Raw genomic sequence first — 229,039 nt, 5'->3', positions numbered from 1 at the left:
AGCGCTTCGGCGGTCAGGTCGTCAACGCGGGTGAGATCCTGGTCCGCCAGCGCGGCACCCACTTCCACCCCGGCGCCGGCGTCGGCCGTGGCGGCGACGACACGCTGTTCGCGCTGCAGGCCGGTGCGGTGGAGTTCGGTACCCACCGTGGCCGCAAGGTCGTGAACATCGTTCCGGTCGCCTGAGCCAGGCTTGGACGCCCAGGCTTAGACACAGACCGAACGCTTCGCGAGGCGGACCTCACTTCCCGTGCGGGAAGGCGGGTCCGCCTTTCGCGTGTTACGTAAGAGACATCCCCGTTCTCCTGGAGGCACCCCCCATGACCACCTTCGTGGACCGCGTCGAGCTGCACGTCGCCGCGGGTAACGGAGGCCACGGCTGTGCCTCCGTCCACCGTGAGAAGTTCAAGCCGCTCGGCGGACCCGACGGCGGCAACGGCGGACGCGGCGGCGATGTGATCCTCACCGTCGACCAGTCCGTCACCACGCTGCTCGAATACCACCACTCCCCGCACCGCAAGGCCACCAACGGCAAGCCCGGCGAGGGCGGCAACCGCTCCGGCAAGGACGGCCAGGACCTGGTGCTGCCCGTCCCGGACGGCACCGTCGTCCTCGACAAGGCGGGCAACGTCCTCGCCGACCTGGTCGGCCACGGCACCTCGTACGTCGCCGCCCAGGGCGGCCGCGGCGGGCTCGGCAACGCGGCGCTGGCGTCGGCCAGGCGCAAGGCGCCGGGGTTCGCGCTGCTCGGTGAGCCGGGGGATCTGCAGGACGTCGTCCTGGAGCTGAAGACGGTCGCGGACGTGGCGCTGGTCGGCTACCCGAGCGCGGGCAAGTCCTCGCTGATCTCGGTGCTCAGCGCGGCCAAGCCGAAGATCGCGGACTACCCCTTCACCACGCTGGTCCCCAACCTCGGTGTGGTCACGGCCGGTTCGACCGTCTATACCATCGCGGACGTGCCGGGACTGATCCCCGGAGCCAGCCAGGGCAAGGGCCTGGGCCTCGAGTTCCTGCGGCACGTCGAGCGGTGCAGCGTGCTCGTGCACGTCCTGGACACCGCGACCCTGGAGTCCGACCGTGACCCCGTCTCCGACCTCGACGTCATCGAGGAGGAGCTGAAGCAGTACGGCGGGCTCGACCGGCGGCCGCGGATCGTCGTCCTCAACAAGATCGACGTACCGGACGGCAAGGACCTCGCGGAGATGGTGCGGCCGGATCTGGAGGCCCGCGGATACCGGGTCTTCGAGGTGTCCGCGGTCGCCCATCTCGGCCTGCGGGAGCTGTCGTTCGCGCTCGCGGACCTGGTGGCGAAGGCCCGGGCGGCGAAGCCCAAGGAGGAGGCGACGCGCATCGTCATCCGCCCGAAGGCCGTCGACGACACCGGCTTCACCGTCACCCGCGAGGACGAGGGACTGTTCCGGGTGCGCGGCGAGAAGCCCGAACGCTGGGTGCGGCAGACCGACTTCAACAACGACGAGGCCGTGGGCTACCTCGCGGACCGGCTCAACCGGCTCGGTGTCGAGGAGGAGTTGATGAAGGCCGGGGCCCGCGCGGGCGACGGCGTCGCCATCGGCCCCGAGGACAACGCGGTCGTCTTCGACTGGGAGCCGTCGATGACCGCCGGGGCGGAGATGCTGGGCCGGCGCGGCGAGGACCACCGCTTCGAGGCGCCGCGACCTGCGGCCCAGCGCCGCCGGGACCGCGATGCGGAGCGGGAGTACGACGACTTCGAGCCGTTCTGAGCGGAGATCGTGTGACCGGGGGCCTGGGACGCACCGTGTCCCAGGCCTCGTCCGCGTCCCGGTCGACTGCTGCACATCGGCCCGCACAAGACCGGCACCGCCGATCGGTCCCTCATCCTCGCCGAGACCGAAATGCTGCGGAATCTTGACAAGGAATTCCGCGGCAATGGCCTCCCGGACGAGCTGTATTCCAGACTCGTACGAAACGGCGCGGTGACGCGTATGAAGAATTCGTGCAGGCCCACCCCGCTCGGTCGAGGCCCGCGCCGAGGATCGGCGCCGAGATGGCGGCCCGGATCACCTGCATGGACGTACGGGTCCTGTGCCGTTACTCACAGCAATTCCGCGGGCGCTCTCGGCGGGGTTCCGGCGGTCACCAGCAGTGCAAGGTGAATGCCAGGTAGCGCGTACATATGCAGTGAACGGCGCTCACCTTGCACAGCGGTAACCGCAAGTGGGACCATTTCCCCGTTCCCTGTCGCCCCAAGGTAGGTCCTCTGTGTCCCAGCACATAGCCAAGCCCCGTACCACCGCAGTGATCCTGGCCGGTGGTACCGGCCAGCGGGTGGGTCTGTCGATCCCCAAGCAGCTGCTGAAGATCGCCGGCAAGGCAGTCATCGAGCACACCCTGACCACCTTCGAGAAGGCGGACTCGATCGACGACATCATCGTGCTGATGGCGCCGGGCTACGTGCCCGACGTCGAGAAGATCGTCGCCAAGGCCGGGTTCACCAAGGTCAAGAAGATCATCGAGGGCGGTTCCACGCGGAACGGGACCACCGAGCGCGCCATCGAGGCCCTCGGCGAGGGTCTGGCGCAGGGCGAGGACCTCAACGTCCTCTTCCACGACGCCGTACGCCCCCTGCTGTCGCAGCGCGTCATCGACGACTGCGTGGTGGCCCTGGAGCGCTACGAGGCCGTCGACGTGGCCATCCCGTCCGCGGACACCATCATCGTGACCCGCACCCACGGCCAGGACGGCGAGTTCATCACGGAGATTCCGGACCGCTCCCGGCTGCGCCGCGGCCAGACCCCGCAGGCCTTCAAGCTCTCCACGATCCGCCGCGCCTACGAGGTCGCCGCCGGCGACCCCAACTTCCAGGCCACGGACGACTGCTCCGTCGTACTCAAGTACCTGCCGGACGTGCCCATCCACGTCGTCGCGGGCGACGAGTACAACATGAAGGTCACCCAGCCGGTCGACGTCTTCATCGCCGACAAGCTCTTCCAGCTCGCCTCCACGGCGGCCCCCGAGCAGAACGGCGACGAGGCGTACCGCGAGCTGCTCACCGGCAAGACCGTCGTCGTCTTCGGCGGCTCCTACGGCATCGGCAAGGACATCTCCGAACTCGCCGAGTCCTACGGCGCCCGTGTGTACGCGCTGGGCCGCTCCACCACCGGCACCCACGTGGAGAACCCGGAGGAGGTCGACGACGCGCTGTCCAAGGCGTACGCGGAGACCGGCCGGATCGACTACGTCGTCAACACCGCCGGTGTGCTGCGCATCGGCAAGCTCGCCGAGACCGACAACGCGACCATCGAGGAGGCGCTGAAGGTCAACTACCTGGCGCCGGTACAGATCGCACGTTCGAGCTACAAGTACCTCGCCGAGACCAAGGGCCAGCTGCTGCTGTACACCTCCAGCAGCTACACCCGCGGCCGCGCCGAGTACAGCCTGTACTCCTCGACCAAGGCCGCGATGGTGAACCTCACCCAGGCCCTGTCCGACGAGTGGGCCGGCGACGGCGTCCGCGTCAACTGCATCAACCCGGAGCGCACCGCCACGCCGATGCGCACCAAGGCCTTCGGCCAGGAGCCCGCGGGCTCGCTGCTGTCCTCCGAGGCGGTGGCGCGCACCTCGCTGGACGTGCTGCTTTCCGAGCTCACCGGCCATGTCATCGACGTACGCCAGCAGGACCCGACGGCGGGTGCCGCCGAGGCGACCGGCTTCGACCAGGCGCTGGCCGCGGTGTTGGACCGTCAGGACGGCGTGTAATAATCGATCACAATTAGCCTTCCGTTATTCAGGCCTCTGCTTTCCGGCGTTAATGCAGTGCATTGACCGGGCGTTCGCAGGGGCCTGAATCCGTAAAGAACAAAACCGGCACTTCCCCTCCCAGAGCAGGTTTTACGTGATATCCACCGCTATTCGCGTCGCCCGGGTGGGCAGCGCGGCCGAGCTGGCCGCGGCGGTCCTCCTGATGCTGGGCTTCCCGGCGATCATGGTGGCCGCGCTCATCCCGAGCGTCTACGCCTTCGCGGCAGCGGCCGCCGTGACATACCTGGCCGACCACTACCTGCACCGCAAGGGCAGCTATCTGATCAACCGGCTGAGCAAGGTGCGAGCCGGTCTCTCGATCCGCTTCCTGATCCGGGAGCTGCTGCTGATCCTGCTGCTGGCCCGGCTGGACCTCGCGAACAACCTGATCTACTACGGCGCGATCGGCTGCTTCATCGCGTTCTACGGCCTCCAGGCCCCGCACGGCGCCGTGGTCACGCTGATCCGCAACCGCCGCCGGATGCCGGTCGCCACCCGCAACGTCGACCTGAAGTCGCGGATCAACATCCCGGACGCGCCGCCGCTGGGCCTGCTCGACCGGTCGGCCGAGAAGATGCTCCACCTCGACCTCGCGGCCGTCGTCGGCATACTGATCTCCGCCGAGGCGGGCTCCTCCGTGGCCGGCTTCATCGGCATCGGCCTCACCCTCGGCCTGGGCAGCCTGTACGTCCTGGCGCTCCTGCCGTACGTCCGCGGCCACAAGATCCCGCCGAACGCCGACAAGGTGCTGGCCGCCGTCGACGACTGGCTGCGCGCGTACAAGCCGGAGACGGTGCTGTACTTCTCCGGTTCCAAGGACTCCGCCTACCAGGTCAACATGTGGCTGGAGACCATGGAGCAGCTGGACTCCCGGCCGCTGATCATCCTGCGCGAGCGGGTCATCCTGCAGAACCTCGCCCCCACCACGGTCCCCGTCATCTGCGTGCCCGGAGGGGTGCACCTGATGAACATGGACCTGTCCACGGTGCGCGTCGCGCTGTACGCCGCGAACGTCGGCAAGAACATCCACCTGCTGCGCGTGCCCACCATGAAGCACGTCTTCATCGGCCACGGCGACAGCGACAAGCTGGCCAGCGTCAACCCGTTCAGCAAGGCCTACGACGAGGTGTGGACCGCCGGCCGCGCGGGCCGCGACCGCTACGCCATCGCCGACGTCGGCGTCCGCGACGAGGACATCGTCGAGGTCGGCCGCCCGCAGCTCGCGCCGATCCGGGGCTGGGAGGGCGTGCCGGAGGGCCGCATCCCGACCGTGCTCTACGCTCCGACCTGGGAAGGCTGGGACGGCGACCCGGGCAACACCTCGATCATGCTCGCCGGCGAGAACATCGTGAAGAAGCTGGTCAAGGCCGACCCGCCGGTGCGCGTCCTGTACAAGCCGCACCCCTTCACGGGCACGGTCCTGCCGAAGGCCGCCGCCGCCCACCGGCGCATCGTCGCCCTGGTGGAGAAGGCCGCCGCCGAGCGCGCCGCCGACTCCCGCTTCACCGCAGACACGGCCGGGCAGGAGAAGGCGAAGGCCGACCTCGTCCGCATCGAGGCCCGGATCGCCGAGCTGGTCGGCGCCGGCGGCGACAAGGCCGACGAGGCCGAGGCCACCCGGGACGGCGTCGTCGACGTCGCCCGGTACGAGGAGGTCGCCCGGCTGCGCGGCGAGTGGAACGAGGCCTACTGGCGCTCGTTCCCGGCGTGGGAGCACCGCGTCATCGAGGGCGCCGAGCCGCGCCTGTTCGACTGCTTCAACGTCTCCGACGCGATGGTCTCCGACATCTCCTCCGTCGTCTCCGACTTCATCGCGAGCGGCAAGCCGTACGCGGTCACCGACTCCGCCGAGCTGGGGGTGGAGGAGTTCAAGCGGCAGAACACCGCCGTGCGCGCCGCGGTGATCCTCTCCAACAAGGCCGCCGAGATGGGCGAGCTGCTGGCCGCCGTACGCGATCCGAAGGCGGACCCGCTGGCCGAGGACCGCAAGGAACTCAAGCAGTACCTCCTCGGCCCGGACGAGCCCACCTCCATCGAGCAGTTCAACACCGCGGTCAAGGAGCTGGCCCTCAAGGCCGACACCCGCAACCTCGGCCAGGAGTCCCGTGCCTCCGCGGCCGGAACCCCCGGCGCCGACGAACTCTCGGACGCGCTGTCCGCCCCACAGCCGGCCCCGCAGCCGCCGACCGTGTGAAACAGGTGAGAAGGGCCCGGTTTTCTGAGGAGTGATCCTCGAAAACCGGGCCCTTCTTACGTATGTCCAGGCAACCGCCCCGAGCGGCCGTCCGTCTAGAAGATGACGAACGAGCCGACTGAGGGGGAACTTCCTGTGACAAGGGGGAAACGTGACCGTGGCGCAGCCTGATGTGAGCGTCGTCATCGGGGCCTACGAGGCGATGCCCTACCTGGTCGAGTGCCTCGCGTCCGTCGAGGCCCAGACCATCGGGGCTGAGCGGATCGAGGTCATCGCGGTCGACGACGGCTCGACGGACGGGACGGGGGACTACCTGGAGCGGTTCGCCGAGCGGGCGGCCATGCCGGTCACCGTGATCCGCCAGCAGAACTCCGGCGGCCCCAGCGGCCCGCGCAACGTCGGGCTCGGCAAGGCCGCCGGGCGGTACGTGTTCTTCCTTGACGCCGACGACCGGCTCGGACCCGAGGCGCTCGAGCGGATGGTCGCGGCGGCCGACCGCAACGGCACGGATGTGGTCCTCGGCAGGATCGAGGGCATCAATCGCTCGGCGCCGCGGATCGCCTGGGAGACCCTGGAGCGCACCGACGTCTTCTCCTCCAGCATCAAGTTCACCCTGAGCGCGCAGAAACTCTTCCGCCGCGCGCTTCTCGAACGGCACGGGATGCGCTTCGACGAGTCGCTGTGGACCGGCGAGGACGCGCTGTTCACCATGGAGGCGTATCTGCGGGCCGACGGCGTCTCCGTGGTCGGCGACCACACCTGCTACTACCTGGTGGGCCGCGACGACGGCAAACACGTGACGAAGACCGGGAGTTACACCCTGCGCTTCGACTCCGCGCGCGCCCTGATGAACCTGATCGCCGAGTTCGTGCCCGCGGGGGAGCGGCGTGACGCGCTCATGGTGCGGCCCTTCCTGATCACGCTGCTGCCGCAGTTCGGGCCGAAGTTCCTCACGGACAGCGAGCAGGTCCGCGGGCACAAGTTCGAACTGGCCGAACCGCTGATGAAGGAGTTCTGGACCAGCACGGTCGCCGGGCGCCTCAAGGTCGAGGAGCGAATACGGCTGCACCTCGTCGCCGAGCAGCAGCCCGAACTCCTCGCCGGGTTCCTGGAGTTCCTGAAGGCGAAGAAGCAGCCGGAGGCGGTCCTCGAACGCAGGGGCCACCACGTCTACTTCGCCTACCCCTACTTCCGCGAGGCCTCGCTCGGCATCCCCGACTCCCTCTACCGCGCCGCCCCCCGCGAGGCCCGGGCCGTACCCGGCTACCGGGAACACACCGCGGCCTCCCTCCTGCGCCGGGCGGTGGGCAAGGCCCGCCGCGCGATGAGCCCCCGGCCCACCCCGGCCGAAACCCCCCGAACCACGACGCCGGGCGGCACGGCGGCGGCGGCCTGACGCCGGTCGTCCTCGCCGCGTGGCATCTGTCCGGGGACTGGACCGGCGCGCGGCGTGCGGCCCCCTTCGCGTAGATTGCGTGGCGGGGAGACCCGAGTGCGCGAGGGGACGGACAAGCAGGTGGCAGGGGTAAGGCAGGGCGTGGCTCAGGCCCGCAGGATCGTGGTCAAGGTGGGCTCCTCGTCGCTGACCACCGCCTCCGGCGGCCTGGACGCCGACCGGGTCGACGCGCTCGTCGACGTCCTGGCCAAGAGCCGCAGCGGGGGAGAGAAGGAGATCGTCCTGGTCTCCTCCGGTGCCATCGCCGCCGGCCTCGCCCCCCTCGGCCTGCGCCGCCGCCCCCGCGACCTGGCCCGCCAGCAGGCCGCCGCCAGCGTCGGCCAGGGCCTTCTGGTGGCCCGCTACACCGCCTCCTTCGCCCGCTACGGCGTCCGCGTCGGCCAGGTCCTGCTGACCAGCGACGACATGAGCCGCCGTGCCCACCACCGCAACGCCTCCCGCACCCTCGACAAGCTCCTCGCGATGGGCGCGTTCCCGGTCGTCAACGAGAACGACACCGTCGCCACCGACGAGATCCGCTTCGGCGACAACGACCGTCTCGCGGCCCTGGTGGCGCACCTCGTCCACGCCGACCTGCTGGTCCTGCTCTCCGACGTCGACGGCGTCTACGACGGCGACCCGGGCAGACCCGGCACCTCGCGGATAGCTCAGGTGCGGGGCCCCGAGGACCTCGCGGGAGTGGAGATCGGCAGCGCGGGCAAGGCCGGCGTCGGCACCGGCGGCATGGTCACCAAGATCGAGGCGGCCGGGATCGCCGCCGCGGCCGGCATCCCCGTGGTCCTCACCAGTGCCGTGCACGCCGCAGAGGCGCTGTCCGGCGGGGACACCGGGACCTACTTCCACATCACCGGCAAGCGCTCCGCGGACCGTCTGCTGTGGCTCCAGCACGCCTCCACCCCGCAGGGCTCGCTCACCCTGGACGACGGCGCCGTACGGGCGGTCGTCGAGCGCCGCAAGTCGCTGCTGCCGGCCGGAATCGCCGCCGTCGAGGGGGAGTTCGTCGCCGGGGACCCGGTGGAGCTGCGCGACGCCCAGGGACGCGCGGTGGCCCGCGGGCTCGTCAACTTCGACGCCAAGGAGATCCCCCAGCTGCTCGGCCGCTCCACCCGGGAGCTCGCCCGCGAACTGGGCGCCGCGTACGAGCGCGAGGTCGTACACAGGGACGATCTGGTGCTCCTGCACCCGTAATTGGACCGAATCGTCCTCCCCCGGTGGTGGACGTTCCGCAAAAGCGTCACGTGGCGGCTCCGGGCCTGCTCAACTTTGTCTCAGGGACACCTTCCGCGCGAGCACTGCTCGACCCTGGGAAAAAGGAGGCCGTCGTGAGACGAGTGCGCCCTGGGACGACGTCCCGCGGTGGCACCGGCGGTACCGGGGGCGCCTCCTCCCGCGCGCCCGGCGAGGAGCGGGCCCTGACCAGCGTGACGGCCGGCGAGCGGTACGAGGAACCGGCCGATCTGCCGCGCCTGTGGCATGTCACGCTCAGCGTCTCCGGCGCCGAGGCTCCCCTGGCGGAGGTCCGGCGCGGTCTCGAGCAGCTCGCCCACGACCATCCCTTCCTCCTGACCAGCAGGTATGCGGGCGACCACGCGGAGATCCGGTACTGGGAGGAGGCCCGCGACCTGCACGACGCGGCCGCGGTCGCCCTGCGGCTGTGGGGCGAGCACCGGCGCACCGCCCAGCTGCCGCCCTGGGAGATCGTCGGCCTGGAGGTCATCGACCGCGAGACCTACCACCAGCGCCTCGCGGAGGGCTACGGCCCGCCGCCGGCGACCCCTGTCGGAGTTCACCCCTTTTGAGACCGTCTCGTTGTTTGGGATGAGCGGTAGACGGGCCCGTCCGGCGCACTACCCTTCCCTCATGACCACGCTTTCGCCGTACGACTCCATGTCCCCGGTCACCCAGGCCGCCTACCGCGCCAAGGCCGCCGCCGCCGACCTCGCCCCGCTGCCGCGCGCGGTCAAGGACGACGCGCTGGGCGCCGTGGCGGACGCCCTGGAGGTCCGTACGAGCGAGATCGTCGAGGCGAACGCGAAGGACATCGCCAAGGCCCGCGAGGCCGGTACCAGCGAGGCCATCATCGACCGCCTCACGCTCACCCCGGAGCGGGTGCGCGCCATCGCCTCCGACGTCCGCGACGTCATCGCGCTGCCCGACCCGGTCGGCGAGGTCGTCCGCGGCTCGACCCTGCCCAACGGCATCGACCTGCGCCAGGTCCGCGTGCCCCTCGGTGTCGTCGGCATCATCTACGAGGCCCGCCCGAACGTCACCGTGGACGCCGCCGCCCTGTGCCTGAAGTCCGGCAACGCGGTCCTGCTGCGCGGCTCGGCCTCCGCCTACGAGTCGAACACCGCCCTGGTGCGGGTCCTGCGGGACGCCGTCGGCGGGGCGGGGCTGCCCGCCGACGCCATCCAGCTCGTGCCCGGCGAGAGCCGCGAGAGCGTCCGCGAGCTGATGCGGGCCCGGGGCCTGGTCGACGTCCTCATCCCGCGCGGCGGCGCCTCGCTGATCCAGACCGTGGTCAACGAGTCCACCGTCCCCGTCATCGAGACCGGCACCGGCAACTGCCACGTCTACGTCGACGCCCACGCCGACCTCGACATGGCCGTCGACATCCTGATCAACTCCAAGGCCCAGCGGCCCAGCGTATGCAACGCGGCCGAGACCCTGCTGGTCCACCAGGACATCGCCCCCGAGTTCCTGCCGCGCGCCCTCGACGCCCTCGCGGAGGCCGGGGTGACCGTGCACGCCGACCCGCGGGTGCTGGCGTACGCGAAGGACACGAAGGCCACCGTCGTCGAGGCCACACCGGACGACTGGGACACCGAGTACCTGTCCTACGACATCGCGGCCGCCGTGGTGGACTCCCTCGACAAGGCCGTCGAGCACATCCGGCTGTGGTCGTCCGGTCACACCGAGGCGATCGTGACGACCTCGCAGCAGGCCGCCCGCCGCTTCACCCAGCTGGTCGACTCCACCACCGTCGCCGTGAACGCCTCGACCCGCTTCACCGACGGCGGCCAGTTCGGCTTCGGCGCGGAGATCGGCATCTCCACGCAGAAGCTGCACGCCCGCGGCCCCATGGGCCTGCCGGAGCTGACCAGCACCAAGTACATCGTCACCGGCGACGGGCACATCCGCCGCTGAGGGAACGGGCACCCACCGGCGGGGCATATGCGCCCGGCACGCGACCTCGCCGCATGAGAGTCGTCTCACCCAGCGGATGAATTTCCCTACCGTCTGCCCAAATTGACCCCCCAGGTCTACTCTGGATCCGTGCCGGAGGACGTGGGGGGCACGCCGTTCCCTGACGGCTGGGAGCCCGACGACGACCACGACCGCGGGGTGTCGGACGAAGAGTTCGCCTCCGTGGTCTTCGACGAGGCCTTCGTACGGGCGGCCGTGGTGCACGAGCCGACCGCCGTCGAACGTCTCCTGGCCGCCGCCCAGGCAAGAGCCGAGGCCTCCGAGGCCGAGGCCCGCCGCGCCCACGCCCGCGGGGAGCGCTACGAGGACGGGTACGACCCCTCCGGGTTCGGCCATGATCCCGACTTCGACGACCTGGACGACACCGACGTCCTCGAAGGCCGCTACGGCGCCCCGGGGACGTACGGCAAGAAGGTCAACTGGCACCGTCCGGTCGCCTGGATGCTGGCCATCGTGATGGGCATCGGCATGGTCGCGCTGGCCTTCACCGCGGTCTACCGGGGCGCCTCCTCCAGCAACCGGGACCAGGTGCCGCCGCCCGCCTCGACGGGCCTGGAACAGGGCAGCGCCGCTCCGCCCTCCGCTTCCGCCGACACCTCCCCGCCCGCGGTCTCGGTGATCCCGCGCACTCCCTGAGCGGCCGCTTCGCGGACTCTGCCGGTTCTGGTGAGAACCTGTCAGAAGTTGTCGCGCACCAGGGCGTTTACCGGGGCTTCCCAAGACCTACCCTGAAGGTATGGGCGGGCCTGGAGACCCACCTGAGGGGACACCCGAGGGCGCCCCCGGAGGTGGAGAGGACGAGTACCGATCCGTCGTCTTCGACGAGTCGTTCGTCCGCGCTGCCCGCCTCCAGGAGTTCTCCGCGCAGGAGCGCATGGCCGACCACGCGCCCGCCGTACGGCGCCGCCCGCCCCTCCACCGGGGCCTGTCCCGGCAGGCCCTCATCCTGGTTCTGCTGATCGCCGTCGCCTTCGGGACGGCGATCTACATGGGTGTACGGCACCCCTACCAGACGCCCGCCGACCGCCGGCCCGTCGAACCCCTGCGGATGACGGTCATACCGCTCTCCCCGCAGGGCAAGGTGCCCGGGGCGGCCGATCCCGAGTACCTGTTCGCGCACAGCCCCGCCGCGCAGTTCCGGGTCGGCGCCGAGGGCATACCGCTGCCGCCCACGCGCCGAACCGCGCACTTCTCCGACAGCCAGGTGGTCGCCGCCCTGACCACTGCGAAGGACTACATCGTCCGCTCCTCGCTCTACCCCGAGGTGATCGGCGGCCAGGAAGTCCGCTCCGTGCGCGTCATGCTCGACGGCGACCAGCTCGACCAGTTCGACCAGAGCTTCGCCCGCCCGACCCCCGACGGGCGCCATCAGCCGACCGGCTGGCTGGTCCGCTTCGACCAGACCCGCGCCGAGCTCGCGGACCCCAGGATCCGCGTCGAGGGCAGCCTGCAGGCCGCCGAGACCGACTCCGCCACCCTCGAGGTGACCGCCGACCACACCTTCGTCTACGCGCTGAGGCCGACCGGCTCCGCCGCGAAGGCCCCGGCGTCCCTGTTCACCGTCCGGCGCGAGCTGCACTTCCGCTTCGACCGCGACGACCTGCGGCTGCACCAGGCCCAGCTGACCGTCTCCTACGTCCAGGCCGGGCCGCTGTCCTGCGCCGAGGACTCCACCAACCACCTCCACCCGTTGCTGGCCGGCCAGACGGCGAAGTCGGGCGGCCCGGCCGGCACCGACCCGTACGCGACGGGCGGCACGACGGCCCTGTGCGGCACGCTCGCGACCAGCGCGCTGCCCAAGGTCTGAGCGAGATGGGAACGGCCGACGGGGAGTCCCCGCCCCGTCGGCCCCTTCCGGTCCGGTCAGTCCTCGGTGCGCGGCGGAGTGTCCGTCGGCGGCTCGTCCTGCGGGCGGTCCTCGCCCTGTGACGGGCTCGTGAAGCCGTCGAAGCCGCGCCGTACGCGGCCGCCCAGGCCCCCCGCCCCGCCGGCGATGTCGCTGACCAGCTTCATCAGCGGGTCCTTGGAGCTCTTCACATTGCTGGCGTAGCTCGCCGCCGACTCACGGAAGGAGTCGGAGACCGAGGTGTCCTTGTCCTCGTCGCGCCGCGGGTAGTGGCCGTCCATGATCCGCTGGTAGTCCCGGGTCTCGGACCACTTCTTCAGCTCGGCCGCCCGGATGGTGGTGAACGGGTGGGAGCGCGGCAGCAGGTTCAGGATCTTCAGCACCGAGTCGCGCAGATCGCCGCCCGCCTCGTACTCGTCGGCCTGCTTCAGGAACGCGTCCACGTTCATCTCGTGCAGGTGGTTACCGCCCGCGATCTTCATCAGACCGCGCATCGAGGCCTTCAGGTCCTGCCCCACCAGCAGCCCCGCCCGGTCGGCGGACAGCTCCGACTTGCGGAACCACTCCCGCAGCGCCGTCACGATCGCCATGATCGCCAGCGTGCCCAGCGGGATCCAGGCGACCCGGATCGCCAGGTTGGTCAGGAACAGCAGGATCGTGCGGTACACCGCGTGCCCGGACAGCGCGTGGCCCACCTCGTGGCCGATGACCGCCCGCATCTCCTCCTCGTCGAGCAGTTCGACGAGGCCGGTGGTGACGACGATGATCGGCTCGTCCAGGCCGATGCACATCGCGTTCGGCTGCGGGTCCTGGTTGACGTACATCGGCGGGACCTTCTCCAGGTCCAGGATGTAACAGGCGTCCCGCAGCATGTCGTTGAGGTGGGCGAACTGCTGGTCGGACACGCGCACCGAGTCGGACAGGAACAGCAGCCTCAGACTGCGCTCGGGCAACAGCCCGCTGAGCGCCTTGAAGACCGTGTCGAAGCCGCTCAGCTTGCGCAGCGCCACCAGCGCGCTGCGGTCCGCCGGATGCTCGTACGCACGGGAGGAGATCCCCGGGAAGCGCCGGCGCTGCCTGCTCGGTACGTGCTCGTGTCCGTTGTGCTCGTGGCCGTCGTCGGACATGTCTTCCCCCACATGCTTGTAGTGGCCCTTTGCGGACCCTTGTGCGGCCCTTTGCGCCCCCGAAGCAAGGCCCAGCCTAGGCGGAGTTACCGTGGACGGGCACCACACCGAAGGAGAGTCCCGCACCATGGAGCACATCCCAGCAGCCGCCTGGCTCGCCGCGGCCGCCAGCGCCCCTCAGCACCAGGGATCGGGGTACCTGCTCCGGGTCGTGCTGGTGGTGATGATCCTGGGCTGCGCGTTCACCGGGTGGTTCCTGCTGCGGGGCTACAAGCGGAAAGACGACTGAGGACCGCCGGGAGTTCCCCGACGGAGGAGTCGGCGTGATCGCCGCCACGGCTCCCGCTTACGATGGGCCGACATCTTTCCCCGCCTACCGGATAGGTCCCGCCGAAGATGAGCCTCCACACCACCGCCGCGCACCTGGTCACCCTGGCCGAGGCCGAGGGCGGCAACCACGACAGCCTCAACCCCGCGATCACCGGTGGCGGCGCCCTGGTCCTCCTGCTGCTCCTGCTGTGGATCACCACCCGCTTCAACCGCGACCGCTGAACCCGTCGTCCCCCCGAAGCGGGGCATCCCGGGCAGCCGCCGAACCAGGCGCTCAGGTCGGGCCGGTAGGGTCTGCACGCATGGGAGAGCAGGACATGCCTACCGGTCCGGCGAAGGACACGTCGAGCGGCACCGAGACCCGTCGGCCGAGCGGACCGGGCAACGGACCGTCGAACCCCGGCAAGCGCCGCCTCGGCGTCATGGGCGGAACGTTCGACCCGATCCACCACGGGCACCTCGTGGCGGCCAGTGAGGTCGCCGCGCAGTTCCACCTGGACGAGGTGGTGTTCGTCCCGACCGGACAGCCCTGGCAGAAGAGCCACCGCACGGTGTCCCCGGCCGAGGACCGCTATCTGATGACGGTGATCGCCACCGCCGAGAACCCGCAGTTCTCGGTCAGCCGCATCGACATCGACCGCGGCGGCCCGACCTACACCGTGGACACCCTGCGCGACCTGCGGGCCCTCAACCCCGACACCGACCTCTTCTTCATCACCGGCGCCGACGCCCTCGGCCAGATCCTCACCTGGCGCGACTCGGAGGAGCTGTTCTCCCTCGCGCACTTCATCGGCTGCACCCGCCCGGGCCATCCCCTGACCGACCACGGCCTCCCGGAGGGCGGCGTCTCGCTGGTGGAGGTTCCCGCGCTGGCCATCTCCTCCACGGACTGCCGTGCGAGAGTCGCCAAGGGCGACCCCATCTGGTACATGGTGCCGGACGGCGTCGTGCGCTACATCGACAAGCGCGAGCTGTACCGCGGCGAGTGAACCGAGAGGGGCACCGGTGAACGACCGATACGACGCGGGCTACGGCGGCGACCAGGACAACCAGGACAACCAGTACGAGCTCGTGGGCTACGACGAGTACGGCCGGCCCGTGTACCAGCAGGTCGCCCCGCAGCAGGCGCCCCAGCAGCCGTACGACCCGTACGCGCAGCAACAGGGCTACGGCTACGACCCGTACGCCACCGGCCCGCAGCAGCCCCCGGCGTACGACCCCTACGGCACCGGCCGGCAGCCGTACGCCCCGTCCTACGACCCGTACGGCGCCGGTACCGCCCAACCGGCCGCGCCCGCCGCCCCGTACGACCCCTACGGGCAGAGCGCGAGCAGCGGGCAGCAGCCGCGGGTCGCCGAGCAGACCGCCCACATCCCGCAGCAGGCCGGCCCGGCGGAACCCGAACGGGACGACACCGGGGCCCCCGCCGAACGGGACTACCGCACCGAGCAGTTCGCCTTCGTCGAGCAGCCCGACGGTGACTCCGAGGACGTCATCGACTGGCTGAACTTCACCGAGAACCGCACCGAGCGCCGCGAGGAGGCCAAGCGCCGCGCCCGCAGCCGCCTCGTCGCCCTCGTGGTGGCCCTGGCCCTGGTCGCGGTCGGCGGCGTCGGCTACCTCTGGTACGCCGGGAAGCTGCCCGGGCTGTCCAAGTCCGGCGCCAAGAAGGGCACGGCGACGGCCGCGGGCGCCCAGAACCGTGACGTGATCGTCGTCCACCTGCACAACACCGCGAAGGGCGGCACCTCCACGGCGCTGCTCGTCGACAACACCACCACCAAGCAGGGCACCACCGTGCTGCTGCCCAACTCCCTCTCCCTGACGGACGACACGGGCAACGCGACCACGCTCGCCAAGTCCGTCGAGGACGACGGCTCCTCCGGCACCCGCGACGCCCTCGACACGGTCCTGGGCACCAACATCGAGGGCACCTGGCGGCTGGACACGCCCTATCTGCAGAACCTGGTCGACCTCGTCGGCAACATCGACATCGACACCGACGCGGACGTGCCGGACCCGAGCGCCAAGAAGAAGGGCAGCGCACCCCTCGTCCACCGCGGCAAGGACCAGACCCTCAGCGGGAAGATGGCCGTCGCCTACGCCACCTACCGCGCCTCCGGGGAGGCCGAGAACGCCCAGCTGGAGCGGTTCGGGCAGGTCATGCAGGGCGTGCTGCGCAAGATGTCCTCCGACCCCTCGGGCGCCACGACGACCGTCCAGACCCTCGCGCAGATCCTCGACCCGTCGCTGACCGACAAGGACCTGGGCAGCTTCCTCGCCAAGCTCGCCGACCTCGCCAAGGAGGGCGATTACAAGACCGCCCTGCTGCCCGTGCAGAACGACGGCACGCTCAGCGCCCAGGCGAGCGCGAGCGTGGTCAAGGACGTCCTCGGCGGCACCGCCAAGAGCCCCGACCAGGGCTCCGCCGTCCGGGTCTCGGTGCAGAACGCCAGCGGAGTGAAGGACAACACCGAGAAGACCCGCGTGACGCTCGTCAACGGCGGCTTCACCTTCATCGACGGCGGCACCGCCGCAGGCGCCTCGGCCACGTCCAAGGTCGTCTACTCCGACGCCGCCGACAAGGACAACGCCACCGAGGTCGCCAAGACCCTGGGCCTGCCCACCGGCTCCGTGAGCAAGGGCCAGACCGGCGCGAACGCCGACGTCTCGGTGGTCCTCGGCAAGGACTACAAGCCGTCGTCGGCCTCCTAGTCACCCGGCGGGCGCCCCACGTGATCCCTTAATCACGTGGGGTGCGCCCGGCGGTCCGTGAGACCCTTGGTGTCAAGTGACCGCCGACCGAAAGCCACGTAGTGACCGCCACCGACCGCTCCATCGAACTCATCCACACAGCCGCACAGGCGGCCGCCGACAAGCTCGCGCACGATGTCATCGCCTACGACGTCAGCGACGTCCTGTCGATCACGGACGCCTTCCTGCTGGCCTCCGCGCCCAACGACCGCCAGGTCAAGTCGATCGTCGACGAGATCGAGGAGCGGCTGCAGAAGGAACTCGGCGCCAAGCCGGTGCGCCGCGAGGGCGACCGCGAGGCCCGCTGGGTACTGCTCGACTACGTCGACATCGTCGTCCACGTGCAGCACAGCGAGGAGCGTGTCTTCTACGCCCTGGAGCGGCTGTGGAAGGACTGCCCCGAGCTGGAGCTGCCCGCCGACGCCAAGGCCACCCGCGGCAAGGGCGAGGAGCACGCCAAGCTGCGGGCTGCCGAGGAGGCGGCCGACCTCGGCGGTGAGTGGTGATGAGCGCCACCGGTGAGGTGTCCGCCGGCCGCCCCGGGCGGGGCCGCCGCGTCATCCTGTGGCGGCACGGCCAGACCTCGTGGAACGTGGAGCGCCGCTTCCAGGGCAGCACGGACGTGCCGCTGACCGAGGCCGGGCTGGCCCAGGCGCGCCGGGCCGCCCGGCTGCTGGTCTCCCTCGCGCCGGACGCGATCGTCGCCTCCGACCTCCAGCGCGCCGCCCACACGGCGGCCGAGCTCGCCGCGTTCACCGGCCTGGAGGTCACCCACGACGAGGGCCTGCGCGAGACCTACGCGGGCGTCTGGCAGGGGCTGACGCACGAGGAGATCATCGAGCGGTACGGCGAGCAGTACGCCGCGTGGAAGCGCGGTGAGCCGGTCCGCCGGGGCGGCGGCGAGCTGGAGACCGAGGTGGCCGACCGGGCCGCCCCCGTGGTGCTCCGGCACGCCGAGAAGCTCCCCGACGACGGCACGCTCGTCGTGGTCAGCCACGGCGGGACGATCCGCACCACCATCGGGCGCCTGCTCGGTCTGGACTCCCACCACTGGGAGAGCCTCGGCGGTCTCTCCAACTGCAGCTGGTCGGTCCTGGGCGAGGGCGCCCGCGGCTGGCGGCTCCTCGAGCACAACGCCGGCACTCTGCCGGAACCGGTGCTCGGCGACGACGACTGAGCGGATTTCACTTTCCGGCAGGTCGCAGGCTAAAGTTCTTCTTGTTCACCCCGCCGAGCGGGGAGAACGAGGGAACACGGGGCTATAGCTCAGTTGGTAGAGCGCCTGCATGGCATGCAGGAGGTCAGGAGTTCAATTCTCCTTAGCTCCACAAGCTCCACAAAGGAATCCCGTCTCCGTCAGGAGGCGGGATTTCTCGTTGGCCACACCCGCTCACGCCGCTCCCGCAGCAGCGCCACCTTCTCCCGTGCCGCCTCGTCCTCGGGCGTGTAGACGACGATGCGGCACTCCGGCATCCCGTCGATCTGGAGCGACTGCGAGGCCATCCGCAGTTCGCCCACCGCCTCATGACGGAACGTCTTCACCCGCGGCCCCGGAGGTGTCACCTCGCCGCTCGCCCACAGCCGGGCGAAGTCGGGACTGGCCTCCGACAGTCCGCTGATGAACCCCTCCCAGGCCGGCTCGCCCACATGGCGGCCGTACCAGGACCGCAGCGTCGCCACCATCAGCGGCAGCTCGCGGTCGCGGTACACCACCGGGCAGACCTCCTCCGGCAGCGTGAACAGCGTCCACAGCACGTTCGGCACGCCGATCCGGGCCGTTTCCGGCACCAGGAACAGGGCGCGGTAGGCGGCGTTGGTGGCCAGGATGTCGTACCGCGAGCTGTAGACCACCGCCATGAGCGGGTCGAGGGCGTCGATGATGCCCTGCACCTCCGGCCCGACGGACCGCGTCAGCCGCTCCGGGACCGGTTCGAAGGGCACCTCCGCCAGCCGGTACAGATGCTCCCGCTCCGGCGGGTCCAGCCGCAGGGTGCGCGCCACCGCGTCCAGGACCTGCGCGGAGGCGTTGATCGGGCGGCCCTGCTCCAGCCAGGTGTACCAGGTCACGCCGACACCGGAGAGCTGGGCGACCTCCTCGCGGCGCAGGCCCGGTGTGCGGCGTCTGAACCCCGGGGGCATGCCGACGTCCCGCCGGAGTCACCCGGGCCCGCCTCGTACGCAGGAAGGCGGCCAGCTCCGGCCGCTTGCGATGTGTCGTCGTCATCGTCACGTCCCCCGTCACGTCCCCGTCGTACACCCATCCTCAATGCCGGGCTTGTCCGCTGCCAGGTGCTGTCAGTACCAGCATCGGCGGGCTCTCGGCACCGGTACCGAGACGTCGTCAGGCTCGACGGCATGACGACGACCACGCCCGGGACGGGGCCGGGTTCCGTCCCGGCTCCACACCCCGCACCCAGTAAAGCCCCCGCCACTGACAAACGGTCCCGGCAGCTGCTCGCGCTGGTGCTCGCCGCCCAGTTCATGGCCCTGCTCGACGTGTTCATCGTGAACGTCGCGGCCCCCACCATCGGCACCGAACTCCACGCCTCCGGCTCCGACTTGCAGCTGGTCGTCGCCGGATACGCCATCACGTACTCGGTGCTGCTGATCACCGGCGCCCGCCTCGGCGACCGGCTGGGACACGGCCGGGTCCATCTCGCCGGGCTCGCCCTGTTCACCGCCGCCTCGCTGGCCTGCGGACTGGCTCAGGGGGCGACCGAACTCATCGTGTTCCGGCTGGTGCAGGGCGCCGGATCGGCCGTGATGATCCCGCAGGTGCTCAGCCTGATCCAGCGCACCTTCACCGGCGAGGCCCGGGCCCGGGCGCTCGGCGCGTACTCGGCGGTCATCGCCGTCGGCGCCGCCGCCGGGCAGGTCGTCGGCGGACTCCTGGTGAGCGCCGACCTGTTCGGCACGAGCTGGCGGCCGGTGTTCCTGGTGAACGTGCCCGTGGGCCTCGTCCTGCTGGCCGTCGGAAGCCGGGTCCTGCCGGCCAGGGACTCGGCCGCACCGGAGCGGGCGCGCGGTCTCGACCTTCCCGGTCTGCTGCTGCTCGGCGCGGCCGTGTCGCTGTTAACGGTGCCGCTGGTGCTCGGCCAGGAGCAGGACTGGCCGCTGTGGTCCTGGCTCTCCCTGGCCTGCGCGGCGGTCCTCTTCGCGCTGTTCAGCCGTTACGAGTCCGGCCTTGCCCGGCGCGGCGGCGCCCCGCTCATCGCCCCGCGGGTGCTGCGGCAGCCCGGCATGGGCCTGGCGGTGTTCCGCATCCTGGCGGTCATGGCCGTCAACGGCGGCTTCCTGTTCGTGCTCACCCTGCACGTCCAGGGCGGCCTCGGATACAGCGCCCTGCGCGCGGGCCTCGGCTTCGCGCCGACGGCGGTCGTCTTCGGCGTCGTGGGACTGACCTGGCGCTCCTGGCCCGCGTCCTGGCAGCGGCTGCTGACGCCGGCCGGGTTCGTGCTGACCGCCCTGTCCGTGATCGGCGTGGGGCTGCTGCTGAAGGGCGGCGACGACGGCGGGGCCGCGCTGTACGCGGCGTACGCCGGTGTCGGCGTGGGCATCGCGCTCGGTTTCAGCCCGACCCTGACGCGCGCGCTGGCCACGGTCCGGCCGGAGGACGCGGCGGACGCCAGCGGGCTGCTCGCCACGGTCGCACAGCTGGGACAGCTGACCGGAGTCGCCGCGTTCGGCACACTGTTCCTGAACCGGCTTGAGTCACTTGGGGCCCCGGGGGCGTATACCTCTGCGGAGGCGCTTCTGGCGTGCATGTTCGCGCTGGCCGGTACGGCCGCGGTGGGTGCCGTGTCCGGACTGGTACTGAGGCGTCGCTGACCGTATCGGCCCGGCCGTGGCAGAATCAAACGGCCGGAAGGGGGCGCGGCCCGACGGGAGGGAGCAGTGATGCCTGCGAGCATCCTCGAGGAGGACGGCCACCTCCTCGAAGCGGCGTCGACACGGGACACGGTCACCCGCCTGAGCTGCCCTTCCTGTGGTTCCGCCCACGTCGCGCAGGTTCTCGGCGACAACGGCGGGATCTCCTACGTGTGCACGGCCTGCGGCCACAGCTGGAGCTGATCGATGGGTGCACACAGGCGGAAGTGCGACTGGTGCGGCAGTGGTACGCCCATCGTCCGCGACATGGAACCGGTCAATCCCGACTACCAGTACTGGTGCGAGGAATGCGCGCGGGCGCTGATCATAAAGGGCGACCCGATCGAGACCTACCGCGAGCTGGAGGGCGAGCCGATCTACGGCCGTCTTCTGGAGGAACACTGCACGCTCAAGCGGTTCTACTCGTTCGTCACGGCCTGACCCCCGTCCCGCGCGGGGGCCGGGGGCAAACGATTTGGTGTTCCACCCGGTCGACCGTGTAATGTTGGCGTCGCCGCCGGGGAAACCGGGCGGAACACACCGCAAGGGGCTATAGCTCAGTTGGTAGAGCGCCTGCATGGCATGCAGGAGGTCAGGAGTTCAATTCTCCTTAGCTCCACAGCAGATCCCGCCGGATCATCACGATCCGGCGGGATCTTTTCTGCGTTCAGGGGGAGTTGGCTTCCGGGGAGTCGGCGCAAACGGAAGGGCCGCCCGGTCGGGCGGCCCTTCTACGCGTGCGTGCGGCTCAGCGGCCCAGGGCGCGCCGTCCGCGGCCCTGGGAGAGGACCGGCAGGTTCCGGGCGGGGGTGCGGTCGCGGGGCGACTCCTCCTCGATGCGCAGGGCGAGCGCCGGGCAGCGGCGCACCGCGCGCACCGCCTTGGCCTCCGCGTAGCGCGGCACCTGCGCCTGGGCGACGGTCGGGAAGCCGTCGGCCCCCAGCTCGAAGACCTCCGGGAGGATGTCCGCGCACAGCCCGTGGCCCCGGCACAGCGTCCAGTCGACGTAGATCTTCTGGCGGCTGGCACCGTTGTCGTCGGGGGCCTCCGCGCCGCCCGGGATGCCCGTCGGCATCTTGCCGCCCTCGAAGAGCGGCAGAACGCCCTCCACGGGCCGTCCGCAGCCGTTTCCGAGGACATGGGCGGCCAGGTCGTCGGTGAACGCCTTGATGGTCGACTCCAGGAACATCGCGGAGCCGTCCGGGTGCGAGCACGCACCGCGCCGCTTGACGTTCTTGGCGACCTGCTTCAGGGCCTCCAGAGCGGCCGGACCGCCGCCGTTGATGATGTCCTCCATGCCGCGCGCGGCGGCCGGCAGACCGAGGTAGCAGGGACCGCACTGGCCCGCGCTCTCCTCGGCCAGCCACTGCGCCACCCGCAGTGACTCGCCGAGCGGGCAGGTCTCCTGACTGATCGGCAGGATCGCGCCGGCGCCCAGCGCGCCGCCCACCGCGTCCAGGGAGTTGCGGGAGATGACCGCCTCGTTGACGGTCGCCGCGTCGATCCACTTGCCGTGGTAGCCGCCGGTCAGCACACCCTGCGGGACCGGCGGGGCACCGGCCAGCTGCAGCACGTAGCGCAGCGGCACGCCCGTGGGGACCTCGATCACCATGGGGCGGGCGACCGCGCCGGAGACGGTGAGCATGACGGTGCCCGGCTCGTCGTACAGGCCGGTGTTGCCGTAGCGCTCGGGGCCGATGCGGGCGGCGATGGCCAGCTGGGCGAAGGTCTCGGCGTTCGACAGCAGCGTGGGCGCGCCACCGACGCCGTTCTGCGAGGCGCTGACCTTGCGGCCGGGCGGGATCGCCGGGCCGCCGTCGATCGACCGGATCAGCGACGCGGCCGCGCCGGTGACCATGCGGACCGGGTTGCGCTGGACGAACGCCTTGAGGGCCGAGCGGCGGCTGTTGCTCAGGCCGCGTTCGGCGAGGGCGGCCTCCATGGAGCGCTGGGTGGACTCCCGGGTGACGCCGATCACGAGCGTGCGGGCGCCCAGGGCCTCGGCGCACAGCAGCGCGCCGTCCAGGATGAGGTGCGGGGCACGGTTGATGAGCACCGTGTCCTTGCGGCAGGCCGGCTCGTCCTCGCTGCCGTTGACGACCACGACGGGCCGCACACCGCGCTTGATCGCCGCTTCGGCGACCGAGCGCAGCTTCTTGTGGAAGGGGAAGCCCGCGCCGCCGCGGCCCTTCAGACTGATGTTCTCGGCGAGCTTGGCGAGTGCCTCGCCGCCGAGGGGGTCGAGCGGCCCGTGCACCTTGAGGTGCATGGGCAGATCGAGTCTTTCGACAAGGTCGAAGCCCGACGTGAGCTGCGGAAGACCGACCACGCGGACTTCTGGAACGTCGGGCAGGGCCTCGTTCACCTATAGCCTCCGGAAGGCGTGTTCCAAGGTTCGCCCGAACCCGATGCGTCGAACGACTCACCGGGAGGTTGATTGGCGGGACCGCTGTTGTACGTGTCGTTCGGGTTGTACGTCCCGTAGAGGTTGTTTGTCTCACCGGTGTCGTACACATCACTGTTCCGGTACGCAGCGGTGCCCGAATTGCCATAGGCCGGGATGTTGTATCCCGTGTCCTGCATCGGGTCGTACGCCGACGGGGGCGCCTCACCGACCGGCGGCGGCGTGGGGACCGGCCAGGTGCCCGAGGTGCTGCCGCCGTTGTCCACGCGCGGGATGCCCCCCGTGCCCTGCATGTCCATGGGCAGGTCCATGCGGGCCGTCTGGTCGGCTCCGTAGGGCTGCTGGGCGCGCTGCTGGGGCGTGACGGCGCGGTAGGCGGCCGCGAAGCCGCCGGTGGAGTCCGGGGTCATGGTGCGCGAGGAGCCGGTGTCGTAGAAGCCGGCGGTGGCGGGGGAGGGCCCCGTGTCCATGGGCGCCTGGCGCGGCGGGCGGGCCTCGTAGCCCGGCAGCGCGGAGGAGGCCTCGGCCACGCGCGCGCGGCTGGACTCGAGATCGTCCCGGACGGGCATCGGCTCGTTGCCGAGCATCATGGCGAGCCGGTCGGCGACCTTGCGCTTGAACGGGCGCGGGGCCGAGCGCAGGGCGAGGGCCGCGGCCACGGCGACCACGCACAGCTCGTACGACACCATGAAGAACGGCTTCGCCGGACGTCCCGCGTACAGGCCGTGGATCAAGGCCGCGCACCAGGACGGATAGGCCAGCATGTGCATGGCACGCCAGCGGGCGGCGACCGGCGCGGGGGAGGCGAACTGGTTGCGCAGCGCGCCGGTGACACCGACGAAGATCATCAGGTAGGCGGCCAGCGAGCCCATGCCGATGAGCGTGGCGCTGCCGGGGTTCGCACCGCCGCCGGTGAACACCATGCCGAAGGGGATCAGGGCCGCGACCCAGCCGGCGTGGTCCAGCGCGATCTTGACGCCGATGTGGACGATCAGGAACGCGATGGACGCGACGGCGGTCACCCGGTGGATGCCCTGCGCCACGATCCGCTGGCGGATGTTGAGGATGAGCCGGTCCTGGGCCACCAGGCCCCAGATCACCGAGCAGGTGAGCAGGACGAGCGACAGCACGCCCGCACCGAAGTTCAAAAACTGCTGCAGCCAGTCGCCGCCGGCCAGCACGACTATGGGTATGAGCAGCAGGACGACAGCCGTCGCCACCCCATAGGCCGACCGGCCGGGCTTGGGGAGCGAGCTGTTACTACGACGAGGGTTCATGGGGGCAACTCCGAGCAGTTTCGGGAAAGCGGTCCCGCTGCCGAACTCTAAGTGGCGCCATACCGATCGGTACGAGGTTTGAGTTATTGCGCTGTTACCTAAGGACAGCGCAGTCGTTGTGATGTCCGGGTGTCGGGTGTTACGCGAAGTAACTTTGACCGTGATTCAGTTGTGGCACCGGACGTGCGCCCGGTGCCAAGGACCCATACGGAAGCGCGTCGCATCGTGCTCAAGCGCTGCGGTACCCTAACGCCATGCGTGCCGTACGCCTTCTGCTTAGCGGGCCGCGCTGATCAGTCCCGACCACCGGGCGGACCGGATGGTCGGAGTCGGCGCGGCGTCCCCTCCTGTGCGAGGGGATTTTTCGTTTTCGGCAACGAGCAGCCGCTGGCAGAGACGACCGATGGAGCTTGAGGATCATGAGCGAGACGAACCCCGCTGCCACCGCCGAGGTGGTCGCGCCGCACCGCTACACGGCCGCGATGGCGGCCGAGATCGAGGCACGCTGGCAGGACTTCTGGGACGCCGAGGGCACGTACGCGGCGCCGAACCCGAAGGGTGACCTGGCCGGCGACCCGGAGGTCGTCGCCCGCCCCAAGAAGTACATCATGGACATGTTCCCGTACCCCTCCGGTGCGGGCCTGCACGTCGGCCACCCCCTGGGCTACATCGCCACCGACGTCTTCGCGCGCTTCCAGCGCATGACGGGCCACAACGTCCTGCACACCCTGGGCTTCGACGCCTTCGGCCTGCCCGCCGAGCAGTACGCGGTGCAGACCGGCACGCACCCGCGTGTCTCCACCGAGGCCAACATCGAGAACATGAAGGTCCAGCTGCGCCGGCTGGGCCTGGGCCACGACAAGCGCCGGTCGTTCGCCACGATCGACCCGGAGTACTACAAGTGGACCCAGTGGATCTTCCTGCAGATCTTCAACTCCTGGTACGACGACGAGGCGGACCGGGCCCGTCCGATCTCCGAGCTGATCGCCCAGTTCGAGACCGGTGAGCGCGTCGTACCGGGCCACACGCGCGCGTGGCACGAGCTGAGCGCCACGGAGCGCGCCGACGTCCTGGGCGGGTTCCGGCTGGCCTACGCCTCCGACGCGCCGGTCAACTGGTGCCCGGGCCTGGGCACCGTGCTGGCCAACGAGGAGGTCACCGCCGACGGCCGCTCCGAGCGCGGCAACTTCCCCGTCTTCAAGGCCAAGCTGCGCCAGTGGAACATGCGCATCACCGCCTACGCCGACCGGCTGCTGCGGGACCTGGAGGCGCTGGACTGGCCCGAGGCGATCAAGCTGCAGCAGCGCAACTGGATCGGCCGCTCCGAGGGCGCCCGCGTCGACTTCCCGATCGACGGCGAGCGCATCACGGTCTTCACCACCCGCCCGGACACCCTGTTCGGCGCCTCCTACATGGTGCTGGCCCCGGAGCACCCGCTGGTCGAGAAGTTCACCCCGGCCGCCTGGCCGGAGGGCACCCACGAGGTGTGGACCGGCGGTCACGCCACGCCCGCCGAGGCCGTCGCCGCCTACCGCGCGCAGGCCGCCTCCAAGTCCGACGTGGAGCGGCAGGCCGAGGCCAAGGACAAGACCGGTGTCTTCATCGGCGCCTACGCGACCAACCCGGTCAACGGCGAGCAGGTCCCGGTGTTCATCGCCGACTACGTGCTGATGGGCTACGGCACCGGCGCGATCATGGCCGTCCCGGCGGGCGACCAGCGCGACTTCGAGTTCGCGCGCGCCTTCGAGCTGCCGATCGTCTGCATCGTCGAGCCGACCGACGGCCGCGGCACCGACACCTCGACGTGGGAGGACGCCTTCGCGTCGTACGACGCGAAGATCATCAACTCCTCGAACGACGACATCTCCCTGGACGGCCTGCCCGTCGCCGAGGCCAAGGCGCGCATCACCGAGTGGCTGGAGCGCAAGGGCATCGGCGAGGGAACGGTCAACTTCCGGCTGCGCGATTGGCTGTTCAGCCGCCAGCGCTACTGGGGCGAGCCCTTCCCGATCGTCTACGACGAGGACGGCGTCGCGCACGCCCTGCCCGAGTCGATGCTGCCGCTGGAGCTGCCCGAGGTCGAGGACTACAGCCCGCGCACCTTCGACCCGGACGACGCCGACACCCAGCCCGAGACCCCGCTGTCGCGGAACGAGGAGTGGGTCGACGTCACCCTGGACCTGGGCGACGGTCCGAAGAAGTACCGCCGTGAGACCAACACCATGCCCAACTGGGCCGGCTCCTGCTGGTACGAACTGCGCTACCTGGACCCGCACAACGCCGAGCAGCTGGTCGACCCGGAGATCGAGCGGTACTGGATGGGCCCGCGCGAGGGCATGCCGCACGGAGGCGTCGACCTGTACGTCGGCGGCGCCGAGCACGCGGTGCTGCACCTGCTGTACGCCCGCTTCTGGTCCAAGGTGCTGTACGACCTGGGGCACGTCTCCTCCGCGGAGCCGTTCCACAAGCTGTTCAACCAGGGCATGATCCAGGCCTACGTCTACCGCGACAGCCGGGGCATCGCCGTACCGGCCGCCGAGGTGGAGGAGCGCGACGGCGCCTACTACTACCAGGGCGAGAAGGTCTCCCGGCTGCTGGGCAAGATGGGCAAGTCCCTGAAGAACGCGGTCACTCCGGACGAGATCTGCGCCGAGTACGGCGCCGACACCCTGCGCCTGTACGAGATGGCGATGGGCCCGCTGGACGTCTCCCGGCCATGGGACACGCGCGCGGTGGTCGGCCAGTTCCGGCTGCTGCAGCGGCTGTGGCGCAACATCGTCGACGAGGCGAGCGGTGAGGTCACCGTCTCCGACGCCGAGCCCGACGAGGACACGCTGCGTGCCCTGCACAAGGCGATCGACGGAGTGCGCCAGGACCTGGAGGGCCTGCGCTTCAACACCGCCATCGCCAAGGTCACGGAGCTGAACAACCACCTGACCAAGGCGGGCGGCACCGTGCCGCGCTCCGTCGCCGAGCCCCTGGTCCTGCTGATCGCGCCCCTGGCCCCGCACATCGCCGAGGAGCTGTGGCGCAAGCTGGGCCACACCGACTCGGTCGTCCACCAGGACTTCCCGGTCGCCGACCCGCGGTACGTGGTCGACGAGGCCGTGACCTGCGTCGTGCAGATCAGGGGCAAGGTCAAGGCCCGCCTGGAGGTGCCGCCGTCCATCTCCGCGGAGGAGCTGGAGAAGGTGGCGCTGGCCGACGAGAAGGTCGTCGCGGCGCTGGAAGGCGCCGGGATCCGCAAGGTCATCGTGCGTGAGCCGAAGCTGGTGAACATCGTTCCCGCGTAGCCGTCGGGCAGGTGGGGCGGGCGACACGTCCGCCGTCTCCGGGTAGTCCCCTACGGGCAGGATCCGGGTCTTCCAAGGGCAGGTTCGGGGTTCTTCCGGAACTCCGGACCTGCCCGCCTCGTTTACCGTGGAAGAGCCGCGCGACATGTCGCGACAGCCCGGAGGAGGAGCACAGTGGAAGCAGTGATCGCAGTGTTCGCCCTGCTCTTCGTCCTCTTCCTGGTGCTCGGTGCCTACGCCACCGTCAAGGTGATCGGCGCCGCCAAGCGCGGCGTGGACCGCACCATCGACCAGGCCCGGCGCACGGTCGAGGATCACACCCTGCGCGCCAAGAGCTTCGTGCAGCAGGGGCCGGCGGCCGAGGTCGCCGCGCTGCGCCTGAAGCTGCGCACCTCGATGCGCGCCACCCAGGACGCGCTGCACGCGGGCGCCCGGGACGACCAGTCCCTGAAGGAGTCCCTGGACCTCTTCCGTCGACTGAGCGTGCACGGGCACGAACTGGACGGCGAGCTCAAGCGCCTCGAGGGCGAACCCGACCGCGCGACGCTCGCCCAGCGGCTGCCCGACCTGCGCGCCCGCACCGAGCGCATCACCCAGTCCGCCGACTCCCTGCGCTGGGCGGCCCGGGACCGGGCCCACCGGTTCGCCGCGGACGACCTGGACACGCTGAGCGCCCAGATCGACGTGGAGGCCGGCGCCCTGCGGCACTGGACGAAGGAGGAGCCGTCCGCCGCCCCGCCGCCGTGGCCGGACGCCCCGGCCGCCGACAACGCGACGGCGCAGCAGACCTGGCCGGAGACACCGCGCAGGGCCGAGGAGCCGACGCGGGCCGCCATCACCCCTCCGGGACAGCGCCCGAGCTACCCCTGGCAGAAGAAACCCCGTCCCGAGAGCACTACTTGATCCGGTCAAGGGCAGACCAGGTGACAGGGGCCGGGCTGCCGTACGGGCACTACGCCAGGTAACCTCCAGCTCATGTCCCGCCATGTCGCGATCGTCACCGATTCAACGGCCTACCTGCCGCCGCGGACGATGGAGCGTCACGGCATCACAGCGGTCCCCCTGACCGTGGTCCTCGGTGGCGAGGCGCTGGACGAGGGCACCGAGATCTCGACCCGTTCGCTGGCCCAGGCACTACAGAAGCGGCGCCCCGTCACCACCTCGCGGCCCAGCCCCCAGCTCTTCGCCGAGACCTACCGCAAGGTCGCCGAGACCGGCGCCACCGGCATCGTCTCCCTCCACCTCTCCGCCGAACTGTCGGGCACCTACGACGCGGCGGTCCTCGCGGCGCGTGAGGCACCGGTGCCGGTGCGGGTGGTGGACACCGGGACGGTCGCGATGGCGCTCGGCTTCTGCGCGCTCGCCGCCGCGGAGGCGGCCGAGGCGGGCGGCACGGTGGACGAGGCCGTCACGGCCGCGGAGAAGCGGGCCGCGGGCACCTCCGCCTACTTCTACGTCGACACCCTCGACTATCTGCGCCGGGGCGGCCGGATCGGCGCGGCGCAGGCGCTGCTGGGTTCGGCGCTCGCCGTCAAACCGCTGCTCCAACTGGACGGCGGGAGAATCGAACTCCTCGAGAAGGTCCGGACGGCGTCCAGGGCGATCGCCCGCCTGGAGGAGATCGCGGCCGACCGGGCCGGCAGCGCGCCGGTCGACATCGCCGTCCACCATCTCGCCGCCCCCGACCGGGCCTCGGCGCTGGCGGACCGGCTGCGGGCGAGGGTGCCCGGGATGGCGGACCTGCATGTGAGCGAGGTCGGGGCGGTGATCGGGGCGCACACCGGGCCCGGGCTGCTGGGGGTCGTGGTCTCGCCGCGGTGACGGCGACACCACTCGGTTCACCCGTGCGGGTGGCGGAGTTGTCCACAACCGGTGGGTAGTCCCCGGGAATTGAGCAAGATCATCGCGGTGGTGGCGGGGTGGGTGATCCTCGCCGCATGGCACTTCGATCACGTTCACGCACAGCGACCGTCTCCAGCGGCCCCGGACGCGGCCCCGCCACGGACGGCCGGATTCGCCATCGCCGCGCACCGGCAGGGAGCCGGGGGCGGGCCCGGCATCGGCACGAGTCGGCGCAGGAGCTCCGTCGGCGGGCGGAGGCGCTGTTTCCCGAACGGCCGGAGGAGTGGCGGGGGTTGGGGCCGCCGGGGTCTCCGGGGTCGCCGGGGGCGCCCGAAGAAAACGGGTGTGACTTGCCTCAGGAGGAGGGGCGGGGCTTTCCACCGGCGGGAGATGTGGCCGAACAGACCGATGTCCGGCGGCCGGTGGAGACCTGGCGGGCGCGCGTCGGACCCGCGCTGCGGGAGCGGATGCCGGTGTGGCTGCAGACCCGGTGCGGGCTGGAGCGGCGGAGCGTGGTCGCGCTCGGGGTGGTGCTCGTGGTCGCCGCCGTGTTCGCCGTGCAGCACTTCTGGAGCGGGCGGCCGCAGTCCGTGCGGGCGCCGGAGGTGGTACGGGCGGCGGTGCCGCTCGGTGAAGGGAAGGGCGGGGAGGGGGAGTTCGGGCAGGGGAGGCTCGGCGGCCGCAAGACCGACGGGGAGTCGGGTGCGGGTGGCTCTGGCGGCGTGACGCAGGCCGGGGGTACGGCCGGGACCACCGCCGGCGCCGAGATCGTCGTCGATGTCAGCGGCAAGGTCCGCAGGCCCGGGATCCAACGGCTGCCGGCCGGTTCACGGGTCGTCGACGCCCTGCGCGCGGCTGGTGGCGTGCGGCCCGGCACGAACACGGACGGACTCAACCGGGCCCGCTTCCTCGTCGACGGCGAGCAGGTGGTCGTGGGCGGCCCGGCCGCCCCGGCGCCCGGTCCCGCGGGTGTTGCCGGTGCGGCCGGCGGTGGTCCGGCAGGGGCGGCCTCAGGTGCGCCCGTCGCCCTCAACACGGCGACCGTGGACCAGCTCGACACCCTGCCGGGCGTGGGCCCTGTCCTGGCCCAGCACATCATCGACTACCGCACACAGCACGGCGGCTTCCGCTCGGTGGACGAACTGCGCGAGGTGAACGGCATCGGCGACCGCCGCTTCGCCGACCTGCGGAATCTGGTACGGCCATGAGCCGCGACCCCGTTCGCCCCGGGGACGACAGGGATCGCCCGGCCCACGCCCGCGCCGCCGTCCACGCCGCCTCCGGAGCCCGCCTGGGAGCGGCCCACCCCCGGCAGGAAGGACCGACGGACCTGCGCCTCGTCCCACCCGCGCTCGCGACCTGGGCGACGGCGGCGCTGACACTGGACGCGCCGCCGGGGTGGGTCACGGGCATCGCGGTGTTCTGCCTTGGCGCGACGGGTGTGCTGCTGTCGGCGGGGAGACGGGTGGCGGCGGGCGGCCGTACGGGGAGGGGTGCATGGCCGCGGACCTCTCTCGCCGCCCTGCTGCTCTGCGTCGCCGCGGCCGCCGTGTCCGCCGGGTTGCACGGTGCCGATGTGCGCCGCGGGCCCGTGCCGGAGTTGGCGCGGCGGTACGCCACCGTGACGGCCGAGGTCGAGGTGACCTCCGACCCGCGGGTCACCCGGCCCAGGGTGAGAGGGGATCACGCAGCCCCGGCCTCCGTGCTGGTCGAGGGAGAGGTGCGCCGGGTCGAGGAGGCGGACGGGACGGTCGTGGCGACGCGGGCGCCCGTGCTGATGATCGTGAACGTCGCGTCGCGAGAGGCGAAAGCCGGCAGAGCGGCAGCCGGGAGGGCGGCGGTCGGCGGGGCGGAAGCCGGCGGGGCGGCAGTAGGCAGGGTGGCACTCGGCAGGCCGCAAGCCGGCAGGGCACCCTCCGTCGAGGGCCCGCCACGGTCGCCCTGGCTCGAGTTGCTGCCCTCCACGCGGGTGCGGGTCGTGGCGCGGGTCGTGCCCGCGCTGGTCGGTGAGGACCGGGTCGCCGGGGTGTTGCGGGTGCGGGGCAAGGGCGTGCCGGAGGTGGTCGGCGGACCGTCGGCGGCACAGCGGTTCGCCGGGCGGTTGCGGGGCGGGCTGCGGGAGGCGACCGACGGATTGCCGGAGGACGCCCGGGCCCTGCTGCCGGGGCTGGTCGTCGGCGACACCTTGCGGATCGGCCCGGAACTGGACGAGGCCTTCAAGGAGACGGACCTCGCGCACACCCTCGCGGTGTCCGGCAGCAACCTCACGATCATCCTGGCCCTGCTCATCGGACCGCCCGGCATGGCCCAGCTGGTGGAGCGCCGAGGGCTCGCGCCCAGGCTCGGCATTCCACTGCGCGCGACCGCGGTGCTCGGCGGCGCGCTCACCCTCGGGTTCGTCGTCGTGTGCCGCCCGGACCCGAGCGTGCTGCGCGCCGCCGCCTGCGGAGCCGTCGTCCTGCTGGCCCTGGCGACCGGGCGCCGCAGATCGCTGATCCCGGCGCTGGCGGCGGCCGTCCTGCTGCTGGTGCTCTACGACCCCTGGCTGTCGCGCAGTTACGGCTTCCTGCTCTCCGTGCTGGCCACCGGCGCGCTGCTCATCCTCGCCCCGAGCTGGAGCGAGGCGCTGCGGCGGCACCGGGTTCCGCCGAGGCTGGCCGAGGGGCTGGCCGCGGCGGCCGCGGCGCAGGCCCTGTGCGCGCCGGTCGTCGCCGTGCTGTCGGCGCGGGTGAGCCTGGTGGCGGTGCCCTGCAACCTGCTTGCCGAGATCGCCGTGGCCCCGGCCACCGTGCTGGGCTTCGCCGCGCTGGCGACGGCGCCGGTGGCGATGCCGGTGGCCAGGGCGCTGGCGTGGTGCGCGAGTTGGCCCGCCGGGTGGATCGCGGGTGTCGCCCGCGCCGGTGCGGCTTTGCCCGGCGGGGGAGTGGACTGGCCCGGCAGCTGGGGCGGGGCGCTGCTGCTGGCCCTGGTCACGGTGGTCGTCGTACTGGTCGGGCGGCGGCTGCTGCGGCACCCGTGGCTGTGCGCGGCGTGCGGGCTCCTGCTGCTGCTCGTCGTCGTGCAGCCACCGCCGCTGACCCGGGTGATCACGGGGTGGCCGCCGCCGGGGTGGCGGTTCGCGATGTGCGATGTGGGCCAGGGCGACGCGACGGTGCTCGCGGCGGGGGACGGCGCCGGTGTGGTCGTGGACGCCGGGCCCGACCCCAAGCTGGTCGACCACTGTCTGCGCACGCTCGGGATCACCCGCGTCCCGCTCGTCGTGCTCACCCACTTCCACGCCGATCATGTGGCGGGACTGCCGGGAGTGCTGCGCGGGCGTTCGGTGGGGGCGATCGAGACGACCGGGTTCCAGGAGCCCGTGGACCAGGTCGAGTTCGTCAGCAGGGAGGCGGCGGCGCGGCACATCCCGCTCACCCGTGCCGTCGCCGGGGAGGTACGGCGCACCGGGTCGCTGTCCTGGCAGGTGCTGTGGCCCCCGCCGGCCCCGGCGCCGGACCCGGACGGGCCGAACGACGCCAGCGTCGCCATGCTGGTCCACTCGGCGGGGCTGCGGCTCCTGCTGCTCGGGGACCTCGAACCGCCGGCCCAGCAGGCCCTGCTGAGGTCACCGCAGGGCGCGCTGCTGGGCGGGGTGGACGTGCTCAAGGTCGCCCATCACGGCTCCGCGTACCAGGATCCGGAGCTGATACGCAGGGTGGCGCCGCGGATCGCGCTGATCAGCTGCGGGGAGGACAACCCGTACGGACATCCCGCACCCAGCACGGTCGCGGCGCTGCGGGCCGAGGGTGCCGTGGTGCTGCGGACCGACCGGGACGGGGCGCTCGCCGTCACGGACCTCGGCGGACGGCCGGCGGTGGCGCGAGACTGAGGGCATGCATATCGCACAGGTCGATGCCTATCTCCGCCGCCTGGGGATCGAGCCCCCGGCATGGCCCACCGCGCCCACCTCCGACGTGCTGCGCGACCTGCATCTGCGACACCTGCGGCGGGTGCCGTTCGAGAACCTGTCCGTGCATCTGGGAGAGGAGATCGTGCTGGAGGAGAAGCGACTGCTGGACAAGGTGGTGGGAGCGCGGCGGGGAGGGTTCTGCTACGAACTCAACGGGGCGTTCGGGGCGTTGCTCGCCGAGCTGGGGTTCGGGGTCACGCAGCTCGCCGCGCGGGTGCACGGGGGTGAGGGGCGGCTGGGGATCCCGTACGACCATCTCGCACTGCGGGTGCGGGCGGTGGACGGGAGCGAGTGGCTGGCGGACGTCGGCTTCGGGGCACACAGTCTGCATCCGCTGGCCTTCGGGGAGCGGGGTGAGCAGCAGGACCCCGCGGGTGTGTTCCGGATCGTCGAGGCGGGGCCGGACCTCGACGTCGTGATGAACGGCGCTCCCCAGTACCGCCTGGAGCTGCGGCCCCGGGAGCTGGGCGACTTCGTGGCCGGGGCGTGGTGGCACTCGACCTCGCCGGCCTCCCACTTCGTGCGGTCGCTGGTGTGCTCGCGGGTGACCGAGGACGGCGGGCGGATCACGCTCAGCGGACGCACCTTCAAGGTGACGAGCGCCGACGGGGCGCGTGAGCAGCGTGAGTTGGGCTCGGACGAGGAGGTGCTGGCGGTCTACCGGGAGGAGTTCGGGATCGGCCTTCGCCGTGTGCCGACGGTGCGGACTGTGGGGACGGTGCGGACTGTGCGGAAATCACAACAGGGGTGATGGATCGGGGCGACATCGGACCAGCCGTTGCTACTCGTGCGTAGACAGTCCGTGTTGCCTCGAAAGCCTCATCGGTGATCGAATGTCTCTTCGGCAACATTGGTGTCGAGCGCACAGGGGTGGCGTGGATGTTCGGCCGCTGGCTGGGAAACCGAACGAGTCGGGTGCAACGGACGAGCCCCCTGGCGGCGGTGCGGACTCCGCCGAGCGCGGGGGTGCTGAGCTGCAGGGTGCTGGATCCGGTCAACGAGCCGGTGCCGCATGCGGAGTTCGCGGTCAGCGACACCATGGGGCGCAAGGTGGTGGGGGGCGAGACGGATCCGTTCGGGTCGTTCGTGACGACGGTACCGGCAGGGGAGTACCGGCTCGCGGTGTCGGCCGAGGGGTACACGCCGTACCGGGCGAGCGCGACCGTCGGGGAGAACACGCTCGCCTCCCTGGGGGATGTGACGCTGCAGATCGCGCAGCCCGCGGAGCTGCCGGCGCCCGGCGACTGGGACATCGAGACGACGCACTCCTCGATCGGGTTCACGGCACGGCACATCGGGCTGGCGCGGATCCACGGGCGGTTCAACTCCTTCGCGGGTGCCGTGCGGATCGGGGACCCGGTGGAGCGGTCGGCGATGCATGTGGTGATCGACGCGGCGTCCATCGACACGAATGTGCGGATGCGGGACGACCATCTGCGCTCGGCCGACTTCCTGGACGTGGCGCGCTTTCCGACGCTGGAGTTCTACAGCGAGCGGTTCGTGCACAAGGGCGGGAACCGGTGGGCGGTGACGGGGGCGCTGTCGTTGCACGGGGTGACGCGGACGGTGACGCTCGACACGGAGTACCTGGGGCTGGGCAACGGCATGGAGGGCGAGGTGCGGGCGGCCTGCCGGGCCCGGACCGAGCTGCATCGCGACGACTTCACGGTGAGCTGGCAGACGATGCTGGCGCGGGGCATCGCGGTGGTGGGGCCGAGTATCCGGGTCGATCTGGATGTGCAGATCGTTCGGAAGGGCTGACCGAGGCCGGCAGAGGCTGACGGGGTCGACAGGGGCTCCTGCGCGTCCATGGGGGCTCCTACGGGTCCTGGGGGCCATACGGGTTTATGGGGGCTGGGTAGGGAGAGGCGGCTCGCGGCGCGGAGAATGGGGCCGTGAGTGATGTGAGACACGTGCTGGTGCTGCCCGACCGTGACGCGGCGCAGGAGGCGGCGGAGGCGCTGGGGGAGCGGTTCGGAGTCGTCGAGGAGCCGCGGCTCGTCCGGGACGCCCTCGCGGGTGAGGACGACGCGGAGGACGCGCAGTGGCTGGTCGTCCTGCGGGACGAGGACGGGCGGCTGGATCCCGGGGAGCTGGACGCGTTCGCGGGGGAGTGGGACGGCTGGCGCGAGGAGCCGTGACGCCGGGCCCCGTTGTCAGTGGGGCGTGCCATGCTTTACGCGATGGCCAGGAAGAACGCTGATGACGACCCGCTCGCCCCCGTGACGCTCGCCGTGGGCCAGGAGGACCTTCTGCTCGACCGTGCCGTGCGGGAGGTGGTGGCCGCCGCCAGGGCCGCCGACGCCGACACGGACGTACGCGACCTCACCCCGGACCAGTTGCAGCCCGGCACGCTCGACGAGCTGACCAGTCCCTCGCTCTTCGCGGAGCGCAAAGTCGTGGTCGTACGCAACGCGCAGGATCTTTCGGCCGACACGGTCAAGGACGTGAAGGCGTATCTCGGGGCGCCGGCGGAGGAGATCACCCTCGTGCTGCTGCACGCGGGGGGCGCCAAGGGCAAGGCGCTGCTCGACGCCGCCCGCAAGGCGGGAGCGCGGGAGGTCGCCTGTCCGAAGATGACCAAGCCGGCGGACCGGCTGGCCTTTGTGCGGGGGGAGTTCCGGGCGGCGGGGAGGTCCGCCACGCCGGAGGCCTGTCAGGCGCTCGTCGATGCCATCGGCAGTGATCTGCGCGAGCTGGCCTCGGCGGTTTCGCAGTTGGTGGCGGACGTGGAGGGGACCATCGACGGCGCCGTCGTCGGGCGGTACTACACGGGGCGGGCCGAGGCGTCGAGTTTCGAAGTCGCCGACCGGGCGGTGGAGGGGCGGGCGGCGGAGGCGCTGGAGGCGTTGCGGTGGGCGTTGTCCACCGGGGTCGCGCCGGTGCTGATCACCAGTGCGCTGGCGCAGGGGGTGCGGGCGATCGGGAAGCTGTCGTCCGCTCGTGGGGGGCGGCCGGCGGATCTGGCGCGGGAGTTGGGGATGCCGCCGTGGAAGATCGATCGGGTGCGGCAGCAGATGCGGGGGTGGACGCCGGATGGGGTGGCTGTGGCGTTGCGGGCGGTGGCGGAGGCGGATGCGGGGGTGAAGGGGGGCGGGGAGGATCCCGACTACGCGCTTGAGAAGGCGGTTGTGGTGATTGCTCGGGCTGCGCGGTCGCGGGGGCGGGGGTAAGGGGGCGGGGGGTGTGGTGACGTTCGGTCCGTGGGTGGGTGGGTGCGGGCCCATGGTTCTCGCCCCCGCCGCCCCTACCCGTCCCATCCCCAGGGGCTGCCGCCCCTTCAACCCCGCCGGGGCTCCGCCCCGGACCCCGGTCGGCCCTTCGGGCCTCGTCCTCAAACGCCGGACGGGCTGAAAAAAACCAGGCGGCCGGACGGGCAAAAAACCAGGCGGCCGGACGGGCTGAAACCAACCAGACGACCGGGTGGGCTGAGAACAAGCCGAAGGCCCCGCCGCTCGCCCGGGGAAGGGCAAGCGGCGGGGCCTTCGGGTCAGGACGTCGAGCCCGTACCCGCGTGGCGAACGCAGGCCGCGTACGGGCTCTGGGGCCGGTTGGGAGCGGATGAGAGAGGGCCCGCTCGGGTCCTTCCGGCGGTGGGTCCTCGTGGACCCGGTCAGATCAGAAAGGTGTCAGCCCTGGAGGGACGCGACCTTCGAAGCAAGCGCCGACTTCTTGTTGGCGGCCTGGTTCTTGTGGATGACGCCCTTGGAGACGGCCTTGTCGAGCTGACGCGCCGCAGCGCGCTGGTACTCGGTGGCCTTCTCGACGTCACCCGCGGCAGCGGCCTCGCGGGCCTTGCGGATCGCGGTCTTCAGGGAGGACTTGACGGCCTTGTTGCGCAGCCGCGCCTTCTCGTTGGTCTTGATCCGCTTGATCTGGGACTTGATGTTCGCCACGAATGAGCCTCTACAGGTTCAGGCACGAGCCAGGAGCACTCCGGGCATGGAGGGATCCGGGTCCCGTACCAGGTGATTTCTTGATGGTGTGCCTCGCGCTGAGAGGGCATGAGACACAGCCACTCAGACTACCAGGGGGCGGGCCGACGGCCCAAAACGGTCCCCGGTCGCCGCCCGTGGGACCATGGAGCCTACGTATCGATCCGACCCGAGGCATAAGGCGCCTCAAGAGACAGGACCCTGCGTGCCCGCGACCCCTAACAATGTGCCCGAGCCGAGCCGTACCGACCCGGCTCTGATCCGCAATTTCTGCATCATCGCGCACATCGACCACGGCAAGTCCACGCTCGCCGACCGGATGCTCCAGCTGACCGGCGTCGTCGAGCAGCGGCAGATGCGTGCTCAGTACCTCGACCGGATGGACATCGAGCGCGAGCGCGGCATCACGATCAAGTCCCAGGCGGTGCGGTTGCCGTGGGCCCCGACCCATGACAAGACCAACACGCACATCCTCAACATGATCGACACCCCGGGGCACGTCGACTTCACCTACGAGGTCTCGCGGTCGCTCGCCGCCTGCGAGGGGACCATCCTCCTCGTCGACGCCGCCCAGGGCATCGAGGCGCAGACCCTCGCCAACCTCTACCTGGCGATGGAGAACGACCTCACGATCATCCCGGTGCTCAACAAGATCGACCTGCCGGCCGCTCAGCCGGAGAAGTTCGCCGAGGAACTCGCCAACCTCGTCGGCTGCGACCCCGACGACGTGCTCAGGGTCTCCGCCAAGACGGGTGTCGGCGTCGACGCGCTGCTGGACAAGGTGGTGGCGGAGATCCCGGCGCCGGTCGGTGTCGCCGACGCGCCCGCCCGCGCGATGATCTTCGACTCGGTGTACGACTCCTACCGCGGTGTCGTGACGTACGTCCGTGTCATCGACGGTCAGCTCAACAAGCGCGAGCGGATCCGGATGATGTCCACCGACGCCACCCACGAGCTGCTGGAGATCGGGACGAACTCGCCCGAGATGCTGGCGGCCGACGGGCTCGGCGTGGGTGAAGTGGGTTACCTCATCACCGGTGTGAAGGACGTCCGCCAGTCCAAGGTCGGTGACACCGTCACCAGCCAGCACAAGGGGGCCACGGAGGCCCTGGGCGGATACAAGGACCCGAAGCCGATGGTCTTCTCGGGGCTGTATCCGCTCGACGGCTCCGACTACCCCGAGCTGCGCGAGGCCCTGGACAAGCTCCAGCTCAACGACGCCGCCCTCGTCTACGAGCCGGAGACCTCCGCCGCCCTCGGCTTCGGCTTCCGCGTCGGCTTCCTGGGCCTGCTCCACCTCGACGTCATCCGGGAGCGGCTGGAGCGGGAGTTCGGGCTCGACCTCATCGCCACCGCGCCCAACGTGGTCTACCGGGTCGTGATGGAGGACGGCAGCGAGCACACCGTCACCAACCCGAGCGAGTTCCCCGAGGGCAAGATCAACGAGGTGTACGAGCCGGTCGTACGCGCCACGATCCTCGCGCCGTCGGAGTTCATCGGCTCGATCATGGAGCTGTGCCAGACCCGGCGCGGCACCCTGCTCGGCATGGACTACCTGTCCGAGGACCGGGTCGAGATCCGTTACACGCTCCCGCTCGCGGAGATCGTGTTCGACTTCTTCGACCAGCTGAAGTCGAAGACGCGGGGTTACGCCTCGCTCGACTACGAGCCCACCGGCGAGCAGACCTCGAACCTCGTCAAGGTCGACATCCTGCTGCACGGCGACAAGGTGGACGCGTTCTCCGCGATCACTCACCGCGACCAGGCGTACGCCTACGGCGTGCGGCTGGTGGCCAAGCTGCGCGAGCTCATCCCGCGGCAGGCCTTCGAGGTGCCGATCCAGGCCGCCATCGGCTCCCGGGTGATCGCCCGCGAGACCATCCGCGCCATCCGCAAGGACGTCCTCGCCAAGTGCTACGGCGGTGACATCTCCCGTAAGCGGAAGCTGCTGGAGAAGCAGAAGGAGGGCAAGAAGCGGATGAAGATGGTGGGTTCCGTGGAGGTTCCGCAGGAGGCCTTCATCGCGGTGCTCTCCAGCGATGACAGCGCGGGGTCGGCCAAGGGCAAGAAGTAACCGCGGGTTACAGCCGGTTACCTGTCAAAGCGGGCAGAAGGGGGGCTCGGCGTGCGAAAGCGTGGCGGGCCCCTACGCGTGCGTAACGTCGCGCTCTGTAGGAAGTGACAGGCCGCGGGCTCTTACGAACCGGCCGGTCGGGCTCTACTCTGATCTCTGCTCGATAGTTACTCGCGAGTTAAACAAACGCTACTGCGTGAAGCCAGCCGCACTTGAGCCAGCCGCACTGTCGCGGGCCCCGGAGGATGTCGTGAGCGACACACAGACCCTGATCGAGAACCGTCCGCCGAGCGTGGCGACCCTCTTCCTCGAGCGCGTGGCGGCCACCCCGGACGCCGAGGCGTACCGCTACCCGGTGCCGCCGGCCTCCGGCGCGGGCCCGGACGAGTGGAAGTCGCTGAGCTGGGCGCAGGCCGCCGAGCGGGTCTACTCGATCGCCGCAGGACTCATCGAGCTGGGCGTGCAGCCCGAGCAGCGGGTCGCGCTGGCCTCCTCGACCCGGCTCGACTGGATCCTCGCCGACCTCGGCATCATGTGCGCGGGCGCGGCCACGACCACGGTCTATCCGCAGACCAACGCCGACGAGTCGGCGTTCATCCTCTCCGACTCCGAGAGCCGGGTGCTGATCGCCGAGGACGCGGCGCAGCTGGCCAAGGCCGTGGAGAAGCGGGCCGAGCTGCCCGCCCTCACGCAGGTCGTGGTGATCGATCCGGCCGGTGTCGAGACCAGCGACTGGGTGCTGACCCTCGCCGAGCTGGAGGCCCGGGGTGCCGCGCGGCTGGAGAAGGACCCCGACCTGATCAAGGAGCGGGTCGGCGCGATCACCAAGGACCAGCTCGCCACCCTCATCTACACCTCCGGCACCACCGGCCGGCCCAAGGGCGTCCGGCTCGCGCACGACAGCTGGGCGTACATGGCGAAGGCGATCGCCGCGACGGGGCTGATCGGCACCGAGGACGTGCAGTACCTGTGGCTGCCGCTCGCGCACGTCTTCGGCAAGGTGCTGACCTCCGGGCAGATCGAGGTCGGTCACGTCACCGCCGTGGACGGCCGCGTCGACAAGATCATCGAGAATCTCCCGGTCGTGCAGCCGACGTACATGGCGGCCGTGCCGCGCATCTTCGAGAAGGTCTACAACGGGGTCGCCGCGAAGGCCCGTGCGGGCGGCGGTGCCAAGTACAAGATCTTCCAGTGGGCGGCGGAGGTCGCCCGCGAGTACGCGAAGGTCGCGCAGGACAACTTCCGGCGCACGGGGACGGCCTCGGTGCCGTTCGGGCTCGGCGTGAAGCACAAGGTCGCCGACGCGCTGGTGTACGCCAAGATCCGTGAGGCGTTCGGCGGGAACCTGCGGGCGTGTGTCTCCGGCTCGGCGGCGCTCGCGCCCGAGATCGGCTACTTCTTCTCCGGCGCCGGCATCCACATCCTCGAGGGGTACGGCCTGACGGAGTCCTCCGCCGCCTCCTTCGTGAACCCCGGTGAGGCCTACCGCACCGGCACGGTCGGCAAGCCGCTGCCCGGCACGGAGGTGCGGATCGCCGACGACGGGGAGATCCTGCTGCGCAGCCCCGGCATCATGCAGGGCTACCACGGGCTGCAGGAGAAGACCGCCGAGGTGCTGGAGGCCGACGGCTGGTTCCACACCGGGGACATCGGCGAGCTCTCGCCCGACGGCTATCTGCGGATCACCGACCGCAAGAAGGACCTCATCAAGACCTCCGGCGGCAAGTACATCGCGCCGGCCGAGGTCGAGGGCCAGTTCAAGGCGGTGTGCCCGTACGTGTCCAACATCCTGGTGCACGGCGCCGACCGGAACTTCTGCACGGCGCTCATCGCGCTGGACGAGCCGTCCATCCTGGAGTGGGCCAAGGAGAACGGCCTGGAGGGCAAGTCCTACGCCGACGTCGTCGCCGCACCGGCCACCGTCGCGATGGTCGAGGGCTACGTCAAGGAACTCAACGCCGGTCTGCAGAAGTGGCAGACCATCAAGAAGTTCCGCCTCCTGCCCCGCGACCTCGACGTCGAACACGGCGAGATCACCCCGAGCCTCAAGCTCAAGCGCCCGGTGGTGGAACGGGAGTACAAGCACTTGATCGACGAGATGTACGCGGGCACGCGCGAGGCGTAGGCCTGTCGGCGGGTGGTTTTCGCGGTGGTGTGACGTGGTGGAGGGCGGCGGCGGTGGATCCTGCTGGGGGTGCGGGGGTCGCCCCCCGCGGTGATGCGGCCAAGCACTTGATCGACGAGATGTACGCAGGCACGCGCGAGGCGTAGGCCTGCCGGCGGGTGGCTTTCGCGGTGGTGTGACGTGGTGGAGGGCGGCGCCGGTGGACCCTGCTGGGGGTGCGGGGGTCGCCCCCCGCGGTGATGCGGCCAAGCACTTGATCGACGAGATGTACGCGGGCACGCGCGAGGCGTAGGCCTGCCGGCGGGTGGCTTTCGCGGTGGTGTGACGTGGTGGAGGGCGGCGCCGGTGGACCCTGCTGGGGGTGCGGGGGTCGCCCCCCGCGGTGATGCGGCCAAGCACCTGATCGACGAGATGTACGCGGGCACGCGCGAGGCGTAGTCGGGTCACACCGGGTGGCCGTGGGGTACCAGGCGTCGTAACTCTCGGATCTGGGCGTGCAGGCGGTTCAGGTCCGGGGGGTTCTCGCCGGTGAACTGGTGCTCCAGTTCCGCCAGTCGGTGGCTCAGTTCGCCGTGCAGCCGCTCCAGTTGCCGGTTCTTGCGGTGCAGGTCGAGGAAGACGGTGACCTTGGCCCTCAGCACCCAGGGGTCGAACGGCTTGGTCAGGTAGTCCGCCGCGCCCGTCGCGTAGCCGCGGAAGGCGTAGCCGGAGTCGTCGTCCGCGCCGGTCAGGAAGATGATCGGGACGTCCTTGGTCTGGTCGAGCCGTTTGATGTTGGCGGCCGTCTCGAAGCCGTCCATGCCCGGCATCCGCACGTCGAGCAGGACCAGGGCGAAGCGCCGGCGCAGCAGCGCCTTCATCGCCTCCTCGCCCGAACGCGCGCGGACCAGCGGCTCGTTGAGGGACCCCAGGACGGCCTCCAGCGCGATCAGGTTGTCCTCCATGTCGTCCACGAGGAGGATGCCGGCGCGCTCGTCGGTCGTTGCCTCAGCGCTCATGGTGACTGTGCCTCATTCGGTTTCCGGCGCCGGCGTCGCCGCCGCCTCCTCGGTGTCCGCCCGTTCCGCGTGTCCCGCGCCCTCCGGATCCAGCAGCGCGCAGACGACCGTCAGCAGCTGGTCGACGTCCACCGGCTTCGGTACGTAGTCGTTGGCGCCCCGGGCGATGGACTTCTCCCGGTCGCCGGGCATCGCCTTCGCGGTGAGCGCGACGATCGGCAGACCCGTCCAGCGCGGGGCACGGCGGATGGCGGCGATGGTCTCGTAGCCGTCCATCTCCGGCATCATGATGTCCATCAGGACCAGTTCGACGTCCGGGTTGCGCTCCAGGGTCTCGATGCCCTCGCGGCCGTTCTCCGCGTAGAGCACGGGCATGCCGACGCGGCCGAGGACATGGGTGAGCGCGAAGACGTTGCGGATGTCGTCGTCGACGATCAGCACCCGCCGCCCCGGCAGCACCTGACCGGCCCGCCCGGCCTTCCACGCCTCCAGCTTGGTCGGCGCGGGCCAGGAGTCGTCCACGTCGTGCGTGGCCGTGAACGGCTCGGCGGCGGGCTGCTCCTGCACCGGCGGCGTACGGTCCTCGGGCGCCGGTCCGGTCGCCGCGTGACCGGGGCTGACGACGGGGACGTACAGCGTGAAGGTGGAGCCCTGCCCCGGCTCGCTCTCGGCGACGATACGGCCGCCCAGCAGGCCGGCGATCTCGCGGCTGATGGACAGACCGAGGCCCGTGCCGCCGTACTTGCGGTTGGTGGTGCCGTCCGCCTGCTGGAACGCCTCGAAGATCACCGGGAGTTTCTCCGCCGCGATGCCGATGCCGGTGTCGCTGACGGCGAAGGCGATCACCTCGTCGCTGCCCTGGACGTAGCGGTGCTCGGGGTCCTTGACCCGGCTCACCCGCAGCTCGACCCGCCCGGTCGCGGTGAACTTGATCGCGTTGGAGAGCAGGTTGCGCAGGATCTGCTGGAGGCGCTGCTCGTCCGAGTACATCTCGCGCGGCACGTCCTCCCCGACCGCCACCTCGAAGGCGAGCCCCCGGTCCAGGGTGAGCGGGCGGAAGGTGGCGTGGACGTAGTCGAGCAGCTTGATGAGCGGCAGCTTCTTCGGCCGTACGTCCATCCGGCCGGCCTCGATCTTGGACAGGTCGAGGATGTCGTTGATCAGCTGCAGCAGATCCGAGCCCGAGCGGTGGATCGTCGTCGCGAACTGCACCTCCTGGTCGGAGAGATGGCCGTCCGGGTTGTCCGAGAGCAGCCGCGCCAGGATCAGCAGGGAGTTCAGCGGGGTGCGCAGTTCGTGGGACATGTTCGCCAGGAACTCCGACTTGTACTGGGAGCTGGTGGCCAGCAGGGCCGCCTTCTCCTCCAGTTCGGCATTCGAGCGCTGCAACTCCGCCTGCTGCTTCTGCAGTTCGTCGGAGCGTTCCTGGAGCTGCATGGCGAGGCGCTGGGACTCGCCCAGCAGGGACTCCGTACGGGAGTTGGCGATGATCGTGTTGATGGCGACGCCGATGGTGTTCACGAACTGGTCGAAGAACGCCAGGTGGACGTCGGAGAAGCGGGAGAAGGAGGCCAGCTCGATCACGCCGAGCAGCTTGTCCTCGAAGAGGATCGGGATGATCACGACGCTGGTGGGAGCCGCCTCACCGAGACCGCTGTTGATCTTGATGTAGTCCGGCGGGGCCTCCTCGACCAGGATCCGCTTCTTCTCCCGGGCCGCCTGGCGCACCAGACCGTGCACCGGCAGACCGCCCGTCTCCACGGTCGCGCCCTGCGCCGAGCCGTAGCCCGCGATGAACGCCAGTCCCTTTGCCGGAACGGTTGTGCGGAGGGACGAACCGTCCTCGTCCGGGTCGGCCAGGAAGAACGCGCCGTACTGGGCGTTCACCAGCGGGGTCAGCTCGCGCAGGATCAGGTCGGCGACCTCCATCAGGTCCCGGTGGCCCTGCATCAGGGCCGCGAGCCGGGCGAGGTTCGACTCCAGCCAGTCCTTGGCGCGGGTCGTCTCGCGGAGGTTGGCCACCATCAGGTTGATGTTGTCCTTCAGCTCGGCGACCTCGCCGCGCGCCTCCACCGTGATCGAGCGGGACATGTCGCCCTGCGCCACCGCGGAGGCGACCTCGGCGATCGCCCGGACCTGGGTGGTCAGGTTCAGGGCGAGTTCGTTCACGTTCGTCGTCAGGCGCTTCCAGGTGCCGTACACACCCTCGACCCGTGCCTGGCCGCCGAGCTGGCCCTCGGAACCGACCTCGCGGGCCACCCGGGTGACCTCGGAGGAGAAGGAGGACAGGGTGTCGACCATGGTGTTGATGGCGGTCTTGAGCTCCAGGATCTCGCCGCGCGCGTCCACGTCGATCTTCTTGGAGAGGTCGCCGTTGGCGACGGCGGTGGTGACCTGGGCGATGTTCCGCACCTGTGAAGTCAGGTTGTCGGCCATGTAGTTGACGTTGTCGGTCAGATCCCGCCACACACCGGAGACACCCAGCACCTGGGCGCGTCCGCCGAGCCGTCCGTCGGTGCCGACCTCGCGGGCCACGCGGGTGACCTCGTCGGCGAAGGCGCGCAGCTGCTCCACCATCGTGTTGACGGTGTCCTTGAGTTCGAGGATCTCGCCGCGCGCGTCGACGGTGATCTTCTTGGAGAGGTCGCCGTTGGCGACGGCGGTGGTGACCTGGGCGATGTTGCGGACCTGCGAGGTCAGGTTCAGCGCCATGAAGTTGACGTTGTCGGTGAGGTCCTTCCAGACGCCCGACACGCCCCGGACCTGGGCCTGACCTCCGAGGTTTCCCTCGGTGCCGACCTCGCGGGCGACGCGGGTGACCTCGTCGGCGAAGGCGGAGAGCTGGTCCACCATGGTGTTGATCGTGGACTTCAGCTCCAGGATCTCGCCCTTCGCCTCCACCGTGATCTTCTTGCCGAGATCGCCCTGGGCGACGGCGGTGGAGACGAGAGCGATGTTGCGGACCTGCGACGTCAGGTTGTCCGCCATGAAGTTGACGTTGTCGGTGAGGTCCTTCCAGACGCCCGACACACCCCGCACCTGCGCCCGCCCGCCCAGGTTCCCCTCGGTGCCGACCTCGCGGGCGACGCGGGTGACCTCGTCGGCGAAGGCGGAGAGCTGGTCCACCATCGTGTTGATGGTCGACTTCAGCTCCAGGATCTCGCCCTGGGCGTCGACGGTGATCTTCTGGCTGAGGTCGCCGTTGGCGACGGCCGTGGTGACCTGGGCGATGTTGCGGACCTGGGAGGTCAGGTTCGACGCCATGAAGTTGACGTTGTCGGTCAGGTCCTTCCAGACCCCGCTCACCCCGCGCACCTGAGCGCGGCCGCCCAACTGGCCCTCGGTGCCCACCTCGCGGGCGACCCTGGTCACCTCGTCGGCGAAGGCGGACAGCTGGTCGACCATCGTGTTCACGGTCAGCTTCAGTTCGAGCAGCTCACCGGTCGCCTCGACCGTGACCGTACGGGTCAGGTCGCCGCGTGCCACCGCCGTGGTCACCAGGGCGATGTCGCGCACCTGGGCGGTCAGCCTGGACGCCATGGTGTTGACCGCTTCGGTCACATCCCGCCAACTGCCCGACAGACCCTGCACCTTGGCGCGCCCGCCCAGACGCCCCTCCGTGCCCACCTCGCGCGCGACCCGGGTCACCTCGCCGGTGAACAGCGACAGTTGGTCGACCATCTTGTTCACGGCCCGGCCCAGCCTGCGCAGATCCCCGCGCAGTTGCCGGTTGCCGTCGTGCAGATCCACCCGCTGGGTCAGATCGCCGCCCGCCACCGCGTCCAGCACCCGGGTCGCGTTCGCCGCCGGGGCCACCAGGGCGTCCAGCACCTGGTTCACATCGTTGACGCGGGAGGTCCAGGCACCCTGCCCCGGGCTCGCCGTGAGCCGCTCGTCGAGCCGCCCATGACGCACCAACTCCCGCTTCACCCGCTGCACTTCGACGTTGAAGTGGGTGCTGCGGTCCATGATCTGGTTGAAGAGCGCCGTCAGTTCGGCCACCATGCCATGGCCGGTTTCCGGAACCTTCGTGAAGTCGCCGTCCCGCGCGGCCGTCATCGCCGCGAGCAGCGGGCGCAGCTCAGATGCTCGGAGTTGTTCCGGTTTCTGTCCGTCTTCGAGCACTGGCGTAGCACTGTTCTCACTCATGGCGGCCCACTTCGGTAACTCGGCGCTTATGGGCGTGGCCAGTCTGTCACTCTGTCCGCATCGACTGAGGCGTATTCGTCCGAACTGCTCGGGGAGGTGGGCATGGGGGCCATTCCGACTCAACGGGAGACGGCTTCCCGTGCCTCCGACGCGCCGGCGCCCCAGGACGCGGACGGCGCGCGGGGCGGTGCGCGGGCGCACGCCACGCTGCCCGGAAGCGCCGTCACGCCCGGGGCCGCCCGGGCCCTGGTGCGCGCCGCCTGCGCCGAGTGGGCCGAGGAGGAACGACCCGGCACCGAGCACATCACCGACCGCCTCACCGACGACGCCGTCCTCGTCACCAGCGAACTCGTCACCAACGCCGTCGTGCACGCGGGCACCGACGTCGAGGTGGAGTGCCGGCTGGAGGAGGCGACCGGCGCGCTCGTCGTCGAGGTCCGCGACCAGCACCCCTCTCGTGCCCCGCGCGGCTCGGAGCCCGAAGTGCCGCACGAGACACCGGAGTACGGGCGCGGACTGCGGCTGGTGACCGCGCTCGCCGAGTCCTGGGGCGTCACCTACCGCCGGGGTGCGAAGACGGTGTGGGCGCGGCTGTCCGCCGAGGGCGACACGGCCGGCGACGAGATCGCAGCGTACGCCGGCCGGGAGGCCCTGGAGCGCGGGCTCGGCGTCGCCGAGATCCTCGCGCCCGAGCCTCGGCGCGCCGAGCGCGACCGGGAGTGGCTGGGCCGGGGAGCCCTGTCCTTCCTCGCCGAGGCCTCCGACCTGCTCGCCGGGCAGCTGGACGAGAACCTGGTCGCCGCGCTCGCCGGACAGCTGATCGTGCCGCGGCTCGCCGACTGGTGCGCGGTGTGGACGGAGGACGAGGCCATGGGCCGCTGGGACGCCGACGGCGTCTCGGGCCCCGGCGCCGGGCCGAGACTGGCCCGGGTGTGGCACTGCAGCGAGAACCGCATCGAGGAACTGCGCGCGGCCCTGGAGAAGGATCCGCCGCGCCCCACCGAGGGCTTGCGGTCCGGGCCGGTTCCCTACCCCTGGCCCGGTGGCGCGCTCGATCTGCGCGAGGCGCACGGCACCGCCCTCGCCTACCGGCTGATCGCGGGCGGCCGCCCCCTCGGCACCCTCGTCATCGGCCGCTCCGGACTGCCGCGCTTCCCCGACGAGGTCACCGGCCTGGTCGAGGACCTCAGCCGCCGGGTCGCCCTCGCCATCGGCACGGCCCGCCAGTACGCCCGCCAGGCCACCATCAGCCAGGTCCTGCAGCGCGGTCTGCTGCCCGTCGCAGTCGCCGAGATCCCAGGCGTACGCAGCGCACTCGTCTACGAACCCTGCGACAAGGGCGGCCCCAGCGGCGATTTCTACGACGTCTTCCCGGCCGGGGACGGCCGCTGGTGCTTCGCCGTCGGCGACGTCCAGGGCAAGGGCCCCGAGGCCGCCGTCGTCATCGGGCTCGCCCGGCCCTGGCTGCGGCTGCTGGCCCGCGAGGGCTACCGCGTCGCCGACGTCCTCGACCGCCTCAACCAGCTGCTCCTCGACGACACCACGGAGGCCGCCGACGCCGCCGCCCGCGCCCTCGCGAGCGGCCGCCCACCGGGCCCCGGGGACGGCCCCCAGACCCGCTTCCTCTCCCTCTTGTACGGCGAGCTGGTCCCCGTCGGCGACGGCGTCCGCTGCACCCTCGCCTCCGCCGGCCACCCCCTGCCGCTGCTGCTCGGCGCCGACGGCACCGTCCGCACGGCGGCCCGTCCGCAGACCCTGCTCGGCGTCATCGAGGACGAGACCTACACCAGCGAGACCTTCGAGCTCGGCCCCGGCGACACCCTCCTGTGCGTCACCGACGGCGTCACCGAGCGCCGCTCCGGCTCCCGCCAGTTCGACGACGCCGACGGCCTCGCCACCGCCCTGGCCGGCTGCGCGGGCCTGAGCGCGGAGCTGATCGCCGAGCGCATCAAGAGGCTGGTGCACGAGTTCGGCGGCAGGCCGCCGGAGGACGACCTGGCGCTGCTGGTGCTGCAGGCGGAGTGAGCAGTCGCGGCGGTACGGGACAATGGAGGGCATGCCTTCCGCACTCCCCGACGGCGAGCCGGTCCCCGCCGACGGCGCGCTCCCCGCCTCCGCGCTCACCGGGGCGGCCGACCGCCCCCTCGGCTTCTACCTGCACGTCCCGTACTGCGCCACCCGCTGCGGGTACTGCGACTTCAACACCTACACCGCGACCGAGCTGCGCGGCACGGGCGGTGTCCTCGCCTCCCGGGACAACTACGCGGACACCCTGGTCGACGAGATCCGCCTGGCCCGCAAGGTCCTCGGCGACGACCCGCGCCCGGTCCGCACGGTCTTCGTCGGCGGCGGCACGCCGACACTGCTGGCGGCGGACGATCTCGTACGGATGTTGTCGGCGATCCGCGACGAGTTCGGCCTCGCGCCCGACGCCGAGGTCACCACGGAGGCCAACCCGGAGTCGGTCGACCCGGCCTGTCTGACCGCCCTCCGCGAGGGCGGCTTCAACCGCGTCTCCTTCGGCATGCAGAGCGCGAAGCAGCACGTACTGAAGGTCCTGGACCGCACCCACACCCCCGGCCGCCCCGAGGCGTGCGTCGCGGAGGCCCGGGCGGCCGGCTTCGAGCACGTCAACCTGGACCTGATCTACGGCACCCCGGGGGAGTCGGACGACGACTGGCGGGCCTCGCTGGAGGCGGCGATCGAGGCGGGCCCGGACCATGTGTCGGCGTACGCGCTGATCGTCGAGGAGGGCACGCAGCTCGCCCGCCGGATCCGCCGCGGCGAGGTCCCGATGACGGACGACGACGTCCACGCGGACCGGTACCTGATCGCGGAGGACGTCCTGTCCGCGGCGGGCTTCGACTGGTACGAGGTCTCCAACTGGGCGACCGCTCCCGAGGCCCGCTGTCTGCACAACGAGCTGTACTGGCGCGGCGCCGACTGGTGGGGCGCGGGTCCCGGCGCGCACTCGCACGTCGGCGGGGTGCGCTGGTGGAACGTGAAGCACCCCGGCGCGTACGCGGCGGCGCTGGCGGCGGGGCGCTCACCGGGCGCCGGCCGTGAACTCCTGACGGACGAGGACCGCCGGGTGGAGCGGATCCTGCTGGAGCTGCGGCTGCGGGAGGGCGTACCGCTGACCCTCCTGAAGCCGGACGGCCTGGCCGCCGCACACCGGGCCCTGACGGACGAACTGCTGCAGCAGGGCCCGTACGACGAGGGCCGCGCGGTGCTCACCCTGCGCGGGCGCCTGCTGGCGGACGCCGTGGTCAGGGACCTGGTGGACTGAACCGGCCTGCGGACAGATCGCGCGGCCGTGATCGCTCACGGGAGGCCGCTTCGGGGACGGGAACATGATCGGCCGGGTGCTCGTGCCCGCCGGCCCGCCGGGCGCCGCGCAAGGTGCTGTCAGGCGGTGGAGGAAGAGGGCCGCGACCGCCCGGCCGTCAGGCGGGGGTCGTGACGAAGTCGATCAGTTCCTCCACTCGGCCCAGGAGTTCGGGCTCCAGGTCCCTGTAGGAGTGGACGCGGGAGAGGATGCCCTGCCAGGCGGCGCCCGTGTTGTCCGGCCAGCCCAGCGCCCGGCACACGCCCGTCTTCCAGTCCTGGCCGCGCGGGATGCGCGGCCATGCCTCGATGCCCAGGGCCGACGGCTTCACCGCCTCCCAGACGTCGATGTACGGGTGGCCGACGACCAGGGCGTGGTCGCTGGTCACCGACTCCGCGATGCGCCACTCCTTGGTGCCCGGGACCAGATGGTCGACCAGCACACCGAGCCGGGCGTCCGGGCCGGGGGCGAAGTCCGCCACGATCGACGGCAGGTCGTCCACGCCCTCCAGGTACTCCACGACCACGCCCTCGATGCGCAGGTCGTCGCCCCAGACCTTCTCCACCAGCTCCGCGTCGTGCCGGCCCTCCACGTAGATGCGCCCGGCGCGGGCCACACGCGCGCGTGCGCCGGGGACGGCGACCGAGCCGGAGGCGGTGCGGGTGGGGCGTGCCGGGGCCGAGGAGGGGCGGACCAGGGTGACCACCCTGCCCTCCAGCAGGAATCCCCGCGGCTCCAGCGGGAACACCCGGTGCTTGCCGAAGCGGTCCTCCAGGGTCACCGTTCCGGCCTCGCAGCGGATCACCGCCCCGCAGAAACCGGTGCCGGGCTCCTCCACCACCAGACCGGGCTCCGCCGGGACCTCCGGGACGGGCTTCGGCTTCTTCCAGGGAGGGGTCAGGTCGGCGGAGTACTGGCGCATTCGGATGACGATAGGAGAAGCGCGGCGGCGATCACCGCGACACGCCGAAACGCGCCGCCAGCGCGTCCCGTTGCGCCCGTACGAACCCCGCGTCCACCACCGCTCCGTGACCGGGCACGTACAGCGCGTCCTCGCCGCCGAGAGCCAGCAGCCTGTCCAGGGCGGCCGGCCAGTGCGACGGTACGGCGTCCGGTCCCGCCTGCGGTTCGCCGGACTCCTCGACCAGATCGCCGCAGAAGACCACCTCCGGTGAGCCGGGCACCAGGACCACGAGATCATGGGCCGTGTGGCCCGGGCCCACGTTCGCCAGCAGCACCTGCCGGCCGCCGCCCAGGTCGAGGGTGCACTCGCCGGAGACATGATGGCGGGGCGCGACGAGGGCGGTCACGGCCTCCTCGGCCACGTCCGCGTCCAGCCCGTTGCGCACCGCGTCCGCCAACAGTTCCTCCCGCGCGTGCCGGGCCTCGAACACCGTGTCGATGCCGACCGCGCCGTACACCTCCGCGCCCGCGAAGGCCGGCGCCCCGAGGACGTGGTCGAAGTGCGGATGCGTGAGCGCGAGATGGGTCACACGATGACCGGCCAGCGCCTCCGCCCGGGTCCGCAGCTCCACGCCCTCCGCCAGGCTCGACCCGCCGTCGATCACCAGCGCCGTGCCCGCCCCCACGACCAGCCCCGCCGTGCAGTCCCACCCCGGCAGCCGGCACCGCCCCACCCCGGCCGCGACCCGCTCCCACCCGAGCTCTTCCCAAGTCACCGTCATACCGCGACGCTAACGGTACGACCCTCTCAACCGTGCCCGACCTTGCCCTGGGTGTACCCCACAGCCGTACACTGGGCCGGGGAACGCTGGCACTCGGCGGGACAGAGTGCCAGGCGAAGTGGCTAGGGGACGACTTCTGGAGGTGTGCGCATGCTGAGTGAACGACGGCTCCAGGTGCTGCGCGCCATCGTCCAGGACTACGTCGGCACCGAGGAGCCGGTCGGGTCGAAGGCCCTGACCGAGCGGCACAACCTCGGCGTCTCCCCGGCGACGGTCCGCAACGACATGGCCGCCCTGGAGGACGAGGGGTACATCGCCCAGCCGCACACCAGCGCCGGGCGCATCCCCACCGACAAGGGCTACCGCCTGTTCGTCGACAAGCTCGCCGGCGTCAAGCCGATGAGCGCCCCCGAGCGGCGCGCGATCCAGAACTTCCTCGACGGCGCAGTCGACCTCGACGACGTCGTCGCGCGGACGGTCCGGCTGCTCGCGCAGCTGACCCGGCAGGTCGCCGTCGTGCAGTACCCCTCGCTCACCCGCTCGACCGTGCGGCACGTGGAACTGCTCTCGCTCGCCCCCGCGCGCGTGATGCTCGTGCTGATCACGGACACCGGCCGGGTGGAGCAGCGCATGGTCGACTGCCCGGCGCCCTTCGGTGAGGCCTCGCTCGCGGACCTGCGGGCGCGGCTCAACAGCCGGGTCGCGGGACGGCGCTTCACGGACGTCCCGCGTCTCGTGGAGGACCTGCCCGAGGCCTTCGACGTGGAGGACCGGGGTACCGTAGCGACGGTGCTCTCCACCCTCCTGGAGACGCTCGTCGAGGAGAACGAGGAGCGGCTGATGATCGGCGGAACCGCCAATCTGACCCGCTTCGGACATGACTTCCCCCTCACCATCCGGCCCGTCCTGGAGGCGCTGGAGGAGCAGGTCGTCCTTCTCAAGTTGCTTGGAGAGGCGGGGGATTCGGGCATGACCGTACGCATCGGTCACGAGAACGCCTACGAGGGACTCAACTCCACGTCCGTGGTCTCGGTCGGCTACGGTTCGGGCGGCGAGGCAGTCGCCAAACTCGGCGTGGTCGGACCGACCCGCATGGATTACCCGGGAACGATGGGAGCGGTACGCGCAGTGGCACGGTACGTCGGACAGATCCTGGCGGAGTCGTAAGTGGCCACGGACTACTACGCCGTTCTCGGCGTGCGCCGCGACGCGTCGCAGGAAGAGATCAAGAAGGCCTTCCGGCGGCTCGCCCGCGAGCTGCACCCGGACGTCAACCCCGATCCGAAGACCCAGGAGCGGTTCAAGGAGATCAACGCCGCTTACGAGGTGCTCTCGGACCCGCAGAAGAAGCAGGTCTACGACCTCGGCGGCGACCCGCTCTCGCAGGCGGGCGGCGGTGGCGCGGGCGGCTTCGGCGCCGGCGGCTTCGGGAACTTCTCGGACATCATGGACGCGTTCTTCGGTACGGCGTCCCAGCGCGGCCCGCGCTCGCGCACCCGGCGCGGCCAGGACGCGATGATCCGGCTGGAGATCGAGCTCGACGAGGCGGCCTTCGGCACCACGAAGGACATCCAGGTCGACACCGCGATCGTCTGCAACACCTGCAACGGCGAGGGAGCGGCCCCCGGCACCACCGCGCAGACGTGTGACATGTGCCGTGGCCGCGGTGAGGTCTCCCAGGTGACCCGGTCCTTCCTGGGCCAGGTCATGACGTCGCGTCCCTGCCCCCAGTGCCAGGGCTTCGGCACGGTCGTGCCCACGCCGTGCCCGGAGTGCGCCGGTGACGGCCGGATCCGCTCCCGCCGCACGCTGACCGTGAAGATCCCGGCCGGTGTGGACAACGGCACGCGGATCCAGCTCGCCGGCGAGGGCGAGGTCGGCCCGGGCGGCGGCCCGGCCGGTGACCTGTACGTCGAGATCCACGAGCTCCCGCACTCCACCTTCCAGCGGCGCGGGGACGACCTGCACTGCACGGTGACGATCCCGATGACGGCGGCGTCCCTGGGCACCAAGGTGCCGCTGGAGACGCTGGACGGCATGGAGGAGGTCGACATCAGGCCCGGCACCCAGTCCGGCCAGTCGATCCCGCTGCACGGCCGGGGCGTCACGCATCTGCGCGGCGGCGGCCGGGGCGACCTGATCGTCCACGTCGAGGTCCAGACCCCCACCAAGCTCGACCCGGAACAGGAACGCCTCCTGCGCGAACTGGCCAAGCTCCGCGGCGAGGAACGCCCCCAGGGCCAGTTCCAGCCCGGGCAGCAGGGGCTGTTCTCGCGGCTGAAGGATGCGTTCAACGGGCGCTGACGCGGGCTGAGCGGGCTGCCGGGGGGCCGGGGGTTGGCCCCCGGGCAGGCGCCGCCAACGGGTGCTGAGGCTCGCTCATTCAGGTGGTCCGTGCCGTGGGGATGCCCGATTCGGACTTGTTGGGAGGACGTGACAACATGCGGTCATGTCCTCCGCGCTGACCGATCTCTTCCCGTATCCGATCGTGCAGGCCCCCATGGCGGGCGGCGTCTCCGTGCCCGCGCTCGCCGCCGCCGTGTCCGAGGCCGGCGGGCTGGGGTTCCTGGCCGGTGGGTACAAGACCGCCGACGGCATGTACCAGGAGATCAAGCAGCTGCGGAGCCTGACCAGCCGCCCCTTCGGCGTGAACCTCTTCCTGCCGCAGCCGGAGTACGCCGACCAGGGCGCCGTGGAGATCTACACCCACCAGCTGACCGGTGAGGCCGCCTGGTACGAGACCGAGCTCGGCGACCCGGACAGCGGCCGCGACGACGGCTACGACGCCAAGCTCGCCGTCCTGCTGGACAACCCGGTGCCCGTGGTGTCGTTCCACTTCGGCGTCCCCAGCCGGGACGTCGTCGACTCCCTGCACCGCCTGGGCACCTTCGTCCTGGTCACCGCGACCACCGCCGAGGAGGCCCTCGCCGTGGAGCGGTCCGGGGCCGACGTGGTGATCGCGCAGGGCGTGGAGGCCGGCGGCCACCAGGGCACCCACCGCGACACCCCGGAGAACGACGGCGCCGGCATCGGCCTGCTCTCCCTCGTCGCCCAGGTCAGCGAGACCGTGGCCATCCCGATCGTCGCCGCCGGCGGCATCATGCGCGGCGGCCAGATCGCCGCCGTCCTCGCGGCGGGCGCGAGCGCGGCCCAGCTCGGCACCGCGTTCCTGGCCACGGCCGAGTCCGGCGCCAACGCCGTCCACAAGCAGGCGCTCACCAACCCCCTGTTCACGCGGACGGAACTCACCCGCGCCTTCTCCGGCCGCCCGGCCCGCGGCCTGGTCAACCGCTTCATGCGTGAGCACGGCCCGTACGCCCCCGCCGCCTACCCCCAGCTCCACCACATCACCGCGCCCCTGCGCAAGAAGGCCGCCGCGTCCGGCGACGCGCAGGGCATGGCGCTGTGGGCGGGGCAGGGGCACCGCATGGCCCGCGAGCTGCCGGCCGGGCAGCTGGTCGAGGTCCTCGCCGCCGAGCTCGACGCGGCCCGGACGGCGTTGTCGGGCCAGGGGGACCTGCGATGACCGCGCCGGTGTTCGTCGCCGAGGACCTGCCGGCCGGCGCCGGTCCGTACGTCCTCGACGGCGCCGAGGGCCGGCACGCGGTCTCGGTGAAGCGGCTGCAGCCCGGCGAGGAGGTCGTCCTCACCGACGGCGCCGGTCGGCACGCGGCGTGCGAGGTGACCGGCGCCGAGGGCAAGGACCGGCTGCTCGTCCGCATCGTCTCGGTGTCCGAGGAGCCGGAGCCCGCCCCGCGCATCACGGTCGTCCAGGCCCTGCCCAAGGGCGACCGGGGTGAACTGGCCGTGGAGACCATGACCGAGGTCGGTGTCGACGCCGTCGTGCCCTGGCAGGCCGCCCGCTGCATCACCCAGTGGCGGGGCGAGCGCGGACTGAAGGCGCTCGCCAAGTGGCGGGCCACCGCCCGGGAGGCCGGCAAGCAGTCCCGGCGGGTCCGCTTCCCCGAGATCGCGGACGCGGCGACGACCAGACAGGTTGCCGCACTTCTCGCCAAAGCCGACCTCGCCGCCGTCCTGCACTCCGACTTCGAGCACCGCAGCGAGCACCTGGCCACCGCCGAACTCCCCGCCCACGGCGAGATCGTGCTGGTCGTCGGCCCCGAAGGGGGCGTGTCCAAGGACGAGTTGGCGCTGTTCGAGGAGGCGGGTGCGAAGGCGTACGTGCTGGGGCCTACCGTGCTGCGTACATCGACCGCCGGCACCGCGGCTGCGGCCCTGCTCCTGGGCCGCACCGGCCGCTGGTCCTGACCACCCACCGGGGGACCACGTGGAACTCGCCCAAGTCCGCCTCCTCGTCGCCGACTTCGCCGCCTGCTACCGCTTCTACGCCGACGTCCTCGGGCTGAAGCCGCAGTCCGGGGCGAGCGAGGGACCGTACGAGAAGTTCAGCCCGGCCACGGGATCGGCGGGGATCGCCCTGCAGGACCGCTCGATGATGGCCGAGGTCCTGGACGAACTGGGCGACACGGCCACCGGCCACCGCTCGCTGGTGGTGCTGCGCGTCGACGACCTCGACGGCTACTGCGAGCGGATCACGGAGCGCGGGGCCACCGTGCTGCACGGTCCCGCCCCGATGACCGACCGCATGCGCGTGGCCCATCTCAAGGACCCCGAGGGCAACCTGGTGGAGCTGCAGGAGTGGCTGCTGCTGCGGACCTGAGGCCGGGTCGGCTCCTCCTCGAGGGGCGCTCCAATGACCGTATGCGCCCTTCCGCGGACGCGCACTCGGTGGCAGGCTGCCCTTCATGGGGGCGTTGAGGCGCAGTTGGCGACGGCCACCGGCACGACGGGTGGCGGCCGTGGCGGGGTTTGCCGTCGTGGCCGTCGGAGGGGCCGTGGCCTGTGATCCCGGTGGGCTCGGCACCGCGGCCGTCGCGTACACCACCGACCAGACCGCGACCAAGGAACTGAAGCGGCACAACATCGACGTGCAGTGGCTCAGCTGCACCGCCAACTACGGCAACAACAACACCAGTCACAACACCATGCCCAGCGCGAGCGAGACCACCGTCGCCAACGTCGACTGCCAGGGGCAGACCAAGGACGGCAAGGACATCACCGTCACCGGCAAGGTCACCCGCGCCGTGGACGGCGCCTGTGTGCGCGGTGACCTGACGGCCAAGGTCGGCGGCAAGACGCTGTTCCACGTCGCCGGGCTCGGCGACTGCACCTCCACGCCCTCCCCGATCGTGAACAACCCCAGCGGCGGCAACGGCAACCAGCCCGGCGCCACCGTCACCGTGACCGTCACGCGGACCATCTGGTGCAAGGGCGACCCGCAGTGCTGGCCGGTCCAGGGCAAGTGATCCAAACCGCTGCCCGGCGACCCGGCGGCTGCCTAGAGTGATCGTGTGACGCAGCCCGCAGCCCCCGCGTATCTCCGGTTCCCGCACCTGCACGGCGACTTGCTCGCCTTCACCGCCGAGGACGACGTGTGGCTCGCCCCCCTCGACGGCGGCCGGGCCTGGCGGGTCAGCGCGGACAACGTGCCGGTGAACCACCCCCGCATCTCGCCCGACGGCACCACCGTCGCCTGGACCTCCACCCGCGACGGCGCCCCCGAGGTCCATGTGGCCCCGATCGACGGCGGTTCCGCGAAACGCCTGACGTACTGGGGCAGTTCACGCACCCAGGTGCGCGGCTGGACCCCGGACGGAGACGTCCTCGCGATCAGCACCCAGGGCCAGGCCAGCCTGCGCCGCAGCTGGGCACGGGCGATTCCGCTCGACGGCGGCCCGGCGGCCACCCTGCCCTACGGCCCCGTCGGCCATGTGGCCTTCGGCCCGTCCACCGTCCTGCTCTCCGCGCCCATGGGCCGCGAGGCGGCCTGGTGGAAGCGCTACCGGGGCGGCACGGCGGGCAAGTTGTGGATCGACCGGGACGGCGACGGCGAGTTCGTGCGCCTGCACGAGGACGTGGACGGCAACCTCGAGAGCCCCGTCTGGACCGGCGACCGGATCGCCTTCCTCTCCGACCACGAGGGCGTCGGCGCCGTCTACTCCTCCCTCGCCGACGGCTCCGACCTGCGCCGGCACACCCCGATCGACGGCTTCTACGCCCGCCATCTCGCCGGCGACGGCACCCGGCTGGTGTACGCGTCCGCGGGTGAGCTGTGGATCCTCGACGACCTGGACACCGCCGAGCCGCGCCGCCTGGACGTCCGGCTCGGCGGCCCCCGGCTCGACCTGCAGCCGTTCCCGGTGAACGCCGCCCGCTGGTTCGGCTCCGCGCACCCCGACCACACCGCCCGCGGCAGCGCGGTCGCCGTCCGCGGCTCCGTGCACTGGGTCACCCACCGCTCCGGCCCCGCCCGCGCCCTGGCCGCCGAACCCGGCGTACGGGCCCGGCTGCCGCGCACCTTCCGGGTGGACGGCGAGGAACACGTCGTCTGGGTCACCGACGCCGAGGGCGACGACGCCCTGGAGTTCGCCCCCGCGACCGGCACCGCCCCCGGCACAACCCCGCGTCGGCTGGCCGCCGGACAGCTCGGCCGGGTCCTCGACCTCGCCGTGGCCCCCGACGGCGGCCGCGTCGCCGTCGCCGCGCACGACGGACGCGTCCTGCTCGTCGAACGGGACACCGGCGAGGTCCGCGAGGTGGACCGCTCCACCGACGGGGACGTCTCCGGCCTGGTCTTCTCCCCCGACTCCGGCTGGCTCGCCTGGTCCCACCCCGGCCCGCGCCCGCTGCGGCAGCTGCGCCTCGCCAACACCACCGACCTGTCGGTCACCGAGGCCACCCCGCTCCGCTTCCGCGACTACGCGCCGGCGTTCACCCTCGACGGCAAGCACCTCGCCTTCCTCTCCGCGCGCTCCTTCGACCCGGTCTACGACGAGCACGTCTTCGACCTCGCCTTCGTCGGCGGCTCCCGCCCGCACCTGATCCCCCTCGCGGCGACCACCCCGTCCCCGTTCGGACCGCAGCGCCACGGCCTCCCCTTCGACGCCCCGGACAAGGACGAGACCCCCGACAGCGAGGGCACCCCCAGCACCCGTGTCGACCTCGAGGGACTGGCCGACCGGATCGTGCCCTTCCCGGTCGAGGCCGCCCGCTACTCCACCCTGCGCGCCGCCAAGGACGGGGTGCTGTGGCTGCGCCACCCCGTGCGCGGCGTCCTCGGCGCCTCCCGGGCCACCCCGGACGACCCGGACCCCAGGACGGCCCTGGAACGCTACGACCTGGCCCAGCAGCGCATCGAGCACCTCGCCTCCGACGCCGACCACTTCGCCGTCAGTGGCGACGGCAAGCGCGTCCTGCTGTGGACCGAGGACAAGCTCAAGGTCGTCCCCAGCGACCGGCGCGCCTCGAACGACGACGACAGCGACAGCAACATCACCGTCGACCTCGGCCGCGTCCGCCACACCGTGGACCCCGCCGCAGAGTGGCGCCAGATGTACGACGAGACCGGCCGCCTCATGCGGGACAACTTCTGGCGCCCCGACCTCGGCGGCGTCGACTGGGACGGCGTCCTGGACCGCTACAGGCCCGTCCTCGACCGCGTCGCCGCCCACGACGACCTCGTCGACCTCCTCTGGGAGGTCCAGGGCGAACTCGGCACCTCCCACGCCTACGTCACCCCGCGCGGCAACCACGGCCACGGCGAACGCCAGGGTCTGCTCGGCGCCGACATCTCCCGCCACGAGGACGGCGCCTGGCGCGTCGACCGCATCCTCCCCGCCGAGACCTCCGACCCCGACGCCCGCTCCCCGCTGGCCGCGCCCGGTGTCGCGGTCCGCGCCGGGGACGCGATCGTCGCGGTCGCCGGCCGCCCGGTGGACCCGGTCACCGGGCCCGGACCGCTCCTGGTCGGCACGGCCGGCAAACCCGTCGAGCTGACGATCCTCCCCTCCGGCGGCGGCGACCCCCGGCACGCCGTCGTCGTCCCCGTCGCCGACGAGGAACCCCTGCGCTACCACGCCTGGGTCGCCGACCGCCGCGCCTACGTCCACGAGCGCTCCGACGGCCGCCTCGGCTACCTCCACGTCCCCGACATGCAGGCCCCCGGCTGGGCCCAGATCCACCGCGACCTGCGCGTCGAGGTGGCCCGCGAGGGCCTGGTCGTCGACGTCCGCGAGAACCGCGGCGGCCACACCTCCCAGCTGGTCGTCGAGAAGCTGGCCCGCAGGATCGTCGGCTGGGACCTGCCACGCGGACTGCGCCCCTACAGCTACCCCGAGGACGCCCCCCGCGGCCCCGTGGTCGTCGTGGCCAACGAGTTCTCCGGCTCCGACGGCGACATCGTCAACGCCGCGATCAAGGCCCTGGGCCTGGGCCCGGTCGTCGGCACCCGCACCTGGGGCGGGGTCATCGGCATCGACAGCCGCTACCGCCTGGTCGACGGCACCCTGGTCACCCAGCCGAAGTACGCGTTCTGGCTGGAGGGTTACGGCTGGGGCGTGGAGAACCACGGCGTCGACCCGGACGTGGAGGTCGTGCAGCGGCCCCAGGACCACGCGGCCGGCCGTGACGCCCAACTGGACGAGGCGATCAGGCTCGCGCTGGAGGCACTGGAGACCAGCCCGGCGAAGACGCCGCCGGGCCTGCCGGCCTGACCGCCGACGATAGAGTGGCCCCACATCCGATCACCGCTGTTCAGGAGGGCACATGGCCGGGGAACCGCAGGACGACTGCCTGTTCTGCAAGATCGCGGAAGGGCACGTCCCCGCCACGATCGTCCGTGAGACAGAGACCACCGTCGCCTTCCGGGACATCAACCCCCAGGCCCCCACCCACGTCCTGGTGATCCCCAAGGTCCACTACGAGAACGCGGCCACCCTCGCCGCCGCCGAACCCGCCATCGCGGCCGACGTCCTCACAGAGGCCCGGTCCGTCGCGGAGGACGAGAAGCTCGACAGCTACCGCATCGTCTTCAACACCGGCGCCGGCGCGGGCCAGACCGTCTTCCACGCCCACGCCCACGTCCTCGGCGGCCGCGGCCTGCAGTGGCCCCCCGGATAACCCACCGTGTCGGTACGTGAATTGGTCGTCCTCGGCACAGCCAGCCAGGTCCCGACCCGGCACCGCAACCACAACGGCTACCTGCTCCGCTGGGACGGCGAGGGCATCCTCTTCGACCCCGGCGAGGGCACCCAGCGCCAGATGCTGCGCGCCGGGGTCGCCGCGCACGACCTGAACCGCATCTGCGTCACCCACTTCCACGGCGACCACTCCCTCGGCCTCGCCGGCGTGATCCAGCGGATCAACCTCGACAAGGTCCCGCACGAGATCACGGCGCACTACCCGCGCAGCGGGCAACGCTTCTTCGACCGCCTGCGCCACGCGACGGCGTACCGCGAGACGGTCGCGCTCACCGAGGCCCCGGTCCACACGGACGGCCCGCTGGCCACCACCCCGGCGTACACGCTGGAGGCCCGCCGGCTCTCCCACCCCGTCGAGTCCTACGGCTACCGCCTCACCGAACCCGACGGCCGCCGTATGCTCCCCGAGCGTCTCGCCGCGCACGGCGTCAGAGGCCCGGACGTCGGCCGCCTCCAGCGCGAGGGCTCACTGGACGGCGTCTCGCTCGACGACGTCAGCGAGGTCCGCCGCGGCCAGCGGTTCGCGTTCGTCATGGACACCCGCCTCTGCGACGGCGTGCACGCGCTCGCGGACGGCGTCGACCTGCTCGTCATCGAGTCGACCTTCCTCGACGAGGACACCGGCCTCGCCACCGAACACGGCCACCTCACCGCCGGCCAGGCGGCCCGCGTGGCCCGGGACGCCGGCGTACGGCACCTGGTGCTGACGCACTTCAGCCAGCGCTACACCGACCCCGAGGAGTTCGAGCGGCAGGCGCGCGCGGCCGGCTTCGAGGGCGAGCTCACGGTGGCGCACGACCTGCTGCGGATCCCGGTTCCGAAACGTCGTTAAATCACCCGTACGATACTGCGATGCCCCTCCCCAAAGCAGAACTGCACCTCCACATCGAAGGAACCCTGGAGCCGGAGCTCGCTTTCGAGCTGGCCGCCCGCAACGGCGTCGAACTGCCGTACGCCGACACCGCCGAGCTCCGCGAGGCCTATGACTTCGCGGACCTCCAGTCCTTCCTGAACCTGTACTACGAGCTCATGGCCGTCCTGCGCACCGAGCGGGACTTCGAGGACCTCGCCGACGCCTACCTCGCCCGCGCTGCCGCGCAGGGCGTCCGGCATGCGGAGATCTTCTTCGACCCGCAGGCGCATCTCGCGCGGGGCGTGGAGATGGGCACGATCGTCGAGGGGCTGTGGCGGGCGCTGGGGAGCAGCGAGGCCGACCACGGCGTCTCCACCCGGCTCATCCTCTGCTTCCTGCGCGACGAATCCGCCGAGTCGGCCCTGCAGACCCTGCACGCGGCGAAGCCGTACCTGGACCGGATCACCGGCGTCGGACTCGACTCCGCGGAGGTCGGGCATCCGCCGGTGAAGTTCCGCGAGGTGTACGCCGCCGCCGCGGACCTCGGGCTGCGGCGCGTGGCCCACGCCGGTGAGGAGGGGCCGCCGGAGTACATCACCGAGGCGCTGGACGTGCTCGGCGTCGAGCGGGTCGACCACGGGCTGCGGTGCGTCGAGGACCCGGCGCTGGTCGAGCGGCTGGTGCGGGAGCGGATACCGCTGACCCTGTGCCCGCTGTCCAACGTCCGCCTCCGCACGGTCGACACCCTCGCCGACCACCCCCTGCCGGCGATGCTCGACGCGGGGCTGATGTGCACGGTCAACTCCGACGACCCGGCCTACTTCGGCGGCTACGCGGGCGACAACTTCGAGGCCGTACAGCGGACCCTGGGCCTGTCCCAGGACCGGCTCCGGCAACTGGCCCGCAACTCCTTCCTGGCGTCCTTCCTGGAGGACGACGAGGAGCGGCGGGCGCGGTACCTCGCCGAGGTCGAGGCATACGCGTTTTGAGGCAGCAGGCGTCGTAGCGAGGTACCCGGCCGTCACCTTCTCAGCCGTAAACGACCGGGCCTGTGCGGCTCGGTTGCGTTCACACCTTGTCGCGCTCCCGACTGCCCCCTACGACAGGACGGTTACGGGTCGCATCTCCCTGCTCTCACGACGTTATGTGGGAGCAGAGACGGGTGCGGTGACAAACACCCACGCCGAGCGTGCGCGATTGCGCACGTTGACCCCGGCGACGACATCGGCAGGCCCAGCGAGGCCACACCGACGACAACAGAAGCGGTCTCGTGAAGGCCGGTTGGCCTTCTCGATGTGCCCGCAGCGCGGGCAGCGCTGCGAGGTGTGGGCCGCATCCACTTCAAGAAACGGAACTCCTGCCCGGCGAGCCTTGTAGGCGAGGTGCTGTCCCAGCTGGTGGAACGGCCACGAGGAGAGGGTGTTCCGCTGGTCGCGACGAAGCCGTACCCGGTCCAGGATCCCGTCCAATTGCTCGACAGCGATACCCCGTCCGGTGCGTTGCGCGACGGACACGATCTCCTTGCTGATCTTGTGGTTTACGTGTGTGGCATGCCGCTGTTCCTTCTGAGCTCGGCGGGCCAGACGGCGGGTGGCCGAGCGCGTGCCTTTCCGCTGTAGTTCGGCGCGCTTGTGGGCCTGCCAACGCCGGTACCGACGCAGACGGTGTCCTTGGTAGTTGACGCTGTCACTGGTAGTGGCGAGATTGACAATGCCGCGATCTACCCCGATCCAGTCGGTCGGTTCGGTGATCTCGGGGTCGGGGACCTCACAGGTGGCTAGTAGGTACCACTTGCCTTTCTTCCGAATCAGATCGCTCTCCCCCTTGCGGTGCTCCGAAAGGAGTTTCATCTGTCCTGGCTCGCCGGTGTAGCGCATGCCGCGCAGCCGACCGTTCACGGTCCAGATCGACACGGTGTGGGCATCGGTCTGCCAAGACAAGCACCGGTCGTCAAACGGCTGTGCCGCCTCCGGCCGGAAGCTGACCGGCGAGCCAGTGGCCTTGCGGTGCCGCTTCGGTCCCTTCCCGTCCAGCAATCCCGCCTTCAGCTGTGCCGCCAGCGTCGTGTAGGCGTCCACGACTTTCCTCACCACCCGCACCGCGGGCTGTGCTGAAAGGTCGAAGGCGGCTTTCACATCCGCGTACACGGCCTTCTGAAGCCCGTTGCGGTCCCGTACCCCCGACTCGAACGCGATGCGGGAGACGTAATTGGCGGCCCGGTTGCAGGCGTGCAGCGTCGCATCCAACGCCTGAGCTTGCTCGGGTGTTGGCAGCAGTTTGACCTGCACCACCAATCGCATGACAGCAACCGTAGTGACGTGCTCGCACGTCAGGACCTGGATCGCACACTCTCACCCGAACAAGTGAATCTCTCACAGACGCGCGTGCCTGTGCGGGCTGTTCTGGGTCTCGTTGGCTACCGCCAGTATGGGGCGCCCCCCGCGCCCGGTGCCGTCGCCTCGATCTTCGTCCTGATCTCCCGCATCACCGCCACGATCCGCTCCTCGTGCTCCGGCGTCAGCCGCGCCACCGGCACCGAGCAGCTGACCGCGTCCTGCGCCGGGACCTCGTAGCGCAGCGCGAACCCGAAGCCGACGATGCCGAGGACGCCCTCCTCGCGGTCGATGGCGTAGCCGCGGGCGCGGACCTCGGCGAGGTCGGCGGCCAACGCCTCCCTGGTGGTGCGGGTGTTGGGGGTGAGGGCCTCGTACGGGCCCTCGGGGAGGTCGTCGTCGGGGCGTTCGGCCAGAAGTGCCTTGCCGAGCGCGCCCACGTGCGCCGGCAGGCGGCGGCCGACCCGGCTGATGGTCCGCAGGTACTCGTGCGACTCCCGGGTGGCCAGATAGGCCACGTCCCGGCCGTCCAGGCGCCCCAGGTGGATCGTCTCGCCCAGTGCCTCCGACGCCTCGTCGAGATACGGCCGTACGACCCGCACGCGCGGGTCGGAGTCCAGATAGCTGGTGCCGGTCAGCAGGGCGTGGATGCCGATGCCGTAGAGGGAGCCGGTGATGTCCGTGCGCACCCAGCCCCGGCCGATCAGCGTCTGCAGCAGCGCGTACATCGAGCTGCGCGGCACCTCGAGCGCCTCCGCCAGTTCCTGCAGCCGTGCCGGCCGGTCGCCGCGCGCGGCGAGCAGTTCCAGCAGTTCGACCGTCCGTGCCGCGGACTTCACCTCGCGAACACCGCCGCCTGTCTCCGACATGGGGCGATGGTAGTCCGCCGCCATCCGCCCGTTGACGCCCGACGTTCGCATACCTAGGCTTTGTCTCCATACGTGGATGGCATCTATATGGGGAGACGTCGTGACGGGTGAGACGGAAACGACCGCGCGCAGGCTGCGGGAGGGCATGGAGGGCGGAGTGCTCTCCTTCCCGCTGACCTCCTTCCACGACGACGGCTCGCTCGACCCGGACGGCTTCCGCGCCCATGTCGCGGACCGGCTCGCCACCGCGCCCGGCGCCCTCTTCCCCGCCTGCGGCACCGGCGAGTTCTTCTCGCTGGAGGAGGACGAGTACCGCCAGGTCGTCACCGTCGCCGTCGAGGAGGCGGCCGGCCGGGTGCCCGTCGTCGCCGGGACCGGCTACGGCTGGGCGCAGGCCGCCCGCTTCGCGCGCATCGCCGAGGAGGCCGGCGCCGACGCCCTGCTCGTGCTGCCGCACTACCTCGTCGGCGCCCCGCAGGAGGGCCTCGTCGCCCAGCTGGAACAGATCGCGGCCCGCACCCGGCTCCCGCTGATCGCCTACCAGCGCGGCCAAGTCGCCTACACACCCGCCTCCCTGAGGCGGATCGCGGACATCCCGAACGTCATCGGCCTCAAGGACGGCCACAGCGACCTCGACCGGCTCCAGCGCCTCACCCTCGCCGCACCCCAGGGCTTCCTGTTCTTCAACGGCGCCGCCACCGCCGAGATCCAGGCCCGCGCGTACGCCACCGTCGGCGTCCCCGCCTACTCCTCCGCCGTGCACGCCTTCGCGCCCGAGATCGCGAACGCCTTCTTCACCGCCCTGCGCGCACACGACGACAAGGCCATGGACCGGCTGCTGCGCGACTTCTACGTGCCATTCGTGGAACTCCGCGACCGGGTACCCGGCTACGCCGTGTCCCTCGTCAAGGCCGCGGCCCGGCTGCGCGGAGGTCCCGTCGGCCCCGTCCGCGCCCCGCTCACCGACCCTTCGCCCGCCGACCTGGCCGACCTGCGGGCCCTCCTCGCCACCGGCCTCGACCTCGTAGGAGCCTCCCTGTGAACCTCACGATCACGGACGTCTGGCTGACCCCGATCCTGGTCGCCGACCCGCCGCTGCTCAACACCCAGGGCGTGCACCAGCCGTACACCCCGCGGCTGATCGTGGAGGTCCTGACGGGCGACGGGATCACCGGCGTCGGCGAGACGTACGGCGACACCAAGTACCTGGAACTGGCACGCCCCTTCGCCGAGAAGCTGAAGGGCCGTCAAGTGGACGACCTCAACGGCCTGTTCACCCTCGCCGACGAGGTCGCCGTGGACGACGCCCGGGTCTCCGGACAGGTCGACGTCGGCGGACTGCGCGGCGTCCAGACCGCCGACAAGCTGCGCCTGTCCGTCGTCTCCGCCTTCGAGGTGGCCTGTCTGGACGCCCTCGGCAAGACGCTCGGCCTGCCCGTGCACGCGCTGCTCGGCGGCAAGGTCCGGGACGCCGTCGAGTACAGCGCGTACCTGTTCTACAAGTGGGCCGCCCATCCCGAGGGCGTGGCCTGCGAGCAGGACGACTGGGGCGCGGCCGTCGACCCGGCGGGCGTCGTCGCGCAGGCGCGGCTGTTCAAGGAGCGGTACGGGTTCACCTCGTTCAAGCTCAAGGGCGGTGTCTTCCCGCCCGAGGAGGAGATCGCCGCCGTACGCGCCCTCGCCGAGGCCTTCCCCGGTCACCCGCTGCGGCTCGACCCGAACGGCGCCTGGTCCGTGGAGACCTCACTGAAGGTCGCCGGGGAGCTCGCGGACGTCCTGGAGTACCTGGAGGACCCGGCGCTCGGCACGCCCGCGATGGCCGAGGTCTCCGCCGGCACCGACGTGCCCCTCGCCACCAACATGTGCGTGACGACCTTCGCCGAGATCAAGGAGGCGTTCACCCGGGACGCCGTCCAGGTCGTCCTCTCCGACCACCACTACTGGGGCGGGCTGCGCAACACCCAGCAACTCGCCGCGATCTGCCGGACGTTCGGCGTCGGGATCTCCATGCACTCCAACACGCACCTCGGGATCAGCCTGGCCGCGATGACCCATGTCGCCTCCACCGTCCCGAACCTCCACCACGCCTGCGACTCCCACTATCCCTGGCAGTCGGAGGACGTCCTCACCCAGCGGCTGACCTTCGACGACGGCAAGGTCACCGTCTCCGACGCGCCGGGCCTCGGCGTCGAACTCGACCGGGAGAAGCTCGCCGTCCTGCACCAGAGGTGGCTCGACGACGACGGTGCGCTGCGCGAGCGCGACGACGCGGCGGCGATGCGGATCGCCGACCCCGAGTGGGTCACCCCCGCCGTGCCCCGCTGGTAGGACCGGGGACGGCCCGCACGGTACGGGGGGCGGCCGCTGCGGCGTGAGCGGCGGCGGATCGTCAGTGATGTGGTGCACACTGGCTGGATCCGCACCATGTCAGGGAGTGCACCGTGATCGCGCCCAACGCGTCCACCGGAAAGGGACCGTCACCCGTCATCGAGGGACCGCAGTGCCGGGCCCAGGTCGATCCGCTGGCCGGCCTGCGCACGCCCGACGACCCGCCCTGGGACGTGTACCTGACCGGCACGGTCTTCCTGGACATCATCTTCACCGGGCTCGACTCCGCCCCGGTGCGCGGCACCGAGTCCTGGGCGCGGGGCATGGGATCGAGCCCCGGCGGTGTCGCCAACATGGCCACCGCCCTCGCCCGGCTCGGCCTGCGGACCTCCCTCGCGGCCGCCTTCGGTGACGACCACTACGGCGAGTACTGCTGGGACGCGCTGGAGCAGGGCGAGGGCATCGACCTTTCCGCGTCCCGCACCGCGCCCGGCTGGCACTCCCCGGTCACCGTCTCCATGGCGTACGAGGGCGAGCGCACGATGGTCTCCCACGGCCACGAACCGCCCCCGGAGGAGCCCGCCCCCGACCACCCGCCGTACGCCCGCGCGGCCGTCGCCTCCCTCACCCCTGGCACGCGCGCCCCCTGGATCGCCCAGGCCGCGAGCCGCGGCACCCGCATCTTCGCCGACGTCGGCTGGGACGACACCGGGGCCTGGGACCTGGCGGGCCTGGCCGACCTGGAGCACTGCGAGGCCTTCCTGCCCAACGCGGAGGAGGCCATGCGCTACACCGGCGCCACCTGCCCGCGCGCCGCCGCCCACGCCCTCACCGAACACGTGCCGCTCGCCGTGGTCACCCTGGGCGCGGAGGGCGCGTACGCCGTGGACCGGCGGACCGGGGAGACGGCGGAGGTCCCCGCCATCGCCGTGGAGGCCCTGGACCCGACCGGCGCCGGTGACGTCTTCGTGGCCGGCTTCGTCACCGGCACCCTGGCGGGCTGGCCGCTCGCCGACCGGCTCGCCTTCGCCGGACTGACGGCGGCCCTCTCCGTCCAGGAGTTCGGCGGCTCCCTCTCGGCCCCGGGCTGGGCGGAGATCGGCGCCTGGTGGCGGAAGGTGCAGTCGGTGGAGGGACAGGAGCCGGAGGCGCTGAGCCGGTACGCCTTCCTGGACGCGCTGGTTCCGGGGGAGGGAACGACCCGCCCGTGGCCGCTGCGGCGGGCGGTGCCGACGATCGGGTTCGGGCGCTCGGCGTAGCGGACGCCGAAAAGCCCTACGGCGTTGTCAGTGCACCGTCGTACCCTTGGAATTGCGAGGCCGCCCTCAGCTGCGCGGCCGTGACGAGGAGGAACCGCAGGCCTACAGAGCCGGCCCATGACTCAGACACCCACAGCTCACACCCCCGCGCAGGAGCAGGCGAGAGCACAGTTCACGGTTCCCGCCCAGCACCCGATGGTCACCGTGCTGGGATCAGGCGACTCCCTCCTGCGCGTGATCGAGAAGGCCTTCCCGGCGGCCGACATCCACGTCCGGGGCAACGAGATCAGCGCGGTCGGCCACCCGGTCGACGTCGCCCTCATCTCGCGCGTGTTCGAAGAGATGATGCTGGTGCTCCGCACCGGGCAGCCGATGACGGAGGACGCAGTGGAACGCTCGATCGCCATGCTGAAGGCGAGCGAGAACGGGACGAGCGACGGCCAGGAGACCCCGGCCGAGGTACTGACGCAGAACATCCTGTCCTCCCGCGGCCGCACCATCCGCCCCAAGACCCTCAACCAGAAGCGGTACGTCGACGCGATCGACAAGCACACGATCGTCTTCGGCATCGGCCCCGCCGGTACCGGCAAGACCTACCTCGCCATGGCCAAGGCGGTGCAGGCCCTGCAGTCCAAGCAGGTCAACCGCATCATCCTGACCCGCCCCGCGGTCGAGGCCGGCGAACGCCTCGGCTTCCTCCCCGGCACCCTCTACGAGAAGATCGACCCGTACCTGCGCCCGCTGTACGACGCACTGCACGACATGCTCGACCCGGACTCGATCCCGCGGCTGATGGCGGCCGGGACGATCGAGGTGGCGCCGCTGGCATACATGCGCGGTCGCACGCTCAATGACGCCTTCATCATCCTGGACGAGGCCCAGAACACGAGCCCCGAGCAGATGAAGATGTTCCTGACCCGGCTCGGGTTCGACTCGAAGATCGTGATCACCGGTGACGTGACCCAGGTCGACCTGCCCAGCGGCACCAAGTCGGGGCTGCGTCAGGTCCAGGACATCCTGGAGGGCCTCGACGACGTCCACTTCTCCCGCCTGTCGTCCCAGGACGTCGTACGGCACAAGCTGGTCGGCCGTATCGTCGACGCGTACGAGCAGTACGACAGCAAGCACGGCACGGAGAACGGCACCCACAAGGGCAGCCGGGGGAAGTCCGCGCACAAGGGGAAGTAGACACACACAGCGCCATGTCGATCGACGTCAACAACGAGTCCGGAACCGAGGTCGACGAGCAGGCGATCCTCGACATCGCCCGCTACGCACTCGCACGGATGCGCATCCACCCCCTCTCCGAGCTCTCGGTGATCGTGGTGGACGCCGACGCCATGGAGCAGCTGCACATCCAGTGGATGGACCTGCCGGGGCCCACGGACGTCATGTCCTTCCCGATGGACGAGCTGCGTCCGCCGTCGAAGGACGACGACGAGCCCCCGCAGGGCCTCCTCGGTGACATCGTGCTGTGTCCCGAGGTCGCCAAGAAGCAGGGCGAGGAGGCCGAGACGCAGCACTCCATGGACGAGGAGCTCCAGCTGCTCACCGTCCACGGCGTGCTGCACCTGCTCGGCTACGACCATGAGGAGCCCGACGAGAAGGCCGAGATGTTCGGTCTGCAGGCGGCCATCGTGGACGGCTGGCGCGCGGAGAAGGGCCTGACCGGTCCGTCCCCGGCCCCGACCGTCTCATGAGCGGTCAGATCGTCGCGGGCGCGGTCGCCCTGGTCGTCGTGGCGTGGCTCGCCGCCTGCGCGGAGGCGGGCCTCGCCCGTGTCTCCAGCTTCCGCGCCGAGGAGGCGGTCCGTTCCGGCCGGCGCGGCAGCGCGAAGCTCGCGCAGGTCGCCGCCGACCCGACCCGCTATCTGAACGTCGCCCTGCTGGTCCGCGTCGCCTGCGAGATGGCGGCCGCGGCCCTGGTGACGTACGCCTGTCTGCAGTCCGTCGACGGCACCACCCGCGCCCTGCTCGCCGCGATCGGCGTGATGGTCCTGGTGTCGTACGTCGCCGTGGGCGTCTCGCCGCGCACCATCGGCCGCCAGCATCCGCTCAACACGGCGACGGCGGCGGCGTACGTCCTGGTGCCCCTCGCGCGGATCATGGGCCCGATCCCCAACCTCCTCATCCTGATCGGTAACGCCCTCACCCCCGGCAAGGGCTTCCGCCGGGGGCCGTTCGCCTCCGAGGCGGAGCTGCGGGCGCTGGTCGACCTCGCGGAGAAGGAGTCGCTGATCGAGGACGAGGAGCGCCGGATGGTGCACTCGGTCTTCGAGCTCGGTGACACGCTCGTCCGGGAGGTCATGGTCCCGCGCACCGACCTCGTGGTCATCGAGCGCTACAAGACGATCCGTCAGGCCCTCACCCTCGCGCTGCGCTCCGGCTTCTCGCGCATACCGGTCACCGGCGAGAGCGAGGACGACATCGTCGGGATCGTGTACCTGAAGGACCTGGTCCGCAAGACGCACATCAGCCGGGACGCGGAGAGCGAGCTGGTGTCGACGGCGATGCGGCCCGCCGCCTTCGTCCCCGACACCAAGAACGCCGGCGATCTGCTGCGCGAGATGCAGCAGGAGCGCAACCACGTCGCCGTCGTCATCGACGAGTACGGCGGCACGGCCGGCATCGTCACCATCGAGGACATCCTCGAGGAGATCGTCGGGGAGATCACCGACGAGTACGACCGCGAACTGCCGCCCGTGGAGGACCTCGGCGAGGACCGCTACCGCGTCACCGCCCGCCTCGACATCACCGACCTCGGCGAGCTGTACGGGCTCGACGAGTACGACGACGAGGACGTGGAGACCGTCGGCGGTCTGCTCGCGAAGGCCCTGGGCCGTGTGCCCATCGCGGGCGCGTCCAGCACGGTCGAGCTTCCGGACGGGCGTGAACTGCGCCTGACCGCCGAGGCCGCCGCCGGCCGCCGGAACAAGATCGTCACGGTGCTGGTGGAGCCGGTGGGGCCGGCCGGTCCGCCCGAGGAGGAGAAGGACGCATGACCCCCGAGGAGCTGCGCGGCTTCTGTCTGTCCTTCAACGCGGCCGTGGAGGACTTCCCGTTCTCGCCGGAGATCTCCGTCTTCAAGGTCCTCGGCAAGATGTTCGCGCTCAGCTGGCTCGACAATCGGCCACTCACGGTGAACCTCAAGTGCGACCCGGAGGACGCGATCCGGCTGCGCACCGACCACCCGGGCCTGATCATCCCCGGCTACCACATGAACAAGCGCCACTGGAACACCGTCACGGTCGACGGCGACCTGCCCGACGGCCTGGTGCGGGAACTCGTCGAGGACTCCTACGACCTGGTCGTGGCCGGTCTGCCGCGTGCCGAGCGGCTCCGCCTCGACCGCCCCTGAGCTGCGCGGCGGCGGTGGTTATGCTCGGCTCATGACCGACAGCAGCGCGCTTGATCCCGAGGACCGCAAGATCGTCACCCTGGCCCGTTCCGCGCGGGCGCGCAACGGTGTGCCCGAGGGGGCGGCCGTACGGGACGAGACCGGGCGGACGTATGTCGCCGGGACCGTCGCGCTCGCCTCGCTGGAGCTGAGCGCGCTGCGCACGGCGGTGGCGATGGCGGTGGCCTCGGGCGCGAAGTCCCTGGAGGCGGCGGTCGTGGTGACCGAGGCCGGGTCCGTGCCCGAGCAGGACCTGGCGGCCGTACGGGATCTCGGCGGGGCGGGGACGCCGGTGCTGCTCGCGGGGCCCGACGGGACGGTGCGCGACACGGTCACCACAGGCTGAAAACCGCCCTTTTCAGAGTGGGCCGGAGTCGGCCGGAAATCCTCCTTGCCGCCTCCGTGTCTCTCGGGCATCAATGGAATCCGTAGTTCCGACGGACCGTCAGATTCCTTACTCCACCCCCCACTCGGCGCCCCGCACCGCGCCTGCCGACGGCCCGTCCGGACCTCTCCCATCCATCCCCACATGGCTTTCCCAGACACGGGAAGGGAGCCGGATTCCCCATGAGAGGCAAACGCACAGGAGCAGGTGCGGCCATGGTGGTGGGGGCCCTCGCGGCCGCCTCGCTGGCGTTCGCGCCCAGTGCCCTCGCCGTCACCCCGCAGACCGCGACGATCAGCGCGGACTGCGGCGCCTTCGGCAGCGGTCAGGCCACGCTCACCGCCACCCAGGACGGCACGGCGGCCACCATCACCGTCACCTCGGCCGTCACCGCCCCGATCGCTCTGTCGCAGGACTCGATCTCCTCGACGCTGACCCTGGTGAACAACACCACGGGCGGCACCAGCACGTTCAGCGGGACCAAGAACCCCGCGATCGCGGCCGGTGACCTCGTCACCGTCGGCCCCCTCGACGGCACCGTCGCCTCCGGTGACAGCCTGGAGGCGTACGGCGGCTCGCTGCAGCTGGTCGTCTTCGGGATCACCGTCACCTGCACGGCGACCGGACCGCAGTCGCCCGGACCGTTCGTGTTCGACTGACCCGAGTCCGGGCAGCTCAGCCGGCGGACCGTCAGTTCCCGGTGGCCACACAGAAACTGACGGTCCATCAGTTCATTTCGGCATCTCCATTGACTTCTCACGCGATCCACACATCAATGCCCCCAGCGAGCACAGAAGAAGAGGGGGCACACCCATGGGTTCGCAGAACCGAAGACGCCGTCTGGCGTCGCTGTTCGGGGCGGCCGCGCTCGCGGTCACCGCGGGCGGCGCCCTGGCCTGTCCGGCCGGCGCCGCCACCAACGTGGACTTCCCCACGCACTGCATCCCGCCCGCCGTCGCCGGCATCCCGCCGATCGACGGCACGACCACGGCGAGCATCTCGGTGGACAACACCGCACCGAAGGTCGGCGACACCGTCACCGTGACCTACACGGTGGTCAAGCCCGCCGCCAGCAACCCCACCGCGATCGCCCTGCCGGCCGACATCATGACGCCCACCGGCAAGATCACCCTCACCGGTGCGCAGACCGGGGACGTCACGGTCGCCGGACCCAAGAAGAACGACCCGGTGCCCGGCAACGGCGCCTTCCCGTCGTTCTCCATGACCGGCACCTTCAAGGTCACCGCGCCGGGAGCGATCAAGCTCTCGCCCGGCGACTACAACATCCACACCAGCTACATCCTGGAGCTGGACACCCCGTGCACGGTGACCAACCCGCCCGCCCCGGTCTCCGAGACCGTCACGGCGACGAACTCCACCCCGGTCAACACCCGTGCCATCACGCTGAACAAGGCGTCCGGCAACCCCGGTGACAGTGTCGGCGTCAGCGGCACCGGCTTCACCGCGGGCGCCACGGTGACCCTGGCCGGACGGTCCGGATCCACCCAGACCGCGGACAAGGCCACCGTCACCGCCGACGCGAGCGGCAAGATCAGCGGCTCCCTCGTCGTCAACGACAAGACGACGACCGGGATCGTGGCGTACGAGGGCAGCGCGTACAGCGACGCCCTGGGCGCCGGGCCGGCCACGTACACGGTCATCGACAACACGCCGATTCCGGCCGGGAGTCAGAAGCTGACGACCACCGTGAACGCGGGCACGCTGTCGATGTCCCAGGCCGGGGACTCCGTAGCACTGTCGGCGGTGGACTTCGGCAAGGGCGGGGCCTCCACGGGCAAGCTGCAGACCGTCACCGTCAAGGACTTCCGCGGCGGTCCGGCCGGCTGGTCGCTCACCGGCAAGGTCACCGACTTCACCGGACCCGGCGCCAAGATCGACGCCGGGAAGCTGAGCTGGACCCCCGCCTGCGCCACCAAGGCGGGCAGCCCCAGCACCTGTCAGGCGGGTTCGGCGGGCACGGTGGGCACCTCGGGCGCGACCCTGGCGTCCACCCCCAACGGCACGCTGACCGGCGGCGAGTTCACCGCGGACGCCCAGCTCTCCCTGGACGTACCGGCGTTCACGCCTCCCGGGTCGTACTCCGGGGTCCTGACCCTGACGCTCAGCTGACCGTACGGGCGTCCGCACCCGCCCGTTGCTCTCCTACCGCCGAAGTCCGTGGGGGTCCGCACCCATGAGAAAGCTCTCCGTCCTCCTGCTCGGTCTGTTCCTCGCCGCTCTCGCCACGCCCGCGCACGCCGCCGACAACGGCAGCTGGTCGGTCTATCCCCTCGCCTCGAAGATCGCCGCGCGGCCCTACTTCTACCTCTCCGCCGATCCCGGTACGACCGTCTCGGACAAGGTCGTCGTCGCCAACAAGACCGCCGGGCCGCTGACCTTCCGCCTCTACGCCGCCGACGCCTACAACACCGCCCGGGACGGCGGGTTCGCGGTGCGCACGGTGCACGAGAGGCAGCGGGGCGTCGGGGCCTGGGCCAGGCCCGCCACGTCCCGGATCACCGTCCCCGCGCACGGCAGGGTCACCGTGCCCTTCACGCTGCGCGTGCCCGAGGGGGCCGAACCCGGCGACCATCCGGGCGCGTTGGTCGCGCTGGACGAGCGGATCGACAAGGGCAGCGGGTCCCTGGCGCTCGGTGTGCAGCGCGCGGTCGCCGCCCGTGTCTACCTGCGCGTCGGCGGACCGACCCTCCCCGCGATCTCCGTCGAGAACGTCCACATCAGCCACAGCCAGCCGCTCGTCCCCGGCTTCGGGACCAGCACGTCGACGATCTCCTACACCCTGCACAACACCGGCAACGTCACGCTCGACCCCAGGGTGGAGCTGCGCGCGAAGGGCCTGTTCGGCCGGACCCTGCTCTCCCGCGACCTGTCCCGCATCCCCTCCGAACTCCTGCCGGGCCAGCGCGTGCACCTCACGGAGCCGTGGCGCGGGGCGCCCCAACTCGACTGGGGCGACATCACGTTGACGGCGAGCGCGCAGGACACCCGGGAGTCGGCGAGCGCGTCCTTCCTCGCGGTGCCATGGATCGCGACGGCGGTGCTGCTGGCGGCGCTGGCCGTGGGCACGGTGCTCTTCGTCAGATCGCGCCGGACGCGGGTGGCCGGTCAGGGCCCGGCGCGTCCCGCGGGATCCCCGGCCACGGCGCGCGACGCCGAGCGGGAGCGGCATCCGTCGAGGAGATGAGCGTTGCGGCGGATGCCCGGGCGGCCTGCTCCCTGTGCGCGCCGGGCGGTGTCCCCCGTCACCGGTGTCTCAGAGCGCGTCCGGGCCGCGCTCTCCCGTCCGTACCCGGACGACCGTCTCGACCGGCAGGGACCAGACCTTGCCGTCGCCGATCTTGCCCGTCTGCGCGGCCTTGACGATCGCGTCGATGACGGCGTCCGCGTCGGTGTCGTCGACGACGACCTCGAGGCGGACCTTGGGCACCAGGTCGACCTGGTACTCGGCGCCGCGGTACACCTCGGTGTGGCCGCGCTGGCGGCCGTAGCCGCTGGCCTCGGTCACGGTCAGACCGTGCACGCCGATCTCCTGCAGGGCCGTCTTCACCTCGTCGAGGCGGTAGGGCTTGACGATCGCGGTGATGAGCTTCATGCCTGGCTCTCGGCCTTCCGGACGGAGGGGACGACGGACGCGCTGACCGGGGCGCCGTGGCCCAGGACGCCGTGATCGTATGCGGTCTCGGCGTGCACCGTAAGGTCCAGGCCGGTGTGCTCGTGCTCCTCGGCCGCCCGGAAGCCCATGGCCTTGTCGAGCAGCTTGCCGATGCCGTACGTCACCGCGAAGGCGTACGCGGCGACGACCACCACCCCGACCGCCTGCTTGCCCAGCTGGGCGAGCCCGCCGCCGTACAGCAGGCCCTCCGTCCCGCCCGTCATCGCCTTCTCGGCGAAGACGCCGATCAGCAGGGTGCCGATCACACCGCCGACCAGGTGGACGCCGACGACGTCCAGCGAGTCGTCGTAGTTCAGCCGGAACTTCCAGCTCACCGCGTACGAGCAGACGACACCGGCGGCGAGGCCGACGACGAGGGCGCCGAGCAGGGAGACCGTGCCGCAGGACGGCGTGATCGCGACCAGGCCCGCGACCGCGCCGGACGCGGCGCCCAGGGTCGTCGGGTGGCCGTCCCGCTTCTGTTCGACGAAGAGCCAGCCGAGCAGACCGGTGCAGCCGGCGGCGAGGGTGTTGAGGAACGCGGCGGCCGCGAGGCCGTTGGCGCCGAGCGCGGAGCCGCCGTTGAAGCCGAACCAGCCGAACCAGAGCAGACCCGCGCCGAGCATCACCATCGGCAGGTTGTGCGGACGCATGGCGTCCTTCTTGAACCCGAGCCGCGGGCCGAGGACCAGCGCGAGGGCGAGACCCGAGGCGCCGGAGGTGATCTCGACGGGCATGCCGCCCGCGAAGTCCAGGGCGCCGAGGCGGTACAGGATCCAGCCGCCCGGGCCCCAGACCCAGTGCGCGACCGGAACGTATACGAGCAGCGTCCACGCCGGCACGAAGACCAGCCACGCCGAGAACTTCGCCCGGTCCGCGATCGCGCCGCTGATCAGGGCCGCCGTGATGATCGCGAAGGTGAGCTGGAAGGTGGCGAACAGGACGGTGGGGACGGAGCCGTGCACGCTGTCGGGGCCCAGGCCCGCCATGCCGGCGTGCTTCAGGCCGCCGACGAGTCCGCCGCCGATGTCGTCGCCGAAGGCGAGCGAGTAGCCGGCGGCCAGCCAGACCACGGTGACCAGGGCGATCGACACGAAGCTCATCATCAGCATGTTGAGGACGCTCTTCGTGCGGACCATGCCGCCGTAGAAGAGGGCCAGGCCCGGGGTCATCAGCAGGACCAGGGCGGTGGCGGCGAGCAGCCAGGCGGTGTCGCCCGTGTTGATCTGCGCGGCGGCGAGGGGCACGTTGGTCTCCATCGAGGTGGGGGCTCGTCAGAGGGTCACCGGCGTGCGTTTCCGGTTGCGTACGGCTGTGTTTCCGTGACGTTTCGTTGCGGCGGGGTTACCGAATCCTCACGGTACGGCGGGGCCCGGGGATCAGGGAGAATGGGCGGCATGAGCGTTCGTACCCAGTCATCCGAAGAGTCGGGCGAGACCGTCCACCGTGCCGGCTTCGCCTGCTTCGTGGGGCGCCCCAACGCGGGCAAGTCCACCCTCACGAACGCTCTGGTCGGGCAGAAGGTGGCGATCACCGCGAACCAGCCGCAGACCACGCGGCACACCGTGCGGGGGATCGTGCACCGGGAGGACGCCCAGCTCATCCTGGTCGACACCCCCGGGCTGCACAAGCCGCGCACGCTGCTGGGGGAGCGGCTCAACGACGTCGTGCGCACGACGTGGGCCGAGGTGGACGTGATCGGTTTCTGCCTGCCGGCGAACGAGAAGATCGGCCCCGGTGACCGGTTCATCGCCAAGGAGCTGGCGGGGATCCGCAAGACGCCCAAGGTGGCGATCGTCACCAAGACCGACCTCGTCGACTCCAAGACCCTCGCCGAGCAGTTGATCGCCATCGACCAGCTGGGCAAGGAACTCGGCTTCGAGTGGGCGGAGATCGTGCCGGTGTCGGCGGTCGGCGACAAGCAGGTGAACCTGCTGGCCGACCTCCTCGTGCCGCTGCTGCCCGAGGGGCCGGCGCTCTACCCCGAGGGCGACCTCACCGACGAGCCCGAGCAGGTCATGATCGCCGAGCTGATCCGCGAGGCGGCGCTGGAGGGTGTCCGCGACGAGCTGCCGCACTCCATCGCCGTCGTCGTCGAGGAGATGCTCCCGCGCGAGGACCGCCCGGCCGACAAGCCCCTCCTGGACATCCACGCCAACCTTTTCATCGAACGCCCCAGCCAGAAGGGCATCATCATCGGCCCCAAGGGCAAGCGCCTGAAGGAGGTCGGCATCAAGTCCCGCAAACAGATCGAGGCACTGCTGGGCACGCCGGTGTTCCTGGACCTCCACGTGAAGGTCGCGAAGGACTGGCAGCGGGACCCGAAGCAGTTGCGCCGCCTGGGGTTCTGACCACGTTCCTCGCCCCCGCCGCCCCTACCCGTCCCCTCCCCAGGGGCTGCCGCCCCTACGACCCCGCTCCCGGGGGCTCCGCCCCCTGGGCCCCCGCCCCAGGGGCTGTCGCCCCTTCGCCCCGCCCCAGGGGCTGTCGCCCCTTCGCCCCGCCCCAGGGGCTCCGCCCCCTGGGCCTCCGCCGCTTGGGCCTCCGCCGCTTGGGCCATGGGAATCCGCCCCGGTGACACCCTGCTCGTGCCGCCCAGGGGCTGCCGCCCCTACGACCCCGCTCCCGGGGGCTCCGCCCCCTGGGCCCCCGCCGCCTGGGCCCCCGCCCCAGGGGCTGCCGCCCCTACGACCCCGCTCCCGGGGGCTCCGCCCCCTGGGCCCCCGCCGCTTGGGCCCCCGCCGCCTGGGCCCCCGCCCAGGGGCTGCCGCCCTTCGCCCCCCGCCCCAGGGGCTCCGCTGGAGCTCGCCGTTCGGTTTTCCGCCGGGGCTCGCCTTTCTGGTCGGGGCGGGGCTTCGGCCCTTGGGCGCCGGGCGGCGCTTCGTCTCCTGGGTCCGTGTCGGGGCCTCGTCTCCTGGGTCTGTGCCGGGGCTTCGGCCTCTGGGCTACCGTCGGGGCTTCGGCCTCTGGGCTACCGTCGGGGCTTCGGCCTCTGGGCTACCGTCGGGGCTTCGGCCTCTGGGCCACCGTCGGGGCTTCGGCCCCTGGGCTACCGTCGGGGCTTGGGCTTCTGGATTCTCTTCCGCGCTCCGACTTCTAACTTCCCGTCGGGGCTCCGCCCCCGGGCATTGACTGCTGGTTTCCCGCCGGGGCTCCGCCTCGGGCTCTCCGCCAGGGCCTCGCCTTCTGGAGTCCCGATCAGCTCGGGCCTCAGGCCACCGCCGGAACTTCCCCCTCTTGCAGCCCCCGCAGCTTCGCCCCCTGTATGTCCCAAGGCTTCGCCCCGGCCCCCGTCGGCGCGAAGGGCCTCGGGCTCAGACGCCCGATGGGTTGGGTCGCGGGGCCATGTCCTGTAGGCCCACCACCCGCAGCAACTGCAGTCGTTCGTGCGACTCCGTGCCCGGGCGGGCCGTGTGGAGGATCAGGTGGTGGTGGCCGGTTTCGGTGAGGAGGATTTCGCAGTCCAGTTCCAGGAGGCCGACCAGGGGGTGGCGGAAGCGCTTCGTGGACTGGCGGCGGACCGCCACCTCGTGGTCGTCCCACAGGCGCGCGAACTCCTCGCTGGAGGCGAGCAGTTCGGCCACCAGCGCGGCCGGTTCCGGGTCGTCGGGGCGGGACGCGGCCACCGCCCGCAGGCTCGCCACATGGCTGCGCGCATGGGCCGGCACGTCCTCCGGTGGGAACAGGTCCCGGGCCGCCGGGTCCAGGAAGAAGCGGCGCAGCATGTTGCGCTCCCGGGGCGGACGAGCCGACGTGTCGCCGCTCAGCGCCCTCGACATCGCGTTCTGCGCCAGCACCTCCCCGCAGTCCGTCGAGACCATCGCCGGGGTGTCGTGCAGGCGGTCGAGGACCAGCAGCAGACCGGGGTTGACGTGCGGGGACGCACCGCCCCGGCGCGGCGGCTCCTCGCCGGCCAGATGGAACAGGTGGTCGCGTTCGTCGTCCGTCAGCCGCAGCGCGCGGGCCAGCGCCGTCAGGATCTGCCGGGACGGCCGCGGCCCCCGGGACTGCTCCAGGCGCGTGTAGTAGTCGGCCGACATCCCGGCCAGCTGCGCCACCTCCTCCCGCCGCAGCCCCGGCGTACGGCGGCGCGGGCCGGCCGCGAGACCCACGTCGGAGGGGTCCAGGCGGGCACGGCCACGGCGCAGGAAGTCCGCGAGTTCGGCTCGGTTCACCCCTCCAGCGTGCGGGAGCCGGCCCGGCTTATCCAGGGACTGCCGGTCCCCTGATCGGAAGGTCTCTCCCGGTGGCCGGCGTCCCGCTGAAGGGTGGGTGGGGACGAGAGGAGCAGAACATGCTGACATTGGTCACGGGTACGACAGGACAGGTCGGACGGCGCTTCGTGCCGAGGCTGCTGGCACAGGCCCGGGCGGGCGAGAACGTGCGGATCCTGGTGCGGGACGCGGCGCGCGCGGAGCCGTTCGCCCGGCTCGGCGCCGAGGTCGTGATCGGAGACATACGGGACACCGAGGACCTCGCCAAGGCGGTCGCCGGAGCCGACGCCGTCGTCAACGTCGCCGCCGCCTTCCGCGGGGTCCCGGACGAGGAGGCGTGGGCCGTCAACCGGGACGCGGCGGTGGAGCTGGGCCGCGCCGCCCAGGCCGCCGGTGTTCGGCGCTTCGTGCAGGTCAGCACCGGGCTGGTGTACGGCGTGGGACGGGGCCGTCCGGTGACCGAGGAGGACGAGAGCCGGCCCGGCGGCGCGATGTGGGGCGCCTACCCCGCCTCGAAGGCGGAGGCCGAAAGGGAACTGCTGGCGATGGAGGGCCTGGACGTACGGATCGCCCGGCTGCCCTTCGTCTACGGCGAGGGCGACCCGCACCTCGCCCAGTCGCTGCGCTGGGCCGGGCAGTGGGCGGCGACCCAGCGCCTGCACATGGGCCACCACGTGGACGTCGCCCAGGGCCTGCTGCGCGTCCTGCACGCCCCCGGCATCACCGGCCGGATCTACAACATCGCCGACGACGCCCCGGTCACGGCCGTCGAACTGCACCAGCTCAACGGTGCCAAGGTGCCCGCCGAACTGCACGAGCGCACCGACCCCGACCCTTGGCTGGTGATCATGTCGACCGACCGCATCCGCCGTGAGCTGGGCTACCGCCCCCGGTACCCGTCGGTCTACGCCGCCCGGGACGCCGGCGCCCTGTAGGTCACTCCACGCCGGGTCACTCCACGCCCCGGATCCGCTGGACCAGCACCGCCCCCGCCAGCCCGATCACCGCCGACACCAGGTACAGCACCCGGTAGCCGCCCAGGTAGGTGACGATCGGCGCGGCGAGGGCGGGTGCCGCGACCTGGGGCAGGGCGTTGGCCACGTTGATCACGCCCAGGTCCTTGCCCCGGTCCAGGGCCTTGGGCAGGACGTCCGTCATCAGCGCGAAGTCGACCGAGGTGAACACGCCGAAGCCGATGCCGAGCACGGCCGCCGCGACGACCGCCCCCGGCCAGGTCTGCCAGCCCGCCAGCGCCCCCGTCGCCACCGCCATCAGCACCCCGGACCAGATCACGAACGGCTTGCGCCGCCCCGTCCGGTCCGACCACACGCCGCCCACCACCACCGTGGCGAGCAGCGTCACGCCGTTCACCGCGGTCAGGAGCAGCACGCCCTGGTCGGGGTCGTGGTAGTGCAGCCGGTCGCGCAGGTAGTAGAGCAGGTACAGCAGCACCAGCGCGTTGCTGAGGTTGATCAGGAAGCGGGTGAGCCAGGCCCACCCCAGGTCGGGATACCGCCGCGGACTCAGCCAGAACCCGGTGAGAAAGCCGCGCCAGGACCACACCGGCCGGTCCGCGGCCCCCAGCCGAAGATCCGGATACCGCAGCACGTACGGCAGCACGCCCAGCACCGTGAACACCGCGCACGCCACATACCCGGCCCCGATCCCGCCGGCCACCGTCGCGAGCCCGGTCCCGCCGACCACGCCCAGGATCTGCGCGGCCCCCAACCAGCCGCCCACGGACCCGCGTTGCAGCCGGGGCACCCGGTCCGGCACCGCGGCCGTCACCGCCGCGAAGGCCGCGTTCAGCGTCAGCTGGACCAGGCACCAGCCGAGCGTCATCGTCGCCATCCCGTCCGCCCCGGCGAGGACCAGCAGCGACAGCGCACCGCCCGCCGCCCCGGCCACGATCCAGGGCGTACGGCGGCCCCAGCGCGCGGTGGTGCGGTCCGAGAGGGCGCCGAAGAGGGGGTTGGCGACCAGCGAGACGACCGCGCCGATCCCGGTCACCCAGGCCAGCATGTTCTCCTTCGACATGCCGGAGCCGGGCGCGAAGTCCTTCGCCTGGGAGGCCAGCAGGATCTGCAGGGGGCCGTACCAGCCCACCCAGATCGCCCCGTTGGCGAGCGAGAGGGAGGCGGTCCAGCCCCGGCCGACCCGCTCGACCGGCTCGGCGAGTGCCTGCGGGGGCCGGGTGGTCGTCATCTCTGCGCCCGCAGCACGTCCCGGAACCAGCCGTACGAGGCCTTCGGCGTCCGCGCCTGCGTCTCGAAGTCCACGTGGACCAGCCCGAAGCGGCGCGCGTACCCCTCCGCCCACTCGAAGTTGTCCATCAGCGACCACACGAAGTACCCGCGCACGTCCACGCCCGCCTCCACCGCCCGGTGCAGGGCGCGCAGATGACCGTCCAGGTAGGCGATCCGGTCCTGGTCGTCGAGGCCCTCGTAACTGCAGCCGTTCTCGGTGATGACGACGGGCGGCAGCCGGTCGCCGTAGCGCTCGCGGAAGCCGGTGAGGAGTTCCGTCAGGCCCTCGGGGACGACGGGCCAGCCGAAGTCGGTCACCGGGACGCCCTCGATCTCCCGCACGGAGAAGGGCAGTTCGGCCGGGATGGTGAGGCCGCCGAACTCGATGTCCGTGCCCTGCGGGGCGCCCACGCGGGTCGGCGCGTAGTAGTTGATCCCGTACCAGTCGATCGGCTCGGCGATGACCTTCAGATCGGCCTCGACATCCCCCGGCATCAACTCGCCGATGCCGTCCGGGTACTGGCCCAGGAGCAGGGGGTCGGAGAACAGCCGGTTGAGCAGCAGGTCGTAGAAGTCGGCCGCGTCGACGTCGGCCTGTTCCGAGGACGCCGGCCAGGTCGGACCGTGCGAGTTGGCGATCCCGATGTCCGTGGCACCGGCCGCGCGCAGGGCCCGTACGGCCAGACCGTGGGCCAGCAGCTGGTGGTGGGCGACCGGAAGCGCGTCGAACATCAGCTGCTTGCCGGGCGCGTGGGCGCCCAGCGCGTGCCCCAGCAGGGTCTGTTCGGCGGGCTCGTTGAGGGTGATCCACTTCCGCACCCGGTCGCCCAGCCGCTCGGCGACCACCGACACGTACTCCGCGAACCGCGAGGCCGTGTCGCGCTCCAGCCAGTCCAGGGCGACGGGCAGGTCCCAGTGGAAGAGGGTGGGGACGGGGCGGACGCCCGCGGCCAGCAGCTCGTCGACGAGACGGTCGTAGAAGTCCAGGCCGCCCGGGAAGTTCACCCGCGGCCAGGAGATCGAGAAGCGGTACGCGTCCACGCCGAGGCCGGCCAGGAGGGCCACGTCCTCGCGGTAGCGGTGGTAGTGGTCGCAGGCCACCGCCGCCGTGGAACCGTCCTTCACCCGTCCCGGCTCGGCCGTGAAGGCGTCCCAGACCGAGGGCTCGCGCTCGTCGACGGCGCCCTCGATCTGGTGGGCCGAGGTCGACACGCCCCAGAGGAAACCGGCCGGGAAGCGGGGTATCGGATTGCCTGCATCAGTCGCCATGGGCGGGATCATCCTTACCGCCGGTAACGGAAGTCAACGCCCTGGCGTGAACCCGTGGTTACGCACCTTCCTTCAGTACCCGGGAGATCAGCTGCCGCTGCTCCTCGGTGAGCCGGGGATCGGCGGCGTACACCGTTCTGCCGTCGACCGTGATCTCGTAGCTGAACCCGTCGGGCACGCCCGCCGGCGGCGTGGCCCGGCCGGCGGCCACCGCCTTCTCGGCCAGGGCCTGCCACTCGTGCGCGTCGGGCCGCCCCGAGGTGTCCACCTCGGCGCGGCGCTCGATGCCCGCGAATCCACCCGTGCGCCTCACTCGAATACGCATGGGTCCGTGTCTAGTACGGAACTACGACGTGCGCACCCCGACCTGCTCCCAGGCCTTCAGAACGGCCTGAAGCTCCTCGCCGTCGCTGTATCGGGCCTTGGCCGCCGCGACCGTCAGCTTGGCGAAGTCCGCGAACAGGGCGTCCTTCTTCAGCTCGCCGCCGGTCAGGACGTCGTACCAGATCTGGCCGGCCTTCTCCCAGGCGTGGCCGCCGAGTGCGTTCGCCGCCAGGTAGAAGGCGTGGTTGGGGATGCCGGAGTTGATGTGGACGCCGCCGTTGTCACGGCCGGTGCGGACGAAGTCGTCCATGGTCGCGGGCTGCGGGTCCTTGCCGAGGACGTCGTCGTCGTACGCCGTGCCCGGCTCCTTCATGGAACGCAGCGCCTTGCCCGTCACCCGGGGCGCGAGCAGGCCGGCGCCGATCAGCCAGTCGGCCTCGGCGGCGGTCTGGCCGAGCGTGTACTGCTTGATGAGGGAGCCGAAGACGTCGGACAGGGACTCGTTGAGGGCGCCGGGCTGGCCGAAGTAGGTCAGGTTGGCCGTGTACTGGGTGACGCCGTGGGTGAGTTCGTGGCCGATGACGTCGATCGGGATGGTGAAGTCGAGGAAGATCTCGCCGTCACCGTCGCCGAACACCATCTGCTCGCCGTTCCAGAAGGCGTTGTTGTAGTCCTTGTCGTAGTGCACGCTCGCGTCGAGCGGGAGCCCGTTGCCGTCGATCGAGTCGCGCTCGTAGGCCTTCAGATACAGCTCGAAGGTGGCGCCGAGACCGGCGTAGGCGCGGTTGGCGGTGGCGTCCTTGCCGGGGTCGTCGCCCTCGCCGCGGACCTTGTGGCCGGGCAGGTCGGTGCCGTGGCGGGCGTCGTAGATGGTGCGGTGGGGTTGCTCGGCGGCCGCTCCCGTGGGCGGGGCGACGGCAGGGGCGCCGATGACGGTGGTCAGACGGCGGTGGGTGCGCTCGAAGGCGTCGCGCTCGAGGGTCTTGCGAGCGGCGTTGGCGAGCGCCGGGTCCTCGTGCTGGGCCAGCTTGTCGAGGATGTGTGGCGGTACGACGGTGCAGAAGACGGGCTCTGAGCCCCCGTTGGTCTTCGTCATGCCCGGCACGATGGCACTGCGTTAGCTGTATGTCACTAGGTGCCACCATGATTGGTGAAATGTAGGGATGCGTTCGCCGTGGGTGGTTGCTCTGTGTTATGCGGTGCGGGTTGAGTGTGGTTTCTCGCGCCCACGCGGCGGAGCCGCACATCGACACAGCCCCGCGCCCCTTAAAAGCGTCACGGTCCCGCATGCTGATACGGGGCCGCCGATGGGCATCGGCTCGGCTACAGTGGCTCGCATCATGCGTTTCGGGCTGCTTCTTCTTAGCTGCCGCGGCGAGGGCCTGTAGGACAGGTCGACTCCCTCCCCGCGGAGCTTCGCGTTGCGTCGTCGGCCGTCCTTCCGGACACCAAGAGGAGCCCCGCAATCATGGCGAACCGCCAGCAGCCCAGCAGCATGCCGATCCACAAGTACGGGAAGTACGAGCAGGTCGACATCCCCGACCGCACCTGGCCCGAGAAGCGGATCACCCAGGCACCCCGCTGGCTCTCCACCGACCTGCGTGACGGCAACCAGTCCCTGATCGACCCGATGTCGCCCGAGCGCAAGCGCCGGATGTTCGACCAGCTGGTGAAGATGGGCTACAAGGAGATCGAGGTCGGCTTCCCGGCGTCGGGACAGACGGACTTCGATTTCGTACGGTCGATCATCGAGGAGCCCGGGGTCATTCCCGACGACGTCACCATCTCCGTACTGACCCAGGCCCGTGAGGACCTGATCGAGCGGACCGTGGAGTCGCTGAAGGGCGCCAAGCGGGCCAACGTCCACCTGTACAACGCCACCGCGCCCGTCTTCCGCCGGGTCGTCTTCCGGGGCTCCAGGGACGACATCAAGCAGATCGCCGTCGACGGCACGCGGCTGGTGATGGAGTACGCGGAGAAGCTGCTGGGCCCGGAGACCGAGTTCGGCTACCAGTACAGCCCGGAGATCTTCACCGACACCGAGCTGGACTTCGCGCTGGAGGTCTGCGAGGCGGTCATGGACGTCTGGCAGCCCGGCCCGGACCGCGAGATCATCCTGAACCTGCCGGCGACGGTCGAGCGCTCCACGCCCTCCACCCACGCCGACCGCTTCGAGTGGATGGGCCGCAACCTGTCCCGCCGTGAGCACGTCTGCCTGTCCATCCACCCGCACAACGACCGGGGTACGGCCGTCGCCGCCGCCGAGCTGGCGCTGATGGCGGGCGCCGACCGCGTCGAGGGCTGTCTGTTCGGGCAGGGCGAGCGCACCGGCAACGTCGACCTGGTCACCCTGGGCATGAACCTGTTCTCCCAGGGCGTCGACCCGCAGATCGACTTCTCCGACATCGACGAGATCCGTCGTACGTGGGAGTACTGCAACCAGATGGAGGTCCACCCGCGCCACCCGTACGTGGGCGACCTGGTCTACACGTCCTTCTCCGGCTCCCACCAGGACGCCATCAAGAAGGGCTTCGACGCGATGGAGGCCGACGCGGCCGCCAAGGGCGTGACGGTCGACGACATCGAGTGGGCGGTGCCCTACCTGCCGATCGACCCGAAGGACGTCGGCCGCTCCTACGAGGCCGTGATCCGCGTCAACTCGCAGTCCGGCAAGGGCGGTATCGCGTACGTCCTGAAGAACGACCACAAACTGGACCTGCCCCGCCGGATGCAGATCGAGTTCTCGAAGATCATCCAGGCGAAGACGGACGCCGAGGGCGGCGAGGTCACCGGCTCCGACATCTGGGCGGTCTTCCAGGACGAGTACCTGCCGAACCCCGAGAACCCGTGGGGCCGTATCCAGGTCAGGAACGGCCAGTCGACGACCGACACGGACGGGGTGGACACGCTCAGGGTCGAGGCGACGGTGGACGGCGAGGACACCGTTCTGACCGGTACCGGCAACGGCCCGATCTCCGCCTTCTTCGACGCCCTGCAGAAGATCGGCGTCGACGCCCGGCTGCTGGACTACCAGGAGCACACGATGAGCGAGGGTGCCTCCGCGCAGGCCGCCTCCTACATCGAGTGCGCGATCGACGACAAGGTTCTGTGGGGAATCGGCATCGACGCGAACACGACGCGTGCCTCCCTGAAGGCGGTCGTCTCGGCGGTCAACCGCGCGGCCCGCTGACGCCTCTGACGTGCTGGTTCGGGGTCCTGATCGTCGTATACGACGATCAGGACCCCGTCCCTTTTCGGCCACCTGTTCGTGGAGGTCACGGAAAGGTCTCTTCCGGGGTACTGACTGCGCCTCCCCGATGTGGCTAACATCACGACACCGCTGCGATGTTGCCGCGGTGTTAAGGAGGTGCGACGTGCTGCCAGTACGGGGACGAAACGGCCGAGCCGCCAGGCCTGCGCGCCTCCTGGGAACCCGCACCGCGTGGACGCCCGTCGGGGACGGCGAGTTCTTCTGCCCGGGCTGCGGAGGCGACCGCAACTACCAGCGGCTGACCGGCCGCCGCCGCTTCACCCTCCTCGGCGTCCCGGTCCTGCCGCGCGGCGAGACCGGTCCGGTCGTCGAGTGCGCGGCCTGCGGCCGCCACTTCGGCACGGACGCCCTGGACCACCCCACCACCACCCGCTTCTCCGCGATGCTCCGCGACGCCGTGCACACCGTCGCCCTCGCGCTCCTCGCGGCGGGCGGCACCTGCTCGCGTGCGACGCTGGAGACGGCCGCGGCCGCCGTCCGCGCCGCCGGCTTCGAGGACTGCACGGAGGAGCAGCTCAGCGCCCTGGTCGACGCCCTGGCCGCGGACACCGGCCGGGTCTACGGCGAGCCGGGCGGCGCGGGCCTGGCCATAGAGCTGCACGAGGCCCTCGATCCCCTCGCCCCGCACCTCGCCCCCGTGGGCCGCGAGTCGATCCTCCTCCAGGCGGCCCGCATCGCCCTCGCCGACGGCCCCTACACGCCCGCGGAGCGGGACGTCCTGACCACGGTGGGCGCGGCCCTGACCATCTGCTCGGACGACGTCAAGCGGCTGCTGGCGGCGGCACGGACGCCGTCCTGATACTCCCGCGGGAGTAACGCCGTACGGCAGCCTCCCCTCGCAGTAGCCCCGAACTCGATCCCACGCCCGACGAACGCATCCCTGCGCGCCGGAAGTCTGGAAGCGAACCAGACACCCGAGCGGAGGGAGGCCCGTCCATGGGGGCCGGTAGGACAGATGCGGGACGTCGGCGGGCCGTGCCCTGGGTGGTGGTCGGGCTGTGGGTGGCCGCGCTGGTGCTGGTGGGGCCGTTCGCCGGGAAGTTCTCCGGGATCCAGCAGAACCGGTCCGTGGACTATCTGCCCGACGGCGCGGACTCGACCCGGGTCGCCCGCATCCAGGACCGGCTGCCCGGCGGGGAGGCCACCGACCTGCTGGTCGTCTACCACCGGGCGGGCGGGCTCACCGCCGCCGACAAGGAGCGGGCGGGCGAGCAGGTCGCCCGGATCGAGGGCGCGTACCCGCTCACCGGCACGCCGCGGGCCGTCCCCTCCCGGGACGGCACCACCCTGATGTACCCCGTCTCCAGCACCCGGCCCGGCCAGGACGACAAGGCGCGGGACGCCTTCGTCGACGGGGTCCGGGTCATCGCGGACGGCGGCGACGGGCTGAGCGTGCGGGTCGGCGGGCCCGGCGCGCTCAACACCGACATGGGCAAGGTCTTCGGCAGCATCGACGGCACGCTGCTGTACGCCACGCTCGGCGTCGTCACCGTCCTGCTCGTGCTCATCTACCGCAGCCCTTTCCTCTGGCTCGTCCCGCTCGCCACCGCCGGGGTCGCCGCCGGTCTGGCGATGGCCGCCGGATACGCGCTGCACGAGGCCTTCGGCGTCACCGTCACCGGCCAGAGCGGCGGTGTGATGACCGTGCTCGTCCTGGGCGCCGGCACCGACTACGCGCTGCTGCTCATCTCCCGTTACCGCGAGGAGCTACGGCGGCACGAGCGGCCGTACGACGCCATGCGGGCCGCGCTGAAGGGCTGCGGCCCGGCGATCCTCGCGTCCTCGGCGACGGTCGCGGCCGGGCTGCTGTGCCTGCTCGCCGCCGATCTCAACAGCAGCAGCGGGATGGGGCCGGTCGGGACGGTCGGTGTGCTGGCCGCGCTGCTCGCCATGACGACCCTGCTGCCCGCCGTGCTGGTGCTGCTGGGGCGGCGGGTCTTCTGGCCGATGATCCCCGCCCTCGGGAGCGAGCCGAGGGTGCGGCGGTCGCTGTTCGCCGCGATGGGGACGTCCGCCACGCGCCGGCCCGTCGCGGTGCTGGCCGGCGGGGCCGTGCTGCTCGGGGCGCTGGCGCTCGGTGTCCTGCACCTGCCCGGTTCGCTCAGGCAGGAGGACTCCTTCACCAAGAAGCCCGAGTCGATCGTCGCCGCGCGGACGCTGGCGCACGCCTACCCGGGGCACAGCAGCCAGCCCGTCACGGTCATCGCGCCGACCGGGAGGGCCGACGCCGTACTGGCCGCGGCCCGGGCGACGGACGGGGTCGCGCAGGCGACGGCCGGGCGGAGCGGCGGCGGCTGGACCGAGGTGCGGGTCTTTCCCACCGCCGCCCCCGAGAGCCCGGGCGAGACACGGACCATCGAGGTCCTGCGCGCCGGGCTCGACGACCGCTACGGCACCTACGTCGGCGGGCCCAGCGCCCAGCAGCTCGACCTCGCCGACAGCCAGGCCCGGGACCGTGAGGTCGTCGTGCCGCTGGTGCTGGCCGCCGTGTTCGTGATCCTGGTGGGTCTGCTGCGCAGCCTCGTCGCGCCGCTGATGCTGCTCGTCGCGGTCGTCGCGGTGTGGGGCGCGGCGCTCGGGATCGGGGGGCTGGTGTTCGGGCCGGTGCTGGGCTTCCACGGCACGGACTCGGGCCTCGGGCTGCTGTCCTTCGTGTTCCTCGTGGCCCTGGGCGTCGACTACGGCATCTTCCTCATGCACCGGATGCGCGAGGAGTCCCTCGCCGGCGCCGAACCGCGGACGGCCGCGCTGACCGCGCTGCGCACCACCGGCGGGGTCATCGCCTCCGCCGGTGTCGTCCTCGCCGCGACCTTCGCCGTGCTGACCACGCTGCCTCTGGTGCCCCTGGTCGAGCTGGGGTTCGTGATCGCGGTCGGGGTGCTCCTCGACACCTTCCTGGTGCGGACGTACCTGGTGACGACGGCGAGCATGCTGCTCGGGCGGCGGGTGTGGTGGCCGGGGCGGCTGTCGCGGGAGCCGGAGCCCGTGCGGCCGCAGCGCCGGCGGGAACCCGTGTGAAGCTGAACCCCGTGGAGCAGACGCAGACGAGAGCGGCCCTGCCGCGGCGGGCCGACCGGATCATGGCGGTGGTCAACCGCGACCCGCGCACCGCCCCGCACGGCACCCGCAACGACGCGATCCTCGCCGCCGTGCTCTGTGCGGCGGCCGTGTGCCTGGCGCTGTTCACCGACCAGAGCCGCCGGCCGGACGCGCTCGGCTGGACGCTGCTGCTGGCCGCGCACGTGCCGCTGGTGTGGCGGCGGCGCCGGCCCCTGCTCGTCCTGGCCACCGGGCTCGTGCTGCTCGTGCCGTACCACGCCCTGCAGAACAACCACTTCGCGGCGACCCCGGCCACGATCGTCGCGCTCTACACGGTCGCCGTCACCGGCCGCCCGCTGCGCACCATCCTGGCGGGCGCCGTCGTCCTCGGCGTCTCCACCGGCGCCATGCTCACCGTCAGCACCCACATGGCGGTCGAACTGCTGCGGATCTCCGGCTGGGTGATCGCCACCCTGTTCTGCGGGGTCGACGTCCGCTACTACCGGCAGTACGTCGCCGCGATCGTCGAGCGGGCCGAGCGCGCCGAACGCACCCGTGAGGAGGAGGCCCGCCGCCGGGTCGCCGAGGAACGCCTGCGGATCGCCCGCGACCTGCACGACCTGCTCGCCCACAGCATCACCCTGATCGGCGTGCAGACCTCGGTGGCCGCGCACGTCCTCGGCGCCGACCCCGAGCGCCTGGACCGGGAGACCGTCGCGAAGGCGCTGGACGACATCGCGGAGACCTGCCGGACGGCACGGGGTGAACTGCGCACCACGCTGGAGGTGCTGCGCGCCTCCGAGAACGGCGACGGGCGCGGCCCGCTGCCCGGCCTCGACGGACTGCCCGACCTCGTTCGCACGGCACGGCTCGCGGGCGCGCGCGTAGAGCCGTCGCTCCGGGCGCGGCAGGCACCGCCGGCCGTGGGCGCGGCCGCCTACCGGATCGTCCAGGAGGCGCTGACCAACGCCGTACGGCACGCCGGGCCCGACGTCGCCGTACAGGTCGAGGTGTACGAGACGGACGGGGCCCTGCGCCTGTCCGTCATCGACGACGGCGCCTGCCCCGATCCCGGCACGGCGCCCGGATTCGGGCTGGCCGGCATGCGGGAGCGGGCCCGCAGCGTGGGTGGCACACTCGACGCCGGGCCACGGCGGGAGGGCGGCTTCGGGGTCACCGCCGTGCTGCCGCTGACGACCACGGGGGAAGGGACAGGATGACCATCCGCGTACTGCTCGCCGACGACCAGACGCTGGTACGGGCCGCGTTCGCGATGCTGGTGGAGTCGGCGCGGGACATGGACGTCGTCGGACAGGCGGGCACCGGCCGGGAGGCGGTGGAGCTGACCCGCGCCGTGCGGCCCGACCTGGTGGTGATGGACATCCGGATGCCGGACCTGGACGGCATCGAGGCGACCCGGCTCATCGCCGCGGACGCGCAGCTGAAGGACGTCCGGGTCCTCGTCCTCACCACCTACGACACCGACGAGAACATCGTCGAGGCGCTGCGCGCCGGAGCCTCCGGGTTCCTGGTCAAGGACACCCGTCCGGCCGAACTCCTCGACGCCGTCCGGACCGTGGCCGCGGGCGACGCACTGCTCTCGCCGGGGCCCACGGCACGGCTGATCGAGCGGTTCCTGCGCAGCCCGTCGACGCCGCCGACGGGCGGCCCGGAGTGTCTGTCGGACCGGGAGCGGGAGGTGCTGGCGCTGGTCGCGCGGGGCCTCAACAACGTGGAGATCGCCGGGGCGTTGGGGCTGAGCCCGCTCACCGCCAAGACCCACGTCAGCCGGATCATGGGCAGGCTCGGGGCGCGGGACCGGGCGCAGCTGGTGATGGTGGCCTACGAGTCGGGACTGGTGACTCCGGGAACCATCGACCCGTGACCCTCCTGAGCCGCACCCTCCTCGTCACCCTCGCGGTCCTCGCCCCCACCACCGCGACGGCGCACGCCTCCACCACCCACGGCTGCACGTCCTCCGTCCCCTACGTCTCCGGCGAGGGCGGCTACGACACCTACCGCATCCCGGCCACCGTCACGACCCGGCGGGGCACCGTGCTCGCCTTCGCCGAGGGACGGCACAACAGCCCCTCCGACACCGGACACATCGACGTCGTCCTGCGCCGGTCGGACGACGGCGGCTGCCGCTGGGGGCCGTTGCGGGTGGTGGCCGCCGGGGACGGGGACACGCGAGGCAATCCGTCGCCGGTCGTCGATCCGCGCACCGGGGCGATCGTGCTGGTCACCTCCTACAACAGCGGGGCCGTGACGGAGGCGCAGATCATGCGCGGGGAGGTGCCGCCCGAGCAGGGACGGCGGGTGTTCGTGCAACGCAGCCGGGACGACGGGCTGACCTTCTCCGCGCCCCGCGAGATCACGGCCCAGGTGAAGCTGCCGGACTGGCGGTGGTACGCGACGGGGCCGGGCCACGCGGTCGCCCTCACCCGCGGCCCGCACGCCGGCCGCCTGGTGGTCGCCGCCAACCACTCCGGCCCGCCGCCCGCAGGTTCCCCCGACACCGGTGCGGAGGCCAGGTACTACGGCGCGCACGACATCTACAGCGACGACGGCGGAGACAGCTGGCACATCGGGTTCACGGACGACACCTATGACGGCGTGGTCAACGCCAACGAGTCCACCGCCGCCCAACTCCCCGACGGACGGCTGTACTTCAACTCCCGCGACCAGAACGGCACCACCCCCGGCAACCGGGTGGCCACCTACTCCGGGGACGGCGGCGAGAGCGTCGACCACCCCTACGCCGGGCAGCCAACCCTCGACGACGCCCCGGTCGTCGAGGGCAGTGTCCTCCAACTCGCCGGGCTGGAAGCCCCGTTGCTCTTCTCGGCCCCGTCCGTCCCGACCGCCCGCCGCTCGATGGCCGTCTGGAGCAGCGCGGACGCCGGAGCGACCTTCACGAGGTCCCTGACCCTCGCCGACCAGCCGGCCGCCTACTCCGACCTGACCCAGGTGGACGCCCGGACGGTCGGCCTGCTGTACGAGACGGGCACGACCGGCCCGTACGACACGATCGAGTTCCGCCGGCTGCCGGTCGACGGGCTCTGAGCGGACCTGAAGGGACGCGGGGCCGCGACCGGCATGCGGCTCCGCCGGGCGGGCGGAGCCCTCAGTGCAGGCCGGCGGCGGCGAGGTACTTGGCGATCCGTTCCACCTCCTCCGGTGACAGCGGCACCTGGGGTTCCGCCGTCGCCGGGCAGTCGATGACGCCCCGCAGGTGCAGCGCCGCCTTGAAGGCGCCCAGCGCCGACGAACTGCCGCCCATACGGGCCGGGTCGCCGGCGCCCACCATCCGGAACAGGGCGCACAGCCGCTCCTGTTCGGCCCGCGCCCGCCCCCGGTCACCGTCCCGGCACAGACGGACGAGACGGACGTAGCCATGGGGGTCGACGTTGGCGAGGCCCGGGACGGCTCCGTCGGCGCCGAGCGCGAGGGCGGAGTCGACGATCAGTTCCGAGCCGGTCAGGACGCTGAAGCCGGGGAGCGCGCGGGCGCCGGTGACGACCTCGCGGAAGGCGGCCAGGTCGCCGCTGGAGTCCTTCAGCCCGGCGAGGGTGCCGTCGGCGGCGAGGGCGAGGACCAGGTCGGCGGGGAGTTTCGTGTGGACGGCCATCGGGATGTCGTAGGCGATCACCGGGACCGGGGAACCCTGTGCGACCAGGCGGAAGTGGCGGGCGATCTCGGCGGGGTGGGTGCGGGTGTAGAAGGGGGCCGTCACCACCACCGCGTCCGCGCCCGCCGAGGTCACGGCCCGCACATGGTCGAGGACGCGAGGGGTCGTCATGTCGATCGCCCCGGCCAGGACGGGGAGCCGGCCGGCCACATGGGCGGCCACCGACTCCACGACCAGCCGACGCTGCCCGTCGGTCAGATAGGCCGCCTCCGACGAGGAGCCCAGCACGAACAGCGCGTCCACCCCGGCGTCCACCAGATGGTCGACCAGCCTGAGCAGCGAGGGGACGTCCACCTCGCGGTCCGGTGTCAGGGGCGTGCAGACGGGCGGGACGACACCGGTCAGCGGGGTGGGAAGGGTCATGAGGGCTCCCTGGGGTGGTTCTGCCGTACGAGGTCGTGCGTCGATTCGGCCTCCTGAACAGGATGGTGGCAGCGGAACCGGTGACCGGGCGCCGACGCGGCCGAGAATTCCGGCATCTCGGATGCGCACCGGCCGTCCGCCTTCCAGCAGCGGGTACGGAAGGGACAGCCGGAGGGCGGCCGGGTCGCGGACGGCACCGGGCCGGTGAGGGGGATCGGCTCGACGGGACGCAGCAGTCCGGGGGTCGCCGAGAACAGGGCCCGGGTGTACGGGTGGCGGGCCCGGTCCGTGACCTCGGTGGCCGGGGACTCCTCCACGATCCTGCCGAGGTACATGGTGATCACACGGTCGCTCATCCGCCGTACCGTCTGGATGTCGTGCGAGACGAAGACCAGGGCGAGGCCCAGGCGCTCCCTCAGGTCGAGGAGGAGGTTGAGGATCTGGGCGCGGACGGAGACGTCGAGGGCGCTCGTCGGTTCGTCCGCCACGACCAGCTCGGGCTCCAGGGCCAACGCCCGTGCGATCGCCACCCGTTGGCGCTGACCGCCGGACAACTGGCCGGGCAGGGCGTCGGCGAGGGCGCGGGGCAGACCGACGAGGCCCATCAACTCCCGTACCCGGTCCTCACGTTCGGCGGTCGTGCCGTGCCGGTGCACGTCCAGCGGGTCGCGCAGGATCCGCCGTACCGGCAGCCGGCGGTTCAGGGCGGTCGAGGGGTCCTGGAAGACCATTCCGGTGCCCGCGCCGACGGTGGTCCGGCGTTCGGCGGGCGGCATCGACCACAGGTCGCGGCCCCGGAAGGACACCGTGCCCCCGGTCGGCCGCTGGATGCCGACCAGCACCTTCGCCAGCGTCGACTTGCCGCAGCCGGACTCGCCGACGACGCCGACCGTCTCGCCGGGCGCGACGGCGAGGTCGGCACCGGTGAGGGCGTGGACCCGGTCGCGGGTGAACAGGCCGCCGCCGCGGGCCCGGTGGACGACATGGGCGCCGGACAGCTCGACGATCGCGTTCACTGCACCGCCTCCGGCGACGTCACGAGATCGACCGCGGGGTGGTGACAGGCGGCCGTGTGCGCGGGCGTGCCGAGCAGGTCGGGCGGGGTGGTGCGGCAGACGCCGGTGGCGAGCGGGCAGCGGCCGGCGAAGCGGCAGCCTGCCGGGAAGTCGGCGGGGGACGGGACGACGCCCCTGATCTGGGTCATGCGCTCCTCGGCGGACTCCAGGGACAGCACGCTGCCCAGCAGTCCGCGCGTGTAGTGGTGGGCCGGCTCCTCGACCAGGTCGGCGGTGACGCCCGTCTCCACGATCTGCCCGCCGTACATCACCACCACCCGGTCGGTGACGTCCGCGACCAGCGCCAGATCGTGCGAGACGAGGATCAGCGCGAAGCCCAGCTCCTCGCGCAGCCGCAGCAGCAGCTCCATGACCTGCGCCTGGACCGTCACGTCCAGCGCGGTGGTCGGCTCGTCGGCGATGATCAGCCTCGGCTCGCGGGAGAGGGCCATGGCGATCAGGACGCGCTGCCGCTGGCCGCCGGAGAGTTCGTGCGGGTAGCTGCGCAGGGTGCGGTCGGGGTCGAGGCCGACCAGGGCGAGCAGTTCGGCGGGAGTGCGGTGGCCGCCGCGCCGTACGACCTGCTTGAGCTGGGCGCGGACGGTCATCGCCGGGTTCAGGGAGGACAGCGCGTCCTGGTAGACCATCGCCATCTCGTGGCCGAGCAGCCGACGCCGTACCCGCAGCGGTTCGGCGAGCAACTCGCGCTGCTGGAAGCGGACTTGACCACCCACCCGGGCGCCCTTCGGCTGGAGGCCCATGACGGTCAGGGCGGTCAGCGACTTGCCGCATCCCGACTCCCCGACAAGCCCCAGCACCTCACCGGGCCGTACCTCGAAGCTGATGCCGTCCACGATGTCGACGCCGCCGTGCCGGGAGTCGAACCCGATGGTGAGGTCCTCCACCGCGAGCACGGGTTGCCGCCCCTGGGGGAGGGGACGGGCCCTGGTACGCAGTCGCGCCGCTGCCGCCGCCAGCCCGGGCAGCCGCAGCACCTCCCCGCTGCCCGGCTCCGGAGCCTCCACCGGGTCGTCCTCGCCGCGCACCTCCACCTCACGCCCCGCGGGGACGGCCCACGCGTCCGACACGCCCTCGGCCAGGACGTTCAACGACAGCACGGTCACCAGCATCAGCAGCCCGGGGAAGACGGTCGCCCACCACCCTCCGATGAGCACCATGTTCTTGCCGTCCGCGATGACACTGCCCCAGGACGGGTCCGGCGGCCGTACCCCCGCCCCGATGAACGACAGCGAGGCCTCGAAGACGACCGCCTCGGCGACCTGCACGGTGCAGAACACCAGTACCGGGGCGGCGCAGTTGACGGCGACGTGGCGCAGCACGATGTGCGGGGTCCGGGCGCCGATCACCCGTTCCGCCGTCACATAGTCCTCGCCGTACTGGTCGAGGACGTTGGCCCGCACGACCCGTGCCACCGGCGGGGTGAACAGGAACGCGATCGCGCAGATCAGCACCGTGATCCCGCCCCCGAAGACCGCCACCAGCACGGCGGCCAGCGCGATGCCGGGGAACGCCATCACCACGTCCAGGCAGCGCATCAGAGTCTCGTCGACCCCCTTGCGCGAGGTGGCGGCGACCGCCCCGACCAGCGCTCCCACGACCAGCGCGAGCGCGGTCGCGCCGAGCCCGATGGCCAGCGACCAGCGGGCGCCGTACATCAGCCGGCTGAGGATGTCCCGGCCGAGGCTGTCCTGGCCCATCCAGTGCTCGGCGGACGGATGCCCGGTGTCGTCGACGAGCGGCTGCTGGTCGAGGGGGTCGTCCGGCGCGATCAGCGGGGCCAGCAGGGCGACCAGGACGACGACGGCCAGGAAGCAGACGGCGGCCTTCGACAGCGGCGGGAGCCGTCGCCATCCGCGCGGGCGCAGCCCCGGCCGGGAAAGGATCCCGGCGAGGTCCTTGCGGGTGGGGAACGTCATGACGCCTCCCTGAGGCGCGGGTTGAGCAGCAGGTACAGGACGTCGATGACGAGGTTGACCACGACGAAGCCGGTGGCGGTCGTCAGGACGACGCCCTGCACGACCGCCGGGTCGCCGTTCTGCACGGCGTCGATCATCAGCTTGCCCATGCCGGGCAGCGCGAAGATCGTCTCGATGACGACGGCGCCGCCGAGCAGATAGCCGACGCGCAGTCCGAGCACGGTCAGCGGGTTGACGAGCGCGTTCCGCAGGACGTTGCGGCCCACGACGACACGCGGCGGCAGTCCGCTGCCGATCGCCGTACGGACGTAGTCCTTGTCCAGCTCCTCCACCACCGACGTCCGGACGATCCGGGTGAGTTGGGCCGCGACCGGCAGTGACAGGGCCAGGGCGGGCAGGGTCATGGTCCGCAGCCAGCCGGTGAGGGAGTCGGCCGGGTTGATGTAGCCGCCGGTCGGGAACCAGCCCCGGTCGACCGCCAGGTACTGGATCATCAGCAGCGCCAGCCAGAAGGCGGGGGCCGCGACGCCGACGAGGGAGACGACCCGGATGATCTGGTCGGGGAGGCGGTCGCGGTGGACGGCCGCCGTGACCCCGCCGAGCAGGGAGAGCACCACGGCGATCGCGAGGCCCAGGAAGGTGAGCTGGAGGGTGAGCGGCAGCGCGGTGGCGACCTGGTCGAGGACCGGGGCGCGGGTCAGGGCGCTGGTGCCGAGGTCGCCGTGGAGCAGGCCGCCGACGAAGTGGACGTAGCGCACGGGCAGCGGGTCGAGCAGGCCGTTGCGCTCACGGAAGTCGTGCAGCTGTTGAGCGGTCGGGTTGGAGCCCTGGAAGAACGCGGACGCCGGGTCGACGTCGGAGAAGCGCATCACCAGGAACACGAACAGCACCACGCCGAGCATCAGCGGCACGAGCAGGGCGACACGGCGGACGAGGATGCGCAGGACGGCGATCACGACGGTGCCCCTAGACCCATGTCGCCCGGAGCAGGTTGATGCCGGGATACGGCTGTGCCCTTATCCCCTTCAGCCTCCGCGGATCCCACGCCGTCATCAGTTCGTTGTGGACGACCGGGTAGAGCACGGCCTGCTCGGCGACGATGTCGATGTAGTCCTGGATCATCGCCCGCTTCCGCTCCGGGTCGGGCTCCCGGGTGGCCCGGTCCATGTCGGTGAAGAGCCGCTTGGCCACCGGGTCGTCGGCCCAACGGGTGTAGCCCATCCAGAGGTTGGCGGGGCCGTAGTTGTAGTGCATGATCAGGTCGGCGTCGAGGCCGAACTGGTTGGGGTTCGAGGCGGCGGCCACGACCTGGTAGTCCCGCTTCTGGTCCATCTTGGTGAAGACGGCGGTCGTCTCCTGCGGTGAGAGGGTGGTCCGCACGCCGATCGCGTCCCAGGACGCCTTGATGGTCGGCAGACAGTCGACGATCCAACTCACGTTCACCGCGAGGACGTCGACCCCCAGCCCGCTGACCCCGGCCGCTTTCAGCAGCGCCTTCGCCTTCTCGGGGTCGTGGTCGTAGACGGTCCTCGCCCGCCGGTAGGAGGGGTTGCCCTCGTTCAGGAAGGAGGACGACGGCTTCCCGTGCCCCTTGAGCGCGACCCGCACCATCTTCTCGGTGTCGATGGCGTAGTGCAGTGCCTGCCGCACCCGTACGTCGTCGAAGGGCTTGTGCCGGGTGTTGAACATCAGGAACAGGTTGTTCATCCCGGCCCCGCCCGCGACCGACAGCCCGCCGCTTCTGAGCTGCTCGATGTCGGCATACGGGATGTTGTCGGCGATCTGCGCGCCCGCGCTCGCCCCGGAGACACGGGCCACGCGCGGGGCCGCGTCCACGATCGTCAGCCAGTTCATCCGCCGGAAGGCCGGCGGGCGGGGGCCGTTGTAGTGCTCGAAGGCCGCGAAGGTCGTGTTGGACTTCGGGTGGTGCGCGGTCTGCCGGTACGGCCCCGAGCCGACCGCCAGTCCTCTGATCGCGTCGTCCCAGGCGCCGGGCCGGGAGAAGACGTGCTTCGGCATGATCTTGGCGATGGTGAGCCGTGCAGCGCCTTCCGGGAAGGGGAACTTGAGCACCAGCTCCACCGTGCGCGCGTCGACCTTCCGGACCTCCTTCAGCCAGCTCGCGAAGAAGCCCTTGGCGAGGGTCTGGGTCTTCGGGTCGAGGATGCGGTCGAAGACGAAGACCACGTCGTCGGCGGTGACGGGCCTGCCGTCGTGGAAGGTCGCGCCCTGCCGGAGCGTGAAACGCCAGGTCGTGGCGCGGAGGTCCGTGGGCACCTCGCTCGCGAGCGCCGCGTACGGCTCGCGGGAGATCGGGTCGGTGTCCAGCAGCCCCTCGTAGACGTGGTTGTTGGCGGCCATGCAGAACGCCGACGCCGTCTGCGTCGGGTCCCAGCTGCCGTCGTTCCCATAGCCGATGACGGCGGTGAGCGTGCGGTCCTCGCCGCCGCCGCTCCCGGTGTCGATCGTGGACTGCGGCCCCCACGAGCAGGCGGACAGGGACGCGGAGACGGCGGCCGCCGCGCCCAGCGCGCCGGTGTGCTTCAGGAAGGTCCGGCGGTGCACGGTTCCTCCAGCGGTGAGGAGATACGACGTCCTACGTCCTGGCGTCAGCCGCGACCCTAGGAGGGGCCCACAGGGCGGTCAAGGGAACGCACACGAATGGCGTAGCCGTCAGAGGTCGGACCAATGACGTGCTGTTATGGCCGAGTTGACGCCCCGTACGCTGGCCGGATGACGGACACGTGGAACCCCGCGGACCCCGGGGTGCTGCGCCTGCCCTCCGGCCGGCTGATCCGGGGCCGCGGACTGCGCCGCCCCCTCCCGCCCGGGGCGCCCACCCCCTCGTACGCCCTCTACCTCCTCGGCCGCCAACCCCCGCCCGTGCCCTGGGAGTTCACCTGGATCCGCTGGCCCGACTTCTGGCTCCCCGCCGACCGCCCGGCGGCCCGCGCCGCACTCACCGCGGCCTGGGAGCGGGCCGCGCGGGTGGGGAGGGTCGAGGTCGCTTGCGGCGGCGGCCGGGGGCGCACCGGGACGGCGCTGGCGTGTCTGGCGGTGCTGGACGGGGTTCCGGCCGAGGAGGCCGTGGACTTCGTACGCCGGCACTACGACCGGCGGGCGGTGGAGACGCCGTGGCAGAAGCGATACGTGCGGACCTTCGCCGACTGAGCGCGTCCGCCATGGCGTCGCCGAGGACCAGACGGGCGTACGACCGACGTCGTCCGTCATTCCTTGGTTGCCGGACCGTAGACCATCGGCGGACGGCGGGGCGGGAACGCGGGCGGCACGCTGGGGGCATGGATGAGACGAAGGGGATCAGCCGGGCGCGGTTCCTGGCGGGGGCCGCGGCCGTGTCGGTCGCGGCGGCGACCCGGCCCGCGACCGCCGCCGGACGCCGCGGCCTCCGTCACCGGGGGGTCGTCTACACCGTAGGCGAGGGGGAGACAGCGGGGACCGCGTGGAGCGCCGCCCGGATGCGGCGCGACATCCGGGCCATCCGCGACCGCCTGCACGCGGACACCGTCGACGTGACCGGCGACGGTGTCGAACGGCTCACCGCCACCGCCGCCGAGGCCGCCGAGCGGGGACTGCACGTATGGCTGCAGCCGATCCTCGCGGACGCCCCGGAGCGGGACATCCTGGAGCACATGGCCGAGTGCGGGCGGTTCGCGGAGCGGCTGCGGCGGCAGGGGGCGAGCGTCGACTTCAGCGTGGGCTGCGAGTTCTGGCTGTTCGTGCCCGGGATCGTGCCGGGGGAGACGGTCCTGGAGCGGGTCCGGAACCTGCTGGACGGGAAGGTCGACCCCGTGGCGATGCAGCGCCGCCTCGACCGCTTCACCGCGAAGGCGGCGGCACTCGGGCGGTCCGTCTTCCACGGCGACCTGAGCTATGCCGCCGCCCAGGACGACAAGGTCGACTGGCGGCTGTTCGACATCGTCGGCATCGACTACTACTCGTACTTCCGCCACCACTCCGACCACATCAGGGAGTTGCGGCGCTACCAGCGCTGGGGCAAGCCCCTCGCCATCACCGAGTTCGGCACCTGCACCTACGTCGGCGCCCCCGAGGCGGGCGGCATGGGCTGGGACGTCGTCGACTACGACAAGGGCGAGATCAAGGGACATCTGGTCCGCAGCGAGCACACCCAGGCCGCCTACCTCGTCGGCGTGCTGTCGGTGTTCGAGGCGATGGGGCTGTACGCGGCGATGGCCTTCGAGTTCGTCACCCCCGACGCCCCGCACCGCGCGGACGACCCGCGCAAGGACCTCGACATGGCGAGCTACAGCATCACCAAGGTCATCAAGAACCGCCCGGACGACCCGCGTTCGGGCTGGCACTGGGAGCCGAAGGAGGCCTTCCACGCCCTCGCCCGCCGCTACGCCCGGTGCGCTCACCCGCAGTAGACGTCCCGCCGCGGCCGCTCGCCCGTCGCCAGGAACCGCGAGACCGTCTCGTCGCCGCACGCGTTGCCGTTGTCGAGATAGGCGTCGTGGCCGGTGGAGTTCACCGTGACCATGACCGCGCGGCGGCCGAACGCCTCGCGCATCTTCAGGGCACTGCTCAGCGGGGTCGCCACATCGCGTACGTCCTGCACGAGCAGCACGTCGGCCGGCCCCCCGTCGGTGATCCGCACCGGTGCCCGCTTCGGCTGCCACGGCCAGGCGGCGCACACCATCGCGTTACGGGGCATGCCCGCCGTCAGCGGGTACTTGGCGCGGCTCTCGTCGACACCCTTCTGATACACGGCGGCCGACCGGGGCCAGGCGGCGTCGTTGCAGATGGTGGCGGCGCCGACCGCGGTGTAGTTCTGCATCACCTCGTCCGGCGGGGTCTGCGGCGCGGGCAGCGGCCCGCCCTTCTGCGCGGCCAGGATCAGCCGGGCCGCGGTGGGATAGTCGTCGGGGTCGTAGAGGCTGTTCAGCAGGGTCTGGCGCAGGACGTCACCGTTCAGCTCCTCGGGGTTGGCGCCGGGCCAGGGGATCGGCTCGCGGTCCAGGCGGGCGGCGAGACGCAGGAAGAGCGGACGCACCTCGGCGGCGGTGGGAGCGAGGCGGTACGGATTGCCGGGCCCGGACGCCCACTTGGCGAACTCGGGGAAGTTGTCCTCGACGCCGACCTCGTAGGCCTGCAGCCAGGCGCGTTCGACCCGGACGGGATCCGGGTTGCCGCTGCTGTCGAGCACGATCCGGTCGGTGCGCTGCGGGAAGAGCTGGGCGTAGACGGCCGCGACGTACGTCCCGTAGGAGACCCCCCACGCGGAGAGCTTCCGGTCGCCTAGGGCGGCCCGGATCCGGTCGATGTCACGGGCGTTGTCGACGGTGCTGATGTGCCGCAGCAGCTCGCCTCCGTTGTGGGCGCAGGCGTCCGCCATGCGGCGGGCGGTGGCCATGGTCCGGTCGACGGATCCGTCGGGGCCGGGCCAGGGGCGCAGCGCGGTGACGGCGAGGTCACGGTGTTCGAGGCCGCAACTGACGGACGTGGAGGGCGCGTTGCCGCGCGGAGCGAACCCGATCAGGTCGTAGGAGTCCCGGACGCCCTGGGGCAGCTTCTGTCCCTTGCCCGAGGGGTCGTCCAGGCTGTCCCCGCCCGGCCCGCCGGGAACGAGCAGCAGCGCGCCCCGGCGGGCGGACGGGTTCTCGGCCGGGATACGGGAGACGGCGAGGTCGATCCGTGCGCCGTCGGGGTGGGCGTAGTCCATCGGCAGGGCGAGGGTGGCGCACTCCTGACGTGGATCGAGGCCGGCGCCCTGGCACCTGGTCCAGTGGAGCGTCTGCCCGGGGCGGGCGGAGGCGGTGACCGGCGCGAGAAGACCGAGGACGACCCCGGTGGCGGCGATCAGTGAGGCGGTGCGGATGCTCTTCGTCATGGTCATGAGCCTCGCGGTTGCGCGCCGCCCGTCCCATCCGGTCAACTGCCTTGTCGCGAAGGGGGTTTACCCCACCGCCGACCGCGGGTTTCTCAGACGTCCCGCCGGTCGACGGCCACCACCGCGACCACCGCGCTCACCGCCGCCCACACCCCGAACACGACCCACCCGCCCGCCACGGACGTCGGGTATTTGGAGACCAGGGTGAAGGGATGGGTGCCGTATCCGACGTCGACGAGCCGCACCCAGGCGTTGAAGGGCAGCGCGTTACGGACGCAGGCCGTCCAGTGGTAGGTGTCGGTGACGAAGGACGGCAGCAGGAGCAGCGCGAGGGTCGTCAGGACCATCGTGGTCGCGCTGTGCCGGATCAGCGCCCCCATGCCCATGCCGACCAGTGCGCTCACCGGGGCCAGCAGCGCCGACGCCACGACCACGCGCCAGGCGCCGGGATACCCGATCGACACGCCCGCGCCCCGGCCGTCGAGGACGGCCTGGGTCGCCGCGAAGGAGACGCCCGCGACCAGCGCGCCGTACAGCGTCATCACCGCCGTCACCACGGCCACCTTCGCCGCGACCAGCGCCCGGCGGTCCGGGACGGCGGTGAAGGTCGTACGGATCAGGCCCGTCGCGTACTCGCCGACGATCGTGATCGCCCCGATGCCCGCGCACGCCAGCACCAGCATCAGGGCGGCGCCCTGGGTGAAGGCGTCCCGCAGCGCCCAGTAGACGAACTCGCGGTGGATCGGGCCGCCGTAGTGCGGGTAGTTGACATAGTCCGCGCGGGCCGCGTTCGTGTTGAAGGCGACCAGGGCCAGGGCGCTCGCACCGAGGGCCCAGTAAGTGGAGCGCAGGGAACGGAGTTTGATCCACTCGGCGGCCAGCAGGTCGGTGAAGCGGGCGGCGGGCGGGGCGAGCGTGGTCATCGGCGGTCTCCGGCGAGGTACTCGACACGGTCGGCGGTCAGTTCCATGAACGCGGTCTCCAGGGAGGCGGCCGAGGTCGACAACTCCCAGAGCAGGAAGCGGTGTTCATGGGCGATCTCACCGACCCGCACCGCACTCGCCCCGCTCACCCTCAGCGTCTCCACATCGTGGGGCGCCACCTCCGCGCCCTCCGCCTCCAGTACGGCGGCGAGCGGGCCGGCGTCCGGCGTGCGCACCGTCACGGTCGGCGCCGTACCGCGCGCGGCGAAACCGGCCAGGCTCTCGGCGGCGATCAGCTCGCCCCGGCCGATGACGACCAGCTCGTCGGCGGTGTGCTCCATCTCGGACATGAGGTGACTGGAGACGAGAACGGTACGGCCCTCGTGGGCCAGCCGCCGGAACAGTTCCCGTACCCACAACACCCCTTCCGGATCGAGGCCGTTGAGGGGTTCGTCGAACATCAGCACCGGCGGGTCGCCGAGCAGGGCGGCCGCGATGCCCAGCCGCTGCTTCATGCCGAGCGAGAAGGTGCCGACCCGGCGCCGGGCCGCCGCGTCGGTGAGACCGACCTCGGCGAGCACCTCGTCCACCCGGCGGCGCGGGATCCGGTTGCCGCGGGCCAGCGCGTGCAGATGCGCCCGCGCGCTGCGGCCGCCGTGCACGTCGTGCGCGTCGAGGAGGGCGCCGACGTGGTGCAGGCCGCGCGGATGGCGGCGGAAGGAGTGGCCGCTGATCGTCGCCGTGCCGGACGTCGGCTCGACGAGGCCCAGCAGCATCCGCAGGGTCGTGGTCTTGCCCGCGCCGTTGGGGCCGAGGAAGCCGGTGACATGGCCGGGGCGGACGGTGAAGGACAGGTCGCGTACGGCGGTCGTGGGGCCGTACCTCTTGGTGAGCTGTTCGACTTCGATCATGCGGACCACGGTCGCGCGGGCGGGCGGTCCCGGGCATCGGGCGGACGCTGACACTCGTCCGGCCAGGCTGTCGACCGTGGTTGTACGTCCCCGGGCCGATGACCGGCATGGGAGGGGCCGCCTACGATCACGGCATGTCCGCCATCCCGCCTCCGCAGCCCCTGCTCAAGCGTGTGTCGCCGGGTGACTGGACGGCGATCGTGTGGTGCGTGAGCACGCTGTTCACGCTCCTGACGACATTCCGGCTGCCCGGCGAACTGGAGCCCAGCCAGTGGCCGGCGGTCCAGCTCTACCGCTGGGACGGGATGCTGTTCCTGGCGCTGTCCACCGCGATGGCCTTCCGGGGCGGCAGGCTGCTGCAGCGCAGACCGCTCCGGGCGCTGACGTGGACGATCCTCGCAGCGGTCGTCGAGACGACCACCCTCGGCGTGGGCGAACTCCCCCTGGCGCAGTACCTCACCACGATCGTCGCGCTGTACTTCATCGCCGCGGCCCACCCCCGGCGCACCGCGCTCATCGCCCTGGCCCTGGCGGTCGGCACCCTGCCCGTCTACGTGTCGGTGCGCATGCTGTGCGGCTGGGTCGCGGGCACGGGGCCCGAACTGGCCGTCGCCCTCGTCACCGTCATCGCCTGGCTGCTCGGCAACTCCAGCCACCAGTCCCGACTGCACGCCGAACGCCTGAGCGCCGAGCACGCGGACCGGGCCGTCACCGCCGAACGGCTGCGCATAGCCCGCGAGATGCACGACACCGTCGCCCACAGCATCGGCATCATCGCCCTCCAGGCCGGCGCCGCGGCCCGGGTCGCCGGGACCCGCCCCGAGGCGGCCCTCGCGGCCATGCGGGCCGTGGAGAACGAGGGCCGCGAGACACTGGCCGGCCTGCGCCGCATGCTGGTCGCGCTGCGGGCGGCGGACGACGGCGGCACCGGCGACGCGATCCCGGCGGGCCTGGACGACGTCGACCGCCTGGCGGCCACGACGACCGCGGCGGGCGTACGGGTGGAGGTACGGCGCCTCGGTGAGCCCCGCCGGCTCCCGCCGGAGATCGACCTGTCGGCGTTCCGGATCATCCAGGAGTCGGTGACGAACGTGGTCCGGCACGCGGGAACCTCCCGGTGCGAGGTCACCCTGCGCTACACCGACGACGACCTCACGCTCGAGATCACCGACGAGGGCCGCGGCCACGGCGCCTCCACCGACACCGGGTTCGGCCTGGCCGGGATGCGCGAGCGGGTCGCCCTGCTGCACGGCGAGTTCACGGCGGCCCCGCGCCCCGAGGGCGGTTTCCGGGTCGCGGCGCGGCTGCCGGTACCGGCGGGCGTGCGATGACGGACCGGGCGGTACGGGTCGTCCTCGCCGACGACCAGGAACTCATCCGCACCGCGCTGAGCATGGTGATGGCCGAACTCGACGACGTGGAGGTGGTCGGCGAGGCGGCGAACGGCGAGGAGGCCGTACGGCTGACGGCCGAACTCGCCCCGGACGTCGTCGTCATGGACATCCGCATGCCGGGCATGGACGGCATCGAGGCCACCCGCCGCATCACCGCCTCCGGCTCCGACGCCCGGGTGGTCGTCCTGACCACCTTCGACGACGACGACCACGTCTACGGCGCCCTGCGGGCCGGCGCGTCCGGCTTCCTGGTCAAGGACATGGGGCTGGACGACATCATCGGCGCGGTACGGGTCGTGGCCGCCGGGGACGCGCTGATCGCGCCGAGCGTGACCCGCCGCCTCATCCACGACTTCGCCGCCCGCCCCGAACCGGCCGTCGGCCGCCGGGAACTGACCGGCATCACGGACCGCGAACGCGAGGTCCTCACCCTGGTCGGCTCCGGCCTGTCCAACACGGAGATCGCGGCCGAGCTGTGCATCAGCGTCGCGACGGCGAAGACGTACCTCACCCGCCTGCTCACCAAACTCGACGCCCGGGACCGCGTCCAACTGGTCATCCTGGCGTACGAGTCCGGGCTGGTGTCCGTACGGCCCCGGTGAATTCGCTGTCCCTCCGTCAGACGCGTGAAGTGTGCAGACTCCTGCCGATTTTAGGGGCCGTACGCCGTTATCGGCAGCAAAAGCGTGAAATCAAAAAAGAAAGGGGAAGCACGCTGGAGTGCCGGGTCTCACCTCCGCCCGGAATTCCGAGTCGTTTTTACGGTCGTTAAGGAGAGGAAATGAAGCCCCCCACACCACCGGTCGGCAGTCATGTCGTGGACACGCGTACCGGGAAGGCCGGGATCGTGATGGGCCACGAGGGGCCGTACGTCCAGCTGAGACCCTTCGGCGGTGGCAAGGAGTGGGACGCCGATCCGGGGGCTGTGCGGGAGGCCCCCGCGGTGGGCGAGAATGGGGCCCATGAGCCTGTTCCGCGACGACGGCATCGTGCTGCGCACCCAGAAGCTCGGTGAGGCGGACCGCATCATCACGCTGCTCACGCGCGGGCACGGGCGGGTGCGGGCCGTGGCCCGCGGTGTGCGGCGGACCAAGTCGAAGTTCGGGGCGCGGCTCGAACCCTTCTCCCATGTCGACGTGCAGTTCTTCGCGCGGGGGAGCGAGCTGGTGGGGCGCGGGCTGCCGCTGTGCACCCAGAGCGAGACCATCGCCCCGTACGGCGGGGGGATCGTGAGCGACTACGCCCGCTACACCGCGGGCACCGCCATGCTGGAGACCGCCGAGCGCTTCACCGATCACGAGGGCGAGCCGGCGGTCCAGCAGTACCTGTTGCTCGTCGGTGCCCTGCGGACGCTGGCCCGCGGCGAGCACGCCCCGCACCTCGTCCTCGACGCCTTCCTGCTGCGCTCCCTCGCCGTCAACGGCTACGCGCCCAGCTTCAGCGACTGCGCCAAGTGCGGGCTGCCCGGGCCGAACCGGTTCTTCTCCGTCGCCTCCGGCGGCTCGATCTGCGCCGACTGCCGGGTGGCCGGCAGTGTCGTACCGTCTCCGCAGACCCTGGACCTCCTCGGCGCGCTGCTTACGGGAGACTGGGACACCGCGGACGCGTGCGAGCCGCGGTACGTCCGGGAGGGGAGCGGGCTGGTGTCCGCGTATCTGCACTGGCATCTGGAACGCGGACTGCGTTCGCTTCGTTACGTAGAGAAGTAAGCGGTAAGAGGAGACGAGAAGCACATGGTCGTACGCGGGATCCTGGGAAGCCGGCGCCGCGAGTACAGGGCGCCGGAGCCGCACCCGTCGGGCGCCCGCGCGCCGAAGCTCCCGGGTGAGCTCGTCCCGAACCATGTGGCGATCGTCATGGACGGGAACGGCCGCTGGGCCAAGCAGCGCGGACTGCCCCGCACCGAGGGCCACAAGGTCGGCGCCGAGCGCGTGGTGGACGTGCTGCAGGGCGCGATCGAGATGGGCGTCGGCAGCATCTCGCTGTACGCCTTCTCCACCGAGAACTGGAAGCGCTCGCCCGACGAGGTCCGCTTCCTGATGAACTTCAACCGCGACTTCATCCGCAAGAGCCGGGACACGCTCGACGAACTCGGCGTCCGGGTGCGCTGGGTGGGCCGGATGCCCAAGCTGTGGAAGTCGGTCGCCAAGGAGCTCCAGGTCGCCCAGGAGCAGACGAAGGACAACGACCGGCTGACCCTGTACTTCTGCATGAACTACGGCGGCCGCGCGGAGATCGCCGACGCGGCGCAGGCGCTCGCCGAGGACGTGGCGGCGGGCCGCCTGGATCCCGGCAAGGTCAACGAGAAGACCCTCGCCAAGTACCTGTACTACCCGGACATGCCGGACGTGGACCTGTTCCTGCGGCCCAGCGGCGAGCAGCGCACCTCCAACTACCTGCTCTGGCAGAGCGCCTACGCCGAGATGGTCTTCCAGGACGTGCTCTGGCCGGACTTCGACCGCCGTGATCTGTGGCGGGCCTGCGTCGAGTTCGCCTCCCGCGACCGCCGCTTCGGCGGCGCCGTACCGAACGAGGAACTGCTCGCCATGGAGGCGGCGATGAGGGGCGACGACACCACGTCGTGAAGCGCTGTTGCGACCGATGTCGATCACCTGGCCGACGCCGAGCGCCTGTACCGTCCCGCCCCATGGACATGGGGCGGGACGCCGAACAGGGCGTGATCGAGCTGGTGTATCAGCACGTCATCGGGGATTTCACCGGAGTGCTGCGGGAGCGCCTTCGGCTGAAGCGGCGGGGGTGGATGCGGACATGGGCGCTCGGTCTCGTGGCGTTCGCCTGCGTGCTGAACGTCGGGCTCGCGGTGGCGGGGAGTGAGAAGCCCGACTGGTTCCTGATGGTCTGGCTACCCGCGGTCGGGGCACTGGTGCTCCTGGTCCCCCGCCTCCAGGCCCGTGCGTTCCTCAAGCTGGCGAACCGCAACGGCACCTACCGCGTGGCTGTGGCGGACGGCGGGCTGACGATGACCAACGACAACAGCACGACATCGCTCAGATGGGCCGCGCAGCCCCGCTACCGGGAGACCCCGGACGCGTTCTTCACCTACAGCGACGACAAGAACGCCAGTTGCTTCACCGTGCTGCCCAAGCGCGGCCTGAGGGATCCCGCCGACGTGGACAGGCTGCGGCAGATCCTCGACCGCAACCTGACCCGGGTCTGAGCCCTCAGTTCCTCGACGCCTCGGCGCAGTCCGCGCAGGTGCCGAAGATCTCGACCGTGTGGGCCACGTTGACGTAGCCGTGTTCGGCGGCGATGGCCTCCGCCCATTTCTCGACCGCCGGGCCCTCCACCTCCACCGCCTTGCCGCAGATGCGGCAGACCAGGTGGTGGTGGTGCTCGCCGGTCGAGCAGCGGCGGTAGACCGACTCGCCGTCGGAGGTGCGCAGGACGTCGACCTCACCTGCGTCGGCGAGGGACTGGAGGGTGCGGTAGACCGTGGTGAGGCCGACCGAGTCGCCCTTGTGCTTGAGCATGTCGTGAAGCTCCTGCGCGCTGCGGAACTCGTCGACCTCGTCCAGGGCTGCCGCCACGGCGGCCCGCTGCCGGGTGGCACGGCCCTTCACGGGCGGTCCAGCGGTCGTCACCGGTTCCTCCTTCACGAGGGTCGCGCTTCACGAGGGTCGCGTCTGCGCCTGCCCGGTCATTGTGCCAGCCCGGGCTGTGGGCGGTCAGACGCCGACCTTCCCGCCGGCCTCCCGACTTGCCGGAATCGCGCACTCCACGGGGTCGCCGGCGGGCAGCCCGGCGGCGGCCGCCCGGGCGCGGCGGCGGGCGAGAGGGGCGGCGAGGGCCGTCAGCAGGACGAAGGCCGCGATGGTCAGCAGCACGATCGTCGCCCCGGGCGGCACGTCCTGGTAGTACGAGGTGATCGTGCCGCCGAGGGTCACGGACACCCCGATGGCCACCGCGATCGCGAACGTCGCCGCGAAGCTCCGGCTGAGCTGCTGGGCCGCGGCGACCGGCACCACCATCAGCGCGCTGACCAGCAGCAATCCCACCACCCGCATCGCGACCGTCACCGTCACGGCCGCCGTGACCGCGGTGAGCAGGTTCAGCGCCCGCACCGGCAGCCCCGTCACCCGCGCGAACTCCTCGTCCTGGCTCACCGCGAACAGCTGCCGGCGCAGACCGACGGTGACCAGCACGACGAAGCCCGCCAGCAGACAGATCGCCGTCACGTCCGACTGCGAGACCGTCGAGAGCGAGCCGAAGAGGTACGACGTCAGGTTCGCGTTGGAGCCGCCGGGCGCGAGGTTGATGAACATCACCCCGCCCGCCATACCGCCGTAGAAGAGCATGGCGAGGGCGATGTCGCCGCGGGTGCGGCCGTACCAGCGAATCAGCTCCATGAGGATCGCGCCCAGTACGGACGTGAGGGTCGCCATCCACACGGGGGAGGCCGAGAGCAGGAAGCCGAGGCCGACACCCGTCATCGCGACATGGCCGATGCCGTCGCCCATCAGGGCCTGGCGGCGCTGGACGAGGTAGATGCCGATCGCCGGGGCCGTGATGCCGACCAGGACGGCGGCGAGCAGGGCTCGCTGCATGAAGGCGTAGTCGAGGAAGTCCATCACAGTCCCATCAGCTCAGCAGCCCCGTACGGGTCGGGCCGTGGGGATGCACGTGGTCATGGCCGGGAAGGGCGTGCTGCCCGAGCGCGGGCGGCGGCGGTCCGTCGTGCGTCACGCAGCCGTCGCGGAGCACGACCGCGCGGTCGATCAGCGGCTCCAGCGGCCCGAGTTCGTGCAGGACCAGCAGGACGGTCGAACCGGCCGCCACCTGCTCCCTGAGCGTCCGCGCCAGCACCTCCTGGCTCGCCAGGTCCACGCCCGCCATCGGCTCGTCCATGATCAGCAGTTCGGGTTCGGCGGCGAGCGCGCGGGCGATCAGGACGCGCTGGTGCTGGCCGCCGGAGAGGGCGTTCACGGAGTCCTTCGCCCGGTCCGCCATCCCGACCAGCTCCAGCGCCCGGCGCACGGCCGCGTGGTCGGCCCGGCGCAGGACGCCGAAGCGGGCCCGGGAGAGCCGTCCCGAGGAGACGATCTCGGTGACGGTGGCCGGGACACCGCCCGCGGCCGTGGTGCGCTGCGGTACGTACCCCACGCGCGCCCAGTCCCGGAACCGCCCCCTCGGCGTCCCGAACAGCTCGATCTCCCCGGCGCTCACCGGCACCTGGCCGATGACCGTCCGGACCGCCGTCGACTTGCCGGAGCCGTTGGCGCCGAGCAGCGCGACGACCTCCCCGCGTGCCACGGTGAGGTCGATGCCGCGCAGAACGGGGCGCGAGCCCAGCTCGGCGGTGACGCCCCGCAGGGATATGACGGGCTCGGTCATGCCGTCCTCCGCGTCCTTGGGTGTCACTTCGTCCCCAGGGCGGCCTGCAGCGCCTTGAGGTTTGCCTCCTGCACGGAGAAGTAGTCCTTGCCGCGGGACTTGGCGGTGATGCCCTCGATGGGGTCCAGGACGTCCGTCCTCAGACCGGCGTCGGAGGCGATGGTCTTCGCGGTCTTGTCGCTGACGAGCGTCTCGTAGAAGACCGTGGTGACGTGGTCGGCCTTCGCCATCCGCTCCAGGGCCCGCACCCGCGCCGCGCTCGGCTCGGACTCGGGGTCGAGGCCGTTGATGGCCTCCTCGGTCAGGCCGTAGCGCTCGGCGAGGTAGCCGAAGGCGGCGTGAGTGGTGATGAAGACCTTGGACTTGGTGTGCGCGAGCCCGTCCTCGAACTGCTTGTTCAGTCCGTCGAGCTTCTCGACCAGGGCCGCGGTGTTCTTCTTGTAGTCGGCCGCGTTCTTCGGGTCGGCCTTCACGAAGGCGGCGCCCACCCCCTCGGCGACCTGGGCGTAGCGCACCGGGTCGAGCCAGATGTGCGGGTCGAGGCCGGCCAGCTCCTCGTTCTTGGAGCCGTCGTGGGAGGCCGCGTGGCCGCCGACCTCGTTGCCGTGCTTCTCCAGCGAGGTGAGGGAGGCGGCGTCGATCTTCGTCTTCACGTCGGACTGGGCCACCGCCTCGTCGACGGAGGGCTGGAGGTTCTTCAGGTACAGCACCGCATCGGACTCCTGGAGCCGCGCGGTCTGCTGCGCGCTGATCTCCAGGTCGTGCGGTTCCTGGCCGGGCTGGGTGAGGCTGGTGACATGGACGTGGGCGCCGCCGATCCGCTCGGCGAGGAAGGCCATCGGATAGAACGACGCGACGACGTCGAACTTGCCGTCACCGGCCGCGGCGGCGCTGTCGGAGGAGCAGGCGGAGAGGGTGCCGAGGCCGAGGGCGGTGACGGCCGCCACGGCCACGCCGGTTATGTACTGTCGTCGTACGTTCATGACAGTCATTTTCATCTGACATGGAAACCGTTGTCAATAAACGATCCGACCGGAACCGATTTGATTGAGGGGGAGCCCCCGCCGGTACCCTGAAGCATTCGCTCTGAAGCGTCTCGCTTCGTCGCCCGTCGTCGTAATGAAGAGAGCACCGTGGCCGCCGACAAGATCGACACCATCGTCAGCCTGAGCAAGCGCCGTGGCTTCGTATTCCCCTGCAGTGAGATCTACGGCGGCCAGCGCGCCGCCTGGGACTACGGACCGCTGGGTGTCGAGCTCAAGGAGAACCTGAAGCGTCAGTGGTGGCGCTACATGGTGACGTCGCGCGAGGACGTGGTCGGTCTCGACTCGTCCGTGATCCTGGCCCCCGAGGTCTGGGTCGCCTCCGGCCATGTCGCCACCTTCACGGACCCGCTGACCGAGTGCACCTCCTGTCACAAGCGGTTCCGCGCCGACCACCTGGAGGAGGCCTACGAGGCCAAGCACGGCCGCCTCCCGGAGAACGGCCTGGCCGACGTCAACTGCCCCAACTGCGGCAACAAGGGCCAGTTCACCGAGCCCAAGCAGTTCTCGGGCCTGCTGTCCACGCACCTCGGCCCGACGCAGGACAGCGGCTCCATCGCCTACCTGCGCCCCGAGACCGCGCAGGGCATCTTCACCAACTTCGCCCTGGTGCAGACCGCCGCGCGCAAGAAGCCGCCGTTCGGCATCGCGCAGATGGGCAAGTCCTTCCGCAACGAGATCACGCCCGGCAACTTCATCTTCCGCACCCGGGAGTTCGAGCAGATGGAGATGGAGTTCTTCGTCAAGCCGGGCGAGGACGAGAAGTGGCAGGAGTACTGGATGGAGCAGCGCTGGAACTGGTACACCGGTCTCGGCCTGCGCGAGGAGAACATGCGGTGGTACGAGCACCCGAAGGAGAAGCTCTCCCACTACTCCAAGCGCACCGCTGACATCGAGTACCGCTTCCAGTTCGGCGGCAACGAGTGGGGCGAGCTCGAGGGTGTGGCCAACCGCACCGACTACGACCTCACCGCCCACTCCAAGGCCTCCGGCCAGGACCTCGTCTACTACGACCAGGAGGCCCAGGAGCGCTGGACGCCGTACGTCATCGAGCCCGCGGCCGGTGTCGGCCGCGCGATGCTGGCGTTCCTGCTCGACGCCTACGTCGAGGACGAGGCCCCCAACGCCAAGGGCAAGCTGGAGAAGCGCACGGTGCTGCGCCTCGACCACCGGCTGGCCCCGGTGAAGGTCGCGGTGCTCCCGCTCTCCCGCAACCCCGAGCTGTCCCCGAAGGCCAAGGGCCTCGCCCAGGCCCTGCGGCAGAACTGGAACATCGAGTTCGACGACGCCGGCGCCATCGGCCGCCGCTACCGCCGCCAGGACGAGATCGGCACGCCGTACTGCGTGACGGTCGACTTCGACACCCTCGAGGACAACGCGGTGACGGTGCGCGAGCGGGACTCGATGAAGCAGGAGCGCGTGTCGCTGGACCAGATCGAGGGCTACCTCGCCGGTCGTCTGGTCGGCGCGTAGCCGCGAACACCGGACGGCCGGCCGGGGGCAGCTGAAACACCCCCCAAGTCCGCCCGTGGCCCCCGATACAGGTCTCGCATTGGCCCTGTATCGGGGGCCGCTCCGTCACCAGGCTGGACCCATGAGTCTCGCCTTCCTCCTCACCACCCTGGTCGTCGTCGCCACCCCCGGCACCGGCGTCGTCTACACCCTCGCCGCCGGGCTGTCGCACGGCCGGCGGGCGAGCGTTGTCGCCGCCTTCGCGTGCACGCTCGGCATCGTGCCGCACGTGCTGGCCACCGTGACCGGGCTCGCGGCCCTGCTGAACGCGAGCGCCGCGGCCTTCCAGGTCGTCAAGTACGCCGGAGTCGGCTATCTGCTGTACATGGCCTGGGCGACCCTGCGGGACCGGCGCGCCATCGACGTCGACGAGGGGGCCGCGCCGCGCTCCGCGGGGCGCGTGATCGTGCGGGGCGTGCTGATCAATCTGCTCAACCCGAAGCTGACGATCTTCTTCTTCGCGTTCCTGCCGCAGTTCGTGGACCCGGCCGCCCCGCACGCCCTGCCGGCCATGCTGGGCCTGAGCGGTGTGTTCATGCTGGCGACGTTCGTCGTCTTCGCCCTCTACGGGGTGCTGGCCGCCTCGGTCCGCAGCCACGTCACCTCACGGCCGAGGGTGATGACGTGGCTGCGGCGGAGCTTCGCGGGGTCCTTCGTGGCGCTGGGCGCGAAGCTGGCGCTGACGGCGCGTTAGCGCCCCTGCAGCGACTTCACGTTGTTGCCGAAGGTCCAGTTCTTGGAGCCGTCCCAGTTGATCGACCAGGTCATCAGGCCCTTGAGCGAGCTGCCGTAGTGCTTCCAGGCCTGGGAGACCAGGGACGGCGACATGTAGCCGCCACCCGCGCCGGACTGGGCGGGCAGGCCCGGGACCTGCTTGTCGTACGGCACCTTCACCGTCGTGCCCTGCACGGTCAGGCCCTTGTTGAGGCAGTCCGTCTGGGCGGTGAAGCCCGCGACCGTGCCGGCCGAGTAGGAGTCGCCGGAGCAGCCGTACATGCTGCCGTTGTAGTACTGCATGTTCAGCCACCACAGGCGGCCGTTGTCGGCGTACTTCTTGATGATCGGCAGGTAGGCGCCCCAGATGGAGCCGTACGTGATGCTGCCGCCGGTGACATAGGCCGTCTCCGGGGCCATCGTCAGGCCGAAGTTGGACGGCATCTTCGCCAGCACCCCGTCGATGACGCGGATCAGGTTGGCCTGGGAGGCGGAGAGCTGGGTGATGCTGCCGCTGCCGACCAGGCCCGTCTCGATGTCGATGTCGATGCCGTCGAAGTTGTACTTCTTCAGGATCGGCACGATCGTCGCCACGAAGCGGTCGGCCACCGTCTGCGAGCTGAGGTCGATGCCGGCCGCGGCGCCGCCGATCGACAGCAGGATCGTCTGCCCGGACGCCTTCGCCGCGCACATCTCCGCGGGCGTCGCCACCTTCACGCCCGCGTCCATGCCGTCCTCCCACAGGGCCGTGCCGTCGGAACGGATCACGGGGAAGGCCGCGTTGATCACGTTGTAGCCGTGGGCGGCGATACGGGAGTCGGTGATCGGCGTCCAGCCGAAGGGCGGGTGGACGCCGTTGGCGGAGCCGTCCCAGTTTTCCCAGTAGCCCTGCAGGACCTTGCCGGCGGGCCGCGACTTCACCGCGCAGGTGTCGGCGGCGGAGGCGGCGGGCGCCAGGGGGAGCTGCGTGAGGGCCGCGGTGGCGAGGGCGGTGGCGAGCAGGGCCAGGGTGCGGCGGAGCATACGGGCCTCCCGGTGGGGGTGCGGTGAGGTGTCGTAGGCATGACAGTGCAACGGTCCAGACCTTTCGTCAATAGGTCTGGACCAGTTCGAGGTGGCGAGGTATACGGGTATCGAGTGACAGATATTGAAATCTGTCAGCTGTTATGTGAAGGTGGTCGCATGACGCTGCGAACCCGCAACCTCGGAACCACCGGCCCCCAGGTCTCCGCCCTCGGCCTCGGCTGCATGGGCATGTCCGGCATGTACGGGGACTCGGACCGTGCCGAGTCCATCGCCACCATCCACGCCGCCCTTGAGGCCGGCGTGACCCTGCTCGACACCGGCGACTTCTACGGCATGGGCCACAACGAACTGCTGATCAGCGAGGCCTTGCGCACGGCCCCGGCCGCCCGGCGGGAGAACGCGCTGATCAGTGTGAAGTTCGGTGCCCAGCGCGCCCCGGACGGCACCTGGCTCGGCTACGACGCTCGGCCCGCCGCCGTGAAGACCTGGGCCGCCTACTCCCTGCAACGCCTCGGCGTCGACCACATCGACGTCTACCGCCCCGCCCGGCTCGACCCGGCCGTGCCGATCGAGGAGACCGTCGGCGCGATCGCCGAACTCGTGGAGGCGGGGTACGTCCGGCACATCGGGCTGAGCGAGGTCGGCGCGGAGACCATCCGCCGGGCCGCCGCCACCGCCCCGATCGCCGACCTCCAGATCGAGTACGCGCTCATCTCCCGCGGCCCCGAGCGGGAGATCCTGCCCACGCTGCGTGAGCTGGGCATCGCCGTCACCGCGTACGGCGTGCTCGCCCGCGGACTGATCTCCGGCCATGTCTCGGCCGACCGGGGCTTCGGCGCCAACGACTTCCGCGCCCACACCCCCCGCTTCCAGGGCGACAACTTGCGGCACAACCTCACGCTGGTCGAGTCCCTGCGCAAGATCGCCGAACAGAAAGGCGTCTCGGTCGCGCAGATCGCCATCGCTTGGGCGCTGTCCCGGGGCGAGGACATCGTGCCGCTGATCGGCGCCCGCACCCGGGAGCGGCTCGCCGAGGCGCTGGGCGCCCTGGAGGTGACCCTGGACGCGGCCGACCTCGCCGCCATCGAGACCGCCGTGCCGGCGGACGCGGCGGCCGGCGAGCGGTACGCCCCCGCGCAGATGGCGATGCTCGACAGCGAGCGCTGATCACGGCGCCGGGTACCGTCTAGCCATGGCACCGTCCCCCGAGACCCTGACCGCCGAGCGCATCCTCGAAGCGACCGAGGAGGTGCTGCGCCGCTACGGCCCCGCCAAGGCCACCGTGGTGGACGTGGCCCGCGCGCTCGGCGTCAGCCATGGCAGCGTCTACCGGCACTTCCGTACCAAGGCGGCGCTGCGGGAAGCCGTGACGAAGCGCTGGCTGGACCGCACGACCGAGGTGCTGGCCGGCATCGTCGCGGACACCGGCCGGGACCCGGAGGACCGGGTGCGGGCGTGGCTCGCCGCCCTGTACGCCGCCAAGCGCCGCAAGGCGGGCGCCGACCCGGAGCTGTTCGCCACGTACACGGTCCTCACCGGTGAGAACGGCGGGGCCGTCGGCACCCATCTCGCTGAGCTGACCGGCCAGTTGACGGAGCTGGTGCGGGCCGGCGTCGACGCGGGCGTCTTCACCGCCGAGGACCCGGCGACCACCGCCCTCGCCCTCTTCCAGGCCACCGGCCGCTTCCACGACCCCTGTTACGCCAAGGAGTGGGAACGGCCGGGCGCGCAGGCGGAGTTCGAGGCACTGGTCGACCTGTGCGTCCGCGGCCTGAAGGGCGCAGGAGCCTAGGCCTGCTGCAAAGGTCCCGCCCGCCCCACGACGCCCGGCACGTTCCCCCAGCGGGGGGACCCCCCATGACGCCGCAGGGCCCGCCCTCCGGGCGGACGGCGGGAGCCGGCGCGGCCCGGCTGCGTGAGGACCAGTGGCGGGCGATCGAAGAGCTGGTCGCCGACAGACGCCGGGCGCTGGTCGTGCAGCGCACGGGGTGGGGGACTTTCCAACAGGCCCTAGGCTCCCGCCACGCACCGCCAGAAGTCCCGCATGAGGGGGGTCGGGGTGGGGTTGGTCATCGCCACCTGGGTCAGCAGGACCGAGACCGTGCCGGTCTGCGGGACGATCTGGGCCGCGGTGCCGGATCCGCCGACCCAGCCGTAGCGGCCCGGGACGTTCCAGGGGTCGGCAGGGGTCACGTCGACCTGGCCGCCGTACCCCCAGCCCTGGCCCTCCAGGAAGAGGGCGGCGCGCTCGCGCTGTTCGGCCGTGAGGTGGTTGGTGGTCATCCGGCTGACCGAGGTGGGGCTGAGCAGGCCGCCGCCCGAGTCCAGGAGCATGCGGGCGAAGGCCAGCCAGTCGTCGGCCGTGGAGGCCAGGCCTCCGCCGCCGGACAGGAAGCGCGGGGCGTGGGCGAACTCGCCGTCCGGGGTGTCCGACACCTCCAGCGTGCCGTCCGGAGCCGGGTCGTAGGCCGTGGTGAAGCGGTGCCGCTGGGCGGCCGGCACCTCGAACGCCGTGTCCGTCATGCCCAGCGGCTCGAAGATCCGCTCGGCCAGGAACTCGGCGAGGCTGCGGCCCGACGCCCGCGCGATCAGGATGCCCTGCAGGTCGGAGGAGGTGCCGTAGAGCCAGGACTCGCCCGGCTGGTACAGCATCGGCACCTGCGCCAGACGGCGGAGCCAGGTGCCGTGGTCCGGCCAGTCCTGGAGGTGACGGCCGTCCTTCTGCACCTCGAACAGCGCCTCGACGGCGGGGAGGGCGAAGTCGGAGGGGAAGCCCCAGCCGGTGCGGGAGCTGAGCAGGTCCTCGACGGTGATGGGACGGGCGGCGGGCACCACGTCCTCGACAGGGGCGTCCGGCGTCCGCACCACCAGCGGCTTCGCCAGTTCCGGCAGCCACTCCTCGACCGGTGAGTCCAGCCCGACGAGACCGTCCTCGACCAGCATCAGCACGGCCGCCGCGGTGATCGGCTTGGTGATGGAGGCGATACGGAAGATCGAGTCGCGGGCCATCGGGGCGGTGCCGTCGGCGTCCACCGAACCGACGGCCGCCACCTCCACATCGGCACCGTGGGCCACCAGCCCCACGGCGCCCGGCACCGTTCCTCGGTCGACATGGCGTCGCAGGGTGTCGTACAGAGCGCTCATGGGTTGCCTTCCGGTGCGAGTCGGTCGTACGGCCTACGACTGGCGGCACGCCGGAAACTCATCGCCGGGACGGCCCTACGCGTCCGACGGGTCCACGGTCGCCTGGTGGGCCTCGGCCAGGTGTTCCTCAGCCTTCAGCCAGGGCAGGAACTGGGCGCCCTGACGCCAGCCGCAGGTCTCGCATCTGATGGTGCGCTGTACGCCGGTGCGCCGCACGTGGACGACGTGTTCCCGTCCGTGCTGGTCCCAGCGGCTCACCTTGCTCGTGTTGATCTCCAGCATGATGCCTCGCCTCCGCCACAGGAGTGTGCAGCAAGACCAACATCAACAGGGGGTCTTCCATGATGAGTTGACCGAGCTGTGGCCTGTTCCTCACATCCGCGTCAGCCGATGGTGCGCGGCAGGCGCAGGCTGAGCAGGCAGGTGAGGGCGACGCAGCCCAGCTGGGCCAGGAGCGTGGTGACCAGGGCGTCGCGCATGCCCAGGGCCGGGACCAGGGACAGGAACAGGGTGCCGAGCGCGGCCACCCCGAGGGCCAGGGCCGACTGCTGGGTCGTCATCATCACGCCGCTGCCGACGCCGGCCCGCGCGGGCTCCACCTCGGAGAGCACGACCCGGAAGACGATGGGGAGTTGGAGCGCCTGCCCGGCACCCGCGAGCGCCGCGCCGGGGAGCAGTTCGACGAAGCCGAGGTCCGGCCAGGACCGCCAGGCCGCCAGCGCCATCAGTCCCACGCCGACCCCCTGCAGCAGCCCGCCGGCCGTCACGATCCGGGTGCCGTACCGCGCGACCAGCCGGGGACCGGCGAGCGAGACGAAGAAGAACACGACGGCCATCGGCGCGAGCGCCAGCCCCGCCGGGACCGGGCCCAGTCCCGCACCGCGCTGCAGCGCCACCGCGATGACGAACATGAAGCCGCTGAAGCCGACCGAGAACGGCACGATCATCACCAGACCGCGGCGCAGCGAGGTCAGCCTGAACAGGCTCGGCGGGACCAGGGGCGTACGACCCCGGCGGTCGGCCCGCCGCTCCACCGCGTAGAACGCCGCCGCGACGAAGGGGAACGCCGCCAGCGACAGCCAGGTCCACAGCGGCCATCCGGCCGTGCGGCCCTCGGTGAGCGGGGCCAGCAGGGCGAGCAGCGAGGCGGTGAGCAGGACGGTGCCGGGGCCGTCGACCGGCTCGGGGTGCTGGGAGCGGGTCTCGGGCACGCCCCGGGCCGCCAGGACCAGGCCCAGGACGACGACCGGGACGTTCACCAGGAACACCGAGCGCCAGCCGGTGCCCCAGACGTCGGCCGCCACCAGGACGCCGCCGAGGATCTGCCCGGCGACCATCGACAGGCCGGCCGTGGCGCCGTACAGGCCCATGGCCCTGGCCCGGCGGGGCCCCGCGGTGGCCGCCTGGATGGTGGCGAGGACCTGCGGCAGCATCGCGGCGGCCGCCGCGCCCTGCGCGACCCGCGCCGCGACCAGCGTCCAGGCGCTCGGCGCGAGACCGCAGGCCAGCGAGGTCAGCCCGAAGGCCGCCATGCCGCCGAGGAAGAGGCGGCGCCGGCCGAACAGGTCGCCGAGCCGCCCGCCGAGGACGAGCAGGACGGCGTACGCGAGCCCGTACCCGGCGACGACCAGCTCCAGCACGGACTCGCTCGCGTGCAGGTCCCGGCCGATCGTGGGCAGGGCGACGTTGACGATGAAGAAGTCGATGAGGGGGAGTGCCGCTGCCAGCAGCACGGTGAAGAGCCCGAGGCCGCTGAGCGCCGGTGGCGCCACCGGGGATCGGACGGTGCGTGAAGTGATGGTTTCGGTCACGCCTCGATCCTGCGCCCGCGCTCAGACGGGTACCAGAGTCTTCTTATCCTGGTAGAAGGAGTACCTGGCAACAGGATGCGTGACGCGGCAGGCTGGGAGTATGACGACCATGGCCCAGGAGACGCCCTCGGAAACCTCGGCGGCAGCGATACGGCGGCACGAGCTGGCCGGCTTCCTGCGCCACCGCCGCGAGCACATCACCCCCGAGCAGGTCGGGCTGCCCCGCGGCACCCGGCGCCGCACCCCCGGGCTGCGCCGCGAGGAGGTCGCGCAGCTCGCCTCGGTCGGCGTCACCTGGTACACGTGGCTCGAACAGGCGAGGGACATCCAGGTCTCCGTCCAGGTCCTGGACGCCCTGGCCCGCACCCTCTTCCTCGACCCCAGCGAGCGCGCGCACCTTTTCCAGCTGGCCGGGCAGGTCGACCCGACGCCGACCACCACCTGCCCGTCGATCACCCCCGGGGTACGGGCCGTCCTGGAGCACCTGGAGCCGGTCCCGGCCTGTGTGCAGAACAGCCGGTACGACATCCTCGCCTACAACCGCACCTACGGCCTGCTGCTGTGCGACCTGGACGCGGTGCCGCCCGAGGACCGCAACTGCCTGGTCCTGTCCTACACGCACGAGGAGTGGCGCTCCTCGATCGTGCACCTGCGGGACACTCAGCGGTTGATGGCCGCCCGGTTCCGGGCCACGATGGCCGCGCATCTCGCCGAGCCCGCCTGGAAGATGCTGCTCAAGCGGCTGCGCGCGGAGTCGGCGGAGTTCCGTGAGAACTGGGAGCGGCACGAGGTGCAGGCCCACCGCACCAAGCGCAAGGAGTTCGACAACCGGTACGTCGGCCGGATCGCCGTCGACCACACCGATCTGTGGCTCGGCCCCGAACTGGGCCCGCGCATCGTGACGTACGCCCCGGCGGACGAGGAGTCGAGGGAGCGTCTGGAGAAGCTCCACGCGCTCGCCCTGGAGCGGGCGGGCGCCCGCTGACCGTCCTTATGCGGTCACGCCCGCCGCTTCGCGCACCTCGACCGACTCCAGCTGGTCGGCCGCCCGGGCCGCGGCCCGTCGGGCCCACCGGCCGGTGGTCAGCGCCCCGAGGACGAACACGGCGACTCCGCATCCGACGACGATCCACCACGCCGGCACCGACGCGGAGGCGAATGCGTCCTTGTACGACGACGATCCGACCCCGGACGCCAGCACCGCCCCGATGACGGCGACCCCCAGCGTCTGCCCCAGCTGGCGGCTCGTGGAGGCCACGGCCGCCGCGACGCCCGCCTGCGCCCGCGGCATCCCCGAGACCGCCGTGTTGGTGATCGGCGCGTTGATGAAGCCGAATCCGACGCCGAACAGCACGTATCCGAGGAACAGCGTGACGTCGGACGTCTCCGCCTGGAACGCCGCGAACAGCAGCGCGCTCGCCGTCATCGCCGCTCCGGCGACCAGCAGCGGCAGCCGCGGACCGCGATTGCCCACCAGACGGCCCGAGAGCGGCGCGCACAGCATGATCGGCAGGGCGATCGGCAGCATCCAGAGGCCCGCGTGCAGTGCGTCCAGTCCTCGTACGTTCTGCAGGTACAGCGTCGAGAGGAAGAGGAACCCGCCCAGCGACGCGAACGCGCTGATCGCTATCACCGTCGCCCCGCTGAACGGCGGCGAACGGAAGAACCGCAGGTCGATGAGGGGTTCGTCGCGACGGGGCTCGTACCACAGGAGCCCGAGGAGGGCCGCCAGCGCGACGACCGCGAACGGCAGTACCGCGCCGAAGCCGGACTCCGGTGCCTGGATGATCGCGTACGTGAGTCCCGCGAACAGCGCGATGACCAGCAGCTGTCCGACCGGGTCGGGGCGGCGGCCCTTCGGGGCGCGGGACTCGGGGACGAACTTCAGGGTGAGCAGCAGTGCCGCGAGGCCCACCGGCAGGTTGATCCAGAAGATCGAGCGCCAGCCCACCGACTGCACGAGCAGACCGCCGATCAGCGGTCCCGCGGCGAACGATATGCCGACGACCGCGCCCCACACGCCGATCGCGCGGGCGCGCTCCTGCGGGGCCGTGAAGGTGTTGGTGATGATCGACATGGCGACCGGGTTGAGCATCGAGCCGCCGACCGCCTGGATCACCCGGAAGGCGATCAGTGCGTCGAGGCTCGGAGCGAGCGAGCACAGGACCGAGCCGACGATGAACACGATCAGGCCGGTCATGAAGACGCGCCTGCGGCCGATCCGGTCCGCCGTCGAGCCGGAGAGCATCAGCAGCGAGGCGAGGACCAGGGTGTAGGCGTCGATCGTCCACTGCAGGCCGGACGTGCTCGCGTGCAGGCCGTCGCGGATCGAGGGGAGCGCGACGTTCAGGATGGTGACGTCCAGGCTGACGATCAGCAGGCTCATGCAGCAGATCGCGAGGACCAGGAGGCGTCGGCGTTGGCTGAGCTCGGGCATGCGACCCATCGTACGACTGGTTCGATAGTGTGTCTAACTAATAGTGCAGCTAACTAATGGCCTGTACCGGGATCCTGCTTCGGGTACCCCTCGGGGTGCGTGACAAGGGGTACCCCTCCGGGTGCGTGACAATGGGGGAATGCCCGAGACCACTGTCACGCCGTTGCAGATCGGCCCGCACACCGTCCAGCCGCCCGTCGTCCTGGCCCCGATGGCCGGGATCACGAATGCGCCCTTCCGTACGCTGTGCCGGGAGTTCAGCGGTGGCAAGGGGTTGTTCGTCAGCGAGATGATCACGACGCGGGCGCTGGTCGAGCGCAACGAGAAGACCATGCAGCTCATCCACTTCGACGCGAGCGAGACGCCGCGTTCGATCCAGCTGTACGGCGTCGATCCCGCGACCGTCGGCAAGGCCGTCCGCATGATCGCGGAGGAGGACCTGGCCGACCACATCGACCTGAACTTCGGGTGCCCGGTGCCGAAGGTGACGCGCAAGGGGGGTGGGTCGGCGCTGCCGTACAAGCGCAACCTGCTGCGCGCGATCCTGCGGGAAGCCGTGTCGGGGGCCGGGGATCTGCCGGTCACGATGAAGATGCGCAAGGGCATCGACGACGACCACATCACGTACCTGGACGCCGGTCGTATCGCCGTGGAGGAGGGCGTGACGTCCATCGCCCTGCACGGGCGGACGGCCGCGCAGCACTACGGGGGCACCGCCGACTGGGACGCCATCGCTCGGCTCAAGGAGCATGTGCCCGAGATTCCGGTGCTGGGTAACGGTGACATCTGGTCGGCGGGGGACGCGTTGCGGATGGTGCGCGAGACCGGGTGCGACGGGGTGGTCGTGGGGCGGGGCTGCCTGGGGCGGCCGTGGCTGTTCGCGGACCTGGTGGCGGCGTTCGAGGGGCGTACGGAGGCCGTCGCGCGGCCGTCGCTGCGGGAGGTCGCCGACGTCATGGTGCGCCATGCCACGCTTCTCGGGGAGTGGATCGGTGACGAGTCGAAGGGTGTCGTCGACTTCCGCAAGCATGTCGCCTGGTACCTGAAGGGTTTCGCGGTCGGCAGCGAGATGCGGCGGCGGCTGGCGGTCACGTCGTCTCTTTCGGAACTGCGCGCCGGTCTGGATGAGTTGGACCTCGACCAGCCGTGGCCCAGCGATGCCGACGGGCCGCGTGGGCGTACGTCCGGCAACAACCGGGTCGTTCTGCCGGACGGTTGGCTGAAGGATCCGTACGACTGCGCGGGTGTGACGGAAGACGCCGAGCTCGACACGTCGGGTGGCTGAGGGTTCGATGCCTGCGGCGCCTGTGCGGCTTTGGTGGGGGTGGGCGTAGCGCCTTCGGTTCGGTTGTGGGTCGGGGCCGGGGCGGGGGGTGCGACGCGCCCCTCAGGGGCGCGGGGAACTGCGCGAGCGGCCCCGCGTCAGCTCTTCTTCGGGTGGGGAGTGGAGCCGTACGCCGTGAGGAACTTGTCACGGAAGGCGCTCATCTTCCAGACCGGGGCGTTGTGGGCGGGGCGGAGGCCGTCCGTCCAGCCCCAGGACGAGATCTTGTCCAGGACCTTGGGGTCCTTGGCGACTATGGAGATCGGGACGTCGCGGCTGGCGTGGTTGCCGCTGACGCGGGCGATCGGCTGGTGGTCGCCGAGGAAGACCAGGACCGTGTTGTCGTTGCCGTAGCGCTCCAGCCACTGGGTGAGCGCGGTCACCGAGTACTGGACCGACTTGCCGTACTCCGCCTGGGACTTGGGGGAGCTGGCGATGATGTCCGCGGGCTTCTTGCCGGCCGCGTGGATGGCGTTGAAGACCGAACCGTCACCCAGGCCGTTCCAGGGGACCATCTTGGGGATCGGGGCCCAGGGCTGGTGGCTGGAAGTGAGGATGACCAGGGACATCAGCGGCTTGCTCCGCTTCTTGCTGTGCTCCAGGTCCTGGAAGGCCTGCAGCGCGTACTGGTCCGGCATCGTCGACCAGCTGAACTTCGGCCCGTTGTAACCCATCTGGAAGGCGTTGCGGTAGCTCTGCAGGCCGTAGAACTTCGACTCCGGCCAGCCTTTCTGCACACCCGGCATGATGCCGACCGTGTCCCAGTCGCCCGTCTTGGCGAAGGCCTTGGTGAGGCTGAGGTGGTCGCTCGCCATGACCGTGCGGTAGCGGTTCTGGTTGTCGATCCACAGGCCGGACATGGTGGTGGAGTGGCCCAGCCAGCTGCTGCCGCCGTAGGTCGCCGAGGTCAGCCAGCCGCTCTTGGCGTGGAAGCCCGCCTTCGCGAGGGCTTTGGTGCGGGCGTCGAGGGTGGCGTCGACGCCGGGTGCCTCCACCGGGTCCTCGATCGCGCTGCGGCCGTAGCTCTCGATGAAGGTGAAGATCATGTCCTTGCCGCGCAGGTCGGGGACCAGCTGGCTGGGCGGTGTGTTGCCGAACTCGTCGACCTTGGCGATCTTCTGGAAGTCGGCCTCGTCCTTGAGGGTCTGCCGGACACCCTTCGCCTGGAGAACCACCGCTCCGGCCGCCCGGTCGGAGGCCAGCGGTGTCCCGCCGAGCTGGAGGCCCAGCGCGGAGCAGAGGACCCAGACGACGGCGGCGGCGAGTGTCCCCCGGGTCGCCGCCTGCTTGTTGCGCGCCAGCAGGTTGCTGAGCCGGACCATCGCCAGCGCCATGACGGACAGCAGCAGGAACACCAGGACGAAGGCGCCGACCGTGGCACCGATCGCCACCGCACGGCCCATCGAGTCCTGGACGTAACTCTGCGCGTCCGGCAGCAGCTCCCAGTCCAGCACGAGGTTGAAGTGCCGGCCGAGGTACTCCCAGAAGCCCATGTCCAGCAGGTTGAGGATCGTGAGCGCGCCGAGCGCGGCACCTGACACCACCGCCACGATGATGCGCGGGCGGCGCGGCAGCACCAGCGCGACGGCCGCCCCGAGCACGGCCTCCACCGGTATCCGCACGAACCGCCCGGCGTGCAGCGCGCTCTCCTTGTTCGGGAGTACCAGCGCGCCGAGCACGAGGACGGCCGCGAGGATCGTGACCGTCCAGCGCACGACGCGCACCGGTACGGGGTGCCGCTCACGCCAGTCGGCGAACCGGGTGCGCAGGGTCGCCCTGGCGTCCTGTTGCGGTGACGGCGACTCCGGCTCGACCTCGGGTGATGTGTCCGGTTGTTGGCGAAGGCGCGTGAAGACAGGCACCCGAAGGTCCTTCCGTTGCGAGGCCCGGCATCCGTGATTCGGACGGATCGGTCGGCGGGCCACACCGGGAGGCAAGGACCCGCCACAGTCCGGTACGGGCTGCCTGAGGCGGTTGTTCACGCCTCAGGGCAAACACCGGGCAAACGCCTCGTCAACGGCACGGTCGAGGCTCGTAGGGGCGCGGGGAACTGCGCGACCAGCCCCCACTGGCCCGCAGTCGCCGTCCTGCCTTCCCCAGCGGAGCGCTAGGCGCCCCCCACCGCCGTCAGCAGGGCGAGCGGTGCCGCCGCCGAGCGGGACTCCCTCACGCAGGCGTGCGGATAGGGCACGGGCTCGGCGTGCGAGTCCCGTCCGTACCCGGCGATGACCTCCGGCAGCCGGTGGCCCGTGGCCGTCGCCGCGTCGACCAGGGCGTGGGCGACCGTGCGGGCCTCGTCGTGCAGGCCGTAGCGGGCCAGGCCCAGCGTGATCAGCGCGTTGTCGTGCGGCCAGACCGAGCCGCGGTGGTACGACAGCGGGTGGTACGCCGGCTGTCCCGCGGCCAGCGTGCGTACGCCCCAGCCGGAGAAGAAGTCCGGTTCCAGCAGCCGCCGGCCCACCACCTCGCCGTACTCCTTGTCCAGCAGCCCCGACCACAGCAGATGCCCGGCGTCCGAGGCGAGCGCGTCGACCTGCCGGCCCTCGCCGTCCAGCGCGAGCGCCGGGAAGGAGGCGTCCCGCATCCAGAAGTCCCGCTGGAAACGGTCCCGCAGATCGGCCGCCGCCTGTTCCAGCAGGGCGGCGTAGGTGTCGTCGCCCCACACCGTCCGGGCGACCGACGCCGTGCGGCGCAGGGCGTCGTAGGCATAGCCCTGTGCCCCGGCCGCCATCACCGGTCCGCTGGCCCGTGTGCCGTCGGCGGAGCAGATCGCGCCGGGGGAGTCCTTCCAGTTCTGGTTGGCGAGGCCGCCCTGGTCGGCGCGGTAGACGAGGTAGCCGCGCGAGGTCAGCCCGCCGTGGTCCAGCATCCAGCCGATCGCCGCGCGGGCGTTGGGCTCGAGGCGGCGGGCGAGGTCCGCGTCCCCGGTCTGCTCGACGTAGGCGCCCAGCAGGACCAGGAACAGTGGCGTGGCGTCCACCGAGCCGTAGTAGCGGCCGTAGGGGACCTGGCGGAAGTGGGCCAGCTCACCGTGGCGGACCTCGTGCACGATCTTGCCCGGCTGGGCCACCGAGTCCGGACCGGTCTCCGTCGCCTGGGTGGCGGCGAGCGCGGGCAGGGTGGCGGCGGCGAGCTGCGGACGGTAGGGGAGCGCGAACAACGACGTCAGCAGGGCGTCCCGGCCGAGCAGGGTCAGGAACCAGGGGGCTCCGGCAGCGGGCACCCGCAGGTCCTCGCCGTCCGGGCCGGTCGCCGGGACCTGGAGGGAGGCGAGGTCGGCGAGGCCCCGTGCGCAGGCCGCCGCCAGTTCGGGCCAGCCCGTCGGGAAGGGCACACCCTCCACGAACTCGCCCTCGAGAGCCAGGAGTTGTTCGTTCAGTGCGGCTGGGGACGTCGGTACGCGCAGGGTCCGCCGGTCGCCGTGCGGGCGGGCCATCACCCGCAGCGTCAGCTCCGCCGTGCCGTGCGGGTCCAGGTCGAGGGTCCATACGAGGCGCCGGGCGCCGGTGCCGGTCTCCTCGACGCCGTCCGGTGCGGGCTCCGCCGTCACCGTCGTGACGGACCGCCATTCACCGCGCTGGTAGCTGAACTCCACGCCGTCGTCGAGGACCTGGCGGGAGCGGGTGGCGCCGATCTTGGTGTAGGTGCGGTAGTCGGAGCGCAGCTCGAACTGGTCCGTGAAGTCCGCGTCCGCCGTGACCGCGAGGCGGACCGTGGTGGCGGTCGGGCGGTTGCTGGTGATGCGGAGGGATTCGACGAACGCGCCGTCGCCCACCGCCTGTTCGCGGAAGATCGTGTACGCGGGCGGTTCCTGCCGTCCGCCGCGCGGGACGAGGACACAGCGGGCCGTGTCCCCGTCCGCGACCGGCGTGAGCGACTCCGGTACCGCGCCGTCGACCGTCAGTTGCCAACGGCTCAGATGACGGGCGTCGCGCACGAACAACCCGGCCGGGGAGCCGGTTCCCCGGGCCCCGACGATGATGTCCCCGCCGTCGCCCACGGCCGCGAACGTCCCGCCGCGCACGAGCAGATGATGCCGTTCCGTCATGCCCGGTCCCCTCCCTTGTCACTCATGTCGAACGTGCCGATGCCCGTGGGGGACACGCCGTGTCCGGGGCGCGAATGGAGCAGATCCAGCGCGAGGGCGGCGGTCCAGCCGAAGCCGAGTGCTCCGCAGGCCTCGCCGGTGTGCGGGTCGACGTACTCCGCGAATCCGGAGGCGTCGGCCAGGTCGAGGACGGACTCCCGCAGGTCGTCGGCGCGCTCCTGCTCGCCGTGGGTGCGCAGCCCGCGCTCCAGCAGCCAGCTCGTGTTGAACCAGGCCGGTCCCCGCCAGTACCGGTGCGGATCGAAGGCCTCGCCGAGGAGGTCGTAGGACGGGGGCAGCCGGGTCGTGTCACCGAGCCCGAAGTGCGGGCCGTGGAGGGTGGCGACGAGCGTACGCACGACGTCGCGGGGGAGGCCGGGAAGGAGGAGCGGGATCAGTCCGGAGACGCTGCGCTCGGGGATCAGGGTGCCGGTGGGCGGCCGGTGGTGCGGGGCGGGGGCGCCGTAGCCGTCCCCGCGCAGGTCGCGGCAGAGGAACATGCCGCTCGGCCCGTCCCACAGGCGTTCCACCAGGGCCGCCGTCAGCCGCTCCGCGCGGGCGTGCCGTGCCGTGCCCGCCGCTCCCAGCTCCGCGGCGATCCGGGCCAGGGCGTGCTCGGAGGCGATGAGCAGGGCGTTGAACGCCGGGTCCTCCACGGCGAAGCCGCCGCCGCCGTCGTCGTCGTAGCCGGCGTCCCGGTAGTCCGTCGCCAGGCGTACGTACCGGCCGTAGTCCAGGTCCGTCGGGCGGTCCTCGGGGGCGCCGTGGGTGAGGTCGGCGCGGCGGAAGGAGCGGGACGGGGCGGGGATGATCCGGGCGAGCGGGGCGTCCCAGCAGGGGCTGTTGTCCATACCCTGTTCCCAGGGGTGGACGACCGACGCGAGGCCGGCCCCGCCCAGGTCGCGGCGGTGCAGCAGATAGCGGTGCCAGGCGGCCAGGCGCGGGTAGACCCGGGTGAGGAAGCCGCGGGCGCGGGACAGGCCCGGGTCGGCGCGGTGCACCAGCCAGGCCGCCAGCGCGTGCACCGGTGGCTGCACGATGCCGGAGGTCTGTACGGTGCGCGGGGCGCCCGCAGCGCGCCCCGCGGTCGAGGAGCGCCAGAAGTCGGGGCTCGGGAAGTAGGCGTCGAGCGGGACGGAGGGGTTGAAGACGATGTGCGGGATACGTCCGTCCGCCCACTGCGCGGCCAGCAGCGTCTCCAGCTCCGTCTGGGCCCGTAACGGCGACAGGTGCCGCAGGCCGATCGCGATGAACGCCGAGTCCCAGGACCACTGGTGCGGATACAGACTGCGCGAGGGGACGGTGGAGGCGCCCGTCCAGTTCTCCTCCAGCACCCGGGCGGCCCTGACGTGCAGCGAGCCCGGGACGGGCGGCGGATCGTATGCAACGGGATGCTGTTCGCCGCGGCTGGTGAGTTGGGCAGTGCGATCCACTCGGGGCTCCCCGAAAGACGTACGGCCGACCGGTTCGGTCTGGGCTACCGTAGAGTTACGTCTATTTAACACGCAAAACTCACTATGTAATGCACGCTGGAGAAGCACAAGGGGGTGCGCATGACGGGACGCGGCCAGGCCAGCTCCGGAGATCTGCTCGAACTGGTACGAAGCGGACGCGCGACCACGCGTGGAGCCCTCCAGCAGGTCACCGGTCTGTCCCGGGCCACCGTCGGTCAGCGCCTCGACCGTCTCTTCCGCGCGGGCTGGCTGCGCGAGGGCGCCGGCGGTCCCGTCGACTCGCCCCTGGGCGGCCGGCCCTCCATCACCCTTGAGTTCGACGACGAGCACGCCGTCGTCCTCGCCGCCGACCTCGACACCCGGCACGCGCGCGCCGCCGTCCTGACCCTGACCGGCGAGATCCTCGCCGAGCACGCGGACACGCTCGTCGTGGAGGACGGGCCGGACGTCGTCCTCGGAGCGCTCGGGCGGTGGTTCGGGGAACTGCTGGAGAAGGCCGGGCGGCCGGCCCGGGCCGTGTGCGGGATCGGGCTCGCTGTGCCGGGGCCGGTCGACAGCGAGACCGGACGGGTCGTCCAGCCGCCGATCATGCCCGGCTGGGACGGTTACGACATACGGGGCCGCCTGGCCCGGGCCTTCACCGAGCAGACGGGCGCCGGGCCGGTGCCGGTCCTGGTGGACAACGACGCGAATCTGATGGCGTACGGCGAACAGCGCACGGGCTACCCCGGCTGCTCGGCCTTCGTGCTGGTCAAGGTGTCCACCGGCATCGGCGCGGGCGTGGTGGTCGACGGCTCGGTCTACCGGGGGATCGACGGGGGCGCCGGGGACATCGGGCACATCCGCGTGGGCGTCGACGCGCTGTGCCGGTGCGGGTCGTACGGCTGTCTCGCCGCCGTCGCCAGTGGCGGCGCCGTGGCCGGGCGGCTGGCGGAGGCGGGAATTCCGGCGGCCTCCGGCTCGGACGTACGGGATCTGCTGGCGGCCGGGCATCCGGAGGCGTCCCGGCTGGCGCGGGAGGCCGGGCGGCTGGTGGGGGACGTGCTGGCGACCGTCGTCACGCTGCTCAATCCGGGGGTGCTGATGATCGCCGGAGATCTGGCCGGAACCGCCTTCCTGACCGGGGTGCGGGAGCTGCTGTACCAGCGGGCGCTGCCCCGCTCCACGGCCCACCTGGATGTCCTCACCTCACGGCTCGGTGAGCGGGCGGGGCTGGTGGGGGCCGGGGCGCTCGTCGTGGAGCATCTCTACGCGCCGGAGCGGGTGGAGGAACGGCTGCTCGCGCTGGGGGTGTAAAGCGTCCGCATGGTGAAATCCGGTCCTCTGTGGGAGCGTGATTCTCGCCACCCTTGATAAGGGCTCCGCTCAGATGAGCGGATCTTGAGCGGCTGCACTTCCTCAAGGGGTGGCACTGGGTGCCACCCTCCGATCGTTCATCGATCGAAATCAGATGTCGCAGTCAGCCGCTCATCTGAGCGTAAAACCGCACCGGTGGGCAGTGATGCCTTCAGGAAGTGAAAACATAAGCGCTTGGTTGCTTGCCGTCCCTTGACTTTCGATCCGCTGGCGGAGGGATGGTTACGGGCGCATGACGCGCGAGTAGACGTATCCAGACACCTTCGATCTGGGTATGTTCCTGGCCGTCAGGGCAGCCACCGCGTCCTCGAGGAGTCGAGACCCGTGTCGGAAAACAAAGAACCCCACGTAGCCAAGTTCGTTTACGACTTCACCGAGGGAAACAAGGACCTCAAGGACCTCCTGGGTGGCAAGGGCGCGAACCTCGCCGAGATGACCAACCTGGGACTCCCCGTTCCCCCGGGCTTCACCATCACGACGGAAGCCTGCAAGGTCTACCTCGACAGCGGCGAGGAGCCCGCGGCACTGCGTGACGAGGTGAGTGCGCACCTCGACGCGCTGGAGTCCCGGATGGGCAAGAAGCTCGGCCAGCCGGACAACCCCCTGCTGGTCTCCGTCCGCTCCGGCGCCAAGTTCTCCATGCCCGGCATGATGGACACGGTCCTGAACATCGGTCTCTCCGACAAGTCCGTGAAGGGCCTCGCCGAGCAGGCCGGCGACGAGCGGTTCGCCTGGGACTCCTACCGCCGCCTCATCCAGATGTTCGGCAAGACCGTCCTCGGCGTCGACGGCGACCTCTTCGAGGAGGCCCTCGACCAGGCCAAGGAGGCCAAGAAGGTCACGGTCGACACCGAGCTGGAGGCCGCGGACCTGAAGAAGCTGGTCGCCACCTTCAAGAAGATCGTCAAGAGGGAGGCCGGCCGGGACTTCCCGCAGGACCCGCGCGAGCAGATGGACCTCGCCATCCACGCGGTCTTCGACTCCTGGAACACCGACCGCGCCAAGCTCTACCGCCGTCAGGAGCGCATCCCGCACGACCTCGGCACCGCCGTCAACGTCTGTTCGATGGTCTTCGGCAACCTGGGCCCGGACTCCGGCACGGGCGTCGCCTTCACCCGCGACCCCGCCTCCGGCCACCAGGGCGTCTACGGCGACTACCTGCAGAACGCGCAGGGCGAGGACGTGGTCGCGGGCATCCGCAACACCGTGCCGCTCGCGGAGCTGGAGCGGATCGACAAGCAGTCGTACGACCGGCTGATGCAGATCATGGAGACCCTGGAGAACCACTACAAGGATCTCTGCGACATCGAGTTCACCATCGAGCGCGGCCAGCTGTGGATGCTCCAGACCCGCGTCGGCAAGCGCACGGCGGGCGCCGCCTTCCGGATCGCGACCCAGCTGGTCGACCAGGGCCTGATCGACGAGACCGAGGCGCTGCAGCGCGTGACGGGCGCCCAGCTCGCGCAGCTGATGTTCCCGCGGTTCGACGAGCACGCGAAGACCGAGATGGTCGGCCGGGGCATCGCGGCCTCGCCGGGCGCGGCGGTCGGCAAGGCGGTCTTCGACTCGTACACCGCCGTGAAGTGGTCGCGCTCGGGCGAGAAGGTCATCCTGGTGCGCCGGGAGACCAACCCCGACGACCTCGACGGCATGATCGCGGCCGAGGGCATCCTGACCTCCCGGGGCGGCAAGACCTCCCACGCGGCCGTCGTCGCGCGCGGCATGGGCAAGACCTGTGTGTGCGGCGCGGAGGAGCTCGAGGTCGACACCAAGCGGCGCCGGATGACCGTGCCGGGCGGGCGGGTCGTCGAGGAGGGCGACGTCATCTCCATCGACGGCTCCAGCGGCAAGGTCTACCTGGGCGAGGTCCCGGTGGTCCCCTCCCCGGTCGTGGAGTACTTCGAGGGCCGTATGCACGCCGGCGCCCAGGACGCCGACGAGCTGGTCGAGGCCGTGCACCGGATCATGGCCTTCGCCGACCGCAAGCGCCGTCTGCGGGTACGGGCCAACGCGGACAACGCCGAGGACGCGCTGCGCGCCCGACGCTTCGGCGCGCAGGGCATCGGACTGTGCCGCACCGAGCACATGTTCCTGGGCGAGCGCCGCGAGATGGTCGAGAAGCTGATCCTCGCCGACACCCAGGACGAGCGCGAGGCCGCGCTGGCGGAACTGCTGCCGCTGCAGAAGAAGGACTTCGTCGAGCTGTTCTCGGCGATGGACGGTCTGCCGGTGACGGTACGGCTGCTCGACCCGCCGCTGCACGAGTTCCTGCCGGACATCACCGAGCTCTCGGTCCGGGTGGCGCTGGCGGAGTCCCGCCAGGAGTCCCACGAGAACGACCTGCGCCTGCTCCAGGCGGTCCACCGTCTGCACGAGCAGAACCCGATGCTGGGCCTGCGCGGGGTACGCCTCGGCCTGGTCATCCCGGGCCTGTTCACCATGCAGGTCCGCGCGATCGCGGAGGCGGCGGCGGAGCGCAAGAACGCCAAGGGCGACCCGCGTGCCGAGATCATGATCCCGCTCGTCGGCACCGTCCAGGAGCTGGAGATCGTCCGCGACGAGGCCGACCAGGTCATCGCGGAGGTCGAGGCGGCGACGGGCACGCAGCTCAAGCTCGCCATCGGCACGATGATCGAGCTTCCGCGCGCCGCCCTCACCGCCGGGCAGATCGCCGAGGCGGCGGAGTTCTTCAGCTTCGGCACGAACGACCTGACCCAGACGGTGTGGGGCTTCAGCCGCGACGACGTCGAGGCCTCCTTCTTCACGGCCTACCTGGAGAAGGGCATCTTCGGTGTCTCCCCCTTCGAGACGATCGACAAGGACGGCGTCGGCTCCCTGGTGAAGGCGGCGGCGACGGCGGGCCGCGAGACCCGCCCCGACCTCAAGCTCGGCGTCTGCGGCGAGCACGGCGGCGACCCGGAGTCCGTCCACTTCTTCCACGAGGTGGGCCTGGACTACGTCTCCTGCTCCCCGTTCCGCATCCCGGTCGCCCGCCTGGAGGCGGGCCGCGCGGCGACGAACTCGCAGGGCAGCGACCACCGCTAGACCGTACGACCCCACCGACCCCGGAACCGCCACCCGTCCCCGACCCTCAACACCGATGGGCAACGGTTCCGGACCACCAGGAGGGCGGCACCCTGTGCGGGGGTGCCGCTCTCTCGTGCATCATCTGCGGCGACTGTCAAGCTAAGGCGCTGAACAGGGAAAATAGCGTTTGCTGGCGTTGGTTGCGGTTGAAGTCGCGCGAGGGCGCTGTGCCCTCGTTGTGCCCTGGGGTATGGCTAGGGCGTGTCACGGGCCGCCACCACAGAGGCCCCGGCCCTCAGCATCCTGAGCTGTCGCTGAAGTGTCGGCAGTATCGGCGTTGGTCACTTTGAGCGCCCTTCCCGCAGTCCCAGTGCGGCCCCCGGGAGGGCGCTCGTGTTTCCGTCGCACCTGGGGTGCACCCGGGCGGCGACTCCCACACGCGTGCTCTTTGAAGGCGCCAGGTTCGGGGGATCGGCTGCGCCGCGTGCCACGGTCTCGTAGGCTGCTTCCCTGGCCGCAAAGTCTGGTGGGGGATTCGATGGATGCTGCTGCTCTGGCGCTCGTTACGACGAGTGCCAATTCTCTTGTCTCACTGATGACGAGTGAAGTCTGGGAACAGGTCAAGGGTGGCGTAGCGGCCCTCTTCCGGCGTGGCCGCACGGGCGGGGATGGACCTATCGAAGATGAACTCGAAGAGTCGGCACGGGAGCTCAGGGCATCGCTGGAAAGCGGCGACCAAGACACGCAAGATGAACTACGTCAACAATGGCGCGGCAAATTGAGGCGCCTCATTCGAGACGAGCCGGAGTTGATTGCCGAGTTGCAATCGCTCCTGAGCGAGTGGTCTTCTCTGGACTCAGCCAAAGAGGGAATCGTCCGTAGCATCCATCAAACCGCCACCGCTCGTGACGGTGGCCGTGTCTATCAGCAGGGCACCGGAACGCAGAATAATTACTAGGACGGTCTAAAGTGGACCATCTTGAGCACGCCGTCCATCGTGATTTCTTCTCAGGTCGCGCCCAAAAGCAAGGCAGGGTTTATCAGCAGCAGTCGGGCGTCCAAATCAATGCAGATTCGTTCATTCTCGCCAATCTGGCAGAGTCTGCTGATGCCGCACAGGTACCTCTTCCTTTTACGGCTGCCCGAGTCGCTGAAGTGACAGCGACTGAGCTGGGTGTGCACCATGCAGCTACTGACGTTGAAGGTGACTTGCCTCCCTATGTGGTGCGCCAGATTGACTCAGAGCTGCGCGCTAGGATAAGTCGGATTCCCCGGACCGGGGAACCGATTCTCATCGTAGGAGACTCCACGGCTGGCAAGACAAGGGCTGCCTTTGAAGCGCTCAAAGAATGCTTCAGTGAGCACAGCGTTTTTGCCCCCTTCGATGGCCAGGATCTCGTCTCTTCCCTCCCTGCGCTGATTGAGCATAAAGAGACTTGTGTCCTTTGGCTCGATAATCTTGAGCGCTATATTGGCCCGCAAGGACTCACTCCGCAGGTACTGGGCCTACTGCGAAGAGCTCGTATCCCGATCCTGTCAACAATGCGGGCAGAGCAGTACCGGCAGTTCATCCCCTCCATTACCTTGCATACTTCGGCCGCCAACGATGAAAGCAATAATCTCGGGCGACGGATCTTGGAGCAGATAAATGTAATGGTGTTGCCACGGCTGTGGGTTCCTGAAGAAATTGAGCGAGCTCGGCAGGTGGAGGATATCCGGGTCCAGGGAGCCGTCGCATTCAGCACCCATTATGGTGTAGCCGAGTATCTCGCTGCTGGTCCGCGACTATATCAAGAGTGGATCTTGGCTTGGGGGCCCGGAATTAATCCACGTGGTGCAGCACTTGTAGCAGCTGCTGTTGACTGCGTGAGAGCAGGCATCACCCAATCAGTAACTCGCGATCTCCTTGTGAGCATGCACGAGACCTACCTCGCGCGCGTAGGTGGGGCGGCCTCGCGCCCCGAGACGATCGAAGAGGCCTTCGAATGGGCTACATGCCTACGGTTTGGCGTCACGAGTCTACTTATGCCTGCGACGGAACATCCGGGGCGATTCAAGGTGTTCGACTACCTTGCGGATGAGTTTATGCGCTCCAATTCCAGTCAACCAATCCCGAGCGAGTCGTGGCGGATTATCCTAGAATTCGCTAAGGAGGAGAAGGCGACGTATCTGGTTGGCCTGGCTGCTGAGACTAACGGTGAAACTGAAATCGCCGAAGAGGCGTGGAGGGAAAGTGCCAACCGAGGCTCAGGGAGGGCTCTTTTGCATCTCGGTCTACTGTATATCAATACTGACCGAGAAAATGAGGCCGTAGAGGCTTGGATCAAGGCTGCAGAGACCGGGGAGACTTCGGCCTACGCGCCCCTGGGTATCTGGTATCGCACCGGCGGTGACACTGATAAAGCTGTGGAGCTTTTCAGGAAGGGTGCCGAGAGTGGCGATACTTTTGCCATTCGTGGACTTGCCGAGTCCCTGGACACTGCAGACGAGGCGGAGCAGTGGTTGACCATGTTGGTGGAAATGGAGGATGAAGCCGAAGATCGATACAACCTTGCCGTTTACTACTACAAGACCGGCCGTAAGGACTTGGCTCTAGAAAATTATCGCCAGGCGGCTGAAGAGGGCGTCGTTCCGGCCATGAATAATTACGGGACGATGATTGCTGACGATGATCCTGAGGAAGGTGAAAGATGGTTCCGAGCGGCTCACGAAAGAGGGTCCCATTACGGGACTACCAACCTCGCCATGGCTTTGGCGGAGCGCGGCGAAAGCGCGGAGGCCGAAGCCCTTATTAGGGAGGCGAATAAATCTGGATACTACGGGGCTAACTCTATTCTCGGCGCTCTTTACCTAAAGCAAGGGAAGGGTGATCAGGCCAAGGCTGCTTGGATCCTTGGGGCGGAAAGCAATGATGAGTGGTCAATTTACAATCTTGCCCTCTATTTCGAAAGGGAAGGGCTTCGTGACAGGGCCGCAGAATTGTATCGGAGAATCGCTGATTTCAACGATGATGCGGCCGAAAATCTTGGCTTCATGCTGGCCAAGCAAGGGTACGCCGATGAAGCTATGCAACTTTTGGAGCGCGTGAAGGGGCAAATTACGCCTCAGGGCCGTTGCGCCCTAGGGTGTGTGTTTTATCGCACCCATGCTCGAGAACTTGCAAAGACTTGGTTTGCGGCCGCGCTGGATGGCGAACACGCTCACGCTGGATGCTGGCTTGGGGAGATGGCATTTCAGGACGCACTCTTTGAGGATGCTGAGCGATATTTCCGTGCGTCATTCAACGGTGGTCACCGTCACGCAGCCGAAAGAGCATCCCAAATGATGCTCGCACGCGGTAAGGGTAAGGAGGCAGCCCACTGGTTGCGGCTCTCCAAGGGGCTTCCTCCGGTGCCTGCTAAACGTGTTCAAGGAGCCAGAAGGCGGCGCGGTAAGAAGAAGAAATAGCCCCCTTGATTTCGAGGCTATGGTCTAGATCGGTGGGGTGGCTTTGTGGTAAGTGATCACGGCCCCTAGTTTTCCGGCGCATCGGGCAGTCCCTGGACCTCCTGGTAAGCACGACGTGCGCGTAGCGCGCCGCCGGGCGCGGCCAGCCGAGGCGGAGACAAGGAGGCAGGCCGCGCCGCAGAGTAGGCGCGCGCCCGCGCCGTGCGCGGGCCTTGATTTGCAGAGAAGTTCAGGGAGAGGCTTCCATGGCCGCGATCACAGCCGCAGTGTCGCCCTCGTAGAGGAGATGCGGTTCGTCTGCATTAGGCGGGATGAACCGCTTTCGGTACCGCTGAAGGTCGCTCTCTGAGAAGTAGATCGAGTTCGGGTCGTTCGCGTGGAACTCGTTACGCTTGCTGATTCTCGCCCATAGTTCATCGTGGCTGGCTGCGAGATAGACCAGTACCGGCGTGGCGCCGGCGTCGGTGGCGATCGCTTGCCATTTAGCCCGATCCTCCGGGGTCCAAAAGCCGTGGTCGACGACGACATCGTGTCCGGCCTTGAGCTGGTCCGTGAGTTCAGCCGCTACGTCTTCGAGCACCGGCCGCTCAAGAGTGGGGAATGTTCCTCGCGGGAAGTCCACGCCGTAGACCCCGTGCCTGCGGTACATCTCTTCATCCGGGCACAGACGAATGAACCCGCGATCCGTGAGGGCGCGGGAAAGCGTGGTCTTGCCGGAGCCTGGGAGTCCGGCCATCAGGACGCAGAACGGTGGGCGTGGGGACATCGGTCTCGTCAGAGTCTGGGAGATGGCGGTCATCTCCGCTTCGGCTTCCGGGGTGAGCAAGCCGTCGCGGCGAGCGGCGAGCAGGGTGCCCATGCGGTCTTCGAGCACGCTCATAAGGGTGTCATCCATGGTCGTCACTACGAAACCTCCGACTCCGTCCGCCACGTGCGACCAGGACCTCCGAGGTCGACACCGTACTCCACGACGTCGCCCTCGCTGTTGATGAACTTGGCCGTCATCACGACCACGGGCTCTGCTGGCGGGTTCTCGGGGTCTAGCTCCAAGAGCCGTGCGTCTTCTGTCGTCAACAGGCGTGCTGAGGCGGAGTCGATCCGGTGGGTGATCGGGAGACCGGTTGCCTCGGCAATGAGTTGGAGTGAGGTTCCTCCGGTCAGTCGCTCGCTGTCCGCCAGCTGGTGGATCAGCTTCCCGTACTGAGGCGGAATCCAAGACGTGCTGTGCGCGACGATGCCGTGCCGGTCTCGGTACACCCGGCGTCGGCGGATGACGTCTGACCGTGGTTCGATGCCCAGGGCCTGGGCGACCTCCGGAGGCGCGGGTACTACTGCGGCCTCATGCGAGTCGGACCTTTCGCCTGATCCCCAACTGGATCCGGTACGGCGCCCTCGGTCCTGTCGCTGAGACCCCGAGGACATGGGGGCGGGTTGGTCAAGGACTTCCGTCCCGATCCCGTGGATGCCCCGCACTAGGCCCTCGTTGCGCAGCTTGCGCAAAGCCTTCTCAGCCGTTGCGGTGCTGACGCTCCACTCCTCCGCGAGGTTCTTGATGCTCGGCAGCAGTGATCCCGGCGGTAGCTGGCCGGACGCGATCAGCTCCGAGTAGTGGGCGGCAATCTTTGCGTACGGCGCTCGATTGTCGGCCTGACCAGCCATTTCGCCAGCTCCCTTGTCTCTAGTTCCCTGCGGTTCCCTAGCTTACCGCTTGACACCGCAGGGAACCCTAGGGAACCCTAGGGATGTGCCCGTCGGTCGGGTCGGTGACAGAAGGTCACCGCGCCCCGGTGTGCCCGCGGTCAACGCGGGTGTGCCGGTCCGGAACGGCACTAGCGCTCGGAGGAAAGCCCCGCCGGGGTCAGTACGAAGACAGCGTCCGTTGATTGAGAATTCAATAGGGCTTCAATTTGGCGGGGGCCTTGAGTCCCCGTCCCCGCAACGGCCCGGGTGATGGCCGTCGGCGGCCACTTCGCGGCGGGTGAACCTGTCCCGCCCTGCGTGCCGGCTCTGGAGGAACACCGCGGGGATCATCCCTTCATTTCTGGAGGTCACCCCCGCGTGTGCCACCTGGTACGCGCCGCCCTGCTGGCGTCAGAGCAGTGATGATGACGCACCCGATTCCCCGGCTCGGGATCGGTGCTCCGTGGCAACGGCGCATCGGTGAAGCCCGGTCTCGCTTCCTTCTGGCTTCGCAGTGTCGATCGCTGCGGCCGGTTGCCTCCTCTGCCCGTCCGGTCCGCGCCTGTGTGCGGTGTCCGTACGGGCGGGGCGTGGGGAGCCGCGAGAGCTCCAGACCTCGACCTCACAGGAGTCCTGATGGGCCTGTTCCGTGCCAAGCACGTCACGCGGGTTGAGCAGACCAGTGCCGAGTGGTGGACGTTCTACTGCTCGTGCGGCCGCGTCTACGGCAAGGGCAAGTCCCGTGCCGAGGCGCAGCGCAAGGCCACCGGGCACGCCAACGCGTCCAACCGCTGACCAGTCATCCAACGGCGCGCACCCACCGGAGCGGCAACTCCGGTGGGTGCTTCGGGCCGTTTCACCTACCAGGGAGACCACGACCCAATGAGCAACATCGTCACTGTTCAGGACGCTGTTACCGCGTTCGCCGACTTCATGGAGCCGACGGACGCTGAGCTGGACGCGATCGAGCAGGAGATGCCCGCGATTCTCGCGGAGGTCGACCTGCTCGACGCGCAGATCATCACCCTCGACCGCATCCCGAGCGAGCTGGACGCCCGGCGTATCCGCCGCGCCCACCGCCGGGTACTCGCCGAGCGGCGCACGCTGGCCAACCGCACCTCCGGCGCGACGGGTGGTGCGGCATGAGCGCCACCGATGCGAAGCTTGCCGCCGCGCATGCGGAGGTGAAGGCGGAGATCGCCCGCACCGACAGCAAGACCGCGCTGCTGCTGGCGTTCGTCGGCGCGGTGCTGGCCGGTGCCTGGTCGCTCGCCCGCGACCTGCCCCACCCCCTCGCCGCCGCGATCGTCGGCGGCGCCGGAATGGTGCTGCTGGTGGCGGCGGCCGGTCTGCTGCTGCGCTCGGTCCGCCCCAACCTGCGCGGGCGGCACGGCTTCCCGCTGTGGGCCACCCTCACGGCCGACGAGGTCACCGACACCGTCAACGGCGGCGACCTCGCCGCTGACGTCGCCGGTCTGTCCCGCCTCGCGGTCGCCAAGTTCACCCTGCTGCGCCGCGCCGTCGACCTCACCTGCACGGGCGGCGCCCTGCTCATCCTCGCCCTCCTGCTCACCGCCGGGGGTGCGTGATGAGCGCTCGCAACGGCAAGACCGTGCTGCCCGCCGTGGCGATGACCGGGGTGTCCATGGTGCTGACCCTGGCCGTGGTCGTGATGTGGCTGGGCACGGCCGTGCCGTGGCCGGTCGCGCTGGTCGTCGGCCTCGGTATCGACGGAGGGTGGCTGGCCACCCTCGCCTACGAACGCCGCCTGGCCGCGCAGGGCGACCACAGCCGCATCGTGACCGCCGTGGGCTGGTGCTTCGGCCTCATCGCCGCCGGCGTCCTCGTGGCGCATGCACTGACCGCTGAGGCGTCCGCCGCCGCGTGGCTGGCGGTGGCGTGGCTGCCGATCGCCGCGAAGGCGCTGTGGCTGGTGCATGGGCTGTGGGAGCGGACCGCGCTCACCCCCCTCGCCCTGGACGCCATCCGCGGTATTCAGCAGGAGGCACGGGACGAGGCGGCCGTGGCCCGGGCCCGGCTGCGGGCGGAAGCCTCTACCGAGGAGACGAGGCTTGCGGCGGTCACCGCCGCTGGCGCCCGTGTCGCTCGCGTTCAGGCCAAGACTGCGAAGACGCTTGCCGGGGCCTGGTCGACGCTGGAGACGGCCCGGCAGGGTGAGGGCACCGGGCGGGCGCTGACCAGCGTGACCGGCCCGGTCACGCAGGAGGTCACGGCCCGCTGGGAACTGCCCGTGTGGGGCCCGGTCCAGCCGATCGCCGCGCCCGCGCTGGAGTCCGGTCCGGCGCTGAGCGACGCGGAGCTTGACGCGCTGGTGGAGGAGATCCGCACCAGCGAGACCCCCGCGCTGTCGTACCGGGTGATGGCCAAGCGCTTCCGCGCGGCCGGTCACGCCGCCTCCGAGACCCGCCTGCGGGCGGCCTGGAACCGCGTTGTCGGAGCGGCCTGATGTCCGCGGCGTGGGGCAAGTGCTTCGACCCGACCGGCGCCCGCTACGGCGTCCCCACCTACCCCTGGAAACTCGCCCCGGACGGACTGTGCACGCGCCGGCAGTTACGGGCCCAGGGGTTGCGTCCGGGCGGTCAGCCGATAGCGGCGCAGGTCATGCGGATCAACCGCCGCGCGGGCAGTCCGCGCGTCGCGTACCTGTACCGCGAGGACCTGGCCAAGCCCGTGCGGCCGATGACCTCGCGCAAGTGGGGCGCCCTCGCGCTGGCGATGCTCGCCCGCCGCACCTGCCCGAAGTGCCAGATCACCTACGCGTACTGCCTGCCGCGCTCGCTCGGCATGTGCGTGCTGTGCGCCTTTCCCGACACCCCGCCCTGTGAGTCTGGCCTGGGAGGTCAGCAGTGAAGCCGAACCTCAGCGAGACCCGCCATGACGACGCCGAACGCACCGGGTGGCTGCTGGACGCCGCCGATATCGCGTTCGCGTTCGAGCCGGTCAACGACATCGCCGCTGACTTCGAGGCCGTGGTGATGGAGGGCCTGCTCACCGACCGGGCCGTCCCGGTCTACCCGCCCGCCGGCCACTCCTACCCGCGGAAGGACTGAGTCATGGGCAAGCCGAACACCCGTCGCCTGGACAAGGAGATCCGGGCGACGGAACGCAAGATCGAAGCGGTGCAGAACCAGGAGATGTGGCCGCTGACCGGCGCCGAACGCCGCAAGGTCATGGGCGCCCTGGTCGGCGGTGGCTACCGGGTCGCGCGGGGCAAGGACAGCGGGCGCGCGGAACGGGCGTTGGAGCAGGTGTGGACGGCCGTGAACATGCGGCTGACCGCTGAACTGACGGCGTTGCAGATGGAGCGTCAGCGGCTCATCACCGAGGCCGCCAAGGACAAGGCGGCCGACGCCGCCAAGAAGTCGTCGGGGTGGTGGTGAGCATGGCCAACCGGCCAACGCCGCCGGGTGAGTGCCCGCAGTGCTGGCAGCACGCCCACGACCCGCGCATTCACCGCAGGCTCCGCCTCCGGCAGGACTGTCCGCAGTGCGTCGACCACATGGTCAACGGCCGCCCCACCCTCGTGCCCAAGCAGGCGAAGTGACGGGGAGCATGGACCACCAGCGCTGCCCCGCCGCCCATCCGGAAGACCCGACGCCGTGTGTGGGTCCGGTGGTGGTGACCGTGCTGGACGCGGCGGGCGCCGGCGCGAACGGGTGCGAGCACCACGCTGCCCGCCTCCTGGCCTCCCTCGAAGGGGGCCGCGTCTACGCCCTCCCGGACGCCCCGGAGGGTGTCGCGATCCGTGTCTTCACCGCTGCCGCGGGGATCCGCCCGTTCTGCTGGGTCGACGGCCCGCGCACCGCGCCCTCCCAGCTCAGCGCCATCGAGAACCAGGCCCGCCAGGGCCGCTGATCTGCCCCGGGGTGGCCGTCCTGCCACCGGCCCCGGCCACCCCGCCACTTCCCCTCAACTCCCGCCCCCCTCGGGGTAGTCAGGAGCACTTCCCGTATGTCCGAGAACGTCGTTCACCTGCACAAGAACACCGAACCGGCTGCCGACGAGGCGGCCGTGACCCGGCTGACCGTGGTCCCCGAGCCCGCCCCGGTCAAGCCCACGCCGCTGTGGGTTCGCTCCGGCCGCGCCCTCCGGCACGCGGTCACCCACGAGACCACGAAGACCACGGCGCGCGCCGTGGCCCGGCATGGCCTCTACACGCTCAACGGGGGCCGGATCGTAGCCCGTCGCACCTGGGACGGCCGTACCGGCGCCCGCTACGAGCGCATGCTGCGGGCGGCCGAAGCGGCCGGGAACTACGAGGTCGCCGAAGAGTGGGAGGAGCGGTTGCAGCGCTTCCGCGAGGCTCGTCACCGCCGCCGGATGGACCTGCTGCACTCGCCGCTGGACGCGGCCAAGGGTGTCGGGGTCACGGCGGGCATGGGCGTGGGCACGCTGGTCGCGCTGGGGGTGGTGCTGGCCATCGCCAACCACGACGCCCGTGAGGTCATCACCCCGCTGCAGGCCACGATCGAGTTCATCGCCGCCCTGATCCGGATCGTGCAGATCGTCTGGCCCTACGCCACCATCCTGGGCCCGCTGGTCGCGCTGCTGGGCATGTGGGCGGTGGGCAGCAAGCAGCAGGCCGCCCCCGCGTGGGCCCTGCCCGCCAACGTCCGTAGCGGTGAGGGTGAGCCGATCACCCCGTCCATCGTCGTCAAGGCCCTGCGCGACCTCGGCATCCCCGCCCTGCGCAAGGCGATTGCGGAGATGGGCGACGCCGGCGCCTCCATGCTCGGTCCGATCCGGATCGCCGGATGCGGTGTCGAGGTCGACGTCACCCTTCCCTCCGGAGTGGCCACGAACGAGATCCAGGCCAAGCGCCGCAAGCTCGCGGAGAACCTGACCCGGCACGAGCACGAGGTGTTCATCACCATCCCCGAGGCCGCGCGCACGGTGCGGCTGTGGATCGCCGACTCGGGCGCGCTGGACGAGCCGATCGGCCCGTCCCCGCTGGTCACCGACGAAACCCTGACCGCGAACTACAAGACCGGTAAGGCGCCGTGGGGTCAGGACCTGCGCGGCGACGCCGCCCTGATCAGCCTGTATCAGCGTCACCTGCTGGTCACGGGCCTGTCCAACCAGGGCAAGACCGCATCCCTGCGGGCGCTGGCCCTGTGGCTCGCCCTCGACAAGTCGGTGCAGTTCTGGATCGCCGACCTCAAGGGCATCGGCGACTGGGCCATGTTCGAGGGCATCGCCCAGGTGCTGATCGAGGGCCCCTCCGACGACCACGTCATCCAGGCGACCGAGATGGTTGAGGACGCGGTGGAGGAGATGAACCGGCGGATCGAGGAGCGCCGCCGTGACCCGAGCGTGGTATTCGATCCGCTGATCGTGCTGGTGGACGAGGCGCAGTTGGCGTTCATGTGCCCGGTCGTCGGCGACGACAAGCGCCCGTATGGCGGCTCCAAGGCCACCTCGCGGTACTTCATGGCCGTCCGTAAGATTCACAACCAGGGCCGTGCGGTGGATGTGCTGATGTGGCAGGGCACGCAGGACCCCACCGACCAGAACCTTCCCAAGCTGGTCCGCGAGGGTGCCCACACCCGCGCCTCCCTCGTGGTGGGCACCGAGTCTCAGGCGGAGATGGCGTTGGGTGCCAAGGCCGTCAACGCCGGCGCGGCCCCGCACCTGCTGCGTCAGGGCCTCGACAAGGGCACCCTCGTGGTCGCCTCCGACGGCATCGCCATCCCGGCGGGGCAGGCGTCCATCACGGTGCGCACCCACTTCATCGACGACGAGCCCGCCGCCGAGATCGCCGCCCGGGCCAAGGCCCTGCGCGACGGCGTCACCACCCTGCGCGCCATCGACCAGGGCGAGCAACGGGACGAGCTGGCCGACATCGCCGGGGTGCTCGGGGACGCGGAGCGGGTCCTGACCCGGGACGTCCTCAAGCGCCTGGACGGACTCAGCCACGACGCCTACGGCGACTGGACATTCACCGACCTCAAGCGCGTGCTGGAGGCCGTGGGCGTCGAGGCGTACAAGTCGCACGGCCTGATGAACATCCGCCGCGACGACGTGATGCGCGCCCTCACCGACCGCGACGCGGACGGTTCCGCTTCCGCCTCCTGACCCCGGGGAGGCACCCGCGCGCGCACCGGGGAGGCGGGGAGAACTCCCCAACCCCCTCCCCACCCCCGCCTCCCCGCCCTGATCAGCACAAACATCGTTTCAGGGAGGCGGGGAGGCACCCCAGGCCAACCCCCGAAAACCCCCTCACAGACGCCCCCACAAGGGGGTGTCTCCGCCTCCCCGAAGCCACTTCGGAAGGGATTCCACATGTACCCCGAGCCTGCCCGCCACACGCCCCGCGAAGGGGCCGTGGAAGTCCACCAGCCGACCCCGATACCGCCCACCGTCCACGCGCCGGCGCCGCTCGTTCCCGTCCAGCAGCACGCCGTGCCGACCGTGGCGAGCATCGTCCTGCCCGACGGCCGCGTCGTCACCGGCTACGCCCTCGACCCGGCCAAGCCCGAACCGGTCGCGGTCAAACCGCCGATCTCGCGTGCGGCGGTGAACGTCGCCCTCGGGGGCGTCGGGTTCCTCGCCGTGTGCGGCGGACTGCTGCTGCTCACCACGTTCATCACCGCGCTGACCGCGCTGGTCACCGAGCTCATCACGCTCGCTGCCGTGCTCTTCGGCGGCTACGTGGCCGTGCAGCTCTTCAAGCCCACCGGCCACAGCACGGGCGGCAACACGTTCCGCATCCGCAAAGCGATCTTCAAGCGCAACCACTTCCACGGCTGACAAGGAGCCAACAACCGTGATCCGTCTCCGCGTTCAGGCCAGCGGCTGGCCCCGCCGGACCCTGATCCTGACCGACACACCCCGCCCCAACTGCCCTGACTGTGACGGCGACGGCGGATTCGAGTACCCCTATGGCGACCACAACGGTGAGTACGCCGGCAGCAACTGGGAGCCCTGCCCCTGCTGGCACGAGACCTGGCGTTGGCGCCTGCTGCCCCTGCCGCGCCGACCCCGATGGCTGCGCCGCCACGACCACGTCCGCGACCCGTGGGACCCCGACGGCTACAGCAGCGAACCGCCCTTCTAGCGACGCCAAGGGCGACCCCCATTCCGCCAAGAACCCGAGGTCGCCCTTGTCTCCAGTCCTCAACAGACCTGTTGGAGGTCTCCCAGCATGACGCAACCCACCGACATCCGGCGAGTCGCGAGCGAGCATCTGCGCACCGCGCTACGTCTTGCGGCGGCCGGTGTCCCGCCCCTGCCGTTGCGGGCGAGGAAGCTGCCGTTCGGGAACTGCCCGGCCTGCGTGCGCAACGCGTGCGGTGGCCGGCCGAACATGAAAACCCCCGGACCCTGCGCCTGCCCGCTGCCGTGCCACGGCTGGGCCGCCGCCACCACCGACCCCCACGTCCTCACCTCCCCGGCCTGGACGCGGGCATGGCGGTACGCGGCGGCTGTCGCCTACCACCCCGGCGGCGCCGGGCTGACCGTGGTCGACCTCGACAACGCGGACGCCATCGCCTGGGCCCGCGAGACCCTGCCCGCGACCCGCACCGTGACCACCACCCGGGGTGAGCACTGGATCTACCGGGGCACCATGGCGTCCTCGAACGCGGTCCGGCCCGGCGTCGACATCAAGTCCCTTATGCAGTACGCCCGTTGGCTCGCATGGGGCGAGGGCGTCACGGCCCCCCTGCCGGACGCTGTCCGTGCTCTGGCAGTAAAGGAGGCGCCCTCCGCTCGCAGGGCGCCACAGACGCTCTCAGTGCCCCTGGGGGGCCACGGGGGCGAGTGTCGGCATCGCACGCCCACCTACCTCGAACGCGGCATCGCCATGGCGGAGCAGCGCATCACGGAGGCCCGCAGCGCCATCCACGCCACGGTCTACCGCACGTTCCTCGCGGTGCTGTCCGCGCACGGGCGGTGCGGCTGCCTCACCGACGCCCACATTGCCCGGCTGTTCACCGCCGCGCAGGCCAAGGGCGAAACCGTCCGGCACTGCACCGACGCGTGGACCAACGCCCGCACCGCACTGGGGATGTAGCCATGCCCGAGGATGACAAGAACCCCGCCCGCGAGATCATCACCGACTACGCACAGGCGCACTTCCGCTACTTCCGCACCGCCGACGGAACCGTCTACGCGCAGCGCAACGGCCACCCCGTGGCCCGCCCGATCCGCTCCCAGGGCACCACCGGCAGCCACCGCCAGGAACTCATGGTCGGACTGTTCAAGGACGGGCGCGGCGTGTTCAACGGCACCGCACTCAAGGAGGCACTCGACTTGATCGAAGCACTCGCCCTGACCGAGGACGTGCAGCCCGTGCATATCCGCGTGGCCCCCGGGTTCGACGGGGCGACGTGGCTGGACCTGGGACGCGACGACGGACAGTCGGTCCGTATCCACCCCACCGGGTGGGAGATCGCCGTACCGGACCCGCGTGAGGTGTCCTGGCGGCGCACCCAGCTCACCGGGGAACTGCCCCTGCCGGCCAAGGACACCAACGGCAAGGGAATCGACCTGCTGCTGAGGCTGTGCAACTTCGCCACGGCGGAGACCGAGTGCCTGGCCATCGCATGGCTCATCGGCTGCCTGGCACCGTCCGTGCCCGTCCCCGCCCCGTTCCTCACCGGCCCGCAGGGCGCGGGCAAATCCACCGGCGGGCGGATGCTCGTGCGGATCATCGAGGGCATGAGCGGTGACCTGCGCCGCGCCCCCAAGGATGAGGAGAACCTGATCACAGCGGTCGCGGCCGGATGGGTCACCGCCCTGGACAACCTCTCCCACATGACCCCGGAACTCTCGGACGCAATGTGCTGCATCGTCACCGGCGCCGAGAACGTCAAACGCGCCCTGTTCACCGACGGGGACGTCTTCCGCGTCGGCTACCGCCGCCCCCTGCTCATGACCGGCATCGACGTCGGCGTCATCCGCCCCGACCTCGCCGAACGGCTCCTGCCGCTGCGGTTGGAGCGGCCCCGGGTGCGGCGCACCGAGGATGAGCTGTGGACCGAGTACGCGCAGATCCTGCCCGTGGTGCTCGGCTCGCTCCTCGACCTCACCGTCAAGGTCCGCGCGGCCGAAGCGGAAACCCCCACCGACCTGCGCATGGCGGACTTCGCGCACCTGTGCGCGCAACTCGACGCGGCCACCGGCCTGGGCGCGCTCACCGCCTACCGGGCCAGCCTGGACGACCTCAACGACGACGTAATCGAGGGCGACCTGTTGGCACAGACCGTCCTCCAGTACGCCGACACCCTCGAACCGGGCACGGACCAGCGGATGACCTCCACCGAGTGGCTGCACTGCCTCACCCGCCTCTACACCGGCGAGGACTACCGGCCCCTGCCCAAAGGGTGGCCGACCACGGGAAAGGTGCTCTCCGACCGGCTCAAGCGGCTACAGCCCACCCTCGCCGCCCGGGGCGTCCTCATCGACTCCGGGCGCACCAAAGAGGGCCGCTACCTCGAAATGACCCGGCTGCTGCCACCATCCCTCCACGAGCAGCAGCCGGCCTTCTAGCGGCCTCGCCGCACCGCACAAGCAAGAAGAGCACCACCGGCCGCGCGTGCTCTTCTTGCTCTTCGGCGGCACCGCCGCCCTGCTCAGGTCGTGCCGCGTAGCGGCTCCTTCTTCCAGTCCTGAGCCGCGCCGCACCACCACAGACAGCCCCCTCTTTTTTCCTAAGTAGGGGAACGCTGCGTCACCTGCGTCACCCGGGCCCGGAAAACGGTCGGTGACCTGCACAGACAGGGGTGACGCAGACGGCCTGTGGCTGCGTCACCCCGCGTCATCTGCGTCACCGATGACGAACGGCTTGCGTCACCGGTGACGCACCCCCACCGCTCTGCGTCACCTGAAAGCCGCAGGTCAGAAGCCTGAATGACGCAGATGACGCAGGTGACGCAGAAATCCGCACCTCGGACACATCCCGGAGCACCGGGGCGGGACTCGCTCTCTCCCCTTCCCCGCAGGAAGGACGACATGAAGAAGTACCTGACCACTGCGGAAGTCGCCGAGCGCTACCGCACGTCGCCCTCGACTGTCCGCTATTGGCGCTACGCCGAAACCGGCCCGCAGTGCTTCATCAGGCGCGGTCGACACGTTCTGTACGACGCCGAAGCTCTGGACAAATACGACGCTGAGGAGATCGGAGGCCGACGCGCAGCATGACCCGACCCCACCTCATGACCGACCACCCGGCCTGCCCTGAGAGGGAGGGGAACTGATGGCTGACGTGTACGACCGATGGCACCTGTCCCGCCCGCCGGCCGACGCCAAGCCGTGCGCGGCACACAGCAGCAAGACCCAGACCCTGTATCCCAGTTCCGAGCACGGTGTAGGGCAGCGGTGGCAGGTGCGGTACCGGGACCTGTCCGGCAAGCAGCGCAAGGAGAACTTCGAGAAGAAGACAGCGGCAGACTCCCGGGCCGCCAAGGTGAAGGCGGAACTCGACGCCGGCACATTCGTGAACCGGGAGCTGGGCAAGCAGAAGTTCCGGGACATCGCTGAGCGCTGGCGGGAGACCGCCATTCACCGTGAGCGGACCGAGACGAACGTCGAGCGGGCCCTACGGCTGCACATCTATCCGACGTTCGGCAATCGGGAGATCGGCCGGATTGGGAGGGCGGACGGACAGAGGTGGATCAAAGAAAGGTCTGAGGTCATCGCACCGTCGACCTTCGCGACGCCCTGGAACGTCTGCACCAGCATCCTGAAGATGGCCCACCAAGAAGGGATCATCCCGAAGTACCCATGGGAGGGATTGAAGCCCCCGGAGGTCTTCTATCCGGAGATTCACCCGCTGGACCCGGAGGCAGTGAAGGCGCTGATCGTGACCGCGTCTCCCCGGTATCGCGCCTTGGTGCGGCAGGCTGCTTCCACCGGTCTGCGGCAGGGCGAGTTGTTCGGGCTGGAGGACGGAGAGCCTGCCGAGACCGTGACGGTCAAGCAGCAACTCATCGGTCCCGACAAGGGGGTGCCGTACCTCGGGGAGCCGAAGACCAAGCAGAGCTACCGGTCTGTTCCCCAGGGGCGTTCGGTCGTGGACGAGATCACCAGGCATCGAAAGGAGTTCCCGCCGCAGGTCGTCTACATCGAGGATCGGACCAACCCGAGAAAGCCCGTATGGCGTCACGCCCGCCTGCTCTACACCAGTGCGACCGGTGGGGCGATCCGGCGTGGTAGCTGGGCGAAGGTATGGGCCCGCAACGTGAAACGCGCGAACACCTACCTGGAGCAGTCCGGCAGCAAGGTCCGCGTCCCCGAGGACACGACCCTTCATGATCTGCGGCACTTCTACGCGTCGGTTCTGATCAAGAACGGGGCCACGCCGAAGCAAGTGCAGATGAGACTCGGTCACGCTAAGCCATCGATCACGCTGAACGTCTACACCCATCTGTGGGAGGCGGAGGCGGACCGGACGGCCGACATGATGGAGGCGGCCCTGAGCGATGTGCCCTGACTGTGCCCTCTGACCCCCCGGTACGGCCGACTTCCCAGGTCAGGGAGTCGGCCGTACACCCTGTGCGGGGGTGCCGCCCTCTCGTGCATCATCTGCTGAGACTGTCAAGCTAAGTCTCTGACACCGAAAACGAAGAGATCGACCCGGACGTCGCCACCACGATCGTGGAGCCGGTCGGCTTCCTGCTCACTGATGTTCCCGAGGACGCTCGGGAGCAACTCGTCCGTCTGTTCCGCGAGGTGGCGCAGGACGAGGACAATCCGGAGCGCAGGGCGATGGCGGAGGAGTTCCCCGAGGCCATCGGCCTGGTCGAGGAGGACTGAAAGCGAGAACGACGCGGGGCGGCGGCCCCACACGACACCGTGTGGGGCCGCCGGCGTTCTTTCTCTCTCAGGCGGCCGAGCCGTCCCCGCCCGGTCGTAGTGCGGCCAGCTCGGCGTCGGACGGGCGGTGGACCGCCTCGGCTGCCTCGCGCAGGGCCGCGCGGTCGACCTTCTTCTTGTCGGCGATGAGCCGTACCACCACACCGTCGCGGGGCACCGCGTACTCGTGGACCCCGCCCGCCGTGCGGTACCACGCGTCACCGTCCTGCTCGCAGGTGACCGGCTTGAGCGCGTCGGCACCGAGCGGCTGCTCGGCGCAGTTCCCGGCTGTCAGTGTGCTGTGGTCGGCGAAGAGGCCGATCCGCGTGGAGCCCTTGTCGGACCGGTACGCGGCGGCGAACTCACCATCCTTGTAAGAGCCGACCGACGCCGGGAACACGGTGTAGCCGGAGACCTTGGTGACGTAGACGAGCTCCGGCTCGACACCCCAGTCCTTGGCGGCGGCGGCGAGCTCAGCGCTGTCGGCGGCCGCCCCTCCCGTCCCGCTCGCCTTGTCCGCGCCGCATCCCGCCAGCAGAACCGGCAGCAGCGACAGAGCGAGGAGAGTGCGCAGGTTTCGTGTCATGTGCACATCCTGACGTACGAGCCCGCCGCAGGTGGTAGAGGTTTCCGGATATGACCATCCGCACCCGACGTTACATCGGGTGGACTCCGCTCGTAGGGTGGATCCCACCCCGTCTGCGGAGGGAGCGTCCATGTCGGGCTGGAGTGTCGAGGCCATCCCCGATCAGAGCGGACGCGTGGCCGTGGTCACCGGGGCCAACAGCGGGATCGGGTACGCCACCGCGCGGGAACTGGCCCGCAAGGGTGCCCGCGTGGTGCTCGCCTGTCGCAGCGAGCGGCGGGGCGGCGAGGCCCGGGAACGGCTGCTGAGCGAAGTGCCGGGCACCAAGGCGGAGTTGGCCCGCCTTGACCTCGGGGACCTGTCCTCCGTACGGGAGTTCGCGACCTCGTACCCGTACGACCGCCTCGACCTGCTGGTCAACAACGCGGGCGTGATGGCGCTGCCGTACGGCACGACCGCGGACGGCTTCGAGACCCAGTTCGGCACCAACCACCTGGGCCACTTCGCCCTGACCGGCCTGCTGTTGCCCTCGATCCTCGCGACGCCCGGCGCACGCGTCGTGACGGTCTCCAGTGGCATGCACGCCCTGGCCAACATCGACCCCGACGACCTCAACAGCGAGCGCCGGTACCGGCGTTGGGTCGCCTACGCCCGGTCCAAGACCGCCAACCTGCTCTTCACCCACGAACTGGCGCGCAGGCTGGCGGCCCACGGCTCGGACGTGGTGGCCGCCGCGGCACATCCCGGATACGCGGCGACCAACCTCCAGGGCGCCGCACCGCGGATGGAGGGGCGGCGGCTGAGGGAGCGGCTGATGGAGGTCGGCAACCAGGTCTTCGCGCAGTCCGCGGAGACCGGCGCCCTGCCCCTGCTGTACGCGGCGACCGCCCCCGACGTACGGCCCGACTCCTTCACCGGACCGTCGTTCATGATGTGGCGCGGGGCGCCGGGTCCGTCGTGGCGGGCGCCCTGGACGCTCAACGATGCGGCGGGGCCGAGGCTTTGGGCCGCCTCGGAACGACTCACCGGTGTGGCGTACGAGGCGCTGAAGGGCTGACGGCGCGTCACCTCGGCCTGTCCCGCCAGACCGCGAAGTAAGCCAGTGCCGCAAGTGCCGCCGTGGCCGACGCCACGGTCAGAGCCGCCGGGAGGGAGTGACCGGCGATCCCGCCCGCGGCCGCCGCGCCCAGAGCGAACCCGGTGATCTTCAGGCTGGCGCCGGTGGTGAAGATCTGGCCGCGCAGATGGTCGGGGGCCTCCCGGTGCCGTATCGCGAACAGGGCCGTGAGCTGGGGTCCGGCGCCGACGCCGGTGAGCACGGCGGCGGCGACGAGGACGACCGGATGAGCGGTCGCCGCCAGGGCCAGCGCGGTCGCCTGCACGAGGGCGCCTACCCAGATCGCCGTGTCCGGGGTGATCAGGCGGGGGTGTCGCGCCAGCACGGAGTTGGCCGTCAGCGAGGCGCCGGCCGTGCAGGACAGCAGCAGCGCGCCGCGCCCGGACCCGCCCAGGGCATGCTGCCCGAGGAGTGGGACGCAGGCGGTGAACATGCCCTCGGCAGCACAGCACAGGACCGAGGTGAGGGTGGCCCGGGCCAGGGCGGGCCGCCGGACGATGAACCGGAGCCCGGCGGTGAGCGGGGCGCTTCGCGCGGTGTCGGTCCTTCCGCCCGGTCGTGTCCGGGGCGCCACCCCTCGCTGGGCCACCCTCGGCAGGCGCCAGGCCGCCGGGGTCGCGAGGCCGATCAGGGTCACCGCCACCGCCACCGCCGTCGGCGCCCCCAGCGTCTCTGCCGCCGCCCCCGCGAGGGCCGGTCCGGCGAGGCTCGCGGTGGTGAAGGTCATCGCGTCCAGGGCGTTGGCCCGGGGCAGCGCGTCGCCCGCCACCACCCGGGGGAGCTGGGCCGTCCAGCCACCCGAGAGCGCCGGCCCGAGCAGTCCCGTGCACACGGCGATCAGGACGGTGAGGGGGAGGGGCAGATGCCCGAGTCCCAGCAGGATGGCCGCCACTCCGGCGCCGTACGCGGCCAGTGCGCAGGCCAGCAGGCGGCCCGGGCGTGACGCCCGGTCCAGGAACGCGCCGAGCAGCGGTCCGCCGACCGCCGCGGCGACGTTGAGCCCGGCCAGCAGCGACGAGGCGGTCGCCGTGGAGCCGGTCAGGGCGTATCCGGCCAGCATCATCGCCGGTCCGGACATCTCGTCGCCGGTGCGGGCGGACACCGCACCGACGAAGTACGAGGCCGTCGAGTAACGCTTTGCCATCAGTAACACGTTACGTGAGTAACCCTGAAGCCGGTCAATATGCGTTACATTCGGCCTGTGTCACCTCCTCGCGACGACTGGTCCGGCCGGCATTCCGTACAGGCCGTGGCCCGGCGCGCCGCGGCCCTGGTCAGCGCCCTCACCCGCGAGCACCCGGACCCGGAGGAGGTCGTCGCCGTCCTGCGCGAGTACGGCGAGCAGGGTCCCCTCGATCTCACCCCGGAGGACCTCGCCGGGATGCGCGCGGCCGCCGTCCTGCTGCGCGAGGTCTTCACCGCCGACGGCCTCGACGCCGCCGTGGCGGCCCTGAACGGCCTCCTCCAGGAGCACGCCGGTCCCCTCCGCCTGACCGCCCACGGCGGCGCCACCCCCTGGCACCCCCACCTCGACCGCGACGACGACGGCCCGTGGGGAGAGTGGCTGCTGGCCTCCTCCGCCCTGGCGCTGACCGTGCTCGTCTGGGACACCCAGCGTCCGCCCGGCCGCCTGTGCGCCGCACACAACTGCCGTCAGGTCTTCATCACCCAGGGCGCCGGCCCCGAACGCCGCTACTGCTCGCGCCGCTGCGCCACCCGCGAACGCGTCGCGGCCCATCGGCGCAGGGCCGCGGCGCCGGAGTGACCTCCGACATGAGGCCGGTGCGGACGACGAGCAGCGCCCCGCCCGTCCACGAAACCCAAGGCGAGGGGCGAGGCGCTGTGGTTGTGCGGCCGGGGGCGCTGTCAGTGGGCGCGGACCTCGTACGTCGCCACCCGCATCGTCTCGTCGTCCAGGCACTGGCCCGTCTCCAGGTCGAACCGCTGCTTGAGCAGGGGGGAGGCGACGAAGGGACGGCCCTGGTGGGTGCCGGTCAGGCCGCGGGAGAGGACGGCCGCGCCGCCGAAGGGGTCGCGGTTGTCGATGGCGTACAGCCTGCCGTTGCGGTCCCGGAAGAGGGCGGCCTGACGGCCGTCCGGCAGGAGCGCGGCGACGCCGCGTCCGGGGACCAGCCGGGTCAGGTCGCAGACCGTGAACCAGTCGTCCGCGAGCTGTAGTTGGACCTTGAGGTCGGTCGTCTCGGGTGCCAGGGTCATCGCTGGGCGCTTCCTTCCAGGGGACGGTGGCCGATGGTGAGCAGCGGCAGGTCGGGCTTGATCTGGTCGCGCTCCGGGACGAAGCCGACGACCGGGTCGGGGGTGTCGGGGGCGTTGACGAAGGACACGAACCGGGCGAGCTTCTCGGGGTCGTTGATGGTCTCGGCCCACTCGTCGCGGTAGTGGGCGACATGGGCGGCCATCAGGGACTCCAGCTCCTCGCAGATGCCGAGGGAGTCCTCCACCACCACCTCGCGGACGTGGTCCAGGCCGCCGGGGATCCGCTCCAGCCAGGTCGAGGTGCGCTCCAGACGGTCGGCGGTGCGGATGTAGAACATCAGGAACCGGTCGATCAGACGCACCAGTTCGGCGTCCGAGAGGTCCTGCGCGAGCAGGTCCGCGTGGCGCGGGGTGGCGCCGCCGTTGCCGGCCACGTACAGGTTCCAGCCGTTGGCGGTGGCGATGACGCCGAAGTCCTTCGACTGGGCCTCGGCGCACTCGCGGGCGCACCCGGAGACCGCCGACTTCAGCTTGTGCGGGGAGCGCAGGCCCCGGTAGCGCAGCTCCAGTTCGATCGCCATGCGGACCGAGTCCTGGACGCCGTACCGGCACCAGGTCTGCCCCACACAGGACTTCACCGTCCGCAGCGCCTTGCCGTACGCGTGCCCTGACTCGAAGCCGGCGTCCACCAACCGCGCCCAGATCAGCGGCAGTTGCTCGACGCGGGCGCCGAACATGTCGATCCGCTGGCCGCCGGTGATCTTCGTGTAGAGGCCGAAGTCGCGGGCGATCTCACCGATCACGATGAGGCCCTCGGGGGTGATCTCACCGCCGGGGATGCGCGGCACGACCGAGTACGAGCCGTTCTTCTGCAGGTTGGCCAGGAAGTGGTCGTTGGAGTCCTGCAGGGCCGCCTGCTCGCCGTCCAGGACATAGCCGCTCGCGCCGATCGTCGGGGCGAGGGAGGCGATGATCGAGGCGACGGCCGGCTTGCAGATCTCGCAGCCGTCGCCGCCCCGTGCGCCGTCGCGGCCGTAGCGGTCGAGCAGGTCCTGGTAGCTGTTGATGCGCAGGGCGAGGACGATCTCGTACAGCTCCTCGCGGGTCTGGGCGAAGCAGCCGCACAGGCCCTTGTCGACCTCGACGCCGGACGCCTCCAGCTCGGCGTCGACCAGCTGGCCGAGCACCTTGACGCAACTCCCGCATGTCGTACCGGCCTTGGTGCACTTCTTCACCTCGGGCACCGTGGTGCACCGGTGGTCGGTGACCGCGCCGCGGATCGTGCCCTTGGTGACGTTGTTGCAGGAGCAGATGATCGCGTCGTCCGGCAGCGCCGTCGGGCCGAGCTGCACCGACTCGCCGGCGCCGGCGGGCAGCACCAGCGACTCCGGCTTGACCGGCGGCACCGAACCGGTGAACGCCTTCAGCGTGCCGTACGCCTCCGCGTCGCCGACCAGGATGCCGCCGAGCAGGGTGCCGTCCCGCCCGATGACCAGCTTCTTGTACAGGCCGGCGCGGGAGTCGGAGTACACGACGTCCAGGCAGTCGTCCGTGGTGCCGTGCGCGTCTCCGAAGGAGGCGACGTCCACCCCGAGGAGCTTCAGCTTCGTCGAGAGGTCGGCGCCGGTGAAGGACGCCTCGTCCTCGGCGATGGTCGCGGCCGCGGTCTCCGCCTGCTCGTAACCGGGGGCGACCAGGCCGTACACCCGGCCGTCGGAGGCCAGCGCGCACTCGCCGATCGCGAAGACGTGCGGATCGCCGACGGTACGGCAGTGGTCGTCGACCGCGATGCCGCCGCGCTCGCCGACGGTCAGGCCGCAGTCCCGGGCCAGCTGGTCCCTCGGGCGGACACCGGCGCTGAACACCACCATGTCCGTGGCGAGTTCGGAACCGTCGGACAGCTTCATACCGGTGACCGCGCCGTCCTCGCCGACCACGATCTCCTGCGTGCCGACGCCCGTGTGGACGCTCAGGCCCATCTCCTCGATGGTCCGCAGCAGGGCCGCCCCGCCGCCCTCGTCCACCTGCACGGGCATCAGCCGCGGCGCGAACTCCACGATGTGGGAGGTGAGTCCGAGCCCCTTGAGCGCGCCCGCCGCCTCCAGCCCGAGCAGACCGCCGCCGACCACCGCGCCGACCGTCGCCCGCGACTTCGCGTACTCCTCGATCGCGAGCAGGTCCTCGATCGTGCGGTAGACGAAGCAGCCCTCGGCGTCCTTGTTCGGGACCGGCGGCACGAACGGGTAGGAGCCGGTGGCGAGGACGAGGGTGTCGTACTCGAAGACCTGCCCGGAGCGCGCGGTGACCTTCCGCGCCTCGCGGTCGATGGTCTCGGCGGGGTCGCCGACGTACAGCTCGATGCCGTGCGTGTCGATGAACTCCTTGTCCGTCATGGACAGTTCCTCGGGCGTCCGGCCCGAGAAGTACGAGGTGAGGGCGACGCGGTCGTACGCGGGACGCGGCTCCTCGCACAGCACGACCACGCGGTGCGTGGCGGTCAGGCCGCGCCCGGCGAGCGCTTCGAGGAAGCGCTGGCCGACCATGCCATGGCCGACGAGCACGATCGTGGGGGTGCCGGTGGTCATCAGGAGCCTCCATCGTTGGTGAGCAGGTGGAGCAGGGGGCCGTCGTCGGGGAGCGGCTCCGCTCCCTCCCAGGCACGGGCGAGCGCGCCGACGGTGCCGAGTTCGCCGACGAGGACCCCGCCGACCAGGCGGTCGTCGCGGACGACGACCTTGCGGTAGGTGCCGCGGGTGGCGTCCGCGAGCTGGACGACGTCGTCCCCGGGTCGCGGCTCCGTCTCGCCGAACGCGGCGAGGTCGAAGAAGCCCTCACCGGCCAGGGTGAGCCGGGTGAGCGAACGGGTGCCGGTGTAGCGGGCGTTCGGGTCACCCGCCAGCGACTCGGCCAGGACCTCGGCCTGTTCGAGTGCCGGGGCGGCCAGTCCGTACACCGTGCCCGCGTGCTGGACGCAGTCGCCGATCGCCCGGATGTGCGGGTCGGAGGTGCGCAGTTCGTCGTCGACGAGGATGCCCTTGTGCACGGCGAGGCCCGCGTCCTGGGCCAGACCGACGCGCGGGTGCACCCCGCAGGCGACGACCACGAGGTCGGCGTCGAGGGCGTACCCGTCGGCCATCTCGACCGAGCGGACCACCCCGCCGACGCAGCGCACGTCCCGCACCCGGCACTCGGTGTGGATCTCCACGCCGAGGTCCTGCAGGTGCCGCCGGACCAGCTTCGAGGCGGTCGGATCGAGCTGATGCTCCATCAGGCGCTCGGCCTGCTGGGCGAGAACGACCTGCGCGCCGCGTTGGGCCAGGGCCCGGGCCGCGGACACCCCGAGCAGCCCGCCGCCGATGACGACCACGCGCACGCCCGGCCGCACCGCCTCGGACAGGCCCAGGCAGTCGTCCATCGTGCGGAACGCGTGGACACCGACGGGCAGTTCGTGGTTCTCGGTGAACAGACCGCGCAGCGGCGGCAGTACCGGGTTGGAGCCGGTGGCCAGGACCAGCGTGTCGTATGCGATCTTCGAGCCGTCCGCGAGATGTACGGCTCGCACCTCGCGGTCGATGCCCGTGACCCGGCCGCGGACCAGCTCCGCGGGCGTGGGCAGCGCGATGACGTCGGGGCCGTACCGCCCGGCCAGCACCTCGGCGAGCAGCACCCGGTTGTACGGGCGGTGCTCCTCCTCGCCGACCAGGGTCACGGGCGTGCCGAGCTCACCGAGCCGCCGGGCGAGACGGACGCCCGCGAGGCCGGCGCCGATCACCACCACACGCGTATTCGAGGTCATGTCCAGGAGCGTGCGATGCCGGTGTTACCCGACCGCATCACGTCTGTTTCCCGTGAGGAACGCTGCCCTCTTCCGGCGCGCGGCCGGGGTGTGAGGGTTCCGCGTACGCGCCGGGGGCGTGGTGTGAGGCCGGCAGGGCGGGATCTGTACGGGCGGTCCCGCGCCACTGGAAAACAGCAGGAGCCGACGGGAAAACAGCAGGAGCCGACTGGAAAACAGCAGGAGCCGACGGGAAACTGCAGGAGCTGACGCCGCCCCGAGGCTACGGTGACCGGGTGGCGACTCAGGTGATCGTGCTCAACGGCGGTTCCAGCAGCGGAAAGTCCGGCATCGTGCGATGTCTGCAGGCGGTCCTGCCCGAGCCGTGGCTGGCCTTCGCGATCGACACCTTCGTCGACTCGCTGCCGGCGTCCCTGCGGGCGTCGCTCGCCGGGATCGAGTTCGCCCCGGACGGCACGGTCAGTGTCGGACCGGAGTTCTCCAGGCTCGAGCTGGCCTGGATGGAGGGGGTCGCGGCCACGGCACGCGCGGGCGCCCACGTCATCGTCGACGACGTCTTCCTCGGCGGCGCGGACTCCCAGAGCCGCTGGCGCAAGGCGCTGACCGGCCTGGACGTCCTCTGGGCCGGAGTCCGCTGCGCCCCCGCCGTCGCCGCGGGCCGCGAGATCGCGCGCGGCGACCGGCCCCCCGGGATGGCGGAGCAGCAGGCGGACCTGGTCCATCGGGACGTCCACTACGACGTGGAGGTGGACACCACCCACACGGAGTCCCTGATGTGCGCGCGGACCATCGCTCAAGCGGTCACGCCGGCCGGCGTCAGCGGCTCCGGCTCCCCGTGAGGTGCGCGAACACGACCACGTTCCCCTGGTAACCGGTCAACCGCGAATACCCTCCGCCGCAGGTGATGATCCGCAACTCGGGCCGGTCCGCGGCGCCGTACACCTTCTCGTCGGGGAAGTCGGTCGCCTTGTAGACGGCGATCGCGTCGACGGTGAACAAGGCGACACTGCCGTCGCGCCGGTCGACCTCCACGGAGGCCCCCTTTCTCAGGGCGCCGAGGTCGTAGAAGACGGCGGGTCCGTCGGAGTTGTCCACATGCCCGGCGACGATCGCCGTGCCGGTCTCGCCGGGGGTGGTGCCGGCCTCGTACCAGCCGGCGAGGTTCTTCCGTGCGGCCGGCGGGACGTCGAGGCTGCCGGAGCGGGTGAGGCCGAGGCCCGTCAGGGGGGCGTTCACGTGGATGGAGGGGATGCGGATGCGGTCGGGCGGGGAGGGCGGCAGCGCGGGCGCCGACCGAGCGCCGCCATGGCCCGAGCGCGCCTCGGCAGGCGTGGGCTGCGGCGGGGCGTGCGTCCCGGCGCCGCCGCTCAGCAGCCACGCCCCGGAGCAGAACGCGGCCACCGTCACGGCCGCTATCACGGTGTTGCCCAACCTGCGCATTCGAGCCTCCTGGGGGGGACCCGGCCCCCTCCGGGCCGCGAGGGGCGTCGGACCCGGAGGGGGAGGGACATGCGGTACCGGCGGACGGACAGCGGAGGGTGTCCGTCAGATCCCGTCGCCTCTCGCCCGGCGATGCAGGAGCCAGGTACCGCCCGCGGCGGCGACGGCGAGGGCCGCCACGCCGGCCGCGGTCTGCACGGGGTCGGGGCCCATCACGCCGCCGACCCCCGTCTTCACACTTCCGCGGGGCTGCACCTGGCCGCGCGGCGCGCTCAGCGTCACCACCAGGTCGCCCGAGACCTGCCGTCCGCCCTCGGCGCACTCCGCGACGATCTCGTACGTCCCCTGCTGCGCGCTCTCGGGTACCCGGAACTGCCCGATCGCCTCGCCCTCGTGGGCGCTCGGCGCCAGGGTGAAGGCGCCGGCACCCACCGCGCTGGCGTCCCCGGCCGCCGTGCCCTCGTTCTCGCAGGCCGAGGTGTTCACACTGACCTCCGCGCCCGGCACGACGGACGACGGGTACACCTCCAGACTGCCGCCGCCGTCGTCGCCGTACGCGGGCGCCGCGACGAACCCCGCGGCGACGACGGCGAGGGCGGTACCGGTCAGCAGACGGGCGGTACGTCGCATCGATGCTCCTCCGGGCGTCTTCGATGTCCCCTGCCCTTCCGAGGAAAGGCCCACCAAGCCGACCGCGCTTCCTGAGGACCCGTCAGAACTGCGGCGAACGGGTGTCGACCGTCTCCCGGTCACACTCGATCGACTCGCGTTTGGGCAGGTCACAGGCTTACGGCAGGCCGGGGGAGAAGAGAACCCGAAGGGCCCAGACGGAGCGTGTGAACGGGTGAACGGCCCGGGTGCCCGGAGGCTCCCGCAGTGGTGACGTCAGTTCACATTGACGGCGCTCCAGGCCGCCGCCACCGCGTCGTACTCCGTGCTGCCCGCTCCGTAGAGGTCCTTCGCCGCGTTCAGGGTGGCCGTCCGGGCGCCGGCGTAGTTCGTCGACGACGTCATGTAGACCGTCAGGGCCCGGTACCAGATCGCGCCCAGCTTGGCGCGGCCGATGCCGGTGACCGTGGAGCCGTTGTACGTGGGGGAGTTGTAGCTGACGCCGTTGATGGTCTTCGGGCCGCTGCCCTCGGCCAGCAGGTAGGCGAAGTGGTTCGCGACGCCCGAGGAGTAGTGGACGTCGAGGTTCCCGACCGACGAACTCCAGTAGTCGGCGGAGGCGCCGTCCCGCGACGGCTTGTCCATGTAGCGCAGGGCCTCACGGCCGAAGCCGGACCGGACGATCTTCTCACCGATCAGGTAATCCCCGGGATCGGACGGGTTGTTGGCGTACCACTCGACGAGGGTGCCCAGGATGTCGGACGTCGCTTCGTTCAGCCCGCCCGACTCGCCCGAGTACGTCAGCGCGGCCGTCTTCGACGTGACGCCGTGGGTCATCTCGTGTCCGGCCACGTCCAGCGACACCAGCGGCCCGAGGCTCGTACCGTCACCGTCGCCGTACGTCATGCAGAAGCAACTGTCGTCCCAGAACGCGTTGTTGTACGCGTTGCCGTAGTGCACCCTGTTGTACGACCCCTTCCCGTCGCCCGCGATGCCGTTGCGCCCGAAGGAGTTCTTGTAGAAGTCCCAGGTGACGTCGGTGCCGTACTGTGCGTCCACTGCGGCGGAGGCCCGGTCGGCCGTCGCCCCCGTGCCCCAGTGGTTGTCGGCGTCCGTGAACACCGTCGACGGGGCCCGGCTGACACAGATGCTGGTCAGGAAGCACAGGTCGGTCTTGTTCGCCGCGTCACCGGTGTACGTGTTCCCGCGCGTCGGATCCTTCAGCTGGTACGTCGACCCCGAAACCGTCGTCTCCAGCGGAACCGTCCCGCTGTAAAGGGACTTGCCGTCCCCCGTCGCCGTCTCGATGTCGTCCCAGGCGTCGATCTGCCGCCCGGAGACGGCGTCCGTGATCACGGTGCGGGCGACCGGGTTGCCGAGCGTGTCCTTGGCCGTGACGTTCGTGCGCCACGCCAGCTTCGGCGCGCCGTGCAGGGCGTCGACCACCAACTGCGGGCTCGCCGTCAGCTTCTTCAGCGTCTCGCCCAGGTTCACGGCGCGCAGCGCGTTCGCCGCGATGTCGGCGGCCTTCGGGGCCGATATGGAGGGGGTGATCGAGGCGAGGGATATCTGCTTCCTCGTCGCCCGGTTGGCACCCCGGTACGCGCCGTCGGGCGCCAGGTGGACCACGAAGTCGCCGCCCAGCACCGGGAGCTGACGGTACGTCCGGTCGTAACGGACGTGCTGCGTACCGTCCTTGTCGACGATCACGTCCCGCACCGACGTGCCCTCGGCGGAGGTCAGACCGAGACTCGCGGCGTGCGCCAGCAGGGCCGACGCCGCGTTCTCGATGGCGCCGGCCCTGCTCGGCCGGTCGGCCGCTACGGCGGCGGGGGAGAGTGCGGACGCCAGCAGGGTGGCGGCGGTGGCGGCCACGCCGGCGGCGGCGAGACGACGGGAACCTCGGACGTGCAGCCGTATCCGGCTCATCGGTCTCCTCGGGGATGCGCATGCGAATGCATGGGGGGCAGCGCGGGTGTTGACCAAGATTTAAGGGGCCATGACAGCCAGAGGTAAAGAGTGCGAACGAGGAGGTGTGTGTGGAGAGAGAATCGTTTTTGTGAGCCTCCGTCTCCCCTTCTTCGTCTACGGCACCCTCCGCCCCGGCGAGGTCAACCACGACCTCTTCCTGCGCGGCCGCACCCGGCACGAGGTCCCGGCGCGGCTGAACGGCTCGGTCCTGTACGACGGCCCCGGCTATCCGTACGCCGTGGAGGAACCCGGCGGCACGGTGTACGGGGAGCTGGTGACCGCGCTGCCGGACCGGTACGAGGAGCTGCTCGCCGCCCTCGACCGGCTGGAGGAGTACGCGCCAGGCGATCCCGCCAGCCTCTACGAGCGGCTCGAGCGGGAGGTGACCCGCGAGACCGACGGGAGGTCCGTGCGGGCCTGGGTGTACCTCGCCGCCCCCGCCGTGGCCGCCCGCCTCCGCACCCGGGGCGCGCTCATCGAGAGCGGCGACTGGCGGGTCAGGACCTGACGGCCTCCAGCCGCACCGCGCACGTCTTGAACTCGGGCATCCGCGAAGTGGGGTCCAGCGCCGGGTTGGTGAGGGTGTTCGCGCGGCCCTCGCCCGGCCAGTGGAAGGGCATGAAGACGGTGTCGGGCCGGATGGCGGTGGTGATACGGGCCGGTGCCACCGCCCGTCCGCGCCGCGAGACCACGGCCACCGGATCGCCCTCCGCCGCCCCGAGCCGCGCCGCCAGCCGTGGGTGCAGCTCCACGAAGGGGCCCGGCGCCGCCGCGTTCAGCTCCTCGACGCGGCGGGTCTGGGCGCCGGACTGGTACTGGGCGACCACCCGCCCGGTCGTCAGCAGGACCGGGTACTCGGCGTCCGGCTCCTCCGCCGACGGCCGGTGCGAGACGGCCACGAACCTCGCCCGCCCGTCCGGCGTGGCGAAACGGTCCAGGAAGAGGCGGGGCGTGCCGGGATGCACGGCCCCGCGCGCAACCGACGTCTCCTGCGGTTCCCCGTCCCTGAGCGCCGCGCCCTGCGGCTCCCCGGGACGCACGGCGCGGTCCGCCACTGGCGCGCCCTGCGGCTCCTCGGCGGGATGTACGGCGCCGTCGGCCACCGGGCCGTTCAACGACGCTCCGTCCGTCACCGGCGCGTCCCGCAGCTCTCCGTCCGCCGGGCAGGGCCAGAACACCCCGTTCTCCTCGGCGAGTCGGCGGTAGGTGATGCCGGAGTAGTCCGCGAGCCCGCCCGCGCTCGCCCGCCGCAACTCCTCGAAGACCTCCTCGGGATCGGTCGGGAACCCCTTCTCCACACCGAGCCGGTGGGCCAGCTCGTGCAGCACTTCGAGGTCGCTGCGGACGCCGTCGGGAGGGGTGATCGCGCGCCGGCGCAGCAGCACCCGGCCCTCCAGGCTGGTGGTCGTGCCGGTCTCCTCGGCCCACTGCGTCACGGGGAGGACGACATCCGCCTGAGCTGCGGTTTCGGACAGTACTATGTCACATACCACCAACAGGTCCAGTGACCTCAGCCGCTCCTCCACATGCCCCGCCCGAGGCGCCGACACCACCGGGTTCGACCCCATCAGCAGCAACGCCCGGACATCCGTGCCCAGCGCGTCCAGCAACTCGTAGGCGCTGCGCCCCGGCCCCGGAAGCGCGTCCGGGTCCACGCCCCACACCTCGGCCACATGCCGCCGCGCCGCCGGATCGTCCAGCTTGCGGTACCCGGGCAACTGGTCGGCCTTCTGCCCGTGTTCACGTCCGCCCTGCCCGTTGCCCTGCCCGGTCAGACAGCCGTACCCGCTGAGCGGCCGCCCCGCCCGCCCGGTCGCCAGGCACAGGTTGATCCACGCGCCCACCGTGTCCGTGCCCTTGGACTGCTGCTCGGGCCCCCGCGCGGTGAGCACCATCGCGGCCTCCGGCTTGCAGAACATCCGCACGGCTTCCCGGAGTTGGGGCACGGGCACGCCCGTGATCCGCTCCACGTACTCCGGCCAGTGCGCCATCGCCGCGGCCCGCGCGTCCTCCCAGCCGACGGTCCGCCGCTCGACGTACTCCTCGTCCACCCGCCCCTCGGCGACGACGAGGTGCAACAGCCCCAGCGCCAGGGCGAGATCGGTGCCGGGCCGCGGCGCCAGATGCAGATCGGCCTGCTCGGCCGTCCTGGTCCGTCGCGGATCGACGACGATCAACGTGCCGCCGTTCTCCTTCAGTTCGGTGAAGAACCGCAGCGACGGCGGCATGGTCTCGGCGAGGTTCGACCCGACCAGGATCACGCAGCCGGTCTTCGGGACGTCCTCCAGCGGAAAGGGCAGCCCCCGGTCCAGACCGAACGCCTTGGTGCCGGCCGCCGCGGCCGAGGACATGCAGAAGCGCCCGTTGTAGTCGATCTGCGAGGTGCCGAGCACGACCCGCGCGAACTTGCCGAGCGTGTACGCCTTTTCATTGGTCAGCCCGCCCCCGCCGAACACCCCGACCGCGTCCGGCCCGTACTCCGTACGCGTGCGGCGCAGCCCCTCGGCGATCCGGTCCAGTGCCTCGTCCCAGGTGGCGGGCACCAGCGTGCCTCCGGAGCGCACCAACGGGGAGGTGAGGCGCACCCGGGACGAGAGCACGGCCGGCGCGGTACGGCCCTTGCCGCACAGCGCGCCCCGGTTCACCGGGAAGTCCGTGCGCTCACCCACCTCGACCGTGCCGTCCGGTGCGGGCATCAGGTTCATCCCGCACTGCAGGGCGCAGTAGGGGCAGTGGGTGGGGATCACGGAGTTCTGCATACCGGCCAGCGTGCTTCGGCCGTGTTACGCGCGGCGCGGCCCGCTGTTACACGGGCGGCACGACGACCTCCCCGCGCCGGGCCGACCGGCGTGAGCCCCCGGTCACCGGGCGCTCGCCAGCGCCTTCGCGACCCCCGTCTCCTTGTGCCCGAGGAACTGGGGATCGGGATGGAACACGGCGTCCAGCGCCGCCTTGCCGGCCGCGAAGATCTCCCGGGTGCCGCCGTAGTACCAGGTCACGTCGTGCTTGTCCTGGACCCCGACGCCGTACGAGGTCACGCCCGCCGCCCGGCACAGCGCGACCGCGCGCCGGATGTGGAAGCCCTGGCTGATCAGCACCGCCCGGTCGACACCGAAGATCTTCTTCGCGCGGACACAGGAGTCCCAGGTGTCGAAACCGGCGTAGTCGCTGACGATCCGCGAGGCGGGGACACCGTGCTTGGTCAGATAGGTGCGCATGGCGTCGGGCTCGTCGTAGTCCTTGCGGCTGTTGTCGCCGGTGACGAGGACGACCTCGACACGGCCCTCCCGGTACAGCTCGGCGGCCGTGTCGAGACGGTGGGCGAGATAGGGGGAGGGCTCGCCGTCCCACAGGCCCGCGCCGAACACCACGGCGACCTGGGTGCGCGGCACGTCGGCGGTCGTCCGCAGCCGGTCGCCCGTTGTGACGTACATCCAGGTGGCCGGCAGCAGGGCGAGCACGCACACCGCCATCACGGCCTGCACGAGCCGCCGCTGTCCCCCGCGCGTGCGGGGCAGACGCGGTCTGCGCAGCTTGGGTCGGCGCATCGGACGGTCCCCCTCTTCGGCCTGTTTTCGACAGTCAGAGACGTCCTGTCGGGCCGTCCGGTTCGGCGGATGATACGTGACCAGGTTCACTCCGGCGGGTGAAACCGCAGGTCACCTCACCTCACAGGCCCCGGACACCCCACGGTGAAGCGACGGAAAACCGCCGTCATTCCCGCGCAACGGGACGGCAACCTGCCACCGCGAGGATCGGCCCATGACGGACAGTACGGCGGACCTCATGAGCCAGATCGGCAGCCGGCTCGCCAGCCAGCTCAGCCTCGTCTCTCTCGACGGCAGGCGGCGCCCCGGCCCGCCCGCGCTCGTCGTCGTCGCCCACGGCAGCCGCAACCCGCGCGCCCTGAGCACGGTCCGCGCGCTCCTGGACCGGGTCCGCGACCAACGCCCCGGTCTGTCCGTGCACCTGGGCCACATCGAACTGAACGCCCCGCTGCTCCCCGACACCCTGGCCGGCCTCGGCACGGCGGAGGCCGTCCTCGTGCCCCTGCTGCTCAGCCGTGGCTACCACGTCAAGCGGGACATCCCCGAGATGGCGGCCTCCTCAGAGGTACGCGCACGCGTGGCCGAGGCGCTGGGCCCCCACCCCCTCCTCGTGGACGCCCTGTACGCCCGCCTGGTCGAGGCGGGCTGGCGCACCCGCATGGACGAGGCGACGCGCCGCACCAGCGCGGTCGTCCTCGCCGCGGCGGGCTCCCGAGACCCCGAGTCCAAGGTCGACACCAACCGCACGGCCCAGCTGCTCGCCGAACGCCTGGGCGTACCCGTGGTCCCCGCCTACGCCACGACCGCGGCCCCGACGATCCCGGACGCGATCCGGTCCCTGACGGCGAGTGGCCGACACCGAGTGGCCGTGGCGTCCTGCTTCACGGCCCCGGGCCGCTTCGCCACACAGTGTGCGGAAGCGGCCCCGTGGATCGCCTCGGCCCCGTTGGGCACCCACCCGGCCATGGCAGAACTGCTCCTCCACCGGTACGACAACGCCCGTCGATCCGCGGCTCCGCCGCGTGGCGCGACCAGCCAAACACGACCAGCACTCGCCGTATAACAGAACCCGGCAGACGCATACGCGCATTGTCAGTCCATGCCCGTACTGTCGAGACATGCCGTACGACCTGTCCTCAACCGAGCGTTGGGCCCCAGAACCCGACAAACGCCCCGGCCGCACCGCCTTCCAACGCGACCGCGCCCGCGTACTCCATTCAGCCGCCCTCAGAAGGCTCGCCGGTAAGACCCAGGTCGTCACCCCAGGAACGAGCAGCCAGGTCTGGGACGCCAGCCCCCGCACCCGCCTCACCCACTCCCTGGAGTGCGCCCAGGTCGGCCGCGAGCTGGGCGCCGCCCTCGGCTGCGACCCCGACCTCGTGGAAGCCGCCTGCCTCTCCCACGACCTCGGCCACCCTCCCTTCGGCCACAACGGCGAACACGCGCTGAACGAGTTCGCCGAGGACTGCGGCGGCTTCGAGGGCAACGCCCAGTCCCTCAGGCTCCTCACCCGCATCGAACCCAAGCGGTTCACCCCGGAGGGCTCCGTCGGCCTCAACCTCACCCGCGCCACCCTGGACGCCGCCACCAAGTACCCCTGGCCCAGAGGCGCCCACCCCACCGACCCGGCCTCCCCCAAGTTCGGCGTGTACGAGGACGACAGACCCGTCTTCGACTGGATCCGCAAGGACGCCCCCGCCACCCGCACCACCTTCGAGGCCCAGGTCATGGACTGGTCGGACGACGTGGCGTACTCGGTGCACGACGTCGAGGACGGCCTGCACGCCGGCCACATCGACCCCAATTGCCTGCACGCGGAACCGGAGCGCCAGGCGGTCTTCGAGGTCGCCGTCGGCCGGTACGTCCCCGCCGGCACCGACCCGGCGGAGCTGTCCGCCGCCCTGGACCGCCTCCAGGACCAGGAGTGGTGGCCGCACGGCTACGACGGCTCGGCGGTCGCGCAGGCCCGCCTCAAGGACGCCACCAGCCAGCTCATCGGCCGCTTCTGCCTGGCCGCCGAGTCGGCCACGCGCGCCGCGTACGGCACCGGCCGCCTCACCCGGTACGGCGCCGAGCTGGTCGTACCGCACGAGACGCGGCTGGAGTGCGCGGTGCTCAAGGCCGTCGCCGACCGGTACGTCATGCAGCGCGCCGAGCAGGAGCGGCTGCGGGCCGACCAGCGGATCGTGGTGGCCGAACTGGCGCAGGCGCTCACCGTGCGTGCACCCGACGGCCTCGACCCGCAGTTCCGCGCGCTGTTCGACCAGGCCGGGGACGACATGACGCGCAAGCGGGTGATCGTGGACCAGATCGCCTCGCTGACGGACGCGTCCGCCCGGTCGCTTCACGCTCGTCTGACGGGGAAGGCAAGAGACTGACGCGACACGAGTGAGCCCGATTGCGCCCGAACGTGACCCTCCGTGGCCTGATCGGGCCACTCCCTCTTCCCCCATCACACTCCGTGCGGGACGCTCGCATGTGGCGGCACCCGCCGTGTTCTCCGAGGGGACACCCCTCGGACACCCCGTAGGAGGCATCAAGTGGTCGACGCGGATCAGACATTCGTCATCGTCGGAGGCGGTCTCGCCGGTGCGAAGGCGGCCGAGACGCTCCGAGCGGAGGGCTTCAGCGGCCGCGTGATACTGATCTGCGACGAGCGCGACCACCCCTACGAGCGCCCTCCGCTGTCCAAGGGGTATCTGCTGGGCAAGGAGGAGCGCGACAGCGTCTTCGTCCACGAACCCGCCTGGTACGCACAGAACGACATCGAGCTGCACCTCGGCGAGACCGTGGACGCCATCGACCGCGCGGCGAAGACGGTCCGCTTCGGCGAGGACGGCACGCTCGTCCACTACGACAAGCTGCTCCTGGCGACGGGCGCGGAGCCGCGGCGCCTCGACATCCCGGGGACCGATCTCGCGGGCGTCCACCATCTGCGCCGCCTCGCCCACGCCGAGCGGCTCAAGGGCGTACTGGCGGCGCTCGGCCGGGACAACGGGCACATCGTGATCGCGGGCGCCGGCTGGATCGGTCTGGAGGTCGCGGCGGCGGCCCGGGAGTACGGCGCCGAGGTCACCGTCGTCGAGCCCGCGCAGACCCCGCTGCACGGCGTCCTCGGACCCGAGCTCGGCAACCTCTTCGCCGAGCTGCACCGCGAGCACGGGGTGCGCTTCCACTTCGGCGCGAAGCTGACGGAGATCGTCGGCCAGGACGGCATGGTGCTGGCGGCGCGCACCGACGACGGCGAGGAGCACCCGGCGCACGACGTCCTCGCGGCGATCGGCGCGGCCCCGCGCATCGGCCTCGCGGAGGCGGCGGGACTGGAGATCGCCGACCGGGCGCACGGGGGAGGGGTCGTGGTCGACGACCGGCTGCGCACCTCCGACCCCGACATCTACGCGGCCGGCGACGTCGCCTCCTTCCACCACGCCCTGTTCACCACCCGGCTGCGCGTCGAGCACTGGGCCAACGCCCTCAACGGCGGCCCCGCGGCGGCCCGCGCGATGCTCGGCCAGGACCTGACCTACGACCGCGTGCCCTACTTCTTCTCCGACCAGTACGACCTGGGGATGGAGTACAGCGGATGGGCGCCGCCGGGGTCGTACGACGAGGTGGTGATCCGCGGGGACGCCGGGAAGCGTGAGTTCATCGCCTTCTGGGTCAAGGACGACCGGGTGCTGGCCGGGATGAACGTCAACGTGTGGGACGTCACAGAACCCATCCAGAAGCTGATCAGGTCGAAGACCCAGGTGAACACGGAGTCCCTGGCGGACCCGCACGTTCCGCTCGAAAGCCTCGTCCCGTGAGTGTCGGACCACCCCCGTAGAATCACTGCGTGGCTGGACGGATCAACGACGAGGACGTGAAGGCGGTACGGGACGCGGTTCCCATCGACGCCGTCGTGTCCGAGTACCTCCAGCTGCGCAACGCGGGCGGGGGCAACCTCAAGGGGCTCTGCCCGTTCCACGACGAGAAGTCGCCGTCCTTCCAGGTCAGCCCGAGCAAGGGACTCTTCCACTGCTTCGGCTGCCAGGAGGGCGGCGACACCATCACGTTCGTGATGAAGGTCGACCACCTCACCTTCTCCGAGGCGGTCGAGCGCCTGGCCGCCCAGGCCGGCATCACCCTGCGCTACGAGGAGGGCGGCTACAACCCCTCCCACCAGCGCGGCGAACGCATCCGTCTGGTCGAGGCCCACAAGATCGCCGCCGACTGGTACGTGGAACAGCTCGCCACCAGTCCCGAGGCCGAGACCGGCCGGGTCTTCCTCGCCGAGCGCGGCTTCGACCAGAACGCCGCCGCGCACTTCTCCGTCGGCTACAGCCCCCAGGGCTGGGACCACCTCACCCGCTATCTGCGCGGCAAGGGCTTCACCGACAAGGAACTCCTCCTCTCCGGCCTCGCCCAGGAGGGCCGCCGCGGCCCCATCGACCGCTTCCGGGGCCGTCTGATGTGGCCCATCCGCGACATCGGCGGAGACGTCGTCGGCTTCGGCGCCCGCAAGCTGTACGAGGCGGACAACGGCCCCAAGTACCTCAACACCCCCGACACGGCGATCTACAAGAAGTCCCAGGTCCTGTACGGCATCGACCTGGCGAAGAAGGACATCGCGAAGGCCTCCCGCGCGGTCGTCGTCGAGGGCTACACGGACGTCATGGCCTGCCACCTCGCCGGCGTCACCACCGCGATCGCCACCTGCGGCACCGCCTTCGGCGGCGACCACATCAAGATCCTGCGCCGCCTGCTCATGGACAACGGCAGCGCACGAGTCATCTTCACCTTCGACGGCGACTCGGCCGGCCAGAAGGCGGCCCTGCGCGCCTTCGAGGACGACCAGAAGTTCGCCGCCGAGACGTACATCGCGATCGCCCCCGACGGCATGGACCCCTGCGAACTCCGGCTCGCCAAGGGCGACGAGGCGGTCGCCGACCTCGTCGAGCCCCGCACCCCGCTGTTCGAGTTCGCCCTGCGTCAGATCGTCGTCCGCTACGACCTCGACACCCCCGCCGGCCGGGCCGCGGCCCTGGACGAGGCGGCCCCCATCGTCGCCCGCATCAAGAACACCGGCGCCCAGCACGAGGTCGCCGTCCAGCTCGCCGGCATGCTCGGCATCCTCGACACCCAGTTCGTGGTCAAGCGCGTGGCCCAGCTGGCCCGTTGGGCCCGCGACCGCGGCGGCAAGGGCGCCCCGGCGCCGGCGTCCCGAGGCCCGCAGTCGTACGAGGCCGCGCCGCGCCCCATGACCTCCGGCCCCGCCCTCACCCTCCGCAACCCCGTCTACGCCACCGAGCGCGAGCTGCTCAAACTCGCCCTTCAACGGCCCGAGTTGGTCTCCCCGGCCTTCGACGCGTACGGCGTCGACGAGTTCACCGCCGCCCCGTACGCCGCGGTGCGCCAGGCGGTCATGGACGCGGGCGGCGCCGAGTACGGCGTGCAGGACGGCCAGGAGTACCTGGTCCGCGTCCGCGAGGCGGCCCCCGACGACACCGTCCGCGCGATGGTCACCGAACTCGCCGTCGAGCCGATCATGCGCCGCACCGTCGACGAGGTGTACGCGGGCACGGTGCTGGTCCAGGTCCGCAGGCGTGCGGTGGAGCGCCGCATCCGCGACGTCCAGTCCCAGATGACCCGCCTCTCCGCCGGCGGCGATCCCGCCCAACTGGCCGCCGTACAGAACGAGTTGTGGGTCCTCCAGCAGTACGACCAGGCCCTCAGGGAACACGGCGCCGCGGCTCTCTGACCGCACCCGTACGCCACGGTAACCGCCGGGTCACGGGCCGATTGCAAAAAGTCACCGCACGCCCCTCGTGGCGGCGATGTGTCGTACTCCACACTGGGGTGCGGTGCCTGAGTCCTCGGAGCGCGGCCGATCCGTCCCACACGGGTCCTACACCCCCGCGGTTCCGCTCATCGCGTACGGGACGGACAGCGGCGTGGCCGCCGACTCCGCCCCCGAAGTACCGCTGCCGTACCCCCTGGCAGCGATCATCCTGGAGGTCGCCCCCGTGCAGACCCAGACCCTCACACAGACCGACATCAGTACGGACGGCACGGAACCGGACGCGGAGACCGACGTCCTCGTCGCGGTCCCCCCGCAGACCCGTGTCGTGCACCACCCCGAGGCGGATCCCGTGGAACCCGAAGGGCCGCCAGAGCCGGCCGAACCGCCCGCCGAGGCGCTGGAGGCCGCCGAGGCCCCCGAACCGGCGGAGACCACCGCCGCGGAGCGCGCCCGCGCCGACACCGGCGGCCCGTCCTCGGACCTGTTCCGCCAGTACCTGCGCGAGATCGGCCGTATCCCGCTGCTCACCGCGGCCGAGGAGGTCGAGCTCGCCCGCCGGGTCGAGGCAGGTCTGTTCGCCGAGGAGAAACTGAGCAACACCCCCGACCTGGACAGCCAGTTGGCCCTCGACCTGGACCGTCTGGTGGTCATGGGCCGCATGGCCAAGCGCCGGCTCATCGAGGCGAACCTGCGGCTGGTCGTGTCCGTGGCCAAGCGGTACGTCGGCCGCGGGCTGACCATGCTCGACCTCGTCCAGGAGGGCAACCTCGGCCTGATCAGGGCGGTCGAGAAGTTCGACTACGCCCGCGGCTACAAGTTCTCGACGTACGCCACCTGGTGGATCCGCCAGGCCATGTCGCGGGCCCTCGCCGACCAGGCCCGCACCATCCGGGTCCCGGTGCACGTCGTCGAGCTGATCAACCGGGTCGTCCGGGTCCAGCGCCGCATGCTGCAGGAGCGGGGCTACGAGCCGACCCCGGAAGAGGTCGCCGCCCATCTCGAACTCCCGCCCGAGCGCGTCAGCGAGGTCCTGCGCCTGGCCCAGGAACCGGTGTCGTTGCACGCCCCGGTGGGCGAGGAGGACGACGTGGCCCTCGGCGACCTGATCGAGGACGGCGACGCGACCTCACCCGTGGAGTCGGCCGCGTTCCTGCTCCTGCGGGAGCATCTGGAGGCGGTGCTCTCCACTCTCGGCGAACGTGAACGCAAGGTCGTCCAGCTGCGGTACGGGCTGGCCGACGGGCGTCCCCGGACGCTGGAGGAGATAGGCCGGATCTTCGGGGTGACCCGGGAGCGGATACGGCAGATCGAGTCCAAGACGCTCAACAAGCTCCGGGATCACGCCTTTGCGGATCAGCTACGGGGCTATCTGGATTGATGCCGGGTGCGGGTGTGTGGGGGCTGGTCGCGCAGTTCCCCGCGCCCCTTGGGCAGGACCAGCCCCCGGATTTATCAGTCCACCTCCGCCACAGCCTGCGCGAACTGGGCCTTGTAGAGGCGCGCGTACGCCCCGTCCGCCGCCAACAGCTCGGCGTGCGCGCCCTGTTCGACGATCGAGCCGTTCTCCATGACGAGGATCGTGTCCGCGTCCCGGATGGTCGACAGCCGGTGCGCGATCACGAACGACGTACGCCCGTGGGCGAGTTTGGCCATCGCCTTCTGGATCAGCACCTCGGTACGGGTGTCGACCGAGGACGTCGCCTCGTCGAGCACCAGGATCGTCGGGTCGGACAGGAACGCCCGCGCGATGGTGATGAGCTGCTTCTCACCGGCGCTCACGCCCGTGCCCTCGTCGTCGATCACGGTGTCGTACCCGTCGGGCAGCGTCCGCACGAACCGGTCCGCGTGGGCCGCCCGCGCCGCCTCCTCGATCTCGCCGCGGGTGACCTCGCGCGAGGCGCCGTACGCGATGTTCTCCGCGATCGTGCCGCCGAACAGCCAGGTGTCCTGCAGCACCATGCCGATCTGGGCGCGCAGTTCGTCCCGGGACATGGTGGCGATGTCGACGCCGTCGAGGGTGATGCGCCCGCCGGAGACGTCGTAGAACCGCATGAGCAGGTTGACCAGGGTCGTCTTGCCGGCGCCCGTCGGGCCGACGATCGCGACCGTGTGCCCGGGCTCCACCTTGAGCGAGAGGTCCTCGATCAGCGGCTTCTCCGGGTCGTACCGGAACGACACGTGCTCCAGCGCCACCCGCCCGCGCAGCTCCTCGGGCAGCGCGCCCGGCAGCGGATCCGCCTCCTGCTCCTCCGCGTCCAGGAGTTCGAAGATCCGCTCGGCCGAGGCGACGCCCGACTGCACCAGGTTCGCCATCGACGCGACCTGCGTCAGCGGCATCGAGAACTGCCGCGAGTACTGGATGAAAGCCTGCACGTCACCGATGGACAGCGCGCCCGAGGCGACCCTGAGACCACCCACGACCGCCACCAGCACGTAGTTGAGGTTGGAGACGAACATCATCAGCGGCTGCATGATCCCGCTGTTGAACTGCGCCTTGAACCCCGCCTCGTACAGCGCCTCGTTCTGCTCGGCGAACTGCTGCGCCGACTCCTCCTGTCGCCCGAACACCTTCACCAGGGTGTGCCCGGTGTACATCTCCTCGATGTGGGCGTTGAGCTTGCCGGTGGTGCGCCACTGCTGCACGAAGTGCGGCTGCGACCGCTTGCCGATCCGGGTGGCCACCACGAACGACAGGGGCACGGTCACCAGCGCGACCAGCGCCAGCAGCCAGGACACCCAGAACATCACCGCGAGCACACCGATGATGGTCAGCACCGAGTTGATCAGCTGGCCCATCGACTGCTGGAGCGTCTGCCCGATGTTGTCGATGTCGTTGGTGGCGCGGGAGAGCACCTCGCCGCGCTGCCGCTTGTCGAAGTACGACAGCGGCAGCCGCGACAGCTTCGCCTGGACGTCCTCGCGCAGTCGGAACATCGTGCGGTTGACGCTGCGGTTCACCAGCCTCGTCGCGAACGCCATCAGCAGACCGGCGACCAGGAACGTGCACAGCGCCAGCAGCAGGACCCGGCCCACCGCGTCGAAGTCGATGCCCTTGCCGGGAGTGAAGTCGGTGCTGCGGAGCATGTCGGCGATCTGCCCCTGGCCCCGCTCCCGCATCGAGGCGAGCACCTGCTCCTTGGTCGCCCCGGCCGGCATCTGCCGACCGATGATCCCGGAGAAGACCAGGTCGGTCGCCCTGCCGAGGATCTTCGGCCCGATCACGTTCAGGCCCACGCTCACGACCACGCACAGCAACAGGGCGTAGATGGTGAGCCGTTCCGGCTTGAACTGGGCGAGCAGGCGTTTGCCCGACACCTTGAAGTCCATCGAACGGCTGTCGGGACCGCCGCCCTGGCCCATCATCCGCGCCATCGGCCCGGCCATCAGGCAGCCTCCGCTTCCGTCAGCTGGGAGAGCACGATCTCCCGGTAGGTCTCGTTGCCGGCCATCAGCTCGTGATGGCGGCCGGTGCCGACGACCCGTCCCTCGTCGAGGACGACGATCCGGTCGGCGTCGCGGATGGTCGCCACCCGCTGGGCGACGATCACCACGGTCGCCTCGGCGGTCTCCCGGGCGAGCGCCGCCCGAAGCGCCGCGTCCGTGGCGTAGTCGAGGGCGGAGAAGGAGTCGTCGAAGAGGTAGATCTCCGGCCGCTGGACGAGCGTGCGCGCGATGGCGAGCCGCTGGCGCTGGCCACCGGAGACATTGGTGCCGCCCTGCGCGATCGGCGCGTTGAGCCCGCCCTCGAGCCTGCTGACGAACTCCTTGGCCTGCGCCACCTCCAGCGCGTGCCACAGCTCCTCGTCCGTGGCGTCCGGATTGCCGTAGCGCAGGTTGGTCGCCACCGTCCCCGCGAACAGGTACGGCTTCTGCGGGACGAGCCCGACCGTCTTGGCCAGCAGCTTCGGGTCGAGGGTGGACACCTCCGTGCCGTCGACCAGGACCTCGCCGTCGGTCGCGTCGAACAGCCGGGGGACCAGGCCGAGCAGCGTCGACTTGCCGCTGCCGGTCGAGCCGATCACGGCGGTCACCTCACCGGGCCGGGCGACCAGGTCGATCGACTTGAGCACGGGCTCCTCCGCACCCGGATAGCGGAAGCCCGCGCCCCGGATCTCCAGATGCCCGTGCCGGCGCAGCTCGACGACCGGCGCGCTCGGCGGCACGACGCTGGAGTCGGTGTCCAGCACCTCCTCGATGCGCTCGGCGCAGACCTCCGCGCGCGGCACCATCATGAACATGAAGGTGGCCATCATCACGGACATCACGATCTGCATCAGATAGGCGAGGAACGCGGTCAGATCACCGATCTGCATCCCGCCGCTGTCGATGCGATGCGCGCCGAACCACACCACCGCGATCGACGACAGGTTCACGGTCGTCATGACCACCGGGAACATCAGCGCGAGCAGGTTGCCCGTCTTCAGCTGCATCTCGGTGAGATCGGTGTTCGCCTTCCGGAACCGGTCCTTCTCGTACTCGTCCCGCACGAAGGCCCGGATCACCCGGTTGCCGGTGATCTGCTCCCGCAGCACCCGGTTGACGGTGTCCAGACGGACCTGCATGGCCCGGAACAGCGGCCGCAGCCGCCGTACGATCAACGTCACGCAGATGCCCAGCGTCGGCACCACGGCGACCAGCACCCCGGACAGCGGTACGTCCAGGCCGAGCGCCAGCACGATGCCGCCCACGCACATGATGGGCGCCGACACCATCAGGGTGAACGTCATCAGGGCCAGCATCTGGACCTGCTGCACGTCATTGGTCGTACGGGTGATCAGCGAGGGCGCGCCGAAGTGGCCGACCTCACGCGCCGAGAAGGACTGCACCCGGTCGAACACGGCGGCCCGCACGTCCCGGCCGAGCGCCGACGCGGTCCGGGCGCCGTAGTACACGGCCCCGATGTTGCACACGACCTGAGCCAGCGAGATGCCGATCATCAGGGCACCGAAGGAGAGGATGTAGCCGGTGTCGCCCTTGACGACACCGTTGTCGATGATGTGGGCGTTCAGCGTGGGCAGGTAGAGGGTGGCGCAGGTCTGCAGGAACTGCAGCAGCACCAGCACACCGATGGGTTTCTTGTACGGCCTCAGATAGGTCCGCAGTAGTCGTATGAGCACGCTACGTCTCTCGGAGTCGGCGATGGGGCGGGTTCGTTGCCCGTGGCCCCTATCGTCGGACACTCCACCCGCGTTACCTCAACCGATTAAGCCGACAGCAGTCCTCTTTGTCGTCCTACGGGCGGAACGCGCCAGGGTGTGTCTGCTCTCTGACCGAAACGTACTGCTGCCGCACCGCCTGTCCCACCGCCAGCTCCTCGCCGGGCTCCAGCACCTGCGCCGCCGCACCCTGCCAGGCCGGCGGGGTGCGCGGATCGAGCGTGCCCTGCGAGACGCCGAGCGCCCACGCGGCCTGCCGGGCGGCCCCGATCGCCGCGTAGTCGGCGGGCTGCGGTACGACGACCTGCGCGCCGAACAGCGCCGGCGCCGCCGCCTGCACGGCCGTCAGCTCGGCGGCCGCCCCCAGCAGGAAGATCCGCCGTACCTCCACGCCCCGCCCGCGCAGCACGTCCAGCGCGTCCGCGAGCCCGCACAGCATGCCCTCGAACGCGGCCCGCGCCAGATGCTCGGCCTTCATCGACTCCCGCCGCAGCCCCGACAGGGTCCCCGCGGTGTGCGGCAGATTCGGCGTCCGCTCACCTTCCAGATACGGCAGGAGTACGAGGCCGTGGGCGCCCGGCGTCGACTTCATCGCCAGGTCGGACAGGCTCTCCAGATCCGGCAGCCCGAGCAGTTCGGCGGTCCCGCGCAGGGTCCGTACGGCGTTCAGGGTGGTGACGACGGGCAGATGCATGCCGGTCGCGTCGGCGAGGGCGGTGATCATCCCGGTGCCGTCGACCAGGGCCTCCGGGTGGACGGCCATGACGGACCCCGACGCGCCCAGCGACACGACCGCGTCCCCCAGCCCGATGCCGAGCCCGAAGGCGGCGGCCATGGTCTCGCCGGTCCCGGCGGAGATCAGCAGCCCCTCCGGCGTCGTACCGGCCGCCTCGGCCGGGCCGATCACCTCGGGCAGCATGGCCTGGTGACCGAGCGCCAGCTCGATGAGGTCGGCGCGGTAGTTGCCGGTGGCGGCCGACCAGTACCCGGTCCCGGAGGCGCCGCCCCGGTCCGTGGTTCTCCTCACAGGCCGCCCCAGCAACTGCCAGACCAGCCAGTCATGGGCCTGCATGAGGATCGCGGTGCGCAGGGCGGCGTCGGGCTCGCTCTTGGCGAGCCAGCGCAGCTTGGTGACGGGCTGCGCCGCCTGCGGCACGCACCCCACGGCCTGCGCCCACGCCTCCCGCCCGCCGAGGGCGTCGATGAGATCGGCCGCCGCGACCTGGTTCCGTCTGTCCGCGCCGACCATCGCCGGGCGCACGGTGTTGCCCTGCGCGTCCAGCGGGACCACGGCGTTCTGCTGCGCGGACACGCCGATGGCCTGCACGCCCTCCAGCAGACCACCGCCGGCCGCCTCGCCGAGGGACAGCAGCCAGGCCTGCGGATCGACGTCCGCGGGGCGGTCGCCGTCCACCGGATGCGGGGCGTACCCCTGCCTGAGCACGGCGCCCGTGTCCGTGTCGCAGACGACGATGCGAGTGAAATCGGGCGAACTGTCCAGCCCGGCGACTATCCCCATGGCGGAAATTCTATGGGCCGCCCGCCATGGGGGTGTCGGCCGCGGGGCTGTGAGCCGTGGGGCCGAGTGCCGCGGGGCTCTGCGCCCCGGGACTTCGTGCCCCAGGACTCTGTGCCCCGGGACTTCGTGCCCCGGGGCTGTGTGCCGTCGGCTGTCGGGAACCTAGGTATTGCTGGTACCCCAGTCGTCCTGGCCCGTCCCGTTGGTGTTGCGGTCCCTCAGGGATCGCACCCGCCCGGCCACCGACTCCGGCACCCGGTCGACGACCTTGTCGCTGACCGTGTGGTAAGCCTTGCCGGCGAACTGGCGGCCCTGCTGGGCCGCCGTCTCGGCGGTGTTGCGGACGGCCGGGTTCTGGGCGACCTGGCGTGCGGATTTCTTCAGCTGCTCGTAGCGTTCGCGCCCTGCGCGTGTGCCGAGCACGTAACCCAGAGCCAGGCCGACGACGAACGTGAGCTTGTAGCGCATGGAGGCCACCCTTCCCTCGTGTAGGTCGGCGCCGGGGGAACCGATTGGCGGAGCACCCCCCTGCTTGCGCTAATGTATGTGTCGCAGCGAGCGCCCGCCCCCTGGCGAATACCCAGGTAGGTACGTTCGATGCAACGAGGCATTCCTCCGTAGCTCAATTGGCAGAGCAGCCGGCTGTTAACCGGCAGGTTACTGGTTCGAGTCCAGTCGGGGGAGCTCGGTCCTCCGTAGCTCAATTGGCAGAGCAGCCGGCTGTTAACCGGCAGGTTACTGGTTCGAGTCCAGTCGGGGGAGCATGCTGAACGAGGGCCCCCGAAGGGGTCCTTTTTCATGCCCTCACCCCCGCCCCGGGAACCGCGCAGGTCACGGCGGAGTCCTCAAGGGCATGCGAAGTCGCCCCTGCGAAGCAGGAGATCGTATGAGCGGCTATGCTGCGGCAGACGGCGCGCACACATGTACGCGACACGCCGTACGGGGCGGTAGCTCAGCCGGTTAGAGCAGCGGACTCATAATCCGTCGGCCGTGGGTTCGAGTCCCACCCGCCCCACTTGTGCAGGCTTCTGACCTGCGGAAACGTTCATTTTGTCCTGTCGGATCGTCAACTTTGCCTGAACGGACTGAATCCGCTGCTCGTGAGTTTGAGGCCCCCGTCGGTCTCTGTCAGCGGGTGGTCGCCTGACCTGCAGGAATGCGTGCAGACGTGTGGCTGAGGGGACCTGTTTTGCTGGGGCGCGCTGCGGTAGGGCCATGAATTGAGGCCAGCCTGAGGCCGCTGGTAACGAGTGCAGTGTCGTTGATGGGTCTGTGCTCCGGCCGGCGACCCGCCGCCCGCCGGGGGCTGGTCTTCGCTGGTGAGGGTCGTTTGAGCGGGCGTGCGGGTGGCGTTCAATGGCTTACAAGCCGCATCTGCCGGCGGTGAGTGCCGTAATTGCGCACTCGGCTGCGTGCCGTGCTGCGAGTGCGGAGGGGAAGAGTGCACAGCTGTGAGAGGCACGGTCGGCCGGTCCGCTGGTGATCCGCCACTGCCAGGCGGGTCGTGCGGCGGGCAGTGACGGGTGGTCCCAGACGGGTGCCGCAGCCGGGGGAGCGTTCTGCGTCGTCTGGACCAGCACGTCGTACCTCACCCCGCGGCCCACTGCGGAGGCGGCATACCTCCCGCCGTTGTCGTGAACGGTCCAGTCCAGAGGTGTCGGGGTCGACTCCGACACCTCCAGGACGGCGTCTGCGAGGTCGGCCAGAATCCGGTACAGCGCGGCCCGTACCGCCTCGCTGTGGCCTCGGCCCCAGCGGCACGGGGACCGTTCGGCGACCTCCTGCGTGAGGGTGCGCACGGCGAGTTCGTCCAGCGAGTCTCCGGCGCCGGGATTTGCTTCCGTCAGGACTGCGGCAGCGCCCCGCGAGAGATCGTCCCGGGTCACGGCGGTGCCGCGGGCCAGTTCCCACAGGTCGGCCGGTCCGAGGTCGTCGACCGTGCGCCGGATGCACAGGACGGCCGTGTCCGAGGGGGCCGGGATTTCGGCGTTCAAGAGGCCCGCGCGCACGTCCGTGGCCGCGCACACATCGCCCGGTTCGAGCACGCCCGGCGGCACCGACCCCACTGCCTGGAGGACCCGCTCGTGGATACGGCGTACGGGATGAGGCTCGTCGGGAGGTGCCGGTCGTCCGACCAGTGCGCAGAGGGCGTCGAGCAGGTGCGCCGGCGGAACCCTCAGGTTGGTGCACGCCCGTGTCAGACGACCGGCCATGGTGATCAGACGTCCAGGACTGCCAGGGCGTCGATCTCGACGAGCAGGCCCGCCGGGAGCTGCATGTAGACGGTGGTGCGGGCGGGGAAGGGCTCGCCGACGGCCGCGGCGTACGCCTCGTTCAGATCGGCCAGGTGGGCGGGATCGGTAAGGTACACGCGCAGCATGACGACGTCCTCCAAACCCGCGCCGGCCGCCTTGAGTACGGCGGTGACGTTGCGCAGCACCTGGGTGGTCTGTTCGGCGACCGTGGTGCCGACGACCTCGCCGGTATCGGGGTCGAAGGGAAGCTGCCCGGAGACCTGCAGGACGGGGCCCTTGCGGATGCCCTGGGACAGCGGCGCCGGCAGGGAGGGTGCGTTGTCGGTGGTGATGACGGTTCTGGTCATGGTGTTCCTCGAAGAGGGTGAGCAGGCGACGTGCAGGTGCGGGGTCAGTTCCAGGCTTGGCGTTCCTGGCTGCGGGGGTCGTCGGTCTGGGTCCACTCGGCGTCGATGCGCATGGTGGCCCTGCGCTCGGTGTCGTAGGGGTCCCAGCCGGGGTCGCCGGTCCTGGCGAACCGGATCCAGGTCTCGTGTACGCGGGTGGCGAGGTCCGCAGGGGGCTGGTCGGGGCCGAGCAGGGCGCCCGGGCCGTTGAGCTCGGGCCGGTCCGCGAGGTCGAAGACGAAGGGCAGCTCGACCGCGTGCGTGGCGCCGAGTTCTCCGTCCAGGGCCTTGGAGCGCCAGGCGAACTCGTAGGCGTAGGTGGCGGACTTCGGGTGGGCGGCGTGGGCGCCGGCGAGGGCCCGGCTGCCCGCGCCGAACAGCGCGTCGGCCATGATGGCGGACCGTAGCTCGGCGAAGGACGCATCGGGGCGGGACTTGCGGTAGGTCTCGACGAGTTGCGCCGGATTCGAGTGCGAGCGCGCCGCCGCCTCGTCGACGTCGGCTGCGGTCGAGGTGGCGTACTTGCCCACCGGGACCAGGTAGAGGTTTCCCTCTTCGGTATTGGTGCCGACGAGCAGGTCGACGTCGGCGCTCAGGCCGGCGGCGACGGATTCGGCGGGCTGTGTGTCGAGGACCAGGCTGAAGGGGCTGAGGCCGATCAGCGGGTCGCCGTGGGTTGCGGTCTGCAGGTCGATGCCCGCGAGTTGGGAGGCGGCCTCGACCAAGCGTTCGTCGGAGATGTCCGCGAAGGCGTCGACGTGGGGCTCGATGCCCAGGGCATCGGCCGCCGCCTTGGTGACGCGGGCGGCCTGCTCGGTGGTGAACGCGCCGAGGCCGCTGCCGCTCTGGACGATCGCGCGGCGGAACAGGCCCGCGGCCTCGGGGGTGGCGAGAACGCCGCCGACCGTGGTCGCCCCGGCCGACTGGCCGAAGAGGGTGACGTTGTCCCGGTCACCACCGAAGGCGGCGATGTTCCCCCGCACCCAGCGCAGCGCGGCGACGACGTCGAGCAGGCCGCGGTTGGCGGGCGCCCCGGGGATGTCGAGGAACCCGGCTATACCGAGCCGGTAGTTGAGGGTGACGAGGATGACGCCGTCACGGGCGAACGCGGAGCCGTCGTACAGGCTGGACCGCGTGGATCCGGCGACGAATCCGCCGCCGTGGACGAACACCATGACCGGCAGGTCACCGTCCTGCGCGGCGGCGGGCGTGAAGACGTTGACGGTGAGGTAGTCCTCGCCGCGGCTCCAACCGGCCCCGAAGTAGGGGGACATGTCGATGCTGCCGAGCTTGCGCTCGGACTGCGGGGCATTGGGTCCCGGCACGGTGGCATCCCGCACGCCGTCCCACGGCTCGTGCGGCTGCGGCGGCGCGAATCGGCCGGCGCCGCGGGGCGGAGCGGCGTAGGGGATGTTCAGGAAGGTGAGGGTGTCACCCTGGCGCAGGCCGCGGACGGCTCCTTGAGCGGTGGTCACGACGGTGTCGGGGTGGTGGCTCATGTGTCGTTCCTTTCCGCAGGCCTCAGGCCTGCTCGGTGTACGGGGCGAAGGGCGCCCAGCCCCGGATGGCGAACTTGTCTCCCTCGCGGACGACTTCGGCGGCGCCGTGGCCGCCCAGGTGCGCGGGGATGACAAGGGCGTTGTTGTCGACGGCCCAGCCCAGGAGCTTGCGGCGGGTGGCGCGGGCTTCGGCGGGGTCCTCGCAGAAGCAGCTGTTGGCGTCGGGCTCATGGATCTGGACCGGGTTGTGCAGCATGTCGCCGACGAAGAGGGCTCGGTCCGATCCGGACTCCAGCGTCAACACCGACGAGCCCGGGGTGTGGCCGGGTGCGAGGTCGAGGCGCAGGTTGCCGTCGATGCGGTGGCTGTCCTCCCAGAGCTGGGTCTGGCCGGCCTGGTGCACGGGGGCGACGCTGTCCTCGAAGACGTTCTGGTTGCCGCGACCGAGCAGCGGCTTGTGCTCGTTGGCGGGGTTCCAGAAGTCGAAGTCCGCCTTGGGCATGAGGTAGGTGGCGTTGGGGAACGTCGGCACCCAGCTCCGGCCGTCGAGGTAGGTGTTCCAGCCGACGTGGTCGATGTGCAGGTGCGTGTTGATCACGATGTCGACGTCCTCGGGGCGGACCCCGGCGCGGGCGAGGTTGCCCAGGAAGTCGGTGTTCAGACGGCTCCACACGGGCGCGTACGGGCGGTCCTTGTGGTTGCCGACGCCGGTGTCGACCAGGATGGTCCTGCCCTCGCTGCGCAGTACCCAGGTCTGGATGGCCGAGTTGACGATCCGGGTCTCGGCGTGCAGGAAGTCCGGAACCAGCCAGGAACGGTGGGCCTCCCACGCCTCTGCCGGGCTTTCCGGGAAGAACGCCTCGGGCGTCATGTCAACAGGGCCGAAGTACTCCCAGACACGGGTCAGCGTGACATCGCCCAGGGTGATGGTGTCCACGATTCTCTCCAGTTCGATCGAGTCCGCGTGCTCGGGCCGCGGGCGCGGGCGACACACGGATGAGCGGCTGCTCATGACGGGTACGGGGTGCGGCGCCCCTGCGGGGCCGAAAGCACCGGTGGCGCTGTGACCGCGGCCGCGGCGCCTCGGGCCTCGGGCGGTCCCGCCAACGAGGCCCGACGCAGGCATCGGACCGTGGGGCTTCGCCGATGGAAACAGGACCGCCCGGTATGCATCCCGTTCCGTGGACGACCCTGCTCAGCCATGGTGCGTCGCGTGGGGTATGCGGCGGTATGAGTCACGTGACTGCACCTGGACGCAGCGTCCTCGCCGCTGGTCCGGAGGCAACGCGAAAGCTCGAGGGGCCGTACATGGATCCATGGCGGTGCACGGCCCTGTGCCCTTCCGCGCCAGGCGAGCAGGCACCACTGCGACGGGAGGCCCGATCCTGGTCCTTGCCCTGTGCTCTCGGACGAACAGGGTCGTTCAGGCCTCCGTGCGACGGGCCTGCAGGCGCCCAGGTACCGCGCGGTGCACGAGCAGCGCGTCAGAGCCGACCCCGGTGGTCGCGGGACTGCGTCAGCCGCTGTGGCCGGCCCTGAGCAAGCACGGGAACGTCCCCTGATCACCACCGGCGGAACCGCGCGCTCAGCAGGCGGCTGCTCGTCCGGGGCTGTTCGCGGTGTCCGCGGCACCCGCTGCGTGATCGGCCGGGCAGATCCTTGCCGACGGGCCAGTGTGCGCAGCGGTCGGTGAGATCGGAGCGGCAGCGTCCGCGGCTCGGCTGTGCAGCGAGGGGACCTCGCCGCCTGCCGGCGGGGCCGCGGTGTGTGGGACAGCCGGCGGGGCCGGGTCCGAGGCTTGTGTGAGCGCGATCAGGGCCATGTCGAGACGGTCGATGTGGAGCAACAGGCGCTGCTGCGGCGACGATCGGCCGCCACGCATACGCGGTTCGTCGGAGAGCAGGGCCAGTGCTCTGGCGACCTTGGGGTGGGCCGAGGGGGAGGTGCTGCTCGGCCGACGAGTGGCGAGGCGGATCAGGTGCGTCGCCCTCCCCTGGGCGCGGTCGGCCGCCGCGGTGACCCGGGTGGCGTACTCGGCGTCGTCGACGAGCGGGAGGCGCCCGGCCACGGCAGCCAGACTTCGTGCGTGGTAGGCCCCGGCCTCCATCAGTTCCAGCAGGTGGCGTGCGCGATTGCGAGGGCCGCGCTGGGGATTGAGCGGGTGGGTGAGCGGCAGTGAGGCTTTGCGGTAGGACTCCAGTGCCCGGTCGAGATCATGGGCCGCGCGTATCAGGCTCGTCGTGGCGCCGGTGCTCAGGCTCCGCTTCGTCGCATCCAGGAGGCGTCTGAGGACCAGCAAGAAGTGGACCAGTTCCTCGTCGCTGGCCCGGCGGACCGTGAGGGGCAGCACGACAACGGTGGCAAGGACGCCGCAGGAGACTCCCAGCGCGGTCTCCTGCACACGCAGGACGAGCACCTCCGTCGAGAATGCGTCCAGCAGCGCGAGCAGCATGCTCAGCCCGCCGGTGATGAAGAACGTCACCGCCCAGTAGGCGTCGGACGGGGTGTAGAACATCCCGAACATGCACACCAGCAGTAGCACCAGGAGCAGCGGGCCGTACGGTCCGACCAGGGTGGCGAGGCCGTAGCCGAACACCGCGCCGAGAACTGTGCCCGCCAATCGGCGCGCGCTTTGCAGCAGGACCTCGCCAGTGCTCTCGGTGTTGATGAACACGACCCACGTGGCCACGACGGCCCAATACCGGTGGTCCGGGGACAACAGGTGACCGCCGAGCATGGACAGCGCGGAGGCGGCGGTCACCTGGAAGGCCTGCCGGGTCGTTCCCCGCTTGCGCTCTTCGGAGTCCGCAGCGCGGTACCCCCTGACACTGAATGCTCGTGTCTGCGGTGTGACGGGCGTGTGCGGATCCGTCCCGGTCACCACCGGCGAGCTGACGCGCGGACCGAGAAGGCGCACAGCCGCGGCCAGCTCGTCGAACCCGTGAAGACAGTCCTGCAGTGACGCGGATGCGGCCGGCAGGACCGCCGGGGCGTCAGCCCGTTCCTGCCGCCGGGGGGCGGTAGCCGTTCCCGAGGTGAGCTGGTGGCGGAGAGCTCGGATTCGTGCCGCGAGCCGTTGCCGTGCGGCCTGGTCCGCGGGATTCTCGGAAGCCGGTGGTGTACGGGCCGCGCGGACCGCGAGTACGGTCAGCCGCTGGGCAGCCACCTCCACGCGGGAGATGTGCCGCAGGATCTGGCCGTCGGTGGCCTCCTCGACCGCGCGCTCACCGAGAAAGTCCTCGATCAGGAGGACGACCACGTGCAGCCTGTCCAGACGGCGCTCCAACGACAGACTCAGTGCGTCGGCGTCCTGCCCGGCGGTGAGCAGGGCAGCCGTGTCCCGCAGGACGTCGCGCAGCCGCCCGTCGAAGGTGCCCTGAAGCCGGGAGAGGACACGCGACGCCGTCATGAATCCCGGGCAGTAGTGAACGGCCACGACGGCACCGAACGCGACAAGGACAGCCGCACCCATCTGCGGAAACTGGACCGCTCGGGCCCCGGTGAACTGCGACAGGAAGAAGCCCATGAAGCCGAAGATGCCCACGCCCTGCGCTCTGGCGCCGTACCGGCGGGCATGGACGGCGACGTAGATCAGCAGCAGGAACATGATCCCCGCCGCGACCGGGTACGGCGCCAGCACGGCTCCGGCGGCCAGGGCCGCGAGAAAGAGCGGAGCCCCGAGTCCCAGCGTGATGAGCTGGTTGCGCGGGTGCAGGTCGCTGATGGCCAGCGAGGTCACCATCGCGGTGAACCCGCCGACCAGCAACGCCGTGTTGGACTGCTCCAGGGCCGCCAGGACAGTCAGGGACGCGGCGGCGCCGAGGACGGCGCGCATCGCGGAGGCGAGACGCATCAGCCCGGGGTCGACGGCGGCGAAGCGGTCCCACACCGACGCCGCCTTCTTTGCCACCATGACGGTCTCCGTACATCCTTCCGTGAGCGGACGAGGCGATCGCCGGCCGACGGCGTGGGGCCGTCGATCCCTCCTTCGTCCGCCGCGGCGAACCGAGTGCCGATGAGGAAGGGGCACCGGAGGCCCTCGACGGGCCGATGCCGCGTCACCAGTCTCGGCGGGTCGGCAATCCGTCGGGTATGCGTCAGGTGACTGCTCTCCGAGGGGTGCGGCGGAGCGGTCGGGCAGGGCCCTCGGCCTACGGTCGGCCTGTGCATCCGCGCTTTCTCGGCGAGCGGTGCTGAGTACAACACCAGACCGGGCCGCCTTCCGGCCGGGTCAGCTGCGGCCGAAACCCGCCCAGTCCTTGATCTTGAAGGTGCTGCCGCGGCGCTCCACCTCGGCAGCGCCGTGGCCAGGAAGGTGAGCGGGCAGGACTGCTGGCTGTTCAGATCGGCGGACCACTGCGGGTGTGGCTCGGTCCAGCCCTCAGGCTGCCGCTGCCCGCACCAGCCGTCGTTCCCGCGCGCCGGCAGGGCGGCGACATGCGGCGGGCAGCCGACGGCTGGGCAGCCGTGGATCAGCTCAGGCCACGCGGCTTGGCCGAGGTAGGCGGCCAGAGCACCGCTCACGGCGTCTGCTGGTTCTCGTGTGCGGCCTCCAGGACGACGGCCAGTCGGTCGGCGACGTGGGCCGAGCAGCAGCCGAGTTCCACCAAGCCGCGCCCCATCACCGGGTCGCTGCCGCGGACGGACGGCAGGGTGACGCCGTGGAGCGCGAGGGCGGCGATGAGGCTCACCAGTACCAAGGCCGACACTCGACGATCACCGGCACGCCTACCGGGGCTGACCCCTTACCGTTCAATCCAGCAGCAAGCTCCAGGCCCGGCGTGCCCTGCCCTGTCACCGTCTGCGGGGCGTCGTAGGCGTCGATGTGGAAGGCGCCCTCCTGCCGGGCATGGTCCTGACTGGCTGCCAGTGCGTCGGCGTAGAAGCCTTCGGTGCGGCGCAGGCGTGCGCCGAGAGATTCGATGACGTCGGTCTTGGCCTTGGGTGAGAAGTCGGGCACGAACACGGTGGCGGGCAGGCCCGCTTCGCGCGCCGACCAGGCCACGGCGGCCCCGTGGTTGCCTCCCGACGCGCAGCAGACGCCCGCGGCCGGGGCGCCGCCTTCCGCGGCGCGGTGTCCAAGTCCAAGGGAGCCGGAATACCTCTGAGCGAGGATCGACACGTCGGTCGTATCGTCAGGCGTGGCACGCGACGAGGTGAACGTGTTGGGCAGGTCGGCCGAGGGGGACACGCTCGGACTGTGGTCTCCACGTGGCGGCGGAAGATGTCGGGCCGCGCGTAGTGGCCGACGGGGCGAAGCCGTAGCGAGAGCGCGGGACCAGTGCCATGTCGAGGTCCGCGGTCAATAGGGCCTCCTGATCCAGGACGGGCCCGGCCGGCACTTCGCCCAGCGGGCCGGTAATGCGGCCCACCCCGGGAGATGAGTTGCGCTGGGGCGTCACCGTACGGCGTGGGGTGGTCCAGGGGGAAGTCCCTCGTGCGCAGGCGATCGAGGTGGTGCCCTCACAGGCGGGACCGAAGCACTCCCGGGCTTAGTATCTGAGCAGTCTCAATTCCTGGAGCATCCGTGGAAAGTGGTGGAAGGGCTCAAGGGAACCAGGGCCCGGCACGCGATCTTGAACTGCCGATGGTGGGCCGGGAAACCGAGACCGCGAAAATCATGCGGCGGGTCGCCGCCGACCGGTCCCACAGCGAGGTGTTGATCCTCACGGGCGACCCCGGTGCCGGCAAGAGCGTGCTGCTCGACTTCGTGGCCGACCACGCCCGGCGCGAGGGCGGGCGGGTGCTGCGAGCGGTTGGCAACGAGTCCGAGGCGCACCTCGGATTCGCGGGTCTCCATCAGATGCTCCGCCCGGTGCTCGGCGACCTGGACGGCCTGCCGCCGCGGCAGCACTCCGCGCTCCGGACCGTCCTGGGGCTGGAGGAAGGCACCGAGGCCCCCGATGGCATGCTCGTCGGTCTGGCGGTTCTCACCCTGCTCTCGGACCTGGCGGAACCGGCGCCGCTGCTCCTGGTGGTCGATGACGCCCAGTGGATCGACCGCGCATCGCTGGACGTTCTCTCCTTCGTGGCCCGGCGCATGGACAGCGAACCCGTCACACTGCTGGTGGGAGTGCGCGCCGCGGCTGCGTTGCCCGGCTTCGACAAGGGATACGAGCGCCTCGAGATCGGTCCGCTGAGCAGCGACGCGGCGAACCGGCTGCTCGACCAGCAGCCGACACCGCCCACCGGCCGGACCCGCATGCGAATCCTGCAGGAGGCGGCCGGAAATCCGTTGGCCCTGGTCGAACTCGCCCGCGCCACCGCGACCCAGCAGCCCGACGGCAGCCGCGTGGAGGGCCCACTACCGGTCACCGAGCGATTGGAGCGGATCTTCGCGGAGCACGCGGAGTTCCTGCCGGAAGCAACTCGCCATCTCCTGCTGCTGCTCGCGGCTGCTGACGCGACGGACGCGCCGACGGCATCTCGGGGCCTTCCCGAGGCCGACGACAAGGCGTGGGTACCCGCGGAGCGGGCCAGTCTCGTACGCCAGGACGGCACCCGGATCTCCTTCCGCCACCCGCTCATCCGCTCGGCCATCTACCATGGCGCGTCCTTCGAGGAACGCAGGCAAGCACATCTCGCTCTCGCGCAGCTGCTGAGCGAGGAGCCCGACCGCCGCGCCTGGCACCTCGCCGCCGCGACCACGCGTCCCGATGAAGACGTGTCGGCCGCCCTGCAGCAGACGGCCGACCGAGCGCGGCGCCGGGGCGGCTATGCCGCCGCTGCCGCCGCTATGGAGCGCGCCGCACAGCTGAGCCCGCGCCGCGCGGACCAGGCGCGGCTGCTGACCGAGGCCGCCGTCATGGCCGTCTTCACCTGTCAACTCGGCTGGGTGGAACGTTTGGCCGCCGAGGTCCGCAAGCAGAGTGACGACCCGGCACTGATCAGCAGGGCCTCGCTGGCCGCCGGGCAGCTCATGACCCTGCGTCGGCACCATGCGGCGGCCTTCGCCCTGCTGAGACGTATCGCGGACGAGGCGGCAGCCGCCCACTCGCCCCGCGTGCTGGACGCGCTCGCCGCGGCCGCAGTGGTCCGCTACTACTCGGGCGAGGAGTCTCAGCACCGACAGATCGAGAACCTGCTCACCGCCATGCCGGACTCCACCGCCAGGGGCGCCCTGCGCGCCTGGGTACTGGCCGTCTCCGACCCCAACGGCGCGCGAGCCTTTCTCGCCCCGGCGCTGCCCGCACTGATCGCCGAGGCCAAGGACGACGCCGGCACTCTGACCGCGCTGGCCATCGTGGCCTGGATCCTGGACGAGACCGCCCTGGCCGCCAGGACCTTCGATGAGGCGTCCGACCGGTGGCAGGCCCGTGGCTCGCTGCCCGACGGCCTGGCATGCGCCGTCGGCTGGGCCTATCTGGAGCAGGGCCGGTGGGCCGAGGCCCGCTCGGTGGCCGCCGAGATCTCGGTGGTGGCGTCAGTGGCCGGGCTGGACCACGCCGAGGCGTGTGCGCGTGCGCTCGACGCGACGGTGCTCGCGCTGCTCGGCGAGCCGACCGACGCGCGACACCGGGCCGAGCAGGCGCTGGTCCTCGTCGACCCGCTGGAAAGCCGCTCCGTCGCGGTCTTCGCACATCGCGCCATTGGCCTGGCGGCAGTGGCCGAGGGCGACTACGACACCGCGTACACGCAGTTCCGCTCCACCTTCACCGACGACGGCGATCCGGTCCACTATCACGTCTCCTACACCGTCCTGGCCGAACTCGCCGCGGCGGCCGTCCGCCGAGGAAGGCAGGAGGAGGCCGCCGAACTGCTGGAGCGGTCGGCGCGGCGTCTGGGTACGGGCGCCTCGGCACGGATCACCGCATTGCTCGACCGAGGCCGCGCCCTGCTCGCTGAACCGGAGCACGCGGAACCGTACTTCCAGTCCGCACTGGCGGACGACGCGGGCGAGCAGTGGCCGTTCGAGCGGGCGCAGACACGGCTGGACTACGGTGAGTGGCTCAGGAGGCAACGTCGTATCGCCGAGGCTCGCCCGCTGCTGACCGCGGCACTCGACACTTTCCAACGGCTCGGCGCGCGCCCATGGATCGAGCGGGCGAAGGCAGAACTACGAGCCGCGGGCATCGAGGCCGCCGACAGCGTAGTACCCAGCGCCTTCACCGAACTCAGCCCCCAGCAGCAGCAGATCGTCCAGCTCGCGGCCCGCGGCCTGACGAACCGTGAGATCGGAGAGAAACTCTTCCTCTCGCCGCGCACGGTCGGTTCCCACCTCTACCGGGTGTTCCCCAAACTGGGCATCACCGCCCGGTCACAGCTCCGCGACGTGGTCGAAGGCACCCTGTCGGGCGCCGGCGCCCAGATCTGAGATCGCCGGCCCGTACACGGAAGAACTCGTCGGACGGCCTGCGCGGTGTGCCGCACGCCCCTCACCACACTGTCCAGGAGATGGCCGCCGCGTCCGACATCGTCGCTCTGTGCGTCAGCACCGACGACGTCCTGCACCTGGTCACCGGTGGACCTCCCGACGGCCTGCGGCCCGGTTCGGTCGTGGTCAACCACGGCACCGGCATCCCCGCAAACGCCCTGGAACTCACCAGGATCTGTGCGGCGGCCGGCGTGTAGGTCCTGGACGCACCAGTCAGCGGAGGCCGTCCCGCTGCCGAGGAGCGGCGGCTGACCACCATGGTCGGCGGACCGCAGCCGGTGGGAGAACGTGCGAGCCGGTGTTCGCGTCGTTCTCCCGCCACGTCGTCCACCTGGGCGAGGCGGGTGCAGGACAGACCGCGAAGCTGTTCAACAACGCGCTGCTGATGATGAACCAGGCCGCGATCGCTGAGATCGTCGACCTGGCCGCCCAGCTGGGCATGAATCCGGCACGGCTGGTCGACGTGCTCAGCTCGGCAGCGCCTCCAGTGCCGCTGACCTTGCGCCGGTATCAATGATCTACATCGAGGCCATCGCGCACAGGGAGGAACGACCCGTCCGACCGTGAACTCCTGCACGGCTGGGCGGTGACCTCGACGCTGGAGCGGCAAGCCGGGAAGCCGGGACTTTGCGTATCGGTAAGGGACTCGGCTGCGCGCGGGTTCAGCCCCCGTCCATGAGCTGGCAGGATCGTCCTCCGTCTCTGGAGCACGATCCTGTCGGGCCTCATTGAGGCCGAGTTGAGGCCGCAAGGACAGGAACAGACTGACAAGGGCTGACTGGCCCCAACATGGATAACCGTATCTGACCTGCGAAAACGTCAAGGATGAGCGTTGATCGGCAAGGACCGTCAAGATCCTCAAAGGACGAGCGGCCCTCGGCGAACAGGGTGTCCTGTCACGCCCGCTGCATCGGTCTGGGGCGGAGCGTCTTCCCCGGCGATTCAGTGCTTCCGGAGAACAGCCCACCGGATGCCGGGGCCTCCCCGGCCCGGGTGCTCCGGACACACCGACAGCCGTACGGGGAGTTCACCGAACTGACCCCTGGCTGGAGCGCCGTGATCGAGCTCGAGGCTCCCGAGGGCACGGACCTGTCCTGGGTGCAGCCCATGGCCAACCTCCGAGTGGCCCAGATGGAGGCATCCAGAGAGTGACTGGCACCGAGCCTGAGGGGCGTCTGCAAGTGGAGATCGTGTACGAGCGGCCGTCGGCGAACAAGGTGATCTGTCACGCCCGCTGCGTCAGTGTGGGGCGGAGCGTCTTCCCCGGCGATGCGGTGCTTCCGGTGGACGGCCCGGTGGATGCCGGGTCTCCGCCGGCCCGGGTGGTCCGGATGCACCGGCCGCCGTTCGGAGAGTTCTCCGAACTGCCCCCGTCTGGCACGCCGCCGTCGATCTCGAGGGCCCCGAGGGTGCAGACCTGTCGTGGGTCCAGCCCGACGTGAACCTCCGAGTGGTCCCGCCGACGACCGGCACGGAGCAGGGGCAGGCAGGCTGAGCATCGCCTTGTCGATCCATGCTCATCTTGGCCATTTCACCAGGTCACTCCTGGCATCGTTGTCGACTGCGTTCGGCCCGCCGCAGGGAGCCCGTGTGTCCCCTTCCCATCCCGTCGCTCAGCGACGGCAGTTCCCGACCGTGCGGCACTTCGCGCACCTGGTCTTCCTGCTTACGGTCGCGGGCACTCTCGTGCGGCTCGTCGAGCTGAACAGCGAGTTGTGCTGGAGGGTCGCACCGGCTACCGCCGCCCTCGGCCTGCTCTACATGGCCGGGCCGGCCCGCTGGGACCGTTTCGGTGCCGCGGGACGGCCGGTCTGGCTGTGGACGCTGGTACTTCTGTGGGCCTGGACCTCCTGGGAGATCCCGGTACCACTCGCCTTCGCCTACACATGGCTCGCTGTTCCGCTGGCGGTGCTGGCACTGCGGATGCCCGGGCGCGGGGTGACGGTCGCGACGGTGGGCGCGATCACGGCCGGGCTGCTCGCCTCGCTGGTACGGATCGGCGGCGTCGACGCCGATGTGCTGGGGCCCCCGCTCGCCGCCCTTGGCGCCACCGTCGTCCTCTACCGTTCCCAGCAACGTTTGAACAGCCAACTGGAGTCCACACGCGGTGAGTTGGCGAACCGTCAGCGTGAGGCCGGACGGCTCGCCGAGCGGGCGCGAATCGCCCGGGACCTGCACGACACCCTCGCTCAGGAACTCGCGGGCAGCCGCATGCTCCTTCAGGCCGCCGAACGGGACTGGCAGCGCAACCCGGACGCCGCCCTGCGCCAGGTGCGTGCTGTCTCCCAGGCCCTCGGCGCGCACCTGGAGGAGACCCGGAGCATCATCAGAGACCTCACACCGCCCGCCCTGGAGCGGGACGACCTGGAAACCGCCCTGCGCGGGCTGTGCACCCGCCTGCAGTCCGCCACCACCGCACCGCACGTCGCCTTTCGTGCGGAAGGAGCACCTCACCTCCTACCCACCGAACGTGCCGTGACGCTGCTGCGCGTGGCTCAGGGCCTGCTCGCCAATGCCCGCGAACACGCCCGGGCGACCCACGTCCATGTCACTCTCACCCACGGGGACGGCTGGGCGGCTGTCGAAGTCCGTGACAACGGACGGGGCTTCGACCAACGGATCGCTCAACCCGTAAGCCCGAACCGGGGGTTCGGACTGGTCGCCGCCAGGGAACGCCTGAGCTCCCTCGGCGGCACGCTCACCGTCGACAGCACCCCGGGCTACGGCACCAGCGTCCGGGCCGTACTGCCGGTGGCCGACCGCGACCTGGTCGGCGCCTCGTGACCGAGAAGACGCTGCGGGTGCTGATCGTCGACGACCACACCGTTGTACGAGCCGGTCTGCGTGCTCTTTTGGAGGGCGAGCCAGGCCTCGATGTGATAGCCGAGACGGGCGATGGCAGGGAGGCCGTACGGCTGGCCCAGCGACTGCGGCCCGACGTGGTGCTCATGGACCTGCGGCTGTCGGACGGCGCAACGTCGGACGACGGCTTCAGCGGGATCGAGGCGACACGCCGTATCACCGCCGCCGCACCGGGCGTCCATGTCGTCGTGCTGACCAGCTACAGCGGCCGTGGCGATGTCGTCCGCGCCGTCGAGGCAGGCGCCCGGGGCTACATCCTCAAGGCCGGCCCGCCCGAGGAGCTGTTCCGTGCCGTGCGCGCCGCAGCTGCCGGCGGCATGGGCTTGGCCCCCGAGGCGGCGGCTCGCCTCGTGGGTCGGCCCGCCGAACCGGGGCCCGTGTTCACCGATCGTGAGTCCGAGGTCGTTCGACTGCTCGCCGAGGGGCTCAGCAACCGGGCCATCGCCTCGGCCCTGTTCGTCACGGAAGCCACGGTCAAGACCCACCTGGTCAGGATCTATCGCAAGCTCGGCACCGAGAACCGGGCCGGCACGGTCAGTGAGGCTGTGCGGCTAGGACTGCTCGAACTGGACGTGGGCTGACCGTTCGGGGGATACCGCGTGCAGCTCCGTGGCCGTGCTGATCAGCAGGACGCAGAAGCACTCCGGACGCCGTCGAGATCCACGGAGCAGCCGGCCCCTGTCATGCGTCGTGCCAGACCGGACAGACGGTCGGAAGTGTCGGCCACGAGCAATGACGAGCCAGGTGCCGTGCCGGGCCGATCCCTCACCTGACTCAGGACGGCCAGAAACATTCCCAGCACGCCCGGCTACTCGTCGGTGAGCAACTCGCCGGCCTCTCGGACGACGACCGTCAGGTCGTGGTCCGCGTCGTCCGCCACCGTGCGCAGGCAGTCGACGAAGGCGTCCCAGTGGTGGCCGAACCAGTCCGGGGATCCGAGCCGGGCGCCCATTCGGGTCCTCGATCCGTTGATCAAGGCGTCGGACGGCTCAACTGCGATGCTCCGGAGCCACGTTGCTCATCTATCGAGCGGTGCTCGACCTGCCGCGTGAACGTTGACAGGTTCGGTGGGAGGGCGGTGCCGGACTGTCATGGTCCGGCACCGCCCTCCTCGCTACGTGGCGCACTGACCCAGTGGGCCGATGCGGCGCGGGTCGGTCCACTTCCTACGCAAAGACGGACAACAGGAGGGCCATGCCCAAACCCAGCACGCTGACCAGGGTCTGCACCACCGTCTGCGTCTTGGTGGCTTGGGTGAGATCCATGCCGAAGGATTCCTTGACCAGCCAGAAGCCGGCGTGGTTCACGTAGTTCAGCCCGAGGGAGCCTGCCCCGATGGCCACCACGAGCAGCGATGCCTCCAGGCCGCCTCCGCTGACCATGGGGGCGATGATGCCGGTGGCGGAGACGATGCCGACGGTGGCGGAACCGGTGGTCAGCGACAGCAGGAGTGCGATCAGCCAGCCCAGCACGATGACGTTCAGATGCGCCCCCTCGGCGGCGGAGGCGATCGCGTCGCCGATGCCGGAGTCCTGGAGAACCTGCTTGAACGCACCACCGCCACCGATGATGAGCAGGATGGCGGCGATGGACTTCAGGCTGTCCGTCAGGGATGCGCGGACCTCCTCGCCGGAGCGGCCCGTGCCCAGAGTGGTCACGCCGAGAGCGAAGAGCAGCCCGGCGAGCATCGCCACGACGGGTTCGCCCAGGAAGGTCAGCGCGGAACTCACGGTGCTCGTCTCGTCGAGCACCGTTTCGGCGAGGGTACGCAGCAGCATGAGGGCGACAGGGACGAGCACCGCGGTGATGGCCAGCCCGGTTGGTATCCGGGAACGGGAGGTGACGTCCGTATCCGCCGATGACGCATGCGGAGCGCCGGCCGTCACGCTGACGGGCGACTTGTCTCGGACGGACTGCGACGCACCCGTGAACTGCTCGACAAGAGCCTCGTCCGGGCGGACCTCGGCAAGGCGCGGCGCGATCCACCGGGCGTAGACGGGGCCGGCCAGGATCACGGTGGGGACGGCGCAGACGAAGCCGACGACCATGGTGAGGCCCAGGTCGGCGTGGAGACCGGTCATGGCGGTGAGCGGCCCCGGGTGCGGCGGCAGCATGCCGTGCAGGGTGGACAGCGCGGCGATGGCCGGTACGCCGAGCAGGACGTAGGGGGAGCCCTTCGTGCCGCCCTGGGCCTCCAGCCGGCGCGCCACGCTGAAGATCAGCGGCAGCAGCACGATCAGGCCGACCTCGAAGAACATCGGGATGCCGATCACGAACGCCGCGGCCGTGACCAGCCAAGGCAGCCTTTGGGTACTGGAGCGGTCGATCAGGGCGTGGGCGAGGGCGTCGGTGGCGCCCGAGTCGGACAGCAGGCGCCCGAGCATGGCGCCCAGGGCCAGTGTGATGCCCACGTCCCCGAGGGTGCCGCCGGCACCGTCCTCAAGGGACTCCACCAGTTTGGCGGCGGGCTCACCGGCGGCGAGGCCGGTGCCGACAGCGACGACGATGAGCGCGACGAACGGATGGATGCGCAAGCGGGAGTTGATGAGGTAGATCAGGGCCGTGATCGCGATGGTGAGGATGAGCAGCAACCACCAGGTGTGCGTGGTCATGCGGGTGCCTTTCGAGGGACAGGTGATGGGCATGGCGAAGTGAGCCGCAGCGCGGAAGGGTGTTTGTGCGGCTGGTGTCAGGAGGGGCGGGCGGTAGCCCGGTCAGTCCAGTCCGAGATCCCTGACGAGACGGGCCACAGATGTGTCCTGTTCGGACAGGTACGCGGCGAAGGCGTCGCCGGTGGTGAATGCGTCGGTCCAGCCATGGCGGCGGAGTTCCGCTTTCCATTGCCGGGACCGGTGCATCGCCGTCAGCGCTTCGATCCACCGCTTCCGGTCGGCGCCTTTGATGCCGGGCGGCGCCACGACTCCCCGCCAGTTGCTGAAGACCAGGTCGATGCCGGACGCCCTGAGGGTCGGTACTCCGGGCAGTGCGTCGATCGGTCGTGGGCTGGTCACCGCCAGGACCCTGAGCTGACTGGCGTCGATCTGGTCGAGGAACTCGCCGAACCCGGTGGTGGCGAAGTCGACCTTGCCGTCGAGGAGAGCGGGCAGCAGGTCGCCGCCACCGCCGCCATAGGCGACGTAGCCGACCCGGTGCGGGCCGATAGCGACGGCCTTGGCCAACTCCATGGCCAGCAGGTGGTCCGGCCCCCCAAGTGAGGATCCGCCCCCGACCTTCAAGCGCGCGGGGTTCCTTTTCCAGGCGGCGATCAGGTCGTCGATCGACCGGTAGGGCGAGTCACGGCGCACGACCACCGCGCCAGCCTCCTCGACCAGCCGGGCCAGCGGAGTGGTCTCGATGACGGACGCCTTCGCGTGTGCCACGTGCGACGCACCGATCACTCCGAGACCCATCTGCAGGACGAGCTTGCCGTTGCCCCGCTCGTTCACGATGCGCTGCAGGCCGACCGTGCCGCCTGCTCCCGGCAGGTTGAAGACCTGCACGCCGGAGTCCACACCGGTCTCCTGCAGCACGCGGGCCACTGTCCGGGCCGTGGTGTCGTAGCCGCCACCGGGGGTGTTCGGAACCATGATCCGCAGCCCGGTGTCGGCCCCTTCCCCGTCGGGCAGCACCTGGCACCCGGCGACGAGAAACAGTGACAGCGCGAGGAGGGCGCCGCGAAGGGCGTGCGAGCGACCTCTCATGGCACCTCTCTTCCGCAGCCGTCGCGATGGACGTCATGATTGTGCGGCCCGTGGTGCGAGCCGCCCAGTTTGTGTCAGCAGTAGAGATTGAGTTCGTTGTGGTCACCAGTTTTCGGCGTCATACCCTCGCGGGCGAGATGCTGGCGCTGCAGCTCGCCATCGTCGTGGTCGTGCTGCTGGCGGTCGCGGCGCTCTCGCTCGCCCAGTCGGAGGCCACGTTCAGCCGGGTCGAGGGCCGCCGCGTGAGTGCGCTGGCCGAGCAGTTGGCCGCCAATCCACTGGTGCGGGGCCAGCTCCCGCGTCCGGCGCCGGAGGAGACGCTGGCCCCGCTGACGCACTCCACGCTGGTGCAGTCCGGGATCACCTCCGTGACGATCGCCGACTCCTCCGGTCGCATCGTCAGTTCGACCAACCCGACGGTCATCGGTGACCGGCTGCGGCTCGGACCGGGGGTGGCCCGCGGACGGGGCTGGTCCGGCTCGCTCACCTGGGACGGCAGCCGCGAACTGGTGGCGCAGGTGCCGGTGCTCGGCGCGGCGAGCGGGGACCTGGGGCGCACCCTGGGCACCGTCATGATCGGGGAGGCGTCCCCGACGGTGTGGCAGCGGCTCAGCGGTGCTTCTTCCTATCTCCTCGCCTACCTGGGCATCGCCAGCGGGCTGGGCCTCGCCGGCTCCTGGCTGCTGGCCCGACGGGTCAAACGGCAGACGCTCGGTCTGGAGCCGCGAGAGATCACCGGGCTCGCCGAACACCGCGAGGCCATGCTGTACGGGATCGCCGAGGGCGTGGTCGCCCTGGATCCCCAGCAGCGCCTCACCCTGGTGAACGAGGTGGGCAGACACCTGCTGGACCTGCCCGAGGAGTGCGTGGGCCGTACGCTGGGCGAGCTCGGCATCGACGGCCGTCTTCACGACGTACTCACCGGCACCCGGCCCGAAGCGGAGCACGGGCCCGACGAAGTGGTCATCCGGCACGGTCGCGTGCTGGTGATGAACAGGATGACCGTCACGAAGAACGACCGCCTGCTCGGCTCGGTCACCACGCTGCGGGACCGCACCGAACTGGCCCGGCTGGAACGCGAGATCGGCTCCTTCCGCAGCACGTCCGAGCTGCTACGGGCCCAGACACACGAGTTCGCCAACCAGCTGCACACCATCTCCGGACTCATCCAGATCGGCGAGCAGGACGAGGTCGTACGCTACGTCCGTGCGCTCACCCGGCGCCGCCAGTCCCTGGACATGACCATCGGCCGCCGCATCCACGATCCCGCCATCGCCGCCCTCCTCATGGCGAAGGACTCCCTCGCGGCCGAACGCAGGATCACCCTGAAGATCTCGGACGTCACCTCCCTCGGCCGGCTCGCCTCGGAGGACGCCGCCGACGTGGCGACCGTGGTCGGCAACCTGGTCGACAACGCCATCGACGCCGCAGCTGGAAGCGACCTCGACGACCGGGAACCCTGGATCGAGGTCGAACTCCGGCAGGACGCGTCCAGCGTGGAGATCGTGGTGTGCGACTCGGGCCCGGGCGTGGCTCCCGAACTCGCCCAGGAGGTCTTCCACCACGGTTTCACCACCAAGGCCGCCGCGGAGGGCGAGCGGGGCATCGGCCTTGCACTCACCCAGCTCGTCTGTGAACGACGGGGCGGGGAGATCAGGGTGACCAACACCGCCGAAGGCGCCCGGTTCACCGCGCGCATGTCCGTGAGCCACTCAACGGAAGCGATCGAGGAAGGAGCAGCACGTTGACGGACACCTCCGGCACGATCGACGTTCTCGTCGTCGACGACGACTTCATGGTGGCTCGGGTCCACCGCACCTTCGTCGAGCGGGTGCCTGCGTTCAGGGTCGTCGGCACCGCGGGCACGGGTGAGCAGGCCATCACCGCAGTCGACGAACTGCGCCCGGATCTCGTTCTCCTCGATCTTTATCTCCCCGATGTCTTCGGCCTGGACGTCATCCCGCGGCTGCGCACCGCGGGACACGACTGCGACATCATGGTCATCAGTGCCGCGCGCGAGGCCGACACCGTGCGCGGCGCGGTCCGCCACGGTGTCGTGGACTACCTCCTCAAACCCTTCGACTATGAGGACCTGAAGCCCCGCCTGGACCGGTACGCCGCACGGCGCGGCCGGCTTCTCACCACGGTGGTGCGCGGCCAGGCCGACATCGACCGGGCTCTGTCCGCAGGGTCTGTCCCCGTTGCTGTCGCCGGACTCCCGAAGGGCCTGAGCGTGGAGACCGCCGACCTCGTCCAACGCACGCTTCGCGATGCGGACGGCACCCTGTCGGCCGCCGAATGCGCGGCCGCCACCGGTATCTCCCGTGTCAGCGCCCGCCGTTACCTGGAGCACTTCCACACCACCGGCACGGCGGCCGTCGCCCTGCGCTACGGCGCGGCCGGCCGGCCCGAGCGGCGCTATGGCTGGCGAGGGTGAGAAAGAGAGTGTCCCTCCCATCATCGGAATCGATCTGAAGTGCGACGTAGGGGGATTTTCGAATCAGACTCCGCCCCGAGTTCCGAGGCGGAGCCTCTGCGCGCTGGAAGGTGAATCCGCTGCGGGCGAGTTTCGAGGCGCGGAAGCTGGTTGGGTTCGTCCTTCCAGGACGCGTTCTGGACGCAGGTTGGACACAAGGATCGGAAAAGACCGACAAGGACTGAGAAGGGGTGAGGTGTCAAACCGCTCCTGAGCTGGGAAAACGGCCAAGATTGGCATTGATCGACAAGGGCCGCCAAGATCCTCAAAGGACTCATAATCCGTCGGCCGTGGGTTCGAGTCCCACCCGCCCCACCAGTGCAGGTCTGTGACCCCGCGGAAACGTCTCAGCGGGTGTGCGGAGCAAGGACTTTGAGCCACGGTACCGCGGAGTTCTACTGCCTGAGGTCGATCGTGCGGACCGGCTGCCCTGTCGTGCGGGCGATGGTGTCGAAGTCGCGGTCGTGGTGGAGGAGGGTGAGTCCGGCTTCCTCGGCGGCTGCGGCCACGAGGAGGTCCACGGGACCCGCGCTGCGGTGTTCTCCCTTGGCGGTCAACTGTTCCTGGATGATGCGGGAACGGCGGTAGACACCGTCGGGCATGGGGCACCAGGCGTAATGGGCGTCGAGCGCGGACTTCAAGCGGGCGCGGTCCGGGGCCGAACGGGCCGAGTAGAGGACTTCCAGTTCGGTGAGGTCGCAGATCGCGACGAGGCCGGCAGCGATCCTGTCGTCCCATTCGGCCGTGTTCTGGCGGAGCAGGACGCGGCCGAGGGCGGAGGTGTCGATGAGGTAGTCGGCGACTGTCACTCGTGCGCTCCGGTGCCGCGGTCATCGTCCGCCGCGCCCGCGCTCGTGGGGCGGTATGCGCTCTTGTCCAGCAGTAGACCGATGTCCAGGGCGCCCTCGGCCACCAGTTCGCGGGCCTCGTCGAGTGCTCGCAAACGCCGGTAGCGGGCCGTGACTTCCCGCAGCGCGGTGTTGATGGTGTCGCGTTTGGTGGTGGTGCCGAGTTCTTTGGCTGCTTCTTCCAGTGCCTCGTCGTCGAGATCGATGACCGTCCGACTCATGGTGGCCTCCTCCGCTCGAATGTATCAAGCGGAGCGTATCAAGATACAAGATCTTTTGTATACTCAAACTTATGGCATGAAGTGCCAAGTTGAGTCGAAGCGACATGTGGCACGCGATGACGGCCCGCCGGAACCTGGGTTCGGGCGGGCCGCGGGGGAGGTCAGAGAGCAGGGGTCAGCACAGGCACGGGTTCGTGCTCCGTCCCAGGGCGATGATGTCCTTGTCCCTCAGCGCACCCGAGTAGGCCTGTACCTCGTCCACGTCGCCATGGAGGTACTCGCCCCAGCCGTGACCCACCTCGGCCCGGCCGATCTGGAGGGCGCCGGTGCTGGGCCAGCCATCGGGGAGGGTCGTGGTCGCGTCGGCGTTGGTGTAGCCGTCGAGGTAGAGCTTGATCGTGTCGGTGGCGTCGTCGTAGACCACGGCGAGGCGATGGCCCTGGCCCTCACCACCGTCCGCGCCCGCGATCCGGGACACCACTCTCTCGGGGGCTCCGGCCTCGTCCTTCTCCGGCATCACCAGTTGCCAGGTGTGCGTGGACGGCTCGTAACGCACCTTGAAGGCGTCGGTGTGTTCACCGGCCTGCGAGAGCACGGTCATCGGGTGGGCGGGCTCGGAGTCCGCGAGGCGTACGACGACGCCGAGGGTGAAGCTGTCCCCGGTGTCCACGACGGGCCCGTCGGCAGCGGCGTACCCGCTCTCGCCGTCCAGACGGAGATGTCCCTCGCCGACGAGTGGCGGCGGTACATAGGTGCAGTCGGGGTCGATGTCCGGGATACAAGAATCGTCGGAGCCCCGGTAGATCGAGGCGCCCGTGCCGAGCCGCAGCGGCGCGCCGTCCGTCTGCTCGGGGCTCACACCGTCCGTCGCGTTCTCCAGCGACCAGTGGCCGAGCAGCTTGGGCTTGCGGTACGCCAGATCGGCCGCCTCGTCCGGCACCACGACCCGGTCGTGAACCTGTACGTCACCGATGTCCCCGTGCCACCGGTCCCGATAGCCGGCAGCCCCGCGGGCGCGCCCGATCTGGAAGGCGCCGGCCGCCTCGGCGGGAGTGGCGTCGGCCGCGGTCCCGGCCTCGTGGCCGTTGACGTACAGCAGCGCCTTTCCGGTCTCGGCGTCGTAGAGCCCCAGCAGATGCGTCCACTCGCCGGTCTCGGGGGCACCGCCGGACACCCGCGCGCCGCCGATCGCGAACGACCAGGCGAGCCCCGAGTCCTGACGGTGCAGACCGAGGTTGAAGCCGGGCGCCCCGTCGGCGTCCTGGCTGGCGACGGTCATGTTCCGGTCGGTCTCGGCGGGCCGTACCCACGCGCTCACCGCGAACGTCTTGCGGATGTCGGCCGCCGGGGCATCCGGGGTGAGGAAACCGTGGCCGCTGCCGTCGAGGCTGACCGTGGCGGTGGTCGCGGTTCCCACGGGCGCCGGGCCGCCGAAGGTCACGCCGCTCCCGGCACGGGCGGCGGTGCCGGTCTCGGCGGCGGCCGAGCGGGAGCCCGCCGGGTCGTCCAGCCTCCAGCGGGCGACGGGAGCACGGCCGTCCTTCACGTTGAAGTCGTAACGCGACTCTCCGCTGCTGCGGCCCGACCGGTCGATCGCGCGGACCGTCAGCGACTTGGGTCCTGAAGTGAGCGGCAGGTACGGGATGGTCACGGCCGCGCCCGGCCGCTCCGCGGAGACGGTTCCGTAGGGGCCGCCCAGGAAGCCGTACGTGTACGACACCACGTCGTCGGAGGGCGAGTCGACGGTGAAGTGGCCGTAGACGCCCACTCCGTCCACCCAGAACACGTCCTTGGGCTCGGGGTAGTCGGGAGAGGTGATCGTGGCCTTCTCCGGACTCGTGTCGTCGTACACGAACGAGCAGACCGAGCCGTCGCCCTCGTCGCTCCATGCGGAGGTCGACTCGCCGTCGTTCGCGCGGACATGCCAGGAGATGACGGTGTTCGCCGGGATGTCGTTCGGCACGCTCCAGTACTGACTGGATCCCGACGACAGGGTGATGGTGGTGTAGGTGCGCCGCTGCTCCGTCCCTGCCGCGTCCGTCCACCAGGCTTCGAACTCGCCGCTGACCGGGCTGGACTCGGAGGGCTGGTTGTCCTCCTCGGGGTCGTACAGCACTGCGCTGAGCCTGGGCGGCGCCGAGACGTACGGCGTGTCTTCGCCGGTCGCGCAGGCTTTGCCTCCCGATCGGAGGTCCTGGACGAGCGGCTGCCTCGGCGGCAGGTTGTCCACCGCGTGCGCCGTCCCGGCGGCCGTGGCCAGCAGCGCCGCCGCACAGCTCCCCACCACCGTCCGTCTCCGTCGGCCCGTCCATCTGAATCTGTTCAAGTGGCCCTCCCCTGTCGGCGCTTGAGACTTGTGGATCACACAGGTGCACGAAGCTAACAGGGGCCACTGACAGCACCGGAGGGGTTTTCCATGCATGACGCCGGGCGGGGGAGGGCCGGTTCGGCCGTGTAGGCGAGTGCTCTCCGGGCGGCTGCCGCTTGCACGGAGGACGGCGGACACGCATCCGGACCATGCCGAGCCCAGGTTCCTCCGCCGTTTCTGGGGTGGCGGCACGTGCTGCGGCACTGTGCGTGGAGGGTCTGGCCGCCGGGGACGCCGCCCGGTCGGCTACGAGGTGATGGTCACGGATCCGCGTGCGTTGTAGACGACGGCGTCCTTGCGTTCGCCGTACGACCGGAAGACCGCGACCGCCTCGTCACGCAGTACGCCGGACACGACCCGGATGCCGCGCTGCTCGAACTGGGCGGCCCAGTCCTCGCGCATGGGGCCTTCGTCGAAGCCGGTGAGCTGTTCCAGCTCGGGGCCTTCGCCGGGGATGACCAGACGGCGGACTCCGGACCACATCGCGGCGCCGTAACACATGGCGCAAGGGCGCCAGTTGACGACCAGTTCGAGATCGGGACCGCCACGCGCGCCGAGGTCCCACGCTCCCAGACGGGTCTGCGCGAGGGAGATCGCGACGACCTCGGCGTGGGTGGAGGAGAGCCCTGAGGTCAGGACGAGGTTGACTCCGGCCGACACGAGTCGTCCGGTCTCCGTCTCCACGACGAGGGCGGCGAACGGCCCGCCGGTGTCCTCGCGGTGGTTGCGTTCGGCGAGACGGTTGGTGAGACGGACCCGGTCTTCGTCGGTGGGCAGGGTCTCGGGCACGTCGGCCAGTTCGGTCAGCACCCATGGGGGGAGTTGGGCACCGAACGTGGTGGCGAAGGCGGAGGCGTCCATGGCGCGGGTCTCCAGTTGCAGGCGGGACGGATCAGGTGCCCGGGCGGATGTTGGGCGCGAAACGGGCCAGGGTGACGGTCTCGATGGCCGCGATGATGTTGTACGCCAGCGCGGACACCGCGGTGAGGACCGCGACCGAGGCCCAGAGGTGGTCGTAGTCGAAGGTGGAGGAGTCCTTGAGCATGGCGTAGCCGAGCCCCTGCCCGGTGGAGAGCCATTCGGCGAGCAGCGCGCCGATCAGGGCTCCGGGGACACCGACGCGGGCGCTGGCGAAGAACGCGGGGACCGCGCTGGGCAGCATGACCTTTCGGGCGACGGTCCAGTCACCGGCGCCGTACGCGCGGCACAGGTCGGCCGCCTGGCGGGACGCGGAGCGCAGGCCGAAGGTCATGGTGACCAGGGCGGGGAAGAAGACGACCAGGCCGCTGATGACGGTGGTGGCCAGCAGACCGCGGCCGAAGACGAGCGTGATGAGCGGGGTCATCGCCACCAAGGGCACGGAGCGTACGACGACCGCCATCGGCAGCAGGGCCTGTTCGACGCTCCGGAGGAGGACGAAGACGACCGCCACGCCCACCGCCGCCGCCAGCCCGGCGACGAAGCCGGACCCGGCGTCCAGCAGCGTGCGGCCCAGACCGGAGGAGACCAGGGAACGGTGGGCGCCCGCGTCCGCGCCCGTGAACAGGTAGTGGAAGATGTCGACCGGTGACTTGGCCACCAGCGGGTCCAGGTCGTAGACCCGAAGGAAGACGATCCACAGGACGACGACGGCCGTCATCGTCACGATCACGTTCAGCAGCGGGCGCAGCACGCCGGCCGCGAAGCGCAGCACGGGGGCCGCGTCCGTCCTGGTCCCCGTCTCCGTCGCGGTGCTCATGCGCCTCCGCCTTCCACTGTCGTCGTGCGCGACCACGGCAGGGCGTAGCGGGCGATGAGCCCGACCGCGCCGTACGCGACGCCTGCCACCGCGCCCGAGACCAGGGCGATGCCCCAGGTGCGGGGCACGTCGAGCTGCTGCTGGGCGATGGTCATGGCGATACCGAGGCCGCTGTCGACGCGGCCGAGGTACTCGCCGATGATCGCGCCGAGCAGCGCCGCCGGACCGGCGATCTTGAGCGCGGCCAGCGTGCTGGGCAGCGCGGCGATCAGGCGGACCCGCAGCATCTGCTGCCAGCGGCCGCCGCCGTAGGCGCGTACCAGGTCGAGCGCGGCCGGGTCGGCCGAGCGCAGCCCGAGCAGTGCGCCGATGAGGGTGGTGAAGAAGACCGACAGCCCGGCCATCGCCGACATCGGCTTGTCCCCGTCGAGGACGAGGGACAGGATCGGGCCGATCGCCACGATGGGCAGGCAGTACGAGGCCACAGCGATCTGCGTGATCACCCGCTCCAGCACGGGCACCAGCAGCACCAGTACCGCCAGACCCAGCGCCAGCCCGTTGCCGACGAGATAGCCGGTCAGGGCCTCTCCGAGGGTCTGCTCGACATGCGGGCTGTAAAAGGTCCAGCCGTCGTCGAACACGCTCGCCACGACCGCCCAGGGGGTGGGCACGCCGTCCCCGGTGCCGACGACCGTGGCGGACAGCAGCGACCACGCCCCGATCAGAGCCGCGATGCCGACGGCCCCGCCGGTCCAGGCGGAACGCCGCGCACTCATGACGCCTCCACCACGGGATCGACAGCGTCGGCGGCGCTGTCGGCGGGCGTGTCGGCGCGGCCGAACAGGAGCTCCGACAACTGGTCGGCGTACGCGTGGAATTCGGGCGAGCGCATCATCTCCGGTGTGCGGGGACGGGGCAGGTCGATGGTGACCTTCTCCACGATCCGGCCCGGACGGGGCGACATGACCGCGACGGTGTCGCTCAGCAGCACGGCCTCGTTGATGGAGTGCGTGACGAGCAGGGTGGTCACCGCGCGGGCCTGCCAGATGCGCTGGAGTTCGAGGTTGAGCCGCTGGCGGGTCATGTCGTCCAGCGCGCCGAAGGGTTCGTCCAGCAGCAGCACCTTGGGGTCGACGACCAGCGAGCGGGCGATGGCGACGCGTTGCCGCATGCCGCCGGAGAGCTGGGCGGGGCGGGCCTTCTCGAAGCCTTCGAGGCCGACCAGCTTGATGAGGTCGGAGATCGCCGCCGGGTCGGCCTTGATGCCGCTGATCTCCAGCGGGAGCCGGATGTTGGCGGCGACCGAGCGCCACGGCAGCAGCGCGGCGTCCTGGAAGGCGATGCCGAGGTGATGCCGTTTGCGGGCCGCCTCCGGGTCCTCGCCGTGCACGAGGGCCGTACCGGAGGTGGGGCTGTCGAGCCCGGCGAGGATCCGCAGAACGGTCGACTTGCCGCAGCCCGACGGTCCCAGCAGCGCGAGGAACTGGCCCTCGGCCGTGTCCAGATCGACGCCGGCCAGTGCGGGTACGCGCTGTCGGCCGAGCTTGAACTCCTTGCTCAGCCCGCGCAGGGACAGCCCGGTGCCGGTGTCGGCCGGCCCTCCGGAGTCGTCGGATGCTTCGGGAACGGCTGCTGCGGTACTCATGAGATGACCTCTGTATGCGGTGCGGGTAGGGAAAACCGGTACCGGCGGGCCGGCGGGGCCGCACCGGTACCGTCGGGGCCTCAGATGAGGCTGGGGTCCTCCTTGTAGACCTCTTCGATGACCGAGAGGTCGAAGAGCTTGGCGGCGGTGAGGTCGAGGCCGCCGTACTTCAGCGTCTTGAGGTTCTCCTCGACCAGCTCCGGCGTGATCGTGAACAGGCCGTTCTTCTTGGTGCCGGCGCTCACCATCAGCGCGCTCTCGTCCTTGGACTCGAGGGTCTGCTCCTTGGTCGTCAGCCCGAGCCCCTTGCCGTACGTCTCGGCCGCGAGCTTCGCGCCGAGCGCAGGGTCGGCGATGTTCGCCTTCCAGCCCTTGATCTCCGCGCGAAGGAACGCCTTGAGCAGCTCGCGCTGCTTGTCGATGGTGTCCTGGCGGACGATGTACGTCTCCGAGACCAGCGGGTAGCCGGTGTCGGCGAGCAGCATCGTGGCGACCTTGAAGCCCTTCAGACGCAGCGTGTTCGGCTCGTTCGTCACGAAGGAGAACCAGCCGTCCACGGTGCCCTGGGTCAGGGGCAGCGGGTCGAACTGCACCGGCACCTTCGTGATCTTCGACTCGTCGAGCCCGGTCGCCTTGATGTACGCCGCCCACACGGACTCGTTGCCCGCCTGGACTCCGATCTTCTTGCCGTACATGTCCTCCGGCTTGGCGATCGGGGCCTTGGCCATCGACATGATGCAGAACGGGTTCTTCTGGTACTGCGCGCCGATGATCTTCAGTGGCGCGCCCTTGGCGACGGCCGAGCCCGTGATGTCGGGGGCGCTGATCGCCACGAGCGCCTTCTTGGTGACGACGTCCGTCTCCATCGGGGTCGCGGACGGGCCGCCGCCGATCAGCGTGACCTTCGAGAAGCCCTCGTCCGTGTAGTAGCCCTTGGTGTCCGCTATGTAGCTGCCCGCGAACTCGACGTTCTTGATCCAGGACAGCCGAAGCGTCAGCTCACCGAAGCTCTTGGAACCGGAGGACGTGGGAGAGGTGGAGGACGACGAGTCCGAATCGCCGCACGCGGCGAGCAGCGGGCCGCCGAGCAGCACGGCACCGCCCAGTTGCAGTCCCCGCCTGAGGAAGAGACGGCGGTCGGTGGCGAACGCTCTGTCGTCACTGTTCGTGCTTCTGGTCATGGCGCGCTTTCCTTTCACTGGCCGGGTCGGCACCGGCTCCTTGCGGATATGAGGAATGTGGATGGGGCGAGGCCCGGACAGTGCCGGGCCGGTCTCCGGTCGGGCGGCTGACCTGGGATCACAGACCCCGGGTCAGAGGCCGAGGAGGAGTTCGGGGCTGCGGGCGCGGGAGCAGCAGATGGTGATCCGGTCGCCGGCCGCGCGCTCGTCCGGGGTCTGGACCTCGTCGCGGTGGTCGGGCTCGCCGGCCAGGACGGGGGTGAGGCAGGCGCCGCAGATTCCCTGCTCGCAGGAGAGCTCGACCTCGACGCCGTGAGCGGTGAGGACCTCGGCGATGGTGCGGTCGGCGGGTACGCGATAGCCGGTGCCGGTGCTTGCGATCCGTACGGTGAACGCGGTGGCGACGCCGGCTTTCACTCCGGCTCCGGCTCCGGCACCCGCCCCGTCTTCGACTTTCGCTCCGGCTCCGTCCCCGTCCCCGGCTCCGGCTCCGGCTCCGGCTCCGGCTTCGGCGGATGGCCGAGCCGCCGGGGCGAAGCGTTCGGTGTGAAGCTGTCCGGGGTGCCAGCCCGCGGCGGTCGCCTCGGCCACGACGTGGTTCATGAAGCCGTCGGGCCCGCAGACATAGACGGCCGTGTCCGGTTCCGGGACTCGCAGTTCGGCGGGCAGCCCCGCCCGGACGGTGTCCCCCTGGTCGCTGTGGTGGACCACGGCCCGCTCACCGAGAGCGGAGGTCTGGAGCCGCTCCAGCAGGGGGGCCTCCGCCGCGCTGGAGGTGTAGTGGTGCAGGACGAACGACGCTCCCCGCGCGGCCAGGGCTTCGGCCATCGACAGCAGGGGTGTGATGCCGATACCGCCCGCGACGAGCACGTGATGCCCGGCCGCCACGAGCGGGAAGTGGTTGCGCGGGGGCGAGATCCGTAGCCGTCGGCCCACGGTGAGGTCGCGGTGCAGGGTGCGGGAGCCGCCCCGGCCGCCGTCGTCTCGCCGTACGCAGATCAGGTAACGGCCCTTTTCCTGGGGCGAGTTGCACAGGGAGTACTGACGGACGAGGGAGGGCCCGAGATGAACGTCGATGTGGGCGCCGGCCTCGAAGGGCGGCAGGGTCCCGCCGTCCGCCGCCCGGAGTTCGTAGGTGCGGCTGGTGACGGAGGCGAGGGAGATCGTGTGGACGATGACGTCGAGTGTCTGCACGGCGGGCCCCTACGCGGTGAAGAAGTGGCTCAGGCCCAGGTCGCGCAGTCCGCGGCGGTAGGCGATGGAACTGCGGTCGGCGGGGATGTGCACTTCGAGTTTCGGGTCGAGGGGGAGGTTCTCGGGTTTCTGGACCTCGACGATGGCGCGGTCCTCCTCGAAGACCGTGCGGTTGAAGTCGTATACGGCCTGGACGGGTTGGTCGGTGTCGAAGTTGCGGGCGATGGGGGCGAACATGCGGGTCTGGCGGGCGGAGACGGGGGAGGCGGCGTTCATGATGCTGAGCAGCCCGCCGTCGGGGAAGTGCACGACGAGCGTGGCCGTGAACGGCAGGTGCACGTCGAAGCGGCGCAGCCACCGGAAGCCGGGCGGGGCCTGCTTGGTGCCGTGCGGGTAGTTGCTGACGGAGCTCCAGTAGTCGACGGAGTGGCCGTACTGGTGACGTACCGGGGTGTAGTCGGGGACCTCCACGTTGTCGGGGTCGCCGAAGGAGCCGAGGTGGACGAAGCCGAAGTGGGCGACGTCGAGGAAGCCCTCGACCTGGCGCCCGGCGAACGCGGCGATGTCGATCCAGGGGCAGTTGATCCGCTGGAAGCCCGCCTCGTCCCAGTGGGCCATGGCCGGGATCACCGGGGCCGTGCCCGGCTCGGGGCGCAGGCAGGTCCACACCAGCCCGTACCGCTCGACGACGGGGTAGGTCCGCAGGTTCAGCCGGGACGGGATCTTCGACTCCGGATGGGCCGGCACCTGCACGCACCGGCCGCCCTCGCCGAAGCGCAGCCCGTGATAGGCGCAGGTGATGCCACTCCCGTCGCCGCCGCCGAGGCTCAGCGGCACCCCGCGGTGCGGGCAGATGTCGTGGGCCACGACCACGCTGCCGTCCACCCGGTAGGCCACCAGGGTCTCGTCGAGCAGGCGCACGGCGGCCGGGGCGTCGCCGATCTCGCTCGACAGGGCGACCGGGTACCAGTGCTGGGCGAGGATCGCCCAGTCGTCGGCGTCGAACGTGCAGTCCCGGGGCAGAGCAGGCCGGGGTGGAGCAGTGGTCATGCGAAAATCCTTCTGCGTGGCGCGGCTGGGAACGGCCGGACGACACCTGTGAGGCCCGCACGCCAGTACGACGGCGTGGGACACGTGCGAGGCGAGAGAGTGCGGTGAGGAGCCGATCCCGGGTGGAGGCACCGTGGACCGCGGACCGGGCAGGGCACCGGGGGCGGTCATCGGTATGAGGTCAGTCGTGATAGCCCTCGGACTCCGGATGTGAACCGTGCGCCACGCGTCCGCGTGTCCAGGCCGACTGATGGGCACGGCACCGGAGGTCCGTGCTGCACGCGCTGACAAAGCTCATCGCGCATCCCTCCGTGCTCAGTGCCGACTGTCTGTCGCCGGACGACCAAGCCGAGACTGACGCACCGAGATTGCCCTGTCATTCCGTGTTTGTTACTTACGGATTCCATGCCCGGGTTTGGCATGCTCGGCCAGGACGGCTACAGCCAAACACGGTTGTGGTGAGTGTCCCGTCGGGTCCCGAGCCGCTCGGTGACACCCGTTGAGCTGCGGGTAATGTGCTGGCCATGCCCGATACCCCGGCCCTGTCCGAACGTGGTCGCCTGCTGGGGCTGACCGCGGACTACGTCCTGGAGCACGGCGTCGCCGAGATGACCCTGCGCAAGCTCGGCAGCGCGATCGGCACCAACAATCGCATGCTGCTGTACTACTTCGGCTCCAAGGAGGAGCTGATCACGGCCGCGCTGGCCGAGGCGAGCGGGCGCTTCCCGATTCTCAGCGAGGCGTTCGTCATCATGGACGACCAGCTGCGCCCGCTGCGCGAGCGGATCACCGCGGCCTGGGACGCAGTGGCGGCAGCCGAGAACCTGCCGTTCCACCGGACGTTCTTCGAGGTACTGGGCCTGGCCGCGCATCGACGCGGCCGGTTCGACAGCTTCCTGGGGTCGGTGGGCAGCGAGTGGCGCGAACAGCTTGCGGCATCACTGGGCGGCGGGGGCGTGCCGAAGGCCGCAGCGGACGATCTTGCCCGGGAACTGGTCGCGTTGTGGCGCGGCCTGCAACTGGACCTGATCACCTCGGGCGACCGGGCCGGGACCGACCGGGTGATCGCGTCCGCCGCCGAGTCGATCGCACGACGGGCGGCGAAGGCCGCCGCCGCTCCCAGATCCTGATAATCCTGATACCCCGTCACATCTCCCTGGCATGAGGGAGTTTTCAAGATGCCATCGGGATCCGGGGGACGACAATGTCCAGCGGACCGTCCGGAATCGCGACCGCGTCCTGGCTCCAGCCCCAGATCGAACAGACCCTGCGCAGCGGGTCGCTGTACCCGTCCCTGCCGTGCAGCACCCGGTAGTTGTCAATGCAGATCATGTCACCCGCGCCCACCCGGAACATCGGCCCGCTGTCACGGGCCGCGACGACCGCGTCCTGCCAGGCGCGCACATACGTCCAGTGCTCCGGCTCCAACGGGCCCTCGACCGGCGCGAGATAGGGATGGTGACGGCCCTGGAAGCGGCCCGACGGGGTCTGCCGGACGATCGGCGAAAAGCCGCCCTGCGGGTAGTTGGGCTCGGAGTGGTCGATGTCGACGGTACGGCAGAAATCGGCGAGCGCGGCGCTGGCGGGATCGGCGGCCAGCAGGTCCAGCAGCCGGGAGGTGTCGATCAGGAAGGAGTCGCCGCCGCTGGCCGCGGGCCGCTCGCACCACAGGAACAGATGGTCGGGGGCGTAGTCACCGAAAGCGAAGCCGTCATTGTGGGCGACCATCCGCTCCTCGGTCGAGCGGGCGGCGTCGCGTTTGCGGCCGCGCCTGTCGGCGGGCTGTGCCTTCATCTTCATCGCCTCTACCCGGGCGCTCTCCTTCGTCGCCTCGAACTGGGTACCGCAACGCACAGCGCGGTCCCCCATGATCGCGCGGCCCATCGCGACCGCCTTCTCCTCGTCCGCCAGCCCGGTCACAATGGCCGCGCCCTCGGCGGCGAGCACCTCTGCCGCCTCCTGTGGGCCGGTTACTCTGCGCGGGATGAAACTTGCGGAGCTGACGTCCGACACAGCGCCTCCTGAAGCCCGCGGAACCAGGCCTGATTGAACCAACCGGTTCAATCAGAGTAGAAGCCCCATGTTTCACCGAAGTGACGCACCCGCGTGCTTTGAGTTGCCCACGCGGACAGCGCTGTGTGGAGTCCTCGCTCATGTGAGGTGCCTCGGTTTCGTGGCGCAGTGATGGACCGTGTGCTCGATGAGCCGAGCGAGCAGACGGGCGCGGGGGACCATCTGCGCGACCTCGACGTACTCGTCGTCCGCATGCGCGCCCGCACCCACGGCGCCAAGGCCGTCCAGCGTCGGACAGCCCACCGCCGCGGTGTAGTTGCCGTCCGAGGCGCCGCCGACGGCGGTGCCCCGCGGCGGTTGCTGCCCCAGGTCCGTGGCGAGCCGCGAGGCGAGGGCGAACAGTTCGCTGGACGACTCCGGTGTCATGGGCGGCCGTTGCCCGCCGCCCAGCACCTCGAGCCGGGCTCCGGGCGTCCGGGCGGTGAGCCCCCGCATGAACGCGTCGACCCGCTCCTGCGCCGCCGCCGTCGGCACCCGTACGTCGACCGACACCCGGGCCAGCGCGGGCACCGTGTTGCGGGCGGTGCCGGCGGACAGCAGGGTGGGCGTGACGGTGGCGGGGCCCAGAACGGAGTGGCCGTCGTTGTCAGCGCCCAGCGAGGCGCCGAGGCCGGCGATGGTCAGTACCTGATGAGCGGCTTCCACCGCCGCGTTGACCCCTTTCTGCGGTTCCTGACCCGCGTGCGCGGCCAGGCCGTGCACCACGACCTCGTACCGCGAGGTGCCCTTGCGGGCGATCTTGAGCGCACCCTCCTGGTCCGCGGAGGCCTCCAGTGCGAAAGCGGCCCTGCACCCCCGCGCGGCTTCCTCGATCAGTTCCCGGGAGGTCGCGGAGCCGACCTCCTCGTCCCCGTTGACCAGTACGCACACCCCGTCCGGGGAGGGCAGGGAGGCCAGCGCGTGGAGCATCTGCACCAGGCCCGCCTTCATGTCCAGGACACCCGGGCCACGGGCGGTCCCGCCGGTCACCGACCAGGGGTGGTCGTGGAGCGAGCCCATGGGCCACACCGTGTCGTGGTGTCCCACCAGGAGGACGCGTGGAGTGCCGAAGGTCCACCGCAGATGAGTCACCCCGTCGATCGCGATGGTCTCCGGCTCGGTCCCCAGGAGCGCCGTCCCCAGGGCGCCGACCACCTCGGCGCTGCGCGCCACCGCCGCGTGGTCGGCCGAGAAGGACTCGCAGAGCACGAGTTTCTCCAGATCGGCCAGCATCGTCGGCAAGGAGAGCGTGGACACATGTCCCCCTCGGATCTCGTGGGCCACGGGTGCGGCGGGGCCGGTCCCCCTGTCGAACCCCGCCGCGTGAACGACGTTATGGCCGGACGGGGCATTCCACCAGCGACTGGATTGCATGGGATCTATGCGCAGGAGGAATGTGTCGTGGGAGGATGGCGCCGGAGGAGAGGCTGGAGAAAAACAGGTCTCGGGGGAGGGGAAGGTGTTCGAGGTCGACGCGCTGCGGCTGTTGGTGGCCGTGGCCGAGACAGGGTCGTTCACGAAAGCGGCGGTCCGGCTCAGCTACACGCAGTCCGCGGTGTCCCGGCGGATCGCCGCGCTGGAACAGCAGGCCGGCGGGCCGCTGTTCGAACGCCTCCCTCGGGGCGTACGGCTCAATCCCGCCGGCCGTACCCTGCACCGGCACGCCATGGACGTGCTCGACCGGCTCTCACGGGCGGAGCGGGAACTGGCCGTGCTGCACGCGGGGTTCGGCGGGCTGCTGCACGTGGGCGCGTTCGCCACCGCCAACATCTCGTTGGTGCCCACAGCCTTGCGGGCGCTCGGGGACGCCAGGCCGGATGTCGAGGTCGTCGCGGTGGAGGGCTGGAGCGACACGCTGATGGAGCGCCTCGCGGACGGGGCGCTGGACCTGGCCGTCGTCAGCGACTACCCCTCCGGTCTGCCGTCGTCCGACGGTGTCACGACGACCGTGCTGTGCGAGGACGAGTTGTTCGTGGCTCTCCCACGCGGGCACCGCCTGGCCGGAGCCGGGCCGGTCGACCTGCGTGAACTGCGCGACGAGGCATGGCTTCACAGCGCGTACGGCGACCGTCCGACGATGCTCGCCGACGCCTGCGCGCGGGCGGGCTTCATGCCCCGGAAGATCATCCGGATCGCGGAGTGGACGGCGAAGTTCGGTTACGCGGCCGCCGGGTTGGGAGTTGCCCTGGTGCCTTCGCTGGCCGCCCGGGCGGTCCCCGACGAACTCGTCCTGTGCCGCCTCACCGACTCGGCCCTGCGCCGGACCGTCCATGTGGCACTGCCCGCTGTCCCGCTACCGGCGGCACTGGAACTTCGGGATCTGCTGCGCGACGCCGTCGACTGAACAGTCGATCAAACCGTCGACTTGACGGAGGCGGACACACCGCTCACGCCCCTCGACGGAGACCAAGGTCTCGGCGGCCGGTGCCTCGAAGTTCCGCAGCGCATGGTGCCGTTGGCCGGGTCGGTCGCCCATCTCAGGCCGGCGTGCTCGAAGCATCCAACGGTCGGGAGGCCGCCGCACTGGTCCGGTCCGAGCGTGCGGATGTCGTGGTCATGGACATCCGGATGCCCGAGGTCGACGGCATCGAGGCCACCCGGCTCATCGGCCGGGACGAGGACCTGGCCGGAGTCAGGATCCTGGTGCTGACCACCTTCGAGGAGGACGAACTCGTCATCGAGGCACTTCGGGCCGGCGCGAGCGGCTTCCTGGGCAAGGGCGTCGAACCGGCCGAGCTCCTCGACGCCATCCGCCTCGTCGCCGACGGTGAGGCGTTGCTCTCACCCGCGGCGACGAAGGGCCTCATCGCCCGCCTCCTCGCCCAGCCCGCCCCCCACGACCTCGTCGACACGCGCCGACTGGCCTCACTGACTCCCCGGGAACGCGAGGTGCTGACCCTGGTGGGCACCGGCCTGGCCAACGACGAGATCGCCGAACGCCTCTTCGTCACCCCGGTCACCGTCAAGACCCACGCCAACCGCGCCATGGCCAAACTCGGCGCCCGCGACCGCGCCCAACTCGTCGTCATCGCCTACGAGACCGGCCTGGTCCGCGCGGGAGACCGACAGGTCTGAGGCACCGGCCGGCCTCGATACGTGCCGCAGTTCGGGCCCAGGTCGTTGTCGGACCCGGTCGGCGGCCTGGAGCCCAGGCCGGCCACACCCACCATGACAGGGCGGCGCACGCCCCTGATCGACAAGCGGCGCGTGAACACGGCCAAGTTCCGTGCGTACGACGCCCGGACCGCCCGACGACATGGAGCGCCACGTCGAGTCCATCCAGAACCGCATCCCTCAGCGGCCAGAACGGCTCACGCTGGAGGCCGACTTCGGCGTCATCCTCCGGGCAACAGGTCCAGCCGTCGGTGTAAGAAGGCCGGCACGGTCCCACGGTGACCCAAGCTCAGCAAGCGACGAGCGCCTACTCGTTGACTTCGTCGAAACCGAGAAGGCCAAGCTCGGTCCAACGCCGGCATGAGGCCCCTCTAGATCGACATGCGAAAACCCCCCACCTGTGATCCGCTGGAAACAGCAGTTGCCTGTATCGAAACCGCCCCATTCCTGGATGTGGTCTCCATGGACATCCACAGGGTCCTGGCGGCGCGTCTCCCGGTAATGATCGCCGCCTCGGACGGCTCCCAAGGCCCTCAATCCCTTCGGTCACTGAGTAGCGGGAGTCGATTATGAGACAACAATCTAGTGACCACCGGGACACCGGACGAAAATCCGAAGCGTGGGAACAGTGGCCTGAACGGCCTCAGGCGTCGCCGCCTCCGCTTACACCTGCGCCGGTGCCACCGGCGCCATTGGTCACAGCCGCTATATGTCCCTCGTGCGGACAAGCGGCTGGAAGCGGACAGTCCTGCCAATTCTGCAATCAAGTGCTATTTCTGCCGCGAGGGGTAACCCTGTCGACTGCCGGCCTCCGCCTCGGTGGGTACATTCTGGAAAGCGTACTCGTGGTCTGCACCCTGGTGATTGGGTGGATCATCTGGGCCTTCATCGTCTTCCAGTACGGTCAAACGCCGGCCAAACAGTTGCTTCGTATGCGGGTGGTGTATCCTCCCGAGGCCCGCACGGCCCGATGGTGGAGGATGTTCTTCAGGGAATTCATCGCGAAGCCCATCATCGGATTCCTGGCCGCCTTCACTCTTTTGATCCCGTATTTCTGGCTGCTGTGGGATCAGAACAGGCAAGAGCTTTGGGATAAAATGGCCACGACCATCGTGGTCACCGATCAGCAAGATCAGCTCCACCCTCGGACGACCAATCGGTGAGCGGTCACCGGTTCCGGCGTTCCGCGCCCAGCCGGGCGAAGTGGGCGATGAGGTCGGGGGTGTCCACCGCCGCCGGGTTGACGACCTGTTCGACGGGGGCGCCCTGGAGCAGGCGTTTGACCGGGACCTCGAGTTTCTTGCCGGTGCGGGTGTGCGGGATGCCCGGTACCTCGATGATCTCGTCGGGTACGTGGCGGGGTGAGGCGCCGGTGCGGATGGCCTCGCGGATGCGGTCGCGCAGGGCGTCGTCCAGCGTCGTACCGGCGGCGGGGACCACGAACAGCGGCATCCAGTAGCCTCCGTCCGGTTCCTCCGCGCCGATGACCAGCGCCTCGGCGATCTCCGGGAGGCGTTCGACGACGTCGTGGATGTCGGCGCTGCCCAGCCGTACGCCGTTGCGGTTCAGGGTGGAGTCGGAGCGGCCGTGCACGATCACCGAGCCGTGGCCCGTGAGGGTGATCCAGTCGCCGTGGCGCCACACGCCCGGATAGGAGGCGAAGTAGGCGTCGTGGTAGCGGGTGCCGTCGGGGTCGTTCCAGAAGTACAGCGGCATGGACGGCATGGGGCGGGTGACGACCAGCTCCCCGACCTGGTCCACCACCGGCATGCCCTCGGCGTCGTACGCCGCCAGTGCCACGCCCAGATGCGGGGCCGACAACTCCCCTGCCCAGACCGGGGTGTTGGGCGCGCTGCCCGCGAAGCCGGAGACGACGTCCGTACCGCCGCTGATGGAGGCCAGCAGCACGCGGTCGCCGACGTGGTCGCGAACCCAGGGGTACGCGGAGGCCGGGAGGGCGGAGCCGGTACAGCCGACCACGCGGATCGACGACAGGTCGTGCGCCGAGGGGTTGATGCCGAACTTGGCCATGCCCAGCAGGAATTGGGGGCTGGTGCCGAAGACCGTCACCCGGTGGCGGGCGGCCAGCTCCCACAGCACGTCGGGCTTGGCGTAGGGGGCAGGGCTGCCGTCGTACGTGCAGGTCGTGGCGCCCGTCAGCAGGGTGGAGACGACCAGGTTCCACATCATCCAGTGGGTGGTGGTGTACCACAGGAGACGGTCGCCGGGGCCGAGGTCGGAGTGCAGGGCGAGGGTCTTGAGGTGTTCGAGCAGGACACCGCCGTGGCCGTGCACGATGCCCTTGGGCAGACCGGTGGTGCCGGAGGAGAAGACGACCCACAGGGGGTGGTCGAACGGCACGGCGGTGAAGGCCAGTTCCTCGGTGCGGGTGGACGCGTCCTCCCACGGGATCGCCAGAGAGGGGTAGTTGGCCTCGGGCCAGGGCAGGCCGACATGATCGACCAGGAGGGTCGCCTTCAAGGTCGGGAGGGATCCGGCGAGTTCGAGGACGGCGTCGCGGCGGTCGTGGGTGGTGCCGTTGAAGAGGTAGCCGTCGGCGGCGATCAGCACGGTGGGTTCGAGCTGGGCGAACCGGTCGGCGGCGGCCCTGGGCGCGTAGTCCTGGCCGCACACCGACCACACCGCGCCCAGGCTCGCCGCGGCGAGGAATGCGACGATGGCGTGCGGGGTGTTGGGGAGGTAGCCGACGACCCGGTCTCCCTGGCCGACGCCCAGGTCGCGCAAGGTCGCGGCGACGGACGCGACCAGGAGGCGCAGCCGCTCGCCGGTCAGCTGGTGGCCGGAGCCGGTCTCGTCGAGTGCGATGATCGCGGGCCGGTCGGCGTCGAGGTTGCGCAGGGCGTGGTGGGCGTAGTTGAGGGTGGCTCCGGTGAACCAGCGGGCGCCGGGCATCTGTTCCTCGGCCAGCACCTGCTCGTACGGGGTGTCCGCGTCGATGTGGAAGTACTCCCACACCGCGGCCCAGAAGCCTTCCAGGTCGGTGACCGACCACCGGTGCAGGGCTGTGTAGTCGGTGCCGTCCACCCCGACGTGACGGGCGAAGTCCATGATGCGGCTGTCGGCGACGGCCTGCGGATCGGGCGTCGTGAAGGGTTCCGGGTACGGCCTGGTCATCGTGCGGCGCTCCTCAGCAGGCTCTGCTCGGCGGTCCGAGGGGAAGGGTGGGGGCTGCGCGTGGTGTGCAGCAGGGGCGCCCAGGCCGCGGTGTCCGTGAAGTCGCGGGCGCCGGCCGGGACGACGTCCAGGACCACGCGGTCGGGGCGCAGCAGGACGGCGTTCGCCCGGCCGGCGCGCAGCCAGGCGGCCAGCGTGCCGTCGTCGCCGAGGTCTGCCACGGTCACCGTCTTGATGCCGAGAGCTTGGGCGAGCGCGGTCAGCGACGGCGAGGGGGCGGCCGTGGTGAGGATAGTGAAGGAGTCGCCGAGCAGTTCGTCGAGACGGGTGGACCGTCCGTCGACGCTCACCCGCGGTTGCGGACAGTGCGTGCCCGCCAGGCGCCGGCGGACCCCGCGCCGCACGAGCGGTCCGGCGGTCAGGGGCGGGCTGAGGTCGCGGCCGGCCCGTTCGGTCAGACCGGGTATGCGGCATGCCGCGGACAGCAGCCTGCGGCGGAGCGCGGCGGCGCCGTCCTGGCCGCCGGTCATGGCCCAGCCCATCATGACCGCGAGCCGGACCACATGCCGGGCGTGCGGTCTGCGTTCGCTCTCGTAGGTCGCCAACAGCCGTTCGTCCGCGCCCTGTCGCAGGACGCGAGCGAGTTTCCAGGTGAGGTTGTGGGCGTCTCGCAGGCCCGAGCACAGTCCCTGTCCGACGAACGGCGGGGTGAGGTGCGCGGCGTCCCCGAGCAGGAAGACCCGTCCGCTGCGCCAGCGGTCGGCGACGCGTGCCCGGAAGGTGTACTGCGTCTCGCGGACGACCTTGAAGTCCCCGTCGTACGAGGGCGGCAGCCACGGGGCGACCAGCTCGCGGACCGTCTCCTGCCCGTCCCGGAGCCGGAACTCCCAGCGGTAGCGGTTCTCCTTCACCCGCATGAAGGTCCCCGGCCGCTCCGGGTCGCAGACCTGGTCGACGCCCTCCCAGCAACGGACGGGGCCCGTCGTCTCGGCGTCGATGACCGTCCAGCGTTCCTCGAAGTGCAGGTCCTCCCAGGTGCCGCCGATCGCCTCGCGGGTGAGGCTGTTGGCGCCGTCGCAGCCGAGGACCGCCTCGGCCCACAGCTCGTGGTCGCCGGTGTCGTCGCGGTAGGTCACCCGGACGGGGCCCGTGGTGTCCGGGACGACGCCGGTGACCTCCACGCCACCGCGCAGTTCGCACTCGGGGCGCCGGGCCAGGGCCTCGCGCAGCACGCGTTCCAGCTCGGGCTGGTCGAACATGCTGGTCTGCGGATAGCCGTGCAGGCCGTGCTCGGTGCGCCGGAACTCGGCCATCACCCGGTGCCGGGCGTCCAGCAGCCGCAGCCCCTTCGCCGGGCGGGCGATCGCGGTGAACTCCTCCCCCACGCCCGCGGCCTGCAGGATCCTGCACACCTCGTCGTCGGTGGCGACGGCGCGCGGGAGCGGATAGATGTCCCGGTGGCGTTCGAGGACGACACTGCGGATTCCGTGCCGGGCCAGGAGCAGGGCGGCGGTCACGCCGACCGGCCCGGCCCCGACGATCACGACGGGCACACGGGCGGCTTCGTCGACGGTCATGTGCGGCTCACCTCTGGGTTTAGTTCACGGCCGCGACGGGCGTGCGCTGCTCGCCGAGGTCGATGCGGCCGTCCGGGGTGGCGATCGTCGCCGTGATCACGTCCCCGGTGCGCAGGTAGTGCGGGTTCTTCGCCTGGCTCTTGAAGAACGCCTTCCACTTCACCGCGGGCGGCAGCAGCGCGCCGATCTTCTCCACCGGCTTCGGCGGTGCCTTCAGCGCCGTACCACCAGGGGTGCCGGTGAGCAGCAGGTCGCCGGCGTCCAGGGTCTGGAAGCGGGCGAGCAGGGTGAGCGCCTGCGCCGGGCGGACGATCATGTCCGCCAGGGTGCGGTCCTGACGCAGCTCGCCGTTGACGCTCAACTTCAGCCGCAGATCGAGGAGACGGGCGAAGTCCTCCGGCTCCAGGAGCGTGAGGTGGGGCCCGGTGGGCGTGAACGTGGGGTACGACTTGCTCTCGTAGAACTGCGTCTTGGTCAGCTGGACGTCACGGGCGCTGACGTCGTTGGTGACGACCAGCCCGGCGACGTACGAGGGCAGGTCCCGCTCCTCGACGACGGTGCCGACGGGCAGGGGCGCGCCCATGACGAGCCCGAGTTCGATCTCGTAGTCGAGGAACTTCACATGCGGCGGGCGGACGATGGTCTCGCCCGGGCCGCTCACCGAGCCGGACGCCTTGCGGAAGAAGGTGGCCGGGATGTCGCCGGTGAAGCCCGAATCGCGGGCGTGGCTGCGGTAGTTGACCATCTGGGCGACGACCCGGCAGGGGGTGGTGACCGGCGAGAGGGCGGCCAGGTCGGCGACTGGCGTGCCCGCCTCACCCGAGCGGGCCGCCTCTCGTACGGCGTCGCGGTCGGCGAGCAGCTCGGCGGTGGTGGCGGCCTTGGTGTCGACGGGGAGGGCGCGGTCGCCGCGGACGACCCACCAGCCGTCGGCGGTGCGCAGGACATTGGTGCTCATGACATGGCTCTCTGTGAAAGGGTTCAGGAATTGGCGGCCTTGAGCAGGCCGAGCAGGCGTGCGGGGTCCATCTCGTTGTCGCCGCGCAGGGCCTGGACGACGTCGCGGATGCGCTGCGGGGAGGGGCTCGCCCCCAGGAAGTCGCGGGTGGCGGGCGGTCCCCACTGGGCCAGTCCGCTGGTGGACATGGGTGCCCAGCCGGGTTCGAGGTCGCAGGAGAACAGGTCGCCGTCGGCGAAGTGCTCCAGCATGAAGTGGTCGGGGTCGCGCCAGTAGTCGAAGAGCTGGCTGCCCTGGATGTGCCGGCCGATGCCCCAACTGCGCTTGTAGCCGCGCTCCTTGAGGTACTCCCCGCCGGTCGCGATGGAGTCCAGGTCGGTGACCTGGTACGCGGAGTGGACGTAGCCGGTGCCGGGTCCCAGGTGCATGGCGAGCGTGTGATGGTCGGCCGGCACGCTGCCGAGGTCGCAGCGGATGAACGCCATCGTGGGTCCCCGGCCCCGCTGCCCGTCCAGGAACAGGAAGTCGGACACGATCATGCCGAGGGTGTCCAGGTACCAGTCCAGGGCGCGGGCGAACACCCTTGTCTCCAGCACCACATGGCCCAGCCGCTGGATGCGGGACGGCTCGCGCGGCGGGCGCTGGGTGGCGTTCGTACGGCGGTGATCGGTACCGAAGTTGAGCAGCAGCGGCCGCTGCTCCGGCAGCGCGGGCAGCCGCTCGCCGCAGTGCACCACGCGCACGGGGAAGCCCGAGGGGTCGAGCAGGTCGACCACCTTGCCACCGCCCGGCACGTCCGCGTCCCGCACGTCCCGGCCCGTCGCGCGGGCCAGCCGGTCCAGGTCGGCCCGCTCCGCGGCGCGGAACGCCGGGCCGATGAAACGGGAGGTCCGGCCACGCCTGATCACCATGCAGGGCGAGCCCGCGAAGGTGCCGCGCAGCCACAGCTCGCGCTCGGTGCGGGCGGCGACCTGGAAGCCGAAGTCCCGGGCGAAGACCTCGGCCCGCTCCAGGTCGGGCTTCTCGAACTCCAGCCAGGCCAGGTCCGCCACCTTGATGACGGGGTTCCGGGACCGCCCGGGGTGTTCGCCGCGCAGGGCGCCCTGCTCGCTGTGAAGGTCCTGGTGGGCCGTCCTGACGTCGGCCCCGTGGACGCGGGTTTCAGACATGGTGCCCTCCAAGCAACACAGTCGTAATGAGGAAATCATCAAGTTTGACAGTTCTCTTCGTCAAGACGTCTGCGCGAGGAAATGATGGATTCATCAGGACTGCGATCGCCATCGCTACGCGGCTACACTCTGTACATGCCTACGTCAGCCCCGCCCAGCAACCGGTTCGAGCGGCGCCGTGCCGTGACCCGGAAGGCGCTCATCCGTGCGGCCCGGCAGATACTCGCCGAGACCGGGGACACCAGCGCCAGCATCCAGGCGATCGCGGAGCGCGCCGACGTTGGCTTCGGCTCCTTCTACAACCACTTCGAGTCGAAGAACGAGCTGTTCGAGACGGCGGTGGTGGACGCGCTGGAGGAGTTCGGCCAGAACTTCGACAGGCGCCTGGCCGGGATCGACGACCCGGCGGAACTCGTCGCTGCCGGCTTCCGGATGAGCGCCCGCATGGCCGACTCCCACCCGGAGCTGATGCAAGTCCTGCGCCGTGGCGGTCTCGGCCACATCCATTCGGACAACGGCCTGACCCGCCGGGCCCTGCGTGACCTCCAGGCCGGCGTGGCCTCCGGCCGCCTCACCGCCGTCGACCCCACCGTCGCCCTGTCCGCGCTGGGTGGAACCCTGCTGTCCCTGGTGGAGCTGCGATTCGCCCGTCCGGAGGTGGACGGGGACGAGGCCGCGGTGAATCTCGCGGAGATGGTCCTGCGCATGCTGGGCCTGCCGGCGGACGACGCCCACGAGGTCGCTAGGCGCCCCTTGCCCGACCTCGACTGACCTCGAGTGACCTCAAGCGGACGACGACTCCGGGCGGAAGGTGACCGAGCGGCCCGTGAAGCGGGCGTCGATCCCGTCCTCAGTGGCGGTGACCGAGCGAAGGTGCAGTCCTGCGGGGACGTTCCGCAGCGGAATGGGCTCGTCCAGGGCCCTGTCGAGCAGTGATTTCAGCGGGGGAAGCAGTTCACCCTGCTCCGCGCGTACGTCCTGCTTCGCGCGTACGTCCGTGAAGGCGATGCGGTTGCCGCTCGCCGCCGAGACGGCCACGCTCACGGTCACGTCACCGACGAGCGGCACCCTCGCGGTCGCGTCGACCCGGCCCGACTCGTCGCCTCGCGACACCTCCACGCCGAGCGCGCTCGACACGTCCGCGTACGAGAGATGGGCGGTCGCCCGAACACTGCGGGCGTGTGCTTCATCGGCGCTCCCGGAGGTCTTCAGCCCGTCCATCCCGACCGTCAGCTTCGTCACCGGCAGGGGCCGGGTCGTGCCGTTCGCGGGGATGTCGTGGGCGGTCAGGTCGACGTGGTTCAGGCGGCCCTCGGTGAGCTGGGTCAGCACGGGGAAGCCGCTGACGTGTACCGATGGCCGATCGGCGGTTCCCATTCCGTCCTGGAAGGCTTCCGCCGTGCGGCTCTCCGCGCGAGCTGCGGCGATCCTGTCGACTGCTACGGCGCCTGTCAGCAAAGCCACCAGGGACGCGGCGACGATGATCAGGCGTCGCCTGGTCGTGGTCGGGGGGCTCATATGCACGGCGCCGTGCTCTCGGGTCGGACGAGTCCGTGGACGCACGTCGTGGCGCTGTGCGCGTCCACGCCCATGGCGATCAGGGCGGCGGTCGCGGTGCCGGTGCCGTCGTCGCTCCAGACCCCGCTGTTCACGCACTCCAGGAGCCCTAGCAGGTAGGCCTCCAGCGCTCGGGCCAGTACGGACGGCGGGGCGCAGGTCTGGAAGACCCGCTGCCGTCGGCCCCGGGAGATGATCGCCTCCGCCATGTCGCGTGCGGGGGAGAGGACTTCGGTGACCCGGTCGGGGCCGAGGTCGTGGGGGGCGAGGCGGAGCAGGATGCGGTAGCGGTCGCCGACGGGCCACAGGGCGAGGATGAAACGGGCCAGCTCCGTGACGGCATCCGTCCGCGGCGCCCGAGGGGCCTCGACCGCCTGCAGCAATGCTTGCGCGGCCTCCTCCACCAGCCTCTCCATGAGCGCGGCCCGGCCGTTGAAGTGGCCGTAGACCGTGCGCCGTACGACGCCTGCTGCCTCGGCGATGTCACCGAGGCTGCTGTCGGGGTCGCGGCCGAGTTGCTCCCGGGCCGCTTCGAGGATGCGAGCCCGAGTGAGCAGGGATCGGCTGCTTTCCCGTGCGGCTGTCACGGGTGGTGCGTGGGTCATGGCGGACCTCCGGTCGACGGGAGAGGGCGACTCGATAGTTGCACATCGATGGGCAATAAACTAGATTGCACGTTGACGGGCAATTAACTGCCCCGGCGTCGGGCTTCCTCTTGGCCTCGCCTGCGCCGCTCCCATCGATCCGCACCCCGAAGCCACCGCTTCACCCCCTGCCGAGGAGCCTGACCATGCCGCTCTTTGCGAAGACACCCGTCGAGAAGATGACCGAGCCCTATCCGCGCCGCTGGTGGGCGCTGCTGGTGCTGTGCCTGAGCCTGCTGATCGTGGTCATGGCGAACACGTCGTTGATCGTGGCCGCCCCCGACATGACCAATGACCTGGGGCTGAGCAGCAGTGACCTGCAGTGGGTCATCGACGGCTACACCGTCCCCTACGCCGCGCTGATGCTCGTACTCGGCGCGATAGGCGACAAGTACAGCCGTCGGGGCGCGCTCGTCCTGGGTCTCCTGATCTTCATCGGCGGGTCCGTGATGGGCGGCCTGGTCCACCACACCGACCTGGTCATCACGGCCCGCGCGATCATGGGCGTCGGTGCCGCCGTCGTCATGCCGGCCACGCTGTCGCTACTGGTCGCGATCTTCCCGAGGGCCGAGCGCGCCAAGGCGATCACCGCCTGGTCCGCGACCTCCGGTCTCGCCATCGCCGCCGGCCCGCTGGCCGCCGGGTGGCTGCTGCAGCACCACGCCTGGGGCTCGACCTTCCTGATGAACGTCCCCATCGCCGTCCTGGGCGTCGTCGGCGCGTTGCTCCTGGTCCCGCCGTCGAAGGCGGAGGGCATGGGGCGGATCGACTACGTCGGCGGTCTGCTGTCGATCGTCTCGATCGGCTCCCTGGTCTACGCGACCATCGAGGGCCCGCACTTCGGCTGGGGAGTCGGCCCGATCACCGCGGCCGTCGTCGCCGGTGTGGGTCTGCTGGCCTTCGTGGCCTGGGAGTTGAAGCACCCGAACCCCATGCTGGACGTGGGCAGGTTCACCGAGCGCCCCTTCGGCGGCTCGATGATGGCCGTGCTGTTCTTCTTCTTCGGCACCTTCGGCTCGATCTACTACTCCACCCAGTTCCTGCAGTTCGTCCTCGGCTACGACGCCCTGGAGACCGGTATCCGCCTGCTGCCGCTGGCCGGCGCGGTCTTCGTCGGCGCCGCCGTCACCGGCAGGCTCGCCCCGAAGCTGGGCGTGAAGGTGGTGGTCGGCACCGGCATGGTCATCGGCACGGCAGGCGTCTTCCTGCTCACGCGGATCGAGTCGGGCTCGACGTACACCGACTTCCTGGCCCCGCTGCTGCTGCTCGGCTTCGCCATCGGCCTGAGCCTGTCCCCGGCCACCGACACGATCATGGGCTCCTTCCCCGAGGACGAACTGGGCGTCGGCGGCGGGGCCAACGACACCGCGCTGGAACTCGGTGCCGCGCTGGGCATCGCCGTCCTCGGCTCGCTGCTGGCCACGTCCTACAAGGACAAGCTGACCGACCTGGTCGGCGTTCACCTCCCGCCCGCGGCCCTGGACACCGCCAAGGACTCCGTCGGCGGCGGCATCGCGGTCGCCGAGCAGGTCGCCAAGAACCCCCGGGGCGGCGCCGAGCAGGCCCAGACCCTGCTGGGGGCGGTGCACGAGTCCTTCGCCCACGCCATCGCCCACACCAGTCTCATCGGCGGCGTCATCATGGCCGCCGGAACCCTGATCGTCATTGCCGTCCTGCCCGGCCGCCGCAAGCACACCGGCAAGCACGGTGCGGAAGCAGCGGCACCGGCTACCGAGAAGCAGACCGAGACCGTGGACGCCTGAGCCCCGTACGCCGGAGGCCGGAACCACGATTCCGGCCTCCTCCACCCCCAGGACGGGCCGTGCCTTGAGCGGCGCACGGCCCCGGGACGGTGCCGGGAGGGGACGCCCGGCACGGTCCCCCTCTTCGCATCAGGGGCGTGGCGTGGGCCAGGAGGTGCGTATGGCCCGTGTCGTGGCTCAGCCGGCCGGGGTGTCCTGTGCGGCGGCCACGTCGTCGACCACGGCCCGCGCCCGCTTCTCCGGTACGCCGGCCGCAATGAGCGCGGTGATGGCCACCCGGGTGCCGTCGTCCTCCAGCGCGCCGGTGTTGACCTCTTCCAGCAGGGCGACCGTCATCGCCTCCAGGCCGGCGCTCAGCACCGAGGCGGGCAGCTGGGAGTGGAAGACGCCGTCCCGCTGTCCCTGCTCCACGATGGCCGTGGCCCTGACCCGGGCCGGTTCCAGGATCCCGGCGACACGTTCCACACCGAGGTCCCGCCGGGCCAGCGCCAGGAGCATCCGGTAGCGATCGCCCACGGGCCAGAGCGACAACGAGAAGAGGGCGAGCGCCCGGTCGGCCGGTTCCGTCGCGTCCGCTCCGACCGCGACGGCGGCCTGGAGCGCCTCCGCGGCCTCCTCGGCCAAGGCGTCCAGAAGCGCGGCCCGCCCGGGGAAGTGTCCGAACAGCGTGCGCCGTACGACACCGGAGGCGCGGGCGATCTCCTCCAGGGTGATGTCGGGATTCCGCCCCAGCTCCTGGCGCGCGGTGGCCAGGATGCGCGCCCGGTTGGACCGTGCGTTGCGTCGCTGGGGCACGCGGCCGACGGTCTGGGACACGAAGGGAACCTCGGAGCAGCCGGAATGGAGAACGGACTTCTCCATTCTGGCACGTGGGCGGGTACGACCGATCCGCGGCCGCATCCGGGACCGGTCGGGGCCAGGGGCAGACGCGCGTGCCCGCCGCGCAGCGGGAAGTCAGGCGGGAAGCTCCTTGATGCCGGAGGTGCCCGATGAGCCGCCGGTGAGATCAGGCAGCGGATGCCGTGAACGCCGAAGTGCCGGCCAGTAAAGGGCTCTTGGCTCCATCGAACGGTTGAATCCGGTCCCGGCCAATGGGCGGCGCGGAGCAGGACCTCGTCCCGCGAGGCTTGTCAGGGCGTCGGGTCGGAGTCGCCACCGACGGCATCGCAGAGCGCACACGATCGAGAGGATTCCCACCATGTCCAGGGACTTCAGCAGGCGCCGGCTGCTCGCCGCAGGCGCGGGCGTCGCGATCGCCGGGGCCGCGGCCGGCCGGGCGTCTGCCGCGGCAGACGCCCGACGCGCCGGACCATCGCTGCTCGGAGTCCGTGAGGAGCGGCGCTCCTTGGAGGAGCTGTACGAGGCCGCCGTCGCCGAGGGCGGCAAGCTCGTGCTCTACCAGGGCGGCGACGCGTCAGTGTCGTCGTGCTGACCAGCTATGGCGGGCGCAACGATGTCCTCCGCGCGGTGGAGGCGGGCGCCCGGGGCTACATCCTCAAGGCCGGCCCGCCCGAGGAGCTGTTCCGCGCCGTGCGTGCGGCGGCCGTCGGCGGCATGGGCCTGGCCCCTGAGGCGGTGGCCCGTCTCGTCGGCCGGACCGCCGACCCGGGGCCGGTGCTCAGCGAGCGGGAGACCGAGGTCGTACGACTGCTGGCCCAGGGGCTGACCTGGTCCGGATCTACCGCAAGCTCGGCACCGAGAACCGGGCCGGCACGGTCACCGAGGCCGTCCGCCTCGGGCTCCTCGAAGTCGACGTCGGCTGACCGTTCCGGAGATGCGGACCCGGGACCCGGCTACCGGGAGGCATCCTGCGATGAGCGGTACCGAGCCCGTCGGTCTGCTGCAAGTCGAGATCGTGTACGAGCGGGACCTGCTCCCCGCCCGGCACGCCGCTGTCGATTCGAGGCTCCCGAGGGAACGGACATGGCTAGTGCTCTGACCGCATAGGTTCGCCGGGTCGTTCAGGCTGCGGTGGCGAGGGGGCGTCCGCCCCAGCGGATGCCCTTCTCGCTGCGGATGC

202 protein-coding genes, 5 tRNA genes and 1 pseudogene (1 of these 208 cut by a window edge) are annotated in these 229,039 nt (G+C 70.8%); 125 read left to right on the top strand and 83 right to left on the bottom strand.

Features of this window, described 5'->3' with window-relative positions; all coding sequences use genetic code 11:
- From rpmA to ACWCQ1_RS19200, 10 genes are all read left to right on the top strand, one after another.
- Window positions 1–185 carry the 3' portion of a 50S ribosomal protein L27 gene (gene rpmA, locus ACWCQ1_RS19245; protein ID WP_023550764.1) on the top strand. The gene continues 70 nt to the left of window position 1, outside the view, so 185 of the gene's 255 nt are visible here — the last part of the coding sequence; the start codon falls outside the window, past its left edge; the stop codon is at window positions 183–185.
- Window positions 186–319: 134 nt separating this feature from the next.
- A complete protein-coding gene (gene obgE / locus ACWCQ1_RS19240; protein ID WP_133041015.1) occupies window positions 320–1,741 on the top strand; it encodes a GTPase ObgE in 1,422 nt (473 codons plus the stop codon).
- A gap of 499 nt (window positions 1,742–2,240) precedes the next feature.
- Entirely contained in the window at window positions 2,241–3,737 is a 1,497-nt protein-coding gene (locus ACWCQ1_RS19235; RefSeq protein ID WP_451026965.1) for a D-ribitol-5-phosphate cytidylyltransferase, read from the top strand.
- Window positions 3,738–3,873: 136 nt separating this feature from the next.
- Window positions 3,874–5,973, top strand: coding sequence for a hypothetical protein (locus ACWCQ1_RS19230; protein WP_165954707.1), 2,100 nt, complete (start codon window positions 3,874–3,876; stop codon window positions 5,971–5,973).
- A 151-nt stretch (window positions 5,974–6,124) separates the two neighbouring features.
- On the top strand, window positions 6,125–7,369 hold the full coding sequence (locus ACWCQ1_RS19225) for a glycosyltransferase family 2 protein (RefSeq protein WP_358593378.1): 1,245 nt from the start codon (window positions 6,125–6,127) through the stop codon (window positions 7,367–7,369).
- A 141-nt stretch (window positions 7,370–7,510) separates the two neighbouring features.
- Entirely contained in the window at window positions 7,511–8,617 is a 1,107-nt protein-coding gene (gene proB / locus ACWCQ1_RS19220) for a glutamate 5-kinase (RefSeq protein WP_358593680.1), read from the top strand.
- 134 nt (window positions 8,618–8,751) lie between these two features.
- Window positions 8,752–9,228 carry a hypothetical protein gene (locus tag ACWCQ1_RS19215; protein WP_358593379.1) on the top strand — a complete coding sequence of 159 codons (477 nt, stop codon included), beginning with the start codon at window positions 8,752–8,754 and terminating at the stop codon, window positions 9,226–9,228.
- A 61-nt stretch (window positions 9,229–9,289) separates the two neighbouring features.
- On the top strand, window positions 9,290–10,576 hold the full coding sequence (locus ACWCQ1_RS19210; RefSeq protein WP_208785222.1) for a glutamate-5-semialdehyde dehydrogenase: 1,287 nt from the start codon (window positions 9,290–9,292) through the stop codon (window positions 10,574–10,576).
- 129 nt (window positions 10,577–10,705) lie between these two features.
- Window positions 10,706–11,272 (top strand): SCO2584 family spore wall biosynthesis protein, encoded by a 567-nt coding sequence (locus ACWCQ1_RS19205; RefSeq protein WP_441349313.1) that lies wholly within the window; start codon window positions 10,706–10,708, stop codon window positions 11,270–11,272.
- 100 nt (window positions 11,273–11,372) lie between these two features.
- Window positions 11,373–12,443: an SCO2583 family membrane protein gene (locus ACWCQ1_RS19200; RefSeq protein ID WP_133041021.1), complete on the top strand. Its 1,071-nt coding sequence runs from the start codon at window positions 11,373–11,375 to the stop codon at window positions 12,441–12,443.
- A gap of 56 nt (window positions 12,444–12,499) precedes the next feature.
- Here the strand turns inward: ACWCQ1_RS19200 and ACWCQ1_RS19195 are convergent, their stop codons facing one another.
- On the bottom strand, window positions 12,500–13,609 hold the full coding sequence (locus tag ACWCQ1_RS19195; RefSeq protein WP_358593381.1) for a M48 family metallopeptidase: 1,110 nt from the start codon (window positions 13,607–13,609) through the stop codon (window positions 12,500–12,502).
- Window positions 13,610–13,736: 127 nt separating this feature from the next.
- Here ACWCQ1_RS19195 and ACWCQ1_RS19190 point away from each other — a divergent pair, with 127 nt between their 5' ends.
- From ACWCQ1_RS19190 to ACWCQ1_RS19160, 7 genes are all read left to right on the top strand, one after another.
- Window positions 13,737–13,898: a hypothetical protein gene (locus tag ACWCQ1_RS19190; RefSeq protein ID WP_133041023.1), complete on the top strand. Its 162-nt coding sequence runs from the start codon at window positions 13,737–13,739 to the stop codon at window positions 13,896–13,898.
- A gap of 107 nt (window positions 13,899–14,005) precedes the next feature.
- Window positions 14,006–14,161: a hypothetical protein gene (locus tag ACWCQ1_RS19185; RefSeq protein WP_165954708.1), complete on the top strand. Its 156-nt coding sequence runs from the start codon at window positions 14,006–14,008 to the stop codon at window positions 14,159–14,161.
- An 80-nt stretch (window positions 14,162–14,241) separates the two neighbouring features.
- Entirely contained in the window at window positions 14,242–14,928 is a 687-nt protein-coding gene (nadD, locus tag ACWCQ1_RS19180) for a nicotinate-nucleotide adenylyltransferase (protein WP_451026964.1), read from the top strand.
- Window positions 14,929–14,944: 16 nt separating this feature from the next.
- Window positions 14,945–16,654 carry an LCP family protein gene (locus ACWCQ1_RS19175; protein WP_451026963.1) on the top strand — a complete coding sequence of 570 codons (1,710 nt, stop codon included), beginning with the start codon at window positions 14,945–14,947 and terminating at the stop codon, window positions 16,652–16,654.
- Window positions 16,655–16,755: 101 nt separating this feature from the next.
- The gene (rsfS, locus tag ACWCQ1_RS19170; protein ID WP_133041026.1) at window positions 16,756–17,199 is read left to right on the top strand and encodes a ribosome silencing factor; all 444 of its coding nucleotides are present in this window, start codon (window positions 16,756–16,758) and stop codon (window positions 17,197–17,199) included.
- Window positions 17,199–17,870: a histidine phosphatase family protein gene (locus tag ACWCQ1_RS19165; RefSeq protein WP_358593383.1), complete on the top strand. Its 672-nt coding sequence runs from the start codon at window positions 17,199–17,201 to the stop codon at window positions 17,868–17,870. The genes rsfS and ACWCQ1_RS19165 overlap by 1 nt, the downstream gene beginning before the upstream one ends.
- A gap of 78 nt (window positions 17,871–17,948) precedes the next feature.
- A tRNA-Ala gene (locus tag ACWCQ1_RS19160) sits at window positions 17,949–18,021 on the top strand.
- A 28-nt stretch (window positions 18,022–18,049) separates the two neighbouring features.
- Here ACWCQ1_RS19160 and ACWCQ1_RS19155 read toward each other — a convergent pair.
- Window positions 18,050–18,917, bottom strand: a pseudogene (locus tag ACWCQ1_RS19155) (helix-turn-helix transcriptional regulator).
- A gap of 131 nt (window positions 18,918–19,048) precedes the next feature.
- On the opposite strand from ACWCQ1_RS19155, the gene ACWCQ1_RS19150 reads away from it, so the two are divergent.
- The 4 genes from ACWCQ1_RS19150 to ACWCQ1_RS19135 all read left to right on the top strand — a co-directional run bounded on the left by ACWCQ1_RS19150 (window position 19,049) and on the right by ACWCQ1_RS19135 (window position 21,179).
- Window positions 19,049–20,521 carry an MFS transporter gene (locus tag ACWCQ1_RS19150; RefSeq protein ID WP_451026962.1) on the top strand — a complete coding sequence of 491 codons (1,473 nt, stop codon included), beginning with the start codon at window positions 19,049–19,051 and terminating at the stop codon, window positions 20,519–20,521.
- A gap of 69 nt (window positions 20,522–20,590) precedes the next feature.
- Window positions 20,591–20,764 (top strand): hypothetical protein, encoded by a 174-nt coding sequence (locus ACWCQ1_RS19145; protein ID WP_133041029.1) that lies wholly within the window; start codon window positions 20,591–20,593, stop codon window positions 20,762–20,764.
- 3 nt (window positions 20,765–20,767) lie between these two features.
- A complete protein-coding gene (locus tag ACWCQ1_RS19140; protein ID WP_003976229.1) occupies window positions 20,768–21,001 on the top strand; it encodes a hypothetical protein in 234 nt (77 codons plus the stop codon).
- Between the two features lie 105 nt (window positions 21,002–21,106).
- A tRNA-Ala gene (locus tag ACWCQ1_RS19135) sits at window positions 21,107–21,179 on the top strand.
- A gap of 129 nt (window positions 21,180–21,308) precedes the next feature.
- On the opposite strand, the gene ACWCQ1_RS19130 is transcribed toward ACWCQ1_RS19135, so the two are convergent.
- Window positions 21,309–22,925, bottom strand: coding sequence for an NADH-ubiquinone oxidoreductase-F iron-sulfur binding region domain-containing protein (locus ACWCQ1_RS19130; RefSeq protein WP_133041030.1), 1,617 nt, complete (start codon window positions 22,923–22,925; stop codon window positions 21,309–21,311).
- The gene (locus ACWCQ1_RS19125; RefSeq protein ID WP_451026961.1) at window positions 22,922–24,241 is read right to left on the bottom strand and encodes a cytochrome b/b6 domain-containing protein; all 1,320 of its coding nucleotides are present in this window, start codon (window positions 24,239–24,241) and stop codon (window positions 22,922–22,924) included. Before ACWCQ1_RS19125 ends, ACWCQ1_RS19130 begins: the two co-directional genes overlap by 4 nt.
- A gap of 419 nt (window positions 24,242–24,660) precedes the next feature.
- On the opposite strand from ACWCQ1_RS19125, the gene leuS reads away from it, so the two are divergent.
- From leuS to holA, 9 genes are all read left to right on the top strand, one after another.
- On the top strand, window positions 24,661–27,534 hold the full coding sequence (leuS, locus tag ACWCQ1_RS19120) for a leucine--tRNA ligase (protein WP_451026960.1): 2,874 nt from the start codon (window positions 24,661–24,663) through the stop codon (window positions 27,532–27,534).
- A 174-nt stretch (window positions 27,535–27,708) separates the two neighbouring features.
- Window positions 27,709–28,437 (top strand): hypothetical protein, encoded by a 729-nt coding sequence (locus ACWCQ1_RS19115; protein WP_358593387.1) that lies wholly within the window; start codon window positions 27,709–27,711, stop codon window positions 28,435–28,437.
- Between the two features lie 72 nt (window positions 28,438–28,509).
- On the top strand, window positions 28,510–29,355 hold the full coding sequence (locus ACWCQ1_RS19110) for a DegV family protein (protein ID WP_133041033.1): 846 nt from the start codon (window positions 28,510–28,512) through the stop codon (window positions 29,353–29,355).
- Window positions 29,356–29,471: 116 nt separating this feature from the next.
- On the top strand, window positions 29,472–30,584 hold the full coding sequence (locus tag ACWCQ1_RS19105) for a ComEA family DNA-binding protein (protein ID WP_358593388.1): 1,113 nt from the start codon (window positions 29,472–29,474) through the stop codon (window positions 30,582–30,584).
- Window positions 30,581–33,244, top strand: coding sequence for a ComEC/Rec2 family competence protein (locus tag ACWCQ1_RS19100; RefSeq protein ID WP_451026959.1), 2,664 nt, complete (start codon window positions 30,581–30,583; stop codon window positions 33,242–33,244). Before ACWCQ1_RS19105 ends, ACWCQ1_RS19100 begins: the two co-directional genes overlap by 4 nt.
- A 4-nt stretch (window positions 33,245–33,248) precedes the next feature.
- Window positions 33,249–34,076, top strand: coding sequence for an arylamine N-acetyltransferase family protein (locus ACWCQ1_RS19095; RefSeq protein WP_451026958.1), 828 nt, complete (start codon window positions 33,249–33,251; stop codon window positions 34,074–34,076).
- A gap of 128 nt (window positions 34,077–34,204) precedes the next feature.
- Window positions 34,205–35,086: a YceI family protein gene (locus tag ACWCQ1_RS19090; RefSeq protein WP_133041037.1), complete on the top strand. Its 882-nt coding sequence runs from the start codon at window positions 34,205–34,207 to the stop codon at window positions 35,084–35,086.
- 134 nt (window positions 35,087–35,220) lie between these two features.
- Window positions 35,221–35,466, top strand: coding sequence for a hypothetical protein (locus ACWCQ1_RS19085; protein ID WP_356768408.1), 246 nt, complete (start codon window positions 35,221–35,223; stop codon window positions 35,464–35,466).
- A 42-nt stretch (window positions 35,467–35,508) separates the two neighbouring features.
- Complete coding sequence (gene holA, locus ACWCQ1_RS19080; RefSeq protein ID WP_207929621.1) at window positions 35,509–36,498, top strand: DNA polymerase III subunit delta; 990 nt, start codon at window positions 35,509–35,511, stop codon at window positions 36,496–36,498.
- Window positions 36,499–36,954: 456 nt separating this feature from the next.
- On the opposite strand, the gene rpsT is transcribed toward holA, so the two are convergent.
- Complete coding sequence (gene rpsT, locus ACWCQ1_RS19075) at window positions 36,955–37,221, bottom strand: 30S ribosomal protein S20 (RefSeq protein WP_133041041.1); 267 nt, start codon at window positions 37,219–37,221, stop codon at window positions 36,955–36,957.
- A 244-nt stretch (window positions 37,222–37,465) separates the two neighbouring features.
- Between rpsT and lepA the strand changes: the two genes are divergently transcribed.
- Complete coding sequence (gene lepA, locus ACWCQ1_RS19070) at window positions 37,466–39,334, top strand: translation elongation factor 4 (RefSeq protein WP_133041043.1); 1,869 nt, start codon at window positions 37,466–37,468, stop codon at window positions 39,332–39,334.
- A 250-nt stretch (window positions 39,335–39,584) separates the two neighbouring features.
- Complete coding sequence (locus ACWCQ1_RS19065) at window positions 39,585–41,459, top strand: AMP-dependent synthetase/ligase (protein WP_133041044.1); 1,875 nt, start codon at window positions 39,585–39,587, stop codon at window positions 41,457–41,459.
- Between the two features lie 443 nt (window positions 41,460–41,902).
- Here the strand turns inward: ACWCQ1_RS19065 and ACWCQ1_RS19060 are convergent, their stop codons facing one another.
- Both ACWCQ1_RS19060 and ACWCQ1_RS19055 read right to left on the bottom strand, forming a co-directional pair.
- A complete protein-coding gene (locus tag ACWCQ1_RS19060) occupies window positions 41,903–42,457 on the bottom strand; it encodes a response regulator (RefSeq protein WP_133041045.1) in 555 nt (184 codons plus the stop codon).
- Window positions 42,458–42,469: 12 nt separating this feature from the next.
- Complete coding sequence (locus ACWCQ1_RS19055; protein ID WP_133041046.1) at window positions 42,470–46,606, bottom strand: HAMP domain-containing protein; 4,137 nt, start codon at window positions 46,604–46,606, stop codon at window positions 42,470–42,472.
- A 102-nt stretch (window positions 46,607–46,708) separates the two neighbouring features.
- On the opposite strand from ACWCQ1_RS19055, the gene ACWCQ1_RS19050 reads away from it, so the two are divergent.
- Window positions 46,709–48,631, top strand: coding sequence for a SpoIIE family protein phosphatase (locus ACWCQ1_RS19050; protein ID WP_451026957.1), 1,923 nt, complete (start codon window positions 46,709–46,711; stop codon window positions 48,629–48,631).
- Between the two features lie 31 nt (window positions 48,632–48,662).
- Window positions 48,663–49,895 (top strand): radical SAM family heme chaperone HemW, encoded by a 1,233-nt coding sequence (hemW, locus tag ACWCQ1_RS19045; protein ID WP_451026956.1) that lies wholly within the window; start codon window positions 48,663–48,665, stop codon window positions 49,893–49,895.
- A 157-nt stretch (window positions 49,896–50,052) separates the two neighbouring features.
- Here the strand turns inward: hemW and ACWCQ1_RS19040 are convergent, their stop codons facing one another.
- On the bottom strand, window positions 50,053–50,856 hold the full coding sequence (locus ACWCQ1_RS19040; RefSeq protein WP_358593393.1) for a DUF3097 domain-containing protein: 804 nt from the start codon (window positions 50,854–50,856) through the stop codon (window positions 50,053–50,055).
- A gap of 31 nt (window positions 50,857–50,887) precedes the next feature.
- Window positions 50,888–51,619 carry an MBL fold metallo-hydrolase gene (locus ACWCQ1_RS19035; protein ID WP_451026955.1) on the bottom strand — a complete coding sequence of 244 codons (732 nt, stop codon included), beginning with the start codon at window positions 51,617–51,619 and terminating at the stop codon, window positions 50,888–50,890.
- A gap of 150 nt (window positions 51,620–51,769) precedes the next feature.
- Here ACWCQ1_RS19035 and hrcA point away from each other — a divergent pair, with 150 nt between their 5' ends.
- From hrcA to ACWCQ1_RS18985, 10 genes are all read left to right on the top strand, one after another.
- Complete coding sequence (gene hrcA / locus ACWCQ1_RS19030) at window positions 51,770–52,786, top strand: heat-inducible transcriptional repressor HrcA (RefSeq protein ID WP_133041051.1); 1,017 nt, start codon at window positions 51,770–51,772, stop codon at window positions 52,784–52,786.
- On the top strand, window positions 52,787–53,923 hold the full coding sequence (dnaJ, locus tag ACWCQ1_RS19025) for a molecular chaperone DnaJ (RefSeq protein WP_133041052.1): 1,137 nt from the start codon (window positions 52,787–52,789) through the stop codon (window positions 53,921–53,923). It begins immediately after the preceding gene.
- A gap of 145 nt (window positions 53,924–54,068) precedes the next feature.
- Window positions 54,069–55,145, top strand: a complete 1,077-nt coding sequence (locus ACWCQ1_RS19020; RefSeq protein WP_451026954.1) for a nitronate monooxygenase — start codon at window positions 54,069–54,071, stop codon at window positions 55,143–55,145.
- Window positions 55,142–55,888, top strand: coding sequence for a 16S rRNA (uracil(1498)-N(3))-methyltransferase (locus tag ACWCQ1_RS19015; RefSeq protein WP_133041054.1), 747 nt, complete (start codon window positions 55,142–55,144; stop codon window positions 55,886–55,888). The genes ACWCQ1_RS19020 and ACWCQ1_RS19015 overlap by 4 nt, the downstream gene beginning before the upstream one ends.
- A gap of 19 nt (window positions 55,889–55,907) precedes the next feature.
- Window positions 55,908–56,300 carry a VOC family protein gene (locus ACWCQ1_RS19010; RefSeq protein ID WP_358593396.1) on the top strand — a complete coding sequence of 131 codons (393 nt, stop codon included), beginning with the start codon at window positions 55,908–55,910 and terminating at the stop codon, window positions 56,298–56,300.
- Window positions 56,301–56,385: 85 nt separating this feature from the next.
- Window positions 56,386–56,946, top strand: a complete 561-nt coding sequence (locus ACWCQ1_RS19005; protein ID WP_207929622.1) for a hypothetical protein — start codon at window positions 56,386–56,388, stop codon at window positions 56,944–56,946.
- A gap of 45 nt (window positions 56,947–56,991) precedes the next feature.
- Entirely contained in the window at window positions 56,992–60,192 is a 3,201-nt protein-coding gene (locus tag ACWCQ1_RS19000; RefSeq protein WP_451026953.1) for a S41 family peptidase, read from the top strand.
- Between the two features lie 52 nt (window positions 60,193–60,244).
- Window positions 60,245–60,598 (top strand): histidine triad nucleotide-binding protein, encoded by a 354-nt coding sequence (locus ACWCQ1_RS18995; RefSeq protein ID WP_133041057.1) that lies wholly within the window; start codon window positions 60,245–60,247, stop codon window positions 60,596–60,598.
- Window positions 60,599–60,604: 6 nt separating this feature from the next.
- A complete protein-coding gene (locus ACWCQ1_RS18990) occupies window positions 60,605–61,510 on the top strand; it encodes a ribonuclease Z (RefSeq protein ID WP_358593398.1) in 906 nt (301 codons plus the stop codon).
- Window positions 61,511–61,530: 20 nt separating this feature from the next.
- Entirely contained in the window at window positions 61,531–62,520 is a 990-nt protein-coding gene (locus ACWCQ1_RS18985) for an adenosine deaminase (protein WP_133041059.1), read from the top strand.
- A 153-nt stretch (window positions 62,521–62,673) separates the two neighbouring features.
- On the opposite strand, the gene ACWCQ1_RS18980 is transcribed toward ACWCQ1_RS18985, so the two are convergent.
- Both ACWCQ1_RS18980 and ACWCQ1_RS18975 read right to left on the bottom strand, forming a co-directional pair.
- Entirely contained in the window at window positions 62,674–63,831 is a 1,158-nt protein-coding gene (locus ACWCQ1_RS18980) for an RNA-guided endonuclease InsQ/TnpB family protein (RefSeq protein WP_358593399.1), read from the bottom strand.
- Between the two features lie 116 nt (window positions 63,832–63,947).
- Complete coding sequence (locus ACWCQ1_RS18975) at window positions 63,948–64,733, bottom strand: IclR family transcriptional regulator (RefSeq protein WP_133041060.1); 786 nt, start codon at window positions 64,731–64,733, stop codon at window positions 63,948–63,950.
- Between the two features lie 76 nt (window positions 64,734–64,809).
- Here ACWCQ1_RS18975 and ACWCQ1_RS18970 point away from each other — a divergent pair, with 76 nt between their 5' ends.
- The 11 genes from ACWCQ1_RS18970 to ACWCQ1_RS18920 all read left to right on the top strand — a co-directional run bounded on the left by ACWCQ1_RS18970 (window position 64,810) and on the right by ACWCQ1_RS18920 (window position 75,306).
- A complete protein-coding gene (locus ACWCQ1_RS18970; RefSeq protein WP_451026952.1) occupies window positions 64,810–65,775 on the top strand; it encodes a 5-dehydro-4-deoxyglucarate dehydratase in 966 nt (321 codons plus the stop codon).
- On the top strand, window positions 65,772–67,061 hold the full coding sequence (locus ACWCQ1_RS18965; RefSeq protein WP_358593401.1) for a glucarate dehydratase family protein: 1,290 nt from the start codon (window positions 65,772–65,774) through the stop codon (window positions 67,059–67,061). The genes ACWCQ1_RS18970 and ACWCQ1_RS18965 overlap by 4 nt, the downstream gene beginning before the upstream one ends.
- A gap of 113 nt (window positions 67,062–67,174) precedes the next feature.
- Window positions 67,175–68,320 carry a carbohydrate kinase family protein gene (locus ACWCQ1_RS18960; RefSeq protein WP_133041063.1) on the top strand — a complete coding sequence of 382 codons (1,146 nt, stop codon included), beginning with the start codon at window positions 67,175–67,177 and terminating at the stop codon, window positions 68,318–68,320.
- A gap of 117 nt (window positions 68,321–68,437) precedes the next feature.
- The gene (locus ACWCQ1_RS18955) at window positions 68,438–69,508 is read left to right on the top strand and encodes a PhoH family protein (protein WP_451026951.1); all 1,071 of its coding nucleotides are present in this window, start codon (window positions 68,438–68,440) and stop codon (window positions 69,506–69,508) included.
- Between the two features lie 14 nt (window positions 69,509–69,522).
- Window positions 69,523–70,020, top strand: coding sequence for an rRNA maturation RNase YbeY (gene ybeY / locus ACWCQ1_RS18950; protein WP_133041065.1), 498 nt, complete (start codon window positions 69,523–69,525; stop codon window positions 70,018–70,020).
- Window positions 70,017–71,321: a hemolysin family protein gene (locus ACWCQ1_RS18945; RefSeq protein ID WP_133041066.1), complete on the top strand. Its 1,305-nt coding sequence runs from the start codon at window positions 70,017–70,019 to the stop codon at window positions 71,319–71,321. The genes ybeY and ACWCQ1_RS18945 overlap by 4 nt, the downstream gene beginning before the upstream one ends.
- Entirely contained in the window at window positions 71,318–71,677 is a 360-nt protein-coding gene (locus ACWCQ1_RS18940) for an MmcQ/YjbR family DNA-binding protein (RefSeq protein ID WP_358593402.1), read from the top strand. Before ACWCQ1_RS18945 ends, ACWCQ1_RS18940 begins: the two co-directional genes overlap by 4 nt.
- A 31-nt stretch (window positions 71,678–71,708) precedes the next feature.
- Entirely contained in the window at window positions 71,709–72,062 is a 354-nt protein-coding gene (locus tag ACWCQ1_RS18935; RefSeq protein WP_358593403.1) for a cytidine deaminase, read from the top strand.
- A gap of 221 nt (window positions 72,063–72,283) precedes the next feature.
- Window positions 72,284–72,760, top strand: a complete 477-nt coding sequence (locus tag ACWCQ1_RS18930; protein WP_451026950.1) for a hypothetical protein — start codon at window positions 72,284–72,286, stop codon at window positions 72,758–72,760.
- A 154-nt stretch (window positions 72,761–72,914) separates the two neighbouring features.
- Window positions 72,915–74,231, top strand: coding sequence for a WxL domain-containing protein (locus ACWCQ1_RS18925; protein WP_133041070.1), 1,317 nt, complete (start codon window positions 72,915–72,917; stop codon window positions 74,229–74,231).
- A 64-nt stretch (window positions 74,232–74,295) separates the two neighbouring features.
- Entirely contained in the window at window positions 74,296–75,306 is a 1,011-nt protein-coding gene (locus ACWCQ1_RS18920; protein WP_451026949.1) for a WxL protein peptidoglycan domain-containing protein, read from the top strand.
- Between the two features lie 69 nt (window positions 75,307–75,375).
- Here ACWCQ1_RS18920 and ACWCQ1_RS18915 read toward each other — a convergent pair whose 3' ends face one another.
- Both ACWCQ1_RS18915 and ACWCQ1_RS18910 read right to left on the bottom strand, forming a co-directional pair.
- The gene (locus ACWCQ1_RS18915; protein WP_451026948.1) at window positions 75,376–75,714 is read right to left on the bottom strand and encodes a P-II family nitrogen regulator; all 339 of its coding nucleotides are present in this window, start codon (window positions 75,712–75,714) and stop codon (window positions 75,376–75,378) included.
- Window positions 75,711–77,033: an ammonium transporter gene (locus ACWCQ1_RS18910; RefSeq protein WP_451026947.1), complete on the bottom strand. Its 1,323-nt coding sequence runs from the start codon at window positions 77,031–77,033 to the stop codon at window positions 75,711–75,713. Before ACWCQ1_RS18910 ends, ACWCQ1_RS18915 begins: the two co-directional genes overlap by 4 nt.
- Window positions 77,034–77,171: 138 nt before the next feature.
- Between ACWCQ1_RS18910 and era the strand changes: the two genes are divergently transcribed.
- On the top strand, window positions 77,172–78,125 hold the full coding sequence (era, locus tag ACWCQ1_RS18905) for a GTPase Era (protein ID WP_133041073.1): 954 nt from the start codon (window positions 77,172–77,174) through the stop codon (window positions 78,123–78,125).
- 963 nt (window positions 78,126–79,088) lie between these two features.
- Here era and ACWCQ1_RS18900 read toward each other — a convergent pair.
- Window positions 79,089–79,949, bottom strand: coding sequence for a helix-turn-helix transcriptional regulator (locus ACWCQ1_RS18900; protein WP_133041074.1), 861 nt, complete (start codon window positions 79,947–79,949; stop codon window positions 79,089–79,091).
- 119 nt (window positions 79,950–80,068) lie between these two features.
- On the opposite strand from ACWCQ1_RS18900, the gene ACWCQ1_RS18895 reads away from it, so the two are divergent.
- The gene (locus tag ACWCQ1_RS18895; RefSeq protein ID WP_451026946.1) at window positions 80,069–80,923 is read left to right on the top strand and encodes an NAD-dependent epimerase/dehydratase family protein; all 855 of its coding nucleotides are present in this window, start codon (window positions 80,069–80,071) and stop codon (window positions 80,921–80,923) included.
- A gap of 16 nt (window positions 80,924–80,939) precedes the next feature.
- On the opposite strand, the gene ACWCQ1_RS18890 is transcribed toward ACWCQ1_RS18895, so the two are convergent.
- Genes ACWCQ1_RS18890 through ACWCQ1_RS18875 form a run of 4 tightly spaced genes read right to left on the bottom strand, consistent with a single transcriptional unit; the run spans window position 80,940 to window position 84,923 of the window.
- Window positions 80,940–82,193, bottom strand: a complete 1,254-nt coding sequence (locus ACWCQ1_RS18890; protein ID WP_451026945.1) for an MFS transporter — start codon at window positions 82,191–82,193, stop codon at window positions 80,940–80,942.
- On the bottom strand, window positions 82,190–83,515 hold the full coding sequence (locus ACWCQ1_RS18885; RefSeq protein WP_451026944.1) for a GH1 family beta-glucosidase: 1,326 nt from the start codon (window positions 83,513–83,515) through the stop codon (window positions 82,190–82,192). The genes ACWCQ1_RS18890 and ACWCQ1_RS18885 overlap by 4 nt, the downstream gene beginning before the upstream one ends.
- A gap of 46 nt (window positions 83,516–83,561) precedes the next feature.
- On the bottom strand, window positions 83,562–83,828 hold the full coding sequence (locus ACWCQ1_RS18880) for a protealysin inhibitor emfourin (protein WP_133041078.1): 267 nt from the start codon (window positions 83,826–83,828) through the stop codon (window positions 83,562–83,564).
- A 21-nt stretch (window positions 83,829–83,849) separates the two neighbouring features.
- Window positions 83,850–84,923 (bottom strand): M4 family metallopeptidase, encoded by a 1,074-nt coding sequence (locus ACWCQ1_RS18875; protein WP_133041079.1) that lies wholly within the window; start codon window positions 84,921–84,923, stop codon window positions 83,850–83,852.
- A 372-nt stretch (window positions 84,924–85,295) separates the two neighbouring features.
- On the opposite strand from ACWCQ1_RS18875, the gene leuA reads away from it, so the two are divergent.
- From leuA to ACWCQ1_RS18845, 6 genes are all read left to right on the top strand, one after another.
- Window positions 85,296–87,017: a 2-isopropylmalate synthase gene (gene leuA / locus ACWCQ1_RS18870; RefSeq protein ID WP_451026943.1), complete on the top strand. Its 1,722-nt coding sequence runs from the start codon at window positions 85,296–85,298 to the stop codon at window positions 87,015–87,017.
- 184 nt (window positions 87,018–87,201) lie between these two features.
- Window positions 87,202–87,897 (top strand): TerB family tellurite resistance protein, encoded by a 696-nt coding sequence (locus ACWCQ1_RS18865; protein ID WP_133041081.1) that lies wholly within the window; start codon window positions 87,202–87,204, stop codon window positions 87,895–87,897.
- 137 nt (window positions 87,898–88,034) lie between these two features.
- Window positions 88,035–90,116, top strand: coding sequence for an MMPL family transporter (locus ACWCQ1_RS18860; RefSeq protein ID WP_358593409.1), 2,082 nt, complete (start codon window positions 88,035–88,037; stop codon window positions 90,114–90,116).
- Between the two features lie 62 nt (window positions 90,117–90,178).
- Entirely contained in the window at window positions 90,179–91,357 is a 1,179-nt protein-coding gene (locus ACWCQ1_RS18855; RefSeq protein WP_451026978.1) for a sensor histidine kinase, read from the top strand.
- A complete protein-coding gene (locus ACWCQ1_RS18850; protein ID WP_358593410.1) occupies window positions 91,354–92,022 on the top strand; it encodes a response regulator transcription factor in 669 nt (222 codons plus the stop codon). Before ACWCQ1_RS18855 ends, ACWCQ1_RS18850 begins: the two co-directional genes overlap by 4 nt.
- Window positions 92,019–93,203 (top strand): sialidase family protein, encoded by a 1,185-nt coding sequence (locus ACWCQ1_RS18845; protein ID WP_451026942.1) that lies wholly within the window; start codon window positions 92,019–92,021, stop codon window positions 93,201–93,203. Before ACWCQ1_RS18850 ends, ACWCQ1_RS18845 begins: the two co-directional genes overlap by 4 nt.
- A gap of 61 nt (window positions 93,204–93,264) precedes the next feature.
- Here the strand turns inward: ACWCQ1_RS18845 and ACWCQ1_RS18840 are convergent, their stop codons facing one another.
- From ACWCQ1_RS18840 to ACWCQ1_RS18820, 5 genes are read right to left on the bottom strand one after another with little or no spacing between them, the layout of a single operon-like run.
- Window positions 93,265–94,191, bottom strand: coding sequence for a dihydrodipicolinate synthase family protein (locus ACWCQ1_RS18840; RefSeq protein ID WP_451026941.1), 927 nt, complete (start codon window positions 94,189–94,191; stop codon window positions 93,265–93,267).
- Window positions 94,188–95,207, bottom strand: coding sequence for an ABC transporter ATP-binding protein (locus ACWCQ1_RS18835; RefSeq protein ID WP_133041086.1), 1,020 nt, complete (start codon window positions 95,205–95,207; stop codon window positions 94,188–94,190). Before ACWCQ1_RS18835 ends, ACWCQ1_RS18840 begins: the two co-directional genes overlap by 4 nt.
- Window positions 95,204–97,183, bottom strand: a complete 1,980-nt coding sequence (locus tag ACWCQ1_RS18830) for a dipeptide/oligopeptide/nickel ABC transporter permease/ATP-binding protein (protein WP_451026940.1) — start codon at window positions 97,181–97,183, stop codon at window positions 95,204–95,206. The genes ACWCQ1_RS18835 and ACWCQ1_RS18830 overlap by 4 nt, the downstream gene beginning before the upstream one ends.
- The gene (locus tag ACWCQ1_RS18825; RefSeq protein WP_451026939.1) at window positions 97,180–98,139 is read right to left on the bottom strand and encodes an ABC transporter permease; all 960 of its coding nucleotides are present in this window, start codon (window positions 98,137–98,139) and stop codon (window positions 97,180–97,182) included. The genes ACWCQ1_RS18830 and ACWCQ1_RS18825 overlap by 4 nt, the downstream gene beginning before the upstream one ends.
- Window positions 98,140–98,149: 10 nt before the next feature.
- Entirely contained in the window at window positions 98,150–99,748 is a 1,599-nt protein-coding gene (locus ACWCQ1_RS18820) for an ABC transporter substrate-binding protein (protein WP_358593416.1), read from the bottom strand.
- 168 nt (window positions 99,749–99,916) lie between these two features.
- On the opposite strand from ACWCQ1_RS18820, the gene ACWCQ1_RS18815 reads away from it, so the two are divergent.
- Window positions 99,917–100,354, top strand: a complete 438-nt coding sequence (locus ACWCQ1_RS18815) for a phosphatase domain-containing protein (RefSeq protein ID WP_133041090.1) — start codon at window positions 99,917–99,919, stop codon at window positions 100,352–100,354.
- Between the two features lie 128 nt (window positions 100,355–100,482).
- Complete coding sequence (locus ACWCQ1_RS18810) at window positions 100,483–101,589, top strand: abortive phage infection protein (protein WP_451026938.1); 1,107 nt, start codon at window positions 100,483–100,485, stop codon at window positions 101,587–101,589.
- Here the strand turns inward: ACWCQ1_RS18810 and ACWCQ1_RS18805 are convergent.
- The 3 genes from ACWCQ1_RS18805 to ACWCQ1_RS18795 form a co-directional block, all read right to left on the bottom strand.
- Window positions 101,577–103,052: an alpha/beta hydrolase gene (locus ACWCQ1_RS18805; RefSeq protein WP_451026937.1), complete on the bottom strand. Its 1,476-nt coding sequence runs from the start codon at window positions 103,050–103,052 to the stop codon at window positions 101,577–101,579. The genes ACWCQ1_RS18810 and ACWCQ1_RS18805 overlap by 13 nt on opposite strands.
- A gap of 92 nt (window positions 103,053–103,144) precedes the next feature.
- Window positions 103,145–103,975, bottom strand: coding sequence for an ABC transporter permease (locus ACWCQ1_RS18800; protein ID WP_358593419.1), 831 nt, complete (start codon window positions 103,973–103,975; stop codon window positions 103,145–103,147).
- A complete protein-coding gene (locus tag ACWCQ1_RS18795; protein ID WP_451026936.1) occupies window positions 103,972–104,886 on the bottom strand; it encodes an ABC transporter ATP-binding protein in 915 nt (304 codons plus the stop codon). The genes ACWCQ1_RS18800 and ACWCQ1_RS18795 overlap by 4 nt, the downstream gene beginning before the upstream one ends.
- A 134-nt stretch (window positions 104,887–105,020) precedes the next feature.
- Between ACWCQ1_RS18795 and ACWCQ1_RS18790 the strand changes: the two genes are divergently transcribed.
- The 6 genes from ACWCQ1_RS18790 to ACWCQ1_RS18765 all read left to right on the top strand — a co-directional run bounded on the left by ACWCQ1_RS18790 (window position 105,021) and on the right by ACWCQ1_RS18765 (window position 109,458).
- Window positions 105,021–106,217 (top strand): sensor histidine kinase, encoded by a 1,197-nt coding sequence (locus ACWCQ1_RS18790; RefSeq protein WP_358593421.1) that lies wholly within the window; start codon window positions 105,021–105,023, stop codon window positions 106,215–106,217.
- Entirely contained in the window at window positions 106,214–106,882 is a 669-nt protein-coding gene (locus ACWCQ1_RS18785) for a response regulator (RefSeq protein ID WP_133041096.1), read from the top strand. Before ACWCQ1_RS18790 ends, ACWCQ1_RS18785 begins: the two co-directional genes overlap by 4 nt.
- A 179-nt stretch (window positions 106,883–107,061) precedes the next feature.
- Entirely contained in the window at window positions 107,062–107,295 is a 234-nt protein-coding gene (locus tag ACWCQ1_RS18780; protein WP_133041097.1) for a hypothetical protein, read from the top strand.
- Window positions 107,243–107,989, top strand: a complete 747-nt coding sequence (gene recO / locus ACWCQ1_RS18775; RefSeq protein WP_133041098.1) for a DNA repair protein RecO — start codon at window positions 107,243–107,245, stop codon at window positions 107,987–107,989. The genes ACWCQ1_RS18780 and recO overlap by 53 nt, the downstream gene beginning before the upstream one ends.
- A gap of 24 nt (window positions 107,990–108,013) precedes the next feature.
- Window positions 108,014–108,865, top strand: coding sequence for an isoprenyl transferase (locus ACWCQ1_RS18770; RefSeq protein WP_133041099.1), 852 nt, complete (start codon window positions 108,014–108,016; stop codon window positions 108,863–108,865).
- A 62-nt stretch (window positions 108,866–108,927) separates the two neighbouring features.
- Entirely contained in the window at window positions 108,928–109,458 is a 531-nt protein-coding gene (locus tag ACWCQ1_RS18765; RefSeq protein WP_133041100.1) for a YcxB family protein, read from the top strand.
- Window positions 109,459–109,462: 4 nt separating this feature from the next.
- Here the strand turns inward: ACWCQ1_RS18765 and ACWCQ1_RS18760 are convergent, their stop codons facing one another.
- The 4 genes from ACWCQ1_RS18760 to ACWCQ1_RS18745 form a co-directional block, all read right to left on the bottom strand.
- On the bottom strand, window positions 109,463–109,882 hold the full coding sequence (locus ACWCQ1_RS18760) for a Fur family transcriptional regulator (protein WP_133041101.1): 420 nt from the start codon (window positions 109,880–109,882) through the stop codon (window positions 109,463–109,465).
- Between the two features lie 84 nt (window positions 109,883–109,966).
- Window positions 109,967–110,869 carry a metal ABC transporter permease gene (locus ACWCQ1_RS18755; RefSeq protein ID WP_133041102.1) on the bottom strand — a complete coding sequence of 301 codons (903 nt, stop codon included), beginning with the start codon at window positions 110,867–110,869 and terminating at the stop codon, window positions 109,967–109,969.
- A 10-nt stretch (window positions 110,870–110,879) separates the two neighbouring features.
- The gene (locus ACWCQ1_RS18750) at window positions 110,880–111,632 is read right to left on the bottom strand and encodes a metal ABC transporter ATP-binding protein (protein ID WP_358593422.1); all 753 of its coding nucleotides are present in this window, start codon (window positions 111,630–111,632) and stop codon (window positions 110,880–110,882) included.
- A gap of 23 nt (window positions 111,633–111,655) precedes the next feature.
- Window positions 111,656–112,615, bottom strand: a complete 960-nt coding sequence (locus ACWCQ1_RS18745; RefSeq protein ID WP_451026935.1) for a metal ABC transporter substrate-binding protein — start codon at window positions 112,613–112,615, stop codon at window positions 111,656–111,658.
- Between the two features lie 150 nt (window positions 112,616–112,765).
- Here ACWCQ1_RS18745 and ACWCQ1_RS18740 point away from each other — a divergent pair, with 150 nt between their 5' ends.
- Both ACWCQ1_RS18740 and ACWCQ1_RS18735 read left to right on the top strand, forming a co-directional pair.
- Window positions 112,766–114,148: a glycine--tRNA ligase gene (locus ACWCQ1_RS18740; protein WP_133041105.1), complete on the top strand. Its 1,383-nt coding sequence runs from the start codon at window positions 112,766–112,768 to the stop codon at window positions 114,146–114,148.
- Window positions 114,149–114,269: 121 nt separating this feature from the next.
- Window positions 114,270–114,881: a LysE family translocator gene (locus ACWCQ1_RS18735; RefSeq protein ID WP_133041106.1), complete on the top strand. Its 612-nt coding sequence runs from the start codon at window positions 114,270–114,272 to the stop codon at window positions 114,879–114,881.
- On the opposite strand, the gene ACWCQ1_RS18730 is transcribed toward ACWCQ1_RS18735, so the two are convergent.
- The gene (locus ACWCQ1_RS18730; protein WP_133041107.1) at window positions 114,878–115,924 is read right to left on the bottom strand and encodes a chitinase; all 1,047 of its coding nucleotides are present in this window, start codon (window positions 115,922–115,924) and stop codon (window positions 114,878–114,880) included. The two genes, ACWCQ1_RS18735 and ACWCQ1_RS18730, sit on opposite strands and share 4 nt — an antisense overlap.
- Before the next feature lie 159 nt (window positions 115,925–116,083).
- Between ACWCQ1_RS18730 and ACWCQ1_RS18725 the strand changes: the two genes are divergently transcribed.
- Both ACWCQ1_RS18725 and ACWCQ1_RS18720 read left to right on the top strand, forming a co-directional pair.
- Complete coding sequence (locus ACWCQ1_RS18725; protein ID WP_358593424.1) at window positions 116,084–117,094, top strand: aldo/keto reductase; 1,011 nt, start codon at window positions 116,084–116,086, stop codon at window positions 117,092–117,094.
- Window positions 117,095–117,119: 25 nt separating this feature from the next.
- On the top strand, window positions 117,120–117,719 hold the full coding sequence (locus tag ACWCQ1_RS18720; protein WP_133041109.1) for a TetR family transcriptional regulator: 600 nt from the start codon (window positions 117,120–117,122) through the stop codon (window positions 117,717–117,719).
- A gap of 218 nt (window positions 117,720–117,937) precedes the next feature.
- Here the strand turns inward: ACWCQ1_RS18720 and ACWCQ1_RS18715 are convergent, their stop codons facing one another.
- The 3 genes from ACWCQ1_RS18715 to ACWCQ1_RS18705 all read right to left on the bottom strand — a co-directional run bounded on the left by ACWCQ1_RS18715 (window position 117,938) and on the right by ACWCQ1_RS18705 (window position 120,882).
- Window positions 117,938–119,071 (bottom strand): serine hydrolase domain-containing protein, encoded by a 1,134-nt coding sequence (locus ACWCQ1_RS18715; protein ID WP_451026934.1) that lies wholly within the window; start codon window positions 119,069–119,071, stop codon window positions 117,938–117,940.
- A 75-nt stretch (window positions 119,072–119,146) separates the two neighbouring features.
- On the bottom strand, window positions 119,147–119,353 hold the full coding sequence (locus ACWCQ1_RS18710) for a hypothetical protein (RefSeq protein ID WP_133041111.1): 207 nt from the start codon (window positions 119,351–119,353) through the stop codon (window positions 119,147–119,149).
- 101 nt (window positions 119,354–119,454) lie between these two features.
- Window positions 119,455–120,882: an MFS transporter gene (locus ACWCQ1_RS18705; protein WP_133041112.1), complete on the bottom strand. Its 1,428-nt coding sequence runs from the start codon at window positions 120,880–120,882 to the stop codon at window positions 119,455–119,457.
- A gap of 100 nt (window positions 120,883–120,982) precedes the next feature.
- Between ACWCQ1_RS18705 and ACWCQ1_RS18700 the strand changes: the two genes are divergently transcribed.
- Window positions 120,983–121,867 (top strand): helix-turn-helix transcriptional regulator, encoded by an 885-nt coding sequence (locus tag ACWCQ1_RS18700; protein WP_133041113.1) that lies wholly within the window; start codon window positions 120,983–120,985, stop codon window positions 121,865–121,867.
- A 6-nt stretch (window positions 121,868–121,873) separates the two neighbouring features.
- Here the strand turns inward: ACWCQ1_RS18700 and ACWCQ1_RS18695 are convergent, their stop codons facing one another.
- A complete protein-coding gene (locus ACWCQ1_RS18695; protein WP_358593426.1) occupies window positions 121,874–123,319 on the bottom strand; it encodes an MFS transporter in 1,446 nt (481 codons plus the stop codon).
- 139 nt (window positions 123,320–123,458) lie between these two features.
- Between ACWCQ1_RS18695 and dusB the strand changes: the two genes are divergently transcribed.
- On the top strand, window positions 123,459–124,604 hold the full coding sequence (gene dusB / locus ACWCQ1_RS18690; RefSeq protein WP_451026933.1) for a tRNA dihydrouridine synthase DusB: 1,146 nt from the start codon (window positions 123,459–123,461) through the stop codon (window positions 124,602–124,604).
- 137 nt (window positions 124,605–124,741) lie between these two features.
- On the opposite strand, the gene ACWCQ1_RS18685 is transcribed toward dusB, so the two are convergent.
- From ACWCQ1_RS18685 to ACWCQ1_RS18675, 3 genes are all read right to left on the bottom strand, one after another.
- On the bottom strand, window positions 124,742–126,505 hold the full coding sequence (locus ACWCQ1_RS18685; RefSeq protein ID WP_451026932.1) for a CDP-alcohol phosphatidyltransferase: 1,764 nt from the start codon (window positions 126,503–126,505) through the stop codon (window positions 124,742–124,744).
- Between the two features lie 245 nt (window positions 126,506–126,750).
- Window positions 126,751–128,691 (bottom strand): amylo-alpha-1,6-glucosidase, encoded by a 1,941-nt coding sequence (locus tag ACWCQ1_RS18680; RefSeq protein WP_358593427.1) that lies wholly within the window; start codon window positions 128,689–128,691, stop codon window positions 126,751–126,753.
- The gene (locus tag ACWCQ1_RS18675; RefSeq protein ID WP_358593428.1) at window positions 128,688–130,163 is read right to left on the bottom strand and encodes an MGH1-like glycoside hydrolase domain-containing protein; all 1,476 of its coding nucleotides are present in this window, start codon (window positions 130,161–130,163) and stop codon (window positions 128,688–128,690) included. Before ACWCQ1_RS18675 ends, ACWCQ1_RS18680 begins: the two co-directional genes overlap by 4 nt.
- A gap of 120 nt (window positions 130,164–130,283) precedes the next feature.
- Between ACWCQ1_RS18675 and ACWCQ1_RS18670 the strand changes: the two genes are divergently transcribed.
- The 4 genes from ACWCQ1_RS18670 to ACWCQ1_RS18655 all read left to right on the top strand — a co-directional run bounded on the left by ACWCQ1_RS18670 (window position 130,284) and on the right by ACWCQ1_RS18655 (window position 138,014).
- Window positions 130,284–131,480: an ROK family protein gene (locus tag ACWCQ1_RS18670; protein ID WP_451026931.1), complete on the top strand. Its 1,197-nt coding sequence runs from the start codon at window positions 130,284–130,286 to the stop codon at window positions 131,478–131,480.
- 384 nt (window positions 131,481–131,864) lie between these two features.
- Window positions 131,865–134,585: a pyruvate, phosphate dikinase gene (gene ppdK, locus ACWCQ1_RS18665; protein ID WP_133041119.1), complete on the top strand. Its 2,721-nt coding sequence runs from the start codon at window positions 131,865–131,867 to the stop codon at window positions 134,583–134,585.
- Between the two features lie 520 nt (window positions 134,586–135,105).
- Window positions 135,106–135,525 (top strand): hypothetical protein, encoded by a 420-nt coding sequence (locus ACWCQ1_RS18660; protein WP_451026930.1) that lies wholly within the window; start codon window positions 135,106–135,108, stop codon window positions 135,523–135,525.
- An 11-nt stretch (window positions 135,526–135,536) separates the two neighbouring features.
- Window positions 135,537–138,014 carry a tetratricopeptide repeat protein gene (locus tag ACWCQ1_RS18655; RefSeq protein ID WP_451026929.1) on the top strand — a complete coding sequence of 826 codons (2,478 nt, stop codon included), beginning with the start codon at window positions 135,537–135,539 and terminating at the stop codon, window positions 138,012–138,014.
- A 229-nt stretch (window positions 138,015–138,243) separates the two neighbouring features.
- On the opposite strand, the gene ACWCQ1_RS18650 is transcribed toward ACWCQ1_RS18655, so the two are convergent.
- The gene (locus ACWCQ1_RS18650) at window positions 138,244–138,918 is read right to left on the bottom strand and encodes an AAA family ATPase (RefSeq protein ID WP_451026928.1); all 675 of its coding nucleotides are present in this window, start codon (window positions 138,916–138,918) and stop codon (window positions 138,244–138,246) included.
- Entirely contained in the window at window positions 138,918–139,673 is a 756-nt protein-coding gene (locus ACWCQ1_RS18645) for a GntR family transcriptional regulator (protein WP_451026927.1), read from the bottom strand. Before ACWCQ1_RS18645 ends, ACWCQ1_RS18650 begins: the two co-directional genes overlap by 1 nt.
- Before the next feature lie 657 nt (window positions 139,674–140,330).
- Between ACWCQ1_RS18645 and ACWCQ1_RS18640 the strand changes: the two genes are divergently transcribed.
- The 17 genes from ACWCQ1_RS18640 to ACWCQ1_RS18560 all read left to right on the top strand — a co-directional run bounded on the left by ACWCQ1_RS18640 (window position 140,331) and on the right by ACWCQ1_RS18560 (window position 151,472).
- A complete protein-coding gene (locus ACWCQ1_RS18640; RefSeq protein ID WP_451026926.1) occupies window positions 140,331–140,489 on the top strand; it encodes a hypothetical protein in 159 nt (52 codons plus the stop codon).
- 87 nt (window positions 140,490–140,576) lie between these two features.
- On the top strand, window positions 140,577–140,840 hold the full coding sequence (locus ACWCQ1_RS18635; protein ID WP_451026925.1) for a DUF6284 family protein: 264 nt from the start codon (window positions 140,577–140,579) through the stop codon (window positions 140,838–140,840).
- Window positions 140,837–141,283 (top strand): Pycsar system effector family protein, encoded by a 447-nt coding sequence (locus ACWCQ1_RS18630; RefSeq protein ID WP_451026924.1) that lies wholly within the window; start codon window positions 140,837–140,839, stop codon window positions 141,281–141,283. Before ACWCQ1_RS18635 ends, ACWCQ1_RS18630 begins: the two co-directional genes overlap by 4 nt.
- Complete coding sequence (locus tag ACWCQ1_RS18625; RefSeq protein ID WP_451026923.1) at window positions 141,283–142,161, top strand: protein spdB; 879 nt, start codon at window positions 141,283–141,285, stop codon at window positions 142,159–142,161. Before ACWCQ1_RS18630 ends, ACWCQ1_RS18625 begins: the two co-directional genes overlap by 1 nt.
- A complete protein-coding gene (locus ACWCQ1_RS18620; protein ID WP_451026922.1) occupies window positions 142,161–142,565 on the top strand; it encodes an RRQRL motif-containing zinc-binding protein in 405 nt (134 codons plus the stop codon). The genes ACWCQ1_RS18625 and ACWCQ1_RS18620 overlap by 1 nt, the downstream gene beginning before the upstream one ends.
- Window positions 142,562–142,765 carry a hypothetical protein gene (locus ACWCQ1_RS18615; protein ID WP_451026921.1) on the top strand — a complete coding sequence of 68 codons (204 nt, stop codon included), beginning with the start codon at window positions 142,562–142,564 and terminating at the stop codon, window positions 142,763–142,765. The genes ACWCQ1_RS18620 and ACWCQ1_RS18615 overlap by 4 nt, the downstream gene beginning before the upstream one ends.
- A gap of 3 nt (window positions 142,766–142,768) precedes the next feature.
- Window positions 142,769–143,095, top strand: coding sequence for a hypothetical protein (locus tag ACWCQ1_RS18610; protein WP_451026920.1), 327 nt, complete (start codon window positions 142,769–142,771; stop codon window positions 143,093–143,095).
- A gap of 2 nt (window positions 143,096–143,097) precedes the next feature.
- Window positions 143,098–143,259: a pRL2-8 gene (locus ACWCQ1_RS18605; protein ID WP_451026919.1), complete on the top strand. Its 162-nt coding sequence runs from the start codon at window positions 143,098–143,100 to the stop codon at window positions 143,257–143,259.
- Window positions 143,256–143,570 (top strand): hypothetical protein, encoded by a 315-nt coding sequence (locus ACWCQ1_RS18600; protein WP_451026918.1) that lies wholly within the window; start codon window positions 143,256–143,258, stop codon window positions 143,568–143,570. Before ACWCQ1_RS18605 ends, ACWCQ1_RS18600 begins: the two co-directional genes overlap by 4 nt.
- A 96-nt stretch (window positions 143,571–143,666) precedes the next feature.
- The gene (locus tag ACWCQ1_RS18595; RefSeq protein WP_451026917.1) at window positions 143,667–145,790 is read left to right on the top strand and encodes an FtsK/SpoIIIE domain-containing protein; all 2,124 of its coding nucleotides are present in this window, start codon (window positions 143,667–143,669) and stop codon (window positions 145,788–145,790) included.
- 207 nt (window positions 145,791–145,997) lie between these two features.
- Window positions 145,998–146,465, top strand: a complete 468-nt coding sequence (locus ACWCQ1_RS18590; protein WP_451026916.1) for a hypothetical protein — start codon at window positions 145,998–146,000, stop codon at window positions 146,463–146,465.
- 16 nt (window positions 146,466–146,481) lie between these two features.
- Window positions 146,482–146,772 carry a hypothetical protein gene (locus tag ACWCQ1_RS18585; RefSeq protein ID WP_451026915.1) on the top strand — a complete coding sequence of 97 codons (291 nt, stop codon included), beginning with the start codon at window positions 146,482–146,484 and terminating at the stop codon, window positions 146,770–146,772.
- Window positions 146,773–146,859: 87 nt separating this feature from the next.
- The gene (locus ACWCQ1_RS18580) at window positions 146,860–147,729 is read left to right on the top strand and encodes a bifunctional DNA primase/polymerase (protein WP_451026914.1); all 870 of its coding nucleotides are present in this window, start codon (window positions 146,860–146,862) and stop codon (window positions 147,727–147,729) included.
- Window positions 147,730–147,731: 2 nt separating this feature from the next.
- Entirely contained in the window at window positions 147,732–149,207 is a 1,476-nt protein-coding gene (locus tag ACWCQ1_RS18575; RefSeq protein ID WP_451026913.1) for an ATP-binding protein, read from the top strand.
- Between the two features lie 462 nt (window positions 149,208–149,669).
- Window positions 149,670–149,858, top strand: coding sequence for a helix-turn-helix domain-containing protein (locus tag ACWCQ1_RS18570; protein WP_355710693.1), 189 nt, complete (start codon window positions 149,670–149,672; stop codon window positions 149,856–149,858).
- A 55-nt stretch (window positions 149,859–149,913) separates the two neighbouring features.
- Entirely contained in the window at window positions 149,914–151,149 is a 1,236-nt protein-coding gene (locus ACWCQ1_RS18565) for a tyrosine-type recombinase/integrase (RefSeq protein ID WP_451026912.1), read from the top strand.
- A 164-nt stretch (window positions 151,150–151,313) separates the two neighbouring features.
- On the top strand, window positions 151,314–151,472 hold the full coding sequence (locus ACWCQ1_RS18560; protein ID WP_451026911.1) for a hypothetical protein: 159 nt from the start codon (window positions 151,314–151,316) through the stop codon (window positions 151,470–151,472).
- Between the two features lie 67 nt (window positions 151,473–151,539).
- Here the strand turns inward: ACWCQ1_RS18560 and ACWCQ1_RS18555 are convergent, their stop codons facing one another.
- Window positions 151,540–152,097 carry a hypothetical protein gene (locus ACWCQ1_RS18555; protein WP_358593432.1) on the bottom strand — a complete coding sequence of 186 codons (558 nt, stop codon included), beginning with the start codon at window positions 152,095–152,097 and terminating at the stop codon, window positions 151,540–151,542.
- Between the two features lie 130 nt (window positions 152,098–152,227).
- On the opposite strand from ACWCQ1_RS18555, the gene ACWCQ1_RS18550 reads away from it, so the two are divergent.
- The gene (locus ACWCQ1_RS18550) at window positions 152,228–153,154 is read left to right on the top strand and encodes an oxidoreductase (RefSeq protein ID WP_358593433.1); all 927 of its coding nucleotides are present in this window, start codon (window positions 152,228–152,230) and stop codon (window positions 153,152–153,154) included.
- A gap of 7 nt (window positions 153,155–153,161) precedes the next feature.
- Here the strand turns inward: ACWCQ1_RS18550 and ACWCQ1_RS18545 are convergent, their stop codons facing one another.
- A complete protein-coding gene (locus ACWCQ1_RS18545) occupies window positions 153,162–154,358 on the bottom strand; it encodes an MFS transporter (protein ID WP_358593434.1) in 1,197 nt (398 codons plus the stop codon).
- A gap of 39 nt (window positions 154,359–154,397) precedes the next feature.
- Here ACWCQ1_RS18545 and ACWCQ1_RS18540 point away from each other — a divergent pair, with 39 nt between their 5' ends.
- Window positions 154,398–154,979: a CGNR zinc finger domain-containing protein gene (locus tag ACWCQ1_RS18540; protein WP_358593435.1), complete on the top strand. Its 582-nt coding sequence runs from the start codon at window positions 154,398–154,400 to the stop codon at window positions 154,977–154,979.
- Window positions 154,980–155,080: 101 nt separating this feature from the next.
- On the opposite strand, the gene nirD is transcribed toward ACWCQ1_RS18540, so the two are convergent.
- From nirD to ACWCQ1_RS18525, 3 genes are read right to left on the bottom strand one after another with little or no spacing between them, the layout of a single operon-like run.
- Complete coding sequence (nirD, locus tag ACWCQ1_RS18535; protein WP_358593436.1) at window positions 155,081–155,431, bottom strand: nitrite reductase small subunit NirD; 351 nt, start codon at window positions 155,429–155,431, stop codon at window positions 155,081–155,083.
- Entirely contained in the window at window positions 155,428–158,016 is a 2,589-nt protein-coding gene (gene nirB, locus ACWCQ1_RS18530) for a nitrite reductase large subunit NirB (RefSeq protein WP_358593437.1), read from the bottom strand. The genes nirD and nirB overlap by 4 nt, the downstream gene beginning before the upstream one ends.
- Window positions 158,016–159,227: an NAD(P)/FAD-dependent oxidoreductase gene (locus ACWCQ1_RS18525; RefSeq protein WP_358593438.1), complete on the bottom strand. Its 1,212-nt coding sequence runs from the start codon at window positions 159,225–159,227 to the stop codon at window positions 158,016–158,018. Before ACWCQ1_RS18525 ends, nirB begins: the two co-directional genes overlap by 1 nt.
- Window positions 159,228–159,502: 275 nt before the next feature.
- Here ACWCQ1_RS18525 and cpt point away from each other — a divergent pair, with 275 nt between their 5' ends.
- Window positions 159,503–160,066, top strand: a complete 564-nt coding sequence (cpt, locus tag ACWCQ1_RS18520; RefSeq protein WP_451026910.1) for a chloramphenicol phosphotransferase CPT — start codon at window positions 159,503–159,505, stop codon at window positions 160,064–160,066.
- On the opposite strand, the gene ACWCQ1_RS18515 is transcribed toward cpt, so the two are convergent.
- The 3 genes from ACWCQ1_RS18515 to ACWCQ1_RS18505 all read right to left on the bottom strand — a co-directional run bounded on the left by ACWCQ1_RS18515 (window position 160,044) and on the right by ACWCQ1_RS18505 (window position 163,205).
- Window positions 160,044–160,667, bottom strand: a complete 624-nt coding sequence (locus tag ACWCQ1_RS18515; protein WP_451026909.1) for a class F sortase — start codon at window positions 160,665–160,667, stop codon at window positions 160,044–160,046. The two genes, cpt and ACWCQ1_RS18515, sit on opposite strands and share 23 nt — an antisense overlap.
- Window positions 160,668–160,772: 105 nt before the next feature.
- Window positions 160,773–161,297, bottom strand: a complete 525-nt coding sequence (locus tag ACWCQ1_RS18510) for a hypothetical protein (RefSeq protein ID WP_358593441.1) — start codon at window positions 161,295–161,297, stop codon at window positions 160,773–160,775.
- Between the two features lie 255 nt (window positions 161,298–161,552).
- Window positions 161,553–163,205 carry a M4 family metallopeptidase gene (locus ACWCQ1_RS18505; RefSeq protein ID WP_358593442.1) on the bottom strand — a complete coding sequence of 551 codons (1,653 nt, stop codon included), beginning with the start codon at window positions 163,203–163,205 and terminating at the stop codon, window positions 161,553–161,555.
- Window positions 163,206–163,335: 130 nt separating this feature from the next.
- Between ACWCQ1_RS18505 and ACWCQ1_RS18500 the strand changes: the two genes are divergently transcribed.
- On the top strand, window positions 163,336–163,755 hold the full coding sequence (locus ACWCQ1_RS18500; RefSeq protein WP_451026908.1) for a gamma-glutamylcyclotransferase family protein: 420 nt from the start codon (window positions 163,336–163,338) through the stop codon (window positions 163,753–163,755).
- On the opposite strand, the gene ACWCQ1_RS18495 is transcribed toward ACWCQ1_RS18500, so the two are convergent.
- Window positions 163,745–166,006 (bottom strand): molybdopterin oxidoreductase family protein, encoded by a 2,262-nt coding sequence (locus tag ACWCQ1_RS18495; RefSeq protein WP_358593444.1) that lies wholly within the window; start codon window positions 166,004–166,006, stop codon window positions 163,745–163,747. The two genes, ACWCQ1_RS18500 and ACWCQ1_RS18495, sit on opposite strands and share 11 nt — an antisense overlap.
- A gap of 102 nt (window positions 166,007–166,108) precedes the next feature.
- Complete coding sequence (locus tag ACWCQ1_RS18490; RefSeq protein WP_133041136.1) at window positions 166,109–166,795, bottom strand: ElyC/SanA/YdcF family protein; 687 nt, start codon at window positions 166,793–166,795, stop codon at window positions 166,109–166,111.
- 214 nt (window positions 166,796–167,009) lie between these two features.
- Here ACWCQ1_RS18490 and ACWCQ1_RS18485 point away from each other — a divergent pair, with 214 nt between their 5' ends.
- The 5 genes from ACWCQ1_RS18485 to ACWCQ1_RS18465 all read left to right on the top strand — a co-directional run bounded on the left by ACWCQ1_RS18485 (window position 167,010) and on the right by ACWCQ1_RS18465 (window position 173,955).
- A complete protein-coding gene (locus ACWCQ1_RS18485; RefSeq protein ID WP_358593446.1) occupies window positions 167,010–167,858 on the top strand; it encodes a sirohydrochlorin chelatase in 849 nt (282 codons plus the stop codon).
- Between the two features lie 55 nt (window positions 167,859–167,913).
- Window positions 167,914–169,173, top strand: coding sequence for a deoxyguanosinetriphosphate triphosphohydrolase (locus ACWCQ1_RS18480; RefSeq protein ID WP_358593447.1), 1,260 nt, complete (start codon window positions 167,914–167,916; stop codon window positions 169,171–169,173).
- A gap of 162 nt (window positions 169,174–169,335) precedes the next feature.
- Complete coding sequence (locus tag ACWCQ1_RS18475) at window positions 169,336–170,601, top strand: NAD(P)/FAD-dependent oxidoreductase (RefSeq protein WP_133041138.1); 1,266 nt, start codon at window positions 169,336–169,338, stop codon at window positions 170,599–170,601.
- A 29-nt stretch (window positions 170,602–170,630) separates the two neighbouring features.
- Window positions 170,631–172,535 (top strand): DNA primase, encoded by a 1,905-nt coding sequence (dnaG, locus tag ACWCQ1_RS18470; protein ID WP_358593448.1) that lies wholly within the window; start codon window positions 170,631–170,633, stop codon window positions 172,533–172,535.
- Between the two features lie 103 nt (window positions 172,536–172,638).
- A complete protein-coding gene (locus ACWCQ1_RS18465; protein WP_133041140.1) occupies window positions 172,639–173,955 on the top strand; it encodes an RNA polymerase sigma factor in 1,317 nt (438 codons plus the stop codon).
- 74 nt (window positions 173,956–174,029) lie between these two features.
- Here the strand turns inward: ACWCQ1_RS18465 and ACWCQ1_RS18460 are convergent, their stop codons facing one another.
- From ACWCQ1_RS18460 to ACWCQ1_RS18445, 4 genes are all read right to left on the bottom strand, one after another.
- Window positions 174,030–175,961: an ABC transporter ATP-binding protein gene (locus ACWCQ1_RS18460; RefSeq protein WP_451026907.1), complete on the bottom strand. Its 1,932-nt coding sequence runs from the start codon at window positions 175,959–175,961 to the stop codon at window positions 174,030–174,032.
- The gene (locus ACWCQ1_RS18455; protein WP_133041142.1) at window positions 175,961–177,694 is read right to left on the bottom strand and encodes an ABC transporter ATP-binding protein; all 1,734 of its coding nucleotides are present in this window, start codon (window positions 177,692–177,694) and stop codon (window positions 175,961–175,963) included. Before ACWCQ1_RS18455 ends, ACWCQ1_RS18460 begins: the two co-directional genes overlap by 1 nt.
- A 115-nt stretch (window positions 177,695–177,809) precedes the next feature.
- The gene (locus ACWCQ1_RS18450; RefSeq protein ID WP_133041143.1) at window positions 177,810–179,252 is read right to left on the bottom strand and encodes an FGGY family carbohydrate kinase; all 1,443 of its coding nucleotides are present in this window, start codon (window positions 179,250–179,252) and stop codon (window positions 177,810–177,812) included.
- A 162-nt stretch (window positions 179,253–179,414) separates the two neighbouring features.
- Window positions 179,415–179,720 (bottom strand): YtxH domain-containing protein, encoded by a 306-nt coding sequence (locus ACWCQ1_RS18445; protein WP_133041144.1) that lies wholly within the window; start codon window positions 179,718–179,720, stop codon window positions 179,415–179,417.
- A 143-nt stretch (window positions 179,721–179,863) separates the two neighbouring features.
- Between ACWCQ1_RS18445 and ACWCQ1_RS18440 the strand changes: the two genes are divergently transcribed.
- The 3 genes from ACWCQ1_RS18440 (at window position 179,864) to ACWCQ1_RS18430 (ending at window position 180,267) form a co-directional block, all read left to right on the top strand.
- Window positions 179,864–179,936 (top strand) — tRNA-Asn (locus ACWCQ1_RS18440).
- 5 nt (window positions 179,937–179,941) lie between these two features.
- Window positions 179,942–180,014: transfer RNA gene (locus tag ACWCQ1_RS18435), tRNA-Asn, on the top strand.
- Window positions 180,015–180,193: 179 nt separating this feature from the next.
- Window positions 180,194–180,267 (top strand) — tRNA-Ile (locus tag ACWCQ1_RS18430).
- A gap of 346 nt (window positions 180,268–180,613) precedes the next feature.
- On the opposite strand, the gene ACWCQ1_RS18425 is transcribed toward ACWCQ1_RS18430, so the two are convergent.
- The 7 genes from ACWCQ1_RS18425 to ACWCQ1_RS18395 form a co-directional block, all read right to left on the bottom strand.
- A complete protein-coding gene (locus tag ACWCQ1_RS18425; RefSeq protein ID WP_451026906.1) occupies window positions 180,614–181,465 on the bottom strand; it encodes a hypothetical protein in 852 nt (283 codons plus the stop codon).
- 5 nt (window positions 181,466–181,470) lie between these two features.
- Window positions 181,471–181,854 (bottom strand): RidA family protein, encoded by a 384-nt coding sequence (locus ACWCQ1_RS18420; protein ID WP_358593453.1) that lies wholly within the window; start codon window positions 181,852–181,854, stop codon window positions 181,471–181,473.
- 44 nt (window positions 181,855–181,898) lie between these two features.
- Window positions 181,899–183,392, bottom strand: coding sequence for a carboxylesterase/lipase family protein (locus tag ACWCQ1_RS18415; RefSeq protein WP_451026905.1), 1,494 nt, complete (start codon window positions 183,390–183,392; stop codon window positions 181,899–181,901).
- Window positions 183,393–183,414: 22 nt separating this feature from the next.
- Window positions 183,415–184,329, bottom strand: a complete 915-nt coding sequence (locus ACWCQ1_RS18410; RefSeq protein ID WP_451026904.1) for an MBL fold metallo-hydrolase — start codon at window positions 184,327–184,329, stop codon at window positions 183,415–183,417.
- Window positions 184,330–184,977: 648 nt separating this feature from the next.
- A complete protein-coding gene (locus ACWCQ1_RS18405; RefSeq protein WP_358593456.1) occupies window positions 184,978–187,305 on the bottom strand; it encodes an FUSC family protein in 2,328 nt (775 codons plus the stop codon).
- Window positions 187,306–187,912: 607 nt separating this feature from the next.
- Window positions 187,913–188,083 (bottom strand): hypothetical protein, encoded by a 171-nt coding sequence (locus tag ACWCQ1_RS18400; protein ID WP_358593457.1) that lies wholly within the window; start codon window positions 188,081–188,083, stop codon window positions 187,913–187,915.
- Window positions 188,080–188,583, bottom strand: a complete 504-nt coding sequence (locus ACWCQ1_RS18395; protein WP_358593458.1) for a pyridoxal-phosphate dependent enzyme — start codon at window positions 188,581–188,583, stop codon at window positions 188,080–188,082. The genes ACWCQ1_RS18400 and ACWCQ1_RS18395 overlap by 4 nt, the downstream gene beginning before the upstream one ends.
- A 396-nt stretch (window positions 188,584–188,979) precedes the next feature.
- Between ACWCQ1_RS18395 and ACWCQ1_RS18390 the strand changes: the two genes are divergently transcribed.
- From ACWCQ1_RS18390 to ACWCQ1_RS18365, 6 genes are all read left to right on the top strand, one after another.
- Window positions 188,980–191,706 (top strand): AAA family ATPase, encoded by a 2,727-nt coding sequence (locus ACWCQ1_RS18390; protein WP_451026903.1) that lies wholly within the window; start codon window positions 188,980–188,982, stop codon window positions 191,704–191,706.
- A gap of 80 nt (window positions 191,707–191,786) precedes the next feature.
- A complete protein-coding gene (locus tag ACWCQ1_RS18385) occupies window positions 191,787–191,963 on the top strand; it encodes an NAD(P)-binding domain-containing protein (protein ID WP_358593460.1) in 177 nt (58 codons plus the stop codon).
- Between the two features lie 3 nt (window positions 191,964–191,966).
- On the top strand, window positions 191,967–192,152 hold the full coding sequence (locus ACWCQ1_RS18380) for an NAD(P)-binding domain-containing protein (protein WP_358593684.1): 186 nt from the start codon (window positions 191,967–191,969) through the stop codon (window positions 192,150–192,152).
- Window positions 192,065–192,283: an NAD-binding protein gene (locus ACWCQ1_RS18375; RefSeq protein ID WP_451026902.1), complete on the top strand. Its 219-nt coding sequence runs from the start codon at window positions 192,065–192,067 to the stop codon at window positions 192,281–192,283. Before ACWCQ1_RS18380 ends, ACWCQ1_RS18375 begins: the two co-directional genes overlap by 88 nt.
- A gap of 1,073 nt (window positions 192,284–193,356) precedes the next feature.
- The gene (locus ACWCQ1_RS18370) at window positions 193,357–194,550 is read left to right on the top strand and encodes a sensor histidine kinase (RefSeq protein WP_451026901.1); all 1,194 of its coding nucleotides are present in this window, start codon (window positions 193,357–193,359) and stop codon (window positions 194,548–194,550) included.
- Window positions 194,547–195,209 (top strand): response regulator, encoded by a 663-nt coding sequence (locus tag ACWCQ1_RS18365; RefSeq protein ID WP_390667784.1) that lies wholly within the window; start codon window positions 194,547–194,549, stop codon window positions 195,207–195,209. The genes ACWCQ1_RS18370 and ACWCQ1_RS18365 overlap by 4 nt, the downstream gene beginning before the upstream one ends.
- Window positions 195,210–195,436: 227 nt before the next feature.
- Here the strand turns inward: ACWCQ1_RS18365 and ACWCQ1_RS18360 are convergent, their stop codons facing one another.
- The 3 genes from ACWCQ1_RS18360 to ACWCQ1_RS18350 form a co-directional block, all read right to left on the bottom strand.
- The gene (locus ACWCQ1_RS18360) at window positions 195,437–195,580 is read right to left on the bottom strand and encodes a barstar family protein (protein ID WP_451026900.1); all 144 of its coding nucleotides are present in this window, start codon (window positions 195,578–195,580) and stop codon (window positions 195,437–195,439) included.
- Window positions 195,581–195,794: 214 nt separating this feature from the next.
- Window positions 195,795–197,240, bottom strand: a complete 1,446-nt coding sequence (locus ACWCQ1_RS18355) for a GntP family permease (RefSeq protein WP_451026899.1) — start codon at window positions 197,238–197,240, stop codon at window positions 195,795–195,797.
- A gap of 102 nt (window positions 197,241–197,342) precedes the next feature.
- Window positions 197,343–198,329: a Bug family tripartite tricarboxylate transporter substrate binding protein gene (locus ACWCQ1_RS18350; RefSeq protein ID WP_451026898.1), complete on the bottom strand. Its 987-nt coding sequence runs from the start codon at window positions 198,327–198,329 to the stop codon at window positions 197,343–197,345.
- Between the two features lie 98 nt (window positions 198,330–198,427).
- Between ACWCQ1_RS18350 and ACWCQ1_RS18345 the strand changes: the two genes are divergently transcribed.
- Together ACWCQ1_RS18345 and ACWCQ1_RS18340 are read left to right on the top strand one after the other, a co-directional pair.
- Window positions 198,428–200,077 carry an ATP-binding protein gene (locus ACWCQ1_RS18345; RefSeq protein ID WP_451026897.1) on the top strand — a complete coding sequence of 550 codons (1,650 nt, stop codon included), beginning with the start codon at window positions 198,428–198,430 and terminating at the stop codon, window positions 200,075–200,077.
- Complete coding sequence (locus ACWCQ1_RS18340) at window positions 200,074–200,766, top strand: response regulator (RefSeq protein ID WP_451026896.1); 693 nt, start codon at window positions 200,074–200,076, stop codon at window positions 200,764–200,766. The genes ACWCQ1_RS18345 and ACWCQ1_RS18340 overlap by 4 nt, the downstream gene beginning before the upstream one ends.
- A 434-nt stretch (window positions 200,767–201,200) precedes the next feature.
- Here the strand turns inward: ACWCQ1_RS18340 and ACWCQ1_RS18335 are convergent, their stop codons facing one another.
- The 10 genes from ACWCQ1_RS18335 to ACWCQ1_RS18290 form a co-directional block, all read right to left on the bottom strand.
- Window positions 201,201–201,614 carry a PIN domain-containing protein gene (locus ACWCQ1_RS18335; RefSeq protein ID WP_451026895.1) on the bottom strand — a complete coding sequence of 138 codons (414 nt, stop codon included), beginning with the start codon at window positions 201,612–201,614 and terminating at the stop codon, window positions 201,201–201,203.
- Window positions 201,611–201,874 carry a type II toxin-antitoxin system VapB family antitoxin gene (locus tag ACWCQ1_RS18330; protein ID WP_451026894.1) on the bottom strand — a complete coding sequence of 88 codons (264 nt, stop codon included), beginning with the start codon at window positions 201,872–201,874 and terminating at the stop codon, window positions 201,611–201,613. Before ACWCQ1_RS18330 ends, ACWCQ1_RS18335 begins: the two co-directional genes overlap by 4 nt.
- Window positions 201,875–202,049: 175 nt before the next feature.
- The gene (locus tag ACWCQ1_RS18325) at window positions 202,050–204,161 is read right to left on the bottom strand and encodes a LamG-like jellyroll fold domain-containing protein (RefSeq protein ID WP_451026893.1); all 2,112 of its coding nucleotides are present in this window, start codon (window positions 204,159–204,161) and stop codon (window positions 202,050–202,052) included.
- 327 nt (window positions 204,162–204,488) lie between these two features.
- Complete coding sequence (locus ACWCQ1_RS18320; protein WP_451026892.1) at window positions 204,489–205,103, bottom strand: nucleoside deaminase; 615 nt, start codon at window positions 205,101–205,103, stop codon at window positions 204,489–204,491.
- A 31-nt stretch (window positions 205,104–205,134) separates the two neighbouring features.
- Window positions 205,135–205,980 carry an ABC transporter permease gene (locus tag ACWCQ1_RS18315; protein WP_358593468.1) on the bottom strand — a complete coding sequence of 282 codons (846 nt, stop codon included), beginning with the start codon at window positions 205,978–205,980 and terminating at the stop codon, window positions 205,135–205,137.
- Complete coding sequence (locus tag ACWCQ1_RS18310; RefSeq protein ID WP_133041154.1) at window positions 205,977–206,756, bottom strand: ABC transporter permease; 780 nt, start codon at window positions 206,754–206,756, stop codon at window positions 205,977–205,979. The genes ACWCQ1_RS18315 and ACWCQ1_RS18310 overlap by 4 nt, the downstream gene beginning before the upstream one ends.
- Window positions 206,753–207,625, bottom strand: coding sequence for an ABC transporter ATP-binding protein (locus ACWCQ1_RS18305; protein ID WP_133041155.1), 873 nt, complete (start codon window positions 207,623–207,625; stop codon window positions 206,753–206,755). The genes ACWCQ1_RS18310 and ACWCQ1_RS18305 overlap by 4 nt, the downstream gene beginning before the upstream one ends.
- 80 nt (window positions 207,626–207,705) lie before the next feature.
- Window positions 207,706–208,806: an ABC transporter substrate-binding protein gene (locus ACWCQ1_RS18300; RefSeq protein ID WP_133041156.1), complete on the bottom strand. Its 1,101-nt coding sequence runs from the start codon at window positions 208,804–208,806 to the stop codon at window positions 207,706–207,708.
- A gap of 132 nt (window positions 208,807–208,938) precedes the next feature.
- A complete protein-coding gene (locus tag ACWCQ1_RS18295) occupies window positions 208,939–210,000 on the bottom strand; it encodes a PDR/VanB family oxidoreductase (RefSeq protein ID WP_451026891.1) in 1,062 nt (353 codons plus the stop codon).
- 9 nt (window positions 210,001–210,009) lie between these two features.
- On the bottom strand, window positions 210,010–211,050 hold the full coding sequence (locus tag ACWCQ1_RS18290; RefSeq protein ID WP_451026890.1) for a Rieske 2Fe-2S domain-containing protein: 1,041 nt from the start codon (window positions 211,048–211,050) through the stop codon (window positions 210,010–210,012).
- 524 nt (window positions 211,051–211,574) lie between these two features.
- Between ACWCQ1_RS18290 and ACWCQ1_RS18285 the strand changes: the two genes are divergently transcribed.
- Complete coding sequence (locus ACWCQ1_RS18285) at window positions 211,575–212,180, top strand: TetR family transcriptional regulator (RefSeq protein ID WP_133041159.1); 606 nt, start codon at window positions 211,575–211,577, stop codon at window positions 212,178–212,180.
- A gap of 43 nt (window positions 212,181–212,223) precedes the next feature.
- Here ACWCQ1_RS18285 and ACWCQ1_RS18280 read toward each other — a convergent pair whose 3' ends face one another.
- Together ACWCQ1_RS18280 and ACWCQ1_RS18275 are read right to left on the bottom strand one after the other, a co-directional pair.
- On the bottom strand, window positions 212,224–213,063 hold the full coding sequence (locus ACWCQ1_RS18280) for a TauD/TfdA family dioxygenase (RefSeq protein ID WP_358593470.1): 840 nt from the start codon (window positions 213,061–213,063) through the stop codon (window positions 212,224–212,226).
- Window positions 213,064–213,201: 138 nt separating this feature from the next.
- A complete protein-coding gene (locus ACWCQ1_RS18275; protein ID WP_451026977.1) occupies window positions 213,202–214,335 on the bottom strand; it encodes a M20 family metallopeptidase in 1,134 nt (377 codons plus the stop codon).
- A gap of 226 nt (window positions 214,336–214,561) precedes the next feature.
- On the opposite strand from ACWCQ1_RS18275, the gene ACWCQ1_RS18270 reads away from it, so the two are divergent.
- From ACWCQ1_RS18270 to ACWCQ1_RS18260, 3 genes are all read left to right on the top strand, one after another.
- On the top strand, window positions 214,562–215,446 hold the full coding sequence (locus tag ACWCQ1_RS18270) for a LysR family transcriptional regulator (RefSeq protein WP_451026889.1): 885 nt from the start codon (window positions 214,562–214,564) through the stop codon (window positions 215,444–215,446).
- A gap of 143 nt (window positions 215,447–215,589) precedes the next feature.
- A complete protein-coding gene (locus ACWCQ1_RS18265; RefSeq protein WP_451026888.1) occupies window positions 215,590–216,177 on the top strand; it encodes a response regulator in 588 nt (195 codons plus the stop codon).
- Window positions 216,178–216,785: 608 nt separating this feature from the next.
- Entirely contained in the window at window positions 216,786–217,379 is a 594-nt protein-coding gene (locus ACWCQ1_RS18260; RefSeq protein ID WP_451026887.1) for an RDD family protein, read from the top strand.
- A gap of 4 nt (window positions 217,380–217,383) precedes the next feature.
- On the opposite strand, the gene ACWCQ1_RS18255 is transcribed toward ACWCQ1_RS18260, so the two are convergent.
- The 4 genes from ACWCQ1_RS18255 to ACWCQ1_RS18240 are packed head-to-tail and all read right to left on the bottom strand — an operon-like array spanning window position 217,384 to window position 223,055.
- On the bottom strand, window positions 217,384–219,351 hold the full coding sequence (locus tag ACWCQ1_RS18255; protein ID WP_451026886.1) for an acetoacetate--CoA ligase: 1,968 nt from the start codon (window positions 219,349–219,351) through the stop codon (window positions 217,384–217,386).
- Window positions 219,348–220,928, bottom strand: coding sequence for a bifunctional 3-(3-hydroxy-phenyl)propionate/3-hydroxycinnamic acid hydroxylase MhpA (gene mhpA / locus ACWCQ1_RS18250; protein WP_451026885.1), 1,581 nt, complete (start codon window positions 220,926–220,928; stop codon window positions 219,348–219,350). Before mhpA ends, ACWCQ1_RS18255 begins: the two co-directional genes overlap by 4 nt.
- 19 nt (window positions 220,929–220,947) lie before the next feature.
- The gene (locus ACWCQ1_RS18245) at window positions 220,948–221,886 is read right to left on the bottom strand and encodes a fumarylacetoacetate hydrolase family protein (protein WP_358593479.1); all 939 of its coding nucleotides are present in this window, start codon (window positions 221,884–221,886) and stop codon (window positions 220,948–220,950) included.
- A 23-nt stretch (window positions 221,887–221,909) separates the two neighbouring features.
- A complete protein-coding gene (locus ACWCQ1_RS18240) occupies window positions 221,910–223,055 on the bottom strand; it encodes a VOC family protein (RefSeq protein ID WP_358593480.1) in 1,146 nt (381 codons plus the stop codon).
- A 135-nt stretch (window positions 223,056–223,190) separates the two neighbouring features.
- Here ACWCQ1_RS18240 and ACWCQ1_RS18235 point away from each other — a divergent pair, with 135 nt between their 5' ends.
- Complete coding sequence (locus ACWCQ1_RS18235; RefSeq protein ID WP_451026884.1) at window positions 223,191–223,826, top strand: TetR/AcrR family transcriptional regulator; 636 nt, start codon at window positions 223,191–223,193, stop codon at window positions 223,824–223,826.
- 12 nt (window positions 223,827–223,838) lie between these two features.
- Here ACWCQ1_RS18235 and ACWCQ1_RS18230 read toward each other — a convergent pair whose 3' ends face one another.
- The gene (locus tag ACWCQ1_RS18230; protein WP_451026883.1) at window positions 223,839–224,573 is read right to left on the bottom strand and encodes an LmeA family phospholipid-binding protein; all 735 of its coding nucleotides are present in this window, start codon (window positions 224,571–224,573) and stop codon (window positions 223,839–223,841) included.
- Window positions 224,570–225,217, bottom strand: coding sequence for a TetR/AcrR family transcriptional regulator (locus tag ACWCQ1_RS18225; RefSeq protein WP_451026882.1), 648 nt, complete (start codon window positions 225,215–225,217; stop codon window positions 224,570–224,572). Before ACWCQ1_RS18225 ends, ACWCQ1_RS18230 begins: the two co-directional genes overlap by 4 nt.
- 185 nt (window positions 225,218–225,402) lie before the next feature.
- On the opposite strand from ACWCQ1_RS18225, the gene ACWCQ1_RS18220 reads away from it, so the two are divergent.
- Window positions 225,403–227,019, top strand: a complete 1,617-nt coding sequence (locus ACWCQ1_RS18220) for an MFS transporter (RefSeq protein WP_358593484.1) — start codon at window positions 225,403–225,405, stop codon at window positions 227,017–227,019.
- Between the two features lie 177 nt (window positions 227,020–227,196).
- Here ACWCQ1_RS18220 and ACWCQ1_RS18215 read toward each other — a convergent pair whose 3' ends face one another.
- Window positions 227,197–227,880: a TetR/AcrR family transcriptional regulator gene (locus ACWCQ1_RS18215; RefSeq protein ID WP_451026881.1), complete on the bottom strand. Its 684-nt coding sequence runs from the start codon at window positions 227,878–227,880 to the stop codon at window positions 227,197–227,199.
- Window positions 227,881–228,217: 337 nt separating this feature from the next.
- Between ACWCQ1_RS18215 and ACWCQ1_RS18210 the strand changes: the two genes are divergently transcribed.
- On the top strand, window positions 228,218–228,451 hold the full coding sequence (locus ACWCQ1_RS18210; protein WP_358593486.1) for a hypothetical protein: 234 nt from the start codon (window positions 228,218–228,220) through the stop codon (window positions 228,449–228,451).
- Window positions 228,452–229,039: the final 588 nt, after the last annotated feature.

This window comes from Streptomyces sp. NPDC002144 (assembly GCF_053593695.1).
The sequence above is the reverse complement of the archived record's forward strand: the minus strand, read 5'-3'. Positions and strand labels throughout refer to the sequence as shown.

Coding starts and splice junctions, on each gene's coding strand:
- obgE (WP_133041015.1), top strand. CDS start 320: ATGACCACCTTCGTGGACCGCGTCGAGCTGCACGTCGCCGCGGGTAAC.
- ACWCQ1_RS19210 (WP_208785222.1), top strand. CDS start 9,290: ATGACCACGCTTTCGCCGTACGACTCCATGTCCCCGGTCACCCAGGCC.
- ACWCQ1_RS19200 (WP_133041021.1), top strand. CDS start 11,373: ATGGGCGGGCCTGGAGACCCACCTGAGGGGACACCCGAGGGCGCCCCC.
- ACWCQ1_RS19195 (WP_358593381.1), bottom strand. CDS start 13,609: ATGTCCGACGACGGCCACGAGCACAACGGACACGAGCACGTACCGAGC.
- ACWCQ1_RS19190 (WP_133041023.1), top strand. CDS start 13,737: ATGGAGCACATCCCAGCAGCCGCCTGGCTCGCCGCGGCCGCCAGCGCC.
- ACWCQ1_RS19185 (WP_165954708.1), top strand. CDS start 14,006: ATGAGCCTCCACACCACCGCCGCGCACCTGGTCACCCTGGCCGAGGCC.
- nadD (WP_451026964.1), top strand. CDS start 14,242: ATGGGAGAGCAGGACATGCCTACCGGTCCGGCGAAGGACACGTCGAGC.
- ACWCQ1_RS19165 (WP_358593383.1), top strand. CDS start 17,199: ATGAGCGCCACCGGTGAGGTGTCCGCCGGCCGCCCCGGGCGGGGCCGC.
- ACWCQ1_RS19150 (WP_451026962.1), top strand. CDS start 19,049: ATGACGACGACCACGCCCGGGACGGGGCCGGGTTCCGTCCCGGCTCCA.
- ACWCQ1_RS19145 (WP_133041029.1), top strand. CDS start 20,591: ATGCCTGCGAGCATCCTCGAGGAGGACGGCCACCTCCTCGAAGCGGCG.
- ACWCQ1_RS19140 (WP_003976229.1), top strand. CDS start 20,768: ATGGGTGCACACAGGCGGAAGTGCGACTGGTGCGGCAGTGGTACGCCC.
- ACWCQ1_RS19125 (WP_451026961.1), bottom strand. CDS start 24,241: ATGAACCCTCGTCGTAGTAACAGCTCGCTCCCCAAGCCCGGCCGGTCG.
- leuS (WP_451026960.1), top strand. CDS start 24,661: ATGAGCGAGACGAACCCCGCTGCCACCGCCGAGGTGGTCGCGCCGCAC.
- ACWCQ1_RS19110 (WP_133041033.1), top strand. CDS start 28,510: ATGTCCCGCCATGTCGCGATCGTCACCGATTCAACGGCCTACCTGCCG.
- ACWCQ1_RS19105 (WP_358593388.1), top strand. CDS start 29,472: ATGGCACTTCGATCACGTTCACGCACAGCGACCGTCTCCAGCGGCCCC.
- ACWCQ1_RS19100 (WP_451026959.1), top strand. CDS start 30,581: ATGAGCCGCGACCCCGTTCGCCCCGGGGACGACAGGGATCGCCCGGCC.
- ACWCQ1_RS19095 (WP_451026958.1), top strand. CDS start 33,249: ATGCATATCGCACAGGTCGATGCCTATCTCCGCCGCCTGGGGATCGAG.
- ACWCQ1_RS19090 (WP_133041037.1), top strand. CDS start 34,205: ATGTTCGGCCGCTGGCTGGGAAACCGAACGAGTCGGGTGCAACGGACG.
- holA (WP_207929621.1), top strand. CDS start 35,509: ATGGCCAGGAAGAACGCTGATGACGACCCGCTCGCCCCCGTGACGCTC.
- ACWCQ1_RS19060 (WP_133041045.1), bottom strand. CDS start 42,457: ATGAGCGCTGAGGCAACGACCGACGAGCGCGCCGGCATCCTCCTCGTG.
- ACWCQ1_RS19055 (WP_133041046.1), bottom strand. CDS start 46,606: ATGAGTGAGAACAGTGCTACGCCAGTGCTCGAAGACGGACAGAAACCG.
- ACWCQ1_RS19050 (WP_451026957.1), top strand. CDS start 46,709: ATGGGGGCCATTCCGACTCAACGGGAGACGGCTTCCCGTGCCTCCGAC.
- hemW (WP_451026956.1), top strand. CDS start 48,663: ATGCCTTCCGCACTCCCCGACGGCGAGCCGGTCCCCGCCGACGGCGCG.
- ACWCQ1_RS19040 (WP_358593393.1), bottom strand. CDS start 50,856: ATGCGCCAGTACTCCGCCGACCTGACCCCTCCCTGGAAGAAGCCGAAG.
- ACWCQ1_RS19035 (WP_451026955.1), bottom strand. CDS start 51,619: ATGACGGTGACTTGGGAAGAGCTCGGGTGGGAGCGGGTCGCGGCCGGG.
- hrcA (WP_133041051.1), top strand. CDS start 51,770: ATGCTGAGTGAACGACGGCTCCAGGTGCTGCGCGCCATCGTCCAGGAC.
- ACWCQ1_RS19020 (WP_451026954.1), top strand. CDS start 54,069: ATGTCCTCCGCGCTGACCGATCTCTTCCCGTATCCGATCGTGCAGGCC.
- ACWCQ1_RS19015 (WP_133041054.1), top strand. CDS start 55,142: ATGACCGCGCCGGTGTTCGTCGCCGAGGACCTGCCGGCCGGCGCCGGT.
- ACWCQ1_RS19005 (WP_207929622.1), top strand. CDS start 56,386: ATGGGGGCGTTGAGGCGCAGTTGGCGACGGCCACCGGCACGACGGGTG.
- ACWCQ1_RS18995 (WP_133041057.1), top strand. CDS start 60,245: ATGGCCGGGGAACCGCAGGACGACTGCCTGTTCTGCAAGATCGCGGAA.
- ACWCQ1_RS18985 (WP_133041059.1), top strand. CDS start 61,531: ATGCCCCTCCCCAAAGCAGAACTGCACCTCCACATCGAAGGAACCCTG.
- ACWCQ1_RS18980 (WP_358593399.1), bottom strand. CDS start 63,831: ATGCGATTGGTGGTGCAGGTCAAACTGCTGCCAACACCCGAGCAAGCT.
- ACWCQ1_RS18975 (WP_133041060.1), bottom strand. CDS start 64,733: ATGTCGGAGACAGGCGGCGGTGTTCGCGAGGTGAAGTCCGCGGCACGG.
- ACWCQ1_RS18970 (WP_451026952.1), top strand. CDS start 64,810: ATGGCATCTATATGGGGAGACGTCGTGACGGGTGAGACGGAAACGACC.
- ACWCQ1_RS18955 (WP_451026951.1), top strand. CDS start 68,438: ATGACTCAGACACCCACAGCTCACACCCCCGCGCAGGAGCAGGCGAGA.
- ybeY (WP_133041065.1), top strand. CDS start 69,523: ATGTCGATCGACGTCAACAACGAGTCCGGAACCGAGGTCGACGAGCAG.
- ACWCQ1_RS18945 (WP_133041066.1), top strand. CDS start 70,017: ATGAGCGGTCAGATCGTCGCGGGCGCGGTCGCCCTGGTCGTCGTGGCG.
- ACWCQ1_RS18940 (WP_358593402.1), top strand. CDS start 71,318: ATGACCCCCGAGGAGCTGCGCGGCTTCTGTCTGTCCTTCAACGCGGCC.
- ACWCQ1_RS18935 (WP_358593403.1), top strand. CDS start 71,709: ATGACCGACAGCAGCGCGCTTGATCCCGAGGACCGCAAGATCGTCACC.
- ACWCQ1_RS18930 (WP_451026950.1), top strand. CDS start 72,284: ATGAGAGGCAAACGCACAGGAGCAGGTGCGGCCATGGTGGTGGGGGCC.
- ACWCQ1_RS18925 (WP_133041070.1), top strand. CDS start 72,915: ATGGGTTCGCAGAACCGAAGACGCCGTCTGGCGTCGCTGTTCGGGGCG.
- ACWCQ1_RS18920 (WP_451026949.1), top strand. CDS start 74,296: ATGAGAAAGCTCTCCGTCCTCCTGCTCGGTCTGTTCCTCGCCGCTCTC.
- ACWCQ1_RS18915 (WP_451026948.1), bottom strand. CDS start 75,714: ATGAAGCTCATCACCGCGATCGTCAAGCCCTACCGCCTCGACGAGGTG.
- ACWCQ1_RS18910 (WP_451026947.1), bottom strand. CDS start 77,033: ATGGAGACCAACGTGCCCCTCGCCGCCGCGCAGATCAACACGGGCGAC.
- era (WP_133041073.1), top strand. CDS start 77,172: ATGAGCGTTCGTACCCAGTCATCCGAAGAGTCGGGCGAGACCGTCCAC.
- ACWCQ1_RS18895 (WP_451026946.1), top strand. CDS start 80,069: ATGCTGACATTGGTCACGGGTACGACAGGACAGGTCGGACGGCGCTTC.
- ACWCQ1_RS18890 (WP_451026945.1), bottom strand. CDS start 82,193: ATGACGACCACCCGGCCCCCGCAGGCACTCGCCGAGCCGGTCGAGCGG.
- ACWCQ1_RS18885 (WP_451026944.1), bottom strand. CDS start 83,515: ATGATCCCGCCCATGGCGACTGATGCAGGCAATCCGATACCCCGCTTC.
- ACWCQ1_RS18880 (WP_133041078.1), bottom strand. CDS start 83,828: ATGCGTATTCGAGTGAGGCGCACGGGTGGATTCGCGGGCATCGAGCGC.
- ACWCQ1_RS18875 (WP_133041079.1), bottom strand. CDS start 84,923: ATGACGAAGACCAACGGGGGCTCAGAGCCCGTCTTCTGCACCGTCGTA.
- leuA (WP_451026943.1), top strand. CDS start 85,296: ATGGCGAACCGCCAGCAGCCCAGCAGCATGCCGATCCACAAGTACGGG.
- ACWCQ1_RS18860 (WP_358593409.1), top strand. CDS start 88,035: ATGGGGGCCGGTAGGACAGATGCGGGACGTCGGCGGGCCGTGCCCTGG.
- ACWCQ1_RS18855 (WP_451026978.1), top strand. CDS start 90,179: ATGGCGGTGGTCAACCGCGACCCGCGCACCGCCCCGCACGGCACCCGC.
- ACWCQ1_RS18850 (WP_358593410.1), top strand. CDS start 91,354: ATGACCATCCGCGTACTGCTCGCCGACGACCAGACGCTGGTACGGGCC.
- ACWCQ1_RS18840 (WP_451026941.1), bottom strand. CDS start 94,191: ATGACCCTTCCCACCCCGCTGACCGGTGTCGTCCCGCCCGTCTGCACG.
- ACWCQ1_RS18830 (WP_451026940.1), bottom strand. CDS start 97,183: ATGACGTTCCCCACCCGCAAGGACCTCGCCGGGATCCTTTCCCGGCCG.
- ACWCQ1_RS18815 (WP_133041090.1), top strand. CDS start 99,917: ATGACGGACACGTGGAACCCCGCGGACCCCGGGGTGCTGCGCCTGCCC.
- ACWCQ1_RS18810 (WP_451026938.1), top strand. CDS start 100,483: ATGGATGAGACGAAGGGGATCAGCCGGGCGCGGTTCCTGGCGGGGGCC.
- ACWCQ1_RS18805 (WP_451026937.1), bottom strand. CDS start 103,052: ATGACGAAGAGCATCCGCACCGCCTCACTGATCGCCGCCACCGGGGTC.
- ACWCQ1_RS18800 (WP_358593419.1), bottom strand. CDS start 103,975: ATGACCACGCTCGCCCCGCCCGCCGCCCGCTTCACCGACCTGCTGGCC.
- ACWCQ1_RS18795 (WP_451026936.1), bottom strand. CDS start 104,886: ATGATCGAAGTCGAACAGCTCACCAAGAGGTACGGCCCCACGACCGCC.
- ACWCQ1_RS18790 (WP_358593421.1), top strand. CDS start 105,021: ATGTCCGCCATCCCGCCTCCGCAGCCCCTGCTCAAGCGTGTGTCGCCG.
- ACWCQ1_RS18785 (WP_133041096.1), top strand. CDS start 106,214: ATGACGGACCGGGCGGTACGGGTCGTCCTCGCCGACGACCAGGAACTC.
- ACWCQ1_RS18780 (WP_133041097.1), top strand. CDS start 107,062: ATGAAGCCCCCCACACCACCGGTCGGCAGTCATGTCGTGGACACGCGT.
- recO (WP_133041098.1), top strand. CDS start 107,243: ATGAGCCTGTTCCGCGACGACGGCATCGTGCTGCGCACCCAGAAGCTC.
- ACWCQ1_RS18770 (WP_133041099.1), top strand. CDS start 108,014: ATGGTCGTACGCGGGATCCTGGGAAGCCGGCGCCGCGAGTACAGGGCG.
- ACWCQ1_RS18765 (WP_133041100.1), top strand. CDS start 108,928: ATGGACATGGGGCGGGACGCCGAACAGGGCGTGATCGAGCTGGTGTAT.
- ACWCQ1_RS18755 (WP_133041102.1), bottom strand. CDS start 110,869: ATGGACTTCCTCGACTACGCCTTCATGCAGCGAGCCCTGCTCGCCGCC.
- ACWCQ1_RS18750 (WP_358593422.1), bottom strand. CDS start 111,632: ATGACCGAGCCCGTCATATCCCTGCGGGGCGTCACCGCCGAGCTGGGC.
- ACWCQ1_RS18745 (WP_451026935.1), bottom strand. CDS start 112,615: ATGAACGTACGACGACAGTACATAACCGGCGTGGCCGTGGCGGCCGTC.
- ACWCQ1_RS18735 (WP_133041106.1), top strand. CDS start 114,270: ATGAGTCTCGCCTTCCTCCTCACCACCCTGGTCGTCGTCGCCACCCCC.
- ACWCQ1_RS18730 (WP_133041107.1), bottom strand. CDS start 115,924: ATGCTCCGCCGCACCCTGGCCCTGCTCGCCACCGCCCTCGCCACCGCG.
- ACWCQ1_RS18725 (WP_358593424.1), top strand. CDS start 116,084: ATGACGCTGCGAACCCGCAACCTCGGAACCACCGGCCCCCAGGTCTCC.
- ACWCQ1_RS18720 (WP_133041109.1), top strand. CDS start 117,120: ATGGCACCGTCCCCCGAGACCCTGACCGCCGAGCGCATCCTCGAAGCG.
- ACWCQ1_RS18715 (WP_451026934.1), bottom strand. CDS start 119,071: ATGAGCGCTCTGTACGACACCCTGCGACGCCATGTCGACCGAGGAACG.
- ACWCQ1_RS18710 (WP_133041111.1), bottom strand. CDS start 119,353: ATGCTGGAGATCAACACGAGCAAGGTGAGCCGCTGGGACCAGCACGGA.
- ACWCQ1_RS18700 (WP_133041113.1), top strand. CDS start 120,983: ATGACGACCATGGCCCAGGAGACGCCCTCGGAAACCTCGGCGGCAGCG.
- ACWCQ1_RS18695 (WP_358593426.1), bottom strand. CDS start 123,319: ATGCCCGAGCTCAGCCAACGCCGACGCCTCCTGGTCCTCGCGATCTGC.
- dusB (WP_451026933.1), top strand. CDS start 123,459: ATGCCCGAGACCACTGTCACGCCGTTGCAGATCGGCCCGCACACCGTC.
- ACWCQ1_RS18680 (WP_358593427.1), bottom strand. CDS start 128,691: ATGACGGAACGGCATCATCTGCTCGTGCGCGGCGGGACGTTCGCGGCC.
- ACWCQ1_RS18670 (WP_451026931.1), top strand. CDS start 130,284: ATGACGGGACGCGGCCAGGCCAGCTCCGGAGATCTGCTCGAACTGGTA.
- ACWCQ1_RS18660 (WP_451026930.1), top strand. CDS start 135,106: ATGGATGCTGCTGCTCTGGCGCTCGTTACGACGAGTGCCAATTCTCTT.
- ACWCQ1_RS18645 (WP_451026927.1), bottom strand. CDS start 139,673: ATGGCTGGTCAGGCCGACAATCGAGCGCCGTACGCAAAGATTGCCGCC.
- ACWCQ1_RS18640 (WP_451026926.1), top strand. CDS start 140,331: ATGGGCCTGTTCCGTGCCAAGCACGTCACGCGGGTTGAGCAGACCAGT.
- ACWCQ1_RS18635 (WP_451026925.1), top strand. CDS start 140,577: ATGAGCAACATCGTCACTGTTCAGGACGCTGTTACCGCGTTCGCCGAC.
- ACWCQ1_RS18630 (WP_451026924.1), top strand. CDS start 140,837: ATGAGCGCCACCGATGCGAAGCTTGCCGCCGCGCATGCGGAGGTGAAG.
- ACWCQ1_RS18625 (WP_451026923.1), top strand. CDS start 141,283: ATGAGCGCTCGCAACGGCAAGACCGTGCTGCCCGCCGTGGCGATGACC.
- ACWCQ1_RS18620 (WP_451026922.1), top strand. CDS start 142,161: ATGTCCGCGGCGTGGGGCAAGTGCTTCGACCCGACCGGCGCCCGCTAC.
- ACWCQ1_RS18610 (WP_451026920.1), top strand. CDS start 142,769: ATGGGCAAGCCGAACACCCGTCGCCTGGACAAGGAGATCCGGGCGACG.
- ACWCQ1_RS18605 (WP_451026919.1), top strand. CDS start 143,098: ATGGCCAACCGGCCAACGCCGCCGGGTGAGTGCCCGCAGTGCTGGCAG.
- ACWCQ1_RS18595 (WP_451026917.1), top strand. CDS start 143,667: ATGTCCGAGAACGTCGTTCACCTGCACAAGAACACCGAACCGGCTGCC.
- ACWCQ1_RS18590 (WP_451026916.1), top strand. CDS start 145,998: ATGTACCCCGAGCCTGCCCGCCACACGCCCCGCGAAGGGGCCGTGGAA.
- ACWCQ1_RS18580 (WP_451026914.1), top strand. CDS start 146,860: ATGACGCAACCCACCGACATCCGGCGAGTCGCGAGCGAGCATCTGCGC.
- ACWCQ1_RS18575 (WP_451026913.1), top strand. CDS start 147,732: ATGCCCGAGGATGACAAGAACCCCGCCCGCGAGATCATCACCGACTAC.
- ACWCQ1_RS18570 (WP_355710693.1), top strand. CDS start 149,670: ATGAAGAAGTACCTGACCACTGCGGAAGTCGCCGAGCGCTACCGCACG.
- ACWCQ1_RS18565 (WP_451026912.1), top strand. CDS start 149,914: ATGGCTGACGTGTACGACCGATGGCACCTGTCCCGCCCGCCGGCCGAC.
- ACWCQ1_RS18555 (WP_358593432.1), bottom strand. CDS start 152,097: ATGACACGAAACCTGCGCACTCTCCTCGCTCTGTCGCTGCTGCCGGTT.
- ACWCQ1_RS18550 (WP_358593433.1), top strand. CDS start 152,228: ATGTCGGGCTGGAGTGTCGAGGCCATCCCCGATCAGAGCGGACGCGTG.
- ACWCQ1_RS18545 (WP_358593434.1), bottom strand. CDS start 154,358: ATGGCAAAGCGTTACTCGACGGCCTCGTACTTCGTCGGTGCGGTGTCC.
- ACWCQ1_RS18540 (WP_358593435.1), top strand. CDS start 154,398: ATGCGTTACATTCGGCCTGTGTCACCTCCTCGCGACGACTGGTCCGGC.
- nirD (WP_358593436.1), bottom strand. CDS start 155,431: ATGACCCTGGCACCCGAGACGACCGACCTCAAGGTCCAACTACAGCTC.
- nirB (WP_358593437.1), bottom strand. CDS start 158,016: ATGACCACCGGCACCCCCACGATCGTGCTCGTCGGCCATGGCATGGTC.
- ACWCQ1_RS18525 (WP_358593438.1), bottom strand. CDS start 159,227: ATGACCTCGAATACGCGTGTGGTGGTGATCGGCGCCGGCCTCGCGGGC.
- ACWCQ1_RS18515 (WP_451026909.1), bottom strand. CDS start 160,667: ATGCGCAGGTTGGGCAACACCGTGATAGCGGCCGTGACGGTGGCCGCG.
- ACWCQ1_RS18510 (WP_358593441.1), bottom strand. CDS start 161,297: ATGCGACGTACCGCCCGTCTGCTGACCGGTACCGCCCTCGCCGTCGTC.
- ACWCQ1_RS18505 (WP_358593442.1), bottom strand. CDS start 163,205: ATGAGCCGGATACGGCTGCACGTCCGAGGTTCCCGTCGTCTCGCCGCC.
- ACWCQ1_RS18495 (WP_358593444.1), bottom strand. CDS start 166,006: ATGCAGAACTCCGTGATCCCCACCCACTGCCCCTACTGCGCCCTGCAG.
- ACWCQ1_RS18490 (WP_133041136.1), bottom strand. CDS start 166,795: ATGCGCCGACCCAAGCTGCGCAGACCGCGTCTGCCCCGCACGCGCGGG.
- ACWCQ1_RS18485 (WP_358593446.1), top strand. CDS start 167,010: ATGACGGACAGTACGGCGGACCTCATGAGCCAGATCGGCAGCCGGCTC.
- ACWCQ1_RS18480 (WP_358593447.1), top strand. CDS start 167,914: ATGCCGTACGACCTGTCCTCAACCGAGCGTTGGGCCCCAGAACCCGAC.
- ACWCQ1_RS18460 (WP_451026907.1), bottom strand. CDS start 175,961: ATGGCCGGGCCGATGGCGCGGATGATGGGCCAGGGCGGCGGTCCCGAC.
- ACWCQ1_RS18450 (WP_133041143.1), bottom strand. CDS start 179,252: ATGGGGATAGTCGCCGGGCTGGACAGTTCGCCCGATTTCACTCGCATC.
- ACWCQ1_RS18445 (WP_133041144.1), bottom strand. CDS start 179,720: ATGCGCTACAAGCTCACGTTCGTCGTCGGCCTGGCTCTGGGTTACGTG.
- ACWCQ1_RS18425 (WP_451026906.1), bottom strand. CDS start 181,465: ATGGCCGGTCGTCTGACACGGGCGTGCACCAACCTGAGGGTTCCGCCG.
- ACWCQ1_RS18420 (WP_358593453.1), bottom strand. CDS start 181,854: ATGACCAGAACCGTCATCACCACCGACAACGCACCCTCCCTGCCGGCG.
- ACWCQ1_RS18415 (WP_451026905.1), bottom strand. CDS start 183,392: ATGAGCCACCACCCCGACACCGTCGTGACCACCGCTCAAGGAGCCGTC.
- ACWCQ1_RS18405 (WP_358593456.1), bottom strand. CDS start 187,305: ATGGTGGCAAAGAAGGCGGCGTCGGTGTGGGACCGCTTCGCCGCCGTC.
- ACWCQ1_RS18390 (WP_451026903.1), top strand. CDS start 188,980: ATGGTGGGCCGGGAAACCGAGACCGCGAAAATCATGCGGCGGGTCGCC.
- ACWCQ1_RS18385 (WP_358593460.1), top strand. CDS start 191,787: ATGGCCGCCGCGTCCGACATCGTCGCTCTGTGCGTCAGCACCGACGAC.
- ACWCQ1_RS18360 (WP_451026900.1), bottom strand. CDS start 195,580: ATGGGCGCCCGGCTCGGATCCCCGGACTGGTTCGGCCACCACTGGGAC.
- ACWCQ1_RS18355 (WP_451026899.1), bottom strand. CDS start 197,240: ATGACCACGCACACCTGGTGGTTGCTGCTCATCCTCACCATCGCGATC.
- ACWCQ1_RS18350 (WP_451026898.1), bottom strand. CDS start 198,329: ATGAGAGGTCGCTCGCACGCCCTTCGCGGCGCCCTCCTCGCGCTGTCA.
- ACWCQ1_RS18330 (WP_451026894.1), bottom strand. CDS start 201,874: ATGAGTCGGACGGTCATCGATCTCGACGACGAGGCACTGGAAGAAGCA.
- ACWCQ1_RS18320 (WP_451026892.1), bottom strand. CDS start 205,103: ATGGACGCCTCCGCCTTCGCCACCACGTTCGGTGCCCAACTCCCCCCA.
- ACWCQ1_RS18315 (WP_358593468.1), bottom strand. CDS start 205,980: ATGAGCACCGCGACGGAGACGGGGACCAGGACGGACGCGGCCCCCGTG.
- ACWCQ1_RS18310 (WP_133041154.1), bottom strand. CDS start 206,756: ATGAGTGCGCGGCGTTCCGCCTGGACCGGCGGGGCCGTCGGCATCGCG.
- ACWCQ1_RS18305 (WP_133041155.1), bottom strand. CDS start 207,625: ATGAGTACCGCAGCAGCCGTTCCCGAAGCATCCGACGACTCCGGAGGG.
- ACWCQ1_RS18300 (WP_133041156.1), bottom strand. CDS start 208,806: ATGACCAGAAGCACGAACAGTGACGACAGAGCGTTCGCCACCGACCGC.
- ACWCQ1_RS18290 (WP_451026890.1), bottom strand. CDS start 211,050: ATGACCACTGCTCCACCCCGGCCTGCTCTGCCCCGGGACTGCACGTTC.
- ACWCQ1_RS18285 (WP_133041159.1), top strand. CDS start 211,575: ATGCCCGATACCCCGGCCCTGTCCGAACGTGGTCGCCTGCTGGGGCTG.
- ACWCQ1_RS18275 (WP_451026977.1), bottom strand. CDS start 214,335: ATGCTGGCCGATCTGGAGAAACTCGTGCTCTGCGAGTCCTTCTCGGCC.
- ACWCQ1_RS18260 (WP_451026887.1), top strand. CDS start 216,786: ATGAGACAACAATCTAGTGACCACCGGGACACCGGACGAAAATCCGAA.
- ACWCQ1_RS18255 (WP_451026886.1), bottom strand. CDS start 219,351: ATGACCAGGCCGTACCCGGAACCCTTCACGACGCCCGATCCGCAGGCC.
- mhpA (WP_451026885.1), bottom strand. CDS start 220,928: ATGACCGTCGACGAAGCCGCCCGTGTGCCCGTCGTGATCGTCGGGGCC.
- ACWCQ1_RS18245 (WP_358593479.1), bottom strand. CDS start 221,886: ATGAGCACCAATGTCCTGCGCACCGCCGACGGCTGGTGGGTCGTCCGC.
- ACWCQ1_RS18240 (WP_358593480.1), bottom strand. CDS start 223,055: ATGTCTGAAACCCGCGTCCACGGGGCCGACGTCAGGACGGCCCACCAG.
- ACWCQ1_RS18235 (WP_451026884.1), top strand. CDS start 223,191: ATGCCTACGTCAGCCCCGCCCAGCAACCGGTTCGAGCGGCGCCGTGCC.
- ACWCQ1_RS18230 (WP_451026883.1), bottom strand. CDS start 224,573: ATGAGCCCCCCGACCACGACCAGGCGACGCCTGATCATCGTCGCCGCG.
- ACWCQ1_RS18225 (WP_451026882.1), bottom strand. CDS start 225,217: ATGACCCACGCACCACCCGTGACAGCCGCACGGGAAAGCAGCCGATCC.
- ACWCQ1_RS18220 (WP_358593484.1), top strand. CDS start 225,403: ATGCCGCTCTTTGCGAAGACACCCGTCGAGAAGATGACCGAGCCCTAT.
- ACWCQ1_RS18215 (WP_451026881.1), bottom strand. CDS start 227,880: ATGGAGAAGTCCGTTCTCCATTCCGGCTGCTCCGAGGTTCCCTTCGTG.
- ACWCQ1_RS18210 (WP_358593486.1), top strand. CDS start 228,218: ATGTCCAGGGACTTCAGCAGGCGCCGGCTGCTCGCCGCAGGCGCGGGC.